The organism is Arthrobacter sp. B0316-1-20 (assembly GCF_059091865.1).
In genome coordinates, this window is the sequence record NZ_JBNHHC010000012.1 from 56,868 (window position 1) to 226,509 (window position 169,642).

A 169,642-nucleotide genomic window follows, 5' to 3' on the forward strand; every position below is an offset into this window, starting at 1 on the left:
CTATAAGCCGGGTGCCAATCTGACGCGGCGGCTGGGACAATGGAACCATGGCGCCGCAGGTTCTCCTCGACCGGCTCCGGGTGCTCGAACCGGAGCAGTGGCTGCCGCGCGCCCGGGCCCACGGCGAGCGCGCCGAGCGCTTCACCCAGCCCTACCTGCAGCGCCGCTCGGCCGGGCTGAAACACCCGGTGGAAGACTTCCTCTTCACGTATTACAGCCTGAAGCCGGGGCAGCTGGCGCGCTGGCATCCCGGCGCTGGCGTGGTGTTGACCGGCGACGACGCCGGCGAGCGCCGCGGGTGGAAGTTTTACCGGGCGCTGACCGCCGCCGAGTGCGGCAGCGCGGGTGTAGGGCACGACGCCGGTGCCGTCACCTTCGACGCCAAAGCCTTCCTGGCGGCGCGGGGAACGGCGGTGGCGTTTTCGCGGGAAATCCTGGCCGGCGCCGCGTCGCGGCCGGCCCGGTTCGGCTGCTTCGGGCTGCACGAGTGGGCCATGGCCTACAAGTCACGGCTCAACGGCGTCCGGCACGACTACCTGGAGCTGCGGCTCGGCGCGGAGGGAACGGACCAGGTGGTGGAGGGCAGCCGGATCAACTGCTCGCACTTCGACGCCTTCCGGTTTTACACGCCGCAGGCCGTACCGCTGAACACGCTGCAGCCCACCCGGGAAAACCAGCGACAGATGGAACAGCCCGGCTGCCTGCACGCCAACATGGACCTGTACAAGTGGGCGTACAAGCTGGCCCCGGCGCTGCCCAGCGAACTGGTGATGGACTGCTTCGAGCTGTCCTGGCGGATCCGCGAGCTGGACATGCGGGCCTCGCCCTACGACCTCTCGGGTTGGGGCTACGAACCGGTCCGGATCGAGACCACCGAGGGCCGCGCGCAGTACGTGGCGGCCCAGCGGGCGTTTGCCGAGGAGGCGCAGGGGCTGCGCCTCCGGCTCCTGGAAGCCCTGGACGTGCTGGAGGCACTGGATGTGCTCGAGGCGCCTAATGTGCCGGACCGCGGGACGGAGGGGAACTCGTCGTCGCACCGTGCGGCCGCGCGTCGCTCCGTTCCGGGAAACATTCGAACGGAGGACTGACCATGGCCGTTGAGGCGGAGCGTCCAGGGCGGCGGCGGGCCGGTTGCCGCCAAGCGGCGGTGCTCCTTTCCTGCCTGCTCTTCCTGCCCTGGCTGGCGGCCTGCGGCCAGGGCGACCAGCCGCAGCCTTCCCCCGGCATCGCCGTTCCCGCTTCCCCGGGCGACGGCGGGACCGCTTCCCCGTCGAAACCCGCTCCCTCGGAACCCCCGACGTCGGAATCCCCGACGGACGACCAGAAAGGCATGGCCGTGGATGCCGAACTGTCCATCATGCTGACCTCCGCCGACAGCACCTCGCGGTTTGAGCAACTGCTGGTGTGCCGGGATTCCCGTCCCGCCGAAGGCTCCACGGTCAGGGACCCGGAGGGTGCTTGCGCGGCGCTGGCCAAGCACGGGGACAGGGTCTTCTTCGAGCTGCCCGATCCCAACCGCCTCTGCATCCAGCAATACGGCGGCCCGCAGCAGGCCCACGTCACCGGCACCTTCAACGGCCGCGAGGTGAACAAGCACTTCTCCCTCACCGACGGGTGCAAGATCTCCGAGTGGAACGCCATGGCCGCCCTGCTGGGCGGCCGCGCCGGCGAAGTTTAGTGCCGACCTGGTCGGAGTCGCCGTGACCTACCGGGGCAGCGCCGCCGTGGCCGACCGGGTCAGCGCCGGCCGTCGCGCATGACTTCGCTCACCCGGCGGTCAAGATCCCGGCGTGCGGCACGGGCGGTCCGCCGGTCGTCGCGCTTCTTCCGAATGACCATCCGCCCGAGGCCGCCCAGCACGACGGCGGCCAAGATGGGCAGCAGCATGGACTGCGGCTTCTCCGTCATGAAGCCCATGCTACGAGCCCCGCTGGCCGACGGCACGGTTTTGCCGGGATCCGCCGTCGTCGTCCCGTAAAATCAGCGCCCCGCGATGCCGGTAGAATAGTCATGCAAGCTCGCGGAGCGCTGGGTCAGCGTGAGACGGCACCAATTGTTGGATTGACACTGCACTGAGTTCCGCGCGCCTCGCTTCGTTTGAAGAGCACAATCCAAGCACAGGAGTGGCCGGATGCCCCGGATCGTTGTTGATGTCATGCCAAAGCCCGAAATCCTTGATCCGCAGGGCAAAGCCATTGCCGGCGCGCTGAACCGCCTGGGCCTGGCCGGCTTCAGCGAAGTCCGCCAGGGCAAGCGCTTCGAACTGACGGTTGACGGCGAGGTGACCGAGGAACTCCTGGAACAGGCCCGGCATGCCGCCGCCACGCTGCTCTCCAACCCCGTGATCGAAGACGTCACCCGGGTGGAGGTCATCACCGAGGCGACCATCGGGGCCGGCGAATAATGACTGAGACACCCCTGATCGGCGACTTCTCGCCCGCACCGGACGCAGGCCTTTCGGGCGCGCGCATCGGCGTCGTCACCTTCCCCGGCACGCTCGACGACCGCGACGCGGCCCGTGCCGTGCGGATTGCCGGCGGCACAGCGGTCAGCCTGTGGCACGGCGACCATGACCTGCAGGGCGTGGACGGCGTGATCATCCCCGGCGGCTTCTCCTACGGCGACTACCTGCGCGCCGGCGCGATCTCCCGCTTTGCCCCGTTGATGGAGCAAATTGCCGACGCCGCCAACGCGCAGCACGATCCGCTGCCGGTGCTGGGCATCTGCAACGGCTTCCAGGTGCTGACCGAGGCACACCTGCTGCCCGGCTCCATGATCAAGAACAACCACCTGCACTTCCTCTGCCGCGACCAGAGACTGCGCGTGGAGAACAACACCACGGCCTGGACCAGCCAGTACGAAGCCGGCGCGGAAATCGTGGTGCCGCTGAAGAACCAGGACGGCCAGTACGTCGCCGACGAGAAGACCCTGGACGAGCTGGAAGCCGAGAACCGCGTGGTGTTCCGCTACTCGGACGGCAACCCGAACGGGTCGCGCCGCGACATCGCCGGAATCAGCAACGCCGCGGGCAACGTGGTGGGCTTGATGCCGCACCCCGAACACGCCGTGGAAGCCGGCTTCGGCCCGGACTCTTCCGCCTTCGGCGACGTCGAGCTGCGCGGCGGCACCGACGGCCTGGGAATTTTCACCTCCGTTTTGACGAAGATTGTGGCAGGTGCCAAGTAAATGACCGAGACCAATCCGACCAGCGCAACAGTGGATACCCGGCTGGAAACCGAGGCCGAGGCACGCAATGAGCACGTGCAGAGCTACGGCGGGGCGGCCGACGCCGTCGAACGCGCCGAGGGGCGTCAGTTCAACATCGACACCGTGGAGCATGCCGCGCAGAACCCGGACACCGAGTTGCCTTGGGCCGAGCTGGGATTGAAGCGCAACGAGTTCGACGAGGTAGTCAAGGTGCTGGGCCGACGCCCCACCGCCGCCGAGCTGGCCATGTATTCGGTGATGTGGTCCGAGCACTGCTCCTACAAGTCTTCCAAGGTCCACCTGCGCCAGTTCGGCGACAAGGTCACCGAGGACATGAAGAAGCACATGCTGGTGGGCATCGGCGAGAACGCCGGCGTGACGGACCTGGGTGACGGCTGGGCCGTAACCTTCAAGATCGAGTCGCACAACTCGCCCACCATGGTCGAGCCGTATCAGGGCGCCGCGACCGGCATCGGCGGCATCGTGCGGGACATCATCTCCATGGGCGCGCGCCCGGTGGCCGTGATGGACCCGCTGCGCTTCGGCGCGATCGACCACCCGGACACCGCCCGCGTCGTCCACGGTGCGGTCGCCGGCATCGGCGGCTACGGCAACTCGCTGGGCCTGCCGAATATCGGCGGCGAGGTCGTCTTCGACTCCGTTTACCAGGGCAACCCGCTGGTGAACGCCCTGGCCGTGGGCGTCATGCGCCACGAGGACATCCGGCTGGCCAACGCCTCCGGCAAGGGCAACAAGGTGGTGCTGTTCGGCGCGCGCACCGGCGGCGACGGCATCGGCGGTGCGTCCATCCTGTCCTCGGAGTCCTTCGACGACACCAAGCCCTCCAAGCGTCCCGCGGTCCAGGTCGGCGACCCGTTCTCGGAGAAGGTGCTCATCGAGTGCTGCCTGGAACTGTTCAAGGGCTCGCTGGTCGAGGGCATCCAGGACCTGGGGGCCGCCGGCATCTCCTGCGCCACCTCGGAACTGGCCTCCAACGGCGACGGCGGCATGGACGTCGAGTTGACCTCCGTGCTGCTGCGCGATCCGACCCTGACGCCGGGCGAAATCCTGATGTCCGAGTCGCAGGAACGCATGATGGCCGTGGTCTCGCCCGAGAACGTCGAGGCGTTCGAGGCCGTCATGGCCAAGTGGGCCGTGGAATACTCCTGGCTGGGCGAGGTTACCGACACCGGCCGCCTGGTCATCAAGTGGGACGGCGAGACCATCGTCGACGTCGACCCGCGCACCGTCGCCCACGACGGCCCGGTCTACAACCGGCCCTACGCCCGCCCGGAATGGCAGGACAGGGTTCAGGCAGACGGCTTCCGCGCCTCCGCCGCCGGCGCCAACCCCCCGGCCAGCGCCGAAGACCTCAAGGCAGCCGTGCTGGAACTGATGGCGTCCCCGAACATGTGCTCGAAGGACTGGGTGACCAACCAGTACGACCGCTACGTGGGCGGCAATACCGCACTGGCCATGCCCGACGACGCCGGAGTGGTCCGGGTGGACGAGGAAACCGGTCTCGGGGTTGCCCTGGCCACCGACGCCAACGGCCGCTACACCTACCTGGATCCCTACCAGGGCGCGCAACTGGCCCTGGCCGAGGCCTACCGGAACGTCGCAACCGTGGGTGCTATCCCGATGGCGGTGTCCGACTGCCTGAACTTCGGTTCGCCGGAGGACCCGGACGTCATGTGGCAGCTGGCCGAAGCAATCCGCGGCCTCTCCGACGGCTGCATGGAACTGGGCGTCCCGGTCACCGGCGGCAACGTCTCGCTGTACAACCAGACCGGCAACACCCCGATCCACCCGACCCCGGTCGTGGCGATGCTCGGCAAGCTCGACGACGTCGGCCGCCGCACCCCGTCGGGCTGGCGCGAGGACGGCCAGGCCATCTACCTGATGGGCACCACCCGCGACGAGCTGGACGGCTCCGAATGGGCCAACCTGCGCGGGCACCTGGGCGGCAAGCCCCCGGCCGTGGACCTGGCGGCCGAGAAGCTGCTGGGCGAGCTGCTGATCAACGCCTCCCGGGACGGCATGATCGACGCCGCCCACGATCTCTCCGAAGGCGGCCTGGCCGCTGCCCTGTCCGAGATGGCGCTGCGCTTCGGCGTCGGTGCCCGGATCGGCCTGGGCGAGGTCTGCGAACGTGACGGCGTTGACCTGTTCACGCTGCTGTTCAGCGAGTCCCAGGCCCGCGCCGTCGTGTCCGTGGCGCGCAGCGAAGAGGTCCGTTTCAAGGACATGTGCGGCGCGCGGGGCTTCCCGTTCATGCGCATCGGCGTGGTGGACACCGAGAACGGCGCGCTGGACTTCCAGAGCGAGTTCTCCGTGCCGCTGGCTGAACTGAAGGAAGCCCACGAGGGCACCCTGCCGAAGTACTTCGGGTAGGTTCCGCCGCCCACGGGCGAGCGAAAGAGGGATGTTCCCTGCACCGCGGTGCGGGGAACATCCCTCTTCGTCTTATCTCCGAGGACCGGAACCCGCCGGTGCGGGCAATCCGTGTCTGTAGGCTGTGCCCATGACAGCACCGCAGATCTATATCAGCTTCCCCGGCACTGCCCGCGAAGCACTGGGCTTCTATGCAGAGATCTTTGGCGGAGAGCTTTCCCTGCACACCAATTAGGACTTCGGCAACAGTGCGGGACCGCCGGGGCAGATAGCCCACGGAATGCTGAACGGCGTGGTCGCCCTGGCCGGATCGGATGCGGCACCCGGCGAGAAGACCGTCCGGCTCGAGGGCGTCATGCTCTCGTTGCTGGGGACGGCCGAGCCTGAGGTGCTGCACGAGTGGTTCGACAAGCTCGCCGTTGGCGGCCGGGTCGTCGATCCCCTTGCCCCGAAGCCGTGGGGCGCCTCCGATGGCCAGGTGATCGATCGTTACGGACTCCACTGGCTCGTCGGCTACGAACCGGTAGGCCCATAGGGAAAGCAGCAGGCGGCCACCGCCGGTGGCCGCCTGCTGTCGACTACGAACAGGTCACTTCAGTAGTTTCTCGCTCTCGAGGTTGGCTTCGAGCTGTTCCGGGTAGAGGTTTTCCGTCTTGCATTCGAAGTCCGCGTACATCTGCAGTTGATCAGCGTAGTGCGGGGACTTGGTGCCGTCTTGAGCGATGAAGCCGCTTTGGCCGGGCGGGGCTACCGTGCACATCTCGGCCTGCGAACCGAAGAGCGAGACGATGTCATTCTGGGTGCCGCGGTTCATGTAGTCCGGCCCAGTCAGGTTCTCGTTCGGGTTCGCCTGCGGGACGCCGATAAAGTTCTTGTAAGAGAACTCGTGCTGGGGCGTGGGCGCGGTCCAGTTCTTGCGGTCGGTGCCCTGTTCGGCCTCGAGCTTCTCCAGCGCCTGCTGGTAGGTTTCCAGCAAGACTTGCTTCTTGTCCGCGCCATTAAAGAAGTCGACGTGCTGTAAGACCCCGGCGTCTTTACCCAACAGGGCGTTGTAGACGAGCTTGCTGCCGTTTGCGGGACGGGCGAGACCGGTGCCCTGCGAGTAGCTGGCAAAAACGGAGGCCGGCAGGTCGTCCTTGAGCACCGCCTCGAACAGGATCGGCAGCCAGGCATCCATGATCGCTGCCTCAGGGCCGTCGAGCTTGCCGTCGCCGTCACTGTCACGGCGCTGGCCATCCCATCCTGTCAGGAGCCGGACATCCTGGACTACGGGATCCTTGGCGGGCAGCGTTTTGACGGCTTCCTCGAGGAACGGGCGGAAGTAGCGGATGTTCAGGTCCGCAAACGAGGTTTCTTCGTTGATGTTCCAGATCTCGTCGGTCGTGAACTTCTGCTGGTCCTCAAGCCGTTCAATGATCTCGTTGACCCGGTCCACCGGCGACCAGTTTCCTGAGCCTGCGTTGAAGCCGGCACCGGACTGGTTGTTCCAGTTCACGATATAGCCCTGTTTGGGGTTGTAAACCTTGGGGTTTTCGGAGAAGTCCCTGATGCCCTTCCACTCCATGGACCCGTCGCCGACGGCGGGGAGCCGCGGGTCGTGCCCTTCGGCGCGGATGGGCAGCTTGCCTGGGGATACGTAGCCGATGTTGCCTTTCTTGTCGGCGTAGTACCAGTTGATCGTAATGCCCACCTTCTCCGCCTGGGCCAGGTACTCCTCCCAGTTTTGGGCCTTCATGATCTTGATCCAAGCCATGAAAGACTGGATTTCGGTACCGGTCCAGCTGCGTTTCTTTGAGTATGCCGTGTTGTTCGCTTCGTCAAAGCTGGTCACGAAACCGTGGACGGTGGAGTAAACCTGCTGTTCGATCGGTTCCTGTCCGGCGACCTCGATCTTTTCGGTGCGGACATCCATCGGCACCCAATCGCCGTCGTACTTGTACTCGTGGGGGTTTTCCGGGTTCAGCTGCTCTTGGTAGACGTCGTTGACGTCGAGCGGTCCGGCGGTGGATCCCCAGCTGATGTTCTTGTTGGTGCCGAAGAGGATGGTGGAGTGGGCGAAGGGTGTGTTCCCCGTCACATCGTAACCGGCCCCGTGCAGGCCGATGCCGTAGACATAGGAGGGGTTGAACCAGGAGAACTGGGGGCCATTGAGCAGCACCGAGCCCTTCTCCTTGCTCTTCTTACCGCCGACGATCCAGAGATTGCTGGCCTCAGGCTGGAGGTTCGGCCAGTCGCCGCCGCCGAACTGCTTCATCCGCTCCAAGCCGTCATCCTTCAGATCCTGGGAGACTTTGTTGGGCTTGGCCATCTGGGAGGGGCTGTCCGAGGCCAGCTGGTTCGGTCGCTTTTTATCCTTGCGCGGCACGGTGGTGGGGGCGGTGGGATCTTCGATCCACTGCAGCTGATCGAAGAGGAGCTGGCCCTGCTCCGCACCGTGTTCGGCGGTGAGCTGCTGGAGGACCTGCAGGCTGGAAAGCTCCCCTGCGCTGTCCGAGAATCGGTTGGCCATGGTGCCGACCCAGATCATCGCCACGTCGTACCCTGACCACCGGGAGGGCTCGAAGCCGTAATCGGTGAACTGCTTCGGCAGCAGCGCGCCCGGGTTGTCCATGACCTCCGAAATGCGCTTGTTGAAACCGGCCGCGTAACCGTCGAGGATGTCCCGATCTTCTGCGGGCAGGGCAGCAATCTGCTCCCTGATGGCTTCCGGGTCAAAGGAGGCCCGGGAGCGCTTGTCGATCTCGACGTAGTCCGCGCCCAGCACTTCGGCAGAGGTGCCCAGAACGGCGCGTTTGGCCATTTCCAGTTGGAACATACGGTCCTCAGCAACTGAATAGCCATAGCCGTAGAACAGATCTCGGGTCTTGTCCGCGTAGACGTGCGGGACGCCGTAGGTGTCCCGCTTGACGGTGATAGCGCCCGATCCGAGGACCTTTTCACTACTTTGCTGCACGGTGTCCGTGGTGTCGGCTGCCGTAGCGCCGGGGGCGGCAAGGCCTCCCGCCAACCCCGCTGAAAGAACCAATGAGAGTGCCATGAGCGCTGGTTTCGTCTTTTTCACCTGACTCCTCGTCGAATCAACTGCGATGGAACTGCATGCGAATGCCGTCGGCAGCCCCTCCGTGAAAGGGCCTGGTTGCCGGCGGCAACTCAATGCCACAACACCGGTAGCGGGTTGGCAATGGTTGCTGGTCTAATTCCCGTCCAAACGTTCATTTTTTATTGACAAGGGGTCGGGTCCCGTGGCGCCCGCGTTTTTTCGGGATTACTGCAGCCGGACACTTATAATCGCCGCCCCACAGACCACAAAGAGTTCTGCCCGGAGGGTGAGAGGCTCCACCAACGACGACGGCGCCGCGCACCTTCCGGTGCACGGCGCCGTTCGTTTGTGGGTGGTGTACGGCCTCTGCCGTCAGGCGCCGGTCCGCAGACGCTCCACGTCCGCCAGCCGCGGATACGCGGCCTGGGTTCCCTTCTTCGTGGCAGCCAGGGCAGCAGCGACCGAAGCGAACGCCGCCGCCTCGGCCAGGTCCTCCCCTGCGGCAAGCCGTGCCGCGAGGGACCCGGTGAAGGCGTCGCCCGCGCCGGTGGTGTCCACGGCGTCAACCTTCGTAGGGGCGATCCGGGTGAAACGGCGCCCCTCCTCGGCATGCCCATCCAGCACGATGGAGCCGTCGGCGCCAAGGGTGACCACGACGCGGTCCAGCCCCTGCGCAGCAAACTGCAAGCGCACCTGCTCCCAGTCGGCAACGGCGGCATCGGCGCAGGGCATTTCGGCGCCGCCGAGGAACAGCGAAGCCTCGTGCGCGTTGACCAGCAGGACGTCGGTGAGTTCGGCCAGGCTTCTTGGCACGGGCGCGTAAGGCGAGAGGTTGAGCAGCACTGTTGCTCCGGCGTCGTGCCCTGCTCGTGCTGTCGCCTCCACGACGTCCAGGCCGACCTCGAGGCAGAGGCAAACGACGGCGGCGCCATCGAAAACGTCCCCGGCTGCGGCGACATCATCCGGAACTACGGTGCCGTTGGCGCCGGGGGAAATGACGATGCTGTTTTCCCCCGCTGCGTCAACGGTGATGACCGCGACGCCGGTCTCGACGCCGGCGGCGCGGCGCACGCGGGAAACGTCCACGCCGGCCCCTGCCACGGAGGCCAGCAGCATGTCTCCGTTGGAGTCCTCGCCCACGGCGCCGATCAGGGCGACGTTGCCGCCGAGCCGACCAGCGGCCACGGCTTGGTTGGCGCTCTTGCCGCCCGGGTTCACGGTGAAGCCTTCGCCACGGAGGGTTTCGCCCGGGTTGGGCAGCCGCTCGGTGTAGATGGTCAGGTCCGCATTCAGTGAACCAACGACGACGATGCGTCCGGCCTGCCGACTCACTTTTCCACCTCGGCCTCAACGGGCTTGGGGATCAGCAGCGAGGCGGCGAAGGCCGCGACCGTGATGACCAGGCCGACCACAATCACCGTAAGGTAAGAGCCGCGGTCGCCCAGCGCCGAGGTGCCCACGAGCACTGCCGGCAGCACCAGGAAGCTCAGCCCGGCGCCGAGGTTGAAGGCTCCGGCGTTCATGCCCGGCAGGAAGCCGGGGTTGCCCGGGGGCGAGAGCACCACGCCGAGCCCGTTGAGCATGATGTTCGCGGTGCCGGCGTACATGATGCCGAGCAGCGCAGTGGCGGCGACCATCACCGGCAGGCTGTTCAGGCCGAACAGCGCAATGATCACCAGGGAGACGATGCTGCCGATCATGCCGATGCGCAGCACATTGGTGTAGCCCAGGACCGGGGCAAGCCGCCCGCTGATCGGGCCGAAGACCCAGCCCAGCAGCGCGTAGGGGGTCAGGATGAGCAACGCCGTTTCGGTGGGGCCGAGGCCGAAGCCGGGTGCGGCGGCTTGTACGTAGGCGGGGACAATCCCGTTGATCACCGCGAAGATGCCGGTCATGGTCAGGATTGTGGTCAGCAGCGGCGCCCACGTGGAGCGCTGGCGCAGATGGACAATCTCGACCATCGGCTCCTTCGTACGCTTTTCGGTGACCCAGAAGGCGGCGAACGCGGCGGCGGCGACGGCGATCAACACCAGCGAGAGGATCAGGGTTCCCGTGGAGAACGCGCCGACGAGCTTGGCGGCCTCGTTCAGCGCGGTGAGCAGGGCACCGACTGCGACGACAATAAAGACGACGCCGGTCCAGTCCATCCGCGTCCCGGCCTGCGGTTTGCTCTCGGGCGTCAGGACGGCGACAAGGATCGCGGCGAGCACGGCGAGCACCACCATGAACCAGAAGATGCTGCGGAAGCCGTAATGCTCGGCCATGTAGCCGCCGAGGAAGGCATCGACGCCGGCCACGCCGCCGTTGACCGCGAGGATAACGCCCATCAGCGTGCCGTACGTGCGCGGGTTCGGCACGGCGGTGCGCAGCATGATGAGGCACAGCGGCACGGTGGGGCCGCTGACGCCCTGGATGATCCGGCCCACGAAGAGCCACGTAACGTCCGGGGCCAGCGCCGCGATCACGGAGCCGACGGCCGTCAGCAGCATCATGCCGACGAGGATCCGCTTGCGGCCGACAATATCGCTCAGGCGGGGCAGGAACAGGGAGAACAGCGCGGCGGTGGTGAAGAACCAGGTCTGGGACAGGCCGATCGAGGCCTGGTCCGTCTGCAGTTCCTCGCCCATGGTGACCAGGGCGGGGCTGAGCATGGAGGCATTGAGCTGGAAGGCCACGCAGGCCGTCAGCAGGGCGACCATCAGGGCGGTGGTGCCGCCGCGGGTGGCCTTGGTGTCGTGGAGAACTGCGCTCATTTCGCTGCCTCCCCGGTGGTGACCGACGCCGCGGAGGCGGGCGCCGCCGTCGTCGTTGTGGTGGCGGTTCCCGTTTCTACCTCGCCGATGCTGACCAGCGCATCGGTCACCAGGTTCCAGAACTTGGTGCGGTCCAGGTCCACGGCCACGGAGGTGTGGCAGTCGGCCGGTGCGGGGGCGCGGAAGTCGGCGACGGTCATGCCGAGGGTCAGCTTGCCCTGCAGTTCGATGTCGACCGGGACCTTGCGGGTGGTCATCACCGTGGGGTCGATGACGTAGGCGACAGCGCACGGATCGTGGACCGGCGGGTAGTCGAAGCCCTGTGCATCCTTGTACGTCTGGGCGAAAAAGTCCATCAGTTCGCGGACAAAGCGGGCCGGGCCGGTGCCGACGGCTTCGATTTGCTCGACGACGTCGGGGGTGGCCAGCGCCTGGTGCGTGAGGTCCAGTCCCACCATGACCAGGGGCCACTTCTCGTTGAAGACGATGTGGGCGGCCTCGGGGTCGATCATGATGTTGAATTCGGCCACGGCGGACCAGTTGCCCACGTGGTAGCCGCCGCCCATCAGCACGACTTCCTTGACCCGCTCGACGATGCGCGGCTCCTTGCGGGCAGCCATCGCGATGTTGGTCAGGCCGCCGGTCGGGACCAGGGTTACGGTGCCGGGTTCGTGCGCCATGATCGTGTCGATAATGAGATCAACGGCGTGCCGCGGGTCCAGTTCGATGGCGGACTCCGGCTGCGCGGGGCCATCCATGCCGGACTCGCCGTGGATGTCCGGCGCGGTTTCGATGGTGCGCACCAGCGGGCGGTCGCAGCCGGCGGCGAACGGGACACCGGTGATGCCGGCGATCGTCCCCACGGCCAGGGCGTTCTTGGTGACCTTTGCCAGGGTCTGGTTGCCGACAACGGTGGTCACGGCGAGCAGTTCGATGTTCGGGTTGCCGTGGGCCAGGAGCAGCGCCACGGCGTCGTCGTGCCCCGGATCGCAGTCCAGGATGATCTTCTTCGGTCCGGGCGTCGCGGAAGTGGCGTCCATGTTTTCTCTCCACGTCATCGGGGCCCCGCAGCGGGGAAATTGTCACAGCGAGTTTGACATCCCCTTCCGGTCCACGTCAAACGCTTGACGTAGCAGGCGTCAAGCGCTTGATGCCTTGTTGCGCTTGATTGCGCTTATCATGGGGCTCATGGATTCCGCCCGCCCTCCCCAGCACCCGCCGCGCGTCGGTCGGCGAGTGACCGCGGCGATGGTGGCGGCACGCGCCGGCGTCTCCCCCGCGACGGTTTCTTTGGTGGCGAACGGCAAAACGCGCGGGCGGGTGTCCGCCGACAACATCTCCCGGGTCAGCCAGGCAATCGCCGAACTCGGATACGTGGTGGACAGCGTGGGCAGTTCGCTGGCCAAGGGCGTCAGCTCCATTGTGGTGCTGGTGGCGCCGGACATTTCCAACCCGTTCTTCGCCAAGGTCGTTGCCGGCGTGCGCGAATCCCTCGGCGCGGACTTCCAGCTGCTGCTCTCCGTCACCGAAGCCGGCGAATTCCCCCGTGCGGATGACATCCGCCGGCTCCTCGCCCTGCGCCCGGCGGGCCTGCTGGTGGATGCCCCCGATGCCGCGTTCCTCGAGGACCTCTCCCCCACGGGCCCCTTGGTGCTGCTCGACGCGCCCGGGCTGGAGGCTTATGCGCCGTCCGTCAACCTCGACGTGGCCCACGGCGCCCGCGAACTCGCGGCACACCTGTCCGCCTCCGGCCACCAGCGGGTGGCGTACCTGGACAGCGTGACCGGCACAGCCACCTTCACCATTCGCCGGACGGCCTTCCTGGAGGAAGCGGCCACTCGCGGGATGACCGCGGACCCGGCCCACCTGATCAGCACCACGATCGACGTCGGCGCGTCGGCCGACGCGTTTGCCGCCGCCTGGCCCCAGTGGCAGCAAGCGGGTGTCACCGCCGTCGTCTGCGCCACCGATACCCACGCGTACGGCGTGCTGCAGCAAGCGCGCGTTGCCGGCGTGCGGATCCCGGACGAACTCGCCGTCGCCGGCTTCGACGACCTGCCCTACTCCGCCACCAGCAACCCCGGCCTCACCACCGTCCACCTTCCCGCCGCCCGCCTGGGCCTCAAGGCCGGCGAACAGCTGCGCGGCCTGATCGAAGGCCGCGACCTCGAGCAACCCCAGCTCACCTTGGAGGCCTCGCTGATTGTGCGCGGCTCCACGGATCGGATCGCCGCCAACTAACAACGACGGCGCGGTCCGGGCCGTCGCGGCTACACCTTGCGCCAGTCGTGCCCGGTCACGGCCGCCCCGGCCTGCGGCCCCATCTGCAGCATGCCGCCGTCCACCACCCATGACGCCCCGGTGACGTAGCCGGCTTCGGCCGACGCGAGGAAGGCGATCACGGCTGCGACCTCGCGGGCGTCGCCGGGCCTTGCCAGCGGAATGCCCGGCCGGTCGATGCGGTGCGGGTCTTCGTCCTCGTTGCCGGTCATGGCGGTGGCGATCTCTCCCGGCGCGACGGAGTTGACCGTGATGCCGTGCCGGCCGAGCTCCAGCGCCATGTTCTTCACCAGGCCGCCGAGGCCGTGCTTCGCGGCGTCGTACGGGGCGGCCCCGATCATCGGCTGGTGCTCGTGCACGCTGGTCACGGCGATGATCCGGCCGCCGCGGCCGGCATCCGCCATCCGCCGGGCTGCCCGCTGCATGCACACGAACGCGCCGTCCAGGTCGGTGGCGACCACCCGGCGCCAGGTCTCGTAGTCCAGCTCCAGGAACGGCTCCGAGGCGCCCGTGCCGGAGTTGTTGACGAACACGTCCAGCCCGCCGAGCTGCTCCGCGAGCGAATCGACCACGTCGCCGCAGCCGGGCAGGTCCGTGGTGTCCAATTGGGCGACGGCGGCGCTGCGGCCGAGCGCGCGCACCTCCTGCGCGGTCTCTTCAGCCCCGCTTTCGTCCGAGTGCCAGGTGATCCCCACGTCCAGCCCTGCCCGGGCGAGCGCGACGGCGGTGGCCCGGCCGATGCCGGAGTCGGAACCGGTGACGATGGCGGTGCGCGGCGTGAACTGTTCCATGGGCCTATTGTGGCGAAGAACCGGCCGCTTGCCAGCCCCTCCGGCCGCGCGGGCCGCTACGCGACGGTCATTTCGCCCATCAGGTCCCAGTCGTCGCCCTCGACCTGGCGGCTGATGATCCGCGGCGTTTCCTGCAGGTACTGCGGCTGCTCCTGCATGGCCTTCTTGAAGTGGTCGCTCTTCACATGCGCTTCGGCCGCGTCGTCCCGGAAGGCCTCGACCAGCACGTACTCATTGGGGTCCTCCACGCTGCGCGACCAGTCGAACCACAGGTTGCCCGGCTCGGCACGCGTCGCCTCGGTGAATTCGCGGACGAGTTCGGGGAAGTTATCGGCGTACTCGTCCTTGACCTTGAACTTGACCACAATGAAAATCACGCGGCATCGGCCTTTCTTCTGTTGGGGGGTGTCTTTTCATCCTGTCATGTCCAAAATCGACTACTCAACTGATGCCCTTTTCGACGCTGAGAAGGCCGCCTGCTGAAAAGTGGACGGGGGCAACCGCCAAACGGGGCAGCCGGCCCAAGGGGACACCGGGTCGGGTGAGCGCATCCGGAGACCGGCCGGATGAGCGCGGGTCAGCGGGCCAGCCCGCCGGCGAGCGCCTTGGCCGCGGCGATATAGCGCCGCGTGACCAGCCGCTGGGCGGCCTCCGCCACCGGCGCCCCTGCCCGGTAGAACCAGTTGGCATGCCGGCTGAACGCGAACACCTCGAAGACCACCCGCCCGCTCCCCTCCAGCACAGCCACAAAGCCTTCCTCCCCCGACTCCGGATGTCCAGGCAGGGTGCCGTAGCCGAAGCCCGTTCGGGTCGGCGTCCGTTCCGTCCACACCACGCGGCACGGGATGGCGAGCCGCAGCGGCCCGACGCCGAACCCGCACACCACCTCCGCGCCTTCGGCGGCCACCGGCCCCGTGGCATCGACCCGCAGCCCGGCCAGCCGATGCACTTCCCACCCCATCAGCCCCTCGGCCAGCCGGTGAAAAGCGTCTTCCCCCTCACCGACACCGACCCGCTCGTCGACGACCCGGTATCCCGGCGGCGAGGTGCGCTCCCGGCTCAACCCCACGCCGTCGTACGTGAGCGGAACCCCGCCCAGGTCCTCGGCCCTCACCGCTCAGCCCTGCCGCGCATCGTCGCCCCTGGCCAGGCCCATCCAGCCCAGCATCTCGCGGTCGCGGCGCGGCAGCGACGCCACCACCAGGTCGTAGGAGTCCTCGATCATGTCCCGCAGCATGTCGTCGGGCAGCCCGCCGTCGCAGCGCACGCCGTTCCAGTGCGTTTTGTTCATGTGATAGGCACCCGTGATCTCCGGGTGCGCCGCGCGCAGTTGCTGCGCCAGCACCGGTTCGCACTTGAGGCTGATGCTCAGCCGCGGCGCCTGCAGGTCCGAGAGCGCGAACATCTTCGCCGCCCGCCCTGCCGCCCGAACCTTGAACACCGACGACTCGGGCCCAAACGGGAAGTCCTCGAACGCCCCGGGGAGGGACAGGCAGAATGCGCGCAGGGCGGTTGCGTCCATGGGCACGAGCCTACTGCTCCCGGCCCGCGCCGGTCACGGTTCTGCGGAGGTCGACGTGCCCACCCGGCCTCCGTGCCCCACGCGAGCCTCTCCCGCGCCGGTCACGGTTCTGCTGGATCGACGTGCCCACCCGGCCTCCGTGCCCCGCGGCCAGGCCCGCGCCTCGCCCGACGCCCCCTGGACCGCATCCCGCCCTAGTTCCGCCCGGTGCGCGGCGGCAACTTCGGTGGCAGGATAGTTTCACAGTTGTTTCACGGGGAACGACGGCGGGCTTCGGTGCCGCCGGCGGGTTTCGGAACGGGCGACGGCTCTGGAGAGGAGACCCATGTCAGACACCGGCAGGGAAGCGAAGCGGGCGGCCGGCAGGGCCAAGGACAAGACCGAGGTCGCCGCCAATTCCAAGGCGTTCGAGCGGGTGGCGCGGTTCGGTTACGTGGCCAGCGGCCTGCTGCACGTGCTGATCGGCGCTATCGCGCTCCGGCTCGCCTTCGGCGGAGGCGGCGAGGCGGACCAGACCGGGGCCGCCTCAAGCCTGGCGAAGACTCCGGGCGGGATGTTCCTGCTCTGGGCGGGCATGCTTGCCGCCGCTGCCCTGGCCTTGTGGCAGATCAGCGAGGCGGTGTTCGGCGGCCGCGGCCGGGAGGCAAAGAAGAGGTGGGGCTACCGGGCGAAGTCCGTGGGACTGGCCATCGCATACACGGTGGTGGCGGTATCGTTCGGCAGCTTCGCGCTGGGTTCCGGCGCCGACAGCAGCCAGAGCTCCCAGGACGCCAGCACCAGGCTGATGCAGTGGCCCGGCGGTGCCGTTGTCCTGTTCCTGATTGGCGCCGTCATCATGGGCGCCGGCGTCTTTTACGTGTACAAGGGCCTGAAGAAGAAGTTCCTGGACGACCTCAAACGGCTCCCCAGGGGCAGCACCGGCACCGCCGTGACGTGGACCGGCGTCGTGGGTTATGCGGGCAAGGGGCTGGCACTGTTCGTGCTGGGGCTGCTGTTGGCGGTGGCCGCGGTGCAGCACGACCCGCAGGAGGTCAAGGGGTTGGACGGGGCGCTCAAGGCGCTGCGTGACCAGGCCTTCGGCCCGGCCGCACTCGCCGTCGTCGCCGTTGGCCTGATCTGTTACGGCCTCTACATGGGCGCCCGGGCGCGCTACGCGAAGATGTAGCGCGCCCGAGGCCAGGGTGTCGGCCCTACTCCGCGGAGACCGGCGTCAGCACGTCCTTGACCAGCGGATCCTCCGTGGTGCGCAGGTACTCCTCCAGCCGCGAATCCGAGAAGATCTCGATCAGCTTCTTGCTCTCCGCGCTGTCCTTGAACTGGGTGCCGATCACCAGGCGAGAGGCGAATGTCTTCGGCGCCGCAGGGAACAGGATGCCCTTGTCGCGGCCGATCTTGCCGGCGTCGAACTGGGATACGTAGCCGATCGCGGCATCGACTGAGTCGAGCATCCGCGGCATCGCCAGCAGGTCGGCTTCCTTCAACTGGAAGCCGCGCGGGTTGCCGGTAACGTCGCGGATCTTTGCTGTTCGCGGCTCCACCGCCGGATCCAGCTCCAGCAGTCCCTCGCGCTGCAGCAGCCACAGCGCCTGGCCCTGGTTGGCGGCGTCGTTGGGCAGCAGCAGCACGGCTCCGCGCGGCAGGTCTTCCACCGAGCCGTAGCGGGTTGAGTAGAGGCCAAAGCCCCACTGGTACAGCTCCACCGTCGGCGACAATTCCAACCCGTTGGCGTCGGCGGACTGCTGCATGTACCACTGGTGCTCGAAGATGGTGGCGTGGAACTGCCCATCGGCCACCGCACGATTGGCCTGAACCGGATCCTGGAGGCCCACTGCCTCGATCTCCACGCCGTAGTCGGGGGCGATTTCCTCGGCGACGAACTTCAGGATCTTCTCCTCGCCCGCCATCGCCGGTTCAAAGTGGACTTTCAGCGGCGAGGTGACCTCGCTGCCGGATGCCGCGACGGCCGGCCGGGACTGCTGCTGCACCAGCAGCAGCCCCAGGACCAGTGCGACGACGGCGGCAAGGGCGGCGATGCTCCACGGCAGGGCGGTGGTCTGTTTGCGCAGGGTGAAGCCGTGGTCGTGGCCGGACCCGGCGGAAGAGGTGCTCATGATGTGATGCTCCTGTTGGTCGGTTGCTAAGGGCGCAGCAGCGCGCGGGAGATTCGGTCGCCGGCAAACTGCACCAGCTGCACCGTGATGATCAGGACAACGATGGTGGCCGCCATGACGTGGGTGTCGAACCGTTGGTAGCCGTAGGTGACGGCCAGGTAGCCGATGCCGCCGGCGCCGATGGTCCCGGCGATGGCCGAGTATTCGATCATCGAAATGGTGTTGAGCGTGACCGCAGACGTAAGACCCGGCAGGGCCTCGCGCAGCTGCGTCTGCCGGATGATCTGCCCGGTGGAGCTGCCCGTGACCAGCCCGACGGCCATGTTCTCGCGCGGCAGATCGTTGAGTGCGTTCTGCACCAGCCGGGCGAAGAACGGAATACCGGCCAGTGTCATCGGGACCACGGCCGCCGCGATGCCGATGGTCGTTCCGGTGACCCACTTGGTCAGCGGGATGATGGCGGCCATCAGCACCAGGAACGGGAGCGAGCGGCCCATGTTGACGATCCAGCTGAGCGTTCCGTGCAGGCGCGGCCGGGGGAACAGGCCGCGGCTGTCCGTGTTGTACAGCAGCACGCCGGTGGCGCCGCCGACCAGGATCACCATGACCATCACGATGCCGACCATCGCCCAAGTTTCGCCGTAGGCGGGCAGCAGCAGCGCGGGCAGGTCCGCCCAGGGCGTGTCCAGCCCGACGGCGGCGGTTTCTGCGGGCCTCATGCGCGCACCTCGATTTTCTCGTTCCTTGCGTATGCGTCCGTCGGCGGCGTTTCCGCCGCGGTATCGGCACGGTGGCGTGCCTCTGCGGCCAGACCCAGGCCCGCCAAGTAGGCGCGGACTTCGGCCTCCGGGCGGCCGGCGACACCGATGTCGGCGCGGCCCAGCACCGTTTCACCATGGGCTTCCACCGAACCGCCGAGCAGCGCCACGCGCACCCCCAGACCGGTGGACAGGCGGGTCATCCACTCCGGGTCCACCGGCCCGTGCCGATAGGAAACGGACAGCGCGTAGTCGAAGCCGGCTGGCAGCGGGAGGGCCCGGATTGGCAGCAGTTGGCGGCCGGCGGCGGAGGCCTGGTCGGCAACCAGGGCGCCAATCGGCCCGTATTCCGCGACGCGGCCGCCGGAGAGCACGGCCACCTGATCGGCGACGTGGCGCACCACGTCCATCTCATGGGTGATCAGGATGACCGACAACCCCAGTTCGGTGCGCACGTCGTCCAGCAGGTCCAGGATCTGCTGGGTGGACTCCGGGTCCAGGCCCGACGTCGATTCGTCGGAGAGCAAAATCCGGGGACGAAGTGCCAGCGCCCGGGCAATGCCGACCCGTTGCTTTTGGCCGCCGGACAGCTGGCCGGGGTAGGCGTTGGCCTTGTGCAGCAGGCCCACCCGGTCCAGCAGTTCCGCCACGCGGTCCTCCATCTGAGCGTGCACCACGCCGAGGTTTCGCAGCGGCAGCGCCACGTTCTCCGCCACCGTCATCCGGCGCAGCAGGGCCGAATGTTGGAAGATCGTGCCGATGGCGCGGCGTTCGCCTCGCAATGCTTGCCCGGACAGTGCTGACAGGTCGCGGCCGTCCACCAGTACCTGGCCGGAGGTCGGTTTTTCCAATAAGGAGATGCAGTGGGAGAGGGTCGTCTTGCCGGCGCCGGAAGGGCCGACGACGGCGGTGATCGACCCCTGCTCGATGGTCAGGTCGATACCCTTGAGCACCTCGACCGTCCCGTGGCGGGTGTCGTAGCTCTTGTGCAGATTGCGGATTTCTATCATTGCGGGCCGCCCGCGGCATATCTTTTCATGCTGCTCCTGAAGGTCAGGGAGCCCCGGGCACAGCCGATCACGGCGCGCAGGCATGGCGCGGCCGGTTCCGGGCCGGCCCGGGTTCTCCATCGGTTCTGGCGTTAGCACCGTGCGGCAGTTGCCGGGGTTGCTGCGGCGTCATCGAGCCAGATCTCTCGGCCGCTCTGGATGGTTCTTGCCGACGGCGGTGCCCCCCTGAAGGGGAGGCGCACCGCCGTCGTTGTTCAGATGGTTCTGCCGGTGCCTACGCTCGGTGGGCGAGCGCGTTCTGCAAGCGGAAGCCGGCGGCCCGGTGGTTATCCGGCAGCTTGTCGCCGCGGCCGAAGAGCTTGTTGCGCAGGGTCCCCGGCGCGTACTCCGTGGGGTAGGCGCCCAGCTTCTGCAGCTCCGGCACGACGAATTCCACGATGTCCTCGAACGTGCCCGGGGTGATCGCGTAGGCCAGGTTGAACCCGTCCACGTCGGTCTCGTCGACCCACTCCACGAGCTTGGCGGCCACCTCCGCGCCGGAGCCGACGGTGATCGGGCCGAAACCGCCGACGCCGACCCATTCGGCCAGCTGGCGGATGGTCCACGGCTTGCCGCTGTCGCCGGAGGCCTTCTGGAAGGTCTCCACGGAGGACTGGATGGCGTTGGACTTCACGTTTTCGCCAATCACGTCATCCGGGCCGTAGGTGGACAGGTCCACGCCCATCCAGCCGGAGATCAGCGCCAGCGCCCCGTTGATGTCTGCGTAGGACTTGTAGTCCTCGAATTTGGCCTGCGCGGCGGCGGTGTCGGGCCCGGTCACCACGGTCTGCATCGCGTAGATGCGGACGTCGTAGCGGTCGCGTCCGGCCGCCTCCACGGCGTCGCGGATCTTCTTCACCGATGCGGCCAGCATCTCCTTGGTCGGGCAGGTCACGAACACCGCCTCGGCGTTCCCGGCGGCGAACTCGGTGCCGCGCTTGGAAGCCCCGGCCTGGAAGATGACCGGGGTGCGCTGCGGGCTCGGCTCGGTGATGGCGATGCCGGGAACCTTAAAGTACTTGCCCTCGTGCCGGATCTCGTGGACCTTCGCCGGGTCGGTGAAGACGCCGGTCTCGACGTCCTTGACCACGGCGTCGTCCTCCCACGAGCCCTCGAGCAGCTTGTAGATGACCTCGAGGTATTCGTCCGCGTGGTTGTAGCGCTCGTCGTGCTCCAACTGGTCTTCCTGGCCCATATTGCGTGCCGCCGAGGGCAGGTAACCGGTGACCACGTTCCAGCCGACCCGCCCGTTGGTCAGGTGGTCCAGCGTGGCCAGGCGGCGGGCGAATGGGTAGGGGTGCTCGTACGCGGTGCCGGCGGTGACCCCGAAGCCGAGGTTCTCGGTCACCGCGGCCATCGCCGAGACCAGCATGAACGGATCGTTCACGGGGACCTGCGTGCCGGCGCGCAGCGTGGTCTCGTTGGAGGACCCGAAGACGTCGTAGGTGCCGAGCACGTCGGCGATGAACAGGCCGTCGAACAGGCCCTTTTCCAGCACCTTGGCCAGGTGGGTCCAGTAGCCGATGGTGTTGTAGGTGGCGGACTTGTCCTGCGGGTGGCGCCACAGTCCGGGCGACTGGTGGCCCACGCAGTTCATGTCGAAGGCGTTGAAGCGAACTTGGCGCCGGGGGTCGGGCTGCGGGTTGTTTACGGTCATGTCAGGCTCCTTTTCTGATGAGAAGAGCCCGCGCCGGTCCTCCGTCGGGCATGCGGCTGCCAACGGAAGACCAACGAGAGATCGAGCTTCTCCATCGGTCCTGGCGGTAGCACCTTCCTCAGGGAGGGGGTTGCTGCGGCGTCAACAAGCCAGGTCTCTCGGCCGCTCTGGATGGGTACGTCTCCCATTGGACACCCGCGGGCGCCCCGGAGGGAAATGTCCCGCGTCACGCGGGGTAAGAATTACGACGGGTTACGCCGGGTATAAGTCACGACGCCGGGGCGGAGCCGGCTTTGGCCTGCGGCCGCTTCCATCCCGCCACCGCTCCCGCACTCAGGCAGACAAGAATCAGGACGACGACGGCGATGGCCAGCGGCACACTGTTGCCGACCAGGGTGGGCAGGTTCTGCAGGATCAGGCCCAGGATGGCCAGCAGCCCGAGGAGTCCGAGAGCCGGGGCGACCGAGCGCTTCCAGTCGCGGGCCGGTGCGCCCTGCCGGCGGAAGAAAACCAGCACCGCGATGCTGGTGACCGTCATCAGCACCACCACGCCCAGGGAGGCGAAACCGGCAAACCAGGTGTAGAACTGCACGATGGGGTCCCAGCCGGCCACCACCGCGGCCAGCAGGAACAGGGCCACCGCTCCGGTCGAAGCGGCCGAGGCCAGATGTGGCGAGTGGTGCCGGGTGTGCGTGCCGGCCAGCTTGGCGGGGAAAATGCCTTGTCCGGCAATCTGGAAGAAATAGCGTGAGCTGATGTTGTGCAGGGACAGGATGCAGGCGAACAGGCTGCTGGCCAGCAGTACCTGGATGACGTGACTGCCCGCGGTTCCGAGGTAGAGCGCGGTAGTCTCCGAGAGCAAGGTGCCGGGCGCGTCCGCGGCCCTTTGGACGATGCCCTCGTCGCCCCACACGCTGATCAGCAGCCAGCTGGAGAGCGCGTAGAAGCCGCCCACCACGATGAGGGCTACATAGGTGGCGCGCGGGATCGTCTTGTCCGGGTCGCGTGCCTCGTCGCGGAACACGGCCGTGGCCTCGAAGCCTATGAAACTCAGGATGGCGAACAACAGCGCGATGCCGGGCGCCCCGGACAGCACGGTGGACGGGGTGACGAACCCGGTGGACAGGCCCTCGCGGCCGCCGCCGCCAAAAATTACGGCAGCGTCCAAAACCAGCACGATCAGCACCTCGGCGACCAGCAGTACCCCCAGCACCTTGCCGGAGAGCTCGATGTTGCGGTGGCCCAGCCAGGCGACGGCGGCCAGGGCGGCAGCGGCCCATGCCCACCATGGCAGTGCCGGCCCGCCGTAGGCGCGCACCACTTCGTCGACGGCCGGCGCCAGCAGGCCGTAGACGCCGGCTTCCAGCGCGAGGTAGGAGAGCAGGGCCACGAAGGCCGCCCCCAGGCCCGCCCTGCGGCCGAGGCCTTTGTCGACGTAGCTGAAGAACGCGCCGGCCGTTGGCACGTGCGGTGTCATGGTGGTGAAGCCGACGGCAAACAAAAGCAGGATGGCCATGGCCAGCAGGTAGATGAAGGGAAGGCCGGCGCCGTTGCCGCTGACGATGGCCAGCGGGACGGTTCCGCCGATGACGCCCAGTGGCGACGCGGCGGCCAGCACGATGAGCACGATGCTGGCGACGCCCAGCCGGCCGGAGAGCCGCGGTGCACCGGCATTGGCGGCCGCGGCGGCCGCGGGTGCGGCGAGGATTGGGTTATTGACGGATACAGACATGGTTTGGCTTCTTCCTAGAGGGCCGCGGAGCGGGCGGCTTGGCTGTTTGGACTGGCGCCGTCGCTCTGTGGCTGACGCGTGACGTCGGTGGGTGACTGACTGGCGCCGTCGCTCTGTGGCTGACGCGCGGCGTCGGCATTGGCCTCGCCAATCGACCAGACGTACGGGGGCTCGGCGCCGTTGACTTCCCAGTCACCGACGATCCGCGCCTTGTAGATGAACGGGTTGTGGGTGGCGACTGTGCGGGCGTTGCGCCAGTGCCGGTCCAGCGCCTTGCCGGTGCTGGTGGAGGAGGCGCCGAGCGCGTTGAAGAGGGCGCCCGCGGCGTTCGGGACCAAGGCGCTGAGCACAATCTGCGCCCGGCCCGATTCCAGTTCGACGGCGATGTTGGCCGCCTTCTCGGCATCGGCGCCTGACTGCCGCGAGGCAAAGGCGCGGTCCAGGCTGCGGGCAACGCCGAGGGTGGTTGCCTTCGCGGCATAGGATGTGGCGCTGATTTCGCCGACCACTTGGAGGACCTGCGCGTCGTGCCGGACCAGCGGGGCGTTTCCGTGGCCGAACACCCGCTTGCGGTCCCGCACGTTCTCTGCGGCTTCGCTGGTGACGGCCTGGGCGATGCCGGCCAGGGTCACCAGCAGGATGTGCTGGTAGAGCGCCGTCTGGTACGGGAAGCGGTCGGCGAAGGCGGACACGTTGGCCGGGTCCACCACCGCGTCGGTAAACACGGTGGTGCCGCTGCCGGTGAGCCGCTGGCCGAAACCGTCCCAGTCGTCGAAGGTTTCCACGCCCGGCGTCTTGGTGGAGATGATCACCGAGACATCGGAGCCGTCCGGGCGCTTGGCGGTGACATCGATCCAGTCCGCGAAGATGGTGCCGGTGGTGTAGAACTTGCGGCCGTTCAGCAGCAGCTTGCCGCCGGTCTCGGACAGCACGGTGGCGGTTCCCCCGGCGCCCGGTTCGGTCCAGGCGTTGCCGGCCAGCTCGCCGGATGCGAAGCGCCGCAGCCAGGCGCCGCGGTCCGAGGTGCGCCCGTGGTGGTACAGGTTCTCCTCCACCAAGGCGATGTGCGAACGCAGCGCCTGCGGAATGTTGCTGTCCGCGGCGGCGAGCTCGATCAGGAGCCGGGTGAACTCTTCCCAGTCCAGCCCGTCGCCGCCGAACTCGGCCGGAATCCGGGCGGCGCCGAAGCCGGCGTCCTTCAGCCAGCCGATCTGTTCAAACGGCAGCTCGCGGGTGAGCTCGCGGCTTACCGCCCCGGCGGCGATGCGCGCGAAGATCGGACGGTATTTGGCGGCCGCGGCGTCGAAGGCCGTGGCGAGGTTGTCGAGTGTTTCAGTCATGGTGGTTCTCCTGGAGGTCCGGCCGTGAGGGCGTCAGATGGGGCGCCCGGGTTGGGGGCAGCGGTGATGGGGCCCGCGGGTTGGGGCCATCGGTGATGGGCCCGCGGATGGCGGGCAGTCATGAGGCGACCCGCGGGCTGCGGGCAGGGTGGGCGGCGTCCTGCTCCGCTCAGGTGTAGAGCGAAATCGGCTGGACGTCGCCGAGCAGGTAGTTGGCGCCGACCTCGACCTTCTTGTAGTCGACCGGGTCGTGCAGGGTGTGCGTGCGGATGTTGCGCCAGAAAATGTCCAGCCCGACCTCGGTTTTCGCGGAGGACGAGCCGGTGGTCTCGAAGATGCGGTTCGCCACGTCCACCCCCACCTCGGTCGACACGACCTTGAGCCTCGCAATTTCGAGCGCGAGGTCCGCCCGGGCTTCGGCGCTCAGCTGCGCGCCGGCGGCAATAACAGCGTCGAACCTGGCGTTCGTCCGGTCGGCCAGGGCCTCCACCGCGGCGACCCGCGACACCAGCTCGCCATAGACCCGCTGGGTCAGCGGGTCCTGGGCATAGGTCTCCTGCGCGCTGAGGAACCAGGAGTTCCGGCGCGCCAGCGTGATCCGGCGCCCGCGGTCCAGCGCCCCCTGCGCGATGCCCAGGTAGAGGTTGCCGAAAACCAGCTGGATGTACGGGGTAACCAGCGTGGAGAAAGGCTCCTCCCCCACCTCACCGATGATGTCCGCGGCGGTGACCTGCACGCCGTCGTACTTCACCGAACCACTGGCCGAGAGCCGCTGGCCGAGCGCATCCCAGTCCCCGAGGTATCCGATGCCCGTTCGGTCATGCTCCAGCGCGAGGGCCAGGAACTTGCCCCGCTCGGGTCCGGCCGCGATCACGGCATTGACCAGAATGGCGTCGCCGACGGAAGCGCCGGTGGAGAAGTGCTTGGTGCCGTTCAGCCGGAAGCCGTCGCCGTCGGGAACCAGTTCCAGATTCGGGTCCACCGGGTTCACGGAGTCGCCCCAGGACCAGCGGCCCCGCGCGGAGCGGCGGAGCAGTCGTTCCTGGACCTGCGCATCACCGTAGAACACGACGGCGCCCAGGTTGGCGTAGTGGTAACCGAGTATTTGCGCGATCGACGCGTCCGTGCGGGCCAGGATGCGCACGGCGTGCAGCGCGCTCTCCCAGTGCCCGCCCTCGCCGCCCCATTCGGCCGGGATAATCAGGTTGAGCAGGCCCGAGTTGCGCAGCAGCTCCACCTCGGCGTGCGGGTCGGCGTTGCGTCGGTCGCGCTCCAGCACGTCCGGGGCCAGCGCGGCGGCAACGCCTTCGGCTACTTGCTGCCATCGGGCCAGTTCCTCGGCGGTAGCCTGTCCGGCCCACGGGGCTCGGCGGGTTTGCGGGTTGTTGGCGGTCACGACGGCGGTCATGTTGGCTCCTCACGGCGGGGCTCCCATCCGGACCCGCGGCGCAGCAACCGTCACGGTTGGGGCGCAGCCCGGAGGGGGCCGTACTTGCCGGGCACGGTGTTGTGCGCGGCCGGATCCTCATCTGGGGCACCCCGCTACGGGAGAGGGTTGCCGCCCAACCAGCCAGAGCTTGTCGTTGGGACTCTTGATCTCGGAGTCGAGTATGCCGGGGCCGATCCGGCGCAGGGAAGCACATGACAGGCCATGACATTCTGCTGCCGTTTGTTACGGAAACCGCTTCTGATGACGACGACGGCCCGTCGCCCCAGCCGGCTCCGGGGGCTGGGGCCGGCAGGCTTCCGCCCGGCTCCACGGGCTGGGGCTGCAGGCTTCCGCCCGGCGCATTGAGCCGTGCGCATTCCTCTGCGCGGCTGTCCCCTACTGGCCTGGTTACGAGGGGACTACCGTGGAGGTGCACTGCCAATATGGCCGGGCCGGGACGGGCACCGTCCGCTGGCCGTCGTACGGGAGGTTCATCATGAAGGCATGGCAATTTGTCGGCACGAAGAAGCCGCTGGAGCTTAATGAGGTTCAGGAACCCCACGCTGGCCCCGGTGAAGTGGTCGTCGACGTCAAGGCGTCGGGGGTCTGTCATTCGGACGTCTCGACGCTCGATGATCCGGGATGGATGGCGCTGTTCCAGCACGGCCTGCCCCGCACCATGGGCCATGAATCCGCCGGCGTTATCAGCGAGGTCGGCGAGGGCATGGACCATTGGAAGATTGGCGACCGCGTAGGCCTCTCTCCGGTGATGTCGGACGGGGACGCATTGGGTTACGGGAAGTGGGATGGAGGCTTCGCCGCCAAGCTTCGCGCGACCGACGACAATCTCGTCGCCTTGCCCGACGAAGTGCCGTTCGACCTCGGCGCCATGGCGACCGACGCCGGCTTGACCGCCTACCATGCCATGATGGCGGTCGGCGGGGCGAAGAACGGCATGAAGGTCGGCGTCATCGGCTTGGGCGGACTGGGCTATATCGGTGCACGCTGTGCCGCGTTGGTCGGCGCCGAGGTGTACGGCGCCGAGGTCAATCCGGAAACCCAGAAACTGGCCGACGAGATCGGATTGGCTGGCGTCGGCGCCTCGATCGAAGAGTTCAAGGACAAAAACCTGGAGCTGATCGTTGACTACGCCGGCTTCGGCACCACGACCTCGGCCGCCATCGAAACCCTCGCTGAGTTCGGCACCCTGGTTCAGGTGGGCATGGGCCGGTTGGAATCGACCATCAATACCTACCCGATCATCATCAACCAGCTCTCCATCAGGGGCTCAAAGTCCGGCACCAAGGAGGATCTTGCCGGCATCTACGAGCTGATGAAGAGCGGTCAGCTCAAGCCACCCATGAACCACATCAAGCATGCCGACATTCCCGGCGCAATCGACAAGCTTCGCGCGGGAGGTGTAGTCGGCCGCTTCATCGCCATGTACGAGTGATGCGGGGACTCGAGGCGGTCCGAAGGCGGGGCAGGGCTGACCGTAGCCCGTGAGCTGCTGTTACAGCCCGAAGCGCGGGGCCTCGATGGCCGGGCAGGTATCCATGACGACGTCCAGCCCGGCCGCCTTGGCCTTTTCCGCGGCGGCTTCGTCGATCACGCCCAACTGGAGCCACACCGCCTTGGCACCGACTTCGATGGCCTGGTCCACCACCGGGCCGACCTTCTGCGAGTTTACGAAGCAGTCCACCACGTCGATCTCGCCGGGAATGTCCCCGAGCTTTTGGTAACCGGTCAGGCCGAGGACGTCGTCGCCCTGCAGGTTGACGGGGACGACTTCCATGTCCAGCTGGTCCATCAGGTACCGGGAGATGCGCATGGCCACCCGGTGCGGGTTCGTGGACAGGCCGACGACTGCCCAGCGGCCGGGGGTTTCCAGCAGCCGCCGGACGACTTCAGGGTCATTCTGGTGTGCCATGGCTCGACCCTACCCGCGACTCTTCGGCACCGGAACCGCCGCTGGCCCTCTCCCCCTCAGCCGCCCTCATCGAGGAGTCGGCAGGCGCCCTCAAACCGTCGGTTTAAGGGCGTCAGCTGAACAGTCGATGGTTTGGGGCTAGCCGGCCAACCGGGCCGCCGCTGCGTCGGCGTGCTCCGCCACCCAGTTCCCCACCAGTTCCAGCACTTCAGCGTCCACGGGCTCGCGGATCTGGCGCTTGTAGTCGGAGAGGGTCGGAACCTTCGGGTCGCGGCGCAGCAGGTGCGACAGGTCCTCGATCTTCCTCGTGGTCACCGGGCCGGGGACGGTGGCCGCGATGATGTCCAGGTCGGCCGGGTCCACCTGTACGTCCTTGGTGCCCGTGATGGCCAGCACCGGCATGTGCAGGCGCTCCAAGTTCGGAACGGGGTCGAAGTCGAGGAACTCCCGATGCCAGAGCGCATTGATCTTACGGCCCTGCATGCGCACCACGTCCTCGGTGGTGGCCCGAAGTTTTTCCACCGACTTCGCCTGCACCTTAACCAGGTCCTGGCGGAAAAGCTTCAGCAGCAAGCGCGGGAAGGCGGGCAGCGAGTCGCTGATCTGGGCCGTCTGCCACCTGCCTGTCTCAAAGCCTGTCTGCGCCGAGGCTGAAAGCAGCACAGCCCCGTCCACCCGGGTACCGGGCTCTGCCGCCACGGCCGCCGCGTGGTAGCTGCCTTCGCTGTGGCCGACCAGGAATACCGGGAGGCCCGCGGCCTTCCGGGCGGCCATCCAGCGGAGGGCGGCCGCGGCGTCGTCGCTGTTCTGACGGAAGCCGGCCGCCCAGAAGGATCCTTCCGAGTCGCCGGTACCGCGCTTGTCGTAGCGCAGCGACGCGATGCCGTGGTTGGCAAGCGCCATCGCCAGGTCACGGCTGATGCCCAACGGCATCCGTTTGTGGTCGGCATTGCGGTCGATCGGTCCCGAGCCGGGCAGGATCAGCGCGGCGCCGCGGACCGTTCCGGCCGGTTCAGCCCAGGTTCCCGTCAGCTGAACGGTCCCGGACGGGAAGCTGACCACTTCTTCGGTGAACGCCTGACCGGCGGGCAGGCCGGCGGCCTTCCGGATCCGGGCCGCAACATCCTCGGCATCGGGAAGCGACACGACCACCCGGGCGTACTTTTGCCCGTCCAGGTCAAGCTGAACTGCCGGGGTGCCGCGGCGGGCGACGGCGAGGGTCTTGCCGCGGCCGCGCCACGTTCCCACCCGAGTCCGTCCCGGGATCGCAAGCCCGGGAGCCCGCAGGCCGTGGACGCCGTCGAACGCATCCGCGAGCACCCGGACGGAGGTCACCGCGGACAGCGGGAATCGCTGGTCGCCGAGCAGCCCCGCAACTTTCTCGACTCGATCCAGCTCCAGCAGAACCTCCTTGTTCTCCACCACTATCGCCGCCACCGCGCCTCCCTTCGGGTCGTTTATTGCTCGTGTCTTGGTCGTTTGGTCGCCCACTTGGGTTACCGGACAGTACGATTATTATCAGTTGTAGGAACAATGTCAACTATGAGAACGTTGAGCCATGTCCTCCTCACAGAGCGCCGACCTGATCCTGCACCCCGTACGCCTGCGGATCGTCCAGACGCTGCTGGGCAACCGTGCGCTGACCACGGCGGAGATCTCCGCCGAACTCCCCGACATTCCCACCGCGACGCTTTACCGGCACATAAGCACGCTCTCCAAGGCCGGCGTGCTGGCGGTGGCCCAGGAGAGACCGGTTCGCGGCACCACCGAACGTACCTTTCGACTGGACGTAGCCAGGAGTTCAGTGGCCGAGGACGATCTGGCGTCCATGACGGCCGATGACCACCGGCGCGGCTTCATGGCCTTTGCGGCCGGGCTGCTGGGTGCCTTCGACCAATACATCTCCGGGGGGAATCCGGACTTCGTGCGCGACGGGGCCGGTTACCGGCAGACCGCCCTCTGGATGACGGACGAAGAGTTCGAGGATTTCACCTCCGCCATCAGGGCTGCCGCAGAGAAGGTGGCGGCCAACGGCCCTGAAGAGGGGCGGCACCGCCGTTTGTTCTCCACGGTCCTCATCCCGGCGGATCCGCCGGGATGACTGACCGCCCCGCCGGGCCCGCACCGGGAGCAACGTCCACATCGGCGGCACATGGGCGGGAGGAGACGGCGGCGTCGTCGGCTGGCTATGAAAGGAGGCAGCGACGCCGGCGACACCCTAGCGAACGGGGGCATCGCCGTCGTGATGACCCCGAGAGGGCGGGCCGGCGTTACGCGTCCCAGCAGAGGCAGAAGGGGTGTCCGGCGGGGTCGGCGTACACCTGGAACCCCGAGGCGGACGCCGGGTCATCGGCCGACTTCAGCAGCTTGGCACCCAGGGACGTCGCCTGTTCATGGGCGGCCGCGAGATCATCTATGTAGAGGTCCAGGTGGATCTGCTGCGGCGTCCCGTCCGGCCAGTCGGGCGGAATGTGGTTGGGCGCAAGCTGGAATCCCAGCCGCGATTCGCCGTCCACCATGACCGTGTGCCAGTCGTCTTCGGCCTCGACCGTCCCGTCCAAGAGGCCGGCCCAGAAGGTGCTCTCCGCCGCGAGGTCGGCGGCGTCGAACACGATGATCTGTCTGCTGATTTTCATGCGGTCATCCTGCCACTGAGCCGAAGTTGCGTCCATGGTTAGCGGGGATGCGCCTGTTTCCCCGGCGAATTCCCCCACGAGTGGTTCGCGCCTTTGTTACGGCAGATTGTCATTCCGCCTTTGTTACGGATCATTATTACGGGCAGTTTGCCGGGAGCCCCGCCCGTGCCGTTTAGTTGGTGGTGACCATCCCGAGCGGCCGAGAGACCTGGATCGACGACGCCGCAGCAACCCTGGTCACCGGAAGCCCACCCAGGCTGCCGGTGATAACGAGGTGACAAGCCACGGGTACGGCCGGCGATTGCCGGGCCGCACGGCTTGATCCGTAGGGTGCTACTGCCAGGATCGATGGAGTGATCCCATGACTGCAGTACTGTCGTCGTCCCGCCACGCGGCTCCCGTTGCCGCTGCACCCGCGGCCCGTTCCGACTCCGCGCTGGCCGTTTCCTTTCGCGCCCTGAACCGCACCTTCGGCACGGGAGCACAGGCCCACACCGTGCTGCGCGACGTGAACTTCGAAGTCCGTCCCGGCGAGGTGCTGGCCATCCTGGGCCCGTCAGGCTGCGGCAAGTCCACCTTGCTCCGCGCCGCCGCCGGCCTCGACGCGCCCAGCGCCGGCGCCGTGGAAATCGACGGCACGCCGGTGCAGGGCATCGACTCCCGCTGCGCCGTCGCGTTCCAGGAACCCCGGCTGCTGCCGTGGCACACCCTGCAGGCCAACGTGGCCATCGGCCTGCCCAAGAGCTCCAGCGCCAAGCAGGGCAAGTCCAAGGTCGCCCGACTGCTGGACCTGGTCGGCCTGGCCGCCTTCGCCAAGCACCGGCCGCGCGAGGTCTCCGGCGGCATGGCCCAGCGGGCATCCCTGGCCCGGGCCCTGGCCCGCAACCCGGGCGTGCTGTTGCTGGACGAACCGTTCGGCGCGCTGGACGCGCTGACCCGGATCAAGATGCAGGACCTGCTGCTCGATATCCACGCGGCGGAACCCACCACCGTGTTGCTGGTGACCCACGACGTGGACGAGGCCCTGCAACTGGCGGACAGGATCATCGTGCTCGGCACGGAAGAGGGCCGCGAGGACGACGGCGCCACGATCGTGCGCACCGTCGACGTTCCCGGCAGCCGCCCGCGGGACCGCGGTTCGGTCGAGTTGGCCCGAATGCGCCGCTCGCTCCTCGAAAGCCTCGGCGTCGACGGCCATTAGGGCCACCCTCGCCACCCACAAATCACGCAATGCCCGGGCCGTTCGCGCCCGAAAGTCATCCGTAGCGGAATTTCTCCTGTTCCGCACCCCATCCAAAGGAACCACCATGTCTCTTGCCAGCCGTTTCTCCCGCCGCCCGCTCCTCGGCGCTGCCGCCGTTGCCGCCACCGCCTCGCTGGCCCTGACCGGCTGCGTTGCCGGTGAGGATTCCGAAGCCACCGCGGCCCAAGGCGGCGGCGATGGCGTGCTCAACATCGACTTCGCCACCTACAACCCGCTGAGCCTGGTCATTAAGGAAAAGGGCTGGCTGGAGGCCACCCTGGCCGACGAGGGCGTCGAGGTGAACTGGGTGCAGTCGGCCGGTTCCAACAAGGCCAACGAGGCGCTGCGCTCCGGAGCGGTCGACGTCGGCTCCACCGCCGGTTCCGCGGCGCTGCTGGCCCGCGCCAACGGCTCGCCGATCAAGACCATCAGCCTCTACTCGCAGCCGGAATGGGCCGCCCTGGTGGCGCTGCCCGACTCCGGCATCGAGTCCGTCGAGGACCTCAAGGGCAAGTCCGTGGCCGCCACCAAGGGCACCGACCCCTACTTCTTCCTGCTCCAGTCGCTGGAAGAGGCCGGCCTCTCCGCCGACGACGTCACCGTGGAAAACCTGCAGCACGCCGACGGTTTGACCGCGCTGAAGCAGGGCTCGGTCGACGCCTGGTCCGGCCTGGACCCGATCATGGCCGGCGCAGAACAGGACGGCGCCGAGCTGTTCTACCGGAACCTGGACTTCAACACCTACGGCTTCCTGAACGCCACCGAGTCCTTCCTGCAGGAGGAGCCGGAACTCGCGCAGGCCGTGGTGAACGCGTACGAGAAGGCCCGCGCCTGGGCCGCCGAGAACCCCGAGGAAACCGCGCAGATCCTCGCGGACGTCGCCGGCCTGGACCTCGAGGTCGCCACCAAGGTGGTCACGGAGCGCAGCAACCTGGACGTTGAAGCGGCCCCGGGCGAGAAGCAGCGCGCCGTGCTGGCGAAGGTCGGTCCGGCATTCGTCGAGACCGGCGACGTGAAGAGCCAGGCCGACATCGACGAGGCCCTCGCCACCCTGCTCGACGATTCGCTGGTGAAGCAGGCCGATCCGTCGGCCATCAAGGAATCCTGATGACGCACCTCGGTAATCCCGGCGCCTCCGGCGCCAGCGTTTACGCCACCAGTCAGGAAGGCCTCGCGGCCACCGGCGCCCCCAAAACCACGGGCGCGCCCCGGCCGGAACAGGACGGACCCTCGACCGAGCGCTCCCCCGCCAACGGATGGTCCCCGACCGGGGTGCTTGGCAACGGCTGGGCCCGCCTGCTCCTTGGCCTGCTGCTGCCCGCCGCCCTGCTCGCTGCCTGGCAGTGGAGCGCCTCCGCCGGCCTGTTCAGCTCCGTCCAGCTGCCGGCACCAGCGGCTGTCATCGAGGCCGCCGTCGACCTGATCCAGCGCGGCGAACTGGCCCAGCACGTGGCCATCTCCACCCAGCGCGTGCTGCTCGGCTTCGCTTTTGGCGCCGCCCTCGGCCTGGTCTTCGGCGCGCTGATCGGGCTGTCCAAGGTGGCCGATGTGCTGCTCTCCCCCACCATCGGGGCGCTGCGCGCGGTGCCGTCGCTGGCGTGGGTGCCGCTGCTCATCCTGTGGATGAAGATCGGCGAGGACTCCAAGGTCACGCTGATCCTGATCGGCGCGTTCTTCCCCGTGTTCACCACCGTCTCGCTGGCGCTGCGCCACGTGGACAAGAACCTGGTGGAGGCCGGCCGCGCGTTCGGGCTCAAGGGCGTCAAGCTGCTGACCACCGTGCAGCTGCCGGCCGTGGTGCCCGCCGTGTTCTCCGGCCTCCGGCTGGCCTTGGCCCAGGCCTGGCTGTTCCTGGTGGCGGCGGAACTGATCGCCTCCTCCATGGGCCTGGGCTTCCTGCTCACGGATTCGCAAAACAACGGCCGCACCGACCGGCTGCTGCTGGCCATCGTCCTGTTGGCCATCATCGGCAAGATCACCGACGCGCTCCTGGGAGTCGCGGAGAAATGGGCAGTCAAGAGATGGGCATAGAAGTAGCCGAAACCGCCGGCGGCCGCCGCGCCGTCGGGAGCACCGCCGTCGTCGGTCAGGAAGGCCCGACGCCGTACCGCGACCGGGTGACCGAATGGCCGGAGCCGCAGACCGAGGCCGAGCGGATTGAGTTCTGGGAGCGCGCGGCGGCCCGGCTTCAGTGGGCCGAGCCGTGGCACACCGCGCACTCCGCCACCCCGGTGGACACCGCCGCGCGGCGGGGGCCCGAGCTGCGCTGGTTCGACGGCGGCACGCTGAACGCCGCGGTCAACTGCGCCGACCGGCACGTCGAAGCCGGCTTGGGCGATAAGGTGGCGCTGCACTTCGAAGGCGAGCCCGGCGACCGCCGGACGGTTACCTACCGCGAGCTGCAGGAGCTGGTCTCGCAGGCCGCCAACGCGCTGCGGGCGCTGGGCATCGGCAAGGGCGACCGCGTGGTCATCTACCTGCCGGTGCTGGTGGAAACTGTGGTGATCACGCTGGCCTGTGCGCGGATCGGGGCGGTGCATTCGCTGGTCTTCGGCGGCTTCTCCGCGGAGGCCCTGAAGTTCCGGGTGGAGGACACCCGCGCCAAACTCCTGGTCACCACCGACGGCCAGTACCGCCGGGGCACCGCCGTCCCGGTCAAGGCCAACGCGGATGCGGCGGTTTCCGGCGAGAACGCGATCGAGCACGTGCTGGTGATCAACCGCACCGGCCACACGGACATCAACTGGGTGGAAGGCCGCGACGTGTGGTGGCACGACGTCGTCGAGACCCAGCCGCGCGTCCACGAGGCCGAGGCGTTCGACGCCGAGACGCCGCTGTTCATCATGTACACCTCGGGCACCACAGGCCAGCCCAAGGGCCTGGTCCACACGACCGGCGGCTACCTGACCCAGGCCTCGTTCAGCCACTCGTACCTGTTCAGCAACCCGGACCCGGACGCGCGCGCGGACGACGTGCACTGGTGCACCGCGGACCTGGCCTGGGTCACCGCGCACACCTACGAGATCTACGGTCCGCTGAGCAACGGCGTTACGCAGGTGATTTACGAGGGCGTGCCGAACGCCCCGCACCCCGGCCGGCACTTCGAGGTTATCGAGCGCTACGGCGTGACCAGTTACTACACCGCGCCCACGCTGGTCCGGTCGCTGATGGGCTGGTTCCCCGACGGCATTCCGGCCGAGTACGACCTCAGTTCCATCCGCCTGTGCGGCACGGTGGGCGAGGCCGTGAACCCGGAGGCCTGGCGCTGGCTGCGCACCCAGGTGGGGCGGGGTTCGCTGGTCGCCGGGGACCCGTCGTCGGGCGTGCCGATGGTGGATACCTGGTGGCAGTCGGAGACCGGGGCCACTGTGCTCTCGCCGCGCCAGACCGATGCGTCCTTCAAGCCCGGCTGCGCCACCCGCGCCTTGCCGGGGCTGGCCACGGACATCGTGGACGACGGCGGCGCCCGGGTGGGTGCCGGGGAGCAGGGCAACATTGTGGTCACCAGCACCGGGCCGGCGATGGCCCGGACGGTGTGGGGCAACCCGGAGCGCTACTTCACGTCCTACTGGGAAAAGTACGCGGCGCAGGGCTGGTTCCTTGCCGGCGACGGCGCCCGCTTCGACGCCGACGGCGACACCTGGATCCTGGGCCGGACCGACGACGTCATCAACATCTCGGGGCACCGGCTGTCCACGATCGAGATCGAGTCCGCACTGGTCTCACACCCGGCGGTGGTGGAGGCCGGCGTCTGCCCGACCTACGACGCGAAAACGGGACACGCGGCCACGGCTTTCGTGGTGCCGCGCGACAAGTCGCTGATCGGGACGAGGGTTGCGGGGCTGACGGCCGAGCAGGCAGCGGGGGCTGGGCAGGCCTACGGGCAGTCGGGTGCCGGCCGGACCGCCGAAACGGCGACGGCCGAGCAGGCTGCGGAAGCTGCGAAGCGGGCAGCGGCGATTGCGGCCTTGCGGGAGCACGTGGCCACTCAGATCGGGCCGATCGCCAAGCCCCGCGACGTAGTGTTCGTCCCCGACGTGCCCAAGACCCGCAGCGGCAAGATCATGCGCCGGCTGCTGACCCAGTTGTTCGAGGGGACGGAACTGGGCGACACCACCAGCCTGCAGAATGAACCGTGCATCGCGCAGATCCAGGCCATCTGCGACGCACGCTGAAGTTTTTTGCCTTCACCAGCCGTGCCACCGAGGCCGGCCAAAACTCCCCAAGTTTTGGCCGGCCGCTTGGCGTCACCGGCCGTTCGCTCCCACGTCTCAGCGGAGGCTCACGACGTTTCTCCTAGTCAGGGCGATATGACCCTTCCGAAACGAGGGAAGTTAGTCCTATACGTGGGAGCGAACCAGGCTGGTCCATCAGGCCGACCTCCGCAGCATCGTCAAGACCTCCGCGACAACGCGTTCCGGCGCGAAGACCAAGTCTTCGTAAACGTATCTAAGGGTAGGCAGCCCACTGAGCATGCCCGCATTGTTCCGTCTCCGGTCTTTGAGGAAGGTCGCGCGATCCCAGTGGAAATCGAATCCGTCCAGCTCAATGATGAGACGGCCTTCCACCAGCAAGTCCACCCGCCCGAGCCCCCGGATCAGCACCTGTGCTTCCACGTGGAGCCCGGCAGCGCGAAAGAGTTCCCGGGCAATGACCTCCAACGGCGAGTCGGCGTCATGGCCTATGCCCTGCACCAGCTGCCGCCGCAAGCCGTTTCGTGTTCCCGGCAGACGATCCATAAGCTCTGCCTTCGAAACCCGTCTTAGGCGTACCGCTGACTCGGCTATAACCAGCGCCTCCAAGCGCGGCCGGCAGCGGATTGCGTGCAGCACACAATCCAGGGTCCCTACGTAACCCCACCTCCCCTCAGCTGCGAGCCTGCCACGGTGCTTGATCACGGTCTCAGGTTGTCTGCCATGATCCGTCCAGAGATGCAATTGGGGCGGGTCTTTCACTGTCCAGAGTCCCAGCTCCCCGGCGGCCGAGACGCACGTGATGAGCCCGCCAGCCATCATCGCGATGCGCAGATCGGCATCCGCATTGGCAGTGCCTACTAGCCCCCGTCGAAGGGACGTCACGGCGCCCGACGCGATGGCCACCTTGATCGCATCCGGTCCGATGCCCGCCCTGCGCAGGTCCTTGACGAGGGCTGTTCCTCCTCTTTTCGCCACCCAGCCGGCGATCATTTCGGGAGTCTGCATGTAATCGAGGATGACCGCACCCTTCGGCCGCCACCACTGCCGGCCCGAAATTGTGGACATCGGATGACCAGCAATGAGTAGCGGCCGCCGAAGACCTGCGAAAGGACTGCGTCGCGCGCGCCGAAGGCTTCGCGGCCCAATTGAGTCAGCCAGTCCTCCGGCGGGGCCGCGAGAGGCTTCCCGGCTCGGCGTGGACCCGCTTACTCCTGACTCAAGGCGCGCACCAGCGAGTTAAACCGCTCGTTGGCGGCCAGGTCATCGATCAGGACCGCCGCCCCGTCGGGCCCGGCCAGCGGGATCCGCCAGTTCGGGTATTCGTCCGCGGTGCCCGGCTGGTTCTGGGTTCGAAGCTCCCCCACCGCGTCCGTGAGCGCAACGCCCAGCAGCACCGACGGGGTCTGCGTGATGAACGCGTGCAGCGCCTCGACGGTGCGTTGTTCGGCGGCGGGGCCGGCGCCGTCGTCGTGCTGTGGCGCGGCCGGCACCCGCGAGCGCACCGTGGAGAGCACTGCCTCTTGGGCTGCCTGGTCCAAAGCCCGTTCCTCCTCCACGGGCCGGTTCAGCAGGCCCAGCGATTCGCGCAACTCCACGTGCTTGCCCGCCAGGTAGCCGGCGGTGGGCGGCAGGTCGTGCGTGGTGACGCTGGTCAGGCAGGAACGGCGGTACCGCTCGGGTGCGCGGGGGCTGCCGTCCTCGTACTCAAACCACAGGATGGAGGTCCCCAGGATGCCGCGCTCGGCCAGGTAGTCCTGCACGCCCGGCTCGAACACCCCGAGGTCCTCACCAATGACGACGACGCCGGCCCGTTCCGCTTCCAGGGCGAGGATGCCGATCAAGGCCTCGTGATCGTAGTAAACGTAGGCGCCTTCGCCGGGAGGGCTGCCGGCGGGGATCCACCAGAGCCGGAACAGCCCGAGGATATGGTCCACCCGGATGCCGCCGGCGTGCCGCAGGATGGTCCGCAGCATGTCCCGGTAGGCAACGTAGCCGGATTCGGCCAGGCGGTGCGGATGCCACGGGGGCTGTGACCAGTCCTGGCCCTGTTGGTTGAACATGTCCGGCGGCGCGCCCACGGAGATGCCGGGGGTCAGCACATCCTGCAACGTCCAGGCGTCGGCGCCGGTGGGATGGACGCCGACGGCGAGATCGTGCACTATCCCGATGTTCATTCCCGCATCGAGGGCGCTGGCCTGCGCCGCCTCGAGCTGCTCGTCGCACAGCCACTGCAGCCATTGATGGAACTCGATGCGGTCCTTCAGCTCGCTGCGCTGCGCTTCGATGAACACGGCATCCGACCACTCCGGTGCCCCAGCCGGAACAGTTTCGGCCATGGCACACCACAGGGCAAAGCGCTCCAGCCCCTCGCCTTCCTGCGCGCGGAAGGCCTCGAACCGCTGCTGGCGTTCCGCGGACCGGGGCACAGCGAAGACCGTTTCCAGCGCCTGCAGCTTGGCCGCAAAAACCGGGTCGCGGTCCAGGATGCCGGCGTCCAGGTTCGCGTCGTGGAAGTTGTTGGCCAGCGGGATGCCGCTGGCTTCGGGCACGTCCTCGACCCGCAGGTACAGCGGATTGACGAACCGGCGCGTGGAGGGCAGGTAGGGCGAGGGCTCCACCGGCGGTTTCGGCTGGGCCGCGTGCAGCGGGTTGATCAGGACGAAGCCCGCGCCCTTTGCGGCAGCCGTCTCGGCGAGGCTGGCCAGATCATGCAGGTCGCCGATGCCCCAGGAGGACCGCGAGCGCACGGAGTACAGCTGTGCCATCAACCCCCACGTGCGGGGCAGGCGGTCCGCGGTGGTCAGGCGCCGCGGGGTGACCACGAGGGCGCACCGCGCCTCGCTGTCGGTTGGCTCCGGGGCCGCGCCGGTTCCGGGCTCCATCGATTCCGACCGGTCCGGGGCCGCGCCGGTCCCGGCCTGCATCACCTCCGGCATTTCCGGGGCTGCGCCGGTCCCGGCCTCCACCGCCTCCGGCCGCTCCGCTACCTCCAGCGTGTGCCAGCCCAGCGGGATGTCCGCCGGCACCACCGCCGTGAAACGAACAGGCGGGGCACCTTCCGCATCCTCCGACCCGCCGGCCAGCACCTCGACGTCGCGCCGGGAGCCGTCCTCCAGCAGGATCCGGACCCGCGGACGGACGCCGCGCCGCGCATTGACCGGAACCTCGGTGGCAGCGCCTTGGCGGACGACGACGGCGGGCGGCAGCGTGCGCTGCACCGGTGCCAGTTCAGCGGCCCGGAGGGAAGCCGTCACGTCGTCGTCGGTGGCACAGGGGACGCCCAGCGCGGTGAGGACGGAAACCAGCGTTGCCTCACTGACTGTTTTCTCGTCGCCATCCCAGCCGCGGAAGGTAATGCCAACGCCATGTTTTCCCGCGAGGCGCTGCAGCGCCGAAAGTTCAGCCATAGACCCAATCTACGGTGAACTGTCCGGACCCGGGAACGTTCGTCACGCCGGTACGGCGAAGGTCGTGGCTCCGACGCGCGGCGAGCACCGCCGTCGTGCCGGGCATTCGCAGGCCGGACAAACAGCGAGGCGTCGTCCGCAATTCCGAACGTCCAAAGCGTTCGCGAGGCCGGGCGGCGAAGGCGGGCACCGCCGTCGTACCGGGCCGCCGCAAGCCCGGGCATCCGCACGGCGTGCTGCCTCAGGGCCCGGGCGCCCACAGCCCGGACGCAACGCGGCTCAACATTTTTTGGTGCCGCGGCCGTTGGTTGCGAGAATGGACGGGACCATCCCGAGCGGTTGAGAGATCTGGCTCTTTGACACCGCAGCAACCATCCGGACGCCACCGGAAAGGTGCTACCGCCAGAAGCGATGGAGAGAGCGCAAGCAATCTTTGATCCAGACGGTGCCTGCCGGTGCCGCCAGGACCGTCATTCCGGGAACCCAAGTTTTGAAGGAGCAACCGCCTGATGGCTGAACGCACATTCGGTTTCCGCACCCGTGCCCTGCACGCCGGCGGCACGCCCGACGCCGAGCACGGTGCCCGGGCCGTACCGATCTACCAGAGCACCTCGTTCGTGTTCAAAGACACCGACGACGCCGCGAACCTCTTCGCGCTGCAGAAGTACGGCAACATTTACTCGCGCATCGGCAACCCCACGGTCGCCGCGTTCGAGGAGCGCATCGCCTCGCTCGAGGGCGGCATCGGCGCGGTGGCCACGTCCTCGGGCATGGCCGCCGAGTTCATCACCTTCGCGGCCCTGGCCGGGGCGGGCGATCACATCGTGGCCTCGTCCAAGCTCTACGGCGGCACCATCACCCAGCTGGACGTGACGCTGCGCCGGTTCGGCGTGGAGACCACGTTCGTCGACTCCAACGACCCGGCCGACTTCGCCGCGGCCATCGGGGAGAACACCAAGGCCGTCTACACCGAGATCGTGGCCAACCCGTCCGGCGACATCGCGGACCTCGCCGGCCTGGCCGCGGTGGCGCACGACGCCGGGCTCCCCCTGGTCGTGGACGCCACCCTGAGCACGCCCTACCTGATCCGTCCGATCGAGCACGGCGCGGACATCGTGATCCACTCCGCCACCAAGTTCCTGGGCGGCCACGGCACCACCCTGGGCGGCGTCGTCGTCGAATCCGGCCGTTTCAACTGGGGCAACGGCAAGTTTCCGCAGATGACCGAGCCGGTGCCCAGCTACGGCAACGTGTCCTGGTGGGGCAACTTCGGCGAGTACGGCTTCCTCACCAAGCTCCGGTCCGAGCAGCTGCGCGACATCGGCCCGTCGCTGTCGGCACAGTCCGCGTTCCAGCTGCTGCAGGGCGTGGAAACGCTGGCGCAGCGGATGGACGAGCACCTGGCCAACGCCCGCACCGTGGCCGAGTGGCTGGAAGCCGACGAGCGCGTCTCCTGGGTCAGCTACGCCGGCCTGCCCGGGCATCCGCATTACGAGCGGGGCCGGAAGTACCTGCCCAAGGGCGTGGGCTCCGTGTTCAGCTTCGGCGTCAAGGGCGGCCGCACCGCAGGCCAGAAGTTCATCGAATCGCTGCAGCTGGCCAGCCACCTGGCCAACATCGGCGACGCCCGCACCCTGGTGCTGCACCCGGGATCGACCACCCACCAGCAGCTCACCGCCGACCAGCTGGTGGCTGCCGGCGTGCCCGAGGACCTGATCCGCATCTCGGTGGGTCTGGAAGACGTGGACGACATCCTCTGGGATTTGGACCAGGCGCTGGCCGCCTCGCAGCAGGCCGGCGCCGAGCACGGCCCCAGCCGCGACCATGAGGACGCCGCGTTCGACAGCTCCGAGTTCGCCTCGCCCAGCTATGCCGGCGAATCCTGCACGATCCCGGCGGAGCGCTCCCCCCGGACAGAGCCCGGAACGCGCGTAGTCGAGTCCGTCGAAGAACTGATCGAAGCCGAAGAAGGAGCCGCCAAGTGACCGCGACACCGGAACGCACCTGGATCGGCCCGTCCGCCGCGGAGCGTCTGAACATCCTGCGCAACACCAAATCCATCGCCATTGTCGGCGCCTCGGACAAGCCGAGCCGGGCCAGCTACTTCGTGGCCACGTACCTGCTGTCCAGCTCGCCGTACAAGGTGTATTTCGTGAACCCGGTGGCGAAGGAGATCCTGGGCCAGCCGGTGTACAAGTCGCTGGCGGACCTGCCCGAGGTGCCGGACCTGGTAGACGTCTTCCGCAGGCACGACGACCTGCCCACCGTTTTGGAGGAAACCCTGGCCGTCGGCGCCAAGACGCTCTGGCTGCAGCTGGGCTCCTGGCACGAGGAGGTCGCGGCCCGGGCCGAGGCCGCCGGCTTGAACGTGGTGATGGACCGCTGCGTGAAGATCGAGCACGCCCGCTTCCACGGCGGCCTGCACCTGGCCGGCTTCGACACCGGCGTGATTTCCTCCAAGCGGCAGCTGACCGCCTAAAGGGCCGGCCGCCCCGAGCGCCTGCCGCCCCGCCGGCCTGCCGCCTCGAGCGCCTGCCGCCCAGAGGGCCTGCCGCACAGAAGGGCCTGCCGCCCCGCCCCTTGTCCCCCGGCCTTCCACGTGGAGGGCCGCGGGCGAGGGGTGGGTTTTTTCCTGCCCGGAAGTAGACGGAAAGAGCCTTCAAGGATTTCCCCAAGGTCCTCGTCGGATGCTGTGGCCAGCCACACATCACTCGACTAGGGGGAGTCACCGTGTTTACTGCACCAACCGATTTACAACCGGGGAGGGGCACCGGACGTGCCGACAAGGGGAGGCCATCCTTCCCCCAAAAAGTCACGGCCGGGCTCGCCGCGCTGGTGCTGGGCGCGGGCGTGCTGCCCTCCGCCCTCGCCCCCGCGGCGTTGGCAGCGCCGGTAGGCCAAGGCCTGACCCTCAATGCCGGGGACATGCGGTTCATCCTGAAGCAAATTAAGATCGCGGAAAACCACGCCACCAAGGAAGACGCCGAGGGCAGGCCCGTGCCGGGCCAGCCGCTCCTCGGCCCCGGCCCCAACCAGATAGCCAATCCGCTGCTGCCCTACGGGCTGCGCACGGTGGACGGGTCCGACAACAACCTGGTGCCCAACCAAGGGCACTTCGGCGCCGCCAGCCTGCCCTTCCCGCGGCTGGCAGAACCGGAATGGCGGACCACCGCCGGCGGGCAGTCGTACAAGTCGGTCAACGTTCCGATGATCCGGGACGCGGACCCGCGCTTCGTCAGCAACGTCATCGTGGACCAGACCTCCACCAATCCGGCCGCGATCGCCGCGGCCGGCAAGGCGCACCGGACGGTGAACGACGGCCCCACGGCAGTCCCCTGCGACGACGAGGGCCTGCCCCTGAACTGTGTTCCCGACGGCGAGACACTCGACATCCCGAATGTCACCACCGACTTCGGGCTCTCGCCGCCCTACAACGGCTTCTTTGCCCTCTTCGGCCAGTTTTTCGACCACGGCATCGACTTCACCAAGAAGACCAGCAACGTCGTCATGATGCCGCTGGCCAAGGACGATCCGCTGTACGTCGAGGGCTCGCCCACGAACTTCATGCTGCTCAACCGGGCGGAGAACCAGCCCGGCCCCGACGGCAAGCTCGGCACCGACGACGACGTCCAGGACGCCACGAACACGGACTCTCCGTGGGTTGACCAGAGCCAGACCTACTCCTCGAATCCGTCCCATCACGTCTTCCTCCGGGAGTACGAGCTCAACGAGAACGGCGACCCGGTCTCGACCGGCGAACTGACCGAAGGCGAACCCGGCGGCATGGCAACCTGGGCGGACATCAAGGCCCAGGCCGAGTCCATGCTCGGCCTGAAGCTCTCCGACGCCGACGTCGTGAACATCCCGATGCTGGCCACCGACCAGTACGGGCGCTTCCTGCGCGGCCCCAACGGGCTGCCGCAGTACATCACGCAGGACAAGCAGTTCGTGGAAGGGAACCTGGAGAACCCCGTCGCGCCGCCGGCGGATGTCCAGCGGATCGGCATCGCGTTCCTGGACGACATCTCCCACTTCGCGGCACCGATCGACTCGCGGGGCGCGGCCCTGGCACCCGACGGGGACGACGGCATCACGCCCACCAGCGGCCGGCAGGACCCGGGCACCTACGACGACGAAATGCTCGACGCGCACTTCGTTGGCGGCGACGGCCGCCTGAACGAGAACATCGGCCTCACCGCCGTCCACCAGGTCTTCCACTCGGAGCATAACCGGCTGGTCACCTACATGGAAGAACTGCTGACGTCCCTGAACCTGGACCTGAACGAGTGGAAGCTGCCCAACGGCGAATGGAACGGGGAGCGCCTCTTCCAGGCCGCACGGTTCGTGACGGAGATGGAGTACCAGCACATCGTCTTCGAGGACTTCGCTCGCAAGATCCAGCCGGGCATCAATCCGTTCAATGTCTTCACCCAGTCGGACACGGCGATCGACCCGGCGATCGAGGCGGAGTTTGCCCACGCGACCTACCGGTTCGGTCACTCCATGCTGACGGACACCGTGGATCGGAAGACCAACAGCGGAGCCGACATCGGTCTCCCGCTGCTGGACGCGTTCCTGAATCCACCGGCCTACTACGCCAACGGAGACAGCACGATGACGCCCGAGCAGGCGGCAGGCGCGATCGCGATGGGCATGACCGACCAGGTGGGCGCAGAGCTCGACGAGTTCGTCACCGACACGCTGCGCAACAGCGTGCTCGGGCTGCCCCTGGACCTGGCCGCGCTCAACATCGCCCGCGGCCGGGAGACCGGCGTCCCGTCGCTGAACAATTTCCGCAAGGACCTCTACGCGAAGACCAGCGAGTCGTCCCTGAAGCCCTACAGCAGCTGGGTGGACTTCGGGCAGGCGCTGAAGCATCCGGATTCGGTGGTCAACTTCATGGCCGCTTACGGCACGCATCCCAGCATCACCGGGGCGACGAGCATCGAGGCCAAGCGCGCGGCGGCGCAGAAACTCTTCGACATGAGCCCCGACCCGGCGGCCGAAACTCCGGCCGATGCCTACGATTTCGTCAACAGCAACGGGGAGTGGGAGAACGACGGCGCCGCCTCCAGGACCGGTTTGGACACGGTCGATCTGTGGGTGGGGGGCCTGGCCGAAGCCCAGAATCTCTTCGGCGGGCTGCTCGGCTCCACCTTCAATTACATCTTTGAACGCCAGATGACGGACCTGCAGGACGGGGACCGGCTCTACTACCTGTCCCGCACCTCGGGCCTGAACCTGCGGGCCCAGCTCGAAGGCAACTCCATGGCCGAGCTGGTGATGCGCAATACCGACGCTTCCGCGCTCAAGGCCGACGTCTTCGGCGTCGCCGACTGTGAGTTCGAGATGGGCAACATCACCGGCACCACGGGCAACAATGTGGCCGATGATCCCGCCTCGGCCTGCGACGAGTCAGCACTGCTGCTCCGCATGGCGGACGGCACCATCCGCTACCGCGTCTCCAACAGCGTGGACCGCCCGGGCCTCAACGCCCAGGCGACCTACAACGGCAAGGACGATGCCGGCGGCGCAGACGGGACGGACCGGATCTGGGCCGGCGTCGACAACGACACCGTCTGGGGCAACGGCGGCAGTGACATCATCGAAGGCAACGACGGCGCGGACACCCTCCTGGGCGGCGCCGGCAACGATCGGATCACCGACTCCCACGGGGACGACGTGATCAAGGGCGGGCCGGGCAACGACGCGATGGACGCCGGCCCCGGACTCGACGTGATCATGTCCGGCGACGGAGACGACTTCTCCAACGGCGGGCTCAACGGCAACCAGACCTTCGCCGGCGAGGGCAATGACCTCGTGATAGCCGGCGACGGACCGGACACGGTGTTCGGCGGCGGCGGCGATGACTGGCAAGAAGGCGGCAACGCGAACGACCTGCTCCAGGGCGACAGCGGTGCCCCGTTCTTCGACGACATCAACAACCCCGGCCACGACGTCCTCATCGGCGACAGCGGCGAGGACGACTACGATGCCGAGGGCGGTGACGACGTCATGGTCGCCGGTCCCGGGATCGAGCGCAATCACGGCGTCTACGGCTTCGACTGGGTGACCCACGCCCGGTCGGTCGAAGCAGCCGATTCCGATATGCGCATGATCGTCGTGGAGGGTCCGAACGCGCTCAAGGACCGGTTCCTGCTGGTCGAGGCCCTCTCCGGCTGGGACAAGGACGACGTCTTGCGCGGCGATGACGTGATTCCGGCCGAGCCCGACAACGAGGTGGCGGTCCCCGGCCTCAGCAATGTGCTGGACGCCGAGGGCATCAAGCGGATTACCGGCCTGGCCGAGCTGCTGCCCGCCGGTGCCACCGAGTTCGGCGCCGGCAACATCATCATCGGCGGCTCCGGGAGCGACCAGATCTGGGGCAACGGCGCGGATGACGTCATCGACGGCGACAAGTGGCTGAACGTGCGGCTCAGCGTACGCGACGCTCAGGGCGCTGAACTGCGGTCAGTCACCAGCCTGAAGACCATCCAGGCCGATATTATGGCCGGCCGGATCGACCCGGGCGACGTCGTCATCGTGCGGGAAATTCTCAACAGTGCGGCTTCGACCGACATCGACACCGCCAACTTCTCCGGCGCGCTCGATGAATACGACATCACCACCGTCGACGGAGTCACGACCGTCGCGCACGTCCGCGGCGGCGGGGACGACGGCACCGACACCATCACCAATGTCGAGCGCCTCCGGTTTGCCGACCAGACCATCGAGCTGACGGATACCGAAGCCCCCACGGTGACGGACCGCGCTCCTGCTGACGGGGCAACCGGCGTGGCCGTCGGGGTCGACATCACGGCAACCTTCAGCGAGGACGTCCAGGGGATCTCCGGGACGACGGCCACGCTGACGGCCGCGGAAGCAACGGCACCGACCGCCGCCACCGTGACCTACGATCCGGTGACCCGAACGGCGACGCTCGACCCGGTGGCGGACCTGGCGATCGACACGGTCTACACCGTTGCGCTCACCAGCGGCATCCGGGACGCGGCGGGCAACCCACTCGCTGCCACCAGCTGGTCGTTCACCACTGCCGGACCGGCTCCATCGGTGACCGGGCGCAGCCCGGACGCGGACGCCACGAACGTGGCCACCAACAGCAACATCACCGCCACCTTCAGCGAACCGGTGACCGGAGTCGACGGCACCACCTTCCGGGTCACCAACGCGGCCGGCACGGCAGTGACCGCAACCGTCAGCTACGACGACGCGACCCGCACGGCTACCTTCGACCCCGCCAATCTGCTGGCCAACCGCACCTATACCGTGCAGCTGACCGGCGGCATCCGGGATCTGCAGGGCAATGCCCTGCCGGCCACTACGTGGAACTTCTCCACCGAGGCCGCACCGGTTATCACCGAACGGACGCCGGCGGCGAACGCCACCGACGTGGCCACCAACAGCAACATCACCGCCACGTTCAGCAAACCGGTCACCGGAGTCGACGGCACCACCTTCCGGGTCACCAACGCGGCCGGCACGGCAGTGACCGCAACCGTCAGCTACGACGACGCAACCCGGACGGCTACCCTCGACCCCGCCAATCTGCTGGCCAGCCGCACCTACACGGTGCAGCTGACCGGCGGCATCCGGGACCTTTCGGGTAACCCGATCACGGCCACCACGTGGAGCTTCACCACCGAGGCCGCACCGGTCATCACCGAACGGACCCCGGCGGTGAACGCCACCAACGTGGCCACCAACAGCAACATCACCGCCAGGTTCAGCAAACCGGTCACCGGAGTCAACGGCACCACCTTCCGGGTCACCAACGCGGCCGGCACGGCAGTGACGGCAACCGTCAGCTACGACGACGCGACCCGGACGGCTACCCTCGACCCCGCCAACCTGCTGGCCAGCCGCACCTACACGGTGCAGCTGACCGGCGGCATCCGGGACCTTTCGGGTAACCCGATCACGGCCACCACGTGGAGCTTCAGCACCGAAGCCGCGCCGGCCATCGCCGGACGGACCCCGGCGGTGAACGGCACCAACGTGGCCACCAATGGGAACCTGACGGTGACGTTCAGCGAACCGGTCCGAGGCGTCAGCGCCAGCACGGTGACGCTGAAGACCGCCGCAGGCACGGTTGTACCGGCGACGGTCAGCTACAACTCTGCGAAGCGCACGGTCACCGTGACTCCCAAGGCGATTTTGCCGAGCAGCACCCGCTTCACGGTGAGCCTCAGCAACGGCATCACGGACGTCAACGGCAACCGCCTGGCGGCCTCCAGCTGGAGCTTCACGACGGAAAGCCGCCCCACGGTGTCCAAGCGGACGCCGGCAGCCGGAGCCACGTCGGTCAGCCGGAGCGGCAACGTGTACGTGAAGTTCAGCGAGGCTGTCTCCGGAGTCAGCGGGTCCAGCTTCAAGCTGGTCGACAGCAAGGGCAAGACCGTTTCGGCCAAGATCAGCTACAACTCGAGCACCAAGACGGCAACCCTGAACCCGTCGAGCAACCTGAAGGCCAATGCCAGCTACAAGGTTCAGCTGAGCAGCAGCATCAAGGATGCCTCGGGCAACCGGCTGTCGGCCACCAGCTGGTCCTTTCGAACCGGACGGTAAATAACCGCCTCAACCAATAGAGTCCAGGCTTCGGAGTAATCCGGGGCCTGGACTCTGTTCGGGCCCAGGAGCCTCGAGGCCCACCGGCGTCAACACATCCCCGACCACCGGGATGACAGAAGCCGCGCCACAGCTTGTTGGGGGGTTAAGCTCTGGCGCGGCTTCCTCATCTACGTAATCGCGGCCGGATACGGAAAAGTTACGGGTTGGGTGAAAACTTTCTCGAAAATATTTTTGACCGCCCCCGGCCGCCCCTCCCGGCCGCCGCCCGGCCGCCGCAGCATCAGTGCGCCGAGACGATCTCCACCGTGTTGGTGAGCCGCCGGTTTTTCAGCACCGGCAAAAACTCGCGCACCTCGTCGATCCGGCGCCTGGTCACGTCAACGGTGACCACGCCGCGGAGTTCGTCGTCCAGGAAGCCCTTCGGGATGCCCATCGGGTCCAGGATCGCCGAATGGCCCACGGTGTTGGTGCTCGACGTGCCGGCCGCGGCCACCCAGCAGGTGTTCTCGATGGCACGGGCGCGCAGCAGCGTTTCCCAGTGGTCGATCTTGTGGTCACCCTTGAACCAGGCGGCCGGAACGCAGAGTACGTCGGCGCCCTCCGATGCCAGCGCGCGGGCGAGCTCGGGGAAGCGGAGGTCGTAGCAGGTAAGCACCCCGAAGTTCAGGTCGCCCAGCTGCACGATCTTCAGGCCGCCGTCGCCGGGCTTGATGCGCTTGGACTCCTGGTACGAGAACGCGTCGTAGAGGTGCAGCTTGCGGTAAGTGTCGACAATACGGCCGGTGGCGTCGACGATCACCAGCGTGTTGTACGGCCGTTCCTCGCCGCTGGATTCGTAGCCGCCGGCGATGATCGCGATGCCGACTTCGGCGGCGATGAAGGACAGCTGCTGCACGAACTTGGTCCAGTTGGCGTCCACGGCCGCGGCCAGGTCGCCCTCGACGTGGCGCACGGTGAACATCGATTCCTCGGGAAACACGACCAGCTCGGCGCCGTCGGCCTTGGCTTCTTCCGCTAGCGAGCGCACCGTCTGGAGGTTCTCGGTCACGTCCCCGCTGGGGTTAAGCTGTCCGACGCTGATCTTCATGATGCGCTCCCGTCTTGATGGCGGTGTATGTCCTTCCAGCCTACCTAAGACCAACTCGCCGGGCGCTTCGAGGAACGCGGAGGATTCACAGCCCGACGGCGGCGCACCTGCTCAGTGGTTACCGGCGCCACCCCTTTTGCTGACTCGCGGAGTGCCCCGGCAATCCGGGCCTGCCCTGCAATGCCGGCGGCTTGCCGAGTTATCCGGCACTCCGGTCGGCGTCAGCGGCTACCGGCGCAGCGCAGGATCGCCTCGACGGAGCGGTCGGCGTCTTCTTCCGTGGTGGACCAGTTGCAGACGCTGATCCGCATGGCGGCCTTGCCGTGCCACGTGGTCCCCGAGAGCCAGAGTGTTCCGTCCTCCTGCACCCGGCGCACTACCTCGCGGGTGAAGTCGTCCGGGTCTGAGCCGTCCTCCGGCGTGAACCGGACCAGCACCTGGTTGAGCACCACCTCGTTGAGGATCTGCACGCCGTCCGCCTCGACCAACCGCCCGGCCATCCGCGATGCCAGCGAACAGCAGCACCCCACGAGGTCCGCCACCCCCTCGCGGCCGAGCGTCCGCAGCGCGGCGTAGGCCGGAAAGCCGCGGGCACGGCGGGAGAACTCCGGCACCCACGCAACCTCGTCCCGTTCGGCCCCGTACTCCAGGTAGGCGGCATGCGGCGGGGACATGGTGCGCTGGTGCACCTCGGCGTCGCGGACAATGGCCACGCCGGAGTCGTACGGGACGTTGAGCCACTTGTGCGCGTCGGTGGCCCACGAGTCGGCCAGGTCCACGCCGTCGAGCAGGTGCCGGTACTCCGGGCTGGCGGCTGCCCACAGCCCAAACGCGCCGTCGACGTGGATCCAAGCGCCGTCCCGCCGTCGTACACGGTCCACCGCCGGCCGGATGGGATCGAAGGACCCGGTGTTCACATTGCCGGCCTGCAGGTTGACGATCAGCGGCATGTCGGCGGGAATCCGGTCCAGCACGGCGCCGAGCGAGTCCAGCGTGATGCGGCCCTGCGCGTCGGTGGCCACCGAGTAGACCCTGCGGCGACCCAGGCCCAGGTACTGCAGCGCGGTCAGCACGGTGCTGTGGGCTTCTTCCCCTACGACGACGGCGATCTCCGGCGCGCCGAACAGGCCGTCGCCCACTACGTCCCAGCCCATCCGTTCCAGCACTGCCGTCCGTGCCGCAGCCAGGCAGGTGAAGTGGGCCATCTGGCAGCCGGTCACCAGGCCGAAGCCGGAATCCGCGGGCAGCCCGAACAGGTCCAGCAGCCAGGCACCCACTGCCTCTTCCACCACGGAGGCGGCCGGGCCGGCCACATACAGCCCGGCGTTTTGGTCCCAGGTGGAGGTCAGCCAGTCGGCGGCGAGCGCTGCGGGCTGGGCGCCGCCGATCACGAAGCCGAAGTAGCGCGGACCTGCCATCGCCACGGCGGCCCGCCCGCCGACGTCAGCCAGGTGCTCAATGACCGCCTGCGGGTCTTCTCCCTGCCGCGGCAGTTCTCCCGCCAGCTCGCGGTGCAGGGCATCCACATCCAGCCCCGATTTCACCGGTCGTCCGGGCAGGGATTGCAGGTATTTTGCCGCCAGCTCGGCCGTGCGGTGGAGAAGTTCGTCGTCCGCCATGACGAGCATGTTACGCCGCGGCCCCGCCCTGCGACAGGCGGGGGCAGGAACACGCTTGCCGCGGGCAGATCTTGCAGCAAGCAGGGCAGATCCCGGCACTCATGGGCCGGCCAGGATGGCGTCGGTGGTCCCCGGCCCGAAGCACAGAAAGGGGCGCGGACATCGCTGCCCGCGCCCCGCCGTCGTCTTCTATTGGTGTCCGTTGAGGCCTTAGCCCCGTGCCCCGCCGTCGCCATCCAGCGGTGAGGGCCCGACGGCGCACCGGACGCACCGCCGTCGTTGGTCCTGCTATTCGCTGATCAGATCCCGCACCACGATGGTCTGGTCGCGGTCCGGGCCAACACCGATGGCGGAGAACCGGGTGCCGGAGAGCTTTTCGAGCGCCAGCACGTAGTTGCGGGCGTTCTCCGGCAGGTCTTCCAGAGTCCTGGCGCCGGTGATGTCCTCGGTCCAGCCCTCGAAGTACTCGAAGATCGGCTTGGCGTGGTGGAACTCGGTCTGGGTCATCGGCATTTCGTCGTGCCGGATGCCGTCCACGTCGTAGGCGACGCAGACCGGGATCTGTTCGATGCCGGTGAGGACGTCCAGCTTGGTCACGAAGTAGTCCGTGAAGCCGTTGACCCGGGCGGCGTGGCGGGCCAGCACGGCGTCGTACCAGCCGCAGCGCCGCGGCCGGCCGGTGTTCACGCCGAACTCCCCGCCCTTTTTCTGCAGGTACTCGCCCATGTCGTCGAACAGCTCGGTGGGGAACGGCCCGGCGCCCACGCGGGTGGTGTACGCCTTGATGATGCCCACGGCACGGTTGATCCGGGTGGGCCCGATGCCCGAGCCCACGGACGCGCCGCCGGCGGTCGGGTTGGAGGAGGTCACGAACGGGTAGGTGCCGTGGTCCACGTCCAGGAAGGTGGCCTGGCCGCCCTCCATCAGCACGACCTTGCCCTCGTCCAACGCCTTGTTCAGCACGTAGGTGGAGTCGATGACCATCGGGCGCAGCCGCTCGGCAAAGGAGAGGAAGTACTCCACGACCTCTTCCACGTGCACGTCCCGGCGGTTGTACACCTTTACCAGCAGTTCGTTCTTCTGCCGCAGCGAGCCTTCGACCTTCTGCCGCAGGATCGATTCGTCGAACACGTCCTGCACGCGGATGCCCAGCCGGGCCACCTTGTCCATGTAGGCGGGGCCGATGCCGCGGCCGGTGGTGCCGATGGCGCGCTTGCCCAGGAAGCGTTCGGTCACCTTGTCCATGGTCTGGTGGAACGGGGCCACCAGGTGGGCGTTGGCGGAGACGCGCAGCCGCGAGGTGTCCGCGCCGCGGGCCTCGAGCCCGTCGATCTCCTCGAAGAGGGCTTCCAGGTTGACCACGCAGCCGTTGCCGATGATCGGAGTGGCGTTGGGGGACAGGATGCCGGCCGGCAACAGCTTCAGCTCGTACTTCTCCCCGCCGACGACGACGGTGTGCCCGGCGTTGTTGCCGCCGTTGGGCTTAACCACGTAATCCACGCGGCCGCCGAGCAGGTCGGTAGCCTTGCCTTTTCCTTCGTCGCCCCACTGGGCTCCGACGATCACAATTGCTGGCATGGGATCCTCCCCCATTCGATGCGGCGGAAGCCCCGGACAGACTGCACATCAAGGAGCCGCTGCCGCGCATGAGAACGCCCCTCACTCCGGATGGAGTATTTGGGGCTCTTACCCGCCAAGTTTAGCGGATGGGCCTCAGTCGACCGGAATCCGCGCGGTCGGATGCGGTTTTGGGGCCGAAACGGGTGGGTGGTGGCGGGCCCTTCGGCTCCCGGGAGCGGGACGTCGCTCGACCGGTCGCGCCTGGAACGCGGCCGCAACCCCTCCGACTCCTGGGAGCGGGATGTCGCTCGACCGGTCGCGACCGGAACGCGGCCGCAGCCCTCCAACTCCCGGGACCCCGACGTCGCTCGGCGTCGCGCCGGGGTCGGAACCGGGACGCCAGATTCGAGTGGTGAGAAGATGCAGCGAAACCGGCCGTTTGGCTGCATCTTCTCGCCACTCGATGAGGCCATGGCTCTCGTGCCCGGTGGCGACAGCGCTTCAAGGATGCGCAACGCCCCACGGCACGACGGCGGAGCGCGGCTTGCTCTGGCTTGCGCCGCCGGGGCCGGGTAGCGTGCGAGACATGGCCGCCTCTCAACCGATGGCACGGATCGGCATCTCCGGCTGGCGATACCCGCGCTGGCGCGGCACCTTCTACCCAAAGGGCTTGCCCCAGCGCCGCGAACTGGAGTATGCCTCCGGCCACCTGAAATCAGTCGAAATCAACGGCACGTTCTATTCGCTGCAGCGCCCCTCCAGCTTCCGGCAGTGGCACGCCGAGACGCCTCCGGACTTCGTGTTCGCGGTCAAGGGCGGGCGGTACATCACCCACATGAAGGGCCTGAAGGACGTCCGGGACGCACTGGCGAATTTCTACGCATCGGGAATCCTGGGCCTGGGCGAAAAGCTCGGACCGTTCCTGTGGCAGCTGCCCGAACGCGCCAACTACGACGCCGAGGTAATGGAAAAGTTCCTGGTCCAGCTGCCGCGCAGCACACACGCCGCCGCCGCCTTGGCCGCCGGGCACACCGACCTGATGAAGGACAGGACCTGGATTCCCGACGACGGCGCCGACCGGCCGCTGCGCCACGCCCTCGAGATCCGCAGCACCACGTTCATCAACGAGGAGTTTTACGACCAGCTGCGCCGGCACAACACGGCCCTGGTGCTGGCCGACAGCGCCGGAAAGTGGCCGATGCTAAACGAGATCACGGCCGACTTCGCCTACGTCCGGCTGCACGGAAAGGACGAACTCTACGTCAGCGGCTACCGGGACGCAGACCTGGACCGGCTGGCCTCGACGGTCACCGGATGGCTGGACGGGTCCGGCTGCCCCGACGGCGCGGGCCGGGATGCCTACGTGTACTTCGACAACGACGTCAAGGTCCACGCACCGTTCAACGCGATCGGGCTGGCCGAACGGCTGGGCATTCCAGCCGGCTCGTGACCCGGGGGCTGTGCCGACACGTGCCCGCCCCCGGAGAGCGGACGGTAGCCGGCACGTGACCCGGGGCTGCGCCGACACGTGCCCGCCCGCCGCTGGCCGGGTTTGCCCATGGACCGCGGCCCGCCGCCGTCAAACGCTAGAGCGCGCCGCCGGAGGCCTCGAGGTAGCAGGTGCCGCAGAGCGATTCGTACCAGACGTCCTCGCCGTCAATGGCGACCTGCTCGCCGTCGAACACAATCTCCCCGCCCACGCGGCGCGTGTTGAAGACTGCCTTGCGCCCGCAGCGGCAAATGGTCTTCAGCTCCTCGAGGGAGTGCGAGATTTCCAGGAGCCTCCGGGCCCCCGGGAAGGCCTGGGTGCGGAAGTCGGTGCGGATGCCGTAGGCCAGCACCGGCACGTTGTCCATCACCGCGATGCGGAACAGGTCGTCGATCTGTTCCGGTTCCAGGAACTGCGCCTCGTCTACCAGCAGGCAGGCCACCGGCTGCACGTCCACATGTTCCAGGAGGGCTTCGGGGTCCTCGCCGGCGGCCACCCGGCCGAAGTGTTCTCGCACGGATTCGCCCGGGCGGATCAGGAAGTCCACATCCCGGGCCATGCCCAGCCGGGAGACAATCTTGCTGTCCCCCTTGGTGTCCATCTGCGGCTTGGCCAGCAGCACGCGCTGCCCGCGCTCCTCGTAGTTGAAGGCTACTTGGAGCAGTCCGGTGGATTTGCCGGAGTTCATCGCCCCGTAGCGGAAGTAGAGCTTGGCCAACGCAGTCCTTTCAAGCGGTCCCAGCAGTCGATTCTACTGAGCCGGACGCCGGATGGACGGCAGCAGGGTCGCCGCGCGGCTCCCCCACAGCGCTCCGGGGTGGATCGCGGTGCAGCTTCATCGCAGCGCACGACCGGGACCGCGCGGCTCCCGCCATGGACACGACCGGAGTCAGCGCGGCTCCAGCGAAGGACACGACCGGAGTCAGCGCGGCTCCCGCGAAGGACACGGCCGGGATCACGGCGCAGCTTCCGCAAATCGCTTGAAGTCGGCCAGTTGGCCGGAGTCGGCCTCGGCGATCGCCCGCCGGATCTGTTCTGCCATGGCGGCTAACTCCTCGCTCACCACGACGTCGGCGGTCAGCGTCAGCCGGGTCGCCCCGGCCTCTCCGTCCAGTTCATAGCGGTAGTCGGCCCGCACGTCCCCCTGCGAGGAGGTGATGGTGATGCTGCGGCCGACGTCGAGCTCGGTCACCGTGCTGCTGCGGTCGTGGCCCTGGGAGCGGAAGCTGATGGATTGGCCGACCGCCAGCGGTCCCTCGGCGTGCATCTCGTTCACGCCGGGCATCCATGCGGGGGCCGCGGCCCAATCCGTCAACAGCGCCCAGGCCCGCGCCGGCGGCACAAAGACCTGCTCGGAGGCCGTGAATGCCGTGGTCGCACCCATACCTGCATCATGCCTGCCCGGCTGCCGCGGCGAAAGACCACGCGGCCGAGCGCTAAGAAACCCGCTCCCTTGATTGGCAACCTACGGGTTGCCTATTATGGACGGGTGGACACGGTCTTCCAAGCCATAAGTCATCCGACTAGGCGGATTCTGCTGGACGAGCTGGCCGCGCACAACGACCAGACGCTGTTCGAGCTGACCGTGCGCCTGATCAACAACCACCATCTCGCGATCACCCGTCAGGCGGTCACCAAGCACCTCGCAATCCTGCGCGAGGCCGGCTTGGTGACCGCCAGCAATCGTGGACGCACTACCGTCCACCATCTGAATACTGCTCCGCTCACCCCTGCGAGGGAATGGCTAGCCAACCTCCCGCCGTCTTCGAAGGAATCACCATGATCATCACCACCACCAGCGTCTTTGTTGACGACCAGCAGAAAGCCCTGGAGTTCTACACCGAGAAGCTCGGGTTCCAGCTCAAAAACGATGTGCCCGTAGGCGACGACCGATGGCTGACCGTTGTCTCACCCTCTGCCCCGGACGGCGTGGAACTGCTCCTGGAACCGTCCGGCCATCCGGCGGTGAAGCCGTTCAAGGAAGCCCTGGTCGCCGACGGTATCCCCTTCAACAGCTTCGGGGTGGACGACGTGCACGCCGAGTACGAGCGCCTGTTAGCGCTGGGGGTGCAGTTCGTTCAGGAGCCCGCCGACATGGGACCGGTCGTCACGGCCGTGTTTGACGACACCTGCGGCAACCTCATTCAAATCGCCAGCATGAAGGAGGCGTAGCCGGGGGCCTCGCTCCGTCATGCGCGGCGGGGTCGCGCCCTGTCGATGGCGCTCGTTTAGTCCAGGACGCGGCGCCGGACCGACGCTGACAACTCCTCGGCACGTCGCACCACGTCGTCCGCCTTCCGCGTGTGGTCTTGCAGCGACTCCTGGATGGATTCCTCCCGGATGGACGTCAGATTGGCCTCGACCGTAATCCGCGCCGTCGCCGCGGCGGCCCGCGCCGCTTCGGCGGCCACGGCAATGTCGCTCAGCACGTTTGGATTGCACACGCCCACCAGCTCTGTGCCCAAACGCACGACGGCGGAGGCCAGGTCCAGTTGGGCCCTCGCCGGGAGTGTCGCCTCCACGAGCGACTCCCGGATGGCCGCGCTGCGACGGCTGCGCTCGTCGTCTGTTGTGTTGGGGAGCTTGTAGCAGTCAACGACCCTGCGGAATTTCTCCTCGTCGGACACCGCCGCGTGCACCGCCGCCCGGGTCAGGTCGCCGGCCTCGGCCAGTATGGCCTCCAGGTCCGGATCCGCGCTGGAGCCGGCGGAGGCGCCGCCGTCGTTGCGGGCTGAACCTGTGGAGCGGCCGCTGCGGTCCGTGCCTGAGGAGGCACCGCCGTCGTTGTGCGCCGAGCCCGCGGAGCCGCCGTCGTCGCGCGCCGCACTTGCGGAGGCGCCGCCGTCGTTGTTCTTCGCCGCGCTCCGCTCGGTAAACCGCGTCACCATGCCGATCAGCGCCGCCGCCTGCGCCGCGTGGATCGCTCCGACCGCTCCGGCGCCGGGCGTCGGCTGGTTGGAACCGAGCCGGCCCAGGTACTCGTCGATGGTCTCCGATCCGCTCATGCTCCGGCTCCTTCCGTGGATCCTGCGGCCGTGCCGCCGCTGCCTGCTCCCATGTCTGCATCATGCCCAACAACGGGTCGGCAGGAAAGTGCCCGACGGGCTGGAGGAGGCAGGACAGCCACCACCCGGGCACTGAAAACGGGAGCTGCCGTGCGGCGAGCTCCCGTTTCCACCCGAGGGATTTATTGCAGATCAGGCGCCTTCGATGGCCGCCCGGGCGTTCGGGTCGGAGTCGGTCAGGAACTTGCCGATCCGGTCCACTTCTTCCGCCTCGCCGATCGCTCCGGCGGCGCGGCCCAGGGCGTAGAGCGCGCGCAAGAAACCGCGGTTGGGCTCATGCTCCCAGGGGATGGGGCCGGCTCCGCGCCAGCCCGCCCGCCGCAGGGCGTCCAGGCCGCGGTGGTAGCCCACGCGGGCGTAGGCGTACGAGTCGATGGTCCGGCCCTCGGAGTACGCCTCGTCGGCGAGGATCGCCCAGACCAGCGAGGAGGTGGGGAACTTCGCGGCCAGGTCCAAGGCTTCGTCGCCGGCCTCCAGCCGGGCCAGGACGTCGGTCTCCTCCGGCAGGTAGGTCGGCTCGGGGCCCAGCAGGTTGGTGCGGAAGGGCTCGGTCATTACTTCACCGACTTTCCGGCCGAGCCCAGGCGCTCGGCGGCCTCGACGACCCGGGCGGCCATCGACTTCTCGGCGGCGGCACCCCAGACACGCGGATCGTAGGCCTTCTTGTTGCCGACCTCGCCGTCAACCTTCAGCACGCCGTCGTAATTGCTGAACATATGGCCGGCGACCGGACGGGTGAAGGCGTACTGGGTATCGGTGTCGACGTTCATCTTGATGACGCCGTACGCAACGGCGTCGGCGATCTCCTGCTCGGAGGAGCCGGAGCCGCCGTGGAAGACCAGGTCAAACGGGTTGGTCTTGCCGATCTTGGCACCGACCTCGGCCTGGATCTGCTTGAGCAGTTCGGGGCGCAGCTTCACGCCGCCCGGCTTGTACACGCCGTGCACGTTGCCGAAGGTCAGGGCGGTGATGTAGCGGCCCTTCTCCCCCGCGCCGAGTGCCTCGATGGTCTTCAGGCCATCGTCAACCGTGGTGTAGAGCTTTTCGTTGATCTCGTTTTCGACGCCGTCTTCCTCGCCGCCGACGGTGCCGATTTCCACTTCCAGGATGATCTTGGCCGCGGCGGTGCGGGCCAGCAGGTCCTCGGCGATGCGCAGGTTCTCCTCCAGCGTCTCGGCCGACCCGTCCCACATGTGCGACTGGAAGATGGGGTCCTCGCCGCGCTTCACTGCGGCCTCGGACTCGGCCAGCAGCGGCAGCACGAAGCCGTCCAGCTTGTCCTTCGGGCAGTGGTCGGTGTGCAGCGCAACGTTGACCGGGTACTTCTTGGCCACCTCGCGGGCGAAGGCGGCGAAGCCCAGCGAGCCGGCAACCATGTCCTTGACCCCGGCACCGGACCAGTAGGCGGCGCCGCCGGTGGACACCTGGATGATGCCGTCGGACCCGGCGTCCGCGAAGCCCTGCAGGGCAGCGTTGAGGGTCTGCGAGGAGGTCACGTTGATCGCAGGGTAGGCGAAGCCGCCCGCCTTGGCGCGGTCGATCATGTCGGCGTAGATCTCAGGGGTTGCAACGGGCATGCTGACTCCTTGGCTAGCGATACGGATTCGAAGGCGTTGCCTCTGAGCCCATCCTATCGACTCGTGTCCGGGCAGCAGTTGCCGCGACGACTGTGAAGCCGGGTTACCCCCGGCGGCCGGCGGAGCCGCGGCTCTGTCGCTCGCTTCCACCTGACCCCGCCCTCCGACCGTGGCAAGCTGGAATCATGACTGAAACCCCGCCGCCATTCCACGGTCCGCGCGATCCCGGCGACGCTTGGGTGGAGGGGCCGGACGGTACCCGGATGTGGGGCCGGTTCGGCTCGGCCGGGCTGCTGGCGGTGGACCGCGAGCGCGGCATCCTGCTCCAGCACCGCGCAAAGTGGAGCCATTTCGGCGGCACCTGGGGAATCCCGGGAGGGGCGAGGCATCAGGACGAACCGGCCGTCGATGCCGCCCTGCGCGAGGCCAACGAGGAAGCCGACGTCCCGCTCGACGCGCTGGCCCCTCTGTTCACTACCGTCCTGGACCTGGGCTTCTGGTCCTACACAACCGCCGCCGCCAAGACTGTTCGCCCGTTTGAACCGGAAATCACCGACGCCGAGAGCCTGGCCCTGGCCTGGGTCCCCCTGGATGAGGTGGACCAGTTGCCGCTGCATCCGCACTTCGGCGACGCCTGGCCGCGGCTCCGCACGCTGCTGGAGCACCCGCCGGTGCTTGTGGTCGACGCGGCGAACGTGGTCGGTTCCCGGCCGGACGGCTGGTGGAAGGACCGCCCCGGCGCCGCGCGCCGGCTGCTGGCCTCGCTGCACGCCAGCCTGGCGGCGGGGCTTCCCGCGAGTCTGCTGGAAGTTCCCGCCGGCACCGTGTGGCCGCGCACCGTCGTGGTCCTGGAAGGCGCGGCGAAGGAGGCCGCCCCCGCCGGTCTGGCAGGCCCGGCAGGCGCGGGGGTCCCGGACGGGCAGGCACGCCAGGTGGATAAGGCAAACCCGGATGGGCACGACGGCGGGGCGAACCGGGCACGGGCCGGCGTCGGCACGAACTCCGCGAGCTCCCCGGCGACGGCGCAGGACGGCGAAACAGCCGCCCAGGCCTCGGCCGCGCGTCGCCGAGGGGTGGAGCTGGAAGTGGTGCATGCTGCGGGGTCGGGCGACGACGAGATTGTGGCCCAGGTGGAGAAGGCCTTCGGCACGGACCCGGAGGCGCCGGTGACCGTGGTCAGCTCCGACCGCGGGCTGCGCGAGCGGGTTGAAGCCCTCGGCGCCCGAACGGTCGGCGCCGGAGCGTTGCTGGAGCTGCTCGGCTAACTGCTGGCTCCAGCGCCCGCGCCATTCCTGAAACCGACGGTCGATGCCGACCGACCGTCGACCGGGCCCATCGACATACTGGGCGCCTTTCCGTAATGGGCGCCTTTCCGGGGCACTGCCGGCGCACTAACTTTCCACGTTTCGACGGGGCCTGAAGCATCGCCGCAGGTCAGGGGCCTGTGGACAAACCAAACGTGGGAAGTTACAGCTAAAGCTGGGAAGTTAGGCGCGGCGGGACAATGGCGCACCGCACGGCCGGTCCTTGCCGCTAGACCGGCTGGCCGAAAACGTGGCGCCGGATCCACGCGTGCATCGCGATGGCCGCGGCGGCGGAAGCGTTGATCGACCGGGTCGAGCCGAACTGCGCGATGGACAGCGTGGCATCGGCTGCGGCGTGCACCTCCGGCGTCAGCCCGGGCCCCTCCTGCCCGAACACCAGCACGGCGTTCTCCGGCAGGTCGTAGGTCTCCAGCGGCACCGAGTCGGGGAAGTTGTCGATCCCGATGATCCGCAGGCCCTCGCCCTGCGCCCACGCCACGAAATCCTCCACCGTGGGATGGTGCCGGACGTGCTGGTAGCGGTCGGTGACCATCGCCCCGCGCCGGTTCCACCGCCGTCGTCCGATAATGTGCACTTCCTTGGCCAGGAAGGCGTTGGCGCACCGCACCACCGAGCCGATGTTGAGGTCATGCTGCCAGTTCTCGATGGCCACGTGGAAGTTGTGCCGGCGGGTGTCCAGGTCCGCGACGATCGCCTCGTGCTTCCAGTAGCGGTACTGGTCGGTCACGTTGCGTCGGTCGCCGTCGGCCAGCAGCTGCGGGTCCCAATGGTCGCCATCGGGCAACGGCCCCTCCCACGGTCCGACGCCGATGGCCGGCTCCGGTCCGTCCGCCTCGGGGCCGTTCGGGGCAGCTTCCCGCACGTCGGCCTCGGAGCCGTTCGGGGCAGCTTCCGGGGGGCGGGTTTCGGAGCCACTCGAGGACGTCTCCGGCCCTGCGGTCTCGGAGCCGTTCGGGGTCGCCACCTGGGTATCCGGCCGTTCGCCAACCCCATCGGTCAACCTCGGTCCGGCCCCGGTTTCACCTTCTTCTTCCACCCCACAAGCCTAGGGGACAGACCGCAGCCTCAGGCACCGTGGCCTGGAGTGGCGGCGCACCGCAGTGCGGAAGGGGCCGCCGCGGGAGCCCGCCGACGGAGCTGCAGCGGGTTGTGCACGATTAACCAGGATGATAAGCATACTGATAACCACCCTCAAGAAAAGGAGTTTCAATGGCTGAATTGACCACCCCCGAGGAACTTTTCGCTTTCAAGCTGGGCGTCGCGCTGCGATCGGAACATGACGTGCTCAAGATGCTCGAAGAGAACCAGAAGGTTGCACGGAGCCAAGAGCTGAAGGACATGCTCAGCCACCATCAGGACGAGACGCGTGAACAGATTACGTATATCGAAAAATGCTTCAAGGTCCTGGGCTTGGAGGCCAAGGAGCAGCGCTCCCCGGTGAGCAAGGGTTTGGCCGAGGAAGCACAGGCCGCCTTGGACAAGGTGGATCCCAGCCTGGTGGACATGGTCATCGTGGCCGGGGCTCTGGACACGGAACATCATGAGGTCGCCTGCTACACCACGCTGATCACCTCGGCGGAGGCCCAGGGCCAGACCGAAGTCGTGGAGCTGCTTCAGCAGATCCTGGGCCAGGAAGAAAGCACTCGGGACAAGCTGATCGAGTTCGGCCGGAAGCTCGCCCAGGAAGCCGCCGCCAAGTAGGGCGACGGCAAGCGCGATGGCCGCCGGCGCACGCCCAGTAGCGCGGCGGAGCGCGGCCGACCTGCGCGATGGTCTGGCCGGCGCACGGGGCAAACAGCGAAAGGGAGCGGAGCTGCGTGGGCGGCCCCGCTCCCTTTCGCGTGCCTGCCGCTCCGCTGTGCGTTCTGCCGCTCCCTTTCGCGTGCCTGCCGCTTCGCTGCGCGTGTCTGCCGCTCCCTTTCGATGCCGGCGGCCCCACTCCGACTCGCGCGCCTGGCTGCTCCGCTTCCCGTGGCGAGCAGCGGAAGTAACCTGCCGCCGGTCCCCCTACTAGTAGTAGGTTTTGCGCCCGCCGACCACCGGCAGCGGGAAGAATTCGTCCGCCACCTGCTGGACGATCGGCACGTAGATCGCTGAATTCCACTGCGGGCTGGCGTGGGCCGGCCGGGCGCCTTCGGTGACCAGGTTGTTGGTGAGGAAGTTCGCCTCATAGTTCACGAGCCAGCTGCGCCGGGCCGTTGCGTAGTTGACCGTCTGGTCCCCGGGGTTGCCCATCCAGGCGATGCGGGTGTCGCCGATGCTGTGGCGGAAGCGATACGCGTCGAAGTGATAGATGTACGAGGACTGGGACTGGATCAGCGTGCTGGACACGGCCAGCGGCGACAGCTGCTCCATGGTCTGCTCGACGATCTGCCGCCAGGTGCGCTCGTCCTTGTGCACAATGCGCTCGCCCAGCTCGTATCCGCCCCGCAAGTAGCTGGGCACCCGGTAGCCGGCCTCGTAGAGGAAGACCACGCCTTCGAACATGGTTTTGTCCAGCACGTCGAAGCGGCTGTACGGGGACGAATCCATCAGGATCAGTTCCACCGGGAAGCCCTTGGCGCGCAGCCGCGCGGTCATTTCCACGGCCACCATGCCGCCGAAGCTGTGTCCGTAGAAGTAGAGCCGCTGCAGGTCGTTGTCCTGGATGTGCTTCTGCAGCACCTCGGTCAATTCGGCCAGGTCCAGGCCGCGGTTCGAATAACCCGCCACCGCCAGCCGGCCGCGGTCCACCAGGCCGTCGCGCAACGAGTTCAAAATCCACAGCCCCTCTTCCCAGCTGGTCTTGTACCCGGGGAAGAGCACCCAGCTGCTGCGGGGGAAGCGCCGGTCCGCGCGTTCGTCGTCCAGCGTGAGGATCTGCGCTTCGTTGCGCATCTCCTGGATGGCCCGGGTGGCCGCCAGGTCGGCGGCGGTGCCCAGCCCGAAGGCGGCACCGATCAGGAACGAGCGGCGCGAAACCCGGTGCAGGTTGCTGGCCAGGCGCAGTTGGCGGAAGGCGTGGTTCCTGCGGAGATCCATCATTCGAGCTGGCCGGCCACCGGCGGCTAGTCCAGCTCCAGTTCGTCCTTGCCGAAAGCGAACAAATAGGGCACGCCGGCTTCGGCCTCGATGCGTTCCTTCGCTCCGGTGTCGCGGTCCACAATGACTGCCACGGCCTGAACCTGCCCGCCGGCCTGGCGCACGCCTTCGACCGCGGTCAGCGCGGATCCGCCGGTCGTGGAGGTATCCTCCAGCACGACGACGGGGCGATCCTTCACCTCCGGACCCTCCACCTGGCGGCCCATGCCGTAGGACTTCTGCGCCTTGCGCACCACAAACGCGTCGACGGCTCGTCCGTCGTCTCCGGCCGCGTGCATCAGCGCCGTCCCCACCGGATCGGCCCCCATGGTCAGGCCGCCTGCTGCCTGGAATTCGATGCCGGCCTCGTCGAGCATGGCCAGCATGACCCTGCCGACCAGCCGGGACGCCTCATGGTGCAGGGTGACCCGGCGCAGGTCGATGTAGTAGTCGGCTTCGGCGCCGCTGGAGAGGGTGACCCTGCCGCGCACCACGGCCAATTCCTTAATCAGTTCGAGCAGGCGGGCGCGGTCGGCCGCTGGATCGGCCACGGGAGTCTGGGTCATGGCTCTTAGTCTATGGGGTTGCCCCCGCCGCACCGGGAAACCATGACAGGCCTCGCGGTCCCACCGGAGCCCTCAAACCGGGCGCCGCGGGACGCCGGCAACCCCCAGACCCGACACCGTCAGGCGCCGCGGGACGCCGCCGACCCCTAAGCCCGACACCGCCGGGCGCCGCCGGACGCCGCCGACCCCTAAGCCCGACACCGCCGGGCGCCGCCGGACGCCGCCGGACCGCCCTGTGCCAGTCAGAGCCCGCGGACCAGCAGGTTCGGGTGCAGCTGCTCCCAGCCCTCGGCCAGGTCCTTGCCCGCGTCGTAGTGATCCTGGACCAGCTTGGCCCACACCCCGGACGTGCCGAGTTCGACCGGCTCGCGCCCAGTACCGCCGCAACCGCTGGATGCCCCGGAGGCTCCCACCTCCACGATGATCACGCACACGCCGTGGTCGGCCGGGTTGTCCGGGACTGCGGCATAGAAGGCGAAGTCGCTCGTTTCCGCCAAGGACCGGACGCTGCCTGGTGCCACGCGCAGGACCTCGGCTCCGCCCACCAGCTTGTCGTCCGGGCCGGCCGGTGCCTCCAGCGCGCCGATCCCGGACGTCGCCCCGGCGCAACCGGCGAGCGCCAGGAGGACGACGGCGCCGGCCGCCAGCGTGGCCAATCTGCGCATGACGCCCTGCCTCTCCCGAACTACGTTTGTCCCACGCTAGCCTCGGAAGCATACCGACGGGACGCCCGCTCCGTTACGAAGCTATAACTTCGCAGTCAGGCCGACGCGGCCGCTTCGATCGCTTCGGGCGAGAGCACGTGCCCGATCGCCAGCGCCACCGCTCCCAGCACGCCGGCGCGCTGCCCTGCTACGGACGGGGCGATCCGCAGATGCTCGGTCGCCAGCGGCAGCGAGCGCCGGTAGACCACTTCCCGGATCCCGGCCAACAGGTGCTCGCCCGCCTGCGCCAGCCGTCCGCCGATCACGATGACTGACGGGTTGATCAGGTTCACGCAGGTGGCCAGCACGTCGCCGATGTCCCGGCCGGCCTGGCGCACCGCCTGGATCGCCTGCGGGTCGCCGGAGCGGACCAGTTCGATCACGTCCTGGCTGCTTTCGGCCTTCTTTCCCCCGGCCGACAGCACGGCCGCCAGGGCGGGCCCGCCGGCAAGCGCCTCCAGGCAGCCGGTGTTCCCGCACCGGCACACCACGTCGTCGCCCCTGGGCACCCGCACATGCCCCAAGTCCCCGGCGGTACCCTGGGCGCCGCGCTGCAGCTGCCCCGAGGAAATGATGCCGGCCCCGATCCCCGTGGCCACCTTGATCAGCATCAGGTCGGCGGTGTCGGGCCAGGCCATCGCCTGCTCGCCCAGCGCCATGATGTTGACGTCGTTGTCCACCAGCACCGGCACGTCGAAATGCTGCTGCACCAGCGCCGGGACGTCCACCCGGTCCCAGCCGGGCATGATCGGCGGATTGATCGGCCGCCCCGTGTCATGTTCGACCGGTCCGGGCAGCCCGATGCCGAACGCGCCCAGATCCGCCGCGCCCCGCCCCGCGTCCTTCAGCAGCCGCGCCACGGCGTCGGTCAGCCAACCGAGCACGATGTCCGGGCCGCTGGCGATGCTCAGCTCGGCGCGCTCCTCGGCCAGCACGTCGCCGGAGAGGTCGGCCACCACGACCCGGGCGTGCGTGGCGCCGAGGTCGGCGCCGATCACCAGCCGTGCGGCCGGGTTGAGCGCAAACAACGACGGCGGCCTTCCGCCGGTCGAGGTCGCTCCCCCAATGGGAGCAATCAGCCCCAGCCGCATCAACGAATCCACCCGGGCGGTCACCGTGGACCGCGCCAAGCCGGTCAACTGCGCCAGCTCCGCCCGGGTGCGCGGCTGGCCGTCGCGCAGCAGTTGGAATACCTCGCTTGCTCCGGCAGCCGGCTGGGCGGCCAGGCGCTGCGGCGGGGCGACATCGGACTTCAACACGCTTTCAGTACAGCACGCACCACTTCTGTTTGTCTCTACCGAAACTAACAATTCATGGTCAAACAACTTTTGCCTGACCCTCGACAAAACTATGTGACGCGTGCCACAGTGGGTGGGTGGAGCAGACGAGCAACACCGTGGCCGACAGCGGCGCCGGACGGGGGAAACCCGTTCTCGAGGTCCGCGGCCTGACCAAGAGCTTCTTCGGCAATCCCGTGCTGCAGGACGCGTCACTGACGCTGCACGCCGGCGAGGTCCACGGCGTCGTCGGGGAGAACGGCGCAGGAAAGTCCACGCTGATGAAGATCCTGGCGGGCGTGTACCAGCGGGACTCGGGAACTGTGCTCCTGGACGGCGAAAGCGTCCAGTTCAGCCATCCCACCCAGGCACACGAAGCCGGGCTGTCCACCGTCTTTCAGGAATTCAACCTGCTGCCGGACCGCACGGTGGCGGAGAACATCTACCTGGGCCGCGAGCCCCGCAAGGGCCTGCTGGTCAACCGGGCCAAGATGAACGCCGCCACCGCGGAACTGCTGGAGTCGCTGGGCATCGGCTCCATCCGGCCCACGGCGCTGGTCCGATCGCTCTCCGTGGCCGAGCAGCAGATCGTCGAGATCGCCAAAGCCGTCAGCTACGAGGCCCGGATCATCTCCATGGACGAGCCGACCGCCGCGTTGTCCGGGCCGGAAGTGTCCCTGTTGTACGGGATCGTGGGGAGACTGGCCGAACGCGGCACCGGCATCCTCTACGTCTCGCACCGGCTGCGCGAGGTCTTCGACCTCTGCCAAACCATCACCGTGCTCAAAGACGGGCGGGTCGTGGGTACCAAACCGGCCGCCGAACTCGATGATGCCTCGCTGGTCCGGATGATGGTCGGCCGCCCCATCTCCGCGTACTTCCCGGACAAGCTCCCGCCCGCGCCCGCGGCACAGAGCACCGACCGCAATGCCCCGCTGCTCGAACTCGCCGACGCCGGCAACGACCAGCTGGACGGCATCAGCCTGCGCCTGATGCCCGGCGAGATCGTCGGCGTCGCCGGCCTGCAGGGGTCCGGCCGCACCGAACTGTTGCAGGCGATCTTCGGCGCCGCGCCGTTCAACCGCGGCAGCATGCAGCTGGCGGGCCGTCCGGTCCGTCCGCATTCTCCCCGCCAGGCGGTGCGGCACGGCATCGCGCTGATCACCGAGGACCGCAAGGCGCAGGGCCTGAGCCTGAACCAGTCCCTGCTGGACAATGCGCTGGGCGTGGTCCGCGCCGTGTTCCCCAAGCGCACCGCGACCGTACGCCGCGCCGTCGCCGGCTCCTTCAGCGCGCTGGAAGTCGTCGCCCGGGACCTGGACCAGGAGGTGCAGTACCTCTCCGGCGGCAACCAGCAAAAGATCGTGCTGGCCAAGTGGCTGGCGGTGTCCCCGGGCGTGGTGCTGCTGGACGAACCGACCCGGGGCATCGACGTCGGGGCCAAGGTCGCGGTGTACCGGCTGATGCGCCAGCTGGCGGCCGAGGGGAAGGGCGTCCTGATGGTTTCCAGCGAACTGCCCGAGGTGATCGGGATGTCCGACCGGATCCTGGTGATGCGCGACGGGCAGATCGCCGGCGAACTGCCGGCCGGCGCCACCGAGGAGGAAATCCTGCGGCTGGCCACCGGCGCGCGCGTACCGGGGACGGCCTCCAATGGCATGCCGCCGGCTCCGGACGACGACGGCGGCGATCACCTCGCGGTGGCGGGGCACGTTGCGGACGCGGGGCACGACGACGGCGCCCGCCTAGGGGACGCAGGCCACGGCGGCGGGTCACATGTGGCGGAGGACCGCGGCACCACGGGAGGGACACCATGACGACCACGCAAACCCCGGTCCCCACCCGGCGGGCACGGGTCGGCGGCGGATTCTTCGCGCGGCTGACCTCCACCCAGATCGTGTACCTGGTGGCCCTGCTGACCCTGATCGCCGGCAGCATCCTGGTGGCCACCGCCGGCCGGAACTTCTTCAGCCCGGGCAACATCTCCGCCATCCTGACCGGTACGAGCGTGCTGGGCTTCATCGCCATCGGCCAGACGCTGGTGATCCTGGTCGGCAGCTTGGACCTCTCGGTGCCCTACGTGACCAGTCTGGCCAGCCTGATAGCGGCCGGGGTGATGGCCAACCGGAGCGAAAACGTGCCGGCCGCCGTGCTGCTGGCACTGGGTGTCTCCGCCGTCATCGGTCTGGTCAACGGACTGATTGTTGCCGGCCTCAAGGTGCACGGGTTCATCGCCACGCTCGGCATGGGCCTGGTGATCAGCGGCTACCTGGGCACCAACTACAAGGGCAGTTTCGGCCAGACCCCGTTCTCCTTCCGGCTGATCGGCGCCACCGGGATAGGGCCGGTGCCGATCTCCACCCTCATCATGCTCGCCTGCGCCGCCCTCGTGCTGCTGATGCTGCACCGCACCCGCATGGGGCATCACATCTATGCCGTCGGCGGCGACAGCAACGTGGCCCGGATGTCCGGCATCCGCGTCCCGGGCGCCGTGATTACCGCCCACGTCATCTGCTCCACCCTCTCCGGCATGGCCGGGCTGCTGCTGGCCAGCCGGCTGGGCGTCGGCAGCCCCACCGTGGGCTCGCAGGGCGGCTACGACCTGCTCTCGATCGCCGCCGTCGTCCTGGGCGGGACGCTGCTGGCCGGCGGCAAGGGATCCGTCACCGGCACCCTGGGCGGCGTCCTGATCTTCGCGATGCTGGACAACATTATGTCCGTGCTCCAGGTCAACCCGTTCCTGAAGGACGTGGTCCGCGGCGTGGTGATCGTGGTCGCCGTCGCCGTCTATGCCCGCCGCACCATCGTCGCCCGGCCGCCGCGCTACGGGCACGGCGCCCAACAGCAGGAGGTGCAGGCATGAGCACAGTTCTGGATTCGGAGGCCGGCGGCAGGGTGCTGCAGCAGAACCGGGCCGGACGCGGCCAGCGCTTCCTGCGCAGCCTGCGGACTCCCGGCGGCGGCATCTTCGTGCTCCTGGCCGCGCTGCTGGTGGCCATCATCGTCCTGAACCCGTCGTTCGGCGAGCCCGGGTCCTTCATTCGCTTCATAGGCCGGACCGCCCCGATTGCGATCGCCGCCATCGGGCAGTACTTCGTGATCGTTTCCGGCGAGTTCGACCTGTCCATGGGATCGGTAGTGACCATGCAGGTGATCGTGGCCGGCAACCTGATCGGCCAGGACGACGCCAAGGTCATCCCCGTGCTGGCGCTGATGTTCGTCCTCGGGGCGGTCATCGGGCTGATCAACGGGCTGATCACCACCCTGCTCAAGGTCCCCAGCTTCATTGTCACCCTGGGCATGATGCTGGCGCTGCTGGGCCTGGTGCTCAACTGGACCGGCGGCGCCGCCCAGGGCAACCCGGCGGACAGTTTCCGGCAAATAGGCCGCGGCGGCATCGACAACGTGCCGGTGCTGGACGTCATCCCCTACCCGGTCATCATCCTAGCTGCCGTCGCCGTGCTCGCCGTCTGGATGATGCGCCGGCCCTACGGGCGCACGCTGGTCGCCGTCGGCGACAACGACGTGGCCGCAGCCCTGACCGGCGCCCGGGTCTGGTGGGTGCGCACGCGGGCCTTCATGCTGTCGTCGCTGGCCGCCACCGTCTCGGGGATCCTGCTGGTCGGGTATGCCGGGGTCCATCCGTCGGTGGGCCAAGGCTACGAGTTCACGGCGATCACCGCCGTCGTACTGGGTGGGGTGGTGCTCGGCGGCGGCCGTGGCTGGGTGCTCTCTGCGGCGGCGGGAGCGTTCGCCCTGGAGTTGCTGTTCACGCTGCTGAATTTCCTGGGCGTGGCATCCACCTGGCGGGACACCGTGCAGGGCGCCATCATCATCGTCGCTGTTGCTGCCGCCGCGCAGTCGTGGCAGCGCAAGCGGCGCGGGGGCTCTGCGGCCGCGCAGTCCGAACAACACATCATCGCGGCACCAGAGCCCGCTGAGGGCACCGACAAGGGAGGGAACTGACATGACGAGGAAACGTCTAAGTACCGCGGTCGCGCTCACAGCGGCCGCGTCGTTAATGGCCGTGACCGGCTGTACCACCGATCCGTCGATCACCGAGGAGACCGGCGGCCCCGGCGGCGCGGCCAGCCCGTCACCGGCGGAAACTGCGGAGGCCTCCACGGAATGGTTCGACCAGGCCGTCTACGACGAGCAGTTCGAACAGCGGACCGCCGAATTCGAGGGCGACCCGGAGCAGCCGTGGCTTCAGTACATCGACGGCAAGATGACCGACACCAAGAAGTTCGCCTCCGAGGGCGCCAAGAAGGTCTGCTTCGCCAACGCGTCGATCTCCAACCCGTGGCGGCAGACTGGCTGGATCACCATGAACCAGCAGTTGAAGGTGCTGCAGGACGAGGGGGTCATCTCCGAAATGGAGACCCGCGACGCGCAGGACGACTCGAACACGCAAATTGCCGACATCGACTACTTCATCAGCGAAGGCGAATGCGACGCGTTCGTCATCTCGCCGAACGCCACTGCGGCGCTGACGCCTGCGGTGGAGCGGGCGTGCGACACGGGCAAGCCCGTGGTGGTGTTCGACCGCGGCGTGGAGACCGACTGCGCCACCACGTTCATCCACCCGATCGGCGGTTTCGCCTGGGGCATCGACACCGCCAACTTCCTCTCCGAACGGCTGCAGGAAGGCGACAAGGTGGTGGCGCTGCGCATCCTGCCCGGCGTGGATGTGCTGGAACAGCGCTGGGCGGCGGCCGAGAAGATCTTCAAGGAGAACGGCATCGAAGCCACCGACTACTTCACCGGCGCCGACCCGACCGAGATCAAGAAGATCATCTCCGACGAGCTCGCCACCGGCGATGTCCAGGGTGTCTGGATGGACGCCGGCGACGGCGCGGTCGCGGCGATCGAAGCGTTCGAGGACGCCGGCAAGGACCTGCCGGTCATGACCGGCGAAGATGAGCTGAGCTTCCTGCGCAAATGGAAGGACACCGGCATCGACGCGCTGGCTCCGGTCTACTCCAACTTCCAGTGGCGCACGCCGCTGCTGGCCGTGCAGAAGATCTTCGCCGGCGAGGAAATCCCGGCCGAGTGGGTGCTGCCGCAGGTTCCGATCCCTGCCGACGAGCTGGACGACTGGCTGAAACGCAACGACGGCATGCCGGACGGCCACTACGCGAAGTTCGGCGGGGAAGACCTGCCCGGCTATCCCGAGGTCTGGCAGGAACGCCAGATTCCGTAGAACGTGCGGGCCGGCCGGGCCCGGGGAGGGTGCCCGGCCGGCCCGCCAACTCCGGCGGGGACAGGTGACCGCCGGCCCCCCGGCGGTCAGCCGGGCGGGACCGCGGCGCGGCGTCCGGCGGTCACCGGACGAGCGAGCTGCCACCAGCAGCGCGGACCGGACGATGTCCCCACCAGCAGCGGCAGACAAAGGAGAAGGATCAATGGACCGGCCGATCGGCGTCAACACCTGGGTGTGGCAGTCGCCGCTGCGCGACGCCCAGCTGCCCGGGCTGCTGGAGAAGATCGCCGGCATGGGCTTTGACGGCGTCGAACTGCCGCTGGAGAACGTCGGCGACTTTACCGCCGGCGCCGCCCGGGACGCCCTCGCGGCCACGCACCTGTTGCCCTACATCGTGGGCGCCATGGCACCCGGCCGCGAATTGGTCCTGGCCGACGCCGGGTCGGTGCAGGCAACCCAGGACTATCTGGCGGCCTGCATCGACCTGGCACACGACGTCGGCGCGCCGGCGGTGTGCGGTCCGTTCTACGCCAGCACGGGGCGGGTGTGGCGGATCGACGCCGAAGACCGAGCCACTGCGTACCGCCAGCTCCGGGAGAACCTGGCGCCGCTGGCCGCCCAAGCCGAGGCGGCCGGCGTCGTACTGGGAATCGAGCCGCTCAACCGGTACGAGACCTCGCTGGTCAACACCGTGGAACAGGCGCTCGACGCGCTGGGACCGCTGCTCGGCCACGGGGTGGGGTTGGCGCTGGACAGCTACCACCTGAACATCGAAGAACGCTCCAGCGCCGCCGCCATCCGTGCGGCCGGCGAACACCTGGTCCACCTGCAGGTGTGCGGCAACGACCGCGGTGCGCCGGGCGGCGACCAGACCGACTGGCCGGCGCTGGTCAAGGCGTTGGACGACGTGGGCTACGCCGGCCCGTTGAACATCGAGAGTTTCACCGCGGAGAACGCGGCCATCGCGACGGCCGCATCGATCTGGCGGCCGCTGGCACCAAGCCAGGATCAACTGGCAGAGGACGGGCTGGCATTCCTGCGCAGCCTCTAACCCGTTCCCGCGTCGAGGCGCAGCCCGGGCCCGGAGGGCAGCCCATCCCGCCGCACCACCGACCGACGAGCACGAAGGAGAAGACGATGACCGCCAATCCGGAGTCGCCGCCGCTGGGGGTGGCGGTGCTGGGGCATGCCTTCATGGGCAAGGCCCACTCCAATGCCTGGCGCAACGTGTCCGCCTTCTATCCCGGCGGGCCCGCGGTGGCCCGGCGGGTGCTGGTCGGCCGGAATGCCGACGGCGTGGCCACGGACGCGGCCCGGTACGGCTGGGCGGAGGGCTCCACGGACTGGCGGGCCGTGCTCGAGCGCGACGATGTGCAGATCGTGGACATCTGCACCCCCGGCCACCTGCATGCCGACCTGGCCGTCGCCGCGCTTCAGGCGGGCAAGCACGTGATGGTGGAGAAGCCGCTGGCCAACTCGGTGGCCGAAGCCGAGCGCATGGCTGCCGCGGCCCGCGCCGCCGGGGCGGCCGGCGTCCAGTCGATGGTCGGCTTCAACTACCGGCGGGTGCCGGCGCTGGCCCTGGCGCGCCAATTGATCGCCGAGGGCAGGATCGGCGCCGTGCGGCAGGTGCGGGTCGCCTACCTTCAGGACTGGCTGGCCGACGACACCGCCCCCATGACCTGGCGGCTCCGCCGCGAAACCGCCGGCTCCGGGGCGCTCGGCGACCTGGCTTCGCACGCGGTGGACCAGATCCACTTCCTGCTCGGTGCGCGGGTCACGTCGGTCTCCGCCACGCTCAACACGTTCGTCGAAACCCGGCAGGGCCCGGGCGGCCCCGAACCGGTGACGGTCGACGACGCCGCGTGGGCCACCCTGCGGCTCGATTCCGGCGCGGTGGCCAGCCTGGAGGTCAGCCGGATGGCCGCGGGCCGCAAGAACGCGCTGCGGATCGAGGTCTACGGGTCCGCCGGGCACCTGGGCTTCGACCTGGAGCGGCTCAACGAGCTCTCCTATTTCGACGCCGGGGCCCCGCCGGGGCTCGCGGGCGCGGCGAGGATTTTGGTCACCGAGGAGACGCACCCGTACCTGCAGGCCTGGTGGCCGCCGGGCCACGTGCTCGGCTGGGACCACACGTTCACCAGCCAGGCCGCCGATTTCCTGGCCGCGGTGGCAACCGGCCGGGCACCGAGCCCAAGCTTCGAGGACGGCCTGGCCGTGCAGAAGGTGCTGGACGCGATGGTGCGCAGCGCCGGGCAGGCGGGCACCGCCGTCGTCCTTGCCGAAACCGACACCCGCGCCGACTATGCAGGAGCAACCGATGGCCCGTAATTTCACGCTGTTCACCGGCCAGTGGGCGGACCTGCCCCTGGAGAAGGTGGCCGAACTGGCCGCGGGCTGGGGCTACGACGGCCTGGAGATCGCGGTGTCCGGCGGCCACCTCGATGCGTGGCGCTGGGACGACGACGACTACATCGCCGACCGGCTCGGCATCCTGGAGCGCAACGGCCTGCGGGTATGGGCGATCTCCAACCACCTGAAGGGCCAGGCGGTGTGCGACGACCCGATCGACTTCCGGCATCAGGCGATCGTCGGCGAACGCGTGTGGGGCGACGGCGAGCCGGAGGGCGTGCGGGCGCGGGCGGCCGAGGAGATGAAGCACACGGCGCGGCTGGCGCAGCGGCTCGGCGTGAAGACGGTGGTGGGATTCACCGGGTCTTCGATCTGGCAGTACGTGGCGATGTTTCCGCCGGTGCCCGCGGACGTGATCGAGGGCGGCTACCGGGACTTCGCCGACCGGTGGAACCCGATCCTGGACGTGTTCGACGAGTGCGGGGTCCGGTTCGCGCACGAGATCCACCCCTCCGAGATCGCCTACGACTACTGGTCGACCGTGCGGGCACTGGAGGCCTTGGGGCACCGCGAGGCGTTCGGCATCAACTGGGATCCCAGCCACATGATGTGGCAGGACATCGACCCGGTCTCGTTGATCTGGGACTTCAAGGACCGGATTTACCACGTGGACTGCAAGGACACGAAGCTGCGGATCACCGGTCGCAACACGCGGCTGGGATCGCATTTGCCGTGGGGCGACCCGCGGCGCGGCTGGGACTTCGTCTCCACCGGGCGCGGCGACGTGCCCTGGGAGGCCAGCTTCCGGGCGCTGGCGGCGATCGGCTACGACGGGCCGATCTCGGTGGAGTGGGAAGACGCCGGAATGGACCGGCTGCAGGGGGCGCCGGAAGCCCTGCGGTTCCTCAAGGGGTTCGACTTCGATCCGCCGCAGGCCTCCTTCGACGCCGCGTTCAAGCAGTAGGGGCGGTGGGGCACCGGTGGCCGACCCGTTCGCTCCCAGGTACGCTCCCACGTATGGGCCTAACTTCCCACGTTTCGGGAGGTCTTAAGCCCCTGACCTGCGGCGATGCCGGAGATCCATCCAAGACGTGGGAGCGAAAGTGCTTCCTGCCTGCTGCCAGTCCTGCCCCCCGAACCTGTCCTGCCTGCCCGAAACACGCCGGCTGTCCAAGTTCTGCAGGAATTGTCCACGTTCCGTAAACCGATACGGCCCTGACCTGCGGCGATGCCGAACGGCCGCCCAAAACAAGGACAACCGGGGCCTCTGGCCTGCGCCGTGCGGACCTGCCCGCCGAACTCCTGCAGCTGGCCAGGACCTTTAGTAGGCTGTGGCCATGCGCGAACTCCAGGCCACGATCATTGACGAAATGGGCGTCCAGCCCTCCATCGACCCGTCGCAAGAAGTCGCACGGCGCGTCGGATTCCTCAAGGAGTACCTCAAGACCACCGGCAGCAAAGGTTTTGTGCTGGGCATCAGCGGCGGCGTCGACTCCAGCCTTGCCGGCAAGCTGGCCCAGCTGGCGGTCGACGAACTCGAGGCAGAAGGCGTCGAAGCCACCTTCGTGGCCGTGCGCCTCCCGTACGGCGTCCAGCACGATGAAGCCGACGCGCAGGCAGCCATGGATTTCATCCGGCCGAAAACGTCGTGGACGTTCAACATCAAGTCGGCCGTGGACGGCTTCGAGTCCGAATTCACGACGACGACCGGCGAAGAGATCACCGACTTCAACAAGGGCAACATCAAGGCCCGGGCCCGGATGATGGCCCAGTACGCGCTGGCCGGCCAGCACAACTACCTGGTGCTGGGCACGGACCACGGCGCCGAGTCGGTGACCGGCTTCTTCACCAAATTCGGCGACGGCGCCGCCGACGTGCTGCCCCTGTTCGGACTCAACAAGCGGCAAAACCGGCAATTGTTGGTGCACCTTGGTGCCAGCGACCAGGTGGCACACAAGGTGCCGACGGCAGACCTGTTGGACACCACGCCCGGCCGCACCGACGAGGACGAACTGGGGATCAGCTACGACCACATCGACGACTACCTTGAGGGCCGCGCCATCCCCGACGAGGTCGCCGAAAAGATCGAGCAGCGCTACTTGATGACCCGGCACAAGCGGACCACCCCGGTGTCCATCCTCGACAAGTGGTGGCAGGGCTAGGCGGAACCGTCACTCGGCCAGGCGAGGCGCGGCCGGCCGGCCTGCCGCTGACCGCCATCTGGCCATCTGGCCAGGCGGGTGAAGCACAGCCCGCCTGAGGATCTGCCACCCGCTCGGGCGGCTGAAGCGTCAGCCGACCAGGCTCTTCGCCCGCATCACTGCCTTGCGGAACTCATCCTGGTTTTTCCGGCTGATCATCGCCCTGCCACCGGGGCTGGGCGCCTTGATGACGGTCGGGCGGGTGAACGCACCCATGTGTTTCGCCCATTGAGTTTTGGTGAACGTCCCGCACAGCACGACGGCTTGGAGCCGAGGCAGCAGCCCCAGGACGGACTTCAGCGCCTTGGCGCCGGCTATCGTCTGGACCGGAGTCGGCTCGGCGCCGTTAAGGAAAAACGGCACCGTATTCCAGAGGAGAACCCCCTCGTGCAGCTCCGCTTCCTGGCGTTCGTTCCAGCACCGCTCGGCCGCCTGGTCGGGGTTGTCTACCGACACGAATCCCGGCCCCTCAGCGGTGAACGTCTGGCTTCCCGGGCTGTCGAGCAGAAAGAGCACCCGCGCCTCAACGCCCGCATCCGCCGGGTCAAAATGCGGGACGGGTTCGGTGCGGGTCCGCGCGTAGGCGTCCCGCCATTCCTCAAGCTTCTGTATGGCCGGCTCGGATGACAGCATGGCTTGCCGCCGCTGCCGTTCGAGTGGATCTGCTAAAGACTGCGGCTTATCAGCAAACATTTAACCAACATACCCCTCAAGCCATGGGGCCGTGAGGGATCCGACGGCCATCCCAGCCGCCCAGCCGCGAGCTCCGCCGCCCCGGGCGGTAATCCCAGCCACCCAGCAGCGAGCCCAGCCACCCCGAGCGGCGGGCCCAGCCGCCCGAGCGGCGAGCACAGCCTGCCGCCGTTGGGTAACGTAGCTGTTGTGAAGATTGCTACCTGGAATGTGAACTCGATCCGTGCCCGCGCCGACCGCGTTGAGTCCTGGCTGCAGCGCTCCGACGTGGATGTGCTGGCCATCCAGGAGACCAAAGCCAAGGATGAGAACTTCCCGTGGGACCTGTTCGAGAAGAACGGCTACGAGGTGGCGCACTTTGGCCTGAACCAGTGGAACGGCGTGGCCATCGCCTCGCGGGTGGGCCTGGATGACGTGGAACGGACGTTCGACGGGCAGCCGCACTTCGGCAAGACCGAGGACACCACCGCCGCCGAGGCCCGTGCCATCGGGGCGACCTGCGGCGGCGTGCGCGTGTGGAGCCTGTATGTCCCCAACGGCCGCACGGTCGACGATCCCCACATGCCCTACAAGTTGAACTGGCTCAAGGCCCTCAAGGAAGAGGCCGCCGGCTGGATCCAGGCGGACCCGACGCTCCCCGTCGCACTGATGGGCGACTGGAACATCGCTCCCACCGACGACGACGTGTGGGACATCGATTGGTTCCGCGCGCAGAACGCGACGCACGTGACCGAACCCGAGCGCGCCGCCTTCCGCGCGTTCGAAGAGGCCGGATTCGTCGACGTCGTCCGCCCGCACACCCCCGGGCCCGGCGTCTACACCTACTGGGACTACACGCAGCTGCGCTTCCCCAAGAAGGAAGGCATGCGCATCGACTTCATCCTCGGCTCCCCCGCGCTGGCCTCCCGCGTCACCGGGGCGATGATCGACCGCGAAGAGCGCAAGGGCAAGGGCGCCTCGGACCACGCGCCGGTCATCGCGGAGCTGGACTGAGATGAAGTTCCCGTACGTCTCCTACCTGCGGGTCTTCGAACCACTGGATGTGTTCGACGACGACCAGCAGCTGCTCATCATGAGCCAGCGCGGCCGGGGCAGGGACGTCACGGAGGACCTGGACCGCGGTGACTCGCTGCGCCGGATTACCCGCACCGTGTCGGACCCGTTTCCGCACTCCAGCGACGACTTGATCCGGGTCCTCCACTATCCGACGCCCGAGGGCATCACCACGCCGCGGTACTGCCCCAACCAGCTGGCCGTCCGCAGCACCCTGGCCGCGGAATCGCTCTCCAGCAGCCTGCGCGATCCGCTGCTGGGGCTGCTGGTGCCCGAAGCGGCGAGGGACGCCCAGCAGTCCCGGCTGGACCCGGACAACTTTGTGGACGCCCTGGCCAAGCTGCACACGCGCAGCTCCACCTGGGGCATCCCGTTCGGCTGGTTTGTGCTGTTCCGCGAGGACGACCACACCGAAAAGGTGGAGAGCGACCACACGCTGCAGACGGTCCGCCTGGCCGCCCCGGTCCCGCAGTGCATCGACCGGGCCCGCTACGCGGCGGCTTCCCTGGCCCTCGCCGCCCCGGGCCTGGACCTGCTGGAAGAACTGACCGAGCTGACCGAGTGGCTGGAAACCTTCACGGCGGACGGCATTGTGGAGCTGGATTACGGCCGCGTGGCCGAGCTGGTCTACCCGGACGAATCGCCCTCGGACGTGCACGCCGGCATCGAATCGCTGGCCGACGGCGACATGACCGGAGCCGCCGCCGCGTACCGCCGCCTCGCCGGCCGCTGGATCAAGATCCGCCAGCTCGCCCGCGCGTCCTGACCGCCGGCCCGGAGCCTCCCGGCAATCACGACGACGGCGGGGCGGTCGAGGCCCGGACCACCAGTTCGTGGGGCTGGACCCGCGGCACGTCCAGCCGCGCCTTCCCTTGCAGTTCGGCCAGCAGCAGCCGGGCCGCGTAGGCCCCCTGTTGGTCCGGCCGTTGCCGGACGGTGGTCAGCCCCATCGGCTCGGCGAACTCGTGGTCGTCGATGCCCACGACGGAGACGTCCTCGGGCACCCGCAGCCCGCGCTCCTGCGCGGCCCTCAGGGCGCCGAAGGCCATCTCGTCCGCGGAGGCGAAGATCGCCGTCGGCCGTTCCCCGGGTGTGTCGAGGAGCGCGCCGGCGGCAGTCCTGCCGCCGGAGAACCGGAAGTCGCCCATGGCCAGCCATTCCGGCCGTACCCGCAGCCCGTGCCGGGCCATCGTGTCCCGGAAGGCCAGCTCGCGGCGGCGCGGTACGTCGAAGTCAATCCCGTAGGCGCCGCCGCCCTGCAGGTGCGCGATCCGCGTGTGCCCGAGCCCGATGAGATGCTCGACCGCCTCGGCGGCCGCGGCGGTGTCATCCACGCTCACGCTGCGCAAACCGTCCACCTGCCCGCCGACGATCACGTTCGGATACTCCAGCGCCTGCAGCGCCGCCAGTTCGTCCGCGGTCAGCTCCATGCACATCACCAACAGCGCGTCGATCCGCTTGCGCAGCATGGACCGGTGGAACACCCGTTCGCGGTTGGTGCCGGTGCCGCCCAGACTGAACACGACCAGGTCGTAGCCGGCCGCCCGCAACACCCGGTCCACGCCTTCCAGCGCGGACGCGAAGTACCACCGGTCGATCACCGGCAGCAGCACGCCCATGGCCCTCGTGCGGCCCGAGGCCAAGTGGGCCGCCGACGACGACGGCACGTAGCCCAGCGAGTCGGCGGTCGCCAGCACGCGGTCGCGGGTAGCCGTGGAGACCCCGGACAATCCGCGCAAGGCACGGGAAACCGTTGCGGTCGAGACGCCGGCGGCCCGCGCGACGTCATCGATCCCGGTCACGGCGCGCTCACCCCTTGAGGCCACCAGCCAGCAGGCCGCGGACAAAGTAGCGCTGCAGGCCGAAGAACACCGCCAGCGGCACGATCATGGAAACGAACGCGCCGGCGGTCAACCGGTGCCACTCGTCGCCGCGGGTGCCCGTCAGTTCGGCCAGCCGCTGGGTGATCGGCGCGACGTCGGCGGTGCCTCCGGAGAACACCAGGGCCACCAGCAGGTCGTTCCAGACCCACAGGAACTGGAAAATGCCGAAGGAGGCGATCGCCGGCACGGACAGCGGCAGGATGATCCGCCAGAAGATGGTCGCGTGCCCGGCGCCGTCCACCCGCGCCGCCTCGATGACCTCACCGGGGATTTCCGAGATGAAGTTGTGCAGCAGGAAGATGGCCAGCGGCAGCGCGAAGATGGTGTGCGCGATCCACAGCTGGGCGTAGGTTCCGGCCGGCAGCAGCTGGAACTCGCCGATCTTGAGGTTGATGAACAGCGAGAGCAGCGGGATCAGCGCCATCTGCAGCGGCACGATCTGCAGCGCGAACACCACAATGAACAAGGTGTCCTTGCCGCGGAACCTGCCCCAGGCGAAAACGTAGGCCGCCATCGAGGCGATCACCAGGGGGATCAGGGTTCCCGGGATGACGATCGCCAGCGAGTTGATAAAGTACTGCCCCAGGTTGGACGCGGACCCGCCCTTGGAGGCCAGCACGTCGGTGTAGTTCTCGGTGGTGAACTGCAGGTCGCCCAGGATGTTCCACCAGCCGTTGGCCTGGATGTTGTCTTCCGGGCGCAGCGAGGAAATGAACAGGCCGAAGGTCGGCACGGTCCAGATAACGGCGATGATGATCGCTGCCGCGGTGGCTCCGCGCGAGGTCAGGCGCTGCTTGACCCGCCGGGTGATCGGGATCTGCTGTTCGGTGGTGCTGGCCAGGACGGCGTCGGGAGCGGTGGGGATGGCAGGCGTTGCGCTCATCGGATTTCCCTCTGCTTCTTCAGCTGCCGGGCGTTGTAGACGACGATCGGCAGCACCATCAGGAACAGAATCAAGGCCAGCGCGGCGCCGCGTCCGGGTTCGTTGGCGCGGAACGCCTGGGTGTACATCTCGTTGGCCACCACCGAGGTTTCGAAGTTTCCGGCGGTCATGGTCCGCACGATGTCGAAGACCTTCAGCGTGCCGATCGTGATGGTGGTGACCACCACGATCAGTGCCCCCCGGATGGACGGGATGGTGATGGAACGGAACTGCTGCCAGGCGCTGGCCCCGTCCAGCCGGGCGGCCTCGACGATTTCGGTGGGGATGCCCTTGATCGCCGCGGAGAGGATCACCATGGCGAAGCCGGTCTGGATCCAGACCATGACCGCGATCAGGAAGAACGTGTTCTCCGGCGCGTCCAGCAGGAACTGCTTGGGTTCGCCGCCAAACCACACCAACACCTGGTTCAGCAGGCCGATCTGTTCGCGTTCGCCGCCGCGGTACGTGTACATGAATTTCCAGATCACGCCGGCGCCCACCATGGAGATGGCCATCGGCATGAACACCAGCGCCTTGAGCGCCTTCTCGCCGCGCGCCCGGTCGATGAACACCGCGTAAGCCAGGCCGATGCCGGTCGACAGCAGCGGCACCAGGATCACCCACAGCAGCGTGTTGCGCAGCGTAACCAGCGCTTCGGGCTGGGTGAACATCCACACAAAGTTGTCCAGGCCGTTCGGCGTTCCGGTGCGGTCCGTGAACGCCAGGTACGTGGTCTGGATGGCCGGCCACACCAACCCAATGGTGAGGAGCACGACGGCGGGGGCCAGGAACCCGATGATCGTCGCCTTATCGCGGAACGACTTCGGCGCCCGGTCCACCAACAGCATGATCAGGGCGATGATCGCGGCGAAGACCGCCAATGCGATCGCCACCTGCACGAGCTTCTCGCCAACGTCCTCCATGGCACTTACCTCCTTGGTGCGTGGAAGGGACAGGCCGTGCCCGGCCGCACCGCCTGCATTGGGTCGCAGGCGGTGCGGCCGGGCTGCCGGCGGCTGCCTAGTCCTTGGGCCAGCTGGCCTCGATGGAATCCACGACCTCTTGCGTCGACTTGCCGTTGATCCACTCCACGATGCCGCTCCAGAAGGAGTTGGCGCCGACCGCGCCCGGCATCAGGTCCGATCCGTCGAACCGGAAGGTGGTGTCCTCCGACTGCAGCAGTTCGATGGACTGGCGGTCCAGGTCGCTGGCGGCCAGCGCCGGGTCGAGGCCCTTGTTGGCGCTGATCGCGGCGCCCTGCTTCACGCGGTTGTTGGCGAACTCGGCCGAGGCCATGAACTGCAGGTAGGCCGAGACCTCATCGCTTTCGGTGTAGGCTGCCACGAACTCGCCGCCACCGGTGATGGCGCTGGCGCCGGCCTCCTGGCCGGGAGTGATGAACGCCCAGACGTCGCCGTCCTCGGCCACGTTGGTGCCTTCCGGCCAGTTGGCCGCCTGGAACGTGGCCTGGTGGTGCATGGCGCAGGTGCCGTCGATCACCGGGATGCCGCCGTCGTCCACCGAGGTGGAGATGATCGAGCGGACGTCGCCGATGCCGCCGTTGACGTAGTCCTCGTTCTTCAGGATGTCGCCGACGGCGTCGAAGGCCTCGGCCACCTGCGGATCGTTGAACGGGATCTCGTGGTTGACCCACTGGTCGTAAACATCCGGTCCGGCCTGGCGCAGCAGCGCGTCCTCGATCCAGTCGGTGCCCGGCCAGCCCGTGGCCTCGCCGGACTCGAACCCTGCGCACCACGGCTTCATGGTGCCCTCGTCGGCGATGGTCTGGGTGAGTTCCATCATCTCGTCCCAGGTCTTCGGAACTTCCCAGCCCTTCTCCTTGAACGTGGCCGGAACGTACCAGACGTAGCCCTTCACGCTGGCCAGCATGGGGGCAGCGTAGAAGGTGCCGTCCACGGTGCCGTAGGTCTTCCAGTCCTCGGACCAGTTCTCGTCGACCAGGTCGGACACCTCCTGGGGCGCAGGCTTCAGGTAGCCGGCCTGGGCCTGGGCGGCCAGCAGTCCGGGCTGCGGGAAGATCGCCACGTCCGGCGGATTGCCCGCCTGGGCGCGGACACCGATCTGCGTCTCGAACTCGTTGGACCCCTCGTACACCACGTCGATCCCGGTGCACTCCTCAAAGTCCACCCAGGAATTCTCCAGCAGATCCTGCTCGGCATCGGTGATGGTCGAGTAGACGCTGACCTCGGCGCCGTCGAAGGTGCCGTAGGCCTCATAGGGGGCGCAGTCTGCGGCGGGCGCCGGCGACTCTTCGGATTCTGTTCCTCCCCCGCAGGCGGACAGTGTCAGTGCCATGGCGCCGAGCGCGGCCACCGGCAGGGCGGCCTTTCTGGAGCGTGCATAGTGCATGTTGTGACTCCTTTGTCCGGTGGCCCCGACAGAGCTGAGCTGGTCAGGAAGAACCCACCAAGTACCCATCTGATAACTCGTAACGTAAACGCTTACACAGTGTGTCGCAAGGCACATTTTCGAGGCGGTGGCGTTCGATGCCGAATCGTGATGTGCGCCGCATCCGCGGCCCGCGCTGTCTGTTCGGCCTCAAAGATCATTAGGCTGGAAGTGGTCCTGACCCCCCGAATCGAGGAGAGCCAATGACCGCAGCAAACGCTCCCTGGTGGCGCGACGCCGTCATCTACCAGATCTATCCGCGCTCCTTCGCCGACCACAACGGCGACGGAATGGGCGACCTGGCCGGAATCAGCGCCAAGATCCCTTACCTAAAGAACCTGGGGGTGGACGCCATCTGGCTGTCGCCCTTCTACGTCTCCCCGCAAAACGATGCCGGCTACGACGTGGCGGACTACCGCGACGTCGACCCGCTGTTCGGCAGCCTGGACGACTTTGACTCGTTGCTGGCACGCGCCCACGAGCTGGGCCTGCGGGTGATTGTCGATCTGGTGCCGAACCACACGTCCGACCGGCACGAATGGTTCGTGGACGCGCTGGCCTCCGAGGCCGGATCGCCCGAACGTGCCCGCTACATTTTCCGGGACGGCAAGGGCCCGGACGGTGACGAGCCGCCCAACAACTGGCAGTCGGTGTTCGGCGGCGATGCCTGGACCCGGATCACCGAACCCGACGGCACGCCCGGGCAGTGGTACCTGCACCTGTTCGACTCCTCGCAGCCGGACCTGAACTGGGAGAACCCCGAAGTCCGGGCCGAAATGGTCTCCGTCCTGCGGTTCTGGCTGGACCGCGGCGTGGACGGCTTCCGGATTGACGTGGCCCATGGCCTGGTCAAGGCCGAGGGCCTGCCGGATTGGGCGGCCAAGACCTCGATGGTGGCCGGCAGCGAGCGGCTCCCGGGCGACGACGCACTGCCCGACGGTGACGAAACGGCGGTCGGCCGGCCCGCGGGCGCCTCGCCCACCCCCGATGCCCGTGCGTCCGAGGAACAGGTGCTGGAACCCGCCGCGGCGGATGCCCGCGAAGCGGCGGCACAGCAGGCAGTTGCCCGGGAGGAGGAGCGCCTGCATCCGGAGACCCCGCCCTACTTCGACCAGGACGGCGTGCACGAGATCTACCGGGAATGGCACAAGGTCCTGGCCGAGTATGACGGCGACCGCATGCTGGTCGCCGAGGCCTGGGTCGAGCCCGCCGAGCGGCTTTTTGCCTACGTCCGGCCCGACGAGATGCAGCAGGCCTTCAACTTCGACTTCCTGCTCGCCGGCTGGGATGCCCGACGGATGGCCCGCAGCATCGACGATTCGCTCGCCGCTGCATCATCGGTGGGTGCGCCAAGCACCTGGGTGCTGTCCAATCACGACACTGTCCGCCACAGCTCCCGGTACGGGTTGGCGGATCCCACCACCTACCCCAAGGGCATTGGCCCCGGCGACGAACAGCCCGATGAGGAACTCGGCCACGCGCGCGGCCGTGCCGCGGCGCTGGTGATGCTTGCGCTGCCCGGCTCCGCCTACCTCTACCAGGGCGATGAGCTGGGCCTTCCGGAGCACACCGCCCTGCCGGCCGAGGTGCGCCAGGACCCCGCGTTCTTCCGCACCGGCGGCGAAGAGCGTGGCCGCGACGGCTGCCGGGTGCCGATCCCCTGGCGCGCGGAGGCGCACGGCTACGGGTGGGGCTCCACCCAGCATGAACCGTGGTTGCCGCAGCCCGAGAGCTTTGCGCGCTATGCGGTGGATCGGCAGGTGGGAGTAGCCGCTTCCACCTACGAGCTGTATCGGGCGGCGCTGCGCCTGCGGGCGGAACAGAAGCTGGGCCACGGCAGCCTGGAATGGGCCGCGGAGCATAATCCGGGATCTGGGATCCTGAGCTACCGCAACGGGACACTGCAGGTACTGGCCAACATGGGCAGTTCCGCCGCCCGGCTGCCCGACGGCGCCTCCCTGGTGCTGGAGTCGCAGGAGGGAGCAGTCTCCGACGGGATGCTGCAGCCCAACGGGGCCGTCTGGCTTGCCACTGCCGCCGACGGGCAGTCAGGCTAGCGGACGCGGTCGGCGCGGACCAGCCGCGAGCGCGCGCCGGCCACCAGGTGGATGACCACCGGGAAGCTGAATCCGACGGTCAGGTCCAGCGCCTCCACGAGGTCGGAGACTTCGTCCGCCACGGCCTGCGGGGACACCCCGAGGCGCGGAGCCACCCGGACGCGCAGGCCGCCGCCGCCCTCGTAGTCGTAGGCGGTGACCGTTGCCTGCAGGATGTTGTCGCGTTCCCGCAGCGCATCGCGCAGCGCCTGCTCGGCCACGGCGGCACTGAGCCAGACGGCGCCGGGGTCGCCCGCCCCGTCGTAATCCGCGGCGATGGTACCGGTGCGGCCCTTGCCCTGCTGAGCGGCCCACGCGATCATCAGCAGCACCATCAGGAGCAGCACCAGCGCCACCACAATCCACAGCCAGCTGTCCCGCTGGCCGGGCAGGGTGGTGGCGTCCAAAACCGTCCGCAGGTTGGCGCCGGCTTGCTCCGTGGCGGCCTGCCACCGGCCGGCGAGCGCGGGAACCAGCGCCAGCGCCAGCGCGGTGCCGCCGGCCAGCATGAGCAGCAGCCCCAAAAGGGTGATCAGGATGCGGTTTAATGTCCGGGGCGTTTGGTTCACTGTCCCACCACCCCCGAACTGGAAACGAACACGCGCACCTGCGGAATCGGGCTGATGCGCGCCCTGCGGACCTCGTCTTCCACCGCGGTTTGGACGGCGTCGGAATCCACCGGCTGGCCGGAGGTTGGCCGGAGCCGGACATCCACCAGCCCGCGCGAGACGACCACCAGCACCTGCTCGCGCGTCACCTGCGCCTCGATGCGCGCGCGTCGCGCCAGCGAGGCGGCGATGACCTCATCGTCCACCACGACGACGCCGCGGCGGCCGGGAATGCGGTGCCGGTGCAGGTGTCCGGGGAGCACGCCCTGCAGGAAGAAGAGCAGACCGAGGAACAGTATGAGCGCTCCGGAGGCGCCCAGGACGGTCGGCGCGACGTTTCCCGGCAGTTGGTGGATCCAGCCCGCCATCTCTTCCGGTGTGGCCAGCCACGGGCGCTGCCCGATCGCCTTCAGCGCCGCTTCGAGCAGCAGGTAGAGGCAGGCCAGCCCGACGAGGACGGCGGCGATCACCGCGGCGATGGCGCGGGAACTGCGCAGTTCCCGGCTCGCCAGGCGCTCGTCGCCCGGGCGCAGGTCAGCCGGCCCCCCGCCGGTTTTGACGTCGGTGCTCACCGGACCCGGCCTCCTTCCTGCACGCGGATGCCGGTGACCCTGATGTCCACCCGGCTCAACCTCGAACCGCTGATCCAGGAGATCTTCTCCAGGATGGCTCCCTTGGCGGCGTGCGCCCGGTCCCAGACCGATCCGCCAAAGCCGTCCACCAGGTGCGGGTCCCGCACTACCCGGTTCAGCGAGGGAATGCCGACGGGAAGGGCCAGGTACAACGCGAGGGAACCGGCATCGTCCCGCCACGTCGCACGGACGAGGGAAGGTGAAATGCCCAGCACCTCCGCCGCAACCCCCTGCGCGGTGCTGGTCAACGCCTGCGTGCTGACCCGGGTATGTCCGGCATAGTGTTGCCCGGGCGGCGCGGCGGGGAGCGACGCCGGGGGCGGTCCGTCCGGCCGCCCGGCCGGCGGCGGTCCTTCCGGGCGGGGAGGCAGTTCGTCCGCGTCCACAACGGGTTCCGTCATGAAGACGAGCGGCGTCCGGTCAGCGCATCCCGGATGCTGCGCCAGTCAAGCTTGCCCTCCGCGGCGCGGCCCAGCAACGCCCCCACCATCAGGAAGACCGCCATCAGCAGGAAGCCCCAGAAGTTAAACACCAGCGCGGCCCACGCCAGCACCGCGCCGACGCCCATGCCGACTACCGTGTAGCTCATCCTTGTTCCTCTCGCCGTCCCGAACATCCGGTTACTGGGCCGCCTGCCGCGCCGGCTTCTCCGCCGGAGCCTTGGCGTCCAGGCCGGGCACGTGGACGTCGTTGATCTCCACGTTCACCTCGATCACGTCCAGCCCCACCAATTGCCCGACGGCGGTGTACACCGCCGCGCGCACGGCGCCCGCCAACTCCTGCAGCGGCTTGCCGTAAACGGCCACGAGGCTGATGTCCACGGCAACCTGCGTCTGGCCGACCTCCACGTGTACGCCCTGGCCGGCGTCGCTGCCGCCCACGACATCCCGCAGCGCACTCAGCGCCCGTGCCGTGCCGCTGCCCAGCGCGTAGACCCCCGGGACGGAGCGGGCGGCGACGGCCGCGACCTTTGCCACGGCGGCTTCGGAGATGGTGGTGCGTCCGGGGGCGTCCGGGATGCCAAGGCCTGCAGGCTGATGCGGGTCAACCGCTGCCGGGGCCGGCGCCGGCGCGCCCGGGACGCCGACAGGGGCGGTCACCGGGTGTGCCCCGGGCGATTCGCCCGCGGACGGGGCAGCCGGCCGATCCTCGTTGTGCATCTGTTCTCCCCTGACGCTGTGATGACTCTCAGGGCAAGCCTAACGCCTCATTCCCCGCAGTGTTCGGACAGCCAGTCCTTCACCGGTTGCAGGGCCCGGGCAAACCCGGCAGCGTCGAAGCGGCCGGTTGCTGACGCGTGATCCAGTTGGTCCTCCACCCTGTCCAGGTGGTCCCCCAGCCGCGGCGGAACGTCGCGGCTGAATTCGTCCAGCTCATCCTGCAGCGCCTCCAGGTCGGAGTCCTCCACGCCGGTCATGAAGCCGAGCGGGACCAGCAGCAGGGAGGCGACGTTTGCGGCCACGGCGGCGCAGGCGTGGTCCCGGCTCTTATAGCTGCCCCAGTCAGCGGCGCCTCCTCCGGATCCCCCGCTCCCGTCAAGGGGGCCAGCCGAGTCCGACGTCGGCGGCTGGCCGGGCGGCGACGTGGCCGGTCGATCGGTGGCGGGGACAGATGCGGGGGGGGTTTCCGCGGGCGCCGTCGCTTCGGTGTCGTCCAAAGCGATGGGGGCGGGCGCCGTCGTCGCTGATTCCGACGTTCGGCTCGCGTCGCTGCAGGACGTCAGCAGGACGGCGGTTGCCATGCCGACGGCCGTCGCCTTCAAAAGGGCCTGCACGATGCTCCTCGCTCCAATCGTCCCCCTGGTCCGGTGCCTCATCAGGTGCAGGCGGCACGGGAAATCCCTTCCATGGTAGGCCAGTGACCCTGAGTGGACACTGGGAGCCGGGAGCGGCCGCCGCGGGCGGTGGACCGGCTTGTCGGTGGTCGACTCGATAAGTTCGGCGACCAGTTCGGCGGTGCGTCCAACTGGCCGGCGGACCGGCAGCCCGTGTCAGCTACAGGGCCAGTTTCCGCCCCGGGGTGGGGATGCGGAGCCGGTCTTCGAGCCCGTTGGCGGAGAACCGGGCGCGGAGTTCTTCGTGGCCTTCGCTGAAGTGCTTCCAGCCCTCGGCGTGGACCGGCACGACGGTGGCCCCGTCCAGTGTGCGCGCCGCCTCGACCGCGGCGTCGGCGGTGAGGGTGAGCGGGGCATTGTCGAAGGCTCCCACCCGGGCGGCTCCGGCGAAGAGCACCGCCGTGGCGATCGGCGCGAAACGTGCCCCGACGGCGTCGACCACGTCCAGCGAGGCGTTGTCGCCGCTGATGTAAACAGTCGGGAGGTCGAACCCTGTTAGTACGAATCCGGTCACGGTGCCGGTCACCGGTTCGCATCCTTCCGGTCCGTGCCGGGCCGGGACGGCGGTGACCGTGACAGTGGGCCGATCGGCGGCCTCGAAAACTGTCCGCTCCCACGGGGCCATCCCGGTAACCGTCGCGAGCCGGTCCGCTGACTCCAGGGTGCCTAGTACCTTGGCGTCGCCGGATTCCACCAGGCGCCGGCCGGATTTATCCAGGTTGTCCGCGTGCTGGTCGTGCGAGAGGAGGATGGCGTCCACCACCGGCAGGTCTGCGACGTGGACGGCGGGCCCGGAGGTTTTCACCAGCGTTCCGGCTGTTGCCGGGTACTCGCCGGGTTCATCAAAGGTGGGGTCGGTCAGGAACATCCAGCCACCGAACTCCAGCAAGGCTGTCGGACCGCCAATGTGGGTGATTGCGGTTTCGTTCATGCACCCATGGTGCCCGACGAAGCCGGAGGTGGACAGAGCGGACGGACACGACGAAGCCCCGCACCCTGAACCAGGACTGCGGGGCTTCGTTTTTGCTGGTGGCTCCGACCGGCGTCGATCCGGTGACCTTTCGAGTAAGAGTACGGCTCTATCGGAGGTTTCTGCGGGATACCAGCATCTTCTATCACCCGTAGTCAGAGCCGTTTTCTGCTGTTTTCCTCTTTCATCGGTTGTCATCGAATCTGCGGAATAGATGCGGGGTTGGACGACAGTCTCAGGCGCGCGTTTGGTCAAAGAATGTGCGCGCCTTAAGGGCGTCGGCTCCTTCGACGAAAAGGTAATCGAAGACTGCGACTCCCGCACCCTTACCATCTAGGACTCCGCAACCTCACTCGGGGTATGCTCTAGACGCTCGGCCGGGAGCCCGCCCCTTTAGCACGGAGGGACGGGCTCCTACTCTCGTCACAGCAGCGAAGGCAGGTCCGCTCCCGCAGCAGGCAACGCTGTCAGTCACGGAGCCTCTTGCCGGAGGTACCGGCGGGAATGGTGAACCGGAAGGTGCCGCCAACATGGTCGTCCCATTCGTCGGATTTCCGCAGTGTTCCGTTCAGCCACCAGTCGACCCCATAGTCGTCGGCAGTGACTAACTCGCCGAGATTCAGCTGTACTTCGGACCCGGGCAGAATGTTCCCCGTGATTTTGAGGGCGTGAATCGCTTCCTTCACTGACCCCGGATGCTCTGGGGTGTAGGCCGCGGCAGCCGGTGCGGCCACAAGCCCGCCGAGCAGCATGGACACAGCAGTGAGTACGGACAGGCAGGCGTTCCGCCAGCCCGGGATTGTCTTCATATCCCCCAACGTTTCTGCCGTCGCAGGCAATCACTATGCAGTTACATCGCCGTATCCGCAGAAGGTACTGCCGATACGGCGATGCCGTTGTCTAAAGGTGTGGCTTTCGATCCAGGTAGCCTTAGCGGCCGGGGGTCAGGCCCGGAGCATGTTCCAAAGGATCAGGTCGTGGGCGTGCCTGGCCTTTTCGTCGCCGCGGAAGTCAGCCTGCTGCACGCCGCCGCCGGTGTTGATGGCGATCGAGGACGTGGAGGCGAACTTCCCGAGCATCGACTTGTTCGACACCATCGAGACGGAACGGATGTTTTTGTACGGCACCGAGGTGATTGCCATCTTGCCGCCGACAAAGCTCTTGTCCTGGATGATCACGCGCTTGTCCGTAATACCGACAAAACCGGTGCCAACACCGATGCAGTCGTAGACGGCAAAGACGGTCTCTCCTTCCAGCAGCCCCTGCTGGATGAGAGCCAACTGCTCGGAGCGGTCATGGACGATCTGGCTCATGCTGGTCCTTTCGCGGGTACGGCGACGTGCTTCCTGTCCTGTTACCGGGAACTATCGGCAGGCATCCGCTTTCCGGTAGTTTCTGTTCCTGTTTCCGGGAACCGTTGGCAGGCATCCGCCTACCGGCACCCCCGCCCACTTACCTGGGCCTTCTTCTTCGTTGGCTCCGAAGGGGTGCCTCTCTGGATACCTCGCTAGCTTCATACACGCTCTGCTGAATAGGCCATCCCGGCATACATGACACGTTGCTGAGGGCGGGCAAAGCGACGGGATTGCATGCTTGGCTAAACCCCCTAGCACCATCTCTGATTCGTACTCCTCATGTCATGGCATTTGAGGTATCGCCTGTCGCCATGACTCTATGGTGCTTCCTTCTAAAGGGAGGCCCGGGCTGGGAGTTGGGGCAGTGGGCCCTGGCAGTGGGTTAGCGGGAGGCAGCAAGGGCACGCGCAGCCCCGGATGGAATGCGGTGCCGGTTTCCCTGTCCAGTAACGGGGTCAAGCCCCGGTATCGAAGGGGTAGTTGGCGTCGAGGATTATGAACAGGTCGATCTGCTCTGGCCCAGCCACCACACCCTCGTCCAGCATTGCGGTGGTTTCCTCGGCCGGCGCGGCCAGAATCCGGGCCCGGACGGGCACCCGGCATTTGCTGCAACGGGCGCCGCGAGCCGCCTAGGTGAGTGAGATGCAGCCGCCGTCGTCTAGATAACGGGGTCCCGCAGCCACGATCCTCGTGAGGCTGCGCTACTGACGATGAAGCGCTGCGGATAGTTCTGGCATCTTCTCGCAGATGTACAGCTGAACGGTTCCTGCGCAAACGTTCTTCAGGTTCGATCAGTTAAATGTCGTGCAGGCCGGCATTCAGCCGACCTGCACGATTCCTGAGAAGGACGTCAGCTGGTCGTCGAGACTGCCTCGCGGGACTTCAGACCCATGATGGCGCGGGTTTCCGCGGGAGTGGCGACCCGGCGACCGACGACCTCGGCCAGCTGCTGGGCGAGCCGGAATGCCTCGAGGTTGCTGCTGATCCGGTCATCGCGGTGGGGCCACTTGAAGTACGTGTCCTCCATGCCGACCCGGATGTGCAGACCCATCAGAGCGGCCAGAGTCGCCAGGTGAGTCGAGGCCCGACCCGCGGCACACACCATGATGACCGCCTCGGGGTCGACATCGCGGATGGCTTCGACGGTTCGAGTCAAGCCTGCCACCATCTGTCGCGGGTTCTCCATCGGGCTGCAGCCCGGCAGCGCCGGCAGGACCAGCCATACGGCGCCGCTCTTGATGAGCCCAGACTTAAACAGGTACCGGTCGGCGTTGGAGACATCCGCATCCGTGTAGACCGCGATCTCCGGAACCGAACCGGCCTCCAGAATCTTGCGGGTCTTCTCCAGCAGGATCGGGGTCGGTTTCACGAACAGAGAATCACCCACGTAGGTGGCGGTACTGTTGATCGGAGCGGCGTCCAGCAGCCCGGACTCCAGGACTTGCTGCATCTTCTCCCACTCGCCGTCCAGAGCCGGAACCAAGCAGGCGTCCACGGGAACTTCGGGGAATTCCTCGTGCAGCGGCGCAATGACGGCCTCGAACCGCTCCGGAGAAAGCACGTTGTAGCCATCCTCATCCCTGACGTGGATGTGGATCGCGCTGGCCCCGGCAGCTGCGACTTCCCGTGCCGATGCCAGAATCTCATCGGGGGTGATGGGCTGGTTCGGGTTCTGGTCGTGACGGAAGAAGGCCCCCGTGATCGCCACTGACACGATCATCTGCTCCGGGATCTCCTCCCACGGCTCCGAGATCGGAGCGTCGTGGTAGCACGTACTCTCCAAGTCCATCACGGTCGGGATGCCGTACGGGCGCCAGATCATCTTCTGGTTCTCCCTGGCTACGCCCTTGGAAACCCGGTTCCAATCGATGTTCGTCATGATGCTCCTTTGGTTTCTTCTCTGAAGTGGGACGCACCGGAGAACCTCCACACAGGTTCCCGTATACGTCCCGACTGCTCTTTATTGAACATTAATTAATGAGTGTGGGTCAAGAGCTTGGTGGTTCATTGCTAACTGCTTACTCCCCTAGGCTGCCCGTAGATCTTGCAACAACTTCGATGCGCCGACTGCACGCGGGCATAACCCTCCGCACCCGCAGCGCCTCAGATAATGCGTGCAGATGCCGAGTCGCGGAAGACCAGCCTCTTATTCGTCGAGCGGATCACTCCGTTTGAAGGCGACGAACGGATCTTCCTGAATATTTTTTAGACGCCTAGTGAGTGCTTACGGCGGTGGCGGCAAGCAGGTCGCGGATTCTGGCCGGTTCAACGATTTCACCGTTGAGCGTGCGGTAGGCGGTCATTCCTCCCCCACCCGCGGACACCTTCCGCAGTGCAGTGAAGAAGTCACTAGGCTGTAGCACCTCAGGCGAGACCGTGCCGGGGCCCGGCACCTCGCCGGCCAGGGCGATCAGCGCGCCGGCGGCGGCTGGTGTGCCCGTGGCATCATCCTGCGGCATTTGGCCGCCTGACTTGAAGACGATGCCCTCCGCTCCGACGCGAACGTCGACGATCAGGCCTGACCCGACCGATGGCCGATCGCGGTACTGGGCCAGGAACGTGTCGAACGTGTCCGACATGACTTTGCCACTGTCTGCAGTGTCGGGCAGCCTCGACAGGAGCCAGCCAAGGTGGGTGAAGTCCTCGGGGATGAGACCGCCTCGATTCACCACGCGTGTCGCCCGGGTGAACAACGGGAGGGTGAGAACCTCGGGATGGCTCAATGTCAAGACCAGCTGCTCGCCAATCGGCTCGGGGAACTCGACGCGTTGCGGATTCAGCGCCTCCCATGCCGGTGTTCCCCCGAACTCGGGGATGGCTGTCGCGAATGAATGCGCGAAGTGCGGCACGACCGCGCCCGACATGTCGTTGGCATCGACACACCAGGTGATGTCGACACTCGCTTCGCCCGGCGGGAGTGCGTCGAGTGCGAGCCGGACCAGCACGTTCGTCGTTCCCGGGGCGGATCCCATGCCAATGAGGGCAGTCACGCCGGCCTTCACTGCTGCATCGTTCCGCTGGAGCAGCAGGGCCGTCGCGTCTGCGTCGTCGCAGATATCAACGTAGTCCGTGCCGGCCGCGATGGCTGCGTCGAGGATGATCGGGCCGAGCTTGAAGTATGGACCCGTGCAATTCAGCACCAGATCAGCGTCTGCAAGAACACGGTGCAGCACGTCTGCTTCCGCGATCAGATCGAACTGCCGCAGCTCTACTGGATGGTTTCCGGCGACGATCGCCTCTGGATCGCGGAAGGCGCGATCGCAGGCGATGATTCGCATCGCTTCCCTTGCTCGTCCTAGTCCCCGCAGCACTCCGGATGCCTGTGCACCAGCGGCGCCGAGAAGGACAATTCGTTTTTCTGACATAGCCCTACCTTTGGTTTGGTTGTCGCCCCGCAGAGTGGCAACGGTCGTACATTTGTCGGCTGATTCCGGATCGTTCCGGTTCAAGGCCCGGAACTGCCTCGTCCGGGTTGTTGAGCGAGGTCAGGAGGTTGCCGCGGCGCGCAGTGCAGAGGTAGCGGCCTCGTCGACAGCCAGCCCGTTTGGCCCGTCGGTGAAGACGACTCCGTAGGTGGCGGTGGCGTGCTCGCGAGTCTCCCATCGCTCGTTGACATCGTGAAGGACCAGGGCAGGGTCCCGGTCGAGGGGAGAGCCGTAGCCTCCACCGGAGGCGTCGATCCCGATGATAGTCTCGCCCGGCTGAAGGTGGACCGTGGCGGCGTTTGGCAGGCGTTCCCGGGTACCGTCGGCCCGCTCAATCCACGACTCGGCGCGGCGGCCATTCTGCCCGTTGGCGACCCCCTTTGCGGGCTCGACCTGGCCGTCGCAGAGGTAGATCACGGTTACCGGCCCGTTCGTCGGCGTGTAGGCGAGTTCGAACGCAGGGCCGCCGCGGAACCTTCCCGCCCCGGCCGAGTCGGGAAGGATGCGCATGTAACGGTGTCGGATCGGCATCTTGATCTCATCGATCTCCACCGAGTCTCGGTACATGAGCCCGCTCACGCACGGAACGCCGTAGGTCAGCCACCCGTCGGCGAACGGACTTGCCGGTCCGCCGTTTGCGGTCACGCACACCTGATTCACGAAGGCGCTGTCCGTTCGATGGTCCATGCCCGAGAGAGTTGCGTAGCCAACACCGACACCGACGGCGCCTTCCGCTACACCATGGTTCCCGCCGAGCTGCACGAACGCCGCGCCGACGGCGTTGATGAGGCGATCGGTGACGTTCGTGGTCGCGACCGAGCAACTGTGCGGGAATTTCGGCTTGCCGACCGCCGAACCCTCATTCATCGCGATCCGTACCCGGCGAAATGCACCGGAGTTTTTCGGGATGTCCGCCGTTAGTGCGTTAAAGATTCCACCGAACACTGCCGCTGCCGTCGTCGACTCGGTCAGGTTCAGGCCGCAGTCGACGTTCGGACCGTTCTCGGTGAGATCGACGTCGATCATCCTGTCGTGAGGATTGATGTCGATGATCACGGAGAAGTCGAGGCCGTCGGGAAGGTATGGCTCGAAGGCGTCGTGCCGGCCGGTGTTGCGAATCGTCGCCGCCGGCAGTTCGGCGATGGCTGAGGCCATAACCGTTTCCGAATAGTCCAGCCAGTCCTTGATGAACTGCTTGACCCGATCCATGCCGTACTTGGCAACGAGTTCCTTCAGCCGACGCTCGGCGACGCGGGCCGCGCCCAGCTCCGCCAAGAAGTCTCCATACCACTGGGACGGCACCCGGATGCGCGAACGGCACATTCGGATAACGTCGTCGATGTTCTCGTAGCCCGACTGCACCTTGACGACGGGGAATATTACCGCGCCCTCTTCGTAAACGTCCCGGGCGGCGGCGTGGTATGTCGTCGGAATCGAGTTTCCGACATCGGCCTGATGGGCCTTGGCGACGGCCGTGAAGAGATGCTCACCGTCGATGACAACCGGGACCAGGACGGTGTGGTCGGCCGCGTGCGAGTTACCGGTGTACGGGTCGTTGTCCAGGAAGGCATCTCCCGCGCACAGATCGGGATGCGCCCGGCGCATTGCCGCGGCTTGGAGTTGGGTGCCGTAGATGTGCACCGGCAGGCCCTCGGCGGCGGCCAGCAGTTCGTCCTCGCTGGTCAGGATGGCGCACGAAAAGTCGCGCGCACTGTTGATCACCGCAGACCTGGCGGAGCGCAGCAGGGTATTGGTCATCTCGCGGACAATGCCGTCGATCTTGTTTGCCATGATCGCGGTTTGCACGGCGTCGAAGGTCGGCGGTGCGGTCAGTCCCTTGCCTGCCGAACCTTGGGTTTCCGTGGCTTCGAATGCGGGGGCGCTCATGCTGCTCCCTCCTCAATCTGCAGTAGGTAGTTGCCCGCGTCGGATACCCGGGCAGCCATGCCTGGGAAAATGACAAGGGTGGTGGTGGGTTCTTCGACGATCGCGGGGCCCAGCACTCGGGCCCCGGGACGGAGGTCGTCCGGCTTGTACACGGGTGTGTCCACCGATCCGTGCTCACCGAAGTAGCACGTGCGCGAGCGGGTCGACACGGCCTCGTGGTCTTCACTGGACTGGCGCGAGTCCTTCACGCCGGGCAGTTCAATCGTGATACGTGCCGTCCAGTTGAGGAACTCGATATCACTGCCGATGTCGCGTACGGCATAGACGCGTTCGTGTAGATCATGGAAGGCGGCGAAGAGCGCTTCTTGGTCCTCATCGTTGTAGAACTGGTCGCCCGGCAGCGGAACATCGATAGACCAAATCTGGCTCTGGTAACGGGCTTCGACGCTGTACTCAACACGGTAGTACGGGTAGTGGTCCCCGAAACCGGCAGCGAAATCAGTCAACGACTCGGTGAGGCCGTTGAGCACTCCGTTGACGCCCTGGGCGTCAAAGCCGTGCGCAGTCGTGATAAGTGCTGCGGATTGCTCCTTCACAATGTCGGCGAAGTGCATGCCGGATGCCGACAGCGCCGAGGCTAGCTTCGGCAGCACGACGCGCTTGCAGCCGAGCTCCTGCGCGATCTGCATGATGTTGAGCCCGGCAGCGCCGCCGCCTGCGACGAGGGTGCTCTCCTGCGGGTTGAGCCCCTGCCCGATCGTGATCTCGTGAACGGCCTTGACCATCGACTGGCTTGCGATGGTGATGATGCCCCACGCTGTCTCCTCGATCGTCAGGTCGAGTTTGCCCGCCACCTGGCCCACAGCTTCGCGGGCCGCAGCTGCATCGAGGGTCATCCGGCCGCCCAAGAAGTAATCCGGGTCGAAGAAACCGAGAACACAGGCCGCATCTGAAACCGTGGGCTCAAGTCCGCCGTTGCCGTAGCAGGCGGGGCCGGGCTCGGAACCCGCGGACTGCGGGCCGACGCGCAGCAACCCGCCGCTGTCGACCCAGGCGATGGATCCACCGCCGGCTCCGAGCGAACGGATGTCGACGGAGGAGATACCGAGCAGATCGCCTTCCCACTGGGGACCGATCCAGGTGTCGCGTGTCTTGACCACGGCCCCGTCTCGGGAGATCCCCACATCGAAGGTCGTTCCGCCCGTATCTGCGACGATGATGTCCGCGCCGAGATCCTCAGCCCCGGAATAGTGCAAAGCTGCCAACGGTGCCATGGAGGGGCCGCTGCGCGCCGCGTGGATCGGGGACTTAATGACCTCCTCAATGCTCATGACACCACCGAGGCTGGTTGAAACGAGGATGCGATCGGTGTACCCGAACGCACGCAGGTCCTGTTCCAGTTCCCGGAAGTGCCGCTGCATTAGCGGCTTCAACGAAGCGTCGATCGCCGCAGCCGAGGTACGTCGGTATTCCCGAATGATCGGGGCGATTTGGTGGGACAGGGTCACCGGAACATCGGGAGCCAGCTCCTTAATGATCTCGGCAGCACGCAACTCATGGGCGGGATTGACCACGGACCACAAGAACGCGACAGCGATCGCCTCCATACCGTCAGTCAGGAGCTGCTCGATGGTGGCGCGCAGGTGCACCTCGTCAAGCTCATCCACGACGTTTCCATCAGAATCGATGCGTTCGCGAACCCCCGCGGTGCGGCGGCGAGGGATGTACGGCTCCGGGTAGGGCTTCGAGAAGTCGTGGCCATCGTGCTTGCCACCCTCCTTGAGCACGAGCACGTCCTCGAACCCCGCCGTGGTCAGCAATCCCGTCTTGGCGGTGTTACGTGTCACGATGGCGTTTGTTGCCCGAGTCGTCCCATAAATGAACAAGTCCGTGTCGGCAATGAGTTCCTTCGCCGTCAATCCCAGCTGCTCCGCAGCGAAGCCCAATGCCTGCGACATGCCCGTAAAGACCCGATCATGCGTCGTCAGAGACTTCCCGATCAGCGGTTGAGGGCCCCCGCGCACGACGACATCGATGAAGGTTCCGCCCGTGTCTGCCGATATCTGGTATCCCATCCGGCACTCCTTCGTCCTAATGGTTTGCCACGCCATCTCCGACGTGTTTGAGCCTATTCTTTAACGTTAAGTAAGGAAGTGTCAAGGAACACACTGAGATCGCTGTTCCGCGATACTGATGCTTGACGGCGCGCCCGTCCCGTACAATATTGAATAAGAGTTAAACGTGATGAATGTGTAGCGATGCCAAGGAGGCGCCGTGAGCCTGTTGGACGAATCAGCGATGCCGATGCCGTTCCCTACCCTGCCCGAGGCACTGGAACATTGGGCGGTTAAGAGTCCAGGGCGGATGGCTTTGACCGCCGGCCCCGAGGAACTGACCTACGCCCAGCTTTCCGAACTTGTCGGCCGGTGCCGGTCCTGGCTGCGCGCGCAGGGTGTCTCTGCCGGCGATCGCGTCGTCATCGTGGGATTTAATACGACTTCGTGGGTCGTCCATTATCTCGCGGTGCTGGGTCTGGAGGCGGTCATCGTGCCTGCGAACAACCGCCTAAGTCCCAGGCAGTTCGCGGATCAGGTCGCAACGCTCGGTGCCACACTTGTTCTGCGGGACGAGGACCACGCTGAGCTCTCCTCTGGCGTCGTCGGGGTTCCCGTGCATGATCTGCACCATGAGCTGCCTGGAGAGCCGTTGCCGCTGACGAGCCCATCGCCGAAGGCTGCCGCATTGATCAGCTTCACTTCGGGAACCACGGGTCGTCCGAAGGGTGCGACTCTGACGCACGACGCGCTCGCTCAAGCGTCGTGGGCGTTCGTGCGGGTTATGTACACCGGGCCGGAGGAATCGACCCTCGTCGTGGTTCCGCTCTTTCACAACACGGGTTTTGTAGACCAGTTAGGTCACATGCTGTTGGTGGGCGGTCGAACGGATCTGTTGCGGAAGTACAAGACCGCCTTGGTGATCGAAGCACTTCGGGCCCGCCCGGTGACTTATCTGGCGGCGGTGCCGAGCATCCACCGGCTCATCATGCTGGCCGAGGGCGCCGATGAGGCGCTCGAGCCTATGCGGATTCTGCTATATGGTGGCTCGCCCATGCCGGCAAGCTGGATCCATGAGTACTTGGAACGGTGGCCGAAACTGCGCCTGTATCACGGCTACGGCTTGACAGAATATGGGTCGGCCATTTCGTTCCTCGGGCCTGAGCACGCCGCTTCGCGGGGAGAGTCCGTCGGCCATGCGGTCCCCGGCACGAGCATCCGCATCGTGGGCGAGGACAACCAGGACGTCGCGCCCGGCGAAGTCGGCGAACTGCTTGTTCAGGGCCCGACCATGATGAAGGGTTACTGGCAGCAGCAAGAACTGACCGCCGCGAAAATCACGGACGGCTGGCTCCGCACTGGGGACCTGGCCCGCGTCGATGAGGAGGGCTTTTACTACATCGAAGGCCGGGTCGACGACGTGATCAATCGGGGCGGCGAGAAGATTCTTCCCACTCACGTCGAAGGGCTAATTGCGGAGGACGCCGCGGTGGCTCAGAGCATCGTCTTCCCGCTGCCCGACCCCATCCTGCAGCAGCGCGTCTACGCTGCCGTAGAGAAGAAGCCCGGCCAGCACTTCGATGAGGATCGAATCATGCGACATGTCCAATCCGCCCTTCCGGACTACGCGGTGCCTGAACGGATTTTCGTCTCCGATGCATTGCCGCGGACGGCAAGCGGCAAGATTGACCGCCGTGCAACGGCGGAGCATTTTTCCGCGCTCGTGATAAACGTAAAGTAAGGCAACACCAAGGGCCGCCCTGGGAGGGGACAACATGACGACGACAACCCAACGTCGGGTACCGAAAAAAACACCCGGGCGAACTAACGGTGATGCACGGGGCCAGGTCGGACGGGACCGCGTCATGGCCGAAGCGACCAAGATGTTCCTCACTGTCGGGTACGCAGGCACGAGCTTGAAACGGATCGCCGCCGAACTAGGTGTTTCCGCTCCCGCCCTGTACTGGTACTTCCCGTCGAAGGAGGATCTATACATCGAAGTCATCGAGGCTTCGATGCGCGATTTCGTTGATTTCGTCCGGGCGGCCACGACATCGACGGATCCCGCCGAGCAGCTCGAGCAATTGGTGCGAGCTCACGTGATTTGGCAGCTTGACCAGACGGAGTCCGCTCGTGCGTTCGACCTAAGCCGCGTTCAGAGCCCAAATATCCCGGCCGAACGGTTCGAGCCGACGCGCCAACTCCAAATCGAGTATCGCGGCGACGTGCGACTTCTGTTGCAGCGGGGCCAGACCCTCGGTGTCTTCGACATCGACGATCTCAAGGTGACGGCCTCGGCGATCATCACCCTCTGCGAGTACTCCCACACTTGGTTCAACCCCCAAGGGCCGCTGACCAGCGCCCAAGTGGCGGACAAGATGGTCGACCTCGCCCGCAGGATGGTCGGGGTCAAGGCCATCGAGCATGAGGCCGGCTAAGCTAGCCGGCTCCCGTATACGAGCTCTATTTAGCACCACAGTACGATCAATCAACTGCCTTGGGTGGCCGTGGCCACCAACTCAAGGCCAGGACATCACCTGGAGGATATATGAGCACCGAATCCACACGGCAACTGCTGCGCGAATACCACGAGGCGTGGGGGCGCGGGGACCAAGAGGCCGGCATCGCTTTTTTTGCCGATGACGTCGTTGTCCACATGGGTGGGAACGGGCCGCTCGCTGGCAAGTACCACGGCCGTGACGCCTTCGTAAACGACTGGATTGGCCGTGTGAATGACTACGTGGATCGCTGGGAAGTCGGGGACGAGGACGAGATCCTGCTCGTCGGTGATGACGGTGTGCTCATGATGGTTCATGAGGTCTGGGGTAAGGGCGATCGGTCGGTCAAGACGGATCGCTTGGGCTTTTATCGCTTCAAAGAAAATAAGATCGTCGAGTGCTACTTCAGCGACATGAACCAGCCCGAAGTAGACGCCTTCTTCGGTGACCTCAGCTGAACTGAGGCTTTCGCTCGAGAACACTTGGTGTAGATGTAGCCCGGACCTCGCTCCGGGCTACATCTTCGCTTTAGGGGTCGCCCGGATCCACCCAGGGGTGACTCATATTTCTTCCGCAAGGGATCCGGCCGCCTTAAGTGGCGTGTCTCGACTGTCAGGTCGCGGAGCATGGCGAAGAGGGCAGGGCAGCGGCGTCTGGCCAAGGGAATCAACGCCTGTTTGCTGCGTTTCCCCTCGGCGCGTTTCCGGCCTTAGCACCCTTCTGACTCGAAGGGATGGCTGCCGAGGATTGAAGTAGTCGATCTCCCGGTCACCGGTGCGGATCCGGAGTAGAAATCCATCTCCTGCGGAGGCGAAGTCCTTGCCGACGGTCGCGGTGACGATATGAACTTCCGTCCTGAGGCTGCCCGCCGGCGTGAGGGCAGGACGAAGAGTAGAGCCCTAGAGGCCCACTGCGTGGTAACTATCCTGAGCTTGGAAGGCCGTACTGCTTCCAGTCACGTCAGCAGTTGGGTGGACCGGTTCGAGCCAGCCCCGTCGGCTTTGATGTTTCTGACGGGAGGCGAGCGATCCGGGTGCGCGAGTTCTTGGCCGCAGGACCTGCCATAGCCGCGGCGCAGATGACGGCGCCGAGGAGTGAGAGGCGGCCGCCATGATGTCAAGACGGCCGCCCCCGACTGGTCAGGAAAGCCGTACTGTAAGTCCCTCGCAGTTGCGATGCCGGTCGGAAAAGACCCACTCCGGCTCTCCGACGATCTCGATTTTCTCGGCCCGCTCGGCGAGGACATCGAGCACAGCACGCATCTCAATCCGTGCGACGGCCTGCCCGCAACAGCTGTGGGTGCCCGCTCCGAAAGCGATGGCCATGCTGGCTGACGGTGGGCGAGTCCAGTCGAATCCATCAGGATCGCGAAAGACCTCCGGATCGCGGACTGCTGCCCCAAGAATGAACCGAACCATGGTGTTGGGAGGAATCATGAATCCCCGGATTTCGTAGGGTTCAGTGGTGTATCGATCGACGAGCACCTCTGGCAGGGCACGCCGGAACGCCTCGTTGATGATTGCGGTACGCGTGTCAGGGTCTTCCCGATAGGCCTTCCATGCCTCTGGATAAGCGGCCATGTCGGCCAGTGCCGAGGCCATGGTGTAGCCCGGGTTGTGGGCGGCGGATCCCCACAGAATCTGCAGCGATTCTTTGAGCTCCCGATCGGTCAGGCCACCCTCGTCCGTGATCCTGATCATCTCGTCGAGGAGCCCTTCACCGGGGTTCTTTCTCTTCTCCTTGATCAAGCGATCCGCGTTGAACATCATGAACCCGAAACCGTCCCAGGCGCGGGTCTTCTCCTCGTCCGTCGGTTCCCAGCCGAGCGCGTCCATCGTCTGGTTGGTGGCCAGGATGTAGGGCATGCCGTCCTCACGGGGAATCCCCAACACAGCGGCCATGGCGTCCTGGGCCGGCTGCACGCCAAGCTCTCGGTGTGCATTGATGATGCCGTCCGGGCCTACTCTGTCGAGCGCCGCCCGAGCTGTCTCAGCGGCGACATCGCCCATGCCCTTAGCGGCCTTGGGCGTGAGCCACTTGCGGAAGGACTTATGGATCCGGCTGTGCTGCTCCCCTTCGGTGAGCAGCACAGAGTGGAGGTTGGAGGCCCACGGACTGTCACCGATGCCGGCCGGCGGCACGGCCACCAGCGACGTGCTCTTGAGGTGTTCGGTGACGTCCTCGTACCGCGTGATGACAAACGAGCCGTCCTCGAGCTTCAGGACCGGGTACTCTTCGCGCACTCGTGCGAACCAAGGCCAGGGCGCCTTGATGAACTCCGGGTCGCGCCAGGGCAGGAGGTCTTCGTCGGCGGATGGTGTGATCGCATGCTGCGTCGTTGTCACAGTGTCTCCTCTATCGGTGTTTTGATCTGCGGGACTGTGCCGGACGCCCGCGGGCTGCCCGTGTGCCAGTTGAACGCACAGACCGTCGCGTCATGCTCAACGCTGGCCACCGTGGTGCGTGGCTTGGATGGGCGTCGGCGCTGATGTCGTCAGCCGGGCATCTCACCGGCACCTCTTGAATACATGTTAAGTGGATCACACGCCTTTCGTCAACGCACAAGCATGCGATCGATTCTTGCGTACACAGCAATGTTGCGGCGTTGTCGCCGTTCTCCATGGGATGTTCAAGACCATCCCCTAACAAGCGATAACGAGTGGCTGGGTGTCGTCTTGAGAGTGCCGGAGCGTACGCGAGTCCATAATCACTCGAGGGCGATGCTCCCGAGCCGCAGTGGCGGCCCCGCCTCAGCTGCCGTGGCAGGGGTGGTGCCAGCACTCGACCTAGTACCGCGTCAGGTAACTCTTACGCGTTTGATGGTTGCGGCCCGGGTGATGACCTTGCGAAGTCGTGGGTCGGTGGCATGGCGGCTGCCCCAAGCGATGTAGCGACGGTGCCATCCAGGGCGAAGTAGCTCAGCCCGGTCAGCCGGAGGCGCCCGGCATGCTGGGATCTGGGTCAGACCCGGGCCGGCAGGTGCTGTTGCGCCCAGGCTAAAGACCAATCCTTCAGTGGTGTCTGGAAGTCGAGCTGCAAGCCGGGAGCCAGTGCCATGCGTCCTTCGCGCAGATCGTCGAGGAGGCGTTCGGCTTCCAGCGAAGGGTAGTCGAGGTAGCCGCGGTCATCGCCGCCATAAAAGGTATCGCGCCGCCACTTATTGAGCGGTGCGTTGGCAGCAAAGCGGGCCGGTAGGTCTGGGTTCGCGAGGAAGGGGCGGCCGAATGCCACGGCATCGACGCTGCCCTCCTGCACGACGCGAAGGGCGCTCTCCCGGTTGTAGCCGCCTGCACCGATCAAGCGGCCGCGGTATTTCTTGCGCGCCCACGAGCTGTCGATGATCGGTGTCTCACTAGACTCGGCTGCCGCTTCATCTCCTGCGATGCGCGGCTCGACAAGGTGGACATAGGCAAGGGCGCGCGGAGAGAGGGCTTCGAACACGTAGGTGTAGAGCCCGATCGGGTCGGTGTCGAACATGTCCTGAAAGATGCTACTGGGTGAGAAACGGACACCGACCCGATCTGCCCCCACTACGTCGATCAACGCGTCGACAGCCTCTAGCAGCAGACGCGCGCGGTTCTCGATGCTGCCGCCGTAGCGGTCCGTGCGCTGATTGGCGCTGTCGTGGAGAAACTGATCGATGAGGTAACCGTTGGCTGCATGCAGTTCCACACCATCAAAGCCTGCTGCCCGAGCGTGACGAGCAGCCACCGCGAATTGTTCCACGATGGCTGGGATCTCATCGGTTTCGAGCGCACGAGGCGTGACGTAGGGAACGGGCCCCTCATGGCTGGAGGTAAAGCCCGACGCGGCGATCGACGACGGGCCGACAGGGATCTTGCCTTCTGGCTGGAGGGTGGGGTGAGAGGCCCGTCCCGAGTGCCACAACTGGGCGACAATGCTCACGCCTTCCTCGTGCACAGCCTCGGTGATAGGTTTCCACGCCTGTGCCTGGGCGGTCGTCCATAGGCCCGGGATGTCCGGATCGGCCACACCTTCGGGAGATATCGCAATCCCTTCCGAAATGATCAACCCCGCCGATGCTCTCTGGGCGTAGTACAGCTGGGCCGAGGGGCCGGGACGGCCGTCGGCCCAGGGCTCGGCTGCGTGTCATGGGCGACATGATGATGCGGTTGGACAACGAGAAGGCACCGAGGTCTATCGGTTCAAAAAGCGACTTTTCATTCATGTCAATCTCCGTTCACGTGCAGTTGTGGTGTTTGCCCGACGATGCTGCCCGTCGACGTCAGTAAGAAGGCCGGAGCCGGTAAATCGGCGTTACTAGATGTGTTCATCGTCTTACTGGATTCCGGCCGTGGCCCACGGGCGACCTTGACCCTCAGTTGTTCAAGCGGAGGGGCAGCTTGGTGAAGTGGCGGGAGAAGTCGGCGTTGTTCATTTCGAAGGGACCGGCCAACTCGATGGAGGCGACCCGGGACGCGACCGCCTCGAAGATCGTGCGTGCCTGGGCGCGCGCATAGCCTTGGCCAGCGCAGGTGTGCGGACCGAGGCCGAAGGAGAGGTTCTTGCTGTGTTCCTGCGGCCGTCGGAAGTCGAACCGGTGCGGGTCCTCGAAGAACTCCGGGTCACGGTTCGCGGCGCCGATCATATACCGGATGCGGGACCCGGCCGGGATCTGCACGCCGCGGATGGCGACGTCCTCCAGCGTAGTGCGATAGAAGGACAGCTCGGGCGGGTCGTATCGGACGACCTCGTTGATGATGGCGTCCCGGGTCTCTTCGTGGTCCCGGAACGCCGCATAGACCTCGGGTAGTTCCGCGAAGACGCGCAGGCCTGCGGCGATGAGGTAGCCGATGTCCATGTGGCCGAGGCTATAGAACATGAGGGCGGTGGCCCGCATTTCCTCGGCTGACATCTTGCCCTCGCGTTCGGCTTCCAGCAGGGCGTCGGTGAGGCTGTCGGAGGGTGTACTCCGTCGGGCTTCCAGGAACGCGTCCGTGCGCTGGCCGAGCTTGTCGAAGCCTTCTGCGGCCTGTTCGAGCGTTCCCGGCCGTGGCCGTGCCGAGAGCATCGGCATCGTGTCCGCCATCTCGGTCATCACCTCGGTGGCGTCCGCGTCGTCGACCTGCAGCACGCGGCACATGGTGCGGTGGGTCGGCAGGATCGACAGGTCGAGCCAGCCGTCGAGGGTGTTCTCCTGCATCTGGTCGAGGATCTCGTGGGTGACGGAGGCTGTGGTGGTGACCCATTCGCGCACGGCCTTCGGGGCGAACCACTTGGTCGTCAGGCGCCGCAGGCGGGTGTGATCAGGAGCGTCCCTGCCAATGATCGTGGAGCTGGCCACCGACCAGGGGCCCGCCGCATCCCAGCCGGGTTCGACGGACATGCAGGCCATCGGCCCAAACTCCATGACGTCGTCGTAGCGCGAGACCACATAGTCGCCCGTGTCATCGAGCAGTACCGGCACCTCGGCCTGTGCCCGTGCATACCAGGGGTTCGGATCCCGTTCGAACTCGGGATCGTCCCATGGGTAGTACTCGTAGGCGGACAACTGCCCCTCCCCCGGTGGGAGGGTTCGGCACCCGTTAAGTGCCACCCCGCCGAATCGGTGGGCTGAGCGGTCCTCGCTAACGGATTGAGTGAGTGGTGCTGTGTTTTCCATGGATGCCTCCGGATCCTGTGTTCTCGATGTCACCGGGTTTGAGTGTCCTCGTTGACGCGGCCTGCCGGCGTTGCTGCGCTCGGGTCATCGGTAGTCATTTGGCCGGTCACTGGCGGAGGTGCGGTCGCAGCGTGGCGCCCAAGCGTCTGATATCGTGCCGGGTTCTTGCTTCGTAGGATCAGTGCCTCGATCACCCCTGCGACGAAGGCACCGCCGGAGACCAGCAGCAATCCGAGGTTTTCGCCGGGCTGGCCGCCCACGACGAGATCGAAGTTCATCATCGCGAAGATCGTGAGGGCCGCGAGGGCGCACCCGGCAATCGTGGGGGCGATGAGGATGTTCCAGATGTTCTCCCCTTCGGCACGACCTTCGCGACGGAACCAGGCGATCACCGAGAAGCTCACCAGCGACATGAGGACGAACACCCCCATGTTTCCGAGGCCGGCCATCTGTGCGTAGAGGGTCGACGGGTCACTGCCATTGAGCGCAAAGAAGAGCAATCCGAGAGCCGCAACGACTGAGATGGCGACAGATGCTCGCGAGGGTGAGCGGAAGCGCGGATGCGCGCGGGCGAAGTATCTGGGCAGGGCTCCGTCGGCGCTGAGGTTAAACAGGTAGCGCGTCGAGGTGTTGTGGATCGACAAGATGGCCGCGATGGCCGCGGTCAGGATCAGGACGCTGACGGTGTTGGTGAACCAGGGACCGATGAATCGATCGGCGGCAACCGCGAACATCGATTCGGGTGCGGTGCCGGCGACCTGCTCTGCTTCATCACCGAAGGCCAGCACCATGACCCAGACCGTGACGGTGTACAGCACGCCGATGAAGATGACGGCGATGTAGGTGGCGCGGCCGATGGTCTTTTCCGGATTTTTGACCTCATCGCGGTAGAGCGCCGTCGCTTCGAAACCCACGAAGACAAGGAGGGCAAACAGGAGTGCGACCGACGCCTCACCGCCGGTGAACTCTGCAAGGTTGAACGGCTTCAGGTCGATGCCATCAGCACCGCCCTGGCCGAGGACGGCTATGTCGAAGATGATGGTGAGTCCGACCTCGACCGCCATGACCCACATGAGCACTTTGGCCGAGACATCCACATTGAAGTATCCGACGAACGCCACCAGGACCCAGACCGCGAGTGCGCCAATCCACCACGGGATTTCGGGTCCACCGAACGAGGAGATCAACCCGGTGACCGTCAGGCCGGCGAAGCAATACACGCCCATGCCGATGATGGTGTAGGAGACGCCGGCCAGAAAGGCGCTTCCCAGCCCCATCGGACGGCCCAAACCGCTGGCGATGTAGGCATAGAAGGCGCCGGGCCTGGACATCCGCCGAGTCATGACGACATAACCGGCAGCAAAGATCAGCACCAGCACGGTTACCGCGAGGAACGCCACGGGCGCAGTCGTCCCGGACACCATGATCGTTAGGGAAAAGTACCCCGCAAGGCAGACGAGCGGGGACGAGAAAGCAAGCACCGTCAGCACAAGCTGCAGGGTGGTCATCTGTCCGCTCAGGCGCCCGTGAGCCCCCATAGGGGCGGGCAACGGGCCGGAGGAGGATGCTCTTTGGGTCTTCATAGTGGGCTCGCCCTTCCGAGAACGGCCCATCCGCTCTCGCCCTTGGTTAATTAATGAACACTAAATAAAGGAGAGTGTCAAGGCTCACACTTCGGTAGGGCCTGTGGTCCAAGGGGATCGCTTCCGATCGCCTAGAAGAGTACACCACCGTCACCCCCCTTTACAGACGTTCAATAGATGCGTTAGCGTCTGCCCATACGTGACACGTTCACGCAGGGGCCTGGAGGGATGTATGGGCGCGGTGATTCGTTGCTTGTGGACTCCCATGCTGATTGCGCGCTGGTCGAAATGAAAGCCGAGGAAAAATGTCTCTTGAAAACAAGGTCGTCGTCGTTACCGGTGCAGGATCGGGGATGGGACGGGCAATGGTGGAGGAGTTCACCGTCAAGGGCGCCCGAGTGGGCGCCCTTGACATCAACCTTGAGCGAGCCCGGGAGACAGTGGACAACCTGCCGGGCGGCGCAGTGGCCGCTGCCATCCAGGTCGACATCAGTGATCCAGATTCGGTGTCGCGAGCGATCGCCGAGGTCACCGAATGGGGCGGGCGGATAGATGTGCTGTGCAACAACGCCGGCATTATCGACAGCTTCCGTCCGGCCCACGAGATTCCGCTGGATGAGTGGCACCGGACCATCGCCGTGAATCTCACCGGCCCGTTCCTGGTCTCCCGGGAGGTGGTCCCGGGCATGCTCGAGCAGGGCGGAGGGGTCATCATCAACACCGCGAGTATCGCCGCGCATAGTGCCGCCGGTGGAGGCACTCCGTACACCGCCGCCAAGCATGGCGTGCTCGGCCTGACCCGCCAGCTCTCGTTCGACTACGGCAGGCGGGGAATCCGCGTCAACGCCATTTCCCCCGGTGCCACGCGCACGGGGTTGACCCTGCCCGAGGGGGGCTCCGACACGCTTCCGGACTCGGAGATCGAGATCGCCAGAACCCCCGCCCAGCGGTGGGGTGAGCCGGTGGACATCGCCAGGCTTGCAGTATTCCTGGCGAGTGAGGACTCCTCGTTCATCCATGGCACCGACATCGCGATCGACGGTGGATGGCTCACGGCAGCGCGCAACCCGATCTAGTCGTCGCGTGCCCGGTCGCGGCGCCCGATCATGCCAGGCCGGCCATGGGGGCGGCGGCTCGGTGATGTGCACGTGGACCACGGTCCCGGAGTGCTTCCCCCTCCCCTATTTGATCCCCAACACAAAGGAACTTGACCATGGACCAGACTATTTATCCCCGCCTGAAGGACCGCGTCGCCATCGTCACCGGAGCCGGGCGCGGCATCGGAGAAGCCATCGCCCACCGCTTGGCCGCTGAAGCGGCTCAGGTCATCGTCGTGGGCCGGACGGTCCAGAACATCCAAGAGACCGCATCCAACATCCAGCGGGCCGGAGGCCGTGCCGTCGCAATCAGCGCTGACATCGCCTCTCCGGCCGAGGTCGAAGGTATCTACCAGACCGTCATGGACCGGTGGGGCCAAATCGACATCCTGGTGAACAACGCCGCGGTCTTCGACGAGCCCACCTTCATGGAACTAGACCTCGGGGCGGTGGAGCGCACGTTCCAGACGAACGTCTACGGAACCTTCCTGATGTCCCAGGCGGCCGCCCGTCGAATGATCGACGCCGGCGGCGGATCGATCGTCCACATCTCCTCGATCGACGCCCTCGGCGCGGACGGGCCGGTCACGGCCTATACCGCCACGAAGGCCGCGGTGGTCAGCATGGCGCGCACCATGGCCATGGAGCTATCCCCACGGGGCGTGCGGGTCAACTGTGTGGCCCCGGGCTTCGTTAACACGGACATGGTGCACAAGACCTCGACCCCCAAGGTCCTCGATCACATGCTCAACGACTTCAAACGCGTCCCCATCCGCCGCCTGGTCGAACCCGGGGAGATCGCCTCCGCCGTAGCCTTCCTGGCCTCCGACGACGCCACCGCCATCACCGGCTCCAACCTCCTCGTCGACGGCGGAGTCACCGCCAACCTCTACGTCATGGAGACCCTCCCTGAGGAGATGATCCCGTTGGGGACGGTACAGCCTGCCACGACTGGGGCGGAGCCTGTCGTTTGAGCCACTGTCGCGCAACGTGATTCTGTCCTGCTGTACTGTCCTGGTTCTGGTATGCGGTCGCCAGGAGTTCCGACCCCGGAAGACCGCCGCCTGGACTGAGTCAGAAGCAGATGGTGGTCACGTTTCCGCCCGGGCCATCGCCAGTCATGTCGGTATTGAGCGCCGAGCGGATCGATCTCCGCGAGCCCGTAGCTGGCCGCGTAGAGACGGAGAGGGGCCTTCCGGAGTAGTTCTTCCGGAAGGCCCCTCTCGTTGTTGCCTTGGGCCGTGAGTGATGCGGACCTGGGATCTGTTTACTTGGCGGTGTAGCCGCCGTCGATGGCGTGGTCGGCGCCGGTGGTGTAGCTGGACTCGTCCGAGGCCAGGTAGAGGGCCAGGTGGGCGATTTCCTTGGAGTCGCCGAACCGCCCGATGGGAGTGTCGGTAACGTCGAGGTCCAGCTCGGCGATCATGCTTGTGTTGACCTCACCTGGGGCGATCGCGTTGACGCGGATGCCGAAGGGTGCCAGTTCCAGCGCGGCGGCCTTCGTCATGCCGCGCACGGCCCACTTCGAGGCGGTGTAGGCGAAGTTGTCCGCTATGCCGACCATGCCAGCGGTGGAGGAGATGTTGATGATCGAACCGGTGCCGGCGCGCTTCATACCCGGGATGACGGCCTGCATGCCGAGCAGGGCGCCGAACTGGTTGACCTCGATGATCTTCCGATAGTCCTCGACGGAAACGTTGTCGACCCGGTTGAGTGTGAGAATCCCGGCGTTGTTGATGAGCACGGTGACCTCGCCGAAGCCGGCGTTGGCCGCCTCCATCGCGCTCTCCCACTGCGCAGGATCAGTGACATCGAGGGGAGCGTAGAGCACGCTGTCTCCGAGCTCCTGGGCCAGCTGCTGGCCGCGCTGCTCATTGAGATCGGCAATGACGACCTGCGCTCCGTGCTGCGACAGCATGCGCACGTGCGCCTCGCCCATGCCCTGGGCGCCCCCGGTGACGATGGCCACCTTGCCGCCCACACGACCTTCACGCATCGGCTTCACTCCTGTCTTCGGGTTGACTGGTACTGGCTACAGCGTATCGATTGCGATAGTTACGCAAGGGGGCTAGTGGATCTGGTTTCCTGCCGACTTCCCGAGCAGCAAACTCAATCAGCGCCTCTTCGTGTTCGACGACTTGCCGGCCCACGGCCGCGTGCTTGGTGTGCCGCAGGGCCGTCGCCAAGCGCTTGAAGTCGCGGAGATACTCGTCGGCGAGGTCCACGATCTCGCCCCACATCTGCTCCCACGGTTGGGCCACGAGTTTGGCAGCAAGTTCCTGTCCCTGGGCAGCAGCCGATCCAATGTCCACCGGGACCGCGTAGTGGCTGACGACGGGTTCCAGGGCGTCAGCCGTCAGATGCTCTACTTCGTAGAGCAGATGGAGGGCCCCGAGGTTCCTGTCCTGCACCTCTGAGATCATGCGCCGGTACATGGCACATCCGATGACTTCTCCCTCATACGCCCTGCGAATAAGAGTTTCGAGGTCATCACCGCCGACAGTCTCTGCGGGGCGGTTTCCACCGCGTTCTGGGTCCGATGCGCTCATCATTTCCTTTCTCTGCGATGTCCCGGGTAGTGGCTCCACACACTCGGGGAGGCTGCACTCCTGGACGACTGCTTGTCGTGAGGCCGGGCTGCAGATACCCGGCAGGGGTGGCCGAATTCTCATGATGCTGATGGGCGGGGGCCCGGGGGCGGGGTAAGCGGCGCGTCGGCCTCCTGCGGCTCAGGCTAGGAGCACCGTGTGGTGTCCTGAGAGGAAGACCCGGTCGTCGGCGTGGAGTTGTACCGCGCGTGAAAGGACTCTCCGCTCGACGTCACGGCCGATCACCACGAGGCCGTCGGCGTTGCTCCGGTGGTCGACGCGCACCACATCCTGCTCGATGATTGGTCCCTCGTCAAGGTCTGCGGTTACGTAGTGTGCGGTCGCTCCGATGAGTTTGACACCTCGTTCGCGGGCTTGGTGATACGGCTTGGCACCCTTGAAGCTGGGCAGGAACGAGTGGTGGATATTAATGATGCGCCCTGCGAAACGAGTGCAGAAGTCGTTAGAGAGGATTTGCATGTATCGGGCTAGGACGATGAAGTCCGCATCGCATTCCTGAACCAGTCCCGACAGTTCTTGTTCTGCCACTCGCTTAGTGTCCGGGGTGACCGGCAGGTAGCGGAACGGCACACCGGCTGCCTCAACGAGGCCGCGTAGGTCCTCGTGGTTCGACACCACCATTGGGATCTCGATGGCGAGATCTCCTCTCCGATATCGGTAGAGGAGATCGTCCAGGCAGTGATCGAGCTTGGAGACCATGATCAGTGCTCGGCGGCGGTCGCTGCGCCTCCTAAGCTCCACAATGGGATCGAAGCGTGCGAGACGGTCGATGAGCTCGTCGCGGATCGCTTCGCGGTCTACATGGGATTCGAAGTCAACCCGGACATTGAGCTGGCCGCTGTACTCGTCGGAATATTGAGCGCTGTCGAGGATGTTTCCTCCGCAGGCGGTGATACCGCCGGCCATGGTGTGGATGATGCCGGGTTGATCCGAGGCCCGCAGTCGCAGGATGTAGCGCTGCACGTTCAGCTCTTAACGCGCGTGCGCTCGGGGTCATAGGCAGGGGTCTTTCGGATGGCCGCCGGTACTGGTCCCTGTTCCGAGTCGATCTGGACGCTGGTCCCCAACCGTGCATGTGCGGAGTCGACACGGGCCAAAGCCAAGGTTTTTCCCCCAAGGGCCGGGGATGCAATGGCCATCGAGATTTTCCCGACGGGTTGTCCGTCAACGAACAGTGGCCGGCCGTCGAGTCCGGCGGCCGGGGCCGTCGTCTCGAGGCTGACGAGCCGCGCGGGCACGTTGTTTCTCTTCGCCAACAAGGCGTCCCTTCCCTCGAACGGTCCCTTCTCGAAGTCGACCGTCCAGCCCAGGCCGCATTCGAATGGAGTGGTAGACCGGTCGTATTCATACTCATTCATGACCATGCCAGCTTCCGTCCGGGCCACGAGGATCGCGTCCAGTCCCATGAGTTCAATTCCTAGGTCCTGCTGGGCCAGGATTCCATCCCACAAAGTGTCAGAGTGCTCGACGGGAACCATGACTTCATAGCCGAGCTCAGCTGTGAAGCCGAGTCGGAGGATCATGGCGGGGGCGTCGGTCACTTGTACGTCCAGAAGCGCTCCGTAGTAGGGCAGTGCCTCATTCGAAATATCGACTGACGTGAGCCGCGCCAGCAGGGTGCGGCTGTTGGGGCCCTGCAGCGAGACGGCAGCATACTCGGCGCGACGATCCGTGACGGTCGTTCCTTCAGGTGCCGCTTGCTCGAGCTGCTGCTGCGTCAGCTGCTCACCGCCGAGCACTAGGACGGCTTCCGGGGACAGCTTCAAGACGGTGACGTCTTCAATCATGAACCCCTCGGCGTCTGTGAAAACGCCATACACCACCCGGCCAAGGGGCAGGGCGCGGACGTCGCGGGAGAAGACCTTGTCGACCGCCGTGACAGCATCCGGTCCTTCCACAAACCATTTGCGGATCGTCGAGTACTCCAGTGCTACGACTGCTTCACGCAGCGCCTTGTACTCCTTGGCTGGATCACCGTAGTGGGTGGCAAAGGGCCTGCCGAACGATTCTTCCCACTCCAAAACACGGTCGGCGAAGCGCTCGGTGGTCGGATTGGGCTCGAGCCCCACTGGCATCGGCATGGCTGACTACCTTTCGCAGATTTACATGGCGTGTGCTCGCCGGCGATTTCCCTGCCGGTATGGCGCTGATTGCGACGAAGGCGAGCGGTCACAGGGATGCAAGGAGAGTATCTCTAATTTAATCATCATTCAAGAGTTCTACTCCCAGAAGGTTGCTTCCGTGAACAGTCCGCAGAATTGAGAGTAGGTTTGCCATTGACGCTCACGTTGATTGAATATACATTAAGCGCTATCTGTGATCCGAATCACAGGCACTGTTACATCGCCGCAACCCGATCCCGAAGGCCCCTTAGCGCTTGTTCCTCGTTTATTTCCGAGTACAAGCCAGGAGGTCATCGTGGTCCGAGCATCGCAGCGATATCGCCGGCCCATTCCCCTCCAGAGAACGGAGTCCCTGATGACGACATCGAATAACAGGGAGCAGTCGTCGCTTGAGACCGCAAAATCAAACGACGGGTACAACACCAAGCTCACGGGCCGCATGGGCGGCTTGTCATTGGCGCTGACGGTACTGGCCTTCTCGGCCCCGCTGTCGGTGGTTAGCGGCTTTATTCCACTCACGATCCTCTTCGGTGGTGAGGGCGCGCCTTTCGGTTTTCTACTCGCCACTGCAGTGCTGCTGCTGTTCAGCGTTGGGTACGTGACGATGACCAAGCACGTCCCAAAGCCCGGCGCGTTCTACGCATTCATCAGCATGGGATTGGGAAAGATCACCGGGCTGGGCTCTGCCTTCCTGGCCGTGATCTCCTACCTGCTCGTCTACACCGGGAACTACGCATGGTTCGGAATCACGGTGTCGGCCCTGGTGGAGAGTCTGGGCGGCCCAGCAACGCCGTGGTGGGTTTGGGCGTTGGTGGGATGGGCAGGGGTGAGCATCCTGGGCTACTTCAATATCGAACTCTCGGCCAAGGTGCTGACAATCGTGATGGCCCTTGAGGTCACGCTGGTCATGATCGTCAATGTCGTTGTGCTCGCCAAGGGGGGCGCGGAGGGGCTGTCAGCGGAGCCGTTCGCGGTAACGAAGTTCCTGGAGGGTGATTTCGGCGTTACGATGCTCTTCGCGATTCTGGTGTTCATGGGGTTCGAGGCCACGGCGCTATTCCGTGAGGAGGTTCGCAACCCAGGCAAGGTGATCCCCCGTGCAACGTTTGGTGCTGTGATTTTTGTGGGGCTGCTCTACACGATCTCGGCTTACGCCCTTGTGACCGCATTCGGCTCCGAGGCCGTGGCCGTAGCCACGGAGACTCCTACTGAAATGTTCCCGCTGTCGATTTCTCAGTACGTCGCCTCGTTCTTGGTGCCGATCGCCTTTGTGCTGATCTCTACCTCAGTCGTTGCTGCTTCACTGTCGATCCACAACGTGATCGCGCGTTATATCTACAATCTGGCCTACGACCGCGCATTGCCTCATGCATTGGCGAAAGTGCATGAAAAGCATCGTTCCCCGCATCGGTCATCCAATGCGCTGGCAGCGTTGACTGGTCTGATTCTGTTCTTGATGGCCGTCCTGCCCCTGGACGAGATGCTGCTGTACGCGCAGTTGATCGGTATTGGATCAGTGGGCGTTTTGTCCCTGATGGCGGTTGTGTCGGTCTCGGTTATAGCGTGGTTCTTCGCCCGCCGCTCGAGCGTTCAGGAAAATGCCTTAAAGACGTATGTAGCTCCGGCGATCGCTGCAACCACGCTGGTCTCCGTTGTCGTGTTCGCTTGCATCAAGCTGCACCTCCTGGTCGGCGGCGATCCCGGGCAATACAACTGGCTTCTCATTCCGCTCGCACTGGTGTTCCTCGTCGGCGTCGGCCTCGCCCTTTACTTCCGGCGATCCAAGCCGGAGCACTATGAGCGGCTTGGTCGGACGGACGGCGCGAGTTTGCGACTGCGCAGTGACCGGGAGGAGGATCCGGAGAGCGAACGGGTGTAGGCGTTCTTCATTGTGCGTCCGCTGAATGATCGTCATGAGGCTTAGCCACCAAAGCCTGCTCCCCGAACCGGAATGGTCTCCGGTCCGGGGAGCAGACCTGTCCGGGGGTGCCTCCCCTGCCTTACCGCCGCAGCGTTCTCCTCCTTCGCTGTCGAGCCAGCCCATGCCCCCAGTGGATCGACGGTCTGATCGCCAAGGGGTTCTCAGTCTGGGCTGATGCGATCGTACGAAGGAACGTGCAAGCTTCCGCTCGTTCGTCATCGGCGTGGGCGCCCACGCCGGAAACACTCTTACGCACCGATCGCCGCCGCGGAGCGCGTCTGGGCATCGAGACTTTTCCCGCACTAACGCGGGTTAGGGCCGAGCGATCGGCTGGGCGGCACGCCGACAAGTCGGGCCGCCGAGGCGATGCACTTCCGCGATTTTGGCCCCGGACGTATGCCGACGTTGGGGGCAGGGCCAGTGTGCCGGGGCTTAGTGAGTGAGGAGCAGCAGGTGGGCCCTGACGCTCTGCAGTCTGGCATCTGGCGACCCCCGACCAGCTGGGGCATCTGGTCCACCCAGCCGAGGCTCGGTGCCGTCCGAAAGATCACTTCGGCTACGTACCGGTGGACGTCGCCGGTGGTGGCATCCTCGCCGATCTTGCGAGGCCCCGGGACGATCGTGCACTTCCTTGTTTCCATGTGCCGCCGGCCGTTTCAGTCTTCACGTGCGCCTGTTGGAGTTGTGCACGGCAGCGATTCAAGTTCCCCCGAGACCAAGGCGGCCGAACGAGTTCATTCGATGAAACCCGCAGTTGGACGGCGTAGCCGAGATCCATGCCGGATTTGCAGCGGGCCGCGCTGCCTCAGTCCTAAGGTATCGCTCCGCGGCTCAGCCGCGGGCCTCGGCCGGTGTAATTTTTCCCTGGTCGGTTTCGATTCTCCTCCTCTGCCGCGAGGGGTTCGCCCCTCTACGGCAGCCGACGTCGGTACCTCGCCGCGTTGCGATACCGGGCGCTGCTCAGTCTGGACCTTTGACGGGGCAGGGACATTTTGAGACTCCGATGGGGCAAGAGGCTGCGGCGAGCTATCGGTCAGCGGACCGGCCCAGACTTTGCCACGCTGGGCAGGTGGGGCGGGCCAGGATCCGTCGGTGGCTGTGAATGGATGTCGGTATCCGCAGGTTCTCGTTATTGGCGGTGGGCTGGTTCAGTCGGGTAGCGGTCCTCACGCAACGGGCAGGCTTCGCGCGTAGGCCTTCAAGTTGAAGTCGGGGTCGCGGGCCTGATCCATCGTGATGCCGGTATCGTGCTCGAGAAGCTTGCGTGCTGCGACATGGTCGGCGGGTGCGTTGACCGATTCCACGGCGACGAGTTGCCCATCGCGGAAGAGGAACTGGCTGAACTTACCGGCCGAACGGTTACCACGTTGGACGACAACGTCACCTGGATTGGCCAGCCCCGCGATCTGAAGCTTGGCGGGGCCCTGGTTAGACCAGAACCAAGGGGCGATGTCATAACGGGTGGGATAGGCCGTGATAGTTTTTGCGACGGACTTCGCCATGTCGGTAGCGTTCTGCACCGACTCGAGCCGCAGGTTCCCGCCGAAATGGCGTGAGGGGAAGACGGCCACGTCGCCAATGGCGTACACATGAGGCACGTTCGTGCGCAGGTACTCATCCACGAGAATGCCGCGATCGCAGGTGACATTCGCCGTCGAAGCGAGGGCGTCGTCGGTCACTACGCCCAAACCGACAACCGCGAAGTCGCAGGGGTAGATAGCCCCCGAGGTGCCCACCACGGCGGTGACGTGGTTGTCCTCCCCCATGAAGTGATCGAGCCCCTCGTCGAAGTGCAGCTTCGCTCCCAAGCCAGCGTGCACCTGTGCGAAGTAATCCGACATCGAGGGTGACAGCACCCTCTGCATGGGTCGCTGGGCGAAGTCGATGACGGTGACGTCGAGCCCGCGTTCTGCGGCGACAGCCGCGAATTCAAGGCCGATGAATCCGGCCCCTACCACCACAACCCGGCCGTGGCCGTAGTCGAGCTGTGCCCGCAGGGCTTCTGCGTCCTCGACGGTGCGCAGGTAACTGATGCCTTCCAGCTCGGTCCCAGTGCACGATGCGCGACGTGCTTCGGCGCCCGCAGCGATGATGAGATCGTCGTAGGGAATGGGTTCACCGTCTTTAACCTGCACTAGGCCGGCAGCACTGTCGATGCTGGTGACTTCCACTCCCGTCCGCAAGTCGATGTCATGCTCGCTGTAGAAGGCGGCCCCACGCAGTGGCATGGGGGTGGGATCGCCGCCCTGCTTCATGTAGTCCTTCGAAAGCGGTGGGCGCTGGTAGGGCAGGTGCTCGGCCCTGTCCAGCAGGACGATGAAGTCGGTGAACCCCTCCGCACGCAGCGATTCGGCAGCCTGCACGCCGGAGTGTCCGGCGCCGATAATGACAGCGGTCATGTCACGCCCCAATCAGCTCTGGCTCTCGGGGATGTTGACCTCGAGCGCATCGAAGTCACGACCGGCCATGAGTTGGCAGCTTAGACGAGAGCTTTCGAGGCGGTCTTCGGCCGTGCAGTCGAGCATCTCGTCCTCGTCATCTGAGACTTGGGGCAACTCGACGTCGCCGCGCACGTAGACGTGGCACGTGGCACACATGGCCTGTCCCCCGCACTCGCCGATGATTCCATCGACGCTGTTGGTCAGTGCGGCGCGCATAACCGAGATGTTCTCGGGGACCTCGACCGTGTCGACGGTGCCGTTGGGGTGGTGGTAGGTGATGTTAGGCATCAGGGATCTCCTTACTCTGTGCAGTCGGTGCCATTTCTCTTTAGTTAACGTTAAGGAAAGAGAAACGTCAAGGGTTTTCTGTGAACTGCACCACGTCCCAGTAGCGAGGCAACAGCTGCTCCCGGTTACGGCTTGCAGGCGGACCCCAGGCGGTCTTCATGCTGGAGGGGAGCGATCTCTGTCCCGGCCGTGTCGTGCTCACCCTGCCAGGTGCATCGGATCAACAGGTTGCGGTGATGGATTCCCCTGAGGCAGCCTCGGGAGACCCCCGTCAACGGTTACGTCGCGCGGAAGCGGCCTGCTTCTTACTTATGCCCGGTGCAGTCTGAACCAGCACAAGCGGGGAGTCACGCTTGGCCGGCCACCAGCAGGATTTCAGACGTCAGCGGTCCACCCGAGTTACTCGCGGCGTTCGACAGGCGACTCGCGCCTTGTTCGAGAGCAGAGCTCGATGAACTGGATGAGTTTTCCGGACAAACCCCGAGGCCGCACAAGGCCCGCGGGGCAGGTACGCGATGCCGGTGGCCCCGCGGGCCGCTCCCGGGACCCACAGCAACGGCCCTCGGTTTGTTAAGCTCAAGCCGGGCGCCCTTCGCAGTTCGCTTTCGGGACCCCCGGCTCTGGTTCAGTCGTCCCGAGACTGGCAGTCGAGGCAGAGGATCCGGCTCCCCTCTCGGGCCGTGTTGGCCTCGAAGGCAACATAGCTCAGGTCGCAGACATTGCACTTGACGCGCACATCCCAGAGGTCCTGAACTTCGGAGCGGACGAGATCCGGCTGCCTAGCCTTACGCGCACTGAGTCCTGCAGCACGGATGATCCAGTAGAGCAGCATCGAGATCGCCAGCGAAACAATCGGGGCGAGCGCCGACCAGGTGGGAAGCTGAGTGGGCAGCTGGAGAAGGACGATTCCCACGGCTGACGACACTACCCAAACCACAAAGCCTGGGGCCACCGCCCGCAGTCGTGCGGGCCTGAACTCCGGTTCTGCGTCTCTGTCGATGATCCAGTGGGTGATCATGATGCCGACCCAGGAAACGAGCAGAACTGCCTGCCAGGCCAGAGCCAGAGCGATATAGCTAAACACGTTGGTGAACATGAGGCCGAAGACAACTGCCAGCAGAGCGATAACCCAGGCTCGACGGGAGAGGTTCCGTCGGCTGAAGTGGGCAACGAATCGTTCCAGGTTCACGCTGGCGAAGTAGAAGTTCGCGGAGTTGATGCGCACCTGGCTGACAATGATGACGATTAGCCCGACAGCGCCGATCGAGGTGATGACCCCCTGAACGACCCCAGATTCGGAGCTGGCGTCGGGCGCGGCCAGACCGACGATGAAAATGCCGACGAGTCCATTGAAGAGGAAGGCGATGCAGTAGAAGACCCAGCCGAAGCTGACGGAACCGTGGAACTTCGTGTCTTCCTTGCGGCCGAAGCGGGCCGCGTCCTGGGTGTCGGGGAAGAGGAGCCAGACACCCATGTAGAGGACGAACACAGTCACCCATCCCGGAATGGCCGTAGTCGGCTCAGCGGGCTCGAATGCAGACCAGTCACCTTCCCAGCCGAACCGCACGCCGGCTGCAATGACCGCGATGATCAGACCGAAAAAGTAGATGGGCAGCGAGATGCCATTGAGTTTACTCAACCATGTCTGCATGCCTCCGAGCATCAGGGGCCACATCCCTGCGATGACGATGGCATACCACACGCGGATGTCCCACACCTGGAAGAACGACTGCAAAGCGACAGCGAGCACGCTACTTTCGAAGACCGCATAGTAGATGGCCGCCGTGGCAATCAAGAACGGGGCCAGAGCAGCCCCGCGGAAACCGAAGAGATCGCGGGAGAGCAACGTGGAGTTCAGCCCCCACTTGATAGCTTCCTTAGCACTCTTGGTGCCAAGCACGGAATACACGACAACCGTCAAGACTATCCCGATGATGGCCTGCTGCACGCCGACAAGGCTTGCCGAGAGGGCTCCGTAGTAGACAAACGCCAAGGCACTGGCGATCGATGACCATCCACTGAAGACGGCCCACTTATTGAGGCGGGCGGTCGGTGGAACGACATGGTTCGTGTATTCCGCCTGGCGTTGCTCCTCGACCACGCGGGGATCGTCTGAGCCGCGAAGCTCGAGCGTTGGACGCGGCTGTGCGTGGATTTCGTCTGGGCTGTTCATTTCCGTCACCTTGCTTTGTTGGTGGAGTGCTTTTCTGTTGCTCGCGCACCGCAGGCTTGTGCCTGGGCCTATGTAACTCTCTGCCGCGGACGAAGCCCATTGGTGCGGAAATACTCGCGGAGCAGGGCGAGTCCTTGGAATCGCCGCTGTGAATGGGCTCGGCTCTGAACCTGGCTGTGCTGAAGTTTGAATAATCAGCAATCCTGCTTCTTCGCTCGCTTGGTGCGTCCCCACGTCTGCGCTGCCCCGTCCCCCGCATGCTCGGGAACACCCTCGGACACACATGATTTAACATTCATTAAAGATGTGCGTCAAGAGTTGTGTCCGTTCTATTTCAGTCCCTTGGCCCCTCTCGACCGGCCAAGTTCGCTCGGGCATAGGTGGGATTTAGGCTCCGATCGTCAATGGTGTAGAAAGCCCAGCCGGCAGCGTGTAGCAATGTCGGCGTGCACCCGCGGTACCGACACCCCGTTATGGGCTGAGAATGCTCCGCCGACTGGCATGAAGCGGCTTGCCTTTGGTGCGGCAGAGCAAGGCTACTCATATTCCCCCGGCGGCAATTTCGATAGAACGCGGCGCGGGTTAGCTGCCGCGTGCCGCGAGCTCGGGGAAACCGGCGCCGTGACCTTGAAAGGGCCTTTCGGCCGTGGTCACCGCCGGCTGGGAGGGCGGAGAGGGAGGGATGGACCATCGCTCCAAAATCCGGGTTGGTCGGGGAGCAGGTGGCGGGCAAACCAATCTGCTGCAGCAGCACTTGCCACGTCGAAGTAGGCGGAGTAAACGGAGTAATGGTCTCCAGGAACCAGAAGCAGCTGTTTCGGATGATGTGCCCTCTGATAGGCCTCCTGCTGGAGATTTGTTGGGGTCACTGTGTCCGAATCAGCAATGATCATCAGGAGCGGGGTTGGTGCGATCCGTTCGACGAAGACGCCGGGTTCGTAGCCGCGCGAAAGTTCCAATGAGCGAACCGTAACCGAATTGCGCCAGTTCTCGCAGATCTGTCCCTGCCCCCACATGTACTCATAGGAGTCGCGGCCCGGGTAGGCGACGGCGGCAGCCGGTTCCGGACTTACCATCGGGACGGCAGCAGCATCCGCTCCGGCGAACCGGGCCTCGCGTTCTTCCTCAAACCAGCCCTGTTGGTGGAGCAAGTCCTTGCTCGACAACTTCTGCCGGGCCGCGCGCCAGCCGCTGATCGTAGGCACCTGTGCCACGACGCAGCGAACCCGTCGGTCCAGGGCAGCAACCACGAGAGCGTGGCCGCCGCTGTAACTGCTCCCCCATACTCCGATCCTTCCACCGTCCACATCTGGCCGGGAACGAACGTAGCTGATGGCCGCCCTGAAGTCCTCCACCTGCCGGTGCGGATCGATCTCCTGACGTGGCTCGCCGTCACTGGCTCCGAGATTGCGGAAATCGAAGGTCAAGGCAGCGAAGCCACGGGCCACAAACGCGGCCGCATAGTCCTCCAGGTCACCGCCCGCGACCATGCCCCAGCCGTGCCCAAGGACGATCACCGGCCAGGGTTCGTTCACTCGGACTGGCGCGTAGTAGGTCCCTCGGATTGTGCAGCCCTCTACATCAAACTCGACCTTCTCTCCGGCTTGCACGGCCTGATCCTCACTTACCCCTGGATGCGCCACAGTCACGACTCCCAAATAATTTCGACAAATTCCTGCAAGGTGATAGGCCGCTGGCCATAACGGGCCACAAACTGAACGAATAATGGACGAGTGTTCCCTGTTCAGTCAGAGCGAGGGCCGCCGGAAGGTCCGGGGGCGTCGGTTACCCTGTCATATCCTCGGCGTCGTCTAATCCGATCACTACTTGTCCAGCAGCCCCTTGACGTCGCCGCGGACGTGGTTTATGTCCCGATTTGGAGTGGGCAGGCTCCTACTCGCCCGCCCTCTTTCCGCCTCCTTTGGAGCTGTTGAAGGTTTAACGTCACCCAAATATTGATTATTTAGCGTTCATTCAAGTTCTGATCAAGAGTACAAAGCATCAGGAACAGGATCAAGGAAAGCCTACAATCGCGTCTCTAAACGAGGTGCGGGCGTTGAACCGTAGAGGCTCGGAAACATGGGTCTGGGTATCCCGAGGTTAAAGGACAAGGCCGGACTCATCAACCAACAGGACCTCGGGCGTTGAGCGCCGAGTGACCGCTTTGCGTGGCGCAGAGACTCATGGGACTTCGCGATCCAAGGCGGCGGCCCCTCGTGTCACTTTGATCTTCTGTGATCTCCCCGGTGAGTGTCGGACGCATGACACAGCTTAGGTTCCGCGTGGAATCATGGCTTCCGGGAGTCTCTCCATTACGATCAGATTTGGCGATCCGGCCCATCAACAAGCGTCACTTTGGGCTGCGGGACAAAGCGAATGCGGTGCAGCCGAGTCCGAGCCCCAGAACGATTAAGCCTGATACGAGGAGCGCTGGAACGCCACCTGCTCCTTCCAGGATGAAGCCTGCTCCGAGGGGCCCCACGGAGAACCCCACTCCGACCAGTAGATTCGTCGTGCTCAGTGCGTGCGGGGAGCCTCCGCTCGCGCGGCCGATCGCGGATAACAGGTAGGCCGGGAGGAAGCTCCAACCCAAATTGAAAAGCGAAGCCGAGATCGCGAAGACGACGGCGCTGCCCAACCCGAACAACAGGACCACGCTTGCGAGCATAAGCAGGAAACCGGCAATGACGTAAGGACGAACCCGCGGCCTGTCTCCCAAAATGGCCGCAGTTAGCGGTGCTGCGATACCGAGAAGGGTGGCGATCGACAATGACAAGCTCGTGGTGTCCAGGGAGATGCCGGCAGCTTCCGCAAACACGCCGAAGAAGGCCCACAGACCTCCTGCAGAAGTGAAGAGGAACAAGACTGCGAGCAGGCCAGCGAAAAACCGAGGCGAGTCCTTCTGAAGCACCTCTACATCGGTCTCGCTGCTCGCCTTACCTTTTAGGATGTCTTGATCAACAATGCGGACAACAGGGAGTACGACGAGCAGAAGCCCTGCCATGGTCCAGTACAAGGCACCGATCGGCAGACCCGTAAAGACAAGTGGGAAGAAGAACAACACGAGTGCTCCGGTGACGCCCTGGGCAAGGATGAACAGGCCAAATGCGCGGGCTGGGTTACTCGCCTTGCCCCCCATTCCAAGGATCATCACCGTCATCGATCCGGCCGCCAGTGCTGCGACAATTCGCATCGCGACGAAGGGCCCGAAATCGACGAGGAACCCGGAGAGCACGTCGGCAAGAACGACGACCGCCCCGAAGCCGTACATCGCTGTGCGGACGTTGACTCGTTGTAGCCACAGATAGGACGGGATCGTTGCTAAAGCGAATGCCCCGAGTTCGAACGAGAAGACAGCCCCGATCTGCCCTTCTGTGAAGCCCAGGTCAACAGCGAGCTTGATCGCAAGGACAGGGGCGATTAGGAGAACGAGGTATAGAACCCCGCTCATCGCCGCCGTAACAGTGTAGATAGAACGATCCGTAGAACGCGCTGGCAGCATCGTTGGCGTAGCGGTCATAATAGTCTCCATTCAAGTCGACCGCAGGAGGCGGTCGCGGCTCTAATTCGTTATTCCCATTTCAGGAATTTGGATCTATGCAATTGCCGGTGGCAGGGGCAACGGGGCCAGACTGATCTGAGTAGAGTCAGCGGTCATACATCGGGGCATTCCCGTTCACACAGTTCTTGGTTGATGTGCCTTAGCGTGGACACTCAAAACTTGTGGCAAGCCGCCGGTCGCCGCCCAGGTACCGAGGCATGTTGGGGTATCGGCACACAGGCCTTGTAATCTCAATCTCTCCCGTGCCGCGACTCATGCGCTGGCCGATGAGCACTTCTGGTGCTACCCCTGACTCGACCCATTCGATGAGTGCATGAAGGCCCTCATCCAATGAAATCCCGATTCCGTATCCATCGGCCGTGCTCGAATGCCCGCCCCCTGGCGTAAGGAAGAAACGGACCACGTCGCCGGCCGCCACTTCCCCGCCCAGAGCCGTGACGATACGGTCGTGGTATTGAACTGTGCCTTGGGGCGGGATCAACCCGTCTCCCGTTGAGTGGGTGAGGAGCATCCGGCCGCCTGAAGCCTGGAGCCCAGAGAAATCCGGATCCGAGCAGTCGTACTCCGCCAGTTCCTGCACGCTGCGGTCGAAAAGCTCCTCAAACTCAGCGAGGCTGCAGGTACGCCAGTCCCAATCCGGCATCCGCTGAACCCAGGCTCCTGCCCAATCAGTGTGGTAGCTCAAAGGAACCGGTTCTAGTTCTCCTTCCCGTTCCTCATACCCCACCCATCCCCAACCCCACAGCCCCGCACCCCAGGTCTCGGCGCCAACCGGCAGACCATACCAGAGGGCCTGTCCATTACTCCTTCGGGGTCCATCCCAAATGCGGTTCATGACTTCGGCATCGAGTTCTGTTAGGCGCCCGGCGGTTGAAGTCCGACCAATCGCACCGCATGCATCGAGAGAAGGGAAGCTCATCGTACTCAAGAATCCATCCTCCACCGCGGAATCCCCTTCCAAGGCTTCAAGTGCGTACTGCCGGAATTCCTCGAGCTTCTCCGGTACCAGCACGTGTCCGAGTTCCTTCATCACGAGCGAAGGCCAAAGGCCAACTAATGAAAAATGCGTCCAATTCACAGCGGGACAGGATGCCCAATACCCATCGAATGTTTCTGGGTACTTCTGGGCCGTCACCATCGTCTGACGGCCCCCTCCAGACGTACCAATTAGGTAGGAGTAAGTCGGGGTCACGGTGTACAACTCTGTCAAGATGGCCTTCGCAGCATCTGCCATGTCCTTCGTCGCCCCGTGAAGCCAATTCTTGGCAAGCTCACGGTCAATGTCGCCCGTCGCTAAGTCGAGCCCCCATGCGAAATCGCGCTCATCTCTCACGCCTGCATCCGTTGTGGCTGTTGCGAAGTCGCGTCGGATGGCAGCGGCCATTGTGGGAGCCATGTCGTAGGTTTCAACGCCGGTACCTTCAAAATCGGTCACCCATTCGTTCTCGGAGCGATTACCACCGCCGGCCGTAGCCAGGAAGCGGCCATTCCAGGCTAAGGGTGCCCATATCTTGACGTGCGAAGTATGTGCGCGTCCGGCTACCTCCACACGGATGTCACAGAAAGCGGGCAGCTCTTCAATCCTGCCGTACGGTGAGTCGAAAACGCCGGACTCGTTGATACCCGCAAAGACCACTTTCATTGTGGGAAAGATAGCGAGAGCCGATTGCAGTTTTTCGACGTTGCAGTTGGCTCGCACTACATCAACGCTCTCTCCTGCCGCGGACAGCACCACGCCGGCCTCCGGATCGTACTGCGCCATGTCTCATTCCTCTCATTTGCCCGCCGTCGGTATGCACCGGAATCATTCAAGCGAGGGCAGCGTGTCCGCAACAAGATGCCAACCGGCGGACTTTAACCGCCAGATGGCGGTCCTCCGTGTAGGCTCGGCGTAGCATGAGCTTCATGGAAACGGTACTGAGGCAATTGGCTCTCTACGAGCCAGCGGGGCAAGAGGCACTTAACGTGCTCGCCGCCTTTCAGAAACTGTCGTCGGTTTCGCTCCTCGATATAGCGCAGCTTATGGCTTCGCTCAGCGGAACTCCTGTCCGCATCCTTGACCCAACCACCGGTAGACACGTTCGCTCCCATACAGGTGAGACTACGAACCCGAGCTCAGCGGATACGAGACCCGAATGGCCTTCGGCCCCCGTGCTTACCGGCGAACCGCCAGCCCTCTGGCTCGAACGGGACGGCGACTTGAGAGTACTGGATGCCGCCATCCTTCAAGCAGCAGCACAAGCGATGCTCTCGCTTCGTGGAAGAGAACAAGCCACACCGGAAGAACAAGAGGGATCCCTAGTTGATGTCTTGACCGCGGCTGATCCGAGAAAACAAGAAGAAGCCATCGTGAGATTCGCGTTGCACCCTACATCGCAGTGCAGAGTTGTCGCCCGACCCGGAAACGTGGCCCAGATCCTTGTCTCGCCTCCTCGGGGACCACTCGCGGCGCCCGATACCTCTGCAACTGCGTTGGGCAGTGGGGAGAGAACAGGGGTGAGCCCACTGACAAAGGCGCGCGAATTGCCTGATGCATGGATCCAAGCACGAATGGCTTTGGCTTTTGCAGCCGCCGGAACCGCTTGCGACCCAGGGGAATCACTAGTCCGATTCGAGGACATCGGCGTATGGGGCGACCTGGTCCGACACTACAGCCTCGACGAGGAGCGCCCTGCCGATGTTCGGGCCATTGACGTTCTAGAGAATGGTTCCCCTTGGGCTGTCCAGACCTTGGCCGCGCTTGCTGGGAGTGTCTCGGTACGTGAAGCAGCTGCACGCTCGTTCACCCACCATTCAACTATGCAGGCTCGCCAGGCCGTGCTGGAGCGACGACTCGGATGGAATATCACTACTCCCGCCGGCAGAACGCGAACTGCCATGGCGCTTGCGCTTCGACGGTTCCTGCTTCACCCGCCCAGCGACGAGCAACCGGAAAGTGCTAACCCACCGGTGCTCTTCGTTTCGCCCGGCCTATCCCGCTTTGCCCATACCTGACCTTGTTGACCGCCCAGGGCGCCAACGTCTAGCGGACTTTGCCGACCGCGACACTTTAAACGGCACCCGCCGCCTGGGAAGATCCCATTCAAGTACTGGCTTCTTAGATTCGCGTATACCCCGCCCGCAAAAAAGCCCGGTGAAGGTAGCCTAAACGCGACCGTTGGAGCCATGACCGCTCACGTCGTCGGCTACGCCCGTGTATCGACCCAAGAACAGGACCTCACCGCCCAAAGGAACGGGCTGGCCGCATTGGGCGTACCCGAAGACAGGATCTACACTGACCACGGACTCACCGACACCCACCGCGACCGGCCCGGCCTCCGTGAAGCCCTCGCCGCCGTCCGCGCCGGCGACACCCTGGTCATAACCAAACTCGACCGGCTTGCCCGCTTCCTGCCCGATGCACGCGACAGAAAAAAGTATGACTTTCGAATCCGACCTAATCCGAGCCCGCACACGCGAAGGGATGCAGGTTGCCAAAGCCAAAGGCCGGCTCCGCGGCAAGCAACTCAAACTCTCCAAGAGTCAGGAAGCCCACCTCGCCTCCCTATATAAAGGAGGACAACACACAACACCGAGATCGCCGAACTCTCCAAGGTCGCCCGGAGCGCGGTGTACCGCATCGTCCAACGAACCCCGTAGGGGCAGTTCGCGTTCACATTCCATGCTGGGCACCCCATTGTAATCGGAGGCGCCCGGTGCCGCCGTCGTTACTCCATCAAGGAACGAGGTATTGGCTGTCCCTGGCATCGGTGATGAGCATGTGGCCGGGTGCATGGCCGATCGCAAGGGCGGGACGCGATTCCATCACCGCCGCCTGCGGCGTGACGCCGCAGGCCCAGAACATCGGAATGTGGCCCTCAGGGATTTGCACGGGGTCGCCGAAGTCAGGCCGGGCGAGGTTCGCGATTCCCAGTTCCTGCGGGTGGCCCACGTGCACCGGTGCGCCGTGTACCGCCGGGTAGCGGGAGGTGATCCGGACGGCGTCGGCAACCTGGGACGCGGGGACCGGACGCATCGAGACCACGAGCGGCCCTGCGATGGATCCGGCGGGCTCGCAGCGTACGCTCGTCTTGTACATCGGCACGTTCACGTCCTGGTCGAGGTGCGCGATCGGGATGCCGCCCTCGCGCAGCGCGGACTCGAAGGTGAACGAGCAGCCCACGATGAAGGTCACAAGATCGTCGCGCCAGTACCCGGTGATGTCCGTGGGCTCATCGACCTTCTGCCCGTCGCGGTAGACGGTGTAGCGCGGAACGTCCGTGCGTACGTCCCCACCGGCCAATAGCGGCCCCGTCACTTCGCCGGCGTCCATCACGCCGAGGATCGGGCACGGCTTGGGGTTCCGCTGGGCGAACAGCAGCACATCGAACGCCAGCTCGCGGGGCACGATGATGAGGTTCGCCTGGGCAAAGCCGCGCGACCATCCGGCGGTAGGAACGGCCAAGCCGGAGCGGAAGGCGGCGCGGGCTTCGGCCGGAGTGAGCGCGCCCGGGTCTGCCGGCAGGGTAAGGGTGTAGGAAGTGTCCTGCACATTTGTCATCGTCTAGCTCCAGAAGGTTAGAGGCCGGGCAGAGAGTTCAAGCCGGGATGCATGGCGGACCGGTAGAACCAAGGCCAAAGCCCCTCCGCCGTGTTCAATAGATAAAGCCCGTGAACCGAGGCAACGGGGACACTCTATGCCTTGTTGAACAATCTAGACAAGGAGTGTTATGCGAAGCCATCCAGCAGCACCCCGTCCATCGAAAGATTGTTGAACAATACAGTCTTTTAGGGCATGCTGGTCTGGAACAATATACGAGACGGGTATCACAACATGACTGCTATCGACCTCAACAGCGATGTCGGGGAATCGTTCGGGAACTGGAAGATGGGCGACGACGCCGCGATCTTTCGCTCGGTGTCCAGCGCCAACCTGGCGTGCGGCTTCCATGCCGGTGATCCGAGCACGATCGCGCAGACCTGCCGTGATGCGGTGGCCGCCGGCGTCACCATCGGGGCGCACGTAGGCTACCGGGACCTGGCCGGCTTCGGCCGGCGCTTCCTGGACTGCACGTCGACCGAACTGGCCGATGACTTGCTCTACCAAATGGGCGCCTTGCAGGCCCTAGCCCAGACCGCGGGCGGACAGATCCGCTACGTCAAACCGCACGGCGCGCTCTACAACACGATCGTCCACCACGAGGCGCAGGCCCAGGCCGTGGTCGATGCGGTGCGTGCCTTCGGTGGCGACCTGCCGCTGCTCCTGCTGCCGGGTTCGGTCGCGCTGGCCAAGGCCGAAGCCGCCGGCCTGCGCGGCGTGACCGAAGCCTTCGCTGACCGCGCCTACAACCCGGACTGCACGTTAGTCTCCCGCCGTGAACCCGGCGCCGTCATCGACAACGCTGACACCGTCGTCGGCAATATGGTCCGGCTGGCCCAAACCGGCAAGATCACCGCGATCGACGGTTCCACCATCACCGTTGAGGCTGAAAGTATCTGCGTCCACGGCGACACACCCGGCTCGGTGGCCATGGCGACCGCGGTGCGGGCGGGACTCGAGTCCGCGGGCGTAACGGTCCGGAGCTTTGCGTGAGCGTCAAGGCCGTACATTTCGCCGGGCCACGGGCGCTGCTGGTTGACCTCCCGGACCTGGATTCCGTGCTCGCGCTGCACGCGCACCTGCTCAACGACCCGCTGCCGGGCCAACTCGACGTGCTCCCGGCGGCCGCTACGGTCCTGATTCAATGCGCCACCCGCGCCCACGCCCTCGCGGCGCGCACTGCCGTCGAACATTTGGAACTGGGCCAGGCACCGGCCGGGACCGGCGAAACCGTGGACATTCCGGTGGTTTACGACGGCGAGGACCTCGCCGAGGTCGCGGGCCTCACCGGGCTGAGCCCCGAGGCAGTGGTCAACGCGCACACCGGGCAACTCTGGACCGCGGCCTTTGGCGGCTTCGCCCCGGGCTTCGCCTACCTCACGGGCGAGAACCACCTGCTCGACGTGCCGCGCCGCGCGACCCCGCGCACCTCCGTTCCCGCCGGCGCGGTGGCGCTGGCCGGCGGCTACTCGGCTGTCTACCCGCGCAAGTCCCCCGGCGGCTGGCAGTTGATCGGACACACCCGCAGCGTGCTCTGGGACCTCAACCGGCCCAACCCCGCACTGATCCGCCCGCAGGACCGCGTCAGATTCACCGCCGTTCGCGAATTCATCGCTGCCGGGCACGGGGTGGAATCCTCCGTGAAATCTACTGTTTCCCTCGGTGCTGCCTCCGCTCCCCCATCCTCCGCCTCCCCGGTTTCCGGCCTCAAGGTCGTCTCGGCGGGGCTGCGCTCCCTGCTGCAGGATCTCGGCCGGCCCGGCCTGTCCAACCTGGGTGTCTGTACCTCGGGTGCCCTAGACCAGCCGTCCGCACGCCAGGCGAACCGGTTGGTCGGCAACGGCGCCGGCGAGGCCGTGATCGAGAACCTCTTCGGCGGACTGGTGCTGCAGGCACACGGCGACCAGGTCCTCTCCGTCACAGGCGCCCGCGTCGACCTCGCTATTGCCCCGTCCGGGCGGCTGCCGGAGCAGGACGCTCCGTTCGCCCTGCTCGATGGAGAGTCCCTGACGCTGGGCAGAGCGACGGCCGGGCTGCATGTCTACCTTGCTGTCCGCGGCGGGATCGGTGTCGAGACGGAACTCGGCAGCCGCTCCACCGACACCATGTCCGGCCTCGGCCCCGCGCCGTTGGAAGCCGGCACCGTGCTCCCCGTCGGCGAGGCCAAGCCGGGGCACATTGTCGGCAGCGCAGAACCAACCGCACTGCGCGTGGCCGACGGCGGGACCGCAGTACTGCACATCGTCGCCGGGCCGCGCGACGACTGGTTCGGCCCCGCCGGTCTTGACCGGCTGACCGGGCAGGACTGGCTGGCCAGCTCCAGTTCGGACCGGATCGGCCTCCGCCTGGAACTTCCCAAGTCCGGGTATGCGCCACCCGCATCGGGCGGCAGCAGCCCAGATCGGCCCCTCGAGCCGCTCGAACGGATCCGCGAAGGGGAACTGCGGAGCGAGGGAACCGTGGCTGGCGCGCTGCAGGTGCCGCCATCCGGACTGCCGGTGCTGTTCCTGGCCGACCATCCGGTGACCGGCGGCTATCCCGTGATAGCCGCCGTCGTACCCGAAGACCTGCCGGTTGCCGCCCAACTGCCGCCCGGCACCATCGTCCGCTTCGTCCTGGTCGATCCGGACACCCTGCAACCCGCCGGCACCGCCGGCATCGAGAACCAGCCGGAAGGGCGCCGTCTATGAAAAAGGTTTTGATCGCCAACCGCAGCGAGATCGCCGTGCGCGTTGCCCGCGCTTGCGCCGACGCCGGGCTGAAATCCGTGGCGGTGTATTCCGATCCGGACGCGGACTCGCTCCACGTCCGCTGCGCCGACGAGGCCTACCCACTGGGCGGCCGCACCAGCAAAGAAACGTACCTGGACATCGCCAAGCTGATCGACGTCGCCCGACGATCTGGCGCCGACGCCGTCCACCCAGGCTACGGCTTCCTCTCCGAGAACGCCGACTTCGCCGAAGCTGTCAACGAGGCCGGGTTGACCTGGATCGGCCCCTCGCCGCAGTCCATTCGCGACCTGGGCAACAAGGTCACTGCCCGCGAGATCGCCGTCCGTGCGGGAGCGCCGCTGGTGCCCGGCACAGACAACCCGGTCAACGGCGCCGCGGAAGTCATCGAATTCGCTGAAGAGCATGGGCTGCCGGTGGCGATCAAGGCGGCGTACGGTGGCGGTGGCCGCGGCCTGAAGATAGCCCGCCGGATGGAGGACATCGAGGACGCCTACGAATCCGCCGTCCGTGAAGCCACCGTTGCGTTCGGCCGCGGCGAATGCTTCGTGGAGCGTTTCCTCGACAAACCCCGCCACGTCGAAGCGCAGGTGCTGGCAGATACCCACGGGAACGTCGTCGTTGTTGGCACCCGCGACTGTTCACTGCAGCGGCGCTACCAGAAACTCGTGGAAGAAGCCCCGGCCCCCTTCCTCACCGACGAGCAGCGCCGGAGCATCCACGAATCCGCCAAGGCGATCTGCCGCGAGGCCAGCTACCACGGCGCCGGGACGGTGGAATATCTCGTCGCCATTGACGGGACTATCTCCTTCCTCGAGGTGAACACCCGCCTGCAGGTGGAACACCCGGTCACGGAAGAGACCACAGGAGTCGACTTGGTGCGCGAGCAGTTCCGCATCGCCGACGGCGAGCCGTTGAGCTTCACCGAGGATCCGCAGCCTATTGGCCATGCATTCGAGTTCCGACTGAACGCCGAGGACCCGGCGCGCGGTTTCCTCCCCGGCCCGGGCAGGGTCGTGACCTTCGAACCGCCCACCGGCGCCGGCGTCCGGGTCGATTCCGGCGTGCGCAGCGGCTCGACAATTCCGGGCGAATACGACTCGCTGATGGCCAAGCTCATCGTCCGCGGCGAAGACCGCGACCAAGCCCTCCGCCGCGCCCGCATGGCGCTGGACGAGATGGTCATCGCCGGTGTGCCATCGGTGTTGCCGTTCCACCGCGCCGTGGTCCGCAACGCCGCCTTCACCGATACTGAGGCGTTCGGCGTCTACACAACGTGGATCGAGTCCGAGTTCGCTGAGGAACTTGCGGCATCCCCCGAGATCGCCGCAGCCGAACCGGACAGCGAACGCAGCGAGCTGACCATCGACGTCGACGGCAAGGCCATGCGCATCGGCCTGCCGGCCAGGCTTCTCGAATCGCTGATGAACGGCGGCGGATCCGCCCCGGCCCCACTCCAGGAGGAGGCCGCCCATAAACCCGAAGTACTGCAGGCTCCAATGAACGGCAACCTGGTCAAATGGCTCGCCGACGATAACGCCCAACTCTCCCCCGGAGACCCCGTGGTGGTGCTTGAGGCGATGAAGATGGAAACCACCATCACCGCGCACCGGTCCGGCACCCTGATCCGCGGACAGCAGGAGCCAGGCACCGCCGTCGAAGAAGGTGAAGCCCTTGGTAGCATCGGTTAGCAAGGCAAAAACCGGACCAAGGCCCATCGACACTTCAGCGGGCCCCGGTTGATCAGCTGAGGGATAGGACCGCAATTAATGAACGCAGCGCTGGCGGGAATAGCGGCACGGAGTGAAGCCACTCATGCCCACACTCCAACGTGGATTGCGGAGACCCTGCGCAGCAAGATTGCTGAGGGCCAACTGTTGCCCGGTTCCAAGCTCTCCGAACAGACCTTGGCCCAGGCCTTTGGCGTCTCCCGCAACACCCTGCGCGAAGCGTTCACGGTCCTGGCCGGCGAACACATCGTGACCCGGGTCCCCAACCGCGGCGTCATGGTCACATCCCCCGGCATCGACGGCGTCCGCGAAATCTACAACGTCCGCCGTATCCTCGAACCCGCCGCCGTGCGTTGGGCGGTCGGGATCGACGTCGACGCGCTGAAGTCGATCATCGTCGAGGCGCGGGCAGCCCGGGACCGCGGCGCCGTGGCCGAGATGGCCAATGCCAATCAGCGGTTCCACGAGACCCTTATCCGAGGCACCGGCAGCACGCTGCTGCAGGAGTTCATGACGCGGGTCCTTGCCCAGATGCGCCTGGTCTTCCACGCGATGAGCGACGCCCCCGACTTCCACAGCCACTACGTCGAGCAAAACGCGCAACTCGTATCACTGTTGGCCAAGGATCAGCGCGAGGAAGCCGCCGTCGCCCTGCGCGGCTACCTTGACCAAGCCGAGGCGGAACTCCTGGACCATCTGGGCGCCGAACCCCCTGTGAAGGACTGAAGGCAGAAGGGCTGTACAAGCAGAAGGAATGATTTTTTCCCGCGACGGATAGACGGGAACTATACCTGCCCTGTCCGGCTGCATCGGCCGCGGATCTCCGTGAAGTACCCTTGCCGCCGCCGACAGCGGACCCAGGCGAATTTGAGGAGACCTGTTGTACCGCTAGCGCAGAAGCTGCTTCCCTGGGAGATCCCCGGCGTCCGCTCCTCAGGCACCTAAACGGTGTCTTATCGCGAATAATTTTCACTAGTGTGATCCCGCTGCTCCACGAGCACATGTCCCAGTGGACCCTGGGCTGTATCTGCAGGAATTACGATGCCATCCCCACTCCAAGTTTTTGATCCCCGGCGTCTTCGGAAGCTGCCGGGCATTCACCTCCCTCCAGTCCGCGTCCATTCTGCAGGTCGTCCGCAGAGCCCGTTGGCTGTTCCGGTGTACGCGTAAAACTAAGGCGTATCCCCCTATTGGTCGCCCCTGAGGACATTCGTCCGTAGGCACCCCGTCGACGTGTGTCTTAATTTTTCCACGCCGCCTCGCACGTTGTTGAACAATCTCATAGGGTGATTCAACACACACCATGGAAGGTCCATCCAAGGTGTACAACCTATTCGTTTTGAGGTTGATCGTGCCTGCTTCAGAGCATGCGTTCATTGCCGAACGTCGGGCTAAAAATGCCCACTGATCAGCGACTCGGTAGCCTTCAGAGTAAGGACCCGGAATGATAAACATTCGTTCTAACCCGGCCGGCCTCCGTACGACTGCACTAGATGATCCCCGTGTGGTGGAAGAACAGATCACTGAGGAGTACACGAACCACGTAGTACCGAAATCAGCTAGGAAGAGCCGAAGCCAGGTGCTTGGCAGTTGGTCGGGAATTACGAGTGCCATGGCGTTCGTTTACTACGGTGCCCTCGCAGCGGTGCTTACAGGCGTACAGCAGGCAATTATCGGACTCGTGCTGGTCGTGATCTGCTACTCGCTTCTGGGAAGCTACAGCGTCCGGGACGCAGTTCGGTGGGGGCTGAACTCCACGCTAATCTCCCGGCGTCTTTTCGGTCACAAGGGAGCCGCCATCGTCCCCCTCCTTGTCGGCCTCTCTTTGGTCTACTACGCCGTATTCGAGGGCACGATTGTCGCCGTCGCACTGCAGTCATACTTCAACGTCTGGGATATCAAAGTCTGGTACGCCATTGTCGTCGTCGGCATGCTTCCCCTCATGCTCGGGGGCATGCAGACCTGGTTGAGCAAGCTGAACTGGGTCTCACTGCCCATCTACTTCTTCGGCGTAACGGCAGCGGTTCTTTTTGCCGGCATGCAGGTTGGCTGGGTTGGAGACTGGAGCGCATTCTCGGCGACTGCCTCAGCCACCCCGGCGATTCCTGGTTGGTTGACCGTCTTCGTCCTGTACATGGGCATTTTCGTCCTCTTTCCGGAAACACAGGATGCAGCACGCTTCGCCAAGGAACGGGATCTGAAGTTCCACCAGAACGTCACATTTGGCTGGGCGTTCTACGGTGTCGCGTACCTGTTCAACGGGTTGGTCGGGATCGCGATCGTTGGATTCGCGGGGTCGAGCGATGAAGTCTCTGAGAGCGGCGTCGTCCAAGGCATTATCGACACCCTTGGCCTTGTTGGACTTATCGTCATCGTTGTCAGCCAGATCAGGATCAACTCGGCCAACTTCTACTTTGCAAGCGTGAATTTGGAACGGTTCGTCGGGCATTTCACCAAACGAGGCATCTCGCGAAAAGCGTGGGTGGTCTTGATCTCACTGGTTGTCTTCGTCCTCATGCTTACGAATGTCTTTAGTTACATTTCGGTGGCACTTGCTTGGCAGGCTGTGCTGATCGTGACGCTCGTGGGCATCATGGTCACGCATAGTGCGCTGAATCCGCGGCAGGCTCCGGAGTTCAGAACCCCCAGGTTGAAGGCCGCCGGCCCGGGTTTCGTGGTCTGGATGATTTCTTCCGGTGTGGGCATCGTCTTGCTCCAGCTATCCGCACAGGCCCCCGTGCTTTCCGCCTTGGCGCCGCTGATCTCACTGGGACTGGCCGTGGTCCTCTACATTGCGGCCCATATGGCGGGGGGAACTGCCGTGAAGGAGCGCCAAGCCGATCCCGTCCGAGAAGCCGTAGAGGACCTATGGAATGTCAGGGTCGAGTGCGACTCCTGCGAACGGTCCTATGTTGCCCAGGAAATGGATGTGCCGGAACAGGGCCAATCGGTCCAGTGCCTCGCGTGCCAAGAAAGCAAGACGCGTTCAAGCCTGGAGGACTCCTCGCTGACCCGGTAACGGGCGGCTGCACGACCACCCTGAGCCGGACCATCGCCGACCTCAGGAATTTATGACCACGAAGGGTTGAACTCCCTTCTGCCGTCCATGTGAAACGGAGATAGAAATGGCAGAGAAGATCGGAGAGCACCGACTTCCGGAGATCGCCGACGTCGTAGTTGTCGGAGCCGGCCCAGCGGGGGCGGTGATGACGAAGGCGTTCGCGGAAGCGGGAATGAGCGTTGTCTGTCTGGACCAGGGGGACTGGCCCGACTACTCAACCTCCCGCAATGCAAGTCCAGAACGCGCGCTGCTCGGAGGCAACGAGTGGTCCCCGCTGTCGAATGTTCGAAAAGGGCCGGGCGACTATCCGATCGACGAAGACGACGCCGACATTAGCGCCCTCCTCTGGAATGGTGTGGGCGGCAGCGCGATGCTTTACGCTGCCCAGTGGCAGCGCAACATGCCCTCGGACTTCCGCGTGCGCAGTCTCGATGGGGTGGCCGACGACTGGCCGATCTCCTATGAGGATCTGCTGCCCTACTATGCCCAGGCAGAGCGGGACTTCGCCATAGCGGGTCTTAACGGCGATCCTGCAGTTCCCGGGGCCGACCACTACCCCATGGCGGCGACGCCGATCGGCGAGGCGGGTCGCCGCATGGGCAAGGCCCACAATTCCCTAGGATGGCATTGGTGGCCGGGCGCTAACGGGATCGCTACGCGAGAATTTGGTCGCCTGAAGCCAAGCGTTCAACGCGGGGCCTGCTTCCTGGGGTGCGGCGACCAGGCCAAAAGCACAGTCGATGTAACTCACTGGCCGGATATCTGCCGACACCGTAATGCGTGGCTTCTCACCCGGTCCACAGTCGCCAGGGTCGAGACAAATTCCTCTGGCCGGGCCTCAGGTGTGGTCTATTTCGACTCGGAGGGAGTCGAACGACGTCAGAAGGCGAACTTGGTGATCCTCGCGGCCAACGGCGTCGGCACTCCCCGCCTGCTGTTGATGTCGGCCAATTCTCAACACCCGGATGGGTTGGCAAACGCCAGCGGGCTTGTGGGCAAGCGGCTGATGATGCATCCCTACTCCGCAGTCGTGGGGACCTTTGATGACGAAATCGGAACCATGCAGGGCGCATATGGCCATCTGCTTTACTCGCTGGAGTTCTACGAGACGGACGAATCCCGAGGATTCGTCCGGGGGGCTAAATGGGGACTTATGCCAACAGGGGGGCCGATGGAGATGACTCGGTCCTTCCCTTGGGGCGATAACCGTGACCTCTGGGGTGCCAGGTTCAACGAGACTATTCGGGAGCGGCTGAACCATTCCGCTACTTGGGGAATCATCGCCGAAGACTTGCCGGAGGAACACAATCGGGTGGAGCTGAGTTCCACCCTCGTTGATGACCACGGACTTCCTGCTCCGAAGATTGTCTATGAGACCTCCGAGAACAGCCGGCGGCTACTTGCATTCCATGTGGAGCGGGCGAAGGAATCCTTCCTCGCAGCCGGGGCGAAGCAGATTACTGTAGCTCCGCACATCCGTAACACCGGCTGGCATCTGCTGGGCACTACCAAGATGGGAACCAGCCCGGAGGACTCGGTCGTCGACCACACCGGACGAGCCCATACAGTCCCTAATCTCTACATCGTGGACGGCAGCACGTGGCCAACCTCTGCAGGTGTCAATCCAACCGCAACGGTGGTCGCCATGGCCCTGCGCACGGCCGAACTCATTACGTCCGGAAATGCAGCGACCGGAATTAAGGATTTGGAAGGAGTCACAGCATGAATGAGAACCAGACGGTTTGGACGGACCGCGAACGCGGGGCGCTGAGAAGGCTGAGCGATCTGCTGATTCCAGCCGGAGCCGGCATGCCGGCTGCCTCAGAGGTCGAGGCACACCTGTCAGGCGCGGACAAGGTCTGCAGTGTCAGGACCGACCTTGTGGAACCCGTGAAGGAACTCATTGCGGAGGTGGAACCACTTCAGGAATGGTCCGTGCAGGACATCCAATCCCGCTATCCTGCGCTCTTCGAAGCTGCTGGGGAGCTGCTTGCGGGAGCGTACTTCCTGGATGAGGGTATAGCTCGAACCTTGGATTACCGGGAGCAAATCACTATCCCCTTGGATCCCGAACCCACACGAACAGCGGAACTGCAGGAACTCACTGCCCCCGTCGTAGCCAGAGGGAATATCTGGCGGACGACCGTCTAAGCAGGCAGGTTTGCGGGGGATCGCACTCTCCCCCGCGCCCCCTTTTTTGCCAACCCTGCGAAGGGTCCCCGGGCAAGACATCCGCGCAAACACGTCTGTCCGGCTGGGTTACCCCGGCCGGACAACGGGATTCGAACGCGCAGCCACACACGGACTGTTTCTCAACATCAGCAACCCCCTTTTGAAACAGATACAGCCGACGCCGCCTGCAAGCGGAGACTCGAATAATTGAAGGAAATTGTGATGACAGTAGTGACACCGACGGTTGTTAACAGGACAACCACGCCCAGCTTCCAGGTTCGCAACCCTGCCAATGGCAAGGTGGTGGAGACCTTCCCACATGCAACTGACGCCGAGATCGAATCTGTGGTCGGAGCGGCGCTGCAGGCCTTCCTCAGCTGGAAGGCTATGCCCATTGAGACCCGGGCCCGCGTCGTTCTGCACGCCGGTAAGATTTTCCGGGAGAGAGCTGACGAGCTCGCCGCGATCGTCACCGAGGAAATGGGCAAAGGCCTCTCTGAAGCCAAAGCAGAAATCTCTCTCTGTGAAGGAATCTTCGACTACTACGGCACGAAGGGTCCTTCCCTGGCAGCCGACGCGCCCGTGCAAGTACCACAGGGCGGGGACGCCATAGTCGAGAAACTCCCCCTCGGGGCCCTCCTGGGCATCATGCCTTGGAATTTCCCGTGCTATCAACTGCTACGGTTTGCAATCCCTAATCTGGTGATCGGCAATACCGTGGTCATCAAACCTGCCGAATCGTGCCCCCGTTCGGTTTTGCTGATCCAGCAAATCATGAGCGAGGCCGGGCTTCCGGCAGGGGCCTACAGCACTATCTTCGCAAGCCATTCCCAGATCGAAGGCATGGTGGCCGATCCGCGCATTCAGGGAGTCTCGCTGACCGGCTCGGAACGGGCAGGAGCCGCCATCGGTGAACTCGCCGGCCGGAACCTGAAGAAGACCGTGTTGGAGCTCGGGGGCTCCGACCCATACATAATCCTCGACACCGACGACGTGCGCGAATCAGCGCGAGCTGCATGGACAACACGACTGTCAAACATGGGTCAGTCGTGCAATTCCAACAAGCGAATGATCGTCATGGAGGATGTTTTCGACGAATTCGTTTCCGAGCTGACCCGATTGGCCAAAGACCTCAAACCAGGCGACCCCAAGCTTGAAGAGGACGGCACCTTCAACCCCATGGCCTCACGGGCAGCGGCAGAGCAGCTCGCCGAACAGGTGCGGGACGCTGTCGAAAAAGGCGCCACACTGCATGCAGGAGGATCACTCGTCGAAGGAGACGGGGCCTATATGGCTCCCACCGTCCTGACTGGAGTGACCGAGCAGATGCGGGCCTACCACGAAGAACTCTTCGGACCGGTGGCCGTCGTCTACAGGGTCTCCAGCGAAGATGAGGCAATACGCCTGGCCAATGACAGCGCTTATGGTCTGGGCGCATCGGTCTTCTCCACGGATGTCGACAGGGCCACCAGAGTGGCCCGCCGTTTGGAAACGGGCATGACACACGTCAACACGGCCGCGGCATATGGGGCTCAGCTGCCTTTCGGGGGAATCAAGCGTTCCGGATTCGGACGGGAACTGGGCCCCGAGGGAATGGACGAATTCCTCAACAAGCGCTTGCTCTACGTCAACCGTTGATCCTTCAAAATACTCTCCCGCGCCTTCCTGGCATGCCGGCGCCTACCTCCAAGGTAGGCGCCGGCATAGGGTACCTTCGTCGCGCTTTGACTGCTCCGGAAGCGAGTCCTTCCGGACGCCGGATGCACCTCACCAACTAACTCAATACATCAAGGACTGCTGGACAATGACAACGACCATCGACGCTCCTGTCACCATCCGCCAAGCCTCTGAGCGAACCACTCCTGATAATGAGCAGAGCAACCCGCTCGTCAATGCCAAGAGCCAACTCGCGACGGCTGTGCAGACCCTGGGCTTTGACCCAGGCATGCATCAGATCCTGGCTAATCCCAGACGCGAAATGACTGTTCAAGTCCCTCTACGCCGCGACGACGGCACCACTGAGATTCTCACTGGCTATCGCGTACAGCACAACTTGTCCCGTGGCCCGGCCAAGGGCGGCCTGCGTTACAGCCCGGCCGTAGACCTGCATGAGGTACGGGCCCTGGCCATGTGGATGACGTGGAAGTGCTCGCTGCTGGATCTTCCCTACGGCGGAGCCAAGGGCGGCATCACCCTCGACCCGCGCCGCTATTCCCAGGCCGAACTCGAGCGGGTCACCCGGCGCTACACTTCCGAAATCCTCCCGATAATCGGCCCCGAACGCGATATTCCGGCCCCGGACATCGGGACCGATGAGCGGACCATGGCATGGATGATGGACACCTACTCGGTCAACGTTGGCTACACCGTTCCAGCAGTTGTCACCGGCAAACCTGTATCCGTAGGCGGTTCCTTGGGCAGGGCCTCCGCCACTTCCAAGGGGGTGGTTGTTATCGCTCTGGCGGCACTGGCACACCTCAAACGGCGCCCGAAAGAAACGACGGCCGCTGTCCAGGGCTTTGGCAAGGTCGGAGCCGGCGCAGCCTTGCTCCTCTCTCAGGCTGGAGTGCGTGTAGTCGCAGTGGCCGACCAGTACGGAGCGGTGCATAACAGCGCGGGACTGGACATCGAGGACCTTAAAAAGCATCTGGAGCAAACCGGATCCGTAGTCGGTTTCACCGAAGCAGAGGCACTGGACGCCGAGCTCTTGCTCGAGCTTGAAGTGGATCTGCTCGTCCCGGCAGCCGTAGAAGGTGTGCTGAACGAATCCAACGCGCACCGGATAAAGGCCGATCTGATTGTCGAGGCTGCCAACGGACCAACCACCGACGCAGCGGACAAAGTGTTCACTGAAGCCGGCAAGCTCGTGGTTCCGGACATCTTGGCCAACGCAGGTGGTGTAGTCGTCTCATACTTCGAATGGGTCCAAGGCTCCAACGCCTACTGGTGGTCGGCACAAGAGGTCGACCAAAGACTCGAGCACCGCATGCTCCAAGCTTGGGATGGAGTCGTCAGCACGGCGACCAGTCGCGGACTTAGCCTGCGCGAGGCGGCAACTGTCACAGCTGTGCAGAAAGTCGCCGAAGCCCACCAACTCCGCGGCCTCTACCCCTGAGAGCCAGGCAGACGACAACAATGACGGAAACCAGAAACCTCATCCAAGACCTGCAAAAAGGCGACCACGTAATCATTACTGCCGCCAAGGGTATGCCAATCGGGGGGTGGGTCGAAGACGTCGCCCCACACCTAGACGCAGCCTGGATACGCGAACACGATCTGGCTGCCCGCCGCCTAATCACCACAACGGATCTTCAGCCCACGACGAGCCGCCGAGGAGCTGAATAAACTTTGTGCGTTGGACCTTCTGCGCCCCAGTACCTAGACCTAACGGGGAATCATGCAGGGACAAATTAGACTCGCTACATGCCAGCTGCGCCTCCCTCAACAGAACAAGTACTTCCTTCCCAAAGGAGCGGGGTTAGGAAGACCAGAGATTGGCTTGCTCAAAAAATCTGGGAGAAGGACCGCCAGTCCACAGTCAGGTTAGTGCTAACCGTAGTCAACGTGATCCTCGTGCTCCTATTGGGGGGTCTGACATTTTCGCCGTCTTGGCCTCCACCCTTATCTATCACTCTTTGGAGCACAGCCGGGGCCCTGGTGCTACTACTTCTTGTGGGTGCATGGGTGGATTATGACGTGACGACGAAAGAGAAAAGCGAACGGCAAAAGGCAGCAACTGCCAAGAATGCATTAGAGGGGAAAGTCAATAATCTAAATGAAGCATTGGCTGATTCCTCGCGTAGACTGTCAAGAGCCAAAACCGAATTGGGCAAAGCTGTTCAAGCCCACAATGACTACGACCGCGCCATCAAGGGTGCCCTGCTTCCATTGGCCGGTATCCTCGAACAAATTCCTCTTGCACGGACATCAAGAGAAGCGGAAGGGCTTCTCGGTGAGTTCAAGAGCTTGGCTATAACGATGCTGTACCAAACTGCCGGTACCTCCAACCGGAAGTTGGCCGCGCGAGCAACTCTCTACGAGATCGACGACCAGGGTAATCCCATCTATCGGCGACACGGTGGCAGAGCAGAACAGCCCAGGGACCGGTTCGAAGGGGAGTCCCTTACTAAGATCCGGAAGCTCATCGATACAGGTGCAACAAACTGGTTCGATGTCGATGACCCATTTAACAGCGTGGAGCCAAGCAAGGGGAGCACGTACAAAGTTGTAGTTGCAACCGCCATCGGACGACAAAACCGAAACACGGGATGCTTACCATAGACAGTACAGACAAGTCGCAACTGACAGACGACGATTGGCCCATCCTCCAGTCTGTCGGCGGGATGCTAGCCGCCTCGTACCGCATCGCCGCTCTAGTGGAAGAACTAGAGAATGCAAAAGCTGCAGCAGACAAAAGATGCACACTCGATTAGGTCGATCACAAAAGGCTCATCCCCACCCCCCACAAACTCTTCGCGATGGCTTGAGTCACTGCAAATTGTCAGCGTCAACAGATATAGTCAGACACAACCGAGGTTAGGAGGCCACACATGACCACCACCGCTGTCACCATCAACAAGGCTCTCGATCGATTGCTTGCGCACCAGATCACAGCCGAGCAGTACTTGGAGCTTGTTGATCAGGCAAACGAAGAACTCGCTTCGAGCCAAGCTGACCGTAAGCTCATGGCTGTCTAGCCACCACACACTTTCTCTCCAGGGCAGGGCGAGGACCGATCGGTCCTCGCCCTGCGTCTTTCAACGACGTGCTGCAAGCGATGGACGCCTCTAACGGGATGTAGTACCAAATATCAGGCAGTAACAACGGGGATATATTCCCAGGGGCCACAGCTTGTGGCACATTCGCCTCGCTCCCCTAGCCTCGGCCATGGTCCGCGTGTACTGCAGGTTTCGCTGGGAGAAGCCCTTCATCTAAGGGAACACTGTTTGGAGGTCTCCGGCCAGTTGGGCGATGACGCCGCTGCCCCAGCCTTCGGCTGAGCCTGCTCGCCAACTCGTTCGCTGTTGCCATAACTTGCTCGCCCCATTGCTCGCCGAGGGTTGTCTGGAGACGAGGCAACGGCACCCCGAGGCAGACCGCCGCGACGACCTTGCCGGGATCTCGCCAGCTACTCGGGATGAACCTCTCGACGACCCATCGGCTGGCGACTGCGCTGACGCAACACAGGGTTGATTAGCTGCGGCGGCGACGGCCGTTATGGCCCAGGCGTGAGGTTCGACATGAGCAACATCGCATGGGCCTCCCGCCCCCTGCTCCCGGCGGGAGCGCCTGACCATTCACTTCTTGATTTGGTGGCAGCGGTAAGCAGTCAGAACACCGTCCTCGTTGAAGCATGAAAGGACCGGTAGGAAACGAACGCAAGCAGGCACTCTGTCCGACAGCGTTCGCTCGCCATCCAGTGCGCCGCTTGCGAGGGGCAGGGCTACGCCCTTCCCTTAGACCCCCAAACCCGAAGCAGGGTGCCGTGCTACCGCACCCGGGAACACGCTGTCTGCGACGGACTGCCCGACAGTCACCGGATCTGTTCACGAAGTTCCCACAGCGCCAAGTCCCCCTGCATCACGGCGAGGGTGATCTCGTCCAGACGAGGTCGGAGCTTCAATGGGTTCAAATCCCACCGTCACCGCCACAGAAAACCCCCGGAAATCCGGGGGTTTTCTTCATTTCGGGCAGAGGCGTGGTGCATTTGTGGTGCAGACTCCGGAGGCGAGCCCATCAAATCCCGCACCAGGACCTGCGCTCGTGTCGCTCGAAGGTAGGCGCTGCGTCGGTGCGCCGGGACAGTCCGGATAAGATCACGGGGAGGTATTGCGCGCTCCTGCGCTGCCGACGAGGAGTAAGAACGTGTGCCAACCGTGGTCGTCTGCCGACTGCATGCCAACCGGCCCCGGAAGCACGCTCTTAAACATCGAGGGCACGGCCCACGGTGGGATCACATTCGCGGAGGAAAATCGTCGATGGTGAAGCTCAATTTGAAGGCCGTCGAGGAACGCGTTGCCCCACTCGGCGGCCGCGAATCCTACGATCGCGAGTTCATTTTCGACTTGCTGCGGGCCTACGGGAAGCCCCAGGGCAACGTAACCCGTCTGCGCAACGGCTCGCTCAACGTTGCCAATGACCCATCCACTGAAGTGGCGCAGAAGAACGTCGTCTACTTCAAGGAGACAACCGGTGATCCGCTCGCGGTCATCGACGAGTTGAAGACTTCCCCGGTGGTCGTCCGGTACAACACGCGCTTCGTGATCGTCACCGACTACACGGAACTGGTGGCCATCGACACGAAGACCGGCGAGAACCTGATGATCCCGATCCGGGACGTCAACCAACACTTCACGTTCTTCCTGCCCTGGGCCGGGATGGAGAAAGCACAATACGTCGCCGAGGCGCACGCGGACGTCAGGGCTGCCGAACGGATGGGAAAACTGTTCGACGAGTTGCTGGCGGCGAACCCCGGCATGTTCGACATGGCGCACGGGCGTCATGCCCTGAATGTGTTCTTCACCCGGCTCCTGTTCTGCTTCTTTGCCGAAGACACAGGCATCTTCGAGGAGGGTGTCTTCACCAACGCCGTCGGCTCGCATACTCAGGCCGACGGTTCAGACGTCGCTGAGTTCCTCACGGCAGTCTTCAGTGCGCTCGATACTGAAGACGCCGCAAATAAGCCGAAACACCTGGCTAGGTTCCCGTACGTCAACGGCCGGTTGTTCACGATGGCCCCAGAGCATGTAGTGCCGCAGTTCACGAAAAAGGCCCGCGACCTGCTGATTGAGTCGGGCACGCTGATCTGGCGCGACATCAACCCGGACATTTTCGGTTCGATGTTCCAGGCAATCGTCACCCCGGGCAAGCGCAGCGATCTGGGCCAGCACTACACATCGGTGCCGAACATCCTCAAAACCATCGAGCCTTTGTTCCTGGATGATTTGAAGGAACAGTTCGATGCGGGGTTCGACTCCGTGAAGAAGCTTGAAGCACTGCTCGAACGAGTCAGCGCGATCAAGGTTTTCGACCCTGCCTGTGGGTCCGGCAACTTCCTCATCATTGCTTATAAGGAACTGCGCCGTTTGGAGCATGCGATCCTAGAGCGATTGTTTGAGATCGATCCGAAGCATCAGATGCTGTTCGCCGAGTCGAAGATCAGCATCGAACACTTCTATGGACTGGAGATCGACGATTTTGCCGTCGAAGTGGCAATTCTCTCTCTTTGGATCGCCAAGCACCAGATGAACGCCGAATTTAAGGACAAGTTCAAACTCTCCATCCCACTGATCCCACTCAAGGAAACCGGACAGATCCAGCAGGGCAACGCGATCATTTTCGACTGGAATGTTGTTTGCCCGAATGACCAAACCACCGAGATCTATGTCCTCGGCAACCCGCCCTACTTGGGTAGCCGCAACCAGTCGACAGAGCAGAAGCGGGATCTCGCGACGGTGACGAAGAATTACAAGAGCCTCGACTACGTCTCCGCATGGTTGATAAAAGGCGCGGACTATATCCGACGCACATCGGCCAAATTGGCGTTCGTCACCACGAACTCCATCACTCAGGGTGAGCAGGTCGGAATCCTCTGGCCTCAAGTGCTCGGTGACGAGCTTGAGATCGGCTATGCATACACATCATTCAAGTGGTCCAATCAGGCAAGGAATGCCGCGGGCGTAACGTGCGTGGTCCTTGGTCTTCGCAACACCTCATCCGACCCCAAATACATTTTCAGCGACGAGATCCGACTCGATGCAAAACGCATAAATCCTTATCTGGCAGACGGCCCAGACATCTGGATTGGCAGGCGTAGCAGGCCCTTATCGGCTCTTCCCAAGCTCGGCTTCGGATCAATGGCCAACGATGGCGGAAACCTGATCCTCAGTGACTCCGAGAAAGACGACCTCCTCGCTTCGGCACCCCAACTAGGCCCCTACGTTCGCGGGTTCAGCGGTTCGGAGGAGTTTATCAAGGGGAAGACGCGGTGGTGTCTTGTTGTCCCCGATGAAGCCGTCGACGAAGTCTCAAAAATCAACGAGATCGCACGGCGTTTTGAAAGTGTTCGAGCGCTACGTGAAAAGAGCACCGAGAAGTCCACGCGGGCTAAGGCGTCGACACCCAATCAGTTCTATTTCTGGGCACATAGAGACACAGAGTCAGTAATCGTTCCACGTGTGTCTTCTGAACGGCGTGAGTACATCCCAATCGGATACCTGGATGAAGGAACAGTGGTCTCCGACTCCGCCAACGTCGCATACGGAGTTCACCCCTGGACATTCTCGCTCCTTACCTCTCGTGCGCACGTCGTGTGGCTGCGCGCGGTTGGCGGGAAATTAAAGACGGACTACCGCTATTCGGCGACGATCGTCTACAACAACTTCCCGGTCCCTCCGCTGTCTGACGCGATGAAGGAGCAGCTCACCGTCGCGGCGTTGCGCGTGCTGGATGTCCGCGAGTATCACTGCGAACGAACGCTGGCTGAGCTCTATGACCCTGATCTGATGCCGGCGGACCTCCGAGCGGCCCATGAAGAAATTGATGCGTTGGTGGACTCGATCTATTCCAAGCGCAATTACGAAACCGATGAGCAGAGATTGTCGGACCTCTTTGCTATGTATGACGAAATGACAGCAGCAGAATCTGCAAAGGGGAACAAGAAGAAGTGAACAAGCCGATGAACATCGTTGATGTGACATACGCCCGCACACGTGCGTCGGTGAACACCGATGCGATGGGGATGCGGGAGATGCAGCAGCGCGTCTTCGCCAAGCGAGATGCCCAGCACCTTCTGGTCAAGGCTCCGCCGGCCTCGGGCAAATCGCGTGCTTTGATGTTTGTTGCGCTCGATAAGCTCTATAACCAGGGCCGGAAAAAGGTCATCGTCGCCGTTCCCGAGCGGTCCATCGGGGCGTCGTTCTCCTCGACGAAGCTCACCTCGCACGGATTCTTCGCAGACTGGGCAATCAAGCCTGAGCACAATCTCTGCGACCCCGGTTCCTCCCAGGGCAAGGTCGGAGCGTTCATCGACTTTCTTGAAGGCCCCGACGCAACACTGGTCTGCACGCACGCAACTCTGCGGTTTGCGTTTGAGAAGCTTGCACCGGAAGCGTTCAACGGCACCGTGCTGGCGATCGATGAATTCCACCACGTCTCCGCGGATACGGAAGCCAACCGCCTCGGCGCTCTCCTGCGTGACGTCATGAACGGCTCGGACGTGCACATCGTTGCCATGACCGGTTCCTATTTCCGCGGTGACTCCGTGCCTGTGCTGTCTGCGGAGGACGAGGCACGGTTCACGCCGGTCACGTTCAACTACTACGACCAGCTCAACGGCTATGAGTACCTGCACTCGCTCGGCATCGGGCACCACTTCTACCAGGGCCGCTATACCGATGCGATCGGTGAGGTCCTGCATCTGGACAAGAAGACGATCGTTCACATTCCGAACGTCAACTCAGGGGAGTCCACCAAGGACAAGATCGAAGAAGTCGGGTTCATCATCGATGCCATCGGCCATGTCGAAGCTACCGACCCGGAGACCGGGATCATCAGCATTCGCCACAAAGACACCGGGGAGATTCTTCGGGTCGCTGATCTCGTGGATGACACGGACCAGAAGAAGCGCGCTGACACGCTCCACTACCTTGCCCACGTAGCTTCCAAAGAGCGCGAAGGCGTAGACATCATCATCGCCCTGGGCATGGCAAAGGAAGGCTTCGACTGGCCTTTTGCCGAGCACGCCCTGACCGTCGGGTACCGCGCCTCACTCACCGAGGTCATCCAGATCATTGGGCGCGTCACCCGCGACAGCCCCGGCAAGGAACACGCCCAGTTCACGAACCTGATCGCTGAGCCTGACGCCACTCAGAGCGAGGTTAAGGTCTCGGTAAACAACATGCTGAAGGCCATCACTGCGTCTTTGCTGATGGAGCAGGTGCTCGCTCAGAACTTCACCTTCAAGACCAAGCGCACTGACGACGATGACGTGAATCCGCCGGGAGTCATCAAAATCAAGGGATTCAAGGAGCCATCGTCCGAACGCGTCAAACAGATCGTCGAGACGGACTTGAATGATCTGAAGGCAACGATTCTGCAGGATGATACCTTCGCCAAGGCGGCCGCCGGCTCGGTCGATCCCGAAACGACGAATAAGGTTCTGATCCCGAAAATCATCCGCGAGCGGTACCCCGACCTGGACGAGACTCAAGTTGAAGAGCTTCGTCAGCAGGTCATCGTGGATTCCGTCATCAAGAACGGTGAAGTCCGCGAGGTCGGTGACAAGCGGTTCATCAAGATGGCCGAGAAGTTCGTCAACATCGACGACATCAACATCAACCTCATCGACTCGGTCAACCCCTTCCAGCGCGCCTTCGAGGTCATGTCCAAATCCGTGACCCCGTCCGTGCTGCGAATCATCCAGGACACGATCACCGCGACACGCATCGATTTCACCGAGGAGGAGGCCCTCGCACTCGTCCCCCGGATTAAGAACTGGATCAAGGTCAACGGACGGCGACCGGACTCGCGGGCAGAGGACCCGGCCGAGAAGCGGTACGCGGACGCGCTGCTGTGGCTCCAGCGGGCCAAGCAGAAGCTCGAAGCCCAGAAGCGCGCGACTGAGATGGTGGAGAGCGAATGAGCGATAACGACGACGTCCTCGAGGCGGCACCGTCCTCCCTGCAGGACCTCATCGACAACGACCTTGACGGACTGCTCGACGCGCCTGCGAAGCCCAAGAAGGTCACCTCGTCCGACCGGCTCGAGCGTGCGTTCCTAGAGATCGTGGAGTTTCGCCGGACGCACAAACGCCTGCCGAACTCGACGACGCGGGAAATCGCCGAGCGGAAGCTGGGGGCCCGCCTTGATGGCATCCTCGCCAGCGACGAGAAGATCGCGGCGCTCAGACACCTCGACACGGAGTACGGGCTGCTGACCGTAGAAGCAGCCCCCGAGTCACTGGACGATCTTCTCGAGAGCGATGATCTGGACGATCTGCTGGGCGACGACTCCGGCATCCTCGATGTCTCAGACCTTCCCGTGATCAAGCGCCCGGAGTCTCCGGACTCGGTCGCTCAGCGGGTGAAGGCAGAGGACTTCGACCTGTTCGAGCCGCTGTTCAAGGCGAAGCACGCCGAGCTGGCCGAGGGCACGTACAAGCTGATGCCCTTCACTGGTATGGATCTAATCCGCGAAGGCGTGTTCTTCGTGCTGAGCGGCGTCATGTGTTTTGTCGCTGAGGTCGGCGAGGACGTCGACCTGATCGTCGGTGGCAAGCCCAGGCAGAAGCAGCGCCTGCGCGTCGTCTTCGAGAACGGCACAGAATCGGCGATGTACAAGCAGAGCCTCATGACCCGCATGTACGAGGCGCAGGGCCAGGTCCTGGCTAGGACTGGCCACGATGCCAGCGAGGTCCTCGACGCGGACGTGGAGAGCGGCCATATCTACGTGCTGCAGTCGCTCAGCGACGACCCTCAAATCGCGGGGTTGAAGGACCTCCACAAGATCGGCTTCTCCACGACGGACGTCAAGACCCGCATTAAGAACGCCGCGATTTCGCCGACCTACCTGATGGCACCTGTGAAGGTGCTGGCGGACTATCGGCTTTACAACGTGCGTGCGTCGTGGCTGGAGCACCTCTTGCACCGCGTGTTCGCCGAGGTGCGGCTGGACCTGACTCAGGTCGACCGGAAGGGACGCGATTACGACCCCTCGGAGTGGTTCGTTGTGCCGCTGGAGACCATCAACACGGCTGTCGCAATGATCATGTCCGGCGAGATCACCGACTATGTCTACGACAAGGCGCTGCAGCGACTGGTCGAGCGTGGCTGAGCAGGAGGCTCAGTGGCTAGGGGTGCACTCGGATGTGAGGTCATCGAGGCTTATATCCATTTTCCTATTCCGCTGCTACGTCCTCCTGCCGGCCTGCCGGAGGACGTAGCTAAGCCACTGGGGCTTGCGACAGGTAAGAATACCAACGCTATGGCTTTTATGCGTTCATTCCAGCAGCGAGGAGTTGAACGGCAAAAGCAGTGGACACGGTGGTCCGCAGATGTTCCGGCACCCCGGCCGCGTCCATCGCTGCCCGAATAAACTCCTTGCCTTTGTCGTCTTTGTCGAAGCCTGCCGCAGAAGCCATATTGGCCATCGGTATCGTGAAGTCGTTAATTGGGTGAGGATTCTCGGACGACTCTCCCTCGTCATGCATGGTAATTTGACGCCTAAAAGTTTCCGCAGAGGATTTCCACCGCTGTTTTGCCTCGAAACCACTTGGCTTGCTCCGATAAGAGCCCACAGCACGACACGGACAGAATATGGTGGGTGCATGGACGCAATACTCGAGCGACGTGCCGTCGGAGACATCGCAGGATCATTCTTCGTTCCCGCGTACCAGCGCGGCTACCGGTGGGGAACCGAGGAGGTCGGGCGCCTGCTCGACGATATTTGGGCGAGTAACGGCGACCCCTACTACCTGCAGCCAGTTGTAGTGAAGCCGCTGGGGGATGGCCGATGGGAGTTGATCGACGGCCAACAGAGGTTGACCACCTTGTTTCTCATATTTCAGTACATGCGGAGTGAGGGCCTACAGAACGCCGGTGCAGGATTCACGATCGAGTACGAAACACGAAGCGGAAGCGCAGATTATCTGAGCAATCCGACGGCACAGCGGCGCCGCGAGAACATTGACTTCCATCACATATTCGCCGCCTACGCGCACATAAACCAATGGTTCGATCAGTACGGGCACCGTAAGCAATGGGCCGCGAACCGATTCTACGATTACCTTTTCGAATCCGTCCGAGTGATTTGGTATGAAGCTGCAAAGGACCTTGACTCCATCGCTCTCTTCACGCGATTGAACGTTGGACGGATTCCGCTCTCGGATGCCGAACTCGTTAAGGCCCAATTGCTCGCCAAACTCCAGCATCGTGCGGGTTTCTCTGACCGCAGCGAGCAGACCGCAGCTCAATGGGACCAGTTCGAACGCGAACTCCGAGTACCGGAGGTCTGGTCGTTCGTGACCACGCTTCGCGAGGATGAACCGACACGAATTAGCCTAATCTTGGATACTCTCGCGGATCGTCGCGGAGGCACACCACCCGGCGGGCACCGGCCGCGGTACTACACGTTCGAGACGCTGCGGCCAATGATCGACGATGCCCCGCAAGCATTCTGGGACGACGTGGTTAAGCTGCATTCTCTCATCGTCGGCTGGTACGAGGATCGCGATATCTTCCACAAGGTGGGCTACCTAGTGGCGACCCGTAAACACACGTTCGCTGGCCTCCATGAAGCAGTGACCGGGCTGACTAGGCCCGAACTCCAGGCCGTGCTCGATGAACTCATCGCCAAGCACTTGGACCTCACGGCTGGCCAGGTCGCTGACTTGGACTACCAGAAGTCGGGTTCGAAATGCTCGGACGTCCTCCTCCTGATGAATGTAGAGACAGTCCGCCTGCGGTCCGACTCTACCGAGCATTACTCGTTCCATGCGCACTCACGGGGCGTCTGGTCGCTCGAACACATACACGCGCAGAACGCCCTTGACCTCAAGCGCGACGCGAAAGTGTGGACCGAATGGCTTCGGCTTCACCGCGGTGCCATCAGCAACGTTCCGAGTATCGACGAGGACCAACGCAAGAACCTCTTGGCCGAAATCGATGGCGTCCTCGCGGCGATAGCTGACCCTCGGATCGTCGCGTTGGGCACCCAGTTCGATCAGATCAAAGCCCGCGTCGAGACCTCGCTAACTGAGGGGAAAGCTGAAGGCGACGACGGCGTGCATGCGATTTCCAACCTTGCGTTGCTTGCGAGCGGAGATAACAGTGCCTTGTCGAACTCGACATTCGAGGTGAAGCGGAGGGAGATCATTGGTCGCGACAAAACGGGCTCCTACATTCCCCCTTGCACCCGCAATGTGTTCTTGAAGTACTACACCGACGCTGACCACCAACAGATCCATTTCTGGGGGGTCCAGGACCGGGAGTCGTATCTGGACGCGATTCTCGCGGCGATTCAGCCGTACCTGAGGCGCGACCCTGAGCTGAATGAAGAGGAGTTCGTCGCGTGAAGGGACACAAGACTACATTTGCCGGGATGTTCGGTTACGCGGCGGGGGAAATGCCGAGCGTCGCACGAATCGAGATTCCCCTCATCCAGCGAGACTATGCGCAAGGTAGACCCGGGGCACTCGTCGAGACGATTCGCCATGATTTCCTTGATGCACTCATCGGGGCGGTTGGAGGCGGCGAACCCTTGGATCTCGACTTCGTTTACGGGGAGATAGAGGACTCGACGCTCAAGCCCTTGGACGGACAGCAACGCCTTACGACGCTCTTCCTCCTGCACTGGTACCTCGCGGCGCGAACCGATCGACTCGGTGACGCGGAAGGAATCCTCAAGCTGACGTACGCGACCCGACCGACAGCTGAGCTTTTCTGTCGGCAGCTCGTGAACCCGCAGCATCCACTGACCGACGACTTCGCAGTGCCATCCCAATGGATCACCAACCAGTCGTGGTACCTATATGCATGGCGGCACGATCCGACGGTCCAGGCGATGCTCGTCATGTTGGACGCCATCCACGATCGACTCGGCCATGGGGACCTCGATCTCGGGGTGGCCTGGTCGCGTCTGGTCGACGAGGATCGGCCGGCGGTCTCGTTCTACTTCCTCCCCATCGATGACATGCCTTCCGGGGACGAGCTGTACATCAAAATGAACTCCCGCGGGAAACCGCTGACTAGCTTCGAGACCTTCAAGGCCCGATTCGAGAAGCTACTAGGGGACGAGACCGACGCTGAGAGGTACGACCGCATCATTCACAAGATCGATGGCGCTTGGACTGACGTCCTGTGGCGGTTTGACGGCGGCGACGACGTCATCGACGACGAATTTCTTCGCTACTTCGAGTTCGTGGTCGACGTGTGCGAGTGGCGGGACGGTGAGACCACGCAAAGCGCGACCCTGCTCGAGCGCACGGAGCGGGCTTTCGGGCCCGCTAATCCAAGCCGTGAAGCACACTTGGACTTCCTGGAACACGCGTTCGACACTTGGGTAGGTGTTGACGACGTCCGCGCGGTGTTCGCTAGCGTTTTCACAGAGTCGGAGAGCGCACAAACGGCCGCCGACCAGGAAAAGATCCCGCTTTTCGACACCACCGACCTCAACCTGTTTGCGGCCTGTTTGCGCCGGTATGGCCTTAAGAGCGGGCGGAGGCGTCAATTCTCCTTGGCGGAGACGCTGTTTCTGCTCGCTGTGCTTGTCCATCGGCAGTACCGGACCGATGATTTCGCGACGCGGGTTCGCGTGTTGCGCAACCTCATCGACCTAGCTGATGACGAGGTCCGTGAAGCTCGCATGACCGACCTAGTTCCAGGTGTCGAGCTCTTGATCAAAGGTGCGCCCCTCGAGGAGCTTCGGGGTTTCAACCCCGATCGAGTCCGTGACGAGCAGGCAAAGGAAGCGTTCAACGGCACTGATCTAGAGATAGTGATTCATCGCCTTGAAGATCATCCTCTTCTCCGCGGCCGAATCTTCGCGTTCGATCTTGAACCAGCAACGCTGCCGGCGCGCGCCAAGGCATTCGTACGCGTTACCCAACCGGAGGCGTGGGGACTCTTCGCTGCCGCACTGCTCGCAAAAGGTGACTATGGCTTCGACCTCGGCAACGGGCGTGTCAGACAGTTAGGAACAGGCGCGGCGAACCAGGAGTCTCGATGGCGGGAAGTGTTCTCCCACTCCGGCCGCGGGAGAAACAGCGAACTGCGTTCGGCACTTGCCGATCTACTTGACGAGGTCTCAGCCTCCGACGAACCCACGCTGAGCAGCCTGGAGCGCGCTGCCGCTGAGTTCGTCGCCTCCCGTCGCGCATCAGGCATGCTCGACTGGCGCTATTACTTGGTCGCCTACCCAGCAATGCGCGAAGGCCAAACGGGGATCTACTACGGCGAACACCAACCCACTCGGGGGATCTGGGGCTACTCGATGTGTATGCTCCGCACGGCCTCGTTGACAGGAAGCGCCCTTTACCGAGACCCTTACCTACTCGCGATTTATCGCGCCAGCGCGGTCGAGGACCGGCTTATCGACCCTTGGTTTCGAGGTTACGAGACGGCGCCGCGGTGGCTTGAGCTCTCGCGGAGCGGCGGCGGCATCCGATGCGTCGAAGAAGGCTTCCAACTGGCAGCGCCGCAGGACGCCGACGCCTCGAGGCGCTTTCACGCTATCTGCCGGGAGTACGGCGCCACTAGTGACGGGTTCCTCTCCATTCGCCAAGTAGAGGTCGACGGTGAACTAATCGATGCGGAGGATCGCGTCGTCGTAGGTGCCGCACTCGTGCGTGCGCTCGTTGAGGCGGGAATCTAACTCGACCACGTTGCGTAGCCAAATAACCTCGGACGCAGTAGCGCTGCCCTTGGAGCATCGTGTCCAATCGTTCGAGCCCGCTAAGCATGCGTCGGTCGCCTATAGTTGCTCAAATCCCATCGTTGGAGGACCCCTTGACCACCACACCGGAGACAGCCGCTGCCTACTCGACCGTTGGTACGCGCCGTGACGCCGTCGACCTCGCAGCATTCCTATGCCACCCCGAGCGGGACCAACCGGTGGTGGTCATCTCCTCCACGAGGGAGGGTCCACGGATCGATCCGGCCGCCGTCGCCAGTCGTCTCGGAACCACAGCCACGGTCTACCTCCTGGCCACGCCTGGGGTGGCTTACGACTTCGATGAGGCCATGCCTGATGAGACGTCGGTTTACGGCGGGGCCGCCCGCTCCTACCCGACCGGGACAGCATGGCACACCAACCAAAGAATCTCCGTGCTTCGTTTGGCCTACTCGGACATCGAAGCCCGTGACGCTGTCGACCTCCTCGTCCAGGACGTCGACAAAATGGACCCGTACGCGCCGCCCGTCACCACTTCGAGAACGCCGGCCCGCTCGAAGGAACCCGACGCCGTCGAATGCGAGGTCTCCATGCTGCTGCCCCCGGACGGGGTGCTGGTGAAAGTGGCTGACGGCATGGCCCGCATCGATGTCTCCACCCTGGCACCAGGAATCGAGCCGGAGCGCCTGTTCATACCGGGTCAGAAGCTTACCGGCACCGTCCGGGACGGGCTGCTGACCATTACCTCCGGCATCCATACTGTCGCCGAGGCCGTCGCCCACGCCCGCGCCGGCATCGTTCACCCGGCCCTGGTCTTGAATGAGAAGCGCATCGCCCTGTTCCCCGGACTGGTCGTCCGCCACGCCGCCGCGATGGAGCCCGGCAGCGTGATCGCAGTCCGCATCGAGCTCTCCGGTCGCGCCGACGGTAAGGCTTGGAAGTTCTCCACAGCGGAGGACTCAAAACCGGAGTCGGTCACACCGGCTCTGCCGTTCTGCGTCGGCGCTGAACCTTGGATCGTCTGGAGCCCTCGGGCCGAGCAACCGCCAGCGGAGACGGTTGAGTCCATCGAGCCCGCGGAACCGCAACTAGATCTAGAAGCGGAAAAACCTGTCTTAGCTGAAGACGATGTGCCGGCCGCGGCCGATGAGGATGGGCCCCGGCCGGCATCCACGCCCCACGCTGCCGTGCACCCCGACGTCGCCTCCGCACTGGAGTTGATCCGGACGACACTGCACGATCTCGACGAAACGAACCGCCGCCTTGAAGCCGAGTCCGCCGAGTTGCGTCTCAGGGCCTCAAACCATAAGCCGGCGGCCCCCGTGCCCTCCCCCGGAGCCAGCGGCGCTGCCTTGGATCAGGCCCAGCGGCAGGTAGCCCTGCTGACGCGGGAGCGGATCGAACTCGTCGGGGACCTGACCCGGGCGCTCAGTGATGCGGACGCCCTGGCTGCTGAGAACACCGCCTTGGTTCATGAGAACGAACGCCTGCGCGAGAGTGTCCGTACCGAACAAACCCGTGCTGCCCGTGCCCGTCAGCTTTCCCGGGACATCTCCGCAGCCGCGGACACCGGCCCGCTGTTCACCGACCCCGTCGAGCAGTTTCGCCATGAGATCTACGTGGAGTGGACCACCCGTATCCCTGCTGCTGCCAAAGCGGAGATGCCTTTGGCGGAGTACGGCCTCGCCGAGGGATTCCTGCCGAGCGTCGAGCGGATCCAAGGCGTGGAAAGGCCCAAGATCGTCGCGGTCGCCGTGGAGGTCCTAACCGGCGTCGCCGATAGCTCGCCCGGCCGGGACATGCACCGGCTCCGCAACGGACCGAAGGTCGGCACCGGCTACGTCGAACACCCCGAGTACGGCACCGCTTGGCGGGTGGCACTGCAGGTCGACACGGCCGCGGCCCGGCGGCTGCACTTCTGGCGCGGCGCGGAGGGCAAGGTCATGTTTGCCACCGTCGGCATCCACGACGACATGGGCATCTGAGCTTGAAGAGCCGTCAGTGAATCGGTTGTCCCTCTCGAGGAAACCTTTAGGGCGCTACCGTCGGACCTCAATCTCGGCGTGGTTCTCGATAACCCAATCGGCCATGCGGGTCCCTCGCTTTTCGATGAACGTCAGCGTATTCTCCCGATAATCCACATATTCCTCTTTTGTGGCCGGCGTTCCGGAATGCTTGGTCATTGAATTCCAAGAAGAACTCAACCTTCTCGTAGTTGGCGTTGCAAGGTCCTGGAGGTGAGAAGAAGTCCACGAACTCCTTGAACCCGCCGTTGAAAAGCTCGAAGAAGTCAGCGTAGGCGTCTGTGACATCCACGAGCGGGCTCCCTGGCTCTCCTGCGTAAAGACGCCGGATGCACTCAAGAGTCAGGTCCACGCGGTTAGCGATCTGCAGGCGCATCCCTAAAAATTTGATGCCCCAGTTGACGCCGGCTTCGTGGACGAGATATTTCCTCAGGTTGCTAAGTAGGCAAATACGATAACCAGAGTTAAGAGGGCTATGGCTACCGCCGCAGGGAGGAGAGCAGTGAGGTGGCGCTCCTCCTCCGTCTGCATCGCGCCTAGCATGGATTTCTTAGCTGAGCCCGATTTCGAGCTTCCATTGACGGCTCCCAATCTCGCAAGATTGACGCGAGCTTGAGCGACACCAATACTGCTTGCCGCCCTGAACCAGCGGCGAGCAGCCTCGGGATCATCGAAATCCTCAGCAAAATAACCTCTCGCGAGCAATACGTTAGGCAGCCTGGGATCAGAAATATGCTCATTCAGGAATTCTTGTGGATCTGTCTTCCAAACGTCGAACCAAATATCAAACGCTTCCTCCGGAGAATAGCCCGTCGCGCCTGTGATGGCGTCGCGCAGAATGCGCGGCATGTTCGGATTTCGAGCCGCCGCTTCGCGGACACTCGGATCCGAATCTTGCGCAACAAACGAGAGCATCAAATCATCGTCGATTTCTGATGCGTATCGAATCCGTTTCTCTATGCCTGACATGCCCAATACACTGACTGGCCCTCCGGGAATCCAGTAGGGGTGAGCAACCGGGGGAACGGTAGGATCCTTTGCACGTGCAGCAGCATGGGCACCCAGCAAAGCCGCAGGGACAGTTGAACGAATATATGGGTCGTCACCGTTAGACATTTACTTCCCCTTGGACAATTTCTTCACGCGATCCACATTTCCCATCAGTGGAACTATATAGGATGAATTGCTGCCACCTTGGCAAAGTAGCTCCGGCGAAACCGTGGACGACGACCTGTTCCCAGTCCCCCTCGGCCAGCGGCCGTGAACGGTTCTTGCGATCAGCGCAGTCCGGCTAGACGAGGGGTAGCGACCTTCAGCTGACGCTTAAGCAGTACGAAATCGATGTGGCCGTCCATAGTACGCGCCAGGTCATACGCCGCCCGACGCACTTCCTCGTCTTTGGTCTTGCCGGGGCGGGGGCTGAATTCCACTCCGAACCTCAATTCGCCACCCGGTTTCGCCTCCTGCGAACGGATCTCGGCCATGAACACCGATCTGCGCCCTCACTCCGGATGGGGCTCCACCGCAACCGCACATCGCGCCCAGAGTGGGTTGTGGACGCACCGCTCCGCGAGGGGCGCCGGCGCGCTACGCGCCTCTTCCGCCCGTCCGCAGAGTCACTGATAGCGGATCCAGCTCCGGTCTGGCCCGAAGGAAGCGTATCGAGTGCCGGAAGGATGTCCCGGTCATCGCGGTGTCGGCTGACACCTCGACGACAATCGGTTCCACGAGGGTCAGCTCGGTTTCGCCTGCGTCGGCGTTGAACCGATCCAGGGTCGTGGATTTCACCCGGTGCGGCCAAGGATGATCCGGGCCGGCCGCCTGAAGCTGGGTTCCCAGCAGTTTCGCGGCCACCGCCTTCAATGGTGCAGAGCGTCCGACGATGCGCAATTCCCCCTCGACCAACAGCCCGGCGACGATGGCCTCTGGCCGGGTGAGCGGGCCGATGACTGCGGCGCAAATAACGTCTACGGTGTCGCGGTTTTTGATTTTTTGCCACTGGCGCTGCCCGCCCTCATAGGGTTGGCCGGCGCCCTTGACGACGAGACCTTCAATACCGGTTGCTGGCAGTTCCTCGAACCAGGTCGCGGCAGTGTCCGGGTCCGAGGTGCCCGGGGATAGTTCGAGGGTTTCGTCCCAGCCGTTAGCGAGTTCTTCCAGCAGTTCCCGCCGGACCCGGAACGGTTCACTGCGGACGTCGTGCCCGGCGACGACTAGCAGGTCGAAGGCCACAAAGTGGGCAGGCACCCGGCGCACCAACGCGGGGAGGGATTTCAAGGAGGTGCTCAAGCGCTGTTGGAGTGCGGAGAAGTCCAGACGACCCTCCGACCAAATCACGGCTTCGCCGTCGAGCACGCAGCCTGGCGGCACCAGTTCTGCCGCTGCCCTTATTAAGTCAGGGAAATACCGGGAGAGGTTCTTGCCTTGCCGGGACCAGATCGAAGTCTCTTCCCCGTCACGGCTGATGACCGCACGATAGCCGTCCCATTTGGGTTCGTACCAGGCTCCGCCGAAAAGAGCGCTGGGGCGCGGAATCTTTTCCACTGCGCGGGCCAAGGCCACCTTTACAGGAGGGTGCAGTCCGGGCGGGAGCCTGGAATTCATGTGGCCACGATATACAAGTATCCGCAGGTGAACGGACGGGGTCAGCGTTTCTGCTACTAGGCTCAGTCTGTGTCGGTGCTGTCGAGAAGGACGCGGATCATGTGCAGGGCGGCCTCGCGCTGGGGCTGGGTGAGGCGGTTGGCCCGTTTGGGCAGGATGAAGGGTTCTGCTTCGCCGGGCGACACGGCTGCGGCCTAGCGGAACTCGACCGTGGGGATTTTAAAAACTGCAGAGAAGGCCCGCAGGACCGTCTCCGACGGGGTTGCAGGCGGGGTGGGCAGGTACTTGGCGACCGCGGTGTAGGAGACTGTGATGCCGCGCCTCTCTACCTCCAACGCAATGCGGCGGGAGGACCAGCTTTCGGTATTGGCGTCCTGCAGCAGGGCGGCCAGAGTCCGCCGGCCGCCGATCGACCCCGGCGGGGACTCCAAGACGTCCGTCGTCATTTCAGACCACCCCTCGTATCCGAACTCTATTCTGCCTGATCCCCGGGTGGACTCGCCCCCTTCGCTTTATTCGAACATGTGTTCTATCTTTAACACATGGATCGGGAAGCGCTGGCTAAGCTGGCGGCCCGTTACAGCAGACGGGCCGAGCCGGTCTCTCTGACCCCGCAGGAACTGGACCTCGAGCACTACAAAGTGACCCGCGTGGTGCCCGGCGTGCCGGTGTGGGCGTGGATTCGGTTCCCGGGTTCAGCCGAATTGCTCGCCGGTGAGGCATTCGGCTGGACGCCGCGGGCGGTGCAGGTCACCTGGACGGACGCAGGGGTCCGACGGGTGACCTGGGTGTGGGCATCCGCGGTGCAGCGGCGGAACGATCAGGTAAGGAAGACAGCTTTGGGAGAGAGGACGACAGCTTTGGGAGAGAGGACGACACAGGGCAATGACGGCGGTACAGGAACAAATAGGCCAGCGAAAGCTCAATGAGCCGGTTGAAATTCGCTTCACGCACCAAGGCGTGCCGCTGGCAGTGCGCTGGCGGGGTCGGCTCTGGCCGGTAGCGGCCGAGCCGGTGCGCTGGTTCAGCCGGTGGAATTGGTGGGAATCCAACCTGCCTGCCGGGCCCGGGCAAGGCAACATTGTTGAGACCGAGTTCTGGCGCCTGCAAGTACAGGCCACCTCGACGTCGCCATTGCGGACGCTGGAAGTCAGGAAACATCCGGGCTGGGATGGCTGGCATCTGGTGCACGTCTCTGACGAAGAGTAAGCAGCAAACCCGTCAGGAACTGGCCGCTGACGCCGCGCGGCCCTGCAGTGCCAGCTGATCCGCGATTCACCATCACGTTCGCGGCGCAGTAAAGATGCAGTAGCGTGCGAGTGCCTAGCTGCTGGGCTTGGGGTCATTCAACCCGCGCACTAGAAGGTTGGGGTGCAGGTAGTGCCAGCCGTCGGCCAGGTCCTTCCCGGCGTTGTGGCCGGCGAACACCAGCTTCGCTTCCACGAGATTGGTGATCTCGACCCCCGTGCCCACATAGGGAAGGGAATCGCTGCATCCAATGCCTTCCGCGCCCCCTTTGCTCTGGATGACCACTCACAGCCGGCCTTTTTCGGGCTCGACGGGAACCAGGGAGTAGAACTTGTAACCGCCCTCTTCCGCCAGCAGATGCTTGCTGGTCGATTGGGCTGCCAGGCTTTCGACATCGCCCGCGGGGGCGTCGCTCGAAGCCGCCAGGACCTCGGGCTCGGACGACGGCGCAGCCTTTGGCCCGCCAGTGCAGCCCGCGAGCATCAAGAGTGCCGCTGCGACAGCAGTCAGATTGGCCAAAGTGCGCATCATTTTCCTGTCTTTGGTGTAGCAACGTTTGTCTCAAACTAACCGCGAACTCGCGCAGGATGGAAGGTGCCAAAGCGTTGCGAAGCGATAACTTCACGAAACGTGATTAAACCCAGCTACCTAGCTCTAACCGTCGGGTTCCTTCCTCGCACAGATCGGCGATCGATTCCTCGTCGGCGTGGCCGAATCGTGGAACTGGCACTTTACGGATGTCCACGGGATCCAGGTGTGGGATTGACGTACCGGACGCATATTGGATCGACAACGGACGCCCATAGACCTCGTGGGCAAGGGCGGTCTCCAGATACCCGGTATGGATCTTCTCGTTGTCAGCCCCAGTTGCGCCAGCGATGCCCAGAGCCGTGACCTTCTGTGCAGACGCGGGTCAACGCGGCGAAATGTAGATGGCCGGCCGGATTCAACGCGCATGAAGGCATCATTGCGACAGGTTATTGGAAGTTATAGCCGGTTATTGGGTTTTTCCTGTAACCGGCTAGAAGTTGCTAGAACCGGACCATTTCATCGCCTTCAAACGCGTCATTGGGTCTGTGCCAACGCCGTTGACCTCATCAGACCGGGTGCAGAATGACCAGTCGCATCTCCAAGCCGGAGGCCACCGCGTGATCTATCCCCATGTCCGAGGCTGGGAAACGCGCGCGTTGGGAAGGTCCAGCACTATCATGTCTCGTACGATCAGGAGGCCGTGATGGCAATTTCAGCAAGCAAAGCCCGACGTAACCTTGCACGCCTCATTGAGCAGGTGAACCTCGACCGCACCGAGATCGAGATTGTGTCAAAGCGTGGATCCGCGGTCTTGATGTCGAAGGACGAGTTTGACGCGCTGGTGGAGACAGGCTACCTGCTGAGCTCCCCCGCGAACGCCCACCGCCTGGTGTCGGCTCTGCAATCTGCCCGCGGGGTCGATACCGTCGCGCATGAGCACAAGCCGTGACCTGATTAGGCTAGAGGCCTCGGTTCAGGGCCCCTGAATGCGATTTATTGGACCATTAGCGACAGAATTGGATGTCATGCCGTCGCTTGGCTCCCTCACTTCCTGATGCAGATCCGATGATGCTCTGGCTCTGTGCCAGTGCCTCAGGCGAGCGTGTGGCAGACTCCCTGTATGAGTCAGGTGGAGCGCGAGCAGCTCGAACATGAACTGCACATTATTGAAGGCATCTCTGTAGGCATGAGCCGGAGGGAGGAGGTCTTCACCGCAGTCGAAAACGCTGCGGACATGAATGACGCAGTCCACCGACTCATGGCGCTGCTGGGTCTGGACGAAATCTGCTGTCGCGCCATCCTCGATACTCAAGTACGAAGATGGACCCAGGATTCCCGCCGCACTGTCGAGGACCGGATGGAGAACCTCCGAGCGACTCTGGCCGCCGGCGGGAGCGCCTGAAACAGGACAGGCGACGACGACTACGCTGACATTGCGCTGTTTCCAGATGGTGAACTCGACCCGAATGTGTTTAAGCCCAGCATGTGGAAACGCGGCGGTCAGGATGCCGCCGCCGGGCAGTTCTGCGCCGACGCCGTATACGAACGGGTCCGTGTCGACCTCCACGCCGGCCACTTCGACCCCATCGACCAGGACATTGACCGGACCATTGACCATCCGGTCGGTAGCTGGAGGTGCGGGGTCTTCCCAAGGCCTGTCGCTCAACCCCAGCTCCTGCCGATACTGGTTCGTGAGGATGTAATTGACGTGGTCGACCAGCACCCTGCGGGCAGAATGACGCGCGGATGCGTCGCGGTGCCAGGTAGTCCGCACGGCCTCCCACAACTGCGGGTATCGCATTCGCTCTACTTGCTCGATGAGCCACGAGGGCCGCGGCCATGGCGGAACATCCTCGATCGCCCTGCGTGTCTGTTCGTCGAGGTCTGCATGGTTAATCGGGTCGGAGCGGTCATTCGGGTTGCGCCAGACTGTATAAGTTATGGCCGCTGCCATCTCGGTGTATCCCTCAGCCTTCTGACCGTATGCCAGGCGACGTCATTTGTGTCCTCCACCGTGGGCTGGGGAACCAGTCTCATCACCGGGATGGGCATGAGTTTCAGCTGCTCAGCCAACTCCACACGTGGATCGGGCGCGTCCTCCGGCATCACCGGAGCGACGATTATGCCTGACTAGCGGCGGCAAGGTCATCTCCGACAGGAGCCCTACCCTCCGCGAGGTCTCGCGCGCCAACTTGTTGTCCAGCGTGACCTTCAGCCGGGCTGCGAGGATTTCACGACGCAGGGTAGAGAGCACCTGCTCCCTGTTAGTGGCGTCGTACGCCCTGCGATACGTCCTTGCCATCTTTGGGTCCGCTGCCGAGGGATCGTCTTCATCAGCGTCGGAAATGCGCGGCGACGCGTCCGTTGATTCTGAGGAGTTTTTCACCGCTCTGACGTCCTCGATCAGTTGGTCGATGGCCTCGTCTTGCATCCCCGTGGACGATACCTGCCAGACTGCATCCAGCATCGCCTTTTCCTCGGTTTCTGCCATCTCGCTCTTAGCCAGGGCGCCGAGCATCTTGAGGCCGTAGTCGTTCATCCTGACGTTCCCCGAGACTGTGGCTTCCAGAGCCCACTGGGTGCGCGTCCACCATTCAGAATTGGCGGCCAAATCTCTCTTGGGCTCCGGCGTTGGGTTGGTTTCCTTCAGCCGCGTCGTCGGCGTCCCCTTGTGATGCCGGCGAGAGAACGAGCCAACAAGGAAGACTACGGCAACGGCCAGAAGTACCGTGCAGACGCCGATTGCTACCCATAGGGCCCACGGCTCCGAATCTGCCGACGTCAGGTCCTGCGAGGCGGCAACAGTCCAGTTGACTATGTCCGCTGTTCGATTCTTCATAGGCTGGCCGCCTTCGTGTCCGTGCCGATTGCCTCGTCCAGGATCTTCGTTATTGCGCTGAGCGCTTCTGGGGCCACCGGACCCAGTGCCCTGGCAGCGAATTCGCGTACTTCATAAAGCCTCTTGATCCGCAGCTGTGGAAGCAGGACTTTGACTTGTTCCGGAAGTTTGCTGCCTTCTTGGAGGAAGTACTGCGGGTTTACGTCGAAAGCAGTGGCGATGGCACGCAGGCACTTGTCCGGGACAACCTGGACCTTGCCGTTCTTGAGCAGCGACCAACGGCTGCGGGAGACGAAGAAGCCGGCCTTGTTCGCGCCGTTACAGATCGCCTGGTAGTTGTACGGCTCACCAGACTCGTCCATGATCGTGTCCAAAAGCAGATTGATCTTCCGGGCAAGCATTTCCGCCCGTCGTAATTCCGCCGCCCGTGCCGGCGGAAGATCCAGTTCGTTCACTTATTACTCCTAGTCTTTCCTCCGCAAGCACGGTCGAAAGCCGCCGGTCCGCTTTGGCGCTCCCGGCAACACAGTTTATGAAGCACGGCTTCGTGCCTGTACCCGTACGGCAGCCAGCTTTACGACCCCATCGTGTATCGCCCCTTGTGCATCGTTGTCTCTCTTCCCGCCCTGCTGCGACACACTCTGCCCGGCGAACTGTTGCATCGCGGGCAGGACCGGGCCATCGCTTTTCGCATCTGCTCTTCGATCTCCCGGTTCTGCTCCGCCCAAATCAACCGGCGCTTTCTGGCCTCGCTTCGCTCTGCAACCAGCTGCGGCGGGGTTGAGTGCACGCTGATTCCGTCTGCGTATCCGATTGAAAAGTCCGGATGCTTATGGCCGAGATCTGCCAGCCATACGATTTGTTTCGGGGACAGCGGCTCCCCCGCAGGTGAGGACCATGGAGCGCGGCCCCCGTCTTCCGCTCCGGGAAAGGTGGGTCGAAGCGGAGCATCGGTGGCCACGTACTCTCCTGCCAGTTCCAGCAGTTCCAGTTCTTCGACAATCAGGTCCAATGCTTTCCCTATGGATCCATATGCGCCGCGAAAATTGAGGCGGACGTTAACACCAATAAGCATGCCGCGGACGCGAATTAAGCCGACCGCAGCGCTATGGATGGATTGAACCAATTCCGGAAACGTACACTCGATCGCTTCGGGGAGTTCACTGGAAAGTTCGTGTTCCTCTGGGAAGTCCCAATGTTGTACGTTGTCTGTGTAGGTGCTCGTTATTTCCTCGATGAGACCAGCGTCCAGGTTCTGGTCTTCTTGAATTTCGCTGAGGAAAGCCATAACTGTGGTGCCCTCCGACGCTGCCATCTGCCACTTGAGGATCGACAGCATCCCCTCCCGAGTGGCCAGCCCTTGGAGGTGAGTGTCGACGATTGCTTGCATGGCCCGATGGGCGTCCGTTTGTTGGCACTGACTCATGGCAGCACCTTAGTGCTGCTGGCAGTACTCCTTTTCTTCCGTGGGCCTGCAATGCACCCAATAAACGCTCGAATACGAGTAAACAAGAGTCGGCGAGGCAATCCACACTGTGGCCAAGCTCACAGTTACAGCTTTAGCCTCGGCCCCTATCTCCGACCTGAATCGTGCCCGGTACAGAGCGCAAAAATTCGCCGCACTCCCTGCCGGAAGGAGCGCCCCTTCCATGTTTCCTAGTAGCCCCGGTACACCCGGTAGAGCTTCTTCCCGAGCCACCGAGTGAACCAGCCAAAGGCCGCCAGGACCGCGAAGGCGCCGCCCGCGATGGCTAGCTTCCAGTACCACTCCGCGGCGTCAAGGAACCACCCCCAGACAGTCTGGAGGATCGGCTGGAGCCCGAAGGCTGCCCAGACTGTCTGTGCCATGCCGAACACGATGAAGATGGCAATCGCGAGCGGCAGGAGCGCCGTGGCGACCTCACCGACCGTCCGCCACGACACCACACCTCTGAGCTTCTCGACCTGTTCGCTGGCCCGTCGAACCTGCGCACTGGCCTGCTCCCCGGCCTCGATGAGCGCGCTGCGGCTTGTCGCCAGCTCCGCGAGCACGGTCGCGCTTGCTTCTCCGAAAGCCTCCTTCACGGCGTTCTGGTGTGCCGTAATCTGCGCACCCAGTTTAGGAACGATGTGCCGTGCCACCTTCTCGTGGTCGATGGCGCGCTTGAGGTGTACTTCGTCAGCCAATCTCGAGTTCGTCGTCTCCAGCGTCTCGATCCGAGCCGATACTTTCTGCATCAAAGCGTGGGCGGATACGTCCGCGGCCCGCGCCGACGACCCGTCGGGGAGCTTGACGGCTTTGGGGCTGGCCAGCAGTTTCAGCATCTCGCTCTGCGTCGTCGCGAGCGTTGTCAGCGTCTTCGCGTGCGAGTCGTTCGCGGAAGCGACGGAGTTGTTCAGCTGCTGCATCAACCGCTGTGTCTGCTCCATTCCCTCCCATGTACTGATGAAGTTCTGCGCGATCGAGTTGAACGAGGTCACGATCTCCCGCTGATTCTTCTCGATCCCGTCGAGACGGTCGAGCAACCCTCTCAACAACTCCGAAGTCTGCTGGTTCCCGTTCTGTTCTTGTTGCTGCTGGTCGAGTTCGTCCATGATTGTCATGCTTCTGCTCCTTCATCTCCTGCTTTTTCGCAAATATCCTGTCCAGCCCGTCGGCGGTGTACTCCGGCGACAACGAGGACGCCTTGCGCCTGCGGACCCGGGGTTGCTTGTCCGGGGCGAACTCGTCGCGCATCTTGTATGTGATGCCCATGGCCGTGTCACCGGCCTTCTTGCCGCGGTACCCGTCACTCATGACCTCGTGCCCGGCCACGACGACCTCGACGCCGCGGGCTGCGCACGCGGTGGTGAAGGTCGCCATATCCGCCGCCGAGGCGTCGAGAGCCGCCTCCGTGATTGCGTCGCCGAGCTGTTGGTCGAACACCTCCAGTTCGCCGCGCCGGTTGGCCCAATAGGAGCCCGGCATAGGTCCCGGTGCCGGAGCGAGCACCTTCATGCCCTCCTCCTGCATCAGAGCGTCGTTGGCGCGCTTCACCTGCCAATGCACCCGGAAGTCAGGCGGTGCCCTGCCCGTCACGGTGTCGTGGTTCAGGATCGTGATGTGGACGTGGACGCAGCCGCCCTTGCCGTCGTCGTGGACAACGACCATGGCCGGGCTGTTCGGACGCATCTTCTTCGCGAGCAGGAACCCGAGGTCGCCCGCCCGCTTCAAGTCGGCAGGATCATTCACATCCAACTCGTCAGGAGGGAACGAGAGCACGTAGGTATGGGCCTTCACCTTCCGTGAGTGCTGCTCCGCCAACCGGTTGCCGAGCTCGATGAACCTGCCGATAGTCGGAGCGTCGCAGTAGAACCCGGCAGCCAGCCGATCGGTTCCGGCCTTCTGGTGGTTCTTCTTCTTCGCTCCGACCCCGAACTCCAAGTAGTCGGCACGGGTGCCCAGGGCGTAGACCGGCGATACCGAGGTGATGCTCATGGCTGCCCTTTCCCGCCGAGAGCATCGACCATGCGCTCATAGTGATTGGCCAGTTCATGGACCACACCGGCGAGCGCGCCCAGGTCCAACTCACCCCGGTGCCCGAGACGGGTCAACTGGTTGAGATCGACCCCTACCCGCTTCACCTCGATCCGGGCAGCGTCGATCACCGTGATCTGCTCGGCCGTGAGCACAGTCGGCGCTGGGAGCAGCGCCGCATCATCGTCGGGGCCATGCCCCTCCGCCCGCTTCGCCGCGGCAAGAGCCGCACCACGCACGAACGCCGACGGCGGAAGCCCCCGCCATCCCGCCACCTTCTCGACCAAGGCGAGTTCAGCGAAGCTGAACCGAGTGTCGATCCGGCGGCTCCGCGGCTCGGGTGCAAGCTGCTTCGTCGCTCCGCTCATAAGTTTCCCTCCTGTCGCCGTAGAAGCATGAACTGACCGGTGGAAAGCAGACGCAAGCAGGCACTCCGTCCGACAACGCTTCGCTCGTCCTCCAATGCGCCGCATGCGAGGGGCAGTGCTACGCACTTCCCCCTCGACCCCCAAACCCGGAGCACGGCACCGTTCCCGGGTGCTGCCGCACCGGGGAAGGCAGCGCGCGCGATTATCTGTCCCTCGTTCACCGCGCGTACTCCATGCTCTGACCCGCGTAGCGAACACCTGCATCTTCCACGCTGCCAAGCCGCGCAGACCGAGACGGCCTCGCAGCCTTTGCTTTCGCTGACCGTTCAGCCGTCTCCGCCGTCAGCTGAGTTCGTGCCCTAGCTTCGAGCTGGTCGGCCAGGTCGGCATGCTGGCTCCGCAGCAACGCGAGCAAGCGGGCATCGACGACCTGCTGCTGCTTACGTTCACGCTCCCTCAGTTGCCTGAGCTTCTTCTCTGCTGCGGCCTTTACAGCCGCAATCTCGTCTTCGATGGTCATTGTTTGTTTCCTTTCGCTCATACTTCTCTCCTGATCTAGCTCTTGTGGATATGCCCTGTGCAGTAGTCCTCAGCGCACAACAGCTGTTTCCCCAGTGGCGCGCGGATCACGCCACCTCAGGCTCCAACTGCTCCTCGATCCACGCGTCGACGTCGGCTTGGCGCCACCGCACCGCGTGCCCTCCGATCTTGACGGCCCGGGGCAACGATTCGCCGAGCGACCTCTTGCGGTAGATCGTCGATACAGACATTCCTGTTTGAGCAGACAGGTCCTTTGCGTTGAGGAGTGCTTTTGCACTCGCTGTGTAATGGACGGTCATATCCTGTTTCTCCGTTCTACAGGTTTTGAAACTTGTCATTAAACCTAACAGCTTGCTCTGTCTTCTACAAGTTTTGTATTGTGTAAAAATGAGCGAACCCCAGACCGTCCCTGTTGCCGTCGGAGCCTTCGTCTCGCGCGTCCGCCGAGAGTACGGCCTCACCCTGGATCAGATTGCCGGCGCTGCACGTTCCTACGGTGCTAGTTGGAGCGCCAGTAGCGTCAGCAACATCGAGCGCGGACAGGCGTCACTGACCCTGCCTACCCTGCTGTTCTTGGCGCTCGCCTTAGGACACCTCACGGGACGGCGCCTCACGCTCTCGCAGCTGCTTGGCGACGCCGAGGTCCTCACCCTAGGGCCCGACGGCCGGTATCCGATGAAGCGCTCGTGGATCGACGCCGCGCTCAAGGGCGAGGAGGTGACCGTGAGCCAGGACAAAGGCATGGATGCCCTCGGTGCCCAGAGCGACGACGAGGTGGATGAGAGTTTCGAGAACGAGGTCCTGCGCAGGATGGGCGAGATGCGTGATCGAGAGATGACGCATGCCGAGCGACACGGACAGATCGACCAACTTAGCGAACAGGCCCAGATGCCGCCTGAGCCAACGCGCCGGCTCTCGGATGGAGGCACTGCAGGCAGCCTGGCTGAGGAGCGCGCGGCCAAGAAACTGGGCATCAGTACCGCCAGACTGCGTCAGGCGGCTCACGACCTCTGGGCGCGTCCCCTCGAGGACGAGTCGTTCAGAAGGGCCGGCCCTGGTAGCACGCCCCAGGCGCGCGGCCGTGTCACCCGCGTGCTCGTTGACGAGATACGAGAGTCCATGAAGGAGGTAGGCTGATGGCTCGGCCGAGAATGGGAATCGGCACCTACGGCACAATCAATACGAACGAGGTGCAGCCCGGCAAGTGGCGGGCCCGTACACGATACAGGTACGCCGACGGCAAGGCCCGGCAGGTCGAGCGGTTCGGTACCAGTCGGGCAAAGTCTGAGTCGGCCTTGAGGCAGGCACTCATCACCATCGAGGCCAGCCGAGGCGGTGAGCTGAAACCGGCGACGACGCTCCGCATACTTGGGCAGAAGTTCCTCGACCACAAACGCGATCTCCAACGCTCCACGGGGACCCTAGAGACGTATGGCTATGCTGTCACCGCGCACATCACCCCGATGATCGGCGACCTCAGCGTCGGCGAGGCGAAGCCGGACCGGCTCCAAAAGTTCCTCAACACGGTGCATAAAAAATCGGGGCACGGAGCGGCCAAGAACTGCCGCTCGACACTGAGTGGCATGATGGCGCTTGCCGTCAGCAACGGCGCGATCCCCCGAAACCCCGTACGCGATATCGAGCGCATCACGACACCCAAGGGCAAGAAGGGCGCCGCTGCCATCGGCCCCGAGGACCTCCCCGGTCTCGTGGGAAAGCTCAGAACAGCGCCCACTCTGATCAAGCACGACACTGTCGAGCTCCTCGAATTCATGGTCGCCTCCGGCTGGCGGATCGGAGAAACCTGCGCCCTCCAAGCCTCTTCGATCGACTTCTTGGCCGGCACAGCGGAGGTGGAGGCGACCAATGTCAGAGTGAAGGGTGTGGGCATCGTCCGACAACCGGTGGCGAAGACGGATGCTGCTCATCGCGTCACACCGCTGCCTGGACCGACGATGGATCTGCTGCGCCGTCGACACACACGGCTGAAGATGGACACCCCCCTGCTGTTCCCTGGCGCACTCATGAGCCTGCGCGACCCATCCAACACTCAAAAAGAGCTTCGCGACATCCGCGACGCGCTCGGCTATCCGAAGCTGTCCACCCACACCTTCCGGAAGACGGCAGCGACGATACTCGACCGGGCAGGAATGTCGGCAGCCGAGATCGCGGCGTTCCTCGGTCACGCGAATCCTTCGATGACTCAGGACGTCTATATGAACACGCTCAAGGGGGACGCAAGGGCCGGCGCAGTCATGCAGGAGCAGCTCAAAGGCCTGTTCTGAATGTGCGGGGTTTGTGCGGGGTGCCCGACTGTTAGTAACAGAAAACCCCCGGAAATCCGGGGGTTTGGTGGCTCCGACCGGCGTCGATCCGGTGACCTTTCGATTTTCAGTCGAACGCTCTACCAACTGAGCTACAGAGCCGTGGCAACATCTTGCGATGAT

The 169,642-nt window shown here is 65.0% G+C and carries 145 protein-coding genes, 1 tRNA gene, 3 pseudogenes and 4 riboswitches; of the genes and pseudogenes, 62 read left to right on the plus strand and 87 right to left on the minus strand.

Translation table 11 applies throughout. From position 1 onward, the window contains the following. Positions 1 to 47: 47 nt before the first annotated feature. Positions 48 to 1,088, plus strand: a complete 1,041-nt coding sequence (locus AC5RW2_RS20050; protein ID WP_494024816.1) for a 3-methyladenine DNA glycosylase — start codon at positions 48 to 50, stop codon at positions 1,086 to 1,088. 2 nt (positions 1,089 to 1,090) lie between these two features. Then, positions 1,091 to 1,678, plus strand: a complete 588-nt coding sequence (locus tag AC5RW2_RS20055; RefSeq protein ID WP_494024817.1) for a hypothetical protein — start codon at positions 1,091 to 1,093, stop codon at positions 1,676 to 1,678. A 59-nt stretch (positions 1,679 to 1,737) separates the two neighbouring features. Here the strand turns inward: AC5RW2_RS20055 and AC5RW2_RS20060 are convergent, their stop codons facing one another. After that, a complete protein-coding gene (locus tag AC5RW2_RS20060) occupies positions 1,738 to 1,908 on the minus strand; it encodes a hypothetical protein (protein WP_494013269.1) in 171 nt (56 codons plus the stop codon). A gap of 223 nt (positions 1,909 to 2,131) precedes the next feature. Between AC5RW2_RS20060 and purS the strand changes: the two genes are divergently transcribed. The 4 genes and pseudogenes from purS to AC5RW2_RS20080 all read left to right on the plus strand — a co-directional run bounded on the left by purS (position 2,132) and on the right by AC5RW2_RS20080 (position 6,136). Next, on the plus strand, positions 2,132 to 2,404 hold the full coding sequence (purS, locus tag AC5RW2_RS20065; protein ID WP_494002056.1) for a phosphoribosylformylglycinamidine synthase subunit PurS: 273 nt from the start codon (positions 2,132 to 2,134) through the stop codon (positions 2,402 to 2,404). Next, positions 2,404 to 3,186, plus strand: a complete 783-nt coding sequence (gene purQ, locus AC5RW2_RS20070; protein ID WP_493977174.1) for a phosphoribosylformylglycinamidine synthase subunit PurQ — start codon at positions 2,404 to 2,406, stop codon at positions 3,184 to 3,186. Before purS ends, purQ begins: the two co-directional genes overlap by 1 nt. Next, on the plus strand, positions 3,187 to 5,601 hold the full coding sequence (purL, locus tag AC5RW2_RS20075) for a phosphoribosylformylglycinamidine synthase subunit PurL (RefSeq protein WP_494074363.1): 2,415 nt from the start codon (positions 3,187 to 3,189) through the stop codon (positions 5,599 to 5,601). Positions 5,602 to 5,731: 130 nt separating this feature from the next. After that, positions 5,732 to 6,136: pseudogene (locus tag AC5RW2_RS20080) on the plus strand (VOC family protein). Positions 6,137 to 6,190: 54 nt separating this feature from the next. Here AC5RW2_RS20080 and AC5RW2_RS20085 read toward each other — a convergent pair. The 4 genes from AC5RW2_RS20085 to uriH form a co-directional block, all read right to left on the minus strand. Continuing rightward, positions 6,191 to 8,638: a penicillin acylase family protein gene (locus AC5RW2_RS20085; protein ID WP_494074364.1), complete on the minus strand. Its 2,448-nt coding sequence runs from the start codon at positions 8,636 to 8,638 to the stop codon at positions 6,191 to 6,193. 375 nt (positions 8,639 to 9,013) lie between these two features. Continuing rightward, positions 9,014 to 9,973 (minus strand): ribokinase, encoded by a 960-nt coding sequence (locus tag AC5RW2_RS20090; RefSeq protein ID WP_494024818.1) that lies wholly within the window; start codon positions 9,971 to 9,973, stop codon positions 9,014 to 9,016. Further along, positions 9,970 to 11,394: a uridine transporter UriT gene (gene uriT, locus AC5RW2_RS20095; RefSeq protein ID WP_494024819.1), complete on the minus strand. Its 1,425-nt coding sequence runs from the start codon at positions 11,392 to 11,394 to the stop codon at positions 9,970 to 9,972. The genes AC5RW2_RS20090 and uriT overlap by 4 nt, the downstream gene beginning before the upstream one ends. After that, the gene (gene uriH / locus AC5RW2_RS20100) at positions 11,391 to 12,434 is read right to left on the minus strand and encodes a uridine-preferring nucleoside hydrolase UriH (RefSeq protein ID WP_494024820.1); all 1,044 of its coding nucleotides are present in this window, start codon (positions 12,432 to 12,434) and stop codon (positions 11,391 to 11,393) included. The genes uriT and uriH overlap by 4 nt, the downstream gene beginning before the upstream one ends. 208 nt (positions 12,435 to 12,642) lie before the next feature. Here uriH and AC5RW2_RS20105 point away from each other — a divergent pair, with 208 nt between their 5' ends. Then, complete coding sequence (locus AC5RW2_RS20105; RefSeq protein ID WP_494074473.1) at positions 12,643 to 13,635, plus strand: LacI family DNA-binding transcriptional regulator; 993 nt, start codon at positions 12,643 to 12,645, stop codon at positions 13,633 to 13,635. A gap of 29 nt (positions 13,636 to 13,664) precedes the next feature. Here the strand turns inward: AC5RW2_RS20105 and AC5RW2_RS20110 are convergent, their stop codons facing one another. From AC5RW2_RS20110 to AC5RW2_RS20125, 4 genes are all read right to left on the minus strand, one after another. Continuing rightward, positions 13,665 to 14,465 (minus strand): SDR family oxidoreductase, encoded by an 801-nt coding sequence (locus AC5RW2_RS20110; protein ID WP_494074365.1) that lies wholly within the window; start codon positions 14,463 to 14,465, stop codon positions 13,665 to 13,667. A 56-nt stretch (positions 14,466 to 14,521) separates the two neighbouring features. Next, positions 14,522 to 14,842: a putative quinol monooxygenase gene (locus AC5RW2_RS20115; protein WP_494002047.1), complete on the minus strand. Its 321-nt coding sequence runs from the start codon at positions 14,840 to 14,842 to the stop codon at positions 14,522 to 14,524. A 200-nt stretch (positions 14,843 to 15,042) separates the two neighbouring features. Further along, positions 15,043 to 15,579, minus strand: coding sequence for a DUF1990 domain-containing protein (locus AC5RW2_RS20120; RefSeq protein ID WP_494074366.1), 537 nt, complete (start codon positions 15,577 to 15,579; stop codon positions 15,043 to 15,045). A 3-nt stretch (positions 15,580 to 15,582) separates the two neighbouring features. Then, positions 15,583 to 15,987, minus strand: coding sequence for an MmcQ/YjbR family DNA-binding protein (locus tag AC5RW2_RS20125; RefSeq protein ID WP_494013279.1), 405 nt, complete (start codon positions 15,985 to 15,987; stop codon positions 15,583 to 15,585). Between the two features lie 325 nt (positions 15,988 to 16,312). On the opposite strand from AC5RW2_RS20125, the gene AC5RW2_RS20130 reads away from it, so the two are divergent. Beyond that, positions 16,313 to 17,152 (plus strand): DUF1206 domain-containing protein, encoded by an 840-nt coding sequence (locus AC5RW2_RS20130; RefSeq protein ID WP_494013280.1) that lies wholly within the window; start codon positions 16,313 to 16,315, stop codon positions 17,150 to 17,152. Between the two features lie 25 nt (positions 17,153 to 17,177). On the opposite strand, the gene AC5RW2_RS20135 is transcribed toward AC5RW2_RS20130, so the two are convergent. The 7 genes from AC5RW2_RS20135 to AC5RW2_RS20165 form a co-directional block, all read right to left on the minus strand. Next, entirely contained in the window at positions 17,178 to 18,098 is a 921-nt protein-coding gene (locus tag AC5RW2_RS20135) for a MetQ/NlpA family ABC transporter substrate-binding protein (RefSeq protein ID WP_494074367.1), read from the minus strand. Between the two features lie 26 nt (positions 18,099 to 18,124). After that, the gene (locus AC5RW2_RS20140) at positions 18,125 to 18,817 is read right to left on the minus strand and encodes a methionine ABC transporter permease (RefSeq protein ID WP_494074368.1); all 693 of its coding nucleotides are present in this window, start codon (positions 18,815 to 18,817) and stop codon (positions 18,125 to 18,127) included. Beyond that, complete coding sequence (locus AC5RW2_RS20145; RefSeq protein WP_494074369.1) at positions 18,814 to 19,866, minus strand: methionine ABC transporter ATP-binding protein; 1,053 nt, start codon at positions 19,864 to 19,866, stop codon at positions 18,814 to 18,816. Before AC5RW2_RS20145 ends, AC5RW2_RS20140 begins: the two co-directional genes overlap by 4 nt. Before the next feature lie 113 nt (positions 19,867 to 19,979). Continuing rightward, positions 19,980 to 20,071: riboswitch (SAM riboswitch) on the minus strand. A gap of 69 nt (positions 20,072 to 20,140) precedes the next feature. Beyond that, positions 20,141 to 21,562 (minus strand): LLM class flavin-dependent oxidoreductase, encoded by a 1,422-nt coding sequence (locus tag AC5RW2_RS20150; RefSeq protein WP_494074370.1) that lies wholly within the window; start codon positions 21,560 to 21,562, stop codon positions 20,141 to 20,143. 88 nt (positions 21,563 to 21,650) lie between these two features. Then, positions 21,651 to 21,740, minus strand: a riboswitch (SAM riboswitch). A 90-nt stretch (positions 21,741 to 21,830) separates the two neighbouring features. Next, on the minus strand, positions 21,831 to 23,294 hold the full coding sequence (locus tag AC5RW2_RS20155) for an APC family permease (RefSeq protein ID WP_494074371.1): 1,464 nt from the start codon (positions 23,292 to 23,294) through the stop codon (positions 21,831 to 21,833). A 14-nt stretch (positions 23,295 to 23,308) separates the two neighbouring features. After that, positions 23,309 to 24,634, minus strand: a complete 1,326-nt coding sequence (locus AC5RW2_RS20160; protein ID WP_494074372.1) for an acyl-CoA dehydrogenase family protein — start codon at positions 24,632 to 24,634, stop codon at positions 23,309 to 23,311. 169 nt (positions 24,635 to 24,803) lie between these two features. After that, a complete protein-coding gene (locus AC5RW2_RS20165) occupies positions 24,804 to 26,042 on the minus strand; it encodes an acyl-CoA dehydrogenase family protein (RefSeq protein WP_494074373.1) in 1,239 nt (412 codons plus the stop codon). A 75-nt stretch (positions 26,043 to 26,117) separates the two neighbouring features. After that, a riboswitch (SAM riboswitch) is annotated at positions 26,118 to 26,232 on the minus strand. Positions 26,233 to 26,487: 255 nt separating this feature from the next. Here AC5RW2_RS20165 and AC5RW2_RS20170 point away from each other — a divergent pair. Next, complete coding sequence (locus tag AC5RW2_RS20170; protein WP_494074374.1) at positions 26,488 to 27,516, plus strand: zinc-binding dehydrogenase; 1,029 nt, start codon at positions 26,488 to 26,490, stop codon at positions 27,514 to 27,516. Positions 27,517 to 27,576: 60 nt separating this feature from the next. Here the strand turns inward: AC5RW2_RS20170 and AC5RW2_RS20175 are convergent, their stop codons facing one another. Beyond that, a complete protein-coding gene (locus AC5RW2_RS20175; RefSeq protein ID WP_494013289.1) occupies positions 27,577 to 27,993 on the minus strand; it encodes a CoA-binding protein in 417 nt (138 codons plus the stop codon). A gap of 138 nt (positions 27,994 to 28,131) precedes the next feature. Further along, on the minus strand, positions 28,132 to 29,430 hold the full coding sequence (locus AC5RW2_RS20180) for an alpha/beta hydrolase (RefSeq protein ID WP_494074375.1): 1,299 nt from the start codon (positions 29,428 to 29,430) through the stop codon (positions 28,132 to 28,134). Positions 29,431 to 29,551: 121 nt separating this feature from the next. Here AC5RW2_RS20180 and AC5RW2_RS20185 point away from each other — a divergent pair, with 121 nt between their 5' ends. Further along, positions 29,552 to 30,094, plus strand: a complete 543-nt coding sequence (locus tag AC5RW2_RS20185) for a helix-turn-helix domain-containing protein (RefSeq protein WP_494074376.1) — start codon at positions 29,552 to 29,554, stop codon at positions 30,092 to 30,094. A gap of 169 nt (positions 30,095 to 30,263) precedes the next feature. Here the strand turns inward: AC5RW2_RS20185 and AC5RW2_RS20190 are convergent, their stop codons facing one another. Further along, on the minus strand, positions 30,264 to 30,629 hold the full coding sequence (locus AC5RW2_RS20190; RefSeq protein ID WP_494074377.1) for a VOC family protein: 366 nt from the start codon (positions 30,627 to 30,629) through the stop codon (positions 30,264 to 30,266). A 361-nt stretch (positions 30,630 to 30,990) separates the two neighbouring features. On the opposite strand from AC5RW2_RS20190, the gene AC5RW2_RS20195 reads away from it, so the two are divergent. The 4 genes from AC5RW2_RS20195 to AC5RW2_RS20210 all read left to right on the plus strand — a co-directional run bounded on the left by AC5RW2_RS20195 (position 30,991) and on the right by AC5RW2_RS20210 (position 36,047). After that, complete coding sequence (locus AC5RW2_RS20195; RefSeq protein ID WP_494074378.1) at positions 30,991 to 31,830, plus strand: ABC transporter ATP-binding protein; 840 nt, start codon at positions 30,991 to 30,993, stop codon at positions 31,828 to 31,830. A 106-nt stretch (positions 31,831 to 31,936) separates the two neighbouring features. Then, the gene (locus AC5RW2_RS20200; RefSeq protein ID WP_494074379.1) at positions 31,937 to 32,980 is read left to right on the plus strand and encodes an aliphatic sulfonate ABC transporter substrate-binding protein; all 1,044 of its coding nucleotides are present in this window, start codon (positions 31,937 to 31,939) and stop codon (positions 32,978 to 32,980) included. Continuing rightward, positions 32,980 to 33,903 carry an ABC transporter permease gene (locus AC5RW2_RS20205; RefSeq protein ID WP_494024834.1) on the plus strand — a complete coding sequence of 308 codons (924 nt, stop codon included), beginning with the start codon at positions 32,980 to 32,982 and terminating at the stop codon, positions 33,901 to 33,903. The genes AC5RW2_RS20200 and AC5RW2_RS20205 overlap by 1 nt, the downstream gene beginning before the upstream one ends. Further along, the gene (locus tag AC5RW2_RS20210; protein WP_494074380.1) at positions 33,879 to 36,047 is read left to right on the plus strand and encodes an acetate--CoA ligase; all 2,169 of its coding nucleotides are present in this window, start codon (positions 33,879 to 33,881) and stop codon (positions 36,045 to 36,047) included. The genes AC5RW2_RS20205 and AC5RW2_RS20210 overlap by 25 nt, the downstream gene beginning before the upstream one ends. Positions 36,048 to 36,242: 195 nt before the next feature. Here AC5RW2_RS20210 and AC5RW2_RS20215 read toward each other — a convergent pair whose 3' ends face one another. Further along, complete coding sequence (locus AC5RW2_RS20215; RefSeq protein ID WP_494074381.1) at positions 36,243 to 37,073, minus strand: endonuclease domain-containing protein; 831 nt, start codon at positions 37,071 to 37,073, stop codon at positions 36,243 to 36,245. 200 nt (positions 37,074 to 37,273) lie between these two features. Beyond that, positions 37,274 to 39,475: a 4-alpha-glucanotransferase gene (gene malQ / locus AC5RW2_RS20220; RefSeq protein ID WP_494074382.1), complete on the minus strand. Its 2,202-nt coding sequence runs from the start codon at positions 39,473 to 39,475 to the stop codon at positions 37,274 to 37,276. A gap of 323 nt (positions 39,476 to 39,798) precedes the next feature. Beyond that, a riboswitch (SAM riboswitch) is annotated at positions 39,799 to 39,893 on the plus strand. 91 nt (positions 39,894 to 39,984) lie between these two features. On the opposite strand from malQ, the gene AC5RW2_RS20225 reads away from it, so the two are divergent. The 3 genes from AC5RW2_RS20225 (at position 39,985) to AC5RW2_RS20235 (ending at position 48,061) form a co-directional block, all read left to right on the plus strand. Further along, on the plus strand, positions 39,985 to 41,460 hold the full coding sequence (locus tag AC5RW2_RS20225; protein ID WP_494074383.1) for an O-acetylhomoserine aminocarboxypropyltransferase/cysteine synthase family protein: 1,476 nt from the start codon (positions 39,985 to 39,987) through the stop codon (positions 41,458 to 41,460). Continuing rightward, complete coding sequence (locus tag AC5RW2_RS20230) at positions 41,457 to 41,954, plus strand: CoA-binding protein (protein ID WP_494013300.1); 498 nt, start codon at positions 41,457 to 41,459, stop codon at positions 41,952 to 41,954. The genes AC5RW2_RS20225 and AC5RW2_RS20230 overlap by 4 nt, the downstream gene beginning before the upstream one ends. A gap of 251 nt (positions 41,955 to 42,205) precedes the next feature. Further along, complete coding sequence (locus AC5RW2_RS20235) at positions 42,206 to 48,061, plus strand: Ig-like domain-containing protein (protein ID WP_494074384.1); 5,856 nt, start codon at positions 42,206 to 42,208, stop codon at positions 48,059 to 48,061. Between the two features lie 283 nt (positions 48,062 to 48,344). Here the strand turns inward: AC5RW2_RS20235 and AC5RW2_RS20240 are convergent, their stop codons facing one another. The 3 genes from AC5RW2_RS20240 to AC5RW2_RS20250 all read right to left on the minus strand — a co-directional run bounded on the left by AC5RW2_RS20240 (position 48,345) and on the right by AC5RW2_RS20250 (position 52,348). After that, positions 48,345 to 49,151 carry a carbon-nitrogen hydrolase family protein gene (locus tag AC5RW2_RS20240; RefSeq protein ID WP_494023864.1) on the minus strand — a complete coding sequence of 269 codons (807 nt, stop codon included), beginning with the start codon at positions 49,149 to 49,151 and terminating at the stop codon, positions 48,345 to 48,347. Between the two features lie 221 nt (positions 49,152 to 49,372). Further along, positions 49,373 to 50,770, minus strand: coding sequence for a pyridoxal phosphate-dependent decarboxylase family protein (locus AC5RW2_RS20245; RefSeq protein ID WP_494074385.1), 1,398 nt, complete (start codon positions 50,768 to 50,770; stop codon positions 49,373 to 49,375). 288 nt (positions 50,771 to 51,058) lie between these two features. Next, positions 51,059 to 52,348 (minus strand): adenylosuccinate synthase, encoded by a 1,290-nt coding sequence (locus AC5RW2_RS20250; RefSeq protein WP_493977214.1) that lies wholly within the window; start codon positions 52,346 to 52,348, stop codon positions 51,059 to 51,061. Between the two features lie 568 nt (positions 52,349 to 52,916). Between AC5RW2_RS20250 and AC5RW2_RS20255 the strand changes: the two genes are divergently transcribed. Next, the gene (locus AC5RW2_RS20255; RefSeq protein WP_494074386.1) at positions 52,917 to 53,780 is read left to right on the plus strand and encodes a DUF72 domain-containing protein; all 864 of its coding nucleotides are present in this window, start codon (positions 52,917 to 52,919) and stop codon (positions 53,778 to 53,780) included. 136 nt (positions 53,781 to 53,916) lie between these two features. Here the strand turns inward: AC5RW2_RS20255 and AC5RW2_RS20260 are convergent, their stop codons facing one another. Next, a complete protein-coding gene (locus AC5RW2_RS20260; protein WP_494074387.1) occupies positions 53,917 to 54,537 on the minus strand; it encodes a thymidine kinase in 621 nt (206 codons plus the stop codon). 237 nt (positions 54,538 to 54,774) lie between these two features. Then, positions 54,775 to 55,203, minus strand: a complete 429-nt coding sequence (locus tag AC5RW2_RS20265; RefSeq protein WP_494074388.1) for an SRPBCC family protein — start codon at positions 55,201 to 55,203, stop codon at positions 54,775 to 54,777. Positions 55,204 to 55,308: 105 nt separating this feature from the next. On the opposite strand from AC5RW2_RS20265, the gene AC5RW2_RS20270 reads away from it, so the two are divergent. Together AC5RW2_RS20270 and AC5RW2_RS20275 are read left to right on the plus strand one after the other, a co-directional pair. Next, complete coding sequence (locus tag AC5RW2_RS20270; RefSeq protein ID WP_494024846.1) at positions 55,309 to 55,602, plus strand: ArsR/SmtB family transcription factor; 294 nt, start codon at positions 55,309 to 55,311, stop codon at positions 55,600 to 55,602. Beyond that, on the plus strand, positions 55,599 to 55,991 hold the full coding sequence (locus tag AC5RW2_RS20275) for a VOC family protein (protein ID WP_494024847.1): 393 nt from the start codon (positions 55,599 to 55,601) through the stop codon (positions 55,989 to 55,991). The genes AC5RW2_RS20270 and AC5RW2_RS20275 overlap by 4 nt, the downstream gene beginning before the upstream one ends. 56 nt (positions 55,992 to 56,047) lie before the next feature. On the opposite strand, the gene AC5RW2_RS20280 is transcribed toward AC5RW2_RS20275, so the two are convergent. The 3 genes from AC5RW2_RS20280 to fbaA form a co-directional block, all read right to left on the minus strand. Next, on the minus strand, positions 56,048 to 56,824 hold the full coding sequence (locus AC5RW2_RS20280; RefSeq protein WP_494074389.1) for a cyclodeaminase/cyclohydrolase family protein: 777 nt from the start codon (positions 56,822 to 56,824) through the stop codon (positions 56,048 to 56,050). A gap of 192 nt (positions 56,825 to 57,016) precedes the next feature. Then, a complete protein-coding gene (locus tag AC5RW2_RS20285) occupies positions 57,017 to 57,439 on the minus strand; it encodes a DUF3151 domain-containing protein (protein ID WP_494024849.1) in 423 nt (140 codons plus the stop codon). After that, positions 57,439 to 58,461, minus strand: coding sequence for a class II fructose-bisphosphate aldolase (gene fbaA, locus AC5RW2_RS20290; RefSeq protein WP_493977221.1), 1,023 nt, complete (start codon positions 58,459 to 58,461; stop codon positions 57,439 to 57,441). The genes AC5RW2_RS20285 and fbaA overlap by 1 nt, the downstream gene beginning before the upstream one ends. Before the next feature lie 185 nt (positions 58,462 to 58,646). On the opposite strand from fbaA, the gene AC5RW2_RS20295 reads away from it, so the two are divergent. Continuing rightward, positions 58,647 to 59,726, plus strand: a complete 1,080-nt coding sequence (locus tag AC5RW2_RS20295; protein ID WP_494074390.1) for an NUDIX domain-containing protein — start codon at positions 58,647 to 58,649, stop codon at positions 59,724 to 59,726. A 268-nt stretch (positions 59,727 to 59,994) separates the two neighbouring features. On the opposite strand, the gene AC5RW2_RS20300 is transcribed toward AC5RW2_RS20295, so the two are convergent. After that, the gene (locus AC5RW2_RS20300) at positions 59,995 to 60,648 is read right to left on the minus strand and encodes a TrmH family RNA methyltransferase (protein ID WP_494074474.1); all 654 of its coding nucleotides are present in this window, start codon (positions 60,646 to 60,648) and stop codon (positions 59,995 to 59,997) included. Between the two features lie 347 nt (positions 60,649 to 60,995). Here AC5RW2_RS20300 and AC5RW2_RS20305 point away from each other — a divergent pair, with 347 nt between their 5' ends. Beyond that, the gene (locus AC5RW2_RS20305; protein WP_493977223.1) at positions 60,996 to 61,487 is read left to right on the plus strand and encodes a YciE/YciF ferroxidase family protein; all 492 of its coding nucleotides are present in this window, start codon (positions 60,996 to 60,998) and stop codon (positions 61,485 to 61,487) included. Positions 61,488 to 61,796: 309 nt separating this feature from the next. Here AC5RW2_RS20305 and AC5RW2_RS20310 read toward each other — a convergent pair whose 3' ends face one another. The 4 genes from AC5RW2_RS20310 to AC5RW2_RS20325 form a co-directional block, all read right to left on the minus strand. Beyond that, positions 61,797 to 62,807, minus strand: a complete 1,011-nt coding sequence (locus tag AC5RW2_RS20310; RefSeq protein ID WP_494002014.1) for a thioesterase domain-containing protein — start codon at positions 62,805 to 62,807, stop codon at positions 61,797 to 61,799. Positions 62,808 to 62,833: 26 nt separating this feature from the next. Continuing rightward, positions 62,834 to 63,412, minus strand: coding sequence for an orotate phosphoribosyltransferase (gene pyrE, locus AC5RW2_RS20315; RefSeq protein WP_494049103.1), 579 nt, complete (start codon positions 63,410 to 63,412; stop codon positions 62,834 to 62,836). A gap of 242 nt (positions 63,413 to 63,654) precedes the next feature. Then, complete coding sequence (locus AC5RW2_RS20320; protein WP_494074391.1) at positions 63,655 to 64,077, minus strand: hypothetical protein; 423 nt, start codon at positions 64,075 to 64,077, stop codon at positions 63,655 to 63,657. Positions 64,078 to 64,172: 95 nt separating this feature from the next. Continuing rightward, positions 64,173 to 65,375 (minus strand): ROK family transcriptional regulator, encoded by a 1,203-nt coding sequence (locus tag AC5RW2_RS20325; RefSeq protein ID WP_494074392.1) that lies wholly within the window; start codon positions 65,373 to 65,375, stop codon positions 64,173 to 64,175. 116 nt (positions 65,376 to 65,491) lie between these two features. Here AC5RW2_RS20325 and AC5RW2_RS20330 point away from each other — a divergent pair, with 116 nt between their 5' ends. The 8 genes from AC5RW2_RS20330 to nadE all read left to right on the plus strand — a co-directional run bounded on the left by AC5RW2_RS20330 (position 65,492) and on the right by nadE (position 75,110). Beyond that, the gene (locus tag AC5RW2_RS20330; RefSeq protein ID WP_494074393.1) at positions 65,492 to 67,210 is read left to right on the plus strand and encodes a sugar ABC transporter ATP-binding protein; all 1,719 of its coding nucleotides are present in this window, start codon (positions 65,492 to 65,494) and stop codon (positions 67,208 to 67,210) included. Then, positions 67,207 to 68,256 carry an ABC transporter permease gene (locus AC5RW2_RS20335; protein ID WP_494074394.1) on the plus strand — a complete coding sequence of 350 codons (1,050 nt, stop codon included), beginning with the start codon at positions 67,207 to 67,209 and terminating at the stop codon, positions 68,254 to 68,256. The genes AC5RW2_RS20330 and AC5RW2_RS20335 overlap by 4 nt, the downstream gene beginning before the upstream one ends. Further along, a complete protein-coding gene (locus AC5RW2_RS20340; RefSeq protein WP_494074395.1) occupies positions 68,253 to 69,359 on the plus strand; it encodes an ABC transporter permease in 1,107 nt (368 codons plus the stop codon). The genes AC5RW2_RS20335 and AC5RW2_RS20340 overlap by 4 nt, the downstream gene beginning before the upstream one ends. A 1-nt stretch (position 69,360) precedes the next feature. Further along, complete coding sequence (locus tag AC5RW2_RS20345) at positions 69,361 to 70,596, plus strand: substrate-binding domain-containing protein (RefSeq protein WP_494074396.1); 1,236 nt, start codon at positions 69,361 to 69,363, stop codon at positions 70,594 to 70,596. A 202-nt stretch (positions 70,597 to 70,798) separates the two neighbouring features. Further along, complete coding sequence (locus AC5RW2_RS20350) at positions 70,799 to 71,647, plus strand: sugar phosphate isomerase/epimerase family protein (RefSeq protein ID WP_494074397.1); 849 nt, start codon at positions 70,799 to 70,801, stop codon at positions 71,645 to 71,647. Positions 71,648 to 71,733: 86 nt separating this feature from the next. Further along, positions 71,734 to 72,927 (plus strand): Gfo/Idh/MocA family protein, encoded by a 1,194-nt coding sequence (locus AC5RW2_RS20355; RefSeq protein WP_494074398.1) that lies wholly within the window; start codon positions 71,734 to 71,736, stop codon positions 72,925 to 72,927. Then, the gene (locus tag AC5RW2_RS20360) at positions 72,917 to 73,912 is read left to right on the plus strand and encodes a sugar phosphate isomerase/epimerase family protein (RefSeq protein ID WP_494023881.1); all 996 of its coding nucleotides are present in this window, start codon (positions 72,917 to 72,919) and stop codon (positions 73,910 to 73,912) included. The genes AC5RW2_RS20355 and AC5RW2_RS20360 overlap by 11 nt, the downstream gene beginning before the upstream one ends. Before the next feature lie 373 nt (positions 73,913 to 74,285). Beyond that, a complete protein-coding gene (gene nadE / locus AC5RW2_RS20365) occupies positions 74,286 to 75,110 on the plus strand; it encodes an NAD(+) synthase (protein ID WP_494013323.1) in 825 nt (274 codons plus the stop codon). Positions 75,111 to 75,239: 129 nt separating this feature from the next. Here nadE and AC5RW2_RS20370 read toward each other — a convergent pair whose 3' ends face one another. Next, positions 75,240 to 75,842 (minus strand): uracil-DNA glycosylase family protein, encoded by a 603-nt coding sequence (locus AC5RW2_RS20370; RefSeq protein ID WP_494074399.1) that lies wholly within the window; start codon positions 75,840 to 75,842, stop codon positions 75,240 to 75,242. A gap of 189 nt (positions 75,843 to 76,031) precedes the next feature. On the opposite strand from AC5RW2_RS20370, the gene AC5RW2_RS20375 reads away from it, so the two are divergent. Together AC5RW2_RS20375 and AC5RW2_RS20380 are read left to right on the plus strand one after the other, a co-directional pair. After that, entirely contained in the window at positions 76,032 to 76,835 is an 804-nt protein-coding gene (locus tag AC5RW2_RS20375) for an exodeoxyribonuclease III (RefSeq protein ID WP_494074400.1), read from the plus strand. 1 nt (position 76,836) lies between these two features. Further along, positions 76,837 to 77,661, plus strand: a complete 825-nt coding sequence (locus AC5RW2_RS20380; protein WP_494002000.1) for a DUF8083 family protein — start codon at positions 76,837 to 76,839, stop codon at positions 77,659 to 77,661. 25 nt (positions 77,662 to 77,686) lie between these two features. Here AC5RW2_RS20380 and AC5RW2_RS20385 read toward each other — a convergent pair whose 3' ends face one another. The 4 genes from AC5RW2_RS20385 to AC5RW2_RS20400 form a co-directional block, all read right to left on the minus strand. Then, the gene (locus AC5RW2_RS20385; RefSeq protein ID WP_494049113.1) at positions 77,687 to 78,697 is read right to left on the minus strand and encodes a LacI family DNA-binding transcriptional regulator; all 1,011 of its coding nucleotides are present in this window, start codon (positions 78,695 to 78,697) and stop codon (positions 77,687 to 77,689) included. 7 nt (positions 78,698 to 78,704) lie between these two features. After that, entirely contained in the window at positions 78,705 to 79,661 is a 957-nt protein-coding gene (locus AC5RW2_RS20390; protein ID WP_493977240.1) for a carbohydrate ABC transporter permease, read from the minus strand. Further along, positions 79,658 to 80,623: a carbohydrate ABC transporter permease gene (locus AC5RW2_RS20395; RefSeq protein WP_494001997.1), complete on the minus strand. Its 966-nt coding sequence runs from the start codon at positions 80,621 to 80,623 to the stop codon at positions 79,658 to 79,660. The genes AC5RW2_RS20390 and AC5RW2_RS20395 overlap by 4 nt, the downstream gene beginning before the upstream one ends. Before the next feature lie 97 nt (positions 80,624 to 80,720). Then, positions 80,721 to 82,070, minus strand: coding sequence for an ABC transporter substrate-binding protein (locus tag AC5RW2_RS20400; RefSeq protein WP_494074401.1), 1,350 nt, complete (start codon positions 82,068 to 82,070; stop codon positions 80,721 to 80,723). Between the two features lie 242 nt (positions 82,071 to 82,312). Here AC5RW2_RS20400 and AC5RW2_RS20405 point away from each other — a divergent pair, with 242 nt between their 5' ends. Beyond that, positions 82,313 to 84,166 (plus strand): glycoside hydrolase family 13 protein, encoded by a 1,854-nt coding sequence (locus AC5RW2_RS20405; protein ID WP_494074402.1) that lies wholly within the window; start codon positions 82,313 to 82,315, stop codon positions 84,164 to 84,166. Here the strand turns inward: AC5RW2_RS20405 and AC5RW2_RS20410 are convergent. The 14 genes from AC5RW2_RS20410 to AC5RW2_RS20475 all read right to left on the minus strand — a co-directional run bounded on the left by AC5RW2_RS20410 (position 84,163) and on the right by AC5RW2_RS20475 (position 96,991). Further along, positions 84,163 to 84,774 (minus strand): hypothetical protein, encoded by a 612-nt coding sequence (locus AC5RW2_RS20410; protein WP_494074403.1) that lies wholly within the window; start codon positions 84,772 to 84,774, stop codon positions 84,163 to 84,165. The two genes, AC5RW2_RS20405 and AC5RW2_RS20410, sit on opposite strands and share 4 nt — an antisense overlap. Further along, on the minus strand, positions 84,771 to 85,385 hold the full coding sequence (locus AC5RW2_RS20415; protein WP_494074404.1) for a hypothetical protein: 615 nt from the start codon (positions 85,383 to 85,385) through the stop codon (positions 84,771 to 84,773). The genes AC5RW2_RS20410 and AC5RW2_RS20415 overlap by 4 nt, the downstream gene beginning before the upstream one ends. Next, positions 85,382 to 85,846 (minus strand): hypothetical protein, encoded by a 465-nt coding sequence (locus AC5RW2_RS20420; RefSeq protein ID WP_494074405.1) that lies wholly within the window; start codon positions 85,844 to 85,846, stop codon positions 85,382 to 85,384. The genes AC5RW2_RS20415 and AC5RW2_RS20420 overlap by 4 nt, the downstream gene beginning before the upstream one ends. Next, complete coding sequence (locus AC5RW2_RS20425; protein WP_494001991.1) at positions 85,843 to 86,034, minus strand: hypothetical protein; 192 nt, start codon at positions 86,032 to 86,034, stop codon at positions 85,843 to 85,845. Before AC5RW2_RS20425 ends, AC5RW2_RS20420 begins: the two co-directional genes overlap by 4 nt. Positions 86,035 to 86,065: 31 nt before the next feature. Then, entirely contained in the window at positions 86,066 to 86,605 is a 540-nt protein-coding gene (locus AC5RW2_RS20430) for an Asp23/Gls24 family envelope stress response protein (protein WP_494074406.1), read from the minus strand. Between the two features lie 47 nt (positions 86,606 to 86,652). Further along, complete coding sequence (locus tag AC5RW2_RS20435; RefSeq protein WP_494074407.1) at positions 86,653 to 87,219, minus strand: hypothetical protein; 567 nt, start codon at positions 87,217 to 87,219, stop codon at positions 86,653 to 86,655. A gap of 220 nt (positions 87,220 to 87,439) precedes the next feature. Further along, a complete protein-coding gene (locus AC5RW2_RS20440; RefSeq protein WP_494074408.1) occupies positions 87,440 to 88,210 on the minus strand; it encodes an MBL fold metallo-hydrolase in 771 nt (256 codons plus the stop codon). A 506-nt stretch (positions 88,211 to 88,716) separates the two neighbouring features. Next, a complete protein-coding gene (locus AC5RW2_RS20445) occupies positions 88,717 to 89,058 on the minus strand; it encodes a hypothetical protein (RefSeq protein ID WP_494074409.1) in 342 nt (113 codons plus the stop codon). A 135-nt stretch (positions 89,059 to 89,193) separates the two neighbouring features. Then, the gene (locus AC5RW2_RS20450; protein WP_494074410.1) at positions 89,194 to 89,562 is read right to left on the minus strand and encodes a PH domain-containing protein; all 369 of its coding nucleotides are present in this window, start codon (positions 89,560 to 89,562) and stop codon (positions 89,194 to 89,196) included. A gap of 497 nt (positions 89,563 to 90,059) precedes the next feature. Beyond that, entirely contained in the window at positions 90,060 to 90,200 is a 141-nt protein-coding gene (locus AC5RW2_RS20455; RefSeq protein WP_494074411.1) for a hypothetical protein, read from the minus strand. A 254-nt stretch (positions 90,201 to 90,454) separates the two neighbouring features. Beyond that, on the minus strand, positions 90,455 to 91,483 hold the full coding sequence (locus tag AC5RW2_RS20460; protein WP_494074412.1) for a beta-keto acid cleavage family enzyme: 1,029 nt from the start codon (positions 91,481 to 91,483) through the stop codon (positions 90,455 to 90,457). A 334-nt stretch (positions 91,484 to 91,817) separates the two neighbouring features. After that, positions 91,818 to 92,969, minus strand: coding sequence for a saccharopine dehydrogenase family protein (locus tag AC5RW2_RS20465; protein WP_494074475.1), 1,152 nt, complete (start codon positions 92,967 to 92,969; stop codon positions 91,818 to 91,820). 120 nt (positions 92,970 to 93,089) lie between these two features. Then, positions 93,090 to 94,916 (minus strand): hydantoinase B/oxoprolinase family protein, encoded by a 1,827-nt coding sequence (locus AC5RW2_RS20470; protein WP_494074413.1) that lies wholly within the window; start codon positions 94,914 to 94,916, stop codon positions 93,090 to 93,092. Continuing rightward, positions 94,913 to 96,991, minus strand: coding sequence for a hydantoinase/oxoprolinase family protein (locus AC5RW2_RS20475; protein ID WP_494074414.1), 2,079 nt, complete (start codon positions 96,989 to 96,991; stop codon positions 94,913 to 94,915). The genes AC5RW2_RS20470 and AC5RW2_RS20475 overlap by 4 nt, the downstream gene beginning before the upstream one ends. 199 nt (positions 96,992 to 97,190) lie before the next feature. Between AC5RW2_RS20475 and AC5RW2_RS20480 the strand changes: the two genes are divergently transcribed. The 3 genes from AC5RW2_RS20480 (at position 97,191) to AC5RW2_RS20490 (ending at position 99,926) form a co-directional block, all read left to right on the plus strand. After that, complete coding sequence (locus AC5RW2_RS20480) at positions 97,191 to 98,711, plus strand: class I adenylate-forming enzyme family protein (protein ID WP_494074415.1); 1,521 nt, start codon at positions 97,191 to 97,193, stop codon at positions 98,709 to 98,711. A gap of 124 nt (positions 98,712 to 98,835) precedes the next feature. Further along, entirely contained in the window at positions 98,836 to 99,408 is a 573-nt protein-coding gene (locus tag AC5RW2_RS20485) for a TetR/AcrR family transcriptional regulator (RefSeq protein WP_494074416.1), read from the plus strand. A 110-nt stretch (positions 99,409 to 99,518) separates the two neighbouring features. Further along, positions 99,519 to 99,926 carry a nuclear transport factor 2 family protein gene (locus AC5RW2_RS20490; RefSeq protein WP_494074417.1) on the plus strand — a complete coding sequence of 136 codons (408 nt, stop codon included), beginning with the start codon at positions 99,519 to 99,521 and terminating at the stop codon, positions 99,924 to 99,926. A 152-nt stretch (positions 99,927 to 100,078) separates the two neighbouring features. Here the strand turns inward: AC5RW2_RS20490 and AC5RW2_RS20495 are convergent. From AC5RW2_RS20495 to AC5RW2_RS20515, 5 genes and pseudogenes are all read right to left on the minus strand, one after another. Then, a pseudogene (locus AC5RW2_RS20495) lies at positions 100,079 to 100,358 on the minus strand (IS110 family transposase); the annotation flags it as partial. 249 nt (positions 100,359 to 100,607) lie between these two features. Next, complete coding sequence (locus AC5RW2_RS20500) at positions 100,608 to 101,813, minus strand: cytochrome P450 (protein WP_494074418.1); 1,206 nt, start codon at positions 101,811 to 101,813, stop codon at positions 100,608 to 100,610. A 616-nt stretch (positions 101,814 to 102,429) separates the two neighbouring features. Beyond that, entirely contained in the window at positions 102,430 to 103,530 is a 1,101-nt protein-coding gene (locus AC5RW2_RS20505; protein WP_494074476.1) for an alkene reductase, read from the minus strand. 277 nt (positions 103,531 to 103,807) lie between these two features. Continuing rightward, on the minus strand, positions 103,808 to 104,980 hold the full coding sequence (locus AC5RW2_RS20510; RefSeq protein WP_494074419.1) for a cytochrome P450: 1,173 nt from the start codon (positions 104,978 to 104,980) through the stop codon (positions 103,808 to 103,810). Positions 104,981 to 105,120: 140 nt separating this feature from the next. Then, the gene (locus AC5RW2_RS20515) at positions 105,121 to 106,599 is read right to left on the minus strand and encodes an APC family permease (RefSeq protein WP_494074420.1); all 1,479 of its coding nucleotides are present in this window, start codon (positions 106,597 to 106,599) and stop codon (positions 105,121 to 105,123) included. A 380-nt stretch (positions 106,600 to 106,979) separates the two neighbouring features. On the opposite strand from AC5RW2_RS20515, the gene AC5RW2_RS20520 reads away from it, so the two are divergent. Beyond that, complete coding sequence (locus AC5RW2_RS20520) at positions 106,980 to 107,750, plus strand: SDR family NAD(P)-dependent oxidoreductase (RefSeq protein WP_494074421.1); 771 nt, start codon at positions 106,980 to 106,982, stop codon at positions 107,748 to 107,750. A gap of 137 nt (positions 107,751 to 107,887) precedes the next feature. Continuing rightward, the gene (locus AC5RW2_RS20525; protein WP_494074422.1) at positions 107,888 to 108,745 is read left to right on the plus strand and encodes an SDR family NAD(P)-dependent oxidoreductase; all 858 of its coding nucleotides are present in this window, start codon (positions 107,888 to 107,890) and stop codon (positions 108,743 to 108,745) included. Positions 108,746 to 109,038: 293 nt separating this feature from the next. On the opposite strand, the gene AC5RW2_RS20530 is transcribed toward AC5RW2_RS20525, so the two are convergent. The 4 genes from AC5RW2_RS20530 to AC5RW2_RS20545 all read right to left on the minus strand — a co-directional run bounded on the left by AC5RW2_RS20530 (position 109,039) and on the right by AC5RW2_RS20545 (position 112,461). After that, on the minus strand, positions 109,039 to 109,767 hold the full coding sequence (locus AC5RW2_RS20530) for a glucose 1-dehydrogenase (RefSeq protein WP_494074423.1): 729 nt from the start codon (positions 109,765 to 109,767) through the stop codon (positions 109,039 to 109,041). Continuing rightward, positions 109,760 to 110,194, minus strand: a complete 435-nt coding sequence (locus tag AC5RW2_RS20535) for a hypothetical protein (RefSeq protein WP_494074424.1) — start codon at positions 110,192 to 110,194, stop codon at positions 109,760 to 109,762. Before AC5RW2_RS20535 ends, AC5RW2_RS20530 begins: the two co-directional genes overlap by 8 nt. Positions 110,195 to 110,500: 306 nt before the next feature. Beyond that, positions 110,501 to 111,343, minus strand: a complete 843-nt coding sequence (gene purU / locus AC5RW2_RS20540) for a formyltetrahydrofolate deformylase (protein WP_494074425.1) — start codon at positions 111,341 to 111,343, stop codon at positions 110,501 to 110,503. A 2-nt stretch (positions 111,344 to 111,345) separates the two neighbouring features. Next, the gene (locus tag AC5RW2_RS20545) at positions 111,346 to 112,461 is read right to left on the minus strand and encodes an aminomethyl transferase family protein (RefSeq protein ID WP_494074426.1); all 1,116 of its coding nucleotides are present in this window, start codon (positions 112,459 to 112,461) and stop codon (positions 111,346 to 111,348) included. Positions 112,462 to 112,858: 397 nt separating this feature from the next. Between AC5RW2_RS20545 and AC5RW2_RS20550 the strand changes: the two genes are divergently transcribed. After that, entirely contained in the window at positions 112,859 to 114,382 is a 1,524-nt protein-coding gene (locus AC5RW2_RS20550) for an APC family permease (RefSeq protein WP_494074427.1), read from the plus strand. 1,208 nt (positions 114,383 to 115,590) lie between these two features. Here the strand turns inward: AC5RW2_RS20550 and AC5RW2_RS20555 are convergent. The 6 genes from AC5RW2_RS20555 to AC5RW2_RS20580 all read right to left on the minus strand — a co-directional run bounded on the left by AC5RW2_RS20555 (position 115,591) and on the right by AC5RW2_RS20580 (position 124,650). Next, positions 115,591 to 116,823, minus strand: a complete 1,233-nt coding sequence (locus AC5RW2_RS20555) for an NAD(P)/FAD-dependent oxidoreductase (protein WP_494074428.1) — start codon at positions 116,821 to 116,823, stop codon at positions 115,591 to 115,593. Positions 116,824 to 116,835: 12 nt separating this feature from the next. Beyond that, the gene (locus AC5RW2_RS20560) at positions 116,836 to 117,153 is read right to left on the minus strand and encodes a 2Fe-2S iron-sulfur cluster-binding protein (RefSeq protein WP_494074429.1); all 318 of its coding nucleotides are present in this window, start codon (positions 117,151 to 117,153) and stop codon (positions 116,836 to 116,838) included. A 625-nt stretch (positions 117,154 to 117,778) separates the two neighbouring features. After that, positions 117,779 to 119,326, minus strand: coding sequence for a purine-cytosine permease family protein (locus tag AC5RW2_RS20565; protein ID WP_494074430.1), 1,548 nt, complete (start codon positions 119,324 to 119,326; stop codon positions 117,779 to 117,781). Between the two features lie 650 nt (positions 119,327 to 119,976). After that, positions 119,977 to 120,975 carry an alpha/beta hydrolase gene (locus tag AC5RW2_RS20570; protein ID WP_494074431.1) on the minus strand — a complete coding sequence of 333 codons (999 nt, stop codon included), beginning with the start codon at positions 120,973 to 120,975 and terminating at the stop codon, positions 119,977 to 119,979. A 701-nt stretch (positions 120,976 to 121,676) separates the two neighbouring features. Then, complete coding sequence (locus AC5RW2_RS20575; RefSeq protein ID WP_494074432.1) at positions 121,677 to 122,846, minus strand: MFS transporter; 1,170 nt, start codon at positions 122,844 to 122,846, stop codon at positions 121,677 to 121,679. Positions 122,847 to 123,027: 181 nt separating this feature from the next. Next, positions 123,028 to 124,650: a tannase/feruloyl esterase family alpha/beta hydrolase gene (locus AC5RW2_RS20580; RefSeq protein WP_494074433.1), complete on the minus strand. Its 1,623-nt coding sequence runs from the start codon at positions 124,648 to 124,650 to the stop codon at positions 123,028 to 123,030. A gap of 788 nt (positions 124,651 to 125,438) precedes the next feature. On the opposite strand from AC5RW2_RS20580, the gene AC5RW2_RS20585 reads away from it, so the two are divergent. Then, complete coding sequence (locus AC5RW2_RS20585) at positions 125,439 to 125,882, plus strand: helix-turn-helix domain-containing protein (protein WP_494074477.1); 444 nt, start codon at positions 125,439 to 125,441, stop codon at positions 125,880 to 125,882. Between the two features lie 171 nt (positions 125,883 to 126,053). After that, positions 126,054 to 126,527: pseudogene (locus AC5RW2_RS20590) on the plus strand (recombinase family protein). 76 nt (positions 126,528 to 126,603) lie between these two features. On the opposite strand, the gene AC5RW2_RS20595 reads toward AC5RW2_RS20590, so the two are convergent. Next, a complete protein-coding gene (locus tag AC5RW2_RS20595; protein ID WP_494074434.1) occupies positions 126,604 to 127,428 on the minus strand; it encodes a putative hydro-lyase in 825 nt (274 codons plus the stop codon). Positions 127,429 to 127,701: 273 nt separating this feature from the next. Between AC5RW2_RS20595 and AC5RW2_RS20600 the strand changes: the two genes are divergently transcribed. The 14 genes from AC5RW2_RS20600 (at position 127,702) to AC5RW2_RS20665 (ending at position 148,991) form a co-directional block, all read left to right on the plus strand. Beyond that, positions 127,702 to 128,460: a LamB/YcsF family protein gene (locus AC5RW2_RS20600; protein WP_494074435.1), complete on the plus strand. Its 759-nt coding sequence runs from the start codon at positions 127,702 to 127,704 to the stop codon at positions 128,458 to 128,460. Beyond that, positions 128,457 to 130,157 (plus strand): 5-oxoprolinase subunit B/C family protein, encoded by a 1,701-nt coding sequence (locus AC5RW2_RS20605; RefSeq protein ID WP_494074436.1) that lies wholly within the window; start codon positions 128,457 to 128,459, stop codon positions 130,155 to 130,157. The genes AC5RW2_RS20600 and AC5RW2_RS20605 overlap by 4 nt, the downstream gene beginning before the upstream one ends. Continuing rightward, positions 130,154 to 131,887 (plus strand): acetyl/propionyl/methylcrotonyl-CoA carboxylase subunit alpha, encoded by a 1,734-nt coding sequence (locus tag AC5RW2_RS20610; RefSeq protein ID WP_494074437.1) that lies wholly within the window; start codon positions 130,154 to 130,156, stop codon positions 131,885 to 131,887. The genes AC5RW2_RS20605 and AC5RW2_RS20610 overlap by 4 nt, the downstream gene beginning before the upstream one ends. A 78-nt stretch (positions 131,888 to 131,965) precedes the next feature. Then, entirely contained in the window at positions 131,966 to 132,652 is a 687-nt protein-coding gene (locus AC5RW2_RS20615) for a GntR family transcriptional regulator (RefSeq protein WP_494074438.1), read from the plus strand. A gap of 781 nt (positions 132,653 to 133,433) precedes the next feature. Further along, on the plus strand, positions 133,434 to 134,945 hold the full coding sequence (locus tag AC5RW2_RS20620) for a purine-cytosine permease family protein (protein WP_494074439.1): 1,512 nt from the start codon (positions 133,434 to 133,436) through the stop codon (positions 134,943 to 134,945). Positions 134,946 to 135,051: 106 nt separating this feature from the next. After that, on the plus strand, positions 135,052 to 136,713 hold the full coding sequence (locus AC5RW2_RS20625) for a GMC family oxidoreductase (protein ID WP_494074440.1): 1,662 nt from the start codon (positions 135,052 to 135,054) through the stop codon (positions 136,711 to 136,713). Next, positions 136,710 to 137,138: a hypothetical protein gene (locus AC5RW2_RS20630; protein WP_494074441.1), complete on the plus strand. Its 429-nt coding sequence runs from the start codon at positions 136,710 to 136,712 to the stop codon at positions 137,136 to 137,138. Before AC5RW2_RS20625 ends, AC5RW2_RS20630 begins: the two co-directional genes overlap by 4 nt. Before the next feature lie 228 nt (positions 137,139 to 137,366). Then, positions 137,367 to 138,797 (plus strand): NAD-dependent succinate-semialdehyde dehydrogenase, encoded by a 1,431-nt coding sequence (locus tag AC5RW2_RS20635; protein WP_494074442.1) that lies wholly within the window; start codon positions 137,367 to 137,369, stop codon positions 138,795 to 138,797. A 166-nt stretch (positions 138,798 to 138,963) separates the two neighbouring features. Beyond that, a complete protein-coding gene (locus AC5RW2_RS20640; RefSeq protein ID WP_494074443.1) occupies positions 138,964 to 140,274 on the plus strand; it encodes a Glu/Leu/Phe/Val family dehydrogenase in 1,311 nt (436 codons plus the stop codon). Positions 140,275 to 140,855: 581 nt separating this feature from the next. Next, a complete protein-coding gene (locus AC5RW2_RS20645) occupies positions 140,856 to 141,440 on the plus strand; it encodes a hypothetical protein (RefSeq protein ID WP_494074444.1) in 585 nt (194 codons plus the stop codon). Positions 141,441 to 141,709: 269 nt separating this feature from the next. Then, positions 141,710 to 141,856, plus strand: coding sequence for a hypothetical protein (locus tag AC5RW2_RS20650; protein WP_494074445.1), 147 nt, complete (start codon positions 141,710 to 141,712; stop codon positions 141,854 to 141,856). Positions 141,857 to 143,137: 1,281 nt separating this feature from the next. Then, entirely contained in the window at positions 143,138 to 145,828 is a 2,691-nt protein-coding gene (locus tag AC5RW2_RS20655) for a DNA methyltransferase (protein ID WP_494074446.1), read from the plus strand. Positions 145,829 to 145,836: 8 nt separating this feature from the next. Continuing rightward, complete coding sequence (locus tag AC5RW2_RS20660; RefSeq protein ID WP_494074447.1) at positions 145,837 to 147,801, plus strand: DEAD/DEAH box helicase; 1,965 nt, start codon at positions 145,837 to 145,839, stop codon at positions 147,799 to 147,801. Then, positions 147,798 to 148,991 carry a GIY-YIG nuclease family protein gene (locus tag AC5RW2_RS20665; RefSeq protein ID WP_494074448.1) on the plus strand — a complete coding sequence of 398 codons (1,194 nt, stop codon included), beginning with the start codon at positions 147,798 to 147,800 and terminating at the stop codon, positions 148,989 to 148,991. The genes AC5RW2_RS20660 and AC5RW2_RS20665 overlap by 4 nt, the downstream gene beginning before the upstream one ends. Positions 148,992 to 149,148: 157 nt before the next feature. Here the strand turns inward: AC5RW2_RS20665 and AC5RW2_RS20670 are convergent, their stop codons facing one another. Further along, on the minus strand, positions 149,149 to 149,367 hold the full coding sequence (locus AC5RW2_RS20670; protein WP_494074449.1) for a hypothetical protein: 219 nt from the start codon (positions 149,365 to 149,367) through the stop codon (positions 149,149 to 149,151). 117 nt (positions 149,368 to 149,484) lie between these two features. On the opposite strand from AC5RW2_RS20670, the gene AC5RW2_RS20675 reads away from it, so the two are divergent. From AC5RW2_RS20675 to AC5RW2_RS20685, 3 genes are all read left to right on the plus strand, one after another. Then, entirely contained in the window at positions 149,485 to 151,230 is a 1,746-nt protein-coding gene (locus AC5RW2_RS20675; protein ID WP_494074450.1) for a DUF262 domain-containing protein, read from the plus strand. Continuing rightward, positions 151,227 to 153,527: a DUF262 domain-containing protein gene (locus AC5RW2_RS20680; RefSeq protein ID WP_494074451.1), complete on the plus strand. Its 2,301-nt coding sequence runs from the start codon at positions 151,227 to 151,229 to the stop codon at positions 153,525 to 153,527. The genes AC5RW2_RS20675 and AC5RW2_RS20680 overlap by 4 nt, the downstream gene beginning before the upstream one ends. Before the next feature lie 134 nt (positions 153,528 to 153,661). Further along, the gene (locus AC5RW2_RS20685; RefSeq protein ID WP_494074452.1) at positions 153,662 to 155,530 is read left to right on the plus strand and encodes a hypothetical protein; all 1,869 of its coding nucleotides are present in this window, start codon (positions 153,662 to 153,664) and stop codon (positions 155,528 to 155,530) included. 67 nt (positions 155,531 to 155,597) lie between these two features. Here AC5RW2_RS20685 and AC5RW2_RS20690 read toward each other — a convergent pair whose 3' ends face one another. From AC5RW2_RS20690 to AC5RW2_RS20710, 5 genes are all read right to left on the minus strand, one after another. Further along, on the minus strand, positions 155,598 to 155,945 hold the full coding sequence (locus tag AC5RW2_RS20690) for a DUF6994 family protein (protein WP_494074453.1): 348 nt from the start codon (positions 155,943 to 155,945) through the stop codon (positions 155,598 to 155,600). A gap of 53 nt (positions 155,946 to 155,998) precedes the next feature. After that, positions 155,999 to 156,685, minus strand: coding sequence for a hypothetical protein (locus AC5RW2_RS20695; protein ID WP_494074454.1), 687 nt, complete (start codon positions 156,683 to 156,685; stop codon positions 155,999 to 156,001). A gap of 161 nt (positions 156,686 to 156,846) precedes the next feature. Continuing rightward, a complete protein-coding gene (locus AC5RW2_RS20700; RefSeq protein ID WP_494074455.1) occupies positions 156,847 to 157,053 on the minus strand; it encodes a hypothetical protein in 207 nt (68 codons plus the stop codon). A 103-nt stretch (positions 157,054 to 157,156) separates the two neighbouring features. Then, on the minus strand, positions 157,157 to 158,173 hold the full coding sequence (locus AC5RW2_RS20705) for an ATP-dependent DNA ligase (protein ID WP_494074456.1): 1,017 nt from the start codon (positions 158,171 to 158,173) through the stop codon (positions 157,157 to 157,159). 194 nt (positions 158,174 to 158,367) lie between these two features. Continuing rightward, complete coding sequence (locus AC5RW2_RS20710; protein ID WP_494074457.1) at positions 158,368 to 158,619, minus strand: hypothetical protein; 252 nt, start codon at positions 158,617 to 158,619, stop codon at positions 158,368 to 158,370. A gap of 439 nt (positions 158,620 to 159,058) precedes the next feature. Between AC5RW2_RS20710 and AC5RW2_RS20715 the strand changes: the two genes are divergently transcribed. Continuing rightward, a complete protein-coding gene (locus tag AC5RW2_RS20715) occupies positions 159,059 to 159,382 on the plus strand; it encodes a DUF6504 family protein (RefSeq protein WP_494074458.1) in 324 nt (107 codons plus the stop codon). 114 nt (positions 159,383 to 159,496) lie between these two features. Here AC5RW2_RS20715 and AC5RW2_RS20720 read toward each other — a convergent pair whose 3' ends face one another. Together AC5RW2_RS20720 and AC5RW2_RS20725 are read right to left on the minus strand one after the other, a co-directional pair. Next, positions 159,497 to 159,706: a hypothetical protein gene (locus AC5RW2_RS20720; RefSeq protein ID WP_494074459.1), complete on the minus strand. Its 210-nt coding sequence runs from the start codon at positions 159,704 to 159,706 to the stop codon at positions 159,497 to 159,499. Then, the gene (locus tag AC5RW2_RS20725; protein ID WP_494074460.1) at positions 159,707 to 159,940 is read right to left on the minus strand and encodes a hypothetical protein; all 234 of its coding nucleotides are present in this window, start codon (positions 159,938 to 159,940) and stop codon (positions 159,707 to 159,709) included. It lies immediately after the preceding gene. Between the two features lie 715 nt (positions 159,941 to 160,655). Between AC5RW2_RS20725 and AC5RW2_RS20730 the strand changes: the two genes are divergently transcribed. Beyond that, complete coding sequence (locus AC5RW2_RS20730) at positions 160,656 to 160,901, plus strand: type II toxin-antitoxin system Phd/YefM family antitoxin (RefSeq protein WP_494074461.1); 246 nt, start codon at positions 160,656 to 160,658, stop codon at positions 160,899 to 160,901. A gap of 24 nt (positions 160,902 to 160,925) precedes the next feature. Here AC5RW2_RS20730 and AC5RW2_RS20735 read toward each other — a convergent pair whose 3' ends face one another. From AC5RW2_RS20735 to AC5RW2_RS20775, 9 genes are all read right to left on the minus strand, one after another. Continuing rightward, positions 160,926 to 161,906, minus strand: coding sequence for a hypothetical protein (locus AC5RW2_RS20735; RefSeq protein WP_494074462.1), 981 nt, complete (start codon positions 161,904 to 161,906; stop codon positions 160,926 to 160,928). 111 nt (positions 161,907 to 162,017) lie between these two features. Then, positions 162,018 to 162,791, minus strand: a complete 774-nt coding sequence (locus AC5RW2_RS20740; protein ID WP_494074463.1) for a hypothetical protein — start codon at positions 162,789 to 162,791, stop codon at positions 162,018 to 162,020. Continuing rightward, a complete protein-coding gene (locus tag AC5RW2_RS20745; RefSeq protein WP_494074464.1) occupies positions 162,788 to 163,246 on the minus strand; it encodes a hypothetical protein in 459 nt (152 codons plus the stop codon). Before AC5RW2_RS20745 ends, AC5RW2_RS20740 begins: the two co-directional genes overlap by 4 nt. Positions 163,247 to 163,365: 119 nt before the next feature. Then, positions 163,366 to 164,217 (minus strand): zinc finger domain-containing protein, encoded by an 852-nt coding sequence (locus AC5RW2_RS20750; protein ID WP_494074465.1) that lies wholly within the window; start codon positions 164,215 to 164,217, stop codon positions 163,366 to 163,368. A 230-nt stretch (positions 164,218 to 164,447) separates the two neighbouring features. Continuing rightward, the gene (locus AC5RW2_RS20755) at positions 164,448 to 164,957 is read right to left on the minus strand and encodes a hypothetical protein (protein WP_494074466.1); all 510 of its coding nucleotides are present in this window, start codon (positions 164,955 to 164,957) and stop codon (positions 164,448 to 164,450) included. Then, entirely contained in the window at positions 164,950 to 166,248 is a 1,299-nt protein-coding gene (locus tag AC5RW2_RS20760; protein WP_494074467.1) for a relaxase/mobilization nuclease domain-containing protein, read from the minus strand. The genes AC5RW2_RS20755 and AC5RW2_RS20760 overlap by 8 nt, the downstream gene beginning before the upstream one ends. Beyond that, the gene (locus AC5RW2_RS20765; RefSeq protein WP_494074468.1) at positions 166,245 to 166,655 is read right to left on the minus strand and encodes a hypothetical protein; all 411 of its coding nucleotides are present in this window, start codon (positions 166,653 to 166,655) and stop codon (positions 166,245 to 166,247) included. Before AC5RW2_RS20765 ends, AC5RW2_RS20760 begins: the two co-directional genes overlap by 4 nt. Before the next feature lie 217 nt (positions 166,656 to 166,872). Then, complete coding sequence (locus AC5RW2_RS20770; protein ID WP_494074469.1) at positions 166,873 to 167,175, minus strand: hypothetical protein; 303 nt, start codon at positions 167,173 to 167,175, stop codon at positions 166,873 to 166,875. A gap of 106 nt (positions 167,176 to 167,281) precedes the next feature. Continuing rightward, positions 167,282 to 167,533, minus strand: a complete 252-nt coding sequence (locus tag AC5RW2_RS20775) for a helix-turn-helix transcriptional regulator (protein WP_494074470.1) — start codon at positions 167,531 to 167,533, stop codon at positions 167,282 to 167,284. 49 nt (positions 167,534 to 167,582) lie between these two features. On the opposite strand from AC5RW2_RS20775, the gene AC5RW2_RS20780 reads away from it, so the two are divergent. Further along, entirely contained in the window at positions 167,583 to 168,332 is a 750-nt protein-coding gene (locus tag AC5RW2_RS20780) for a helix-turn-helix domain-containing protein (RefSeq protein ID WP_494074471.1), read from the plus strand. A gap of 14 nt (positions 168,333 to 168,346) precedes the next feature. Beyond that, positions 168,347 to 169,480 carry a tyrosine-type recombinase/integrase gene (locus AC5RW2_RS20785; protein ID WP_494074472.1) on the plus strand — a complete coding sequence of 378 codons (1,134 nt, stop codon included), beginning with the start codon at positions 168,347 to 168,349 and terminating at the stop codon, positions 169,478 to 169,480. Positions 169,481 to 169,545: 65 nt separating this feature from the next. Here the strand turns inward: AC5RW2_RS20785 and AC5RW2_RS20790 are convergent. Continuing rightward, positions 169,546 to 169,621, minus strand: a tRNA-Phe gene (locus tag AC5RW2_RS20790). Positions 169,622 to 169,642: the final 21 nt, after the last annotated feature.

Excerpts from the sequence above, each read along its gene's own strand:
- AC5RW2_RS20050 (WP_494024816.1), top strand. The coding sequence starts at position 48 with ATGGCGCCGCAGGTTCTCCTCGACCGGCTCCGGGTGCTCGAACCGGAG.
- AC5RW2_RS20055 (WP_494024817.1), top strand. The coding sequence starts at position 1,091 with ATGGCCGTTGAGGCGGAGCGTCCAGGGCGGCGGCGGGCCGGTTGCCGC.
- AC5RW2_RS20060 (WP_494013269.1), bottom strand. The coding sequence starts at position 1,908 with ATGACGGAGAAGCCGCAGTCCATGCTGCTGCCCATCTTGGCCGCCGTC.
- purS (WP_494002056.1), top strand. The coding sequence starts at position 2,132 with ATGCCCCGGATCGTTGTTGATGTCATGCCAAAGCCCGAAATCCTTGAT.
- purQ (WP_493977174.1), top strand. The coding sequence starts at position 2,404 with ATGACTGAGACACCCCTGATCGGCGACTTCTCGCCCGCACCGGACGCA.
- purL (WP_494074363.1), top strand. The coding sequence starts at position 3,187 with ATGACCGAGACCAATCCGACCAGCGCAACAGTGGATACCCGGCTGGAA.
- AC5RW2_RS20085 (WP_494074364.1), bottom strand. The coding sequence starts at position 8,638 with ATGGCACTCTCATTGGTTCTTTCAGCGGGGTTGGCGGGAGGCCTTGCC.
- uriT (WP_494024819.1), bottom strand. The coding sequence starts at position 11,394 with ATGAGCGCAGTTCTCCACGACACCAAGGCCACCCGCGGCGGCACCACC.
- uriH (WP_494024820.1), bottom strand. The coding sequence starts at position 12,434 with ATGGACGCCACTTCCGCGACGCCCGGACCGAAGAAGATCATCCTGGAC.
- AC5RW2_RS20105 (WP_494074473.1), top strand. The coding sequence starts at position 12,643 with ATGGTGGCGGCACGCGCCGGCGTCTCCCCCGCGACGGTTTCTTTGGTG.
- AC5RW2_RS20110 (WP_494074365.1), bottom strand. The coding sequence starts at position 14,465 with ATGGAACAGTTCACGCCGCGCACCGCCATCGTCACCGGTTCCGACTCC.
- AC5RW2_RS20125 (WP_494013279.1), bottom strand. The coding sequence starts at position 15,987 with ATGGACGCAACCGCCCTGCGCGCATTCTGCCTGTCCCTCCCCGGGGCG.
- AC5RW2_RS20130 (WP_494013280.1), top strand. The coding sequence starts at position 16,313 with ATGTCAGACACCGGCAGGGAAGCGAAGCGGGCGGCCGGCAGGGCCAAG.
- AC5RW2_RS20135 (WP_494074367.1), bottom strand. The coding sequence starts at position 18,098 with ATGAGCACCTCTTCCGCCGGGTCCGGCCACGACCACGGCTTCACCCTG.
- AC5RW2_RS20140 (WP_494074368.1), bottom strand. The coding sequence starts at position 18,817 with ATGAGGCCCGCAGAAACCGCCGCCGTCGGGCTGGACACGCCCTGGGCG.
- AC5RW2_RS20145 (WP_494074369.1), bottom strand. The coding sequence starts at position 19,866 with ATGATAGAAATCCGCAATCTGCACAAGAGCTACGACACCCGCCACGGG.
- AC5RW2_RS20150 (WP_494074370.1), bottom strand. The coding sequence starts at position 21,562 with ATGACCGTAAACAACCCGCAGCCCGACCCCCGGCGCCAAGTTCGCTTC.
- AC5RW2_RS20155 (WP_494074371.1), bottom strand. The coding sequence starts at position 23,294 with ATGTCTGTATCCGTCAATAACCCAATCCTCGCCGCACCCGCGGCCGCC.
- AC5RW2_RS20160 (WP_494074372.1), bottom strand. The coding sequence starts at position 24,634 with ATGACTGAAACACTCGACAACCTCGCCACGGCCTTCGACGCCGCGGCC.
- AC5RW2_RS20165 (WP_494074373.1), bottom strand. The coding sequence starts at position 26,042 with ATGACCGCCGTCGTGACCGCCAACAACCCGCAAACCCGCCGAGCCCCG.
- AC5RW2_RS20175 (WP_494013289.1), bottom strand. The coding sequence starts at position 27,993 with ATGGCACACCAGAATGACCCTGAAGTCGTCCGGCGGCTGCTGGAAACC.
- AC5RW2_RS20185 (WP_494074376.1), top strand. The coding sequence starts at position 29,552 with ATGTCCTCCTCACAGAGCGCCGACCTGATCCTGCACCCCGTACGCCTG.
- AC5RW2_RS20190 (WP_494074377.1), bottom strand. The coding sequence starts at position 30,629 with ATGAAAATCAGCAGACAGATCATCGTGTTCGACGCCGCCGACCTCGCG.
- AC5RW2_RS20195 (WP_494074378.1), top strand. The coding sequence starts at position 30,991 with ATGACTGCAGTACTGTCGTCGTCCCGCCACGCGGCTCCCGTTGCCGCT.
- AC5RW2_RS20200 (WP_494074379.1), top strand. The coding sequence starts at position 31,937 with ATGTCTCTTGCCAGCCGTTTCTCCCGCCGCCCGCTCCTCGGCGCTGCC.
- AC5RW2_RS20205 (WP_494024834.1), top strand. The coding sequence starts at position 32,980 with ATGACGCACCTCGGTAATCCCGGCGCCTCCGGCGCCAGCGTTTACGCC.
- AC5RW2_RS20210 (WP_494074380.1), top strand. The coding sequence starts at position 33,879 with ATGGGCAGTCAAGAGATGGGCATAGAAGTAGCCGAAACCGCCGGCGGC.
- AC5RW2_RS20215 (WP_494074381.1), bottom strand. The coding sequence starts at position 37,073 with ATGCAGACTCCCGAAATGATCGCCGGCTGGGTGGCGAAAAGAGGAGGA.
- malQ (WP_494074382.1), bottom strand. The coding sequence starts at position 39,475 with ATGGCTGAACTTTCGGCGCTGCAGCGCCTCGCGGGAAAACATGGCGTT.
- AC5RW2_RS20225 (WP_494074383.1), top strand. The coding sequence starts at position 39,985 with ATGGCTGAACGCACATTCGGTTTCCGCACCCGTGCCCTGCACGCCGGC.
- AC5RW2_RS20240 (WP_494023864.1), bottom strand. The coding sequence starts at position 49,151 with ATGAAGATCAGCGTCGGACAGCTTAACCCCAGCGGGGACGTGACCGAG.
- AC5RW2_RS20245 (WP_494074385.1), bottom strand. The coding sequence starts at position 50,770 with ATGGCGGACGACGAACTTCTCCACCGCACGGCCGAGCTGGCGGCAAAA.
- AC5RW2_RS20250 (WP_493977214.1), bottom strand. The coding sequence starts at position 52,348 with ATGCCAGCAATTGTGATCGTCGGAGCCCAGTGGGGCGACGAAGGAAAA.
- AC5RW2_RS20255 (WP_494074386.1), top strand. The coding sequence starts at position 52,917 with ATGGCCGCCTCTCAACCGATGGCACGGATCGGCATCTCCGGCTGGCGA.
- AC5RW2_RS20265 (WP_494074388.1), bottom strand. The coding sequence starts at position 55,203 with ATGGGTGCGACCACGGCATTCACGGCCTCCGAGCAGGTCTTTGTGCCG.
- AC5RW2_RS20275 (WP_494024847.1), top strand. The coding sequence starts at position 55,599 with ATGATCATCACCACCACCAGCGTCTTTGTTGACGACCAGCAGAAAGCC.
- AC5RW2_RS20280 (WP_494074389.1), bottom strand. The coding sequence starts at position 56,824 with ATGAGCGGATCGGAGACCATCGACGAGTACCTGGGCCGGCTCGGTTCC.
- AC5RW2_RS20285 (WP_494024849.1), bottom strand. The coding sequence starts at position 57,439 with ATGACCGAGCCCTTCCGCACCAACCTGCTGGGCCCCGAGCCGACCTAC.
- fbaA (WP_493977221.1), bottom strand. The coding sequence starts at position 58,461 with ATGCCCGTTGCAACCCCTGAGATCTACGCCGACATGATCGACCGCGCC.
- AC5RW2_RS20295 (WP_494074390.1), top strand. The coding sequence starts at position 58,647 with ATGACTGAAACCCCGCCGCCATTCCACGGTCCGCGCGATCCCGGCGAC.
- AC5RW2_RS20305 (WP_493977223.1), top strand. The coding sequence starts at position 60,996 with ATGGCTGAATTGACCACCCCCGAGGAACTTTTCGCTTTCAAGCTGGGC.
- AC5RW2_RS20310 (WP_494002014.1), bottom strand. The coding sequence starts at position 62,807 with ATGGATCTCCGCAGGAACCACGCCTTCCGCCAACTGCGCCTGGCCAGC.
- pyrE (WP_494049103.1), bottom strand. The coding sequence starts at position 63,412 with ATGACCCAGACTCCCGTGGCCGATCCAGCGGCCGACCGCGCCCGCCTG.
- AC5RW2_RS20320 (WP_494074391.1), bottom strand. The coding sequence starts at position 64,077 with ATGCGCAGATTGGCCACGCTGGCGGCCGGCGCCGTCGTCCTCCTGGCG.
- AC5RW2_RS20335 (WP_494074394.1), top strand. The coding sequence starts at position 67,207 with ATGACGACCACGCAAACCCCGGTCCCCACCCGGCGGGCACGGGTCGGC.
- AC5RW2_RS20340 (WP_494074395.1), top strand. The coding sequence starts at position 68,253 with ATGAGCACAGTTCTGGATTCGGAGGCCGGCGGCAGGGTGCTGCAGCAG.
- AC5RW2_RS20345 (WP_494074396.1), top strand. The coding sequence starts at position 69,361 with ATGACGAGGAAACGTCTAAGTACCGCGGTCGCGCTCACAGCGGCCGCG.
- AC5RW2_RS20350 (WP_494074397.1), top strand. The coding sequence starts at position 70,799 with ATGGACCGGCCGATCGGCGTCAACACCTGGGTGTGGCAGTCGCCGCTG.
- AC5RW2_RS20355 (WP_494074398.1), top strand. The coding sequence starts at position 71,734 with ATGACCGCCAATCCGGAGTCGCCGCCGCTGGGGGTGGCGGTGCTGGGG.
- AC5RW2_RS20360 (WP_494023881.1), top strand. The coding sequence starts at position 72,917 with ATGGCCCGTAATTTCACGCTGTTCACCGGCCAGTGGGCGGACCTGCCC.
- nadE (WP_494013323.1), top strand. The coding sequence starts at position 74,286 with ATGCGCGAACTCCAGGCCACGATCATTGACGAAATGGGCGTCCAGCCC.
- AC5RW2_RS20370 (WP_494074399.1), bottom strand. The coding sequence starts at position 75,842 with ATGTTTGCTGATAAGCCGCAGTCTTTAGCAGATCCACTCGAACGGCAG.
- AC5RW2_RS20380 (WP_494002000.1), top strand. The coding sequence starts at position 76,837 with ATGAAGTTCCCGTACGTCTCCTACCTGCGGGTCTTCGAACCACTGGAT.
- AC5RW2_RS20390 (WP_493977240.1), bottom strand. The coding sequence starts at position 79,661 with ATGAGCGCAACGCCTGCCATCCCCACCGCTCCCGACGCCGTCCTGGCC.
- AC5RW2_RS20395 (WP_494001997.1), bottom strand. The coding sequence starts at position 80,623 with ATGGAGGACGTTGGCGAGAAGCTCGTGCAGGTGGCGATCGCATTGGCG.
- AC5RW2_RS20400 (WP_494074401.1), bottom strand. The coding sequence starts at position 82,070 with ATGCACTATGCACGCTCCAGAAAGGCCGCCCTGCCGGTGGCCGCGCTC.
- AC5RW2_RS20405 (WP_494074402.1), top strand. The coding sequence starts at position 82,313 with ATGACCGCAGCAAACGCTCCCTGGTGGCGCGACGCCGTCATCTACCAG.
- AC5RW2_RS20420 (WP_494074405.1), bottom strand. The coding sequence starts at position 85,846 with ATGACGGAACCCGTTGTGGACGCGGACGAACTGCCTCCCCGCCCGGAA.
- AC5RW2_RS20425 (WP_494001991.1), bottom strand. The coding sequence starts at position 86,034 with ATGAGCTACACGGTAGTCGGCATGGGCGTCGGCGCGGTGCTGGCGTGG.
- AC5RW2_RS20430 (WP_494074406.1), bottom strand. The coding sequence starts at position 86,605 with ATGCACAACGAGGATCGGCCGGCTGCCCCGTCCGCGGGCGAATCGCCC.
- AC5RW2_RS20440 (WP_494074408.1), bottom strand. The coding sequence starts at position 88,210 with ATGAACGAAACCGCAATCACCCACATTGGCGGTCCGACAGCCTTGCTG.
- AC5RW2_RS20445 (WP_494074409.1), bottom strand. The coding sequence starts at position 89,058 with ATGAAGACAATCCCGGGCTGGCGGAACGCCTGCCTGTCCGTACTCACT.
- AC5RW2_RS20450 (WP_494074410.1), bottom strand. The coding sequence starts at position 89,562 with ATGAGCCAGATCGTCCATGACCGCTCCGAGCAGTTGGCTCTCATCCAG.
- AC5RW2_RS20460 (WP_494074412.1), bottom strand. The coding sequence starts at position 91,483 with ATGACGAACATCGATTGGAACCGGGTTTCCAAGGGCGTAGCCAGGGAG.
- AC5RW2_RS20465 (WP_494074475.1), bottom strand. The coding sequence starts at position 92,969 with ATGTCAGAAAAACGAATTGTCCTTCTCGGCGCCGCTGGTGCACAGGCA.
- AC5RW2_RS20470 (WP_494074413.1), bottom strand. The coding sequence starts at position 94,916 with ATGAGCGCCCCCGCATTCGAAGCCACGGAAACCCAAGGTTCGGCAGGC.
- AC5RW2_RS20475 (WP_494074414.1), bottom strand. The coding sequence starts at position 96,991 with ATGGGATACCAGATATCGGCAGACACGGGCGGAACCTTCATCGATGTC.
- AC5RW2_RS20485 (WP_494074416.1), top strand. The coding sequence starts at position 98,836 with ATGGCCGAAGCGACCAAGATGTTCCTCACTGTCGGGTACGCAGGCACG.
- AC5RW2_RS20490 (WP_494074417.1), top strand. The coding sequence starts at position 99,519 with ATGAGCACCGAATCCACACGGCAACTGCTGCGCGAATACCACGAGGCG.
- AC5RW2_RS20515 (WP_494074420.1), bottom strand. The coding sequence starts at position 106,599 with ATGACCACCCTGCAGCTTGTGCTGACGGTGCTTGCTTTCTCGTCCCCG.
- AC5RW2_RS20520 (WP_494074421.1), top strand. The coding sequence starts at position 106,980 with ATGTCTCTTGAAAACAAGGTCGTCGTCGTTACCGGTGCAGGATCGGGG.
- AC5RW2_RS20525 (WP_494074422.1), top strand. The coding sequence starts at position 107,888 with ATGGACCAGACTATTTATCCCCGCCTGAAGGACCGCGTCGCCATCGTC.
- AC5RW2_RS20530 (WP_494074423.1), bottom strand. The coding sequence starts at position 109,767 with ATGCGTGAAGGTCGTGTGGGCGGCAAGGTGGCCATCGTCACCGGGGGC.
- AC5RW2_RS20535 (WP_494074424.1), bottom strand. The coding sequence starts at position 110,194 with ATGATCTCAGAGGTGCAGGACAGGAACCTCGGGGCCCTCCATCTGCTC.
- AC5RW2_RS20545 (WP_494074426.1), bottom strand. The coding sequence starts at position 112,461 with ATGCCGATGCCAGTGGGGCTCGAGCCCAATCCGACCACCGAGCGCTTC.
- AC5RW2_RS20550 (WP_494074427.1), top strand. The coding sequence starts at position 112,859 with ATGACGACATCGAATAACAGGGAGCAGTCGTCGCTTGAGACCGCAAAA.
- AC5RW2_RS20555 (WP_494074428.1), bottom strand. The coding sequence starts at position 116,823 with ATGACCGCTGTCATTATCGGCGCCGGACACTCCGGCGTGCAGGCTGCC.
- AC5RW2_RS20560 (WP_494074429.1), bottom strand. The coding sequence starts at position 117,153 with ATGCCTAACATCACCTACCACCACCCCAACGGCACCGTCGACACGGTC.
- AC5RW2_RS20565 (WP_494074430.1), bottom strand. The coding sequence starts at position 119,326 with ATGAACAGCCCAGACGAAATCCACGCACAGCCGCGTCCAACGCTCGAG.
- AC5RW2_RS20575 (WP_494074432.1), bottom strand. The coding sequence starts at position 122,846 with ATGACCGCTACGCCAACGATGCTGCCAGCGCGTTCTACGGATCGTTCT.
- AC5RW2_RS20580 (WP_494074433.1), bottom strand. The coding sequence starts at position 124,650 with ATGGCGCAGTACGATCCGGAGGCCGGCGTGGTGCTGTCCGCGGCAGGA.
- AC5RW2_RS20585 (WP_494074477.1), top strand. The coding sequence starts at position 125,439 with ATGGCTTTGGCTTTTGCAGCCGCCGGAACCGCTTGCGACCCAGGGGAA.
- AC5RW2_RS20595 (WP_494074434.1), bottom strand. The coding sequence starts at position 127,428 with ATGACAAATGTGCAGGACACTTCCTACACCCTTACCCTGCCGGCAGAC.
- AC5RW2_RS20600 (WP_494074435.1), top strand. The coding sequence starts at position 127,702 with ATGACTGCTATCGACCTCAACAGCGATGTCGGGGAATCGTTCGGGAAC.
- AC5RW2_RS20610 (WP_494074437.1), top strand. The coding sequence starts at position 130,154 with ATGAAAAAGGTTTTGATCGCCAACCGCAGCGAGATCGCCGTGCGCGTT.
- AC5RW2_RS20615 (WP_494074438.1), top strand. The coding sequence starts at position 131,966 with ATGAACGCAGCGCTGGCGGGAATAGCGGCACGGAGTGAAGCCACTCAT.
- AC5RW2_RS20625 (WP_494074440.1), top strand. The coding sequence starts at position 135,052 with ATGGCAGAGAAGATCGGAGAGCACCGACTTCCGGAGATCGCCGACGTC.
- AC5RW2_RS20630 (WP_494074441.1), top strand. The coding sequence starts at position 136,710 with ATGAATGAGAACCAGACGGTTTGGACGGACCGCGAACGCGGGGCGCTG.
- AC5RW2_RS20640 (WP_494074443.1), top strand. The coding sequence starts at position 138,964 with ATGACAACGACCATCGACGCTCCTGTCACCATCCGCCAAGCCTCTGAG.
- AC5RW2_RS20650 (WP_494074445.1), top strand. The coding sequence starts at position 141,710 with ATGACCACCACCGCTGTCACCATCAACAAGGCTCTCGATCGATTGCTT.
- AC5RW2_RS20655 (WP_494074446.1), top strand. The coding sequence starts at position 143,138 with ATGGTGAAGCTCAATTTGAAGGCCGTCGAGGAACGCGTTGCCCCACTC.
- AC5RW2_RS20660 (WP_494074447.1), top strand. The coding sequence starts at position 145,837 with ATGAACATCGTTGATGTGACATACGCCCGCACACGTGCGTCGGTGAAC.
- AC5RW2_RS20665 (WP_494074448.1), top strand. The coding sequence starts at position 147,798 with ATGAGCGATAACGACGACGTCCTCGAGGCGGCACCGTCCTCCCTGCAG.
- AC5RW2_RS20670 (WP_494074449.1), bottom strand. The coding sequence starts at position 149,367 with ATGCATGACGAGGGAGAGTCGTCCGAGAATCCTCACCCAATTAACGAC.
- AC5RW2_RS20675 (WP_494074450.1), top strand. The coding sequence starts at position 149,485 with ATGGACGCAATACTCGAGCGACGTGCCGTCGGAGACATCGCAGGATCA.
- AC5RW2_RS20690 (WP_494074453.1), bottom strand. The coding sequence starts at position 155,945 with ATGCGCCTGCAGATCGCTAACCGCGTGGACCTGACTCTTGAGTGCATC.
- AC5RW2_RS20695 (WP_494074454.1), bottom strand. The coding sequence starts at position 156,685 with ATGTCTAACGGTGACGACCCATATATTCGTTCAACTGTCCCTGCGGCT.
- AC5RW2_RS20700 (WP_494074455.1), bottom strand. The coding sequence starts at position 157,053 with ATGGCCGAGATCCGTTCGCAGGAGGCGAAACCGGGTGGCGAATTGAGG.
- AC5RW2_RS20705 (WP_494074456.1), bottom strand. The coding sequence starts at position 158,173 with ATGAATTCCAGGCTCCCGCCCGGACTGCACCCTCCTGTAAAGGTGGCC.
- AC5RW2_RS20710 (WP_494074457.1), bottom strand. The coding sequence starts at position 158,619 with ATGACGACGGACGTCTTGGAGTCCCCGCCGGGGTCGATCGGCGGCCGG.
- AC5RW2_RS20715 (WP_494074458.1), top strand. The coding sequence starts at position 159,059 with ATGACGGCGGTACAGGAACAAATAGGCCAGCGAAAGCTCAATGAGCCG.
- AC5RW2_RS20730 (WP_494074461.1), top strand. The coding sequence starts at position 160,656 with ATGGCAATTTCAGCAAGCAAAGCCCGACGTAACCTTGCACGCCTCATT.
- AC5RW2_RS20735 (WP_494074462.1), bottom strand. The coding sequence starts at position 161,906 with ATGGCAGCGGCCATAACTTATACAGTCTGGCGCAACCCGAATGACCGC.
- AC5RW2_RS20740 (WP_494074463.1), bottom strand. The coding sequence starts at position 162,791 with ATGAAGAATCGAACAGCGGACATAGTCAACTGGACTGTTGCCGCCTCG.
- AC5RW2_RS20750 (WP_494074465.1), bottom strand. The coding sequence starts at position 164,217 with ATGAGTCAGTGCCAACAAACGGACGCCCATCGGGCCATGCAAGCAATC.
- AC5RW2_RS20760 (WP_494074467.1), bottom strand. The coding sequence starts at position 166,248 with ATGAGCATCACCTCGGTATCGCCGGTCTACGCCCTGGGCACCCGTGCC.
- AC5RW2_RS20765 (WP_494074468.1), bottom strand. The coding sequence starts at position 166,655 with ATGAGCGGAGCGACGAAGCAGCTTGCACCCGAGCCGCGGAGCCGCCGG.
- AC5RW2_RS20770 (WP_494074469.1), bottom strand. The coding sequence starts at position 167,175 with ATGACCATCGAAGACGAGATTGCGGCTGTAAAGGCCGCAGCAGAGAAG.
- AC5RW2_RS20775 (WP_494074470.1), bottom strand. The coding sequence starts at position 167,533 with ATGACAAGTTTCAAAACCTGTAGAACGGAGAAACAGGATATGACCGTC.
- AC5RW2_RS20780 (WP_494074471.1), top strand. The coding sequence starts at position 167,583 with ATGAGCGAACCCCAGACCGTCCCTGTTGCCGTCGGAGCCTTCGTCTCG.
- AC5RW2_RS20785 (WP_494074472.1), top strand. The coding sequence starts at position 168,347 with ATGGGAATCGGCACCTACGGCACAATCAATACGAACGAGGTGCAGCCC.